Annotated in this window: 219 protein-coding genes, 1 tRNA gene and 3 pseudogenes (2 of these 223 only partly in view); 97 read left to right on the forward strand and 126 right to left on the reverse strand. The window is 75.2% G+C overall.

Going from position 1 to position 230686, the window contains the following annotated elements:
* The 3 genes in view from HH311_RS03260 to HH311_RS03270 are tightly spaced (each overlapping or abutting the next) and all read left to right on the forward strand, a layout consistent with a single transcriptional unit that may run on beyond the window.
* A protein-coding gene (locus HH311_RS03260) for an alpha/beta hydrolase (RefSeq protein ID WP_312029916.1) crosses the window boundary here: on the forward strand, positions 1-489 show its 3' portion. It extends 462 nt beyond the left edge of the window; only the last 489 of its 951 coding nucleotides appear in the window; the start codon falls outside the window, past its left edge; it ends in the stop codon at positions 487-489.
* On the forward strand, positions 486-1331 hold the full coding sequence (locus HH311_RS03265; RefSeq protein WP_169182097.1) for an oxygenase MpaB family protein: 846 nt from the start codon (positions 486-488) through the stop codon (positions 1329-1331). Before HH311_RS03260 ends, HH311_RS03265 begins: the two co-directional genes overlap by 4 nt.
* The gene (locus tag HH311_RS03270) at positions 1328-2617 is read left to right on the forward strand and encodes an aminotransferase class V-fold PLP-dependent enzyme (protein ID WP_169182098.1); all 1290 of its coding nucleotides are present in this window, start codon (positions 1328-1330) and stop codon (positions 2615-2617) included. The genes HH311_RS03265 and HH311_RS03270 overlap by 4 nt, the downstream gene beginning before the upstream one ends.
* 28 nt (positions 2618-2645) lie before the next feature.
* Here the strand turns inward: HH311_RS03270 and HH311_RS03275 are convergent, their stop codons facing one another.
* The 6 genes from HH311_RS03275 to HH311_RS03300 all read right to left on the reverse strand — a co-directional run bounded on the left by HH311_RS03275 (position 2646) and on the right by HH311_RS03300 (position 6306).
* Positions 2646-3170, reverse strand: coding sequence for a hypothetical protein (locus HH311_RS03275; RefSeq protein WP_169182099.1), 525 nt, complete (start codon positions 3168-3170; stop codon positions 2646-2648).
* 37 nt (positions 3171-3207) lie between these two features.
* On the reverse strand, positions 3208-4059 hold the full coding sequence (locus HH311_RS03280) for a PD-(D/E)XK nuclease family protein (protein ID WP_248291995.1): 852 nt from the start codon (positions 4057-4059) through the stop codon (positions 3208-3210).
* 11 nt (positions 4060-4070) lie between these two features.
* Positions 4071-4928, reverse strand: a complete 858-nt coding sequence (locus HH311_RS03285; RefSeq protein WP_169182100.1) for a PHP domain-containing protein — start codon at positions 4926-4928, stop codon at positions 4071-4073.
* A 69-nt stretch (positions 4929-4997) separates the two neighbouring features.
* Complete coding sequence (locus HH311_RS03290) at positions 4998-5507, reverse strand: PH domain-containing protein (protein WP_169182101.1); 510 nt, start codon at positions 5505-5507, stop codon at positions 4998-5000.
* 57 nt (positions 5508-5564) lie between these two features.
* Positions 5565-5723 carry a hypothetical protein gene (locus tag HH311_RS03295; RefSeq protein ID WP_169182102.1) on the reverse strand — a complete coding sequence of 53 codons (159 nt, stop codon included), beginning with the start codon at positions 5721-5723 and terminating at the stop codon, positions 5565-5567.
* 67 nt (positions 5724-5790) lie between these two features.
* Positions 5791-6306 carry a MaoC family dehydratase gene (locus HH311_RS03300; protein ID WP_169182103.1) on the reverse strand — a complete coding sequence of 172 codons (516 nt, stop codon included), beginning with the start codon at positions 6304-6306 and terminating at the stop codon, positions 5791-5793.
* Between the two features lie 385 nt (positions 6307-6691).
* Here HH311_RS03300 and HH311_RS03305 point away from each other — a divergent pair, with 385 nt between their 5' ends.
* From HH311_RS03305 to HH311_RS03315, 3 genes are all read left to right on the forward strand, one after another.
* Positions 6692-7780 carry a magnesium and cobalt transport protein CorA gene (locus HH311_RS03305; protein ID WP_169182104.1) on the forward strand — a complete coding sequence of 363 codons (1089 nt, stop codon included), beginning with the start codon at positions 6692-6694 and terminating at the stop codon, positions 7778-7780.
* A 93-nt stretch (positions 7781-7873) separates the two neighbouring features.
* The gene (locus tag HH311_RS03310) at positions 7874-9376 is read left to right on the forward strand and encodes an MFS transporter (RefSeq protein ID WP_312029917.1); all 1503 of its coding nucleotides are present in this window, start codon (positions 7874-7876) and stop codon (positions 9374-9376) included.
* 418 nt (positions 9377-9794) lie between these two features.
* Positions 9795-10598, forward strand: coding sequence for an MBL fold metallo-hydrolase (locus HH311_RS03315; RefSeq protein ID WP_169182105.1), 804 nt, complete (start codon positions 9795-9797; stop codon positions 10596-10598).
* A 31-nt stretch (positions 10599-10629) separates the two neighbouring features.
* Here the strand turns inward: HH311_RS03315 and HH311_RS03320 are convergent, their stop codons facing one another.
* The 3 genes from HH311_RS03320 to HH311_RS03330 form a co-directional block, all read right to left on the reverse strand.
* Entirely contained in the window at positions 10630-11148 is a 519-nt protein-coding gene (locus HH311_RS03320; RefSeq protein ID WP_169182106.1) for a general stress protein, read from the reverse strand.
* Between the two features lie 206 nt (positions 11149-11354).
* On the reverse strand, positions 11355-12548 hold the full coding sequence (locus HH311_RS03325) for an acyl-CoA dehydrogenase family protein (protein WP_169182107.1): 1194 nt from the start codon (positions 12546-12548) through the stop codon (positions 11355-11357).
* A gap of 190 nt (positions 12549-12738) precedes the next feature.
* Complete coding sequence (locus HH311_RS03330) at positions 12739-13698, reverse strand: CoA ester lyase (protein ID WP_169182108.1); 960 nt, start codon at positions 13696-13698, stop codon at positions 12739-12741.
* 206 nt (positions 13699-13904) lie between these two features.
* On the opposite strand from HH311_RS03330, the gene HH311_RS03335 reads away from it, so the two are divergent.
* The 3 genes and pseudogenes from HH311_RS03335 (at position 13905) to HH311_RS03345 (ending at position 17061) form a co-directional block, all read left to right on the forward strand.
* On the forward strand, positions 13905-15251 hold the full coding sequence (locus tag HH311_RS03335; protein ID WP_169182642.1) for a magnesium transporter MgtE N-terminal domain-containing protein: 1347 nt from the start codon (positions 13905-13907) through the stop codon (positions 15249-15251).
* Positions 15244-15684, forward strand: a pseudogene (locus tag HH311_RS31305) (DUF1003 domain-containing protein); the annotation flags it as partial. The gene HH311_RS03335 and the pseudogene HH311_RS31305, both read left to right, overlap by 8 nt.
* A 240-nt stretch (positions 15685-15924) precedes the next feature.
* On the forward strand, positions 15925-17061 hold the full coding sequence (locus HH311_RS03345) for an Mrp/NBP35 family ATP-binding protein (protein WP_169182110.1): 1137 nt from the start codon (positions 15925-15927) through the stop codon (positions 17059-17061).
* Between the two features lie 57 nt (positions 17062-17118).
* Here the strand turns inward: HH311_RS03345 and HH311_RS03350 are convergent, their stop codons facing one another.
* Entirely contained in the window at positions 17119-17601 is a 483-nt protein-coding gene (locus HH311_RS03350) for a GNAT family N-acetyltransferase (RefSeq protein ID WP_169182111.1), read from the reverse strand.
* Positions 17602-17638: 37 nt separating this feature from the next.
* On the reverse strand, positions 17639-18514 hold the full coding sequence (locus HH311_RS03355; RefSeq protein ID WP_169182112.1) for a dioxygenase: 876 nt from the start codon (positions 18512-18514) through the stop codon (positions 17639-17641).
* Between the two features lie 74 nt (positions 18515-18588).
* Between HH311_RS03355 and HH311_RS03360 the strand changes: the two genes are divergently transcribed.
* A complete protein-coding gene (locus tag HH311_RS03360) occupies positions 18589-19089 on the forward strand; it encodes a MarR family winged helix-turn-helix transcriptional regulator (protein ID WP_169182113.1) in 501 nt (166 codons plus the stop codon).
* 52 nt (positions 19090-19141) lie between these two features.
* Here HH311_RS03360 and tatB read toward each other — a convergent pair whose 3' ends face one another.
* The 4 genes from tatB to sigE all read right to left on the reverse strand — a co-directional run bounded on the left by tatB (position 19142) and on the right by sigE (position 22835).
* A complete protein-coding gene (tatB, locus tag HH311_RS03365; RefSeq protein WP_169182114.1) occupies positions 19142-19630 on the reverse strand; it encodes a Sec-independent protein translocase protein TatB in 489 nt (162 codons plus the stop codon).
* An 8-nt stretch (positions 19631-19638) separates the two neighbouring features.
* The gene (locus HH311_RS03370) at positions 19639-21372 is read right to left on the reverse strand and encodes a trypsin-like peptidase domain-containing protein (protein ID WP_169182115.1); all 1734 of its coding nucleotides are present in this window, start codon (positions 21370-21372) and stop codon (positions 19639-19641) included.
* 129 nt (positions 21373-21501) lie between these two features.
* Positions 21502-22176 (reverse strand): zf-HC2 domain-containing protein, encoded by a 675-nt coding sequence (locus tag HH311_RS03375; RefSeq protein ID WP_169182116.1) that lies wholly within the window; start codon positions 22174-22176, stop codon positions 21502-21504.
* Positions 22173-22835, reverse strand: coding sequence for an RNA polymerase sigma factor SigE (sigE, locus tag HH311_RS03380; protein ID WP_211189488.1), 663 nt, complete (start codon positions 22833-22835; stop codon positions 22173-22175). Before sigE ends, HH311_RS03375 begins: the two co-directional genes overlap by 4 nt.
* A gap of 150 nt (positions 22836-22985) precedes the next feature.
* Here sigE and HH311_RS03385 point away from each other — a divergent pair, with 150 nt between their 5' ends.
* Complete coding sequence (locus HH311_RS03385) at positions 22986-24119, forward strand: O-methyltransferase (RefSeq protein WP_312029918.1); 1134 nt, start codon at positions 22986-22988, stop codon at positions 24117-24119.
* A gap of 69 nt (positions 24120-24188) precedes the next feature.
* On the opposite strand, the gene HH311_RS03390 is transcribed toward HH311_RS03385, so the two are convergent.
* From HH311_RS03390 to HH311_RS03425, 8 genes are all read right to left on the reverse strand, one after another.
* Positions 24189-25730 (reverse strand): leucyl aminopeptidase family protein, encoded by a 1542-nt coding sequence (locus HH311_RS03390; RefSeq protein WP_312029919.1) that lies wholly within the window; start codon positions 25728-25730, stop codon positions 24189-24191.
* A gap of 4 nt (positions 25731-25734) precedes the next feature.
* Positions 25735-25902: a DUF3117 domain-containing protein gene (locus tag HH311_RS03395; RefSeq protein WP_169182117.1), complete on the reverse strand. Its 168-nt coding sequence runs from the start codon at positions 25900-25902 to the stop codon at positions 25735-25737.
* A 133-nt stretch (positions 25903-26035) separates the two neighbouring features.
* A complete protein-coding gene (locus HH311_RS03400) occupies positions 26036-26644 on the reverse strand; it encodes a DNA-3-methyladenine glycosylase I (RefSeq protein ID WP_169182118.1) in 609 nt (202 codons plus the stop codon).
* On the reverse strand, positions 26641-27099 hold the full coding sequence (locus HH311_RS03405; RefSeq protein ID WP_169182119.1) for an SRPBCC family protein: 459 nt from the start codon (positions 27097-27099) through the stop codon (positions 26641-26643). The genes HH311_RS03400 and HH311_RS03405 overlap by 4 nt, the downstream gene beginning before the upstream one ends.
* Positions 27086-27520, reverse strand: coding sequence for a DivIVA domain-containing protein (locus HH311_RS33065; RefSeq protein WP_169182120.1), 435 nt, complete (start codon positions 27518-27520; stop codon positions 27086-27088). Before HH311_RS33065 ends, HH311_RS03405 begins: the two co-directional genes overlap by 14 nt.
* Before the next feature lie 180 nt (positions 27521-27700).
* Positions 27701-28648 carry a glucosyl-3-phosphoglycerate synthase gene (locus HH311_RS03415; RefSeq protein ID WP_169182121.1) on the reverse strand — a complete coding sequence of 316 codons (948 nt, stop codon included), beginning with the start codon at positions 28646-28648 and terminating at the stop codon, positions 27701-27703.
* Positions 28645-29196 carry a TIGR00730 family Rossman fold protein gene (locus HH311_RS03420; RefSeq protein ID WP_169182122.1) on the reverse strand — a complete coding sequence of 184 codons (552 nt, stop codon included), beginning with the start codon at positions 29194-29196 and terminating at the stop codon, positions 28645-28647. Before HH311_RS03420 ends, HH311_RS03415 begins: the two co-directional genes overlap by 4 nt.
* Positions 29193-29993: a TIGR00730 family Rossman fold protein gene (locus HH311_RS03425; protein WP_169182123.1), complete on the reverse strand. Its 801-nt coding sequence runs from the start codon at positions 29991-29993 to the stop codon at positions 29193-29195. The genes HH311_RS03420 and HH311_RS03425 overlap by 4 nt, the downstream gene beginning before the upstream one ends.
* Positions 29994-30143: 150 nt before the next feature.
* Here HH311_RS03425 and wrbA point away from each other — a divergent pair, with 150 nt between their 5' ends.
* Positions 30144-30770, forward strand: coding sequence for an NAD(P)H:quinone oxidoreductase (gene wrbA, locus HH311_RS03430; RefSeq protein ID WP_169182124.1), 627 nt, complete (start codon positions 30144-30146; stop codon positions 30768-30770).
* 77 nt (positions 30771-30847) lie between these two features.
* On the opposite strand, the gene dapE is transcribed toward wrbA, so the two are convergent.
* On the reverse strand, positions 30848-31909 hold the full coding sequence (gene dapE / locus HH311_RS03435) for a succinyl-diaminopimelate desuccinylase (RefSeq protein WP_169182125.1): 1062 nt from the start codon (positions 31907-31909) through the stop codon (positions 30848-30850).
* A gap of 38 nt (positions 31910-31947) precedes the next feature.
* Here dapE and dapD point away from each other — a divergent pair, with 38 nt between their 5' ends.
* Positions 31948-32928, forward strand: coding sequence for a 2,3,4,5-tetrahydropyridine-2,6-dicarboxylate N-succinyltransferase (dapD, locus tag HH311_RS03440; protein WP_169182126.1), 981 nt, complete (start codon positions 31948-31950; stop codon positions 32926-32928).
* A gap of 70 nt (positions 32929-32998) precedes the next feature.
* Here dapD and HH311_RS03445 read toward each other — a convergent pair whose 3' ends face one another.
* Positions 32999-34156: a CdaR family transcriptional regulator gene (locus tag HH311_RS03445; protein ID WP_248291996.1), complete on the reverse strand. Its 1158-nt coding sequence runs from the start codon at positions 34154-34156 to the stop codon at positions 32999-33001.
* Positions 34157-34314: 158 nt separating this feature from the next.
* On the opposite strand from HH311_RS03445, the gene hpnC reads away from it, so the two are divergent.
* The 8 genes from hpnC to HH311_RS03485 all read left to right on the forward strand — a co-directional run bounded on the left by hpnC (position 34315) and on the right by HH311_RS03485 (position 44037).
* Positions 34315-35208, forward strand: coding sequence for a squalene synthase HpnC (hpnC, locus tag HH311_RS03450; protein WP_169182127.1), 894 nt, complete (start codon positions 34315-34317; stop codon positions 35206-35208).
* Positions 35205-36173 carry a squalene/phytoene synthase family protein gene (locus tag HH311_RS03455; protein ID WP_312029920.1) on the forward strand — a complete coding sequence of 323 codons (969 nt, stop codon included), beginning with the start codon at positions 35205-35207 and terminating at the stop codon, positions 36171-36173. The genes hpnC and HH311_RS03455 overlap by 4 nt, the downstream gene beginning before the upstream one ends.
* On the forward strand, positions 36170-37564 hold the full coding sequence (hpnE, locus tag HH311_RS03460; protein ID WP_169182128.1) for a hydroxysqualene dehydroxylase HpnE: 1395 nt from the start codon (positions 36170-36172) through the stop codon (positions 37562-37564). Before HH311_RS03455 ends, hpnE begins: the two co-directional genes overlap by 4 nt.
* A complete protein-coding gene (locus HH311_RS03465) occupies positions 37561-38649 on the forward strand; it encodes a polyprenyl synthetase family protein (protein WP_312029921.1) in 1089 nt (362 codons plus the stop codon). Before hpnE ends, HH311_RS03465 begins: the two co-directional genes overlap by 4 nt.
* Before the next feature lie 2 nt (positions 38650-38651).
* On the forward strand, positions 38652-40595 hold the full coding sequence (shc, locus tag HH311_RS03470) for a squalene--hopene cyclase (RefSeq protein WP_169182130.1): 1944 nt from the start codon (positions 38652-38654) through the stop codon (positions 40593-40595).
* Positions 40592-42256 carry a 4-hydroxy-3-methylbut-2-enyl diphosphate reductase gene (gene ispH, locus HH311_RS03475; RefSeq protein WP_169182131.1) on the forward strand — a complete coding sequence of 555 codons (1665 nt, stop codon included), beginning with the start codon at positions 40592-40594 and terminating at the stop codon, positions 42254-42256. The genes shc and ispH overlap by 4 nt, the downstream gene beginning before the upstream one ends.
* Before the next feature lie 2 nt (positions 42257-42258).
* Positions 42259-43275, forward strand: a complete 1017-nt coding sequence (gene hpnH / locus HH311_RS03480; protein WP_169182132.1) for an adenosyl-hopene transferase HpnH — start codon at positions 42259-42261, stop codon at positions 43273-43275.
* 102 nt (positions 43276-43377) lie between these two features.
* Complete coding sequence (locus HH311_RS03485) at positions 43378-44037, forward strand: VC0807 family protein (protein ID WP_169182133.1); 660 nt, start codon at positions 43378-43380, stop codon at positions 44035-44037.
* Positions 44038-44048: 11 nt separating this feature from the next.
* Here HH311_RS03485 and HH311_RS03490 read toward each other — a convergent pair whose 3' ends face one another.
* Positions 44049-45122 carry an MGDG synthase family glycosyltransferase gene (locus HH311_RS03490; RefSeq protein ID WP_312029922.1) on the reverse strand — a complete coding sequence of 358 codons (1074 nt, stop codon included), beginning with the start codon at positions 45120-45122 and terminating at the stop codon, positions 44049-44051.
* Between the two features lie 158 nt (positions 45123-45280).
* Between HH311_RS03490 and HH311_RS33070 the strand changes: the two genes are divergently transcribed.
* Genes HH311_RS33070 through HH311_RS03505 form a run of 3 tightly spaced genes read left to right on the forward strand, consistent with a single transcriptional unit; the run spans position 45281 to position 49427 of the window.
* Positions 45281-47677, forward strand: a complete 2397-nt coding sequence (locus HH311_RS33070) for a WS/DGAT domain-containing protein (protein WP_169182134.1) — start codon at positions 45281-45283, stop codon at positions 47675-47677.
* Between the two features lie 47 nt (positions 47678-47724).
* Positions 47725-48684, forward strand: a complete 960-nt coding sequence (locus tag HH311_RS03500; RefSeq protein WP_169182135.1) for a DMT family transporter — start codon at positions 47725-47727, stop codon at positions 48682-48684.
* Positions 48681-49427, forward strand: coding sequence for an SDR family oxidoreductase (locus HH311_RS03505; RefSeq protein WP_169182136.1), 747 nt, complete (start codon positions 48681-48683; stop codon positions 49425-49427). The genes HH311_RS03500 and HH311_RS03505 overlap by 4 nt, the downstream gene beginning before the upstream one ends.
* Before the next feature lie 32 nt (positions 49428-49459).
* Here HH311_RS03505 and dapC read toward each other — a convergent pair whose 3' ends face one another.
* From dapC to HH311_RS03520, 3 genes are all read right to left on the reverse strand, one after another.
* Positions 49460-50560, reverse strand: a complete 1101-nt coding sequence (gene dapC / locus HH311_RS03510) for a succinyldiaminopimelate transaminase (RefSeq protein WP_169182137.1) — start codon at positions 50558-50560, stop codon at positions 49460-49462.
* On the reverse strand, positions 50557-50877 hold the full coding sequence (gene fdxA / locus HH311_RS03515) for a ferredoxin (RefSeq protein ID WP_116709287.1): 321 nt from the start codon (positions 50875-50877) through the stop codon (positions 50557-50559). Before fdxA ends, dapC begins: the two co-directional genes overlap by 4 nt.
* Before the next feature lie 184 nt (positions 50878-51061).
* Positions 51062-51934, reverse strand: a complete 873-nt coding sequence (locus HH311_RS03520; protein WP_169182138.1) for a hypothetical protein — start codon at positions 51932-51934, stop codon at positions 51062-51064.
* A gap of 101 nt (positions 51935-52035) precedes the next feature.
* Between HH311_RS03520 and HH311_RS03525 the strand changes: the two genes are divergently transcribed.
* Entirely contained in the window at positions 52036-52671 is a 636-nt protein-coding gene (locus HH311_RS03525; protein ID WP_169182139.1) for a hypothetical protein, read from the forward strand.
* 67 nt (positions 52672-52738) lie between these two features.
* Here HH311_RS03525 and HH311_RS03530 read toward each other — a convergent pair whose 3' ends face one another.
* Genes HH311_RS03530 through HH311_RS03540 form a run of 3 tightly spaced genes read right to left on the reverse strand, consistent with a single transcriptional unit; the run spans position 52739 to position 54758 of the window.
* Positions 52739-53137, reverse strand: a complete 399-nt coding sequence (locus tag HH311_RS03530) for a hypothetical protein (protein ID WP_248291997.1) — start codon at positions 53135-53137, stop codon at positions 52739-52741.
* Positions 53138-53161: 24 nt separating this feature from the next.
* Entirely contained in the window at positions 53162-54031 is an 870-nt protein-coding gene (gene mshB / locus HH311_RS03535) for an N-acetyl-1-D-myo-inositol-2-amino-2-deoxy-alpha-D-glucopyranoside deacetylase (protein WP_312029923.1), read from the reverse strand.
* 40 nt (positions 54032-54071) lie between these two features.
* Positions 54072-54758, reverse strand: a complete 687-nt coding sequence (locus HH311_RS03540; protein WP_169182140.1) for a maleylpyruvate isomerase family mycothiol-dependent enzyme — start codon at positions 54756-54758, stop codon at positions 54072-54074.
* 115 nt (positions 54759-54873) lie between these two features.
* Here HH311_RS03540 and HH311_RS03545 point away from each other — a divergent pair, with 115 nt between their 5' ends.
* Positions 54874-55731: an aminoglycoside phosphotransferase family protein gene (locus HH311_RS03545; RefSeq protein WP_169182141.1), complete on the forward strand. Its 858-nt coding sequence runs from the start codon at positions 54874-54876 to the stop codon at positions 55729-55731.
* Between the two features lie 126 nt (positions 55732-55857).
* On the opposite strand, the gene HH311_RS03550 is transcribed toward HH311_RS03545, so the two are convergent.
* The 6 genes from HH311_RS03550 to HH311_RS03575 form a co-directional block, all read right to left on the reverse strand.
* Positions 55858-56919, reverse strand: coding sequence for an ABC transporter ATP-binding protein (locus HH311_RS03550; protein ID WP_169182142.1), 1062 nt, complete (start codon positions 56917-56919; stop codon positions 55858-55860).
* On the reverse strand, positions 56916-57974 hold the full coding sequence (locus tag HH311_RS03555) for an ABC transporter ATP-binding protein (protein ID WP_169182143.1): 1059 nt from the start codon (positions 57972-57974) through the stop codon (positions 56916-56918). The genes HH311_RS03550 and HH311_RS03555 overlap by 4 nt, the downstream gene beginning before the upstream one ends.
* A gap of 8 nt (positions 57975-57982) precedes the next feature.
* Positions 57983-58921, reverse strand: a complete 939-nt coding sequence (locus tag HH311_RS03560; RefSeq protein WP_396027414.1) for an ABC transporter permease — start codon at positions 58919-58921, stop codon at positions 57983-57985.
* Positions 58914-59912 carry an ABC transporter permease gene (locus tag HH311_RS03565; RefSeq protein ID WP_169182144.1) on the reverse strand — a complete coding sequence of 333 codons (999 nt, stop codon included), beginning with the start codon at positions 59910-59912 and terminating at the stop codon, positions 58914-58916. Before HH311_RS03565 ends, HH311_RS03560 begins: the two co-directional genes overlap by 8 nt.
* A gap of 71 nt (positions 59913-59983) precedes the next feature.
* Positions 59984-61762 carry an ABC transporter family substrate-binding protein gene (locus tag HH311_RS03570; RefSeq protein WP_211189490.1) on the reverse strand — a complete coding sequence of 593 codons (1779 nt, stop codon included), beginning with the start codon at positions 61760-61762 and terminating at the stop codon, positions 59984-59986.
* A 173-nt stretch (positions 61763-61935) separates the two neighbouring features.
* A complete protein-coding gene (locus HH311_RS03575; protein ID WP_169182145.1) occupies positions 61936-64047 on the reverse strand; it encodes an ABC transporter substrate-binding protein in 2112 nt (703 codons plus the stop codon).
* Positions 64048-64265: 218 nt separating this feature from the next.
* Between HH311_RS03575 and HH311_RS31325 the strand changes: the two genes are divergently transcribed.
* Entirely contained in the window at positions 64266-64580 is a 315-nt protein-coding gene (locus HH311_RS31325) for a hypothetical protein (protein ID WP_169181566.1), read from the forward strand.
* Positions 64581-64585: 5 nt separating this feature from the next.
* Here HH311_RS31325 and HH311_RS03585 read toward each other — a convergent pair whose 3' ends face one another.
* Complete coding sequence (locus HH311_RS03585) at positions 64586-65062, reverse strand: (deoxy)nucleoside triphosphate pyrophosphohydrolase (protein WP_169182146.1); 477 nt, start codon at positions 65060-65062, stop codon at positions 64586-64588.
* Positions 65063-65130: 68 nt separating this feature from the next.
* Between HH311_RS03585 and HH311_RS03590 the strand changes: the two genes are divergently transcribed.
* From HH311_RS03590 to HH311_RS03600, 3 genes are all read left to right on the forward strand, one after another.
* A complete protein-coding gene (locus tag HH311_RS03590; RefSeq protein ID WP_169182147.1) occupies positions 65131-65424 on the forward strand; it encodes a 4a-hydroxytetrahydrobiopterin dehydratase in 294 nt (97 codons plus the stop codon).
* A 2-nt stretch (positions 65425-65426) separates the two neighbouring features.
* On the forward strand, positions 65427-66602 hold the full coding sequence (locus HH311_RS03595) for an MFS transporter (protein WP_169182148.1): 1176 nt from the start codon (positions 65427-65429) through the stop codon (positions 66600-66602).
* 108 nt (positions 66603-66710) lie between these two features.
* Positions 66711-67241 carry a hypothetical protein gene (locus HH311_RS03600; RefSeq protein ID WP_169182149.1) on the forward strand — a complete coding sequence of 177 codons (531 nt, stop codon included), beginning with the start codon at positions 66711-66713 and terminating at the stop codon, positions 67239-67241.
* 494 nt (positions 67242-67735) lie between these two features.
* On the opposite strand, the gene HH311_RS03605 is transcribed toward HH311_RS03600, so the two are convergent.
* Together HH311_RS03605 and HH311_RS03610 are read right to left on the reverse strand one after the other, a co-directional pair.
* Positions 67736-68368 carry a hypothetical protein gene (locus HH311_RS03605; protein WP_169182150.1) on the reverse strand — a complete coding sequence of 211 codons (633 nt, stop codon included), beginning with the start codon at positions 68366-68368 and terminating at the stop codon, positions 67736-67738.
* A gap of 103 nt (positions 68369-68471) precedes the next feature.
* Positions 68472-69179 (reverse strand): GPP34 family phosphoprotein, encoded by a 708-nt coding sequence (locus HH311_RS03610; RefSeq protein WP_169182151.1) that lies wholly within the window; start codon positions 69177-69179, stop codon positions 68472-68474.
* Between the two features lie 250 nt (positions 69180-69429).
* Here HH311_RS03610 and HH311_RS03615 point away from each other — a divergent pair, with 250 nt between their 5' ends.
* Positions 69430-70203, forward strand: a complete 774-nt coding sequence (locus HH311_RS03615) for an isocitrate lyase/phosphoenolpyruvate mutase family protein (protein ID WP_169182152.1) — start codon at positions 69430-69432, stop codon at positions 70201-70203.
* A gap of 53 nt (positions 70204-70256) precedes the next feature.
* Here HH311_RS03615 and HH311_RS03620 read toward each other — a convergent pair whose 3' ends face one another.
* Positions 70257-70892, reverse strand: a complete 636-nt coding sequence (locus HH311_RS03620; RefSeq protein WP_169182153.1) for a maleylpyruvate isomerase family mycothiol-dependent enzyme — start codon at positions 70890-70892, stop codon at positions 70257-70259.
* Between the two features lie 137 nt (positions 70893-71029).
* On the opposite strand from HH311_RS03620, the gene HH311_RS03625 reads away from it, so the two are divergent.
* Entirely contained in the window at positions 71030-72049 is a 1020-nt protein-coding gene (locus tag HH311_RS03625; protein WP_169182154.1) for an LLM class flavin-dependent oxidoreductase, read from the forward strand.
* A 32-nt stretch (positions 72050-72081) separates the two neighbouring features.
* On the opposite strand, the gene ychF is transcribed toward HH311_RS03625, so the two are convergent.
* Positions 72082-73155, reverse strand: coding sequence for a redox-regulated ATPase YchF (ychF, locus tag HH311_RS03630; protein ID WP_169182155.1), 1074 nt, complete (start codon positions 73153-73155; stop codon positions 72082-72084).
* Positions 73156-73283: 128 nt separating this feature from the next.
* On the opposite strand from ychF, the gene HH311_RS03635 reads away from it, so the two are divergent.
* The 3 genes from HH311_RS03635 (at position 73284) to HH311_RS03645 (ending at position 76524) form a co-directional block, all read left to right on the forward strand.
* On the forward strand, positions 73284-73904 hold the full coding sequence (locus HH311_RS03635) for a methylated-DNA--[protein]-cysteine S-methyltransferase (protein WP_169182156.1): 621 nt from the start codon (positions 73284-73286) through the stop codon (positions 73902-73904).
* Positions 73905-73953: 49 nt separating this feature from the next.
* Complete coding sequence (locus HH311_RS03640; protein ID WP_169182157.1) at positions 73954-75420, forward strand: DNA recombination protein RmuC; 1467 nt, start codon at positions 73954-73956, stop codon at positions 75418-75420.
* A 102-nt stretch (positions 75421-75522) separates the two neighbouring features.
* Positions 75523-76524, forward strand: a complete 1002-nt coding sequence (locus HH311_RS03645; protein ID WP_169182158.1) for a DUF6542 domain-containing protein — start codon at positions 75523-75525, stop codon at positions 76522-76524.
* Positions 76525-76555: 31 nt separating this feature from the next.
* Here HH311_RS03645 and HH311_RS03650 read toward each other — a convergent pair whose 3' ends face one another.
* Entirely contained in the window at positions 76556-77569 is a 1014-nt protein-coding gene (locus tag HH311_RS03650) for a 4-hydroxy-3-methylbut-2-enyl diphosphate reductase (protein ID WP_169182159.1), read from the reverse strand.
* A gap of 112 nt (positions 77570-77681) precedes the next feature.
* Here HH311_RS03650 and HH311_RS03655 point away from each other — a divergent pair, with 112 nt between their 5' ends.
* From HH311_RS03655 to HH311_RS03670, 4 genes are all read left to right on the forward strand, one after another.
* The gene (locus tag HH311_RS03655) at positions 77682-78242 is read left to right on the forward strand and encodes a lipid droplet-associated protein (protein ID WP_169182160.1); all 561 of its coding nucleotides are present in this window, start codon (positions 77682-77684) and stop codon (positions 78240-78242) included.
* Positions 78239-79477: an exodeoxyribonuclease VII large subunit gene (xseA, locus tag HH311_RS03660; RefSeq protein WP_169182161.1), complete on the forward strand. Its 1239-nt coding sequence runs from the start codon at positions 78239-78241 to the stop codon at positions 79475-79477. The genes HH311_RS03655 and xseA overlap by 4 nt, the downstream gene beginning before the upstream one ends.
* 72 nt (positions 79478-79549) lie before the next feature.
* A complete protein-coding gene (locus HH311_RS03665) occupies positions 79550-79774 on the forward strand; it encodes an exodeoxyribonuclease VII small subunit (protein ID WP_169182162.1) in 225 nt (74 codons plus the stop codon).
* Positions 79775-79813: 39 nt separating this feature from the next.
* Entirely contained in the window at positions 79814-80812 is a 999-nt protein-coding gene (locus HH311_RS03670; RefSeq protein WP_169182163.1) for a hypothetical protein, read from the forward strand.
* Positions 80813-80978: 166 nt separating this feature from the next.
* On the opposite strand, the gene HH311_RS03675 is transcribed toward HH311_RS03670, so the two are convergent.
* Positions 80979-81560: a DUF4245 domain-containing protein gene (locus HH311_RS03675; RefSeq protein ID WP_169182164.1), complete on the reverse strand. Its 582-nt coding sequence runs from the start codon at positions 81558-81560 to the stop codon at positions 80979-80981.
* Between the two features lie 137 nt (positions 81561-81697).
* Here HH311_RS03675 and glpX point away from each other — a divergent pair, with 137 nt between their 5' ends.
* The 4 genes from glpX (at position 81698) to HH311_RS03695 (ending at position 87277) form a co-directional block, all read left to right on the forward strand.
* On the forward strand, positions 81698-82756 hold the full coding sequence (gene glpX, locus HH311_RS03680) for a class II fructose-bisphosphatase (protein WP_169182165.1): 1059 nt from the start codon (positions 81698-81700) through the stop codon (positions 82754-82756).
* Between the two features lie 86 nt (positions 82757-82842).
* Positions 82843-84252: an aspartate ammonia-lyase gene (locus HH311_RS03685; protein WP_169182166.1), complete on the forward strand. Its 1410-nt coding sequence runs from the start codon at positions 82843-82845 to the stop codon at positions 84250-84252.
* 16 nt (positions 84253-84268) lie between these two features.
* Complete coding sequence (locus tag HH311_RS03690; RefSeq protein WP_169182167.1) at positions 84269-85774, forward strand: ATP-dependent DNA ligase; 1506 nt, start codon at positions 84269-84271, stop codon at positions 85772-85774.
* A gap of 63 nt (positions 85775-85837) precedes the next feature.
* Entirely contained in the window at positions 85838-87277 is a 1440-nt protein-coding gene (locus tag HH311_RS03695; protein ID WP_169182168.1) for a GuaB1 family IMP dehydrogenase-related protein, read from the forward strand.
* A gap of 159 nt (positions 87278-87436) precedes the next feature.
* On the opposite strand, the gene HH311_RS03700 is transcribed toward HH311_RS03695, so the two are convergent.
* Both HH311_RS03700 and HH311_RS03705 read right to left on the reverse strand, forming a co-directional pair.
* On the reverse strand, positions 87437-88738 hold the full coding sequence (locus tag HH311_RS03700) for a PhoH family protein (protein WP_312029970.1): 1302 nt from the start codon (positions 88736-88738) through the stop codon (positions 87437-87439).
* Between the two features lie 491 nt (positions 88739-89229).
* Positions 89230-90549, reverse strand: coding sequence for a DUF885 domain-containing protein (locus HH311_RS03705; protein WP_169182169.1), 1320 nt, complete (start codon positions 90547-90549; stop codon positions 89230-89232).
* A gap of 361 nt (positions 90550-90910) precedes the next feature.
* Between HH311_RS03705 and HH311_RS03710 the strand changes: the two genes are divergently transcribed.
* Entirely contained in the window at positions 90911-91243 is a 333-nt protein-coding gene (locus HH311_RS03710; RefSeq protein ID WP_169182170.1) for a hypothetical protein, read from the forward strand.
* 152 nt (positions 91244-91395) lie between these two features.
* Here the strand turns inward: HH311_RS03710 and HH311_RS03715 are convergent, their stop codons facing one another.
* Positions 91396-92175, reverse strand: a complete 780-nt coding sequence (locus HH311_RS03715) for an isoprenyl transferase (protein WP_169182171.1) — start codon at positions 92173-92175, stop codon at positions 91396-91398.
* A 154-nt stretch (positions 92176-92329) separates the two neighbouring features.
* Between HH311_RS03715 and HH311_RS03720 the strand changes: the two genes are divergently transcribed.
* Positions 92330-93007 carry a hemolysin III family protein gene (locus HH311_RS03720; protein WP_169182172.1) on the forward strand — a complete coding sequence of 226 codons (678 nt, stop codon included), beginning with the start codon at positions 92330-92332 and terminating at the stop codon, positions 93005-93007.
* Here the strand turns inward: HH311_RS03720 and HH311_RS03725 are convergent.
* From HH311_RS03725 to mca, 4 genes are all read right to left on the reverse strand, one after another.
* The gene (locus HH311_RS03725; protein WP_169182653.1) at positions 92998-93654 is read right to left on the reverse strand and encodes a hypothetical protein; all 657 of its coding nucleotides are present in this window, start codon (positions 93652-93654) and stop codon (positions 92998-93000) included. The genes HH311_RS03720 and HH311_RS03725 overlap by 10 nt on opposite strands.
* Positions 93655-93819: 165 nt before the next feature.
* On the reverse strand, positions 93820-95862 hold the full coding sequence (locus HH311_RS03730; RefSeq protein WP_169182173.1) for a thioredoxin domain-containing protein: 2043 nt from the start codon (positions 95860-95862) through the stop codon (positions 93820-93822).
* Positions 95863-95920: 58 nt separating this feature from the next.
* The gene (locus HH311_RS03735; protein WP_169182174.1) at positions 95921-96247 is read right to left on the reverse strand and encodes a hypothetical protein; all 327 of its coding nucleotides are present in this window, start codon (positions 96245-96247) and stop codon (positions 95921-95923) included.
* Positions 96244-97125, reverse strand: a complete 882-nt coding sequence (mca, locus tag HH311_RS03740; RefSeq protein WP_169182654.1) for a mycothiol conjugate amidase Mca — start codon at positions 97123-97125, stop codon at positions 96244-96246. The genes HH311_RS03735 and mca overlap by 4 nt, the downstream gene beginning before the upstream one ends.
* A 358-nt stretch (positions 97126-97483) precedes the next feature.
* On the opposite strand from mca, the gene greA reads away from it, so the two are divergent.
* Positions 97484-97978 (forward strand): transcription elongation factor GreA, encoded by a 495-nt coding sequence (greA, locus tag HH311_RS03745; RefSeq protein WP_169182175.1) that lies wholly within the window; start codon positions 97484-97486, stop codon positions 97976-97978.
* Between the two features lie 4 nt (positions 97979-97982).
* Here greA and ilvA read toward each other — a convergent pair whose 3' ends face one another.
* Positions 97983-99206 (reverse strand): threonine ammonia-lyase, encoded by a 1224-nt coding sequence (gene ilvA, locus HH311_RS03750; RefSeq protein WP_312029924.1) that lies wholly within the window; start codon positions 99204-99206, stop codon positions 97983-97985.
* 229 nt (positions 99207-99435) lie between these two features.
* Here ilvA and HH311_RS03755 point away from each other — a divergent pair, with 229 nt between their 5' ends.
* Positions 99436-99702, forward strand: coding sequence for a hypothetical protein (locus HH311_RS03755; RefSeq protein ID WP_248292000.1), 267 nt, complete (start codon positions 99436-99438; stop codon positions 99700-99702).
* Positions 99703-99810: 108 nt separating this feature from the next.
* Here the strand turns inward: HH311_RS03755 and HH311_RS03760 are convergent, their stop codons facing one another.
* The gene (locus tag HH311_RS03760; RefSeq protein ID WP_312029925.1) at positions 99811-100959 is read right to left on the reverse strand and encodes a cystathionine gamma-synthase; all 1149 of its coding nucleotides are present in this window, start codon (positions 100957-100959) and stop codon (positions 99811-99813) included.
* 31 nt (positions 100960-100990) lie between these two features.
* A complete protein-coding gene (locus HH311_RS03765; RefSeq protein WP_169182177.1) occupies positions 100991-102367 on the reverse strand; it encodes a cystathionine beta-synthase in 1377 nt (458 codons plus the stop codon).
* A 110-nt stretch (positions 102368-102477) separates the two neighbouring features.
* Here HH311_RS03765 and HH311_RS03770 point away from each other — a divergent pair, with 110 nt between their 5' ends.
* A complete protein-coding gene (locus HH311_RS03770; protein WP_169182178.1) occupies positions 102478-103728 on the forward strand; it encodes an acetyl-CoA C-acetyltransferase in 1251 nt (416 codons plus the stop codon).
* 241 nt (positions 103729-103969) lie between these two features.
* Here HH311_RS03770 and HH311_RS03775 read toward each other — a convergent pair whose 3' ends face one another.
* The gene (locus HH311_RS03775; RefSeq protein ID WP_169182179.1) at positions 103970-104770 is read right to left on the reverse strand and encodes a Bax inhibitor-1/YccA family protein; all 801 of its coding nucleotides are present in this window, start codon (positions 104768-104770) and stop codon (positions 103970-103972) included.
* Between the two features lie 210 nt (positions 104771-104980).
* Between HH311_RS03775 and HH311_RS03780 the strand changes: the two genes are divergently transcribed.
* Positions 104981-105208 (forward strand): antitoxin, encoded by a 228-nt coding sequence (locus tag HH311_RS03780; RefSeq protein WP_169182180.1) that lies wholly within the window; start codon positions 104981-104983, stop codon positions 105206-105208.
* A gap of 78 nt (positions 105209-105286) precedes the next feature.
* Here HH311_RS03780 and HH311_RS03785 read toward each other — a convergent pair whose 3' ends face one another.
* The 8 genes from HH311_RS03785 to eno all read right to left on the reverse strand — a co-directional run bounded on the left by HH311_RS03785 (position 105287) and on the right by eno (position 113792).
* Entirely contained in the window at positions 105287-107584 is a 2298-nt protein-coding gene (locus HH311_RS03785; protein WP_169182181.1) for a SpoIIE family protein phosphatase, read from the reverse strand.
* Between the two features lie 115 nt (positions 107585-107699).
* The gene (locus HH311_RS03790; RefSeq protein ID WP_169182182.1) at positions 107700-108680 is read right to left on the reverse strand and encodes a PIG-L family deacetylase; all 981 of its coding nucleotides are present in this window, start codon (positions 108678-108680) and stop codon (positions 107700-107702) included.
* A 253-nt stretch (positions 108681-108933) separates the two neighbouring features.
* Positions 108934-109007 (reverse strand) — tRNA-Leu (locus HH311_RS03795).
* Between the two features lie 11 nt (positions 109008-109018).
* Positions 109019-109744 carry a uracil-DNA glycosylase gene (locus HH311_RS03800; protein ID WP_312029926.1) on the reverse strand — a complete coding sequence of 242 codons (726 nt, stop codon included), beginning with the start codon at positions 109742-109744 and terminating at the stop codon, positions 109019-109021.
* Positions 109741-110763, reverse strand: coding sequence for a Ppx/GppA phosphatase family protein (locus tag HH311_RS03805; protein ID WP_169182183.1), 1023 nt, complete (start codon positions 110761-110763; stop codon positions 109741-109743). The genes HH311_RS03800 and HH311_RS03805 overlap by 4 nt, the downstream gene beginning before the upstream one ends.
* 482 nt (positions 110764-111245) lie before the next feature.
* Positions 111246-111734 (reverse strand): DUF501 domain-containing protein, encoded by a 489-nt coding sequence (locus HH311_RS03810; protein WP_169182184.1) that lies wholly within the window; start codon positions 111732-111734, stop codon positions 111246-111248.
* Between the two features lie 6 nt (positions 111735-111740).
* Positions 111741-112481, reverse strand: coding sequence for a septum formation initiator family protein (locus HH311_RS33075; protein WP_312029927.1), 741 nt, complete (start codon positions 112479-112481; stop codon positions 111741-111743).
* Positions 112482-112505: 24 nt separating this feature from the next.
* Positions 112506-113792, reverse strand: coding sequence for a phosphopyruvate hydratase (eno, locus tag HH311_RS03820; RefSeq protein WP_169182185.1), 1287 nt, complete (start codon positions 113790-113792; stop codon positions 112506-112508).
* A 284-nt stretch (positions 113793-114076) separates the two neighbouring features.
* Between eno and HH311_RS03825 the strand changes: the two genes are divergently transcribed.
* Entirely contained in the window at positions 114077-114442 is a 366-nt protein-coding gene (locus tag HH311_RS03825; RefSeq protein WP_169182659.1) for a tetratricopeptide repeat protein, read from the forward strand.
* 219 nt (positions 114443-114661) lie between these two features.
* Here the strand turns inward: HH311_RS03825 and HH311_RS33080 are convergent, their stop codons facing one another.
* From HH311_RS33080 to HH311_RS32500, 8 genes are all read right to left on the reverse strand, one after another.
* The gene (locus HH311_RS33080; protein WP_169182186.1) at positions 114662-115540 is read right to left on the reverse strand and encodes a DUF559 domain-containing protein; all 879 of its coding nucleotides are present in this window, start codon (positions 115538-115540) and stop codon (positions 114662-114664) included.
* A gap of 123 nt (positions 115541-115663) precedes the next feature.
* Positions 115664-117100, reverse strand: coding sequence for a hypothetical protein (locus tag HH311_RS31340; RefSeq protein ID WP_248292001.1), 1437 nt, complete (start codon positions 117098-117100; stop codon positions 115664-115666).
* A 173-nt stretch (positions 117101-117273) separates the two neighbouring features.
* Positions 117274-118527 carry an iron uptake transporter deferrochelatase/peroxidase subunit gene (gene efeB / locus HH311_RS03840; protein WP_169182187.1) on the reverse strand — a complete coding sequence of 418 codons (1254 nt, stop codon included), beginning with the start codon at positions 118525-118527 and terminating at the stop codon, positions 117274-117276.
* Positions 118524-119702, reverse strand: coding sequence for an iron uptake system protein EfeO (gene efeO, locus HH311_RS03845; protein ID WP_312029928.1), 1179 nt, complete (start codon positions 119700-119702; stop codon positions 118524-118526). Before efeO ends, efeB begins: the two co-directional genes overlap by 4 nt.
* Before the next feature lie 65 nt (positions 119703-119767).
* On the reverse strand, positions 119768-120613 hold the full coding sequence (gene efeU / locus HH311_RS03850) for an iron uptake transporter permease EfeU (protein WP_169182188.1): 846 nt from the start codon (positions 120611-120613) through the stop codon (positions 119768-119770).
* A 159-nt stretch (positions 120614-120772) separates the two neighbouring features.
* On the reverse strand, positions 120773-121675 hold the full coding sequence (locus tag HH311_RS03855) for a MazG family protein (RefSeq protein WP_312029929.1): 903 nt from the start codon (positions 121673-121675) through the stop codon (positions 120773-120775).
* A complete protein-coding gene (locus HH311_RS03860; protein WP_169182189.1) occupies positions 121672-122790 on the reverse strand; it encodes a hypothetical protein in 1119 nt (372 codons plus the stop codon). Before HH311_RS03860 ends, HH311_RS03855 begins: the two co-directional genes overlap by 4 nt.
* Before the next feature lie 60 nt (positions 122791-122850).
* Entirely contained in the window at positions 122851-125901 is a 3051-nt protein-coding gene (locus HH311_RS32500; protein ID WP_169182190.1) for a hypothetical protein, read from the reverse strand.
* Between HH311_RS32500 and HH311_RS03870 the strand changes: the two genes are divergently transcribed.
* Positions 125873-126088, forward strand: a complete 216-nt coding sequence (locus HH311_RS03870; protein WP_169182191.1) for a hypothetical protein — start codon at positions 125873-125875, stop codon at positions 126086-126088. The genes HH311_RS32500 and HH311_RS03870 overlap by 29 nt on opposite strands.
* A 105-nt stretch (positions 126089-126193) precedes the next feature.
* Here HH311_RS03870 and HH311_RS03875 read toward each other — a convergent pair whose 3' ends face one another.
* On the reverse strand, positions 126194-127162 hold the full coding sequence (locus tag HH311_RS03875) for an asparaginase domain-containing protein (protein WP_169182192.1): 969 nt from the start codon (positions 127160-127162) through the stop codon (positions 126194-126196).
* 65 nt (positions 127163-127227) lie between these two features.
* Here HH311_RS03875 and HH311_RS03880 point away from each other — a divergent pair, with 65 nt between their 5' ends.
* Together HH311_RS03880 and HH311_RS03885 are read left to right on the forward strand one after the other, a co-directional pair.
* On the forward strand, positions 127228-127476 hold the full coding sequence (locus HH311_RS03880; RefSeq protein ID WP_169182193.1) for a hypothetical protein: 249 nt from the start codon (positions 127228-127230) through the stop codon (positions 127474-127476).
* Entirely contained in the window at positions 127473-128375 is a 903-nt protein-coding gene (locus HH311_RS03885) for an MBL fold metallo-hydrolase (protein WP_169182194.1), read from the forward strand. Before HH311_RS03880 ends, HH311_RS03885 begins: the two co-directional genes overlap by 4 nt.
* Here HH311_RS03885 and mfd read toward each other — a convergent pair.
* Positions 128372-132097, reverse strand: coding sequence for a transcription-repair coupling factor (gene mfd / locus HH311_RS03890; RefSeq protein WP_169182195.1), 3726 nt, complete (start codon positions 132095-132097; stop codon positions 128372-128374). The genes HH311_RS03885 and mfd overlap by 4 nt on opposite strands.
* 101 nt (positions 132098-132198) lie before the next feature.
* On the opposite strand from mfd, the gene HH311_RS03895 reads away from it, so the two are divergent.
* Positions 132199-133680, forward strand: coding sequence for an MFS transporter (locus HH311_RS03895; RefSeq protein ID WP_312029930.1), 1482 nt, complete (start codon positions 132199-132201; stop codon positions 133678-133680).
* The gene (locus HH311_RS03900) at positions 133677-134240 is read left to right on the forward strand and encodes a DUF2771 family protein (protein WP_169182197.1); all 564 of its coding nucleotides are present in this window, start codon (positions 133677-133679) and stop codon (positions 134238-134240) included. The genes HH311_RS03895 and HH311_RS03900 overlap by 4 nt, the downstream gene beginning before the upstream one ends.
* A 3-nt stretch (positions 134241-134243) precedes the next feature.
* Here the strand turns inward: HH311_RS03900 and HH311_RS32505 are convergent, their stop codons facing one another.
* On the reverse strand, positions 134244-134630 hold the full coding sequence (locus HH311_RS32505) for a cold-shock protein (protein WP_169182663.1): 387 nt from the start codon (positions 134628-134630) through the stop codon (positions 134244-134246).
* Between the two features lie 118 nt (positions 134631-134748).
* Positions 134749-136401 (reverse strand): AMP-binding protein, encoded by a 1653-nt coding sequence (locus HH311_RS03910; protein WP_169182198.1) that lies wholly within the window; start codon positions 136399-136401, stop codon positions 134749-134751.
* Positions 136402-136530: 129 nt separating this feature from the next.
* Between HH311_RS03910 and HH311_RS33085 the strand changes: the two genes are divergently transcribed.
* Positions 136531-137733: an AMP nucleosidase gene (locus HH311_RS33085; protein ID WP_312029931.1), complete on the forward strand. Its 1203-nt coding sequence runs from the start codon at positions 136531-136533 to the stop codon at positions 137731-137733.
* Between the two features lie 201 nt (positions 137734-137934).
* Positions 137935-138306, forward strand: a complete 372-nt coding sequence (locus tag HH311_RS03920) for a helix-turn-helix domain-containing protein (RefSeq protein ID WP_169182199.1) — start codon at positions 137935-137937, stop codon at positions 138304-138306.
* A 148-nt stretch (positions 138307-138454) separates the two neighbouring features.
* On the opposite strand, the gene HH311_RS03925 is transcribed toward HH311_RS03920, so the two are convergent.
* The 6 genes from HH311_RS03925 to HH311_RS03950 all read right to left on the reverse strand — a co-directional run bounded on the left by HH311_RS03925 (position 138455) and on the right by HH311_RS03950 (position 142906).
* Positions 138455-139042 carry a ClpP family protease gene (locus HH311_RS03925; RefSeq protein WP_169182200.1) on the reverse strand — a complete coding sequence of 196 codons (588 nt, stop codon included), beginning with the start codon at positions 139040-139042 and terminating at the stop codon, positions 138455-138457.
* Complete coding sequence (locus HH311_RS03930; RefSeq protein WP_169182201.1) at positions 139042-139653, reverse strand: ClpP family protease; 612 nt, start codon at positions 139651-139653, stop codon at positions 139042-139044. The genes HH311_RS03925 and HH311_RS03930 overlap by 1 nt, the downstream gene beginning before the upstream one ends.
* 137 nt (positions 139654-139790) lie before the next feature.
* Complete coding sequence (locus HH311_RS03935; protein ID WP_169182202.1) at positions 139791-140879, reverse strand: sulfate/molybdate ABC transporter ATP-binding protein; 1089 nt, start codon at positions 140877-140879, stop codon at positions 139791-139793.
* The gene (locus tag HH311_RS03940) at positions 140876-141649 is read right to left on the reverse strand and encodes an ABC transporter permease (RefSeq protein ID WP_169182203.1); all 774 of its coding nucleotides are present in this window, start codon (positions 141647-141649) and stop codon (positions 140876-140878) included. The genes HH311_RS03935 and HH311_RS03940 overlap by 4 nt, the downstream gene beginning before the upstream one ends.
* A 28-nt stretch (positions 141650-141677) precedes the next feature.
* Complete coding sequence (modA, locus tag HH311_RS03945) at positions 141678-142505, reverse strand: molybdate ABC transporter substrate-binding protein (RefSeq protein WP_169182204.1); 828 nt, start codon at positions 142503-142505, stop codon at positions 141678-141680.
* The gene (locus HH311_RS03950) at positions 142502-142906 is read right to left on the reverse strand and encodes a TOBE domain-containing protein (RefSeq protein WP_169182205.1); all 405 of its coding nucleotides are present in this window, start codon (positions 142904-142906) and stop codon (positions 142502-142504) included. The genes modA and HH311_RS03950 overlap by 4 nt, the downstream gene beginning before the upstream one ends.
* A 138-nt stretch (positions 142907-143044) precedes the next feature.
* Between HH311_RS03950 and HH311_RS03955 the strand changes: the two genes are divergently transcribed.
* On the forward strand, positions 143045-144250 hold the full coding sequence (locus HH311_RS03955; RefSeq protein ID WP_169182206.1) for an acyl-CoA dehydrogenase family protein: 1206 nt from the start codon (positions 143045-143047) through the stop codon (positions 144248-144250).
* Here HH311_RS03955 and HH311_RS03960 read toward each other — a convergent pair.
* A complete protein-coding gene (locus tag HH311_RS03960; protein ID WP_169182207.1) occupies positions 144239-144895 on the reverse strand; it encodes a response regulator transcription factor in 657 nt (218 codons plus the stop codon). The two genes, HH311_RS03955 and HH311_RS03960, sit on opposite strands and share 12 nt — an antisense overlap.
* A gap of 295 nt (positions 144896-145190) precedes the next feature.
* On the opposite strand from HH311_RS03960, the gene HH311_RS03965 reads away from it, so the two are divergent.
* Both HH311_RS03965 and HH311_RS03970 read left to right on the forward strand, forming a co-directional pair.
* Positions 145191-146378, forward strand: coding sequence for a hypothetical protein (locus tag HH311_RS03965; RefSeq protein WP_169182208.1), 1188 nt, complete (start codon positions 145191-145193; stop codon positions 146376-146378).
* A complete protein-coding gene (locus HH311_RS03970) occupies positions 146362-148038 on the forward strand; it encodes a heparin lyase I family protein (protein WP_169182209.1) in 1677 nt (558 codons plus the stop codon). Before HH311_RS03965 ends, HH311_RS03970 begins: the two co-directional genes overlap by 17 nt.
* Here the strand turns inward: HH311_RS03970 and HH311_RS03975 are convergent.
* Positions 148020-149069 (reverse strand): HlyD family efflux transporter periplasmic adaptor subunit, encoded by a 1050-nt coding sequence (locus tag HH311_RS03975; protein ID WP_169182210.1) that lies wholly within the window; start codon positions 149067-149069, stop codon positions 148020-148022. The two genes, HH311_RS03970 and HH311_RS03975, sit on opposite strands and share 19 nt — an antisense overlap.
* A 285-nt stretch (positions 149070-149354) precedes the next feature.
* On the opposite strand from HH311_RS03975, the gene moaA reads away from it, so the two are divergent.
* The 3 genes from moaA to HH311_RS03990 are packed head-to-tail and all read left to right on the forward strand — an operon-like array spanning position 149355 to position 151281.
* Positions 149355-150443: a GTP 3',8-cyclase MoaA gene (gene moaA, locus HH311_RS03980; protein WP_169182211.1), complete on the forward strand. Its 1089-nt coding sequence runs from the start codon at positions 149355-149357 to the stop codon at positions 150441-150443.
* A gap of 16 nt (positions 150444-150459) precedes the next feature.
* Entirely contained in the window at positions 150460-150765 is a 306-nt protein-coding gene (locus HH311_RS03985; RefSeq protein ID WP_169182212.1) for a MoaD/ThiS family protein, read from the forward strand.
* Positions 150766-150804: 39 nt separating this feature from the next.
* Positions 150805-151281 (forward strand): methylated-DNA--[protein]-cysteine S-methyltransferase, encoded by a 477-nt coding sequence (locus HH311_RS03990; RefSeq protein WP_169182213.1) that lies wholly within the window; start codon positions 150805-150807, stop codon positions 151279-151281.
* A 10-nt stretch (positions 151282-151291) separates the two neighbouring features.
* On the opposite strand, the gene HH311_RS03995 is transcribed toward HH311_RS03990, so the two are convergent.
* Positions 151292-152209 (reverse strand): AlkA N-terminal domain-containing protein, encoded by a 918-nt coding sequence (locus HH311_RS03995; RefSeq protein ID WP_312029932.1) that lies wholly within the window; start codon positions 152207-152209, stop codon positions 151292-151294.
* A 19-nt stretch (positions 152210-152228) separates the two neighbouring features.
* Between HH311_RS03995 and HH311_RS04000 the strand changes: the two genes are divergently transcribed.
* The gene (locus HH311_RS04000; protein WP_169182215.1) at positions 152229-152630 is read left to right on the forward strand and encodes a VOC family protein; all 402 of its coding nucleotides are present in this window, start codon (positions 152229-152231) and stop codon (positions 152628-152630) included.
* 1 nt (position 152631) lies between these two features.
* On the opposite strand, the gene HH311_RS04005 is transcribed toward HH311_RS04000, so the two are convergent.
* The 10 genes from HH311_RS04005 to HH311_RS04050 all read right to left on the reverse strand — a co-directional run bounded on the left by HH311_RS04005 (position 152632) and on the right by HH311_RS04050 (position 163174).
* On the reverse strand, positions 152632-152817 hold the full coding sequence (locus HH311_RS04005) for a hypothetical protein (RefSeq protein ID WP_169181567.1): 186 nt from the start codon (positions 152815-152817) through the stop codon (positions 152632-152634).
* Between the two features lie 154 nt (positions 152818-152971).
* Positions 152972-153613 (reverse strand): helix-turn-helix domain-containing protein, encoded by a 642-nt coding sequence (locus HH311_RS04010; protein ID WP_169182216.1) that lies wholly within the window; start codon positions 153611-153613, stop codon positions 152972-152974.
* Positions 153606-154439 (reverse strand): endonuclease/exonuclease/phosphatase family protein, encoded by an 834-nt coding sequence (locus HH311_RS04015; RefSeq protein WP_312029933.1) that lies wholly within the window; start codon positions 154437-154439, stop codon positions 153606-153608. Before HH311_RS04015 ends, HH311_RS04010 begins: the two co-directional genes overlap by 8 nt.
* Entirely contained in the window at positions 154436-155437 is a 1002-nt protein-coding gene (locus HH311_RS04020) for a P1 family peptidase (RefSeq protein ID WP_169182217.1), read from the reverse strand. The genes HH311_RS04015 and HH311_RS04020 overlap by 4 nt, the downstream gene beginning before the upstream one ends.
* Positions 155437-156657 carry a CaiB/BaiF CoA-transferase family protein gene (locus tag HH311_RS04025; RefSeq protein WP_169182218.1) on the reverse strand — a complete coding sequence of 407 codons (1221 nt, stop codon included), beginning with the start codon at positions 156655-156657 and terminating at the stop codon, positions 155437-155439. Before HH311_RS04025 ends, HH311_RS04020 begins: the two co-directional genes overlap by 1 nt.
* A gap of 203 nt (positions 156658-156860) precedes the next feature.
* Entirely contained in the window at positions 156861-157739 is an 879-nt protein-coding gene (locus HH311_RS04030; RefSeq protein WP_169182219.1) for an SRPBCC family protein, read from the reverse strand.
* Positions 157740-157863: 124 nt separating this feature from the next.
* Positions 157864-158715 carry a xanthine dehydrogenase family protein subunit M gene (locus HH311_RS04035; RefSeq protein WP_169182220.1) on the reverse strand — a complete coding sequence of 284 codons (852 nt, stop codon included), beginning with the start codon at positions 158713-158715 and terminating at the stop codon, positions 157864-157866.
* Positions 158712-161213 carry a xanthine dehydrogenase family protein molybdopterin-binding subunit gene (locus HH311_RS04040; protein ID WP_169182221.1) on the reverse strand — a complete coding sequence of 834 codons (2502 nt, stop codon included), beginning with the start codon at positions 161211-161213 and terminating at the stop codon, positions 158712-158714. The genes HH311_RS04035 and HH311_RS04040 overlap by 4 nt, the downstream gene beginning before the upstream one ends.
* 1 nt (position 161214) lies before the next feature.
* The gene (locus HH311_RS04045) at positions 161215-161739 is read right to left on the reverse strand and encodes a (2Fe-2S)-binding protein (protein WP_169182222.1); all 525 of its coding nucleotides are present in this window, start codon (positions 161737-161739) and stop codon (positions 161215-161217) included.
* A 409-nt stretch (positions 161740-162148) separates the two neighbouring features.
* Positions 162149-163174, reverse strand: coding sequence for a helix-turn-helix domain-containing protein (locus tag HH311_RS04050; protein ID WP_169182223.1), 1026 nt, complete (start codon positions 163172-163174; stop codon positions 162149-162151).
* 184 nt (positions 163175-163358) lie between these two features.
* Between HH311_RS04050 and HH311_RS04055 the strand changes: the two genes are divergently transcribed.
* The 5 genes from HH311_RS04055 (at position 163359) to HH311_RS04075 (ending at position 168468) form a co-directional block, all read left to right on the forward strand.
* The gene (locus tag HH311_RS04055) at positions 163359-165491 is read left to right on the forward strand and encodes a molybdopterin-dependent oxidoreductase (protein WP_169182224.1); all 2133 of its coding nucleotides are present in this window, start codon (positions 163359-163361) and stop codon (positions 165489-165491) included.
* A gap of 46 nt (positions 165492-165537) precedes the next feature.
* Positions 165538-167073 (forward strand): mycofactocin biosynthesis glycosyltransferase MftF, encoded by a 1536-nt coding sequence (gene mftF / locus HH311_RS04060; protein ID WP_169182225.1) that lies wholly within the window; start codon positions 165538-165540, stop codon positions 167071-167073.
* Entirely contained in the window at positions 167066-167719 is a 654-nt protein-coding gene (locus HH311_RS04065; RefSeq protein WP_169182226.1) for an MOSC domain-containing protein, read from the forward strand. The genes mftF and HH311_RS04065 overlap by 8 nt, the downstream gene beginning before the upstream one ends.
* Positions 167720-167861: 142 nt before the next feature.
* A complete protein-coding gene (locus HH311_RS04070) occupies positions 167862-168293 on the forward strand; it encodes an ester cyclase (RefSeq protein ID WP_169182227.1) in 432 nt (143 codons plus the stop codon).
* Between the two features lie 25 nt (positions 168294-168318).
* Positions 168319-168468: a hypothetical protein gene (locus HH311_RS04075; RefSeq protein ID WP_169182228.1), complete on the forward strand. Its 150-nt coding sequence runs from the start codon at positions 168319-168321 to the stop codon at positions 168466-168468.
* A gap of 92 nt (positions 168469-168560) precedes the next feature.
* On the opposite strand, the gene HH311_RS04080 is transcribed toward HH311_RS04075, so the two are convergent.
* Positions 168561-169025: a group II truncated hemoglobin gene (locus HH311_RS04080; RefSeq protein ID WP_169182229.1), complete on the reverse strand. Its 465-nt coding sequence runs from the start codon at positions 169023-169025 to the stop codon at positions 168561-168563.
* A gap of 180 nt (positions 169026-169205) precedes the next feature.
* On the opposite strand from HH311_RS04080, the gene HH311_RS04085 reads away from it, so the two are divergent.
* The 6 genes from HH311_RS04085 (at position 169206) to HH311_RS04110 (ending at position 176227) form a co-directional block, all read left to right on the forward strand.
* Positions 169206-169991 carry a PIG-L deacetylase family protein gene (locus HH311_RS04085; RefSeq protein ID WP_169182230.1) on the forward strand — a complete coding sequence of 262 codons (786 nt, stop codon included), beginning with the start codon at positions 169206-169208 and terminating at the stop codon, positions 169989-169991.
* Complete coding sequence (locus HH311_RS04090) at positions 169988-170713, forward strand: AzlC family ABC transporter permease (protein ID WP_169182231.1); 726 nt, start codon at positions 169988-169990, stop codon at positions 170711-170713. Before HH311_RS04085 ends, HH311_RS04090 begins: the two co-directional genes overlap by 4 nt.
* Positions 170706-171041 (forward strand): AzlD domain-containing protein, encoded by a 336-nt coding sequence (locus HH311_RS04095; RefSeq protein ID WP_169182232.1) that lies wholly within the window; start codon positions 170706-170708, stop codon positions 171039-171041. Before HH311_RS04090 ends, HH311_RS04095 begins: the two co-directional genes overlap by 8 nt.
* On the forward strand, positions 171038-171556 hold the full coding sequence (locus tag HH311_RS04100) for a GNAT family N-acetyltransferase (RefSeq protein WP_169182233.1): 519 nt from the start codon (positions 171038-171040) through the stop codon (positions 171554-171556). The genes HH311_RS04095 and HH311_RS04100 overlap by 4 nt, the downstream gene beginning before the upstream one ends.
* Positions 171557-171685: 129 nt before the next feature.
* Positions 171686-174769: an AAA family ATPase gene (locus tag HH311_RS04105; RefSeq protein WP_169182234.1), complete on the forward strand. Its 3084-nt coding sequence runs from the start codon at positions 171686-171688 to the stop codon at positions 174767-174769.
* 54 nt (positions 174770-174823) lie between these two features.
* Positions 174824-176227, forward strand: coding sequence for an FAD-binding oxidoreductase (locus HH311_RS04110; RefSeq protein ID WP_169182235.1), 1404 nt, complete (start codon positions 174824-174826; stop codon positions 176225-176227).
* A gap of 10 nt (positions 176228-176237) precedes the next feature.
* Here HH311_RS04110 and HH311_RS04115 read toward each other — a convergent pair whose 3' ends face one another.
* A complete protein-coding gene (locus HH311_RS04115; RefSeq protein ID WP_169182236.1) occupies positions 176238-177176 on the reverse strand; it encodes a LysR family transcriptional regulator in 939 nt (312 codons plus the stop codon).
* A 150-nt stretch (positions 177177-177326) separates the two neighbouring features.
* Between HH311_RS04115 and HH311_RS04120 the strand changes: the two genes are divergently transcribed.
* From HH311_RS04120 to HH311_RS04135, 4 genes are all read left to right on the forward strand, one after another.
* Positions 177327-178199 (forward strand): xanthine dehydrogenase family protein subunit M, encoded by an 873-nt coding sequence (locus tag HH311_RS04120; RefSeq protein WP_169182237.1) that lies wholly within the window; start codon positions 177327-177329, stop codon positions 178197-178199.
* 3 nt (positions 178200-178202) lie between these two features.
* Positions 178203-178703, forward strand: a complete 501-nt coding sequence (locus HH311_RS04125; RefSeq protein WP_169182238.1) for a (2Fe-2S)-binding protein — start codon at positions 178203-178205, stop codon at positions 178701-178703.
* A gap of 77 nt (positions 178704-178780) precedes the next feature.
* The gene (locus HH311_RS04130) at positions 178781-181147 is read left to right on the forward strand and encodes an aerobic carbon-monoxide dehydrogenase large subunit (RefSeq protein WP_169182666.1); all 2367 of its coding nucleotides are present in this window, start codon (positions 178781-178783) and stop codon (positions 181145-181147) included.
* Positions 181144-181860: an XdhC family protein gene (locus HH311_RS04135; RefSeq protein WP_169182239.1), complete on the forward strand. Its 717-nt coding sequence runs from the start codon at positions 181144-181146 to the stop codon at positions 181858-181860. Before HH311_RS04130 ends, HH311_RS04135 begins: the two co-directional genes overlap by 4 nt.
* Before the next feature lie 36 nt (positions 181861-181896).
* Here HH311_RS04135 and tatA read toward each other — a convergent pair whose 3' ends face one another.
* From tatA to HH311_RS04190, 11 genes are all read right to left on the reverse strand, one after another.
* Complete coding sequence (gene tatA / locus HH311_RS04140) at positions 181897-182088, reverse strand: twin-arginine translocase TatA/TatE family subunit (protein WP_211189677.1); 192 nt, start codon at positions 182086-182088, stop codon at positions 181897-181899.
* Between the two features lie 8 nt (positions 182089-182096).
* On the reverse strand, positions 182097-182468 hold the full coding sequence (locus tag HH311_RS04145) for a hypothetical protein (RefSeq protein ID WP_169182241.1): 372 nt from the start codon (positions 182466-182468) through the stop codon (positions 182097-182099).
* 39 nt (positions 182469-182507) lie between these two features.
* On the reverse strand, positions 182508-182984 hold the full coding sequence (locus tag HH311_RS04150) for a (2Fe-2S)-binding protein (RefSeq protein ID WP_169182242.1): 477 nt from the start codon (positions 182982-182984) through the stop codon (positions 182508-182510).
* 9 nt (positions 182985-182993) lie between these two features.
* Complete coding sequence (locus tag HH311_RS04155) at positions 182994-185360, reverse strand: molybdopterin cofactor-binding domain-containing protein (RefSeq protein WP_169182243.1); 2367 nt, start codon at positions 185358-185360, stop codon at positions 182994-182996.
* A 311-nt stretch (positions 185361-185671) separates the two neighbouring features.
* Positions 185672-186322, reverse strand: a complete 651-nt coding sequence (locus tag HH311_RS04160; protein WP_169182244.1) for a phosphoribosyltransferase family protein — start codon at positions 186320-186322, stop codon at positions 185672-185674.
* A 108-nt stretch (positions 186323-186430) separates the two neighbouring features.
* Positions 186431-187123: a mycofactocin biosynthesis peptidyl-dipeptidase MftE gene (gene mftE / locus HH311_RS04165; RefSeq protein WP_169182245.1), complete on the reverse strand. Its 693-nt coding sequence runs from the start codon at positions 187121-187123 to the stop codon at positions 186431-186433.
* 12 nt (positions 187124-187135) lie between these two features.
* Positions 187136-187954: a metalloregulator ArsR/SmtB family transcription factor gene (locus tag HH311_RS04170; RefSeq protein ID WP_169182246.1), complete on the reverse strand. Its 819-nt coding sequence runs from the start codon at positions 187952-187954 to the stop codon at positions 187136-187138.
* Positions 187955-188006: 52 nt separating this feature from the next.
* Positions 188007-189899: an FAD-dependent oxidoreductase gene (locus HH311_RS04175; protein ID WP_169182247.1), complete on the reverse strand. Its 1893-nt coding sequence runs from the start codon at positions 189897-189899 to the stop codon at positions 188007-188009.
* On the reverse strand, positions 189896-191824 hold the full coding sequence (locus HH311_RS04180; RefSeq protein WP_169182248.1) for a mycofactocin system FadH/OYE family oxidoreductase 1: 1929 nt from the start codon (positions 191822-191824) through the stop codon (positions 189896-189898). The genes HH311_RS04175 and HH311_RS04180 overlap by 4 nt, the downstream gene beginning before the upstream one ends.
* Positions 191779-192645: an HAD-IA family hydrolase gene (locus HH311_RS04185; RefSeq protein WP_169182249.1), complete on the reverse strand. Its 867-nt coding sequence runs from the start codon at positions 192643-192645 to the stop codon at positions 191779-191781. Before HH311_RS04185 ends, HH311_RS04180 begins: the two co-directional genes overlap by 46 nt.
* Positions 192642-193598 carry a phosphoribulokinase gene (locus tag HH311_RS04190; protein ID WP_312029934.1) on the reverse strand — a complete coding sequence of 319 codons (957 nt, stop codon included), beginning with the start codon at positions 193596-193598 and terminating at the stop codon, positions 192642-192644. The genes HH311_RS04185 and HH311_RS04190 overlap by 4 nt, the downstream gene beginning before the upstream one ends.
* A 663-nt stretch (positions 193599-194261) precedes the next feature.
* Here HH311_RS04190 and HH311_RS04195 point away from each other — a divergent pair.
* Genes HH311_RS04195 through HH311_RS04220 form a run of 6 tightly spaced genes read left to right on the forward strand, consistent with a single transcriptional unit; the run spans position 194262 to position 199994 of the window.
* Positions 194262-194939 carry a response regulator transcription factor gene (locus HH311_RS04195; RefSeq protein ID WP_169182250.1) on the forward strand — a complete coding sequence of 226 codons (678 nt, stop codon included), beginning with the start codon at positions 194262-194264 and terminating at the stop codon, positions 194937-194939.
* A complete protein-coding gene (locus HH311_RS04200; RefSeq protein WP_169182251.1) occupies positions 194936-196180 on the forward strand; it encodes a GAF domain-containing sensor histidine kinase in 1245 nt (414 codons plus the stop codon). Before HH311_RS04195 ends, HH311_RS04200 begins: the two co-directional genes overlap by 4 nt.
* Positions 196181-196217: 37 nt before the next feature.
* Positions 196218-197642 (forward strand): form I ribulose bisphosphate carboxylase large subunit, encoded by a 1425-nt coding sequence (locus HH311_RS04205; RefSeq protein WP_169182252.1) that lies wholly within the window; start codon positions 196218-196220, stop codon positions 197640-197642.
* Between the two features lie 10 nt (positions 197643-197652).
* On the forward strand, positions 197653-198120 hold the full coding sequence (locus HH311_RS04210; protein ID WP_169182253.1) for a ribulose bisphosphate carboxylase small subunit: 468 nt from the start codon (positions 197653-197655) through the stop codon (positions 198118-198120).
* On the forward strand, positions 198107-199096 hold the full coding sequence (locus HH311_RS04215) for an AAA family ATPase (protein ID WP_169182254.1): 990 nt from the start codon (positions 198107-198109) through the stop codon (positions 199094-199096). Before HH311_RS04210 ends, HH311_RS04215 begins: the two co-directional genes overlap by 14 nt.
* Before the next feature lie 22 nt (positions 199097-199118).
* Positions 199119-199994, forward strand: a complete 876-nt coding sequence (locus tag HH311_RS04220) for a LysR substrate-binding domain-containing protein (RefSeq protein WP_169182255.1) — start codon at positions 199119-199121, stop codon at positions 199992-199994.
* 63 nt (positions 199995-200057) lie between these two features.
* On the opposite strand, the gene mftC is transcribed toward HH311_RS04220, so the two are convergent.
* The 3 genes from mftC to mftA are packed head-to-tail and all read right to left on the reverse strand — an operon-like array spanning position 200058 to position 201703.
* A complete protein-coding gene (gene mftC / locus HH311_RS04225; RefSeq protein WP_169182256.1) occupies positions 200058-201287 on the reverse strand; it encodes a mycofactocin radical SAM maturase in 1230 nt (409 codons plus the stop codon).
* A 12-nt stretch (positions 201288-201299) separates the two neighbouring features.
* The gene (mftB, locus tag HH311_RS04230; protein ID WP_169182257.1) at positions 201300-201611 is read right to left on the reverse strand and encodes a mycofactocin biosynthesis chaperone MftB; all 312 of its coding nucleotides are present in this window, start codon (positions 201609-201611) and stop codon (positions 201300-201302) included.
* Positions 201611-201703, reverse strand: coding sequence for a mycofactocin precursor MftA (gene mftA, locus HH311_RS04235; protein WP_169182258.1), 93 nt, complete (start codon positions 201701-201703; stop codon positions 201611-201613). The genes mftB and mftA overlap by 1 nt, the downstream gene beginning before the upstream one ends.
* 181 nt (positions 201704-201884) lie before the next feature.
* On the opposite strand from mftA, the gene HH311_RS31365 reads away from it, so the two are divergent.
* The 3 genes from HH311_RS31365 (at position 201885) to HH311_RS04250 (ending at position 204037) form a co-directional block, all read left to right on the forward strand.
* Complete coding sequence (locus HH311_RS31365) at positions 201885-202466, forward strand: TetR family transcriptional regulator (protein WP_169182259.1); 582 nt, start codon at positions 201885-201887, stop codon at positions 202464-202466.
* A gap of 8 nt (positions 202467-202474) precedes the next feature.
* Positions 202475-202858 carry a GntR family transcriptional regulator gene (locus HH311_RS04245; RefSeq protein WP_396027415.1) on the forward strand — a complete coding sequence of 128 codons (384 nt, stop codon included), beginning with the start codon at positions 202475-202477 and terminating at the stop codon, positions 202856-202858.
* A 315-nt stretch (positions 202859-203173) separates the two neighbouring features.
* Positions 203174-204037, forward strand: a complete 864-nt coding sequence (locus HH311_RS04250; RefSeq protein ID WP_169182261.1) for a type IV toxin-antitoxin system AbiEi family antitoxin — start codon at positions 203174-203176, stop codon at positions 204035-204037.
* On the opposite strand, the gene HH311_RS04255 is transcribed toward HH311_RS04250, so the two are convergent.
* Complete coding sequence (locus HH311_RS04255) at positions 204038-204754, reverse strand: SDR family NAD(P)-dependent oxidoreductase (RefSeq protein ID WP_169182262.1); 717 nt, start codon at positions 204752-204754, stop codon at positions 204038-204040.
* A gap of 261 nt (positions 204755-205015) precedes the next feature.
* On the opposite strand from HH311_RS04255, the gene mdo reads away from it, so the two are divergent.
* The 4 genes from mdo (at position 205016) to mftM (ending at position 210275) form a co-directional block, all read left to right on the forward strand.
* The gene (mdo, locus tag HH311_RS04260; protein WP_169182263.1) at positions 205016-206308 is read left to right on the forward strand and encodes an NDMA-dependent methanol dehydrogenase; all 1293 of its coding nucleotides are present in this window, start codon (positions 205016-205018) and stop codon (positions 206306-206308) included.
* A 96-nt stretch (positions 206309-206404) separates the two neighbouring features.
* Positions 206405-207700, forward strand: a complete 1296-nt coding sequence (locus tag HH311_RS04265) for a MoxR family ATPase (RefSeq protein ID WP_169182264.1) — start codon at positions 206405-206407, stop codon at positions 207698-207700.
* 56 nt (positions 207701-207756) lie between these two features.
* Positions 207757-209307, forward strand: coding sequence for a VWA domain-containing protein (locus HH311_RS04270; protein ID WP_169182265.1), 1551 nt, complete (start codon positions 207757-207759; stop codon positions 209305-209307).
* Between the two features lie 23 nt (positions 209308-209330).
* Positions 209331-210275, forward strand: coding sequence for a mycofactocin oligosaccharide methyltransferase MftM (gene mftM, locus HH311_RS04275; protein ID WP_169182266.1), 945 nt, complete (start codon positions 209331-209333; stop codon positions 210273-210275).
* A gap of 115 nt (positions 210276-210390) precedes the next feature.
* On the opposite strand, the gene HH311_RS04280 is transcribed toward mftM, so the two are convergent.
* Positions 210391-211653, reverse strand: a complete 1263-nt coding sequence (locus HH311_RS04280; RefSeq protein WP_396027422.1) for a nitric oxide synthase oxygenase — start codon at positions 211651-211653, stop codon at positions 210391-210393.
* An 842-nt stretch (positions 211654-212495) separates the two neighbouring features.
* Between HH311_RS04280 and HH311_RS04285 the strand changes: the two genes are divergently transcribed.
* Together HH311_RS04285 and HH311_RS33090 are read left to right on the forward strand one after the other, a co-directional pair.
* Positions 212496-213206, forward strand: coding sequence for a hypothetical protein (locus tag HH311_RS04285; RefSeq protein WP_169182267.1), 711 nt, complete (start codon positions 212496-212498; stop codon positions 213204-213206).
* A 475-nt stretch (positions 213207-213681) separates the two neighbouring features.
* Entirely contained in the window at positions 213682-215481 is a 1800-nt protein-coding gene (locus HH311_RS33090) for an FAD-binding oxidoreductase (RefSeq protein WP_312029935.1), read from the forward strand.
* 69 nt (positions 215482-215550) lie between these two features.
* On the opposite strand, the gene HH311_RS04295 is transcribed toward HH311_RS33090, so the two are convergent.
* Complete coding sequence (locus tag HH311_RS04295; protein WP_169182268.1) at positions 215551-216075, reverse strand: OsmC family protein; 525 nt, start codon at positions 216073-216075, stop codon at positions 215551-215553.
* Complete coding sequence (locus HH311_RS04300; RefSeq protein ID WP_312029936.1) at positions 216020-217489, reverse strand: MFS transporter; 1470 nt, start codon at positions 217487-217489, stop codon at positions 216020-216022. Before HH311_RS04300 ends, HH311_RS04295 begins: the two co-directional genes overlap by 56 nt.
* Before the next feature lie 61 nt (positions 217490-217550).
* Between HH311_RS04300 and HH311_RS04305 the strand changes: the two genes are divergently transcribed.
* Positions 217551-218066, forward strand: coding sequence for a helix-turn-helix domain-containing protein (locus tag HH311_RS04305; protein ID WP_169182270.1), 516 nt, complete (start codon positions 217551-217553; stop codon positions 218064-218066).
* 72 nt (positions 218067-218138) lie between these two features.
* Here the strand turns inward: HH311_RS04305 and HH311_RS04310 are convergent, their stop codons facing one another.
* A complete protein-coding gene (locus HH311_RS04310; RefSeq protein ID WP_248292005.1) occupies positions 218139-218612 on the reverse strand; it encodes a carboxymuconolactone decarboxylase family protein in 474 nt (157 codons plus the stop codon).
* 105 nt (positions 218613-218717) lie between these two features.
* Here HH311_RS04310 and HH311_RS04315 point away from each other — a divergent pair, with 105 nt between their 5' ends.
* Entirely contained in the window at positions 218718-219614 is an 897-nt protein-coding gene (locus HH311_RS04315; protein ID WP_169182271.1) for a sigma-70 family RNA polymerase sigma factor, read from the forward strand.
* Between the two features lie 32 nt (positions 219615-219646).
* Here HH311_RS04315 and HH311_RS04320 read toward each other — a convergent pair whose 3' ends face one another.
* The 7 genes from HH311_RS04320 to HH311_RS04350 all read right to left on the reverse strand — a co-directional run bounded on the left by HH311_RS04320 (position 219647) and on the right by HH311_RS04350 (position 227337).
* Complete coding sequence (locus tag HH311_RS04320) at positions 219647-220225, reverse strand: hypothetical protein (RefSeq protein ID WP_169182272.1); 579 nt, start codon at positions 220223-220225, stop codon at positions 219647-219649.
* A gap of 11 nt (positions 220226-220236) precedes the next feature.
* Entirely contained in the window at positions 220237-220914 is a 678-nt protein-coding gene (locus HH311_RS04325) for a MadR family response regulator transcription factor (protein ID WP_169182273.1), read from the reverse strand.
* Entirely contained in the window at positions 220911-222437 is a 1527-nt protein-coding gene (locus HH311_RS04330; protein ID WP_312029937.1) for a MadS family sensor histidine kinase, read from the reverse strand. Before HH311_RS04330 ends, HH311_RS04325 begins: the two co-directional genes overlap by 4 nt.
* A gap of 10 nt (positions 222438-222447) precedes the next feature.
* On the reverse strand, positions 222448-223779 hold the full coding sequence (locus HH311_RS04335) for an iron-containing alcohol dehydrogenase (RefSeq protein WP_396027416.1): 1332 nt from the start codon (positions 223777-223779) through the stop codon (positions 222448-222450).
* Between the two features lie 170 nt (positions 223780-223949).
* Entirely contained in the window at positions 223950-225131 is a 1182-nt protein-coding gene (locus HH311_RS04340; RefSeq protein WP_169182274.1) for an XdhC/CoxI family protein, read from the reverse strand.
* Positions 225124-226380, reverse strand: coding sequence for a VWA domain-containing protein (locus tag HH311_RS04345; protein WP_248292006.1), 1257 nt, complete (start codon positions 226378-226380; stop codon positions 225124-225126). Before HH311_RS04345 ends, HH311_RS04340 begins: the two co-directional genes overlap by 8 nt.
* Before the next feature lie 60 nt (positions 226381-226440).
* Entirely contained in the window at positions 226441-227337 is an 897-nt protein-coding gene (locus tag HH311_RS04350) for a MoxR family ATPase (protein ID WP_169182275.1), read from the reverse strand.
* Positions 227338-227851: 514 nt separating this feature from the next.
* Between HH311_RS04350 and HH311_RS04355 the strand changes: the two are divergent.
* Positions 227852-228193 (forward strand): annotated as a pseudogene (locus HH311_RS04355) (transglycosylase family protein); the annotation flags it as partial.
* A 55-nt stretch (positions 228194-228248) separates the two neighbouring features.
* Here HH311_RS04355 and HH311_RS32510 read toward each other — a convergent pair.
* From HH311_RS32510 to HH311_RS04375, 3 genes and pseudogenes are all read right to left on the reverse strand, one after another.
* A pseudogene (locus tag HH311_RS32510) lies at positions 228249-229195 on the reverse strand (molybdenum cofactor biosynthesis protein MoaE).
* 14 nt (positions 229196-229209) lie between these two features.
* Complete coding sequence (gene moaC, locus HH311_RS04370; protein ID WP_312029939.1) at positions 229210-229707, reverse strand: cyclic pyranopterin monophosphate synthase MoaC; 498 nt, start codon at positions 229705-229707, stop codon at positions 229210-229212.
* A protein-coding gene (locus HH311_RS04375) for an NAD-dependent malic enzyme (protein ID WP_169182278.1) crosses the window boundary here: on the reverse strand, positions 229704-230686 show its 3' portion. The gene runs 484 nt beyond the window's last position; 983 of the gene's 1467 nt are visible here — the last part of the coding sequence; the start codon falls outside the window, past its right edge — the gene reads right to left on this strand; the stop codon is at positions 229704-229706. The genes moaC and HH311_RS04375 overlap by 4 nt, the downstream gene beginning before the upstream one ends.

Genomic DNA, 230686 nt, shown 5'->3' on the forward strand with positions numbered 1-230686 from the left:
CGCGGCCTCACGCTCATGGACTCCGGGCCGGGCGAGCTGCCGATGGGACCGCGTCGCAGCCGTCTCGACATCCTCGAGCCGGTGCTGCGCCGCCGCGGGCTCGACGCCGTCGTCGCGCTGCGCGAGGAGGCGGGTGACTGGGAGGCCGCGGACCCCGCCGTCGCCGCGTTCCTGCGCCACCGGCTGGCCAGGTCGTCGCCCGCGGCGCTGCTCGGGATGGGCGACGCGCTGCGCGGCGAGCCCGACCGGGTGCCCGAGCTCGTCGCCGCGCTGCGCGGCCGCCGGCTCGCCACGCTCGTCGTCTGCGGGATGAACGACGACGCCTGGCCGGTCACCACCCAGCGCACCATGGCCGACCGCCTGGAGGCCGAGTTCGCGGCCGTGCCCCGCGCCGCGCACTCCCCCAACGTCGAGAACCCGCAGGGCCTGCTCGACGTCCTGCTCCCCACGTGGCGCACCTGGCTGCGCGAGGACACGCTGGAGCCATGACGTCCTGCGCGCTCCCGGCGGATCCCGAGCTCGGGTACTTCGGGCCCGGCAGCGCGACGTGGAAGGTGATGGCCGACCCGGCGGCGGGCGCCGGCGGTCTCGCGGCGCTGTTCGTGCAGGCGCTGCACCCGCGGGCGATGGCCGGGGTCGCCGAGCACTCGGACTTCTCCACCGCGTTCTGGCCGCGCCTCTCGCGGACGGCCGAGTACGTCATGACCGTGACCTTCTCGCCCCGCGACCGGGTCGACGCGGTCGCGGCGAAGGTCCGTGCGGCGCACGAGTGGGTCCGGGGCGTGGACCCGGTGACCGGCCTGCCCTACCGGGCCTCGGACCCGGACCTGCTGCGGTGGGTCCACGTCACCGAGGTGTGGGGGTTCCTGGACGCGGTGCGCCGCGCCGGGGCGGGGCTGTCCGACGCCGAGGCCGACCGGTTCCTCGCCGAGCAGGTCCGGGCGGCGGAACTGCTGGGGGCCACCGACGTCCCGGCGAGCCGGGCCGAGGTGGCCGACTACTTCGCGGCGGTGCGCCCCGAGCTGCGGGCCTCGGGCACCAGCCGGCACGCGGTCCTGCGGCTGCTGGCTCCGCCGATGCCGACGCGGGTCCAGCTCACCACCCCCGCCCGGCCCGCGTGGACCGCGATCGCCACCCTCGGGTTCGCGCTGCAGCCGCGCTGGGCGCGCCGCATGCACGGGCTGCCCGGCCTCCCGACCACCGATCTCGCCGCCGACCTCGCCGTCCGGGCCCTCCGCACCGCCGTCCTCGCGCTGCCGGAGACCTGGCGGCACGGGCCGACCGCCCGCGAGGCCCTCGCCCGGGGACGCCCGGTCGGGGACGCGGCGTGACCACCCCCGACGTCGGGACCCGGTTCGCGGCGCGGGCCGCGGAGCTCGACGCCGCCGACCCGCTGCGACCGCTGCGGGACCGGTTCGTGCTCGCCGGCGACGTCGTCGCCTACTTCGACGGGAACTCCCTCGGGCGCCCGCTGCGGGTCACCGGCGAGGCGCTCGCCGCGTTCACCGCCCACGACTGGGGCGAGCGGCTGATCCGCAGCTGGGACGAGGAGGTCGGGGCGAGCGGAGCGACGGGGGGAGGCTGGGTGGATCTCCCGGCGGCGCTGGGCGACCGGCTCGGCGCGCTGCTCCTCGGCGCGGCGCCCGGCCAGACGCTGCTGGGCGACTCGACCAGCGTGTGGCTCTACAAGCTCGCGCGGGCCGCCGTCGACGCGGCCGACCCGGCCCGCGACGAGATCGTGCTCTCCGACGACGACTTCCCCACCGACCGCTACCTGCTCGAGGGCATCGCCGCCGAGACCGGGCGGCGGCTGCGGTGGATCCCGACCGACCCCGCGGGCGGGGTCTCCCCCGAGCAGGTGGCGGCGGCCGTGGGGCCGCGCACCGCGCTCGTCGTGCTCTCCCACGTCGCCTACCGCTCCGGCTTCCTCGCCGACGCCGCGACGATCACCGGGCTGGTGCACGACGCGGGAGCGCTGGTGTGCTGGGACCTCTGCCACTCCGTGGGGTCGGTGCCGGTGGCGCTGGACGCCTGGGGCGCCGACCTCGCCGTCGGGTGCACGTACAAGTACCTCGGCGGCGGGCCGGGCTCACCGGCGTTCGCCTACGTCGCCGCGCGCCACCACGAGGCGCTGCGCCAGCCCGTCCAGGGCTGGTTCGGGCGCGCCGACCAGTTCGCGATGGCCGCGGGCTACGTCCCGGCCCCGGGCGTGCGCCGGTTCCTCTCCGGGACGCCGCCGGTGCTCGCGCTGGTGCCGGTGCGGGCGGGGCTGGACGTGTACGCGGAGGCCGGGATCGGGGCGGTGCGGGCCAAGTCGGAGGCGCTCACGGCCTTCGCGGTGGAGATCGCCGACGAGGTCCTCGCCCCCCTCGGCGTCGAGCTCGCCTCGCCGCGGGACCCGGCCCGGCGCGGCGGCCACGTGACGCTGCGGCACCCGGACGCCGAGGCGGTGGTGGCGGAGTGCCGGCGCCGCGGGGTGGTGCCGGACTTCCGCGCGCCGGACGGGATCCGGGTCGGGCTGGCGCCGCTGTCCACGTCGTTCACCGAGGTGGCGGCGGGGCTGTCCGAGGTGCGCTCCGCGCTCGTGAGCACCAACTGTCGGTATAGCGACAGTTAGTGCTCACGGGCGCGAAGCGCACCTCTACCTATCGCCACCAGAACAGCGTCAGCACCGCGAGCACGTCGACCGGCACGACGAGCGCGGCCACCGTCGCCGCCCACACCGGCGTCCGCCGCCACGCCGCGAGCCCCGTCGCGGCGAGCGCCACGACCGCCCCCACGACGTGGCCCACGAGGACGCCCCACCCCGGCCCCACCGCGCCCAGCACGAGCGGCGCGACGACCACGACGAGCGTGAGCACCATCAGCCCGCCGGTGAGCACCCGCGCGGCCTCCACGAGCCGGTGCAGCGCGGTGGGCCGGTGCTTGCCGATCGGGCGCCCGAACGCACCGGTGCGGACGCCCGTCACCACCGTCGGGTAGGCGTCCGGCACCGCCTGCAGGCGGCGCGGGGTGGCCGTGCGGGTCGCCTCGGCGGGTCGCGTCGGGTCCGTCGCGCCGCCGGTCTCCCCGGTCGACGGCGCGGGTGCCGTCGGGACGCCCGCGGGCGGCGTGGGGATGCCGTCCGGGGGCGTCGGGTCGTCCGGGGGGAGCGCGGCGTGGCCGGTCATCGGGGGCGGGTTCCTCGCAGCGGGTTCGGGAGGGTGGTCAGGGGGCGAGCAGTGCCCACGGGGCGAGCGGCGGGGCGGCGGCCCGGCCCTCGGGACAGTGCCGGCGCACGTCGCAGCGGGCGCACCGCGGCCCCGGGGAGGGCGGGAAGAGCGCCTCCGGGTCGCCGCCCGCGGCGAGCGCCGCGTCCGCGGCCGCCATGTCGACCGCCGACTCCTCGGCCCGGCGCCGGTGGCGCCCGAGGGAGGCCTCGTCGTGGACGGTGCTCGCGACCGTGCCCGAGGGCAGGTGGTGCAGCTCGACCCGGCGGCACGTCCGCCGCAGCGTCCCCGCCGCGGCCAGCGCGTAGAGGGCGAGGGCGCGGGAGGACCGGGCGTCGTCGGGCGAGGGCACTCCGCGCCCGGTCTTGTAGTCCACGACGACGGCCTCGCGGGCGCCGTCGTCGCCGGTCGCGGCGTCGATCCGGTCGACGCGGCCCTCGGCCACGATGCCGCCGATCGGGGCGGCCACCCACCGCTCGACCCCGAGCGGCTCGCCGAGGCCGGCGCCGTGCTCCTCGACGTACCGCGAGACCCACCCGCGGGCCCGCGCGCGGTACTCGCCGGCCTGGGCGTCGTCCCGGAACCCCTCCGAGGACCAGTGCCGTTCGACGAGCCCGGCCGCCCGCTCCGGCGAGCGCCGGGCCGCGGGGAGCTCGAGGAGCGCCCGCAGCGCGTTGTGGACCACGGCGCCGAGGGTGGCGTGCGCCCAGGCGCCCCCGCGCGGCGGGGCCGGGCGGTCGAGGTAGGTCATGCGGTAGCGGCGGCGGCAGTCCTCGAAGACGGCGAGCCGGGCGGGGGTGACCTTGACCAGAGGAGAGGGCATGTCCTGGAGAGTCAGCTGCCCGCTCATCGGTTCCGAGCTTATTGCCCACCGACCACGACGTCCGCACCGGTAGCCCGCGCGACGAGCGTGTCGAGCGCCTCGGGCGCCGTCGTCTCCGCCGCGATCCGGACCGTCTTGCGGGTCCCGTGGTAGTCGCTGGACCCGGTGACGACGAGGCCGAGGTCCGCCGCGAGCGCGCGGAGCCGGTCGCGGTCGGCCAGCGAGTGGTCGGGGTGGTCGACCTCCACGCCCACCAGCCCGAGCGCGGCCATGTCGACGATCACCGACTCCTCGACGACCCCGCCCCGCTTGCGCGCCCACGGATGCGCCCACACCGGGACCCCGCCGGCCGCGCGGATGACCCCGATGGCCTCCGCGATCGGGGTGTCGGCCTTCGGCTCGTAGTAAGGCCCGTCCTTGTGCAGGAACGTCTCGAACGCCGCCGGCACCGACTCCACGGCGCCGAGGTCGACCAGCGCCTGGGCGACGTGGGGCCGGCCGACCGGCGCGCCGGTGCGGGCGGCGATCGCCGCCGGGTCGACGTCGTACCCGGCGGCCCGCAACCGCTCGGTCATCACCCCGACGCGCCGGGACCGCTCGCCCCGCAGCCGCTCCTGGTCGGCCAGGACCGCCGGGTCCGCGGGGTCGAAGAGGTAGCCGAGCAGGTGGGCCGACACCTCGCCCCCGCGCCCGTCGGGGGAGCTCGTCGAGAACTCCGCGCCGCGCAGGAGCCGGACGCCCGCCGGGACGGCCGCCGCGGCCTCGTCCCATCCCGCCGTGGTGTCGTGGTCGGTCAGCGCGAGCGTGGTGACGCCCGCCGCGGCGGCCAGGCGAACGACGTCGGCCGGGGCGTCGGTGCCGTCGGAGGCGGACGAGTGCAGGTGGAGGTCGATCACGGGCCGGGGGTACCCGGCGTCGTCGGCGTCCTCGATGTCACGGCGTCACGGGCTCAGGGGCTCAGGGCCTCACGGACGGCTGGGCGTCTGCCGCTTCTCACCGAACACCAGCTCGGAGATCGCCTCGTAGACCTCTTCGGGGTCGGGGAGGAAGTCGATCCGGTTGAGCGCCTGGATCTGGCCGGCGGACTCGATGACCATCGTCCCGTAGCCGAGCATGCGGCCGTTGAGGGTGCGCTCGAACGTCAGGTCGGTGACCTTCCCGAGCGGCATCATGCCGACCTTCTGCGTGAAGACGCCCTGGGTGAGCATCACGCGCTTGTCGGTGATGACGACCTTCTCGACCCACCACTCGCTGACCTTGTAGCAGGCCTTGACCAGCACCAGCAGGCCGCCGTACCAGAGGAGGTTGGAGAGCACCGGGCCCTCCGGGAGCAGCGCCGCGGCCACCATGAGGATCACCATCAGGACGGTCGCCTGGATGATCTCGTTCATGATCACGACCCAGTGGCGCCGGAACCGGATGACCCGCCGCTCGGTCGGCAGGACGTACTCGTCGACCTCACGAGGTGCCAGCACGGCGGTCTCCCCTCCTGCCCCGACGCGGGGCCGAGGGAAGCGTACCCCGCTCCGGGGTCAGAACAGGTGACGCAGGAACGTGATGATCGACAGCGCGATGTCCTCGAGGAAGTGGAGGATCTCCAGGACGAAGTTCGCCGCCTGGGCCGGCGCCGAGATGATCCAGAACAGCACGAAGATCACGACGATCGCGCCCACGACCTTCTTCACGTCCACGCCGCCGGAGCCTAGGCCCAGGCCGTGACCGACCGTGACCGACACACCGGAGCGGGTGGACCCCGGTTCAGCGCTCCTGCGGCACCGGGCGGTTCGGCTGCTCCGCGGCGAGCGCGGCCTCGGCCGACTCGGTGACCGGTCGCTTGGGGACCATCACCTTGCGCCGGTAGATGCAGACCACCACGCCGTCCTGGTTGTAGCCGATCGTCTCGACCTGGACGACCCCGCGGTCGTTCTTCGAGCTCGACTCCTTCTTGTCGAGCACGGTGGACTCGCCGTAGATCGTGTCGCCGTGGAAGACCGGCTTCACGTGGCGCAGCGACTCGACCTCGAGGTTCGCGATGGCCTTGCCCGAGACGTCGGCGACCGACATGCCGAGCAGCAGCGAGTAGACGTAGTTCCCGACGACGACGTTGCGCCCCTGCTGGGTGCCCTCGGCGTAGTGGCTGTCGAGGTGCAGCGGGTGGTGGTTCATCGTGATCAGGCAGAAGAGGTGGTCGTCGTACTCGGTGACCGTCTTGCCGGGCCAGTGCTTGTACGTGGCACCGACCTCGAACTCCTCGAAGTACCGACCGAACTGCACGTGTCCACTCCCTGAACGTCGAGACGTCGTCGTCGTGCCCGGGCCGTCCGCGCAGCGCAGCGCCCGTGACGACCCGTAGGATGGACCATCGTGTGAACGCCCGTGTACGCACGGACGCGTGACACGTGTGACACCGGGACCACCCCGGCGACGGCCCGGCCGTCCTCGGTGGGGTCCGTCAGGAGCCCGCGGCGGGACGACCGAGGAGGTGGACGTGGCCAGGACCGACCAGCAGAGCGCCGATCCCGGAAGTACCGGCCGCGTCCTCGCGAGGGGCCGCTGACGACGGCACCGGCACCGTCGTGGTCCCCGCCAGCGACGCGGCGATCCGTCCGAGATCCCGCTGACCGGCCCCGGGCCGGTCGAGCCCCCACGGAGACCCACCATGCCCGCTCTCCCGTCGCTGCGCCCCACGGTCCGCGGCCGCCGTCCCCGCGCGCTCGACAAGGACGTCCACGTCCCGCACGTCCCGCTGTCGGCCTTCGTCGTCGACTGCGCGGTCTACGTCGACGGCAAGCGGCTCGAGGGGCGGTGGAACCACCGCGAGGCGATCGAGGAGGTCCGCCGCCGCGAGGAGGGCTTCGTCTGGGTCGGCCTCCACGAGCCGGACGCCGAGCAGATCGACGACATCGCCGAGGTCTACGGGCTGCACCCGCTCGCCGTCGAGGACGCGGTGCAGGCCCACCAGCGGCCGAAGATCGAGCGCTACGACGACATGGTGTTCTCGGTCTTCAAGACGGTCCGCTACGTCGCGCACGCCTCCCCCACCACCGCGAACGAGATCGTGGAGTCCGGCGAGCTGATGTGCTTCGTCGGGAAGGACTTCGTCGTCACCGTCCGGCACGGCCAGCACTCCGGCCTGCGCCGCGTGCGGCGGATGCTCGAGGACCAGCCCGAGCACCTCGCGCTCGGTCCGGCCGTGGTGCTGCACGCGATCGCCGACCACATCGTCGACGCCTACCTCGAGGTCTCGGCCGCCGTCGAGGGCGACATCGACACCATCGAGGCCGAGGTCTTCGCGCCGTACTCCGAGCTCGGCGCCGACCAGATCTACCTGATGAAGCGCGAGGTGCTCGAGCTGCGCCGGGCCGTCCAGCCCCTGGTGGCGCCGCTACGCCGGCTCTCCGAGGGCTACTCGCCGCTCGTGCCGACCGAGGTCCGCAGCTACTTCCGCGACGTCGACGACCACCTGGTGACGGTCTCCGAGCGGGTCGCCCAGTTCGACGAGCTCCTGACGACGCTGGTCGACGCGGTGCTCGCGAAGATCACGCTGCGGCAGAACAACGACATGCGCAAGATCACCGCCTACGCGGCGCTGCTCGCCGTCCCGACGATGTTCGCGGGCATCTACGGCATGAACTTCGACTACATGCCCGAGCTGCACTGGACGTTCGGCTATCCGCTGGTGATCGTCGTGATCCTCGCGATCTGCGGGTGGCTCTTCCGGACGTTCCGCCGCAACCGCTGGCTGTAGCCGGGATCTTCACCGCGGCTTCACGGCTGCCCTTCACCTCTCCGTGTGGTTAAGCTCACCGCGTGTCATCGGCGGACAACGCGGGAGGCTCTCGTGACGGCGACTGAGGGGACCGACCAGTCGGGGAGCGTGCGCTCCCTCATCCCCGCCCGGATCGACCGATTGCCCTGGTCGCCGTTCCACACGCGGATGGTCATGGCCCTCGGGTCGTGCTGGATCCTCGACGGCCTCGAGATCACCATCGCGAGCAACGTCGGGGAGAAGCTGTCGGACTCCTCCCGGCTGGGCATCTCGACGACGGCCGTCGGCCTGCTCGCCACGGTGTACCTGATCGGACAGGTCGTCGGCGCCCTGGTGTTCGGCCAGATCTCCGACCGGCTGGGCCGCCGGAAGCTCTTCTTCATCACGCTGGCGATCTACTTCGGCGGCAGCGCGGCCACGGCACTGACCCTGGGGTCGGGGGCCGGAGCGATCACCTTCCTGTACCTGACGCGGTTCGTCGCCGGCGCCGGGATCGGCGGGGAGTACGCCGCGATCAACTCGGCGATCGACGAGCTCATCCCCGCGCCCTACCGCGGCCGCACCGACGTCATCGTCAACGGCACCTACTGGGCGGGGGCGACCATCGCCGCGCTCATCCAGATCCCGCTGCTCTCCGGCGCGATCTCGCCGACGATCGACTGGCGCATCGCGTTCCTCGTCGGCCCCGTGCTCGCCATCGTGATCATCTTCCTGCGCCGGTCGGTGCCCGAGAGCCCGCGGTGGCAGATCATGCACGGCCGCGGTGAGCAGGCCGAGGAGTCCATCGCGTTCATCGAGCACGAGGTGCAGTCCACGACCGGCAAGGACCTCGAGCCGGTGGACGACACCCGGGCCATCGAGATCCGGCCGACGCCGCAGGCGGGCTACCTCACCCTGCTGCGGATCCTGTTCCGCGAGTACCCGGGCCGCTCCACGCTCGGCGCGACGCTGATGATCACGCAATCGTTCCTGTACAACGCGATCTTCTTCTCGTACGCGATCGTGCTGACGCACTTCTACCTCGGCCCGGACGCCGACACGTCGATCTACTACATCCCGTTCGCCATCGGGAACTTCCTCGGCCCCCTGCTGCTCGGACGGCTGTTCGACACCTGGGGCCGACGTCAGATGATCGCGGGCACCTACCTGCTCGCCGGGGCCCTGCTGGTGATCACCGCGTTCCTGTTCCAGGCCGGGGTGCTCAACGCGACGACCCAGACGATCGCGTGGTGCATCATCTTCTTCTTCGCCTCGGCCGGGGCCAGCGCCGCCTACCTCACGGTGAGCGAGATCTTCCCCATGGAGGTGCGGGCGAAGGCCATCGCCGTGTTCTTCGCCATCGCCCAGGTCTTCGGCGCCGTCGCCCCGCTGATCTACGCACTGATGATCGGTAGCGAGGACAACCCCAGCCGGCCGGGCCTCTTCTGGGCCTACATCCTCGGCGCGGTGGTCATGATGATCGGCGGCATCGTGGCGGCGGTGCTGGGCGTGGCCGCCGAGCAGAAGTCCCTCGAGGACATCGCCACGCCGCTGTCGGTGGTACGCGCGACCGGGGTCGGGGGCGTCGGAACGTAGGGCGCGCTGCCGGTCGGCGAGACCCTGGAGGTCCACTCGAGGCCGGTGCCCGGGTTCGCTGCCGGCCGAGTGGGCCTCCATGGCTGCCCGCACGACCGTGGAGGTCCACTCGGATACCGGCCCCCGGGTCGCTGCCCGCCGAATGGGCCTCCATGGCTGCCCGCACGACCGTGGAGGCCCACTCGGATACCGGCGCCCGGGTCGCTGCCCGCCGAGTGGGCCTGTAGGGCTGCCCGCACGACCATGCAGGCCCACTCGACACCGGCGCGCCCCGGCGCACGACCGCCGGAGTCCACTCGACACCGGCGCCCAGCCATCCCACCCGCCGAGTGGGCCTGCACGGTGCTTGCGATCTGCCACCACCCGGCACTACGGTCACCACCGAGCGGTTGCACCGTGCAACCAGTAGGGGGTTTCCGTGCTGACACAGGTCGCCGACGGCGTCGCCGTCCGGGAGAGCGCGTTCTGCCGGACCAGCACCGTCGTGGTGCAGGGTCGGGACGGCGTGCTGCTCGTCGACCCCGGCGTGCTCGACGCCGAGCTGGCGGCCCTCGCCGACGAGCTGACCGACGCGGACCGGACCGTGGTGGCGGGCTTCTCGACGCACCCGCACTGGGACCACCTGCTCTGGCACCCCCGGCTCGGCGCGCCGCCCCGGTGGGCGACGCAGCGCTGCGCGGACACCATCCGGGGGGCGCTGGCGGACCCGGGGTTCGCCGATCGCGTCGCCACGATGATCCCGCCGGACATCGTCGAGCGGGTCCCGATGGACCTGCTCGGCCTGGTCGACGGCCTCCCGGCCGACGCCGCGGAGCTCCGGTGGGACGGCCCCCGGGTCCGGGTCCTCGAGCACCGGGCCCACGCCGCCGGTCACGCGGCACTGCTGGTCGAGGAGTCCGGTGTCCTCGTCGCCGGCGACATGCTCTCCGACGTGCTCGTCCCGATGCTCGACCTCGGCGCCGCGGATCCGATCGGCGACCACCTCGCGGCACTGCGGCTGCTCGAGGACGCGGCGGGCGGGGTCGACGTCGTCGTGCCCGGTCACGGCTCCGTCGGCGACGCGCAGGAGCTGCACGCCCGGATCGCGCGGGACCGCGCCTACCTGCACGCCCTGCGCGACGACGACGTCGTCGACGACCCGCGGATCGGCCCCGCGGCCCCGTTCCCGTGGGTGGCCGACGTGCACGCGGGGCAGGCCCGGCGCCTCGTCGCGCAGCGCTGAGCGCGACCCGCAGCCGCCGTCGGGAACCCGGCTACGTCTGTTCGGTGCCGATCGCGAGCTTGGCCAGCATGTCGCGGGCCTTCTCGGCGCTGCGCGGCTGGCAGAGGACGTCGTAGCGGCCGGCGACGAGCTGGCTGGACGACGTGAAGTCGCGGCGGCCCCGGCTGGCGCCGTAGGTGATCGCGCCGGACACGATGCCGAACACGATGCCCATGCCGAGGCCGAGCAGGATCGCGCCGATCGAGCCGGTCGCGCTGAACAGCGAGAGCACCACGCCGACGAACAGGCCGAGCCACGCCCCGGACGCCGCGCCGGTGGCGAGCACCCGACCCCAGGTCAGCCGGCCGATCACCCGCTCGACCAGCATCAGGTCGACCCCGACGATGGTGACGTCCGCGACGGGGAAGTCGTTGTCGGCGAGGTGGTCGACCGCGCGCTGCGCCTCCTCGTACTTCGCGTACGACCCCACCGGCCACCCCGACGGCGGCTCGGGCAGGTTGGGCAGCCCGGGGGCTGCCCCGGGACGGTTCCCGAGGAACGGCGAGCTCACGACTTCCTCCGCTGGCTGGCTGGTCCGAGCATCCTGTCAACGGACCGCAGCGGACGAAAGTGCCCGAAGACCCTGTGTCGTCCCTCGCTCACTGGGCCGGACGGCGGCGCGCACTGGTTCGGGTGCGCGCCGCCATCGGGTCGGCGACGGGGCTTTCCTGTCACTGGATGCAAGCAACGACGCTCCGCTTGCACTCCAGGGACGGATCAGCGGATCTTGTAGTCCTTCAGCAGCCCCCGACTGATGATCGTCTTCTGGATCTCCGACGTGCCCTCGCCGATGAGCAGGAACGGCGCCTCGCGCATGAGCCGCTCGATCTCGTACTCCTTCGAGTACCCGTAGCCGCCGTGGATGCGGAACGACTCCTCGGTGACCTCCTTGCAGTACTCCGAGGCGATCATCTTGGCCATCCCGGCCTCGACGTCGTTGCGCTCGCCGCGGTCCTTGAGCCGCGCGGCGTTGACCATCATGAGGTGGGCCGCCTCGACCTTGGTGGCCATCTCGGCGAGCTTGAACGCGATCGCCTGGTGCTGGGCGATCGGCTTGCCGAAGGTCGATCGCTGCTGGGCGTACTCGATGCCGAGCTCGAAGGCGCGGATCGCGATGCCGCAGGCGCGGGCGGCCACGTTGACGCGGCCGACCTCGACGCCGTCCATCATCTGGGCGAAGCCCTTGCCCGACTGCCCGCCGAGCACCTGCGTCCGCGGGATCCGGAAGCCGTCGAACACCATCTCGGTGGTGTCGACGCCCTTGTAGCCCATCTTGTCGATCTTGCCGGGGACCGAGAGGCCCTCGGCGACCTTGCCGAACCCACGCGGCTTGTCCACCAGCAGCGTCGTCAGGTTCTGGTAGGGCTTCTCGGCGCCCTCGTCGGTCTTGACGAGCACGGCGGTGAGGTTCGACGAGCCGCCGTTGGTCAGCCACATCTTCGCGCCGTCGACGACGTAGTCGTCGCCGTCGACCTTCGCGCGGGTCTTGATCGCGGCCACGTCGGAACCCAGCTCGGGCTCGGACATCGAGAACGAGCCGGTGACCTCACCCGTGGCGAGCTTCGGCAGGTAGTACTGCTTCTGCTCCTCGGTGCCGTGGTGGATCAGCATGTAGCTGACGATGAAGTGGGTGTTGATGACGCCCGAGACGCTCATCCACCCGCGCGCGATCTGCTCGACGGTCAGCGCGTACGTCAGCAGCGACTCGCCCAGGCCGCCGTACTCCTCCGGGATCATGAGCCCGAACAGGCCCATCTCCTTCATCCCGTCGACGATCTCCTGGGGGTACTCGTCGGCGTGCTCGAGCTCCTGGGCGTGCGGGATGATCTCCTTGTCCACGTAGTCGCGGACGGTGGAGAGGATCTCCTCCTGGACGTCGGTGAGTCCCGCGGTCTGGGCGAGGCGTGCCATGTGAACGCTCCTGATGATGTTTGTTACCGGCGAGTATGCCCTGGGACCTCCGCGCGAGGGGACCCTTCGGTCGGCTAGAGCGACGGTTCCTTCCCCTCGCGGACGGGCCAGCGGTGGGGTCGCCGTCCGCGAGGGAAGGATCCGGTCGCTCTAGGCGCACGAGGGTTCCCCTCGTGCGGGAGAGGCGGGGTCAGCTCTCCGGCGGGGTCCAGCGCTCGCCGCGGGTCATCCCCGCCGCGCGGCCCTTCCCCGCGATGACCAGCGCCATCTTGCGGGAGGCCTCGTCGATCATCTCGTCGCCGAGCATCGCCGAGCCCTTCGCTCCCCCGGCCTCCGAGGTGAACCACTCGTAGGCGTCGAGGATGTTCTCGGCGTGGTCGTAGTCCTCCTGCGACGGCGAGAACGTCTCGTTGGCGGCGTCGATCTGGCCGGGGTGGAGCACCCACTTGCCGTCGTAGCCCAGCGCGGCGGCGCGGCCGGCGACGCGGCGGAAGGCCTCGACGTCGCGGATCTGCAGGTAGGGCCCGTCGATGGCCTGCAGGTCGTACGCCCGCGCGGCCATGAGGATCTGCATGAGGATGTAGTGGTACGCGTCGCCCTCGGTGTAGCCGGGGGGCTGCTCGCCGACCACCAGCGACTTCATGTTGATCGAGGCCATGAAGTCCGCCGGCCCGAAGACGATGGTCTCCAGGCGGGGGGACGCCGCGGCGATGTCGTTGACGTTCGTCAGGCCCAGGGCGTTCTCGATCTGGGCCTCGATCCCGATCCGCCCGACCTCGAGCCCCATCGTCTTCTCGATCTGGGTGAGCAGGAAGTCCAGGGCGTGCACCTGCGCCGCGGTCTGCACCTTCGGCAGCATGATCGCGTCCAGGTTCGCCCCGGCGCCCTCGACGACCTCGGTGACGTCCCGGTAGGTCCACTCGGTCGTCCAGTCGTTGACGCGGACGACGCGGGTCTTGCCCTCCCAGCCGCCCTCGTTGAGCGCGGCCACGATCGTCTTGCGCGCCTCCGGCTTCACCAGGGGGGCGCACGCGTCCTCCAGATCCAGGAAGATCTGGTCGGCCGGCAGCGTCCGGGCCTTGTCGATGAACTTCTGGCTCGAGCCGGGCACCGCGAGACACGACCGGCGCGGACGGTTCTCGACACTCACTCGCACTGACCTCCTCGAGGGCCTCCACGTCGTCATCGCGGAGACATGTGGTTGCCCGGGATGCTGACACGGCCGGGCCCGGCTGTGCCGATTCAGGTGAAGACGCTCTCAGCCGCCGTCCCCGCCGGGTCGTGCCACCCTCTCAGCACCGACAACACTCCCCGCGCCGCTAACCTCGGCGCGTGACCCGCGCCGCCACCACACCGATGACCAGGGTGTTCGTCGCCCGGATGGTCGGTCTGCCCGTTCTGGGGCCCGACGGGGAGAACATCGGCCGGGTCCGCGACGCGGTGTCGGCGGTGTCGGTGGGGCCACGACCACCCCGCGTGCTCGGCCTCGTCGTCGGGGTCGGGTCGCGGCGGCGCATCTTCGTGCCGATGCTGCGGGTCACCGCGATCGACGCGGGCGCGGTGACGCTGTCGACGGGCCAGGTGAACCTGCGGCCGTTCGCGCAGCGCCCCAACGAGGTCCTCGTCGTCGGCGAGATGCTCGACGCGCACGTCCGCGTCGTCGACCACGACGCCGACGCCACCGTCGCCGACGTCCTCATGGAGCACACCCGCAGCCGCGACTGGCTCATCACCCGGCTCGCCGTCACCGAACGCCACGGGCGCCTGGGACGACGCGGCCCGGTGCAGGTCCTGCCCTGGGCCGCGGTGAGCGGGCTCTCGCTCGCCGAGGAGGGCCAGGGCACCGAGCAGCTGCTGGCCACCTTCGAGGACATGCGCCCGGCCGACGTCGCGCAGGCGCTGCTCGACCTGCCCCTGCGCCGGCGCCACGACGTGGCCGACGGGCTCGACGACGAGCGCCTCGCCGACGTCCTCGAGGAGCTGCCCGCGGTCGACCAGCGCGACCTGCTGCGCCACCTCGCCTCCGAGCGCGCGGCCGACGTCCTCGAGGCCATGGACCCCGACGACGCGGCCGACCTGCTCGCCGACCTGCCCGACCCGGAGTCCGAGCAGCTCCTCGGCCTCATGGAGCCCGAGGACTCGCAGTCGGTGCGGCGGCTGCTGACCTACTCGGCCGACACGGCGGGCGGCATGATGACCCCGGAGCCGATCGTGCTCTCGCCCGACTCCACGGTCGCCGAGGCCCTCGCCCGCGTCCGCAACCCCGACATCACCCCGGCACTCGCCTCGATGGTGTTCGTCGCCCGCCCGCCCTCGGCCACCCCGACCGGGCGGTACCTCGGCTGCGTGCACTCCCAGCGACTGCTGCGGGAGGCGCCCTTCGAGCTCGTCGCGGGCGTGCTCGACGCCGAGCTCACCCGCCTGCACCCCGACGCCTCGCTCACCGAAGTCACCCGCTACTTCGCGACGTACAACCTCGTCTGCGGGCCGGTGATCGACGACAACGACCACCTGCTCGGCGCGGTCACCGTCGACGACGTGCTCGACCACCTGCTCCCCGAGGACTGGCGCACCCAGGACCCGGAGCCCACGACGACGGGTGGGCTCCGGATCCCGCCCTCCGCGCTGCCCCCGTCGGCTGCTCCGGCGGCCGCGTCCCCCAGGTCCGCCAGCCGCCCGACCCGCGGAGGCCGCCGTGCCTGAACGCACCACCCGCAACCGGCTCGACACCCCGGCCGGCCCGCAGCGGCGCCTGCGCGTCGACCTCGACACCGAGGCGTTCGGCCGGCTCTCCGAGCGGCTCGCCCGGTTCCTCGGAACGGGCACCTACCTGTTCTGGCAGACGGTGTTCGTCATCGTGTGGATCGCCCTGAACCTCATCGGGATCCTCGGGCAGTGGGACCCCTACCCGTTCATCCTGCTGAACCTCGCGTTCTCGACCCAGGCCGCGTACGCCGCGCCCCTGATCCTGCTCGCCCAGAACCGGCAGGACGACCGCGACCGCGTCGCGCTCGACGAGGACCGCTCGCGGGCCCAGCGGACCATCGCCGACACCGAGTACCTCTCCCGCGAGCTGGCCGCGGTCCGCCTGGCCGTCGGCGAGATGGTCACCCGCGACTTCCTGCGCAGCGAGCTCTCCGAGCGCGGCGCCGAGCGCAGCGGGGTGGACCGCGAGCTGCAGAAGGAGCTCAGCCGCGCCGTCGACCGCGCCCTGGACAAGACGCTGCAGAAGTCCCTGGACCGCGTCGTCGACCGAGCGGTCGACAAGGCCGTCGACCAGGCCCTCGAGCGCGTCCTGGAGCGCACGGGAGCCGCGGGACGTGGGACGAACCACGCGGGGCCCGGTGCCGGGGACGGCGCGACGTAACATCGGGTCATGGCTGGTTCACCGTCGGTCGAGGCGATCCGCACCGCGCTGTCCGGTGTCGAGGATCCCGAGATCCACCGTCCGATCACCGAGCTCGGGATGGTCAAGGACATCCGCGTGCTCGACCACGGCAAGGTCGAGATCGCGGTCTACCTGACGGTGTCGGGCTGCCCGATGAAGGACACCATCACGAGCCGGGTGACCACGGCCGTGTCGGGGGTCTCGGGCGTCTCCGCGGTGTCGGTCGAGCTCGACGTCATGAACGACGAGCAGCGCAAGGAACTGCGCCGCAAGGTCAAGGGCGACGCCGACGAGCCGGTCATCCCCTTCGCGCAGCCGGGCTCGATGACGCGGGTGTACGCGGTCGCGTCGGGCAAGGGCGGCGTCGGGAAGTCGTCGGTGACGGTCAACCTCGCCGCGGCCATGGCGAACAAGGGCCTGAAGGTCGGCGTGGTCGACGCCGACATCTACGGCCACTCCGTGCCGCGCATGCTCGGCGCCGACGACCTGCCCACCAAGGTCGACGAGATGATCCTGCCGCCGCAGGCCCACGGGGTGAAGGTCATCTCCATCGGGATGTTCACCCCCGGCAACACGCCGGTCGTCTGGCGCGGGCCGATGCTGCACCGCGCCCTGCAGCAGTTCCTCGCCGACGTCTTCTGGGGCGACCTCGACGTGCTGCTCCTCGACCTGCCGCCCGGCACCGGCGACATCGCGATCTCGGTCGCGCAGCTCATCCCCAACGCCGAGCTGCTGGTGGTCACCACCCCGCAGCAGGCCGCCGCCGAGGTCGCCGAGCGCGCCGGCGCGATCTCGCTGCAGACCCGGCAGCGCCTGGTCGGCGTCGTCGAGAACATGTCGTGGATGGACCTGCCCGACGGGTCGCGGATGGACCTGTTCGGCACCGGCGGCGGGCAGCAGGTGGCGGACTCGCTGACGAAGTCGGTGGGCTCGGACGTCCCGCTGCTCGGCCAGATCCCGATCGACACCCGGCTGCGCGAGGGCGGGGACGCCGGGGTGCCGCTGGTGCTCTCGGCGCCGCAGTCGGCGGCCGGGGAGGCGCTGCGCGGGGTGGCCGACCGGCTCACGGTCCGGGCGCGCGGGCTCGCGGGGATGTCGCTGAACATCTCGCCGGCCGGCCGCTGAGGTCCAGCGTCCGGAACGACTCTTTCCTGACACTGGACGTCCGGAACTCGGCGTTGATCACCCGAGGTCGCGCTGCATCCACGCGACGTCGTGCCAGGCGTCGAACTTCCGGCCGATGCGGGGGAAGGTGCCGACCGGCTCGAAGCCCATCGCCGTGTGCAGCCCGACGCTCGCGTCGTTGGGCAGCGTGATGCCGGCGGCGGCGCGCCGGTAGCCGAGGTCGGCCAGCCGCGCGAAGAGGGCCTCGTAGAGCGCGCGCCCGGCCCCGGTACGACGGCGGCCGGGCTCGAGGTAGACGCTCACGCTGCACGACCACCGGTAGGCCTCGCGCGGGTTGAACTCCCCGCCGTAGGCGAACCCGACCGGTCGCCCGCCGTCCTCGGCCACCAGCCAGACGTGGGCCGCGGCGATGCGGGCGGCCATCGCGTCGGCGTCGGGCGCGACGGCCTCGAAGCTGATGACGGTGTCGGTCACGTAGGGCGCGTAGATCGCGGCGCAGGCCGCGGCATCCGCGGGTGTGGCGTCGCGGATCGTCGGCACGGTCGATCACGGTAGCCGCGCCCGACGGCGGGTCGGCTCAGGCCAGCGAGAACGAGCGCCGCGAGAGGCCCCACATCATGCCGTCGATCTCCGTGGTGGCCGGGACCTCGGGGTCGGCCGCCGCGCCGAGGGTGACGAACAGCGGGACGTAGTGCTCCGCCGTGGGGTGCGCGTAGGGCATGCCCGGCGCCTCCCGGAAGCGGCGCAGGGTCTCGACGTCGCCCCGTCCGAGGGCGTCGGCGACCCAGGCGTCGAAGTCGTCGGTCCAGCCCGGCACCGCGTCCCCGCGCAGCATGTCGCGGGTGAGGAACGGCAGCCCGTGGGTCATGAACCCGGACCCGACGACCAGGACGCCCTCGGAGCGCAGCTCCCGCATGCGCGCGCCGATGCGCATCAGCCGGTCGGGGTCCTCGTCGGGCATGCTGACCTGCAGCACCGGCACGTCGGCGTTCGGGTACATCACCGAGAGCGGCACCCAGGCCCCGTGGTCGAGCCCGCGCGGCGACCGGTGCACCGGCTCGCCCTCGGCGAGCATCCCCGCGACCCGGTCGGCGAGCGCCGTCGCGTCCGGCGTCGCGTAGGTCATCCGGTAGTAGCGCTCGGCGAAGCCGCCGAAGTCGTACACCAGCGGGGTGCCGGCGTCCGGCGCGGACAGCGTCAGGGGCGCGGTCTCCCAGTGCGCCGAGACGATGACGATCGCCCGCGGCTGCGGCATGCGGTGGGCCCAGCCGAAGAGCTCGCGCATCCACTCGGCGTCGTCGTAGAGCGGCGGCGCCCCGTGCGACAGGTAGATCGCCGGGAGCGGGCCGTCCTCGGGCGTCCAGGGCCGGCGGCCGGCGGCCGTGGCGCGCGCCGGGCCGACGAAGGCGTCGAAGGCGGCCCCCGGGGCGGCGGTGGCGAAGGACGAGCTCATGGTGCTCCTCGGGTGACGGTTCGACCCTGACGCTACACGCTGCACAGTTGAAGCATCAAGTGTAGGCTGGGGTCATGGCCGAGTGGTTGACCGCCGAGGAGCAGCACGCCTGGCGTCGCACGGCCGCCGTCATGACGCTGCTCCCCGCCGCCCTGGACGCCCAGCTGCAGCGCGACGCCGGGCTGACCCAGTTCTCCTACCTCGTGCTCGCCATGCTGTCGGAGTCCGACGGCCGCGTCATGCCGATGAGCGAGCTCGCGTCCACCGTCAGCTCGTCGCTCTCCCGCCTCTCCCACGTGGTCTCGCGATTGGAGCAGCAGGGCTGGGTCGCGCGCGAGCCCTGTGCGGGCAACGGGCGGGTCACGATGGCCCGGCTGACCGACGCGGGGTGGGAGAAGGTCGTCGCGACCGCCCCCGGCCACGCCGCCGAGGTGCGGCGGCTGGTGATCGACGCGGTGGGCCCCGACCGGATCGGGGACCTCGACGCCATCACCGGCGCGATCCTCCGGCGCCTCGACCCGGGCGGCCGGATGCGCGCGAACCCGATGGCGCAGGAAGGTGCCTCCGGCCTGTGAGCACTAAGTGTCGCTATACCGACATTTGGTGCTCACGGGCGCGAAGCGCACCTTAGGTGGCGTCCGGATCGAACGGTGCTGCCTCACCCGGCGCGAGCGGCGTCCCGCGGTCCGACTGGCCCTTGACCACGCCGCCCGGCCCCGCGGCCGGCACCCCGTGCCCGTTGGTGCCCGACGTGCCGTTGCCGGACGGGAGTGCCGCGGCCGCGCCGGCCGCCGTCGCCGCCGGGTCGGGCGACGCGGGGGTGGCGGCGCCGCTCCACGTGCCGTCCGCGACCGGGTCGAACAGGGTGCGGCGCACCGCGCGCCGCGGGTCGAGGTCGCGGATCGTGCGCAGGTCCTCGAGCGGTTTGCGCAGCTCCTCGAACTCCGGGCCGATCTCCTGACGGAGCTGGTCGCGGGCGCCGGCGGCGTACTCGCGCACCGTGCGGACCGTGTCCGCGACCCAGCGCACGGCCCCGGGCAGCCGCTCCGGCCCCAGCACGAAGAGCCCGACCAGCGCGAGGACCAGGATCTCGCCCCACCCGACGCTCTCGAACACCGCTCCTCCTACAGCTGCGCCTGCAGCGACAGCGGCCGTCCGCCACGGACGACGCCGAGGGTCACGGTCTCACCCGGCCGGTGCTCGCGGATCGCCACGGTCAGTTCGTCGGCCGAGGCGATCGGCCGGTCGTCCACCCGCGTCACGACGTCGCCCTCGAGCACCCCGGCACGGTCGGCCGGACCGCCCTGGCGCACGTTGAGGATCTGTGCGCCGTCCGAGGTCCCGTCGGTGACCGACTTGGCGTTCACCCCGAGGTCGGTGTGGGCGAACCCGCCCGTCTGGATGAGCGACTGCGCGATGGTGCGGACGTCGTCGATCGGGATCGCGAACCCCAGCCCGATCGACCCGCCCTGCCCGGAGCTGTCGGTCCCGCCGAGGGTGCGGATCGCGGTGTTGATCCCGACGACGGCCCCGGTCGAGTCCACGAGCGCGCCCCCGGAGTTGCCGGGGTTGATCGCGGCGTCGGTCTGGATGGCGTCGATGACGGGGTTGGCGTCGGCGGACTCGGCGTCCAGGCGCACCGGCCGGCGCAGCGCGCTGACGATGCCGGTGGTCACCGTCCCGGCGAGGCCCAGCGGCGAGCCGATCGCGATGACGCCGTCGCCGACCCGCAGGTCCGACGACCGGCCCAGCTGCGCGACCGTCGGGTTCGCGACGTCGACCTTCACCACCGCGATGTCGGTCTGCGGGTCGCGCCCGACGATCCGCGCCGTCGCCCGCTGCCCGGACGAGAAGACCGCCTCGAGCGTCGCCCGCGGGTCGGTCGCGGCCAGCGAGACGACGTGGTTGTTGGTGACGATGTCGCCGCGCGGGTCGATCACGACGCCGGACCCGGTCCCGCCCGTGGTGCCCGACCGGACCTCGATCGAGACGACGGCGGGCACCACCCGCCCCGCGACGTCGGAGACCGACCCGGCGGGCCGTTCCTTGCCCGCGTCGACCTGCGCGAGGGTGGCGCCGGGGTCGATCAGCGTGTCCGAGCCCTCGGCGGTCAGGTGGCCGACCACCCCGCCGACCGCGCCCACCAGCAGCGCCACGACCGCCAGCAGGACCAGCGCGCCCGGCGCCACCCGCCGCCCGAACAGCAGCTCGCGGGCGGAGAGCCGCGGCCCCGTGCCCCGTCGGTCGGGACCCGGCTCCGCCTCGCGGACCGCCGGCGCGCCGAGCTCGACGGGGGCCGCCGGGTCGCGCCACGGGTCGCGCTCGGTCGTCTCGGCGTCCCAGAGGTCGTCGGCGGTGTGCTCGGCGGGCGCGTGGCCCTCGGCCGGGCGCTGCAGCGTCTCCGGGGCGCCCTGGGGGCGTCCGAAGGCGCTGGCGAGCGCGACCGACGGCTCCCGCGACCCGGCCTGGTCCCGACGACGGGTGCCGGCGCCGGCCGTGGCGTCGTCGCCCGTGTCATGGCCCGTGTCGTGGTCCCGGCGCGGGGTGTGCCCGTCCGGGGGACGCCCGAAGGCGGCCGCCATCTCGCCGTCGTCGAGGGGCCGGACGTCGGTGTCCGTCGACGCCGGCCCGGCGTGCTCGAGCGGCCCGGCGTGCTCCTGCCCGGCCTGCTCCGGCCCGGCCTGCTCCACCCGGTCCGGGTGCTCCGCCGGCCGGGCGTGCCCGTTGCTGCGGTGGCCGTTGGTGGACGCGGCGGCCTCCGGCGGCGTGGGGTCGTCCGGAGGGGCGTCGGACTCGGCGTCCTCGTCGGGCGCGCCGGGGCGCTCCGTCGTCGCGTGTCGCGACCAGGGGCTGCTCATGGCTGCGCTCCGGTGAGCGCCCTACTCGCCGTGCGCGCGCGGTGGGTGGTCATCGTCCTTCCACGGTAGAGCGCGCGGGACGGCGTTGCGACACCACCCGATCCTCGGGGGTCCGGGGTGAAGGAGCGGTCAGGCGGGGGGTCGCCCGGGAGTGCCGGGTGACGGCGGCCGCGTCGTGGTCGGCGGGCCGACCACCGGCACCGCGCCGGCCGGCCCGGCGTGCTCGGAGGCGCCGGCGAGCGGACCCCGGTCGCCCACCGGGGGCGTCGGGACGGCGGCGGTGAGCGAGGCGCCCGCGCCGGGGGCCTGGTCGGTGCCGGGAGCCACCGCGGCGGGGACGGCCCCGGCCGCGACCACGGGCCCGACGACGACCGCCGCGCCCGCGACCAGCCCGGAGGCGACCACCACCGGCAGCCGCCGGCGCCGGGCGCGGCGGCGCCCGGCCGTGCCGGGCGAACCCGACGGCACGACGAAGGCCCCGTCCGCGTCGAGCGTGAGCCCCGCGGGGGCCTCGGGCAGCTCGGCGACCTCGGGGATGGCCCGCAGCGAGGACAGCAGCGAGGCCGGGACACCCGGCGTGTCGGCGCCGCGCAGGCGTCGGCGGGCCTGGCGCTGGGCCATGACCTCGCCGGCACAGGCCGGGCAGCGGTCGACGTGCGCGGCCGCGCGGGCCGCCGGACCCGGCGGGAGCTCGCCGTCGACGTGCGCGACCACCGCGTCGAGCGAGAGGTGCCCGCCGGGCAGGGCCTCGGAGACCGCACCCACCCAGCGCGACCACGGGGTGCTGCGGCGCCGGCCGATCACGGCGTCGTCCCGGCGCCGAGCGTCACCGGCGAGCGACCGCCGGCCCTCTCCTCGGCGGCCCGCTCCGCGCGGCGCCGCTCGAGCGCGCTGCGGAGCGCCTGACGTCCCCGGTGGATGCGACTGCGCACGGTCCCCAGTTTGACATCCAGCGTGGCCGCGATCTCCTCGTACGAGAGTCCCTCCACGTCACACAGCACGACCGCGGCCCGGAACTCGGGCGCCAGCTCGTCGAGCGCGCCCTGCAGGTCGGGGTCGAGGTGGGCCTCGGAGAACACCTGCTCCGGGTCCGGACCGCCGCCGGGCAGCCGGTCGGTGTCCTCCGGGAGGCCCTCCATCCGCAGCCGGCCGCGGCGCCGCACCATGTCGAGGAACAGGTTCGTCGTGATGCGGTGCAGCCAGCCCTCGAAGGTGCCGGGCTGGTAGGCCGCGAGCGAGCGGAAGACCCGGATGAAGGTCTCCTGGGTGAGGTCCTCGGCGTCGTGCGCGTCGCCGGTGAGCCGGTAGGCCAGGCGGTACACGCGGTCGGCGTGCTCGCGCACCACGTCGTCCCACGACGGCGGGGTCCAGCCCTCGGCGGCGTCGGTGAAGCCCGCGCGCGTGCCGGTCGCGTCGATGTCCGCGTCGGGTCCGACGGGGCGCGCGGCGAGCGTCTCGGTCATGTGCTCACTCTCGCCGAGGGGGATGACACCCGGGTGAGGGTCGTCTGAGAGGGGCCTGAGGAAGTACGGGAGCGGAGGGGTCGACCCATCGGGGACGACGGCGGCGCGGCGCGTTCTCCGGCGGCACGCTCGCGATCTAGCCTGGGCCGCGTGACGGAGGACGGGGGTCGCCGCGGCCGGGGGGACGGCGAACGTCGTGCTCGCGCCACCCTGCGCGTCGTCGACTCCACCACGTCCCCCTCGTCCCCGTCCAGCCCGCCGGCCTCGTCGGCCGACGCGTCCCGGGGCGGCTCCCGGCCCCCCGCGGACAGGACGACGCCGACGCCCGCCGATGACGCGGGCGCGTCGATGTCCGCGCCGGGCCTCGCCGGCCGCCGCCGCGGCGCCGCCCGCCCGCCGGCGGCGCGCGGGGCGCACACCCGCATCCCGGTCTACCCGCGGGTGCCGACCGGCCCGCTGCGCTCCCCGGCCACGGCCACCCCGCCCGGCCGCCGCGGCTCCGGCGCCGCCGCTCCGCCCCCCGAGCCGGCGCGGCCCCGCGTCGTCGACGACGTCCCCGACGACGCGGCCGACACCGACGTCGCGCCCGCCGGGGAGCGCCCCGACGACGCCGCCGTCACCGTCGCGCTCGCGGACCCCGCCGGCGAGGCGGGAGCAACCGAGCAGCTCCGGGCCCGCGCGGAACGCTTCGGTGACGAGGACGAGGTGCTCACCGCCGCGCGGGAGCGGGCCGCCGAGCACGGCATCGTCCCGATCGGTGCGGGGGCGTGCGCGGCGCTGACGTTCCTCGCGTCGGCCACCCGGGCCCGCCACGTCGTCGAGATCGGGACCGGCGCCGGGCTGGGCACCGTGAGCCTGCTGCGCGGGATGCCCCGCGAGGGCCTCCTGACCAGCATCGACACCGAGGCCGCCCACCAGGGCCTGGCCCGCCGCGCGTGCGTGGACGCCGGGTTCCCCGCCGGCCGGGTTCGCATGATCACCGGGCGGGCGCTCGAGGTGCTGCCGCGCCTGTCCGACGCCGGGTACGACCTCGTCCTGGTCGACGCCCTCACCGTCGAGTACCCGCGCTACCTCGAGGAGGCCGTCCGGCTGCTGCGCCCGGGCGGGGTGGTGGCGCTGGACAACGTGCTGTGGACGGGTCGGGTCACCGATGCGGCGCGCCGGGAGGCCATCTCGACGGCGCTGCGGGAGACGGTGCGCGCGGTCCGCACCGACGAGCGGTTGGCCCCACTGCTGCTCCCGGTGTCCGACGGGCTGCTCTGCGCGTCGGTGCTCGCTCGCTGACCCCCACCTCTCGATGTCAGGAAAGAGTCGTTGCAGACGTCCAGTGTCTGCAACGACTCGTTCCTGACATCAGTAGGCCGCGCAGAACTCCACCAGCGTCCGCGCCGCGAACCCGGTGGCGCCCTTGGCGACCTCCTCGTGCGGGGAGTCGCAGCGGGCGGGCCCGGCGATGTCGAGGTGCACCCACGGCAGGCCGGCGGTGAAGCGCTGCAGGAACAGCGCCGCGACGATCCCGCCCGGTCCGGGTGGGGCCTGGCGCACGTCGGCGAGCGTGGAGTCGACGTCGGAGGTGTGCGCGTCCGCCAGCGGCATCGGCCACCACGCCTCGCCGGTCGACGACCCGGCGTCGACGATCCGGCGCCGGAGGTCCTCCGAGGTCGCGAACAGCCCGCCGGTGCGCGTCCCGAGGGCCACCTTCATCGCCCCGGTCAGCGTCGCCACGTCGACCATGACGTCGGGGGCGAGGGTCGCGACGGCCCAGCCCAGGGCGTCGGCGAGCACCATCCGGCCCTCGGCGTCGGTGTTGGTGACCTCGGAGGTCCGGCCGTCGTAGTGGCGGACCACGTCGCCCGGCCGGTACGCCGAGCCCGAGACGTGGTTCTCGGCGAGCGGGACCAGTCCGGTGACCCGCACCGGCAGCTCCAGGGTCGCGACCGCCGCGAGCGCCCCGACGACGGCGGCGCCGCCGGAGCAGTCGGTGCGCATGTCCGCCATGCCGGCGTTCGGCTTGATCGAGATGCCGCCGGTGTCGAAGGTGATGCCCTTGCCGACGAGCACCACGTGCCGGCCGGCGCCCGCCGGGGACCAGGAGATCTCGAGGAACCGCGGGGGGCGCGACGAGCCGCCGCCGACGGCGAGCACGCCGCCGAAGCCCTGCTCGGCCAGCCACGACTCGTCCCGCACGGCGAGCTCGAGCCCCGGTACGGCGCCGAGCAGTGCCGTCGCCTCGTCGGCGAACCAGGCCGGCGACTTCGCACCCGACGGGGTGTCGGCGAGGTCGCGCGCGGTGGCCGTGGCGCGGGCGAGGACGAGCGCGCGCTCGACGGCGGGCCGGGACGCGTCGGGGACGGCGACGCGAACCGTCGGTGGTGCCGCCTGCGGGCTCGACTTCACCCCGAAGCGGTGCGACCCGAGCAGCAGCCCGGTGGCCAGGGAGGCCCAGGCGGCGTCGTCGTCGGGACCGGGCTGGCCGTCGTCGGGGGTGACGAGCACGCGGGCGACGGCGTCGTCGTCGCCCTCGACGGCGCCGTAGAGCGCGCCGGGGTCGGTCCGCCCGGACACCACGCGGACCGCGGCGGCCCCCGCGGCACGCCAGTCGGACGCCGACCCCGCGCCGGCGCCGACCAGCCAGCGCCCCGCGCCGTCGTCGGGAGGCAGGGCGGCGACCGCGCCCGCGGAGGCGACCCAGCCGCTGGGCGTCGCCTCCGGGGCGGCCACGGACTCCCCGGCGGCGTCCGCGGTGCGGCGCAGCAGGACGACCGCGTCGCCGGCCGGGCCGGTGCCCGGGTCGACGCAGACGACGTCGGCGAGCGGTGTCGGGAGGGAGGGCTGCGCGAAGGGCGTGCCGGGGGCCGGGCCGCCGGTCACGTCCGGGCCCGTCGTGGTGGTCACCCGATCAGGAGGAGACGGAGGTGAGCGCCTCCCGCAGGTCACTCGCCTCGTCGGCGGTCATCTCCACGACGAGCCGGCCCCCACCCTCGAGCGGCACGCGCATGACGATGCCGCGCCCCTCCTTGGTGACCTCGAGGGGACCGTCACCGGTCCGGGGCTTCATGGCCGCCATAGTCGTACTCCCTCCACACGGTCGACGGCGGCGCCCGCGCCACCAGCGGTGGGCGTCGTACGCCGCGCGGTGATTCTTCCCCATCCGGCCGACGCGCACGACACCGGAGCGATCATCGGGCGTGGCGCGGCGGTCAGGCGGTCGCCCGGACCCCGCTGCGGAAGCACCCGGCGAGGTGTTCGTCGACCATGCCGGTGGCCTGCATCAACGCGTGGGCGGTGGTCGGGCCGACGAAGCGCAGCCCGCGCCGGCGCAGCTCCTTGGCCATCGCCTCGGAGGCGGGCGTGGTCGCGTTGACGTCGCCGAGGGTCGCCGGTGGAGCGGGCCGCGGGTCGGGTGCGAACGACCACAGCAGCGCGTCGAGTCCCGGGCCCTCGCGCTCGAGCTCGAGGACGGCCCGGGCGTTGGCGATCGCGGCCTCGATCTTGCGGCGGTTCCGGACGATGCCGGGGTCGGCGAGGAGGCGCTCGACGTCGGCGTCGTCGAACGCCGCGACCGCGTCGGCGTCGAACCCCGCGAACGCGGTCCGGAACGTCGGGCGCTTGCGCAGGATGATCAACCACGACAGGCCGGACTGGAACGCCTCCAGGCACAGCCGCTCGTAGAGCGCGTCGCGGCCGTGGAGCTCGAGGCCCCACTCGGTGTCGTGGTACTCCCGCAGCAGCGGGTCCCCCGAGCCCCAGGGGCAGCGGGCGACGCCGTCCTCGCCGAGCACGGCACCGTCGGGAACCGCCGCGCTCACGCCCGCCCCGCTTCCGCCGCGCACCGCCGGGCGAGGCGCCGCAGCGACAGCGCCAGACCGAACCGGAAGAGCGGCGCCACGATCGGCCAGCCCAGCGCCCCCAGCGGGCCCAGCGGCAGGTCCAGCCGCTCGCCCCACTCGAAGCGCGACGCGTCCGGCCCCCGCTCGACGACGGTGAACGTGCCGGAGCCGCGCACGACGGCGCCGGTGTGCACGACGGTGGCCCGGTGGGGTGGGTCCCACCCGACCAGGCGCATCGAGTCGGTGACGCCGAGCGGACCGATCCCGGTGGTCGCGGCGAGCTCCGAGCCCACCCCGACCCCGTTCCCGCGGGTGACCCGGACCGTGGTGCCCAGCATCCACTCGCCCTGGCCCTCCCAGTCGGTCACCGCCTTCCAGACGAGGTCCTGCGGCGCGTCGATGTCGACGCCGACGGTGATGTCACGCGTGGCCATGGGCGCTGCCCTCCGAGCTGGACGCGGTGCCCGACGGCGTCGCGACGCCGGCGGTGGGGTCGGTGGGCGAGGGGTCGGACGGCGGGCCGACGACGTCGGTGAGCGGCTCGGCGTCGTCCTCCGGCGGGGCGGGCGCCGCTCCCTCGTGGACCGCGAGGCGGGCGCGCAGCGCGTCGACCTCGGCGGCGAGGCGGTCCAGCGCCCAGTCCACCTCGCTCATGCGGTAGCCGCGGAACGCCTGCTGGAAGCGCAGCCCGCGGACGTCGACCGCCGTGAGGTCCCGCGCCGGCAGGCGCGTCGGTGTGGCGCCCGGCGGCATCGGCTCGAGCTCCTCCCCCCGCCCGGCCAGGAACGCCGTCGCGGCGTAGACGACGGCCGCGACGACCCCGACGACGAGGACGTAGACCAGCGCGCTCCCCATGGGTCGATCGTGGCACGGGGGCCCGACACCCACCGTCAGGTGGCCGGGCCACCCCGCCGGCAGCAATGGCGCATTGCTGCCACCAGATGCCAGGACGGCGCCGCTCACCCACCCGCGGGCCTCGCCCCAGCCGTGGCAGCAATGGCGCATTGCTGCCACCAGATGCCAGGACGGCGCCGTTCACCGACCCGCGGGCCGGCCCGCCGCGGCCGACAGTTCCCGCATCGGGGGCCGGTCGCCGGTGGCGACGTCGTGGACCTCCGGCAGCCACTGCCCCGCGACCGGCACGAACTGCGTGAGCGGCCGCGGGCCGTCGTCGAGACCCCCGCAGCGGCGCAGGGCGACGTCGAGGACCTCCGCGGCGGTGACGCCGAGCGCGCGCAGGCTGCGGTGGCGGTGCTTGCGGACCCCGAGGTCGACCTGGGCGATCGCGTCCAGCCCCCGGGTGGCGTGGGTGTCGAGCAGCAGCCCGAGCTCGACGCCGTACCCGCCGGCGAACGGCAGCGACTCCAGCAGCGCCCGGCTGCCGGCGTACTCCCCGCCGAGGGGCTGGACGATCCCGGCGAGCTCCGGGCGCAGCGCGGCCAGGGCCGGGCGGGCGACCAGCTCGGTGACTCGCCCGCCGCCGGTGGCCAGCACGTCGTCCTCGGAGAGGCGCAGCGGGCGGTGGTAGAAGCCCTTGACCAGCTCGACGCCGGGCACCGTGAGCAGCGGGCCGAGCAGCGAGGTGACGAAGCGGGCGTCGACGTCGACCAGGTCGGAGTCGAGGTAGACGACGAGGTCGCCGGCGGTCGCGGCGAGCGCCCGCCAGAGCACCTCGCCCTTGCCCGGGCGGACCGCGACGCCGGGGAGCGCCTCCTCCCGGGTCACCACCCGGGCGCCGGCGGCCCGGGCCCGCGCGGCGGTGCGGTCGGTGGAGCCCGAGTCCACGACGACGACCTCGTCGACCAGCGCCGGCACCAGCGGCGTCACCGCGGCGACCACCCCGGCGACGGTGGCCTCCTCGTCGAGCGCGGGCAGCACCACCGCGACGCGCCGCCCGGCCTTCGCCGCGACGAGCTCCGCCGGGCTCCAGGGCGGGTCGGCCCACGTCCGCGCGGAGAACCACGGCTCGTGGCGGGCCGTCACGTCGGCGCCGGCAGCGCCGCCGCGACGGCGTCGAGGGCCGCGCACGGCGTCGTCGTGCGGACCACCGCGTCCAGCGAGCGTGCCGAGACGAAGCCGGTGCCGGTCAGGTCCTCGACCCAGCGGAGCAGCCCGTCGTAGTGGCCGCCGGGGTCGCAGAGCACCACCGGCTTGGCGTGCATGCCGAGGTAGCGCGCGGTCCAGGCCTCGAAGAGCTCCTCGAGCGTGCCGAGCCCGCCGGGGAGCGCGACGACGGCGTCGCAGCGCGCGTCCATCGCGGCCTTGCGCTCGCGCATCCCGTCGACGACGACGAGCTCGTCGGACTCGGTGTCGGCGACCTCGCGGTCCACGAGGCCCGTCGGGATCACCCCGACGGTGTGCGCGCCCCCGGCCCGGGCCGCCCGCGCGACCTCGCCCATCATCCCGACGCGGCCCCCGCCCGAGACCAGCGTCCAGCCCCGGGCGGCGAGGTCGGTGCCGAGATCGCGGGCGAGCGCCAGGTGCTCGGGCGCGACCGGCCCGGACGCGCAGAAGACGCAGACCGCGGTCACTGCGGTTCCGGGCCCGGCTCCGGGTCCGCGACCAGCTCGGCGAAGCCCTTCTCGACGATCGCCACGACGTCGTCCACGTCGTCGGTCACGGTGATCAGCTCGACGTCGGAGGGGCTGATGACGCCGTGGTCGAGCGCGGTGGAGCGCAGCCAGTCCACGAGGCCGCCCCAGTAGTGCGAGCCGAACAGCACGACGGGGAAGCGGGTCACCTTGCCGGTCTGGACGAGGACGAGCGCCTCGAAGAGCTCGTCGAGGGTGCCGAAGCCGCCGGGCAGGCAGACGAATGCCTGGGCGTACTTGACGAACATCGTCTTGCGGGCGAAGAAGTAGCGGAACCCGACGCCGAGGTCGACCCACGGGTTGAGGCCCTGTTCGAACGGCAGCTCGATCCCCAGGCCCACCGACAGGCCGCCCGCCTCGGAGCACCCCCGGTTGGCGGCCTCCATGATCCCCGGGCCGCCGCCGGTGATCACGGCGTACCCGGCCCGGGCGAGGGCGGCTCCGAGGGCCATCCCGGTCTCGTAGTCGGGGTGGTCGGGCTTGGTGCGGGCGGAACCGAAGACGGTGACGGCCCGCGGGATCTCGGCGAGCACGCTGAAGCCCTCGACGAACTCGGCCTGGATGCGCTGCACCCGCCACGCGTCGGAGTGGACCCAGTCGGCGGGGCCGCGCGAGTCGAGCAGGCGCTGGTCGGTGGTCGACGAGAGCCGGGCCGGGTCCTTGTGCTCGGGACGCCGCTTGTCGATCGTCGTCGGGCGCGGCGTGGTGAGGTCGTAGTCGTAGTGGGGCCCGGTCATGGTCGCCAGGGTAGGGACGCACGACCGTGGCGCATGCCCGTGGTCGTCGGTTGGTCACCCGGTGTTGGCCGCATCGCAGTGTGTCCGACCGCCCTCGACGGGTAACCGGTTGAAGAAGCAACTACTTCTTCGTCTCGGAGGTCCCGCCTGATGGCCACGAAGGTCGCCGTCATCTACTACAGCCAGACCGGCACGATCCACCAACTGGCCCAGGAGTACGCGGCCGGCGCCGAGAAGGCCGGCGCCGAGGTGCGCCTGCGCCAGGTCGCCGAGCTCGCCCCGCAGCAGGCGGTCGACTCGAACGAGAAGTGGAAGGCCCACCGCGAGGAGTCCGCGAGTGTGCCCGAGGCCACGGCGGACGACGTCCTCTGGGCCGACGCGGTGGTCTTCGGGACGCCGACGCGGTACGGGAACGTGGCCGCGCAGCTCAAGCAGTTCATCGACCAGCTCGGGCCGCAGTGGGCGCAGGGCCTGCTCGCCGACAAGGTCTACAGCGGCTTCACGTCGTCGGCCACGCTGCACGGCGGCCAGGAGTCGACGCTGCTCGCGCTCTACAACACCATCCACCACTTCGGCGGCTTCATCGTCTCGCCGGGGTACACGGACCCGGTGATGTTCCAGGTCGGGAACCCGTACGGCGTCTCCCACGTCGACGGCCAGGGCGCCATCCCGATCGCCGACGAGACCCGGCAGGCCGCCCGGTTCGCCGGCGAGCGGGTCACCGGGGTCACCTCGCAGCTGCTCGCCGGGCGGGACGCGGCGCTCGCGGCCAGCTGAGCCCCTTCCCCCCGCGCACGAACGGCCGGTTCGTGACCCTCGATGGTCACGAACCGGCCGTTCGTGCGTTCCCGGGCCTACGCCAGATAGCGGCGCAGCGTCTCCGCGCCCGCCGTGATGCGGCGGACGTCCACGTGCTCGTCGCGGGTGTGGGCGAGGTTGGGGTCGCCCGGCCCGAAGTTGACCGCGGGGATGCCGAGCGCGGAGAACCGGGAGACGTCGGTCCAGCCGTACTTGGCGACCGGCGTCTCCCCGCTCGCCGCCACGAACTTCGCCGCGGCCGGCGCCGACAGCCCCGGCAGCGCGCCCGGCGCGGCGTCGGTCACGCGGAGCGCGAACCCCGCGAGGACCGCCCGGACGTGGGCCTCGGCGTCGGCGAGCGACCGGTCCGGGGCGAAGCGGAAGTTGACCGTCACCTCGGCTTCGTCGGGGACGACGTTGCCCGCGACCCCGCCCCCGATGCGCACCGCCTGCAGGCCCTCGCGGTAGACGCAGCCGTCGATGTCGACCTCGCGCGCCTCGTAGGCCGCCAGCCGGGCCAGCACCGGCGCCGCCGCGTGGATGGCGTTCTCCCCCAGCCACCAGCGGGCCGAGTGGGCGCGCCGCCCGTGCAGGGTCACGACGACGCGCATGGTGCCCTGGCAGCCGCCCTCCACCAGGCCCGACGTCGGCTCCCCGAGGATCGCGAGGTCGGCGTCCAGCCAGTCCCGCCGCTCCCGCTCGACCCGGTTCAGCCCGTTGCGGACGGCCTCGACCTCCTCGCAGTCGTAGAGCACGAGCGTGACGTCGTGCGCCGGCTCGGCCAGGGCCGCCGTCAGGTGCGCCATGACCGCGACGCCGGCCTTCATGTCGGAGGTCCCGCAGCCGTAGAGGAGGTCGCCCTCGCGGCGGGAGGGCACGTTGTCGGCGATCGGCACGGTGTCGAGGTGCCCGGCGAGCAGGACGCGCCGGTCGCGCCCGAGGGCGGTGCGCGCGAGCACCGTCTCCCCGCAGCGCACGACCTCGAGGTGCGGCTCCCGGCGCAGGGCGGTCTCGACGGCGTCGGCGAGCACCTTCTCCTCCCCCGACACGCTGGCGACGTCGACGAGCGCCGCGGTGAGGTCGACGGGATCGGCGTGCAGGTCGAGGGCGGCGCTCACGGCGCCACCCTAGGAGCCCGGTCGATAGGCTGGACGCGATGAGCACCCCGACCGCCCAGACCCCCACCCGCGCCCTCGGTGTCGGCCTCGCGACCGTGGCGCTCGACGGCACCGTCCTCGACACCTGGTACCCCCTGCCCGAGCTGGCGCAGGACGATCCGGTGAGCGAGGAGCCCGGCACCGTCGTGGTCCCCGCCGGAGACCTGGAGCCGTCGCTGGTCGACGCGCTGGGCACGGACGAGGACCGGGGGGTCGAGGTCGTCGCCGTGCGCACCGTCGCCGACCTCACCGGGCCGCCGGCCAGCGCCCATGACGTGTACCTGCGCCTGCACCTGCTCTCGCACCGTCTCGTCCGGCCGCACGGCGTCGACCTGACCGGCATCTTCGGGTTGCTCGCGAACGTGGTGTGGACCAACCACGGGCCGTGCCCGGTGCCGGACTTCGAGCGGGTCCGCGCGCGGCTGCGGGGCCGGGGGCCGGTCACGGTGTACTCGGTGGACAAGTTCCCGCGGATGGTCGACTACGTGATCCCGTCCGGGGTCCGCATCGGCGACGCCGACCGGGTCCGCCTGGGCGCGCACCTCGCCGAGGGCACCACCGTGATGCACGAGGGCTTCGTCAACTTCAACGCCGGGACGCTGGGCCACTCGATGGTCGAGGGCCGGGTGTCGGGCGGCGTGGTCGTGGGGGACGGGACCGACGTGGGTGGCGGCGCGTCGATCATGGGCACGCTCTCCGGCGGCGGCAAGGAGGTCATCTCGCTGGGCGAGCGCTGCCTGCTCGGCGCGAACGCCGGCGTCGGGATCTCCCTCGGCGACGACTGCGTGGTCGAGGCGGGGCTCTACGTCACCGCCGGGACGCGCGTGACCCTCGACGACCACAGCGTCGTGAAGGCGGTGGACCTCTCCGGGCGCTCCGGGCTGCTCTTCCGCCGCAACTCCACGAGCGGCGCCGTCGAGGCGCTGCCGCGCACCGAGGGCGCGCAGGTCGAGCTGAACGCGGCCCTGCACGCCAACTAGGTGGCCTCCGGCCTTGTGAGCACAAAGTGTCGCTATACCGACACTTAGTGCTCACGAGGCCGAAGGCCACCTAATCGCGCCAGGCCAGCGCCAGCATCAACCGCGCCCGCACCGCCGGGTCGTCCAGCGAGTCCCCGAACAGCTCCTGCAGCCGTCCCATCCGGTACCGGACGGTCTGCGGGTGCACGTGGAGCTCCTCGGCCATCGCCCGGCGGTCGCCCATGTGCCGCAGCCAGGAGCGCAACGTCTCCCGCAGCCGTTCCCGCGACGACGGCGCGGACTGCTCGAGCGGGGCGAGGACCTGGTCGCCGAGCGCGTCGAGCAGCCGGCGGTCGCGGTGCACGATGATCGCGTCGAGGTGGTCGGCGACGAAGACCGGGTCGTCGGAGAGCAGGTGCTCCTTGGTGAGCCGCGCCGCGATCTCGGCGAGGTCGAGGCTGCGGCCCAGCTGCTCGGGCGGCACGGCGGCGCCGACGGTGGCGTGGGCGCCGCGCAGCAGGCCGGTGAGCGCCGCCCGCTCGGCCGAGCGGGCCCCGTTCGGGACGACCGCGCCGAGCAGCGGCGGGCGCCGGATCGGCAGTGACCGGGAGTCGAGCCGGGAGAGCGCCCGGCGCCCGGACGCGTCGTCGGGCTCGACGAGCACCACCGACACCTTCTCCGGCACCGGCCAGTCCGCCCGCCGGGCCGCCGCGCGCACGGCGGCCGGGTCGGTCGACTCGGAGAGCATGAGGTCGACGAGCTCCTCGCGGTGACGCTCGCGCAGCGCCCCGGCCTCCTCCTGCTCGAGGACGTAGCCGTGGGCGGAGGCCGAGGAGAGCTGGTCGACGAAGAAGAACACCGTCTCGGCCAGGGCGGCGAGCGCGTCCGGGGCCAGCCCGACCTCGAGCGCCGCCGCGGACACGTGCCGCCAGAAGACCCGGACCCCGATCTGGTAGACGGCGAGCAGGTCCGGGAGGTCGCGGCCCTCGCGCCACTGCGAGCGGCCGAGGTCCTCGAAGAACTCCCGCTCCGCCGTGCGGTCGGTGGTGTGGTCGTTCGCCTGCGAGACGACACGGCCGAGCATCGCGAGGACGCCCGCGGTCACCTCCTGCTCGTGCTCGGCGAGGAAGTCCGCGTAGTCGGGCACCCGCTCGGCGAGCGCGTCGCGCACCTCGACCATGAGAGCAGGGACACGCCGTCCGACGGCCGCGGTGAGGGCGTCGAGCGACGGTGCCGAGATCTCGGACAAACCTCACCCTGCCTTCTCCACGAGCCGTGGACTGCCGGCGCCCCCGCCGCGATCGACGATAATCCGGTGCCTCCTGTGCCGCGATGACAAAAACGAACGATCGAACTGATCGTCCGGGTCAAGACTTGTCGCGTCCCCCACAAGCAACATCGGGTGCCATGGACGACCGCGTGTCGGCCCTGGTCGACGGCGAGACGCGATTACGGGGTGCGGAACGGGCAGAGAACTTCCCGGTCGCGCTGCGTGTCCTCCCCGCCGGGCGGCGCGCCGTGTTGCGAAGCATCTACGACGTGGTGCGGACCATCGACGACGTCGGCGACGAGGGTGACCTCGCTCCCGGCGAGCGCCTGGCGACGCTCGACGCACTCGACGAGGACCTCGACCGGGTGTTCTCCGGCGCCCCGGCCCACGTCGGGGTGATCGGCGCGCTCGCCCCGCACACCGGGCTGCTGCCCGTGGCGCCGTTCCACGACCTGGTCGCGGCGAACCGCGCCGACCAGACCGTCACCCGCTACGCCACCCGCGACGAGCTCCTCGGCTACTGCCGGCTCTCCGCGGTCCCCATCGGGCGCCTCGTCCTGGCCGCGTTCGAGGTCGACGCCACCCCCGGGATGCTCGATGGGTCCGACCGCGTCTGCACCGCCCTGCAGCTGCTCGAGCACCTCCAGGACGTCGCCGAGGACCGCGCCCGCGGCCGGGTCTACCTCCCCGCCGACGCCCGCGACGCGGCCGGCGTCACCGAGACCGACCTCGACGCCCCCACCGCGTCCCCGGCGCTGCGCGGGCTCGTCCTGCGCGAGTGCGCCGCGGCCCGCGCCCTGCTCGCCGACGGCGCCCCGCTGATCGGGCGCCTGCGCGGCGCGGCCCGCCTCGCCGTCACCGGCTACGTCGCCGGTGGGGCGGCCGCGGCCGACGCGGTCGACCGCACCGGCGGCGACGTGCTCGGCCGGACGGCCCGGACCCGTCGTCGTGACGTCGTGCGTCATCTGGCCCGGCTCGCGGCGTCACCCCGCCGGGTCCATGCCCCCAGACGAGGAGGTCCCCGCCCGTGACCGCCGTCGTGTCCGACCCCCGTACCGCGCGCGCCTACGCCACCTGCGAGGCCATCACCCGGACCCAGGCGCGCAACTTCCACTACGGCATCCGGCTGCTGCCCCCGGACCGTCGGGCCGCGCTCTGCGCGGTGTACGCGCTCGCGCGCCGCATCGACGACCTCGGCGACGAGCGCGGCGACACCGCGGCGAAGCAGGCCGCGCTGGCCGAGCTGCGGGTCCGGCTCGCGACGCTGCGGGACACCGACGACGGTGCCGACGGCGACGACGGCGACCCCGTCCTGGCCGCGGTCGCCGACGCGTCCCGACGCTTCCCGATCCCGCTCGGCGCGTTCGACGAGCTGGTGGACGGCGTCGAGGCCGACGTCACCGCCGACGACGAGCACGCCCGGACCGGGGTCCCCTCGGCGCCGTACCGGACGTTCTCCGACCTGCTCTGGTACTGCCGGTGCGTCGCCGGGTCGGTCGGGCGGCTCTGCCTCGGGGTGTTCGGCACCCGACCGGGCGCCGACCCCGAGGGACGCGCGCCGCGGCTCGCCGACGCGCTCGGGCTCGCGCTGCAGCAGACGAACATCCTGCGCGACGTCCGCGAGGACCTCCTCAACGGACGGATCTACCTGCCGACCGCCGAGCTCGAGGCCGCCGGTGTGGTGCTGCGGCTGCGCTCCGACGGTGCCCTCGACGACCCCGGCGGCGCCCTCGCCGACCTGCTGCGCGACGCCGCCGTCCGGGCCCGCGGGTACTACGACGAGGGCCTGCAGCTGGTGCCGCTGCTCGACCGGCGCAGCGCGGCCTGCACGACCGCGATGGCCGGCATCTACCGGCGCCTGCTCGACGACATCACCGCCGACCCCCGCGCGGTCTACGACCGGCGCCTGTCGCTGTCCGCGCCGAAGAAGGCGCTGGTCGCGGTGCGCGCCCTGACCGGCCTGGACGCGGCGGCCGGCCCGGGGAGGCGTCGGTGACGGGCCCGCGGGTCGCCGTCCTGGGCGGCGGGCTGGCCGGGATCGCCGCCGCCCTGCGCGCCGCCGACTCCGGCGCCGAGGTCACCCTGCTCGAGCGGCGGGCGCGCCTGGGCGGGCTCGCCGGCTCGTTCCGCCGCGGGGACGCGCACGTCGACACCGGCCAGCACGTGTTCCTGCGCTGCTGCGACGCCTACCGGGGGCTGCTGGACCGGCTCGGCGTGGCGGGGTCGACGACACTGCAGGAGCGCCTCGACGTGACCGTCCTGCGGCCGGGCCGGCCCCCGGCCCGGCTGCGCCGCGATGCCCCACCCGCCGTCGTCGGCCGGATCCCGGGCGCCCACCTCGCCCGGGCCCTGCTGCGCTACGACGCCGTGCCCTGGCGGGAGCGGCTCGCCCTGCCCCGCGCCGCGGCCGCGCTGCGCCGCCTCGACCCGGCCGACCCCGCCGTCGACACCCAGGCGTTCGGGGACTGGCTGCGCCGCCACGGCCAGGGGCCGGCCGCGATCCGCGCGCTGTGGGACCTCATCGGCACGCCCACGCTCAACGCCGGCGCCGACGAGGCATCGCTCGCGCTCGCCGCGACCGTCTTCCACATCGGGCTGCTCGGCGACGCCGGCGCCGCCGACATCGGGTGGGCGTCGGTGCCCCTCGGCGAGCTCCACGACACCGCCGCCCGCCGCGCCCTCGAGGCGGCCGGCGTGCGGGTGGCGCTCGCGACGAAGGTCGGCGACGTGGCCCGCGCCGACGGCGGGTGGCGGGTCGCCGCGACCGGCCGTGACGGGGCCCGGGAGGCCCTCGACGTGGACGCCGTGGTGTGTGCCCTGCCACCGGAGGCGGCCGCCGCGGTACTGCCGGACCCCGTGCGGACCCCGGTCGCGGCCGCGGCCGACGCGCTCGGCGCGAGCCCGATCGTCGACGTCCACCTGGTCTTCGACCGTCCCGTGCTGCCGGTCCCGTTCGCCGCGGGCACCGACACCGAGGTGCAATGGGTGTTCGACCGATCGGGTGCGCACGGGGCCCTGCCAACGGGCGCACAGTACGTCGTCGTGTCACTGTCGGCCGCCGACGCCTACCTCCCGGTAGGGGCCGAGGCACTCGTCGACCGGTTCACGACCGAGCTGGGTCGGCTCCTGCCCACCGTGGCCGGGGCGCGACTCCTCGACGGCTTCGTCACCCGGGAACCCCGGGCGACGTTCCGGCCGGCTCCGGGCACCGCCGCCCACCGCCCGGCCGCCAGGACCGCGCTGCCCGCCCTCGCGCTGGCGGGCGCGTGGACCGACACCGGATGGCCCGCGACGATGGAGGGTGCCGTGCGCAGTGGAGACGACGCGGCGGCGGTGGTGACCAGTGCCCGGTGGGGTGCCGGCGACCGGACGGGGGCGGCGGCGTGACGGCCGCCCCGCGGGAGGACCGCTCCCGCCAGCGCACCGACCCGACGACGGTCGACGTGGCCGCGGTGCTGCGCCGCTGCCGGGACCTGGTGGACCCGGCGCTGCGGGCCGCGGTCGCCCGCCTCGACCCGGCCAGCGCCGCGCAGAGCGCCTACCACCTGGGCTGGACCGACCGGGACGGCAACCCCTCGCGCGGCGGGGGCAAGGCGCTCCGGCCCGCGCTGGCGCTGCTGGCGGCCGAGGCCTGCGGTGCGCCGGCCGCCGTCGCAGTGCCCGGCGGGGCGGCCGTCGAGCTGGTGCACAACTTCTCGCTGCTGCACGACGACCTCATCGACGGCGACACCGAGCGCCGCCACCGTCCCACGGTGTGGGCGGTCTGGGGCGCACCGTCCGCGGTCCTCGCCGGCGACGCGATGCTGGCGCTCGCGCAGGAGGTGCTGCTCGAGGATCCCTCCTCGGGCGCCCCGGCCGCCGCGCTGCTGCTCACCCGCACCGTGCGGGAGCTGGTCGGCGGCCAGGTCGCCGACGTCGCGTTCGCCGACCGCGACGACGTGGGCGTCGACGAGTGCCTCGCGATGGCCCACGGCAAGACCGGGACGCTGCTCGGCGCGAGCACCGAGGTCGGCGCCGTCCTCGCCGGGGCCCCGGCGGCCGCGTGCGCCGCGCTGCGCACCTTCGGCGAGCAGCTGGGGCTGGCGTTCCAGCTCGTCGACGACCTGCTCGGCATCTGGGGCGACCCGTCGGTCACCGGCAAGCCGGTCCTGGCCGACCTGCGGGAGCGCAAGAAGTCCCTGCCGGTCACCTGGGCCGTCGTCCACGGCGGCGACGCCGGGCGGGACCTGGCGGCCTGGCTCGCGCGTCCCGAGGACGGGGACGACGAACTGACCCTGCGCCGCGGCGCCGCCCTCGTGGAGGCGGGCGGCGGGCGCGCGTGGGCCGGGGACGAGGCCCGTCGTCGGCTCGCCGCCGCCGAGACCGCCCTCGCGACCCTCGCCGAGCACCTGCCCACCACCGACCCCGCGACGACGCGGGCCCGTGCCGAGCTCGTCGCGCTCGGCCGTCACCTCGCCGACCGGGAGGCCTGAGCATGACGCTGTCGGTGCCCGCGACCGACACCACCACCCGCACCACCCGCACCGTCGAGGAGGCCCTCGACGCCGGGATCGCGCACCTGCGCTCCCGCCAGGACGCCGCCGGGTGGTGGAAGGGCGACCTGGACACCAACGTGACCATGGACGCCGAGGACCTCCTCCTGCGGCACGTCCTGGAGATCTCCGACCCGGAGCGCACCGCGGGCGCCGCCCGCTGGATCCGCTCGCAGCAGCGCGCCGACGGCACGTGGGCCACGTTCGCCGGCGGCCCGGGCGACCTGTCGACGACGGCCGAGGCGTGGGTGGCGCTGCGGCTGGCCGGCGACCACCCGGGCGCGCCGCACATGCTCTCGGCGGCGGAGTTCGTCCGCGAGCAGGGCGGGGTGGAGCGCACCCGCGTGTTCACCCGCGTCTGGCTGGCGCTCGTCGGGCTGTGGTCCTGGGACGACCTGCCCGCCATGCCGCCCGAGCTCATCCACCTCCCGCGGTGGTTCCCGCTCAACGTGTCCGACTGGGCGTGCTGGGCCCGCCAGACCGTCGTCCCGCTGACGGTCGTGTCGACCCTGCGCCCCTCCCATCCGGTCGACTTCGACATCGCCGAGCTGCGGACCGGGGCCGCGCCCGCGGCGTTCGACCCGGTCTGGACCTGGTCGGGCTTCTTCTCCCGCCTCGACGTCGGGCTGCACGCCTACGCCCGCGCCGCCCGCCGCGGCCCGCTGGCGTGGATCCGGCGCGGCGCGATGCGCAAGGCCGGCGAGTGGATCCTCGCCCGGCAGGAGGCCGACGGCGGGTGGGGCGGCATCCAGCCGCCGTGGGTGTACTCGCTGATGGCGCTCGTGCTGCTCGGCTACCCCCGCGAGCACCCGTCGGTGGTCGCCGCGATCCGCGGCCTCGACGGGTTCACCCTCACCACCGACTCCCCCGACGGCCCGGTGATCCGGCTCGAGGCCTGCCAGTCGCCGGTGTGGGACACCTGCCTGGCGGTCAACGCGCTGCACGACGCCCGCGTCCCGGCCGACGACCCGGCCGTCGTCGCGGGCACCCGCTGGCTGCTCGACGAGCAGGTCACCCTGACCGGCGACTGGGCGGTGCAGCGCCCGACGCTGGCCCCCGGCGGCTGGTCCTTCGAGTTCGCCAACGACGTCTACCCCGACACCGACGACACCGCCGAGGTCGTGCTCGCGCTGCGCCGGTCCGAGCACGCGGGCCTGTCCGAGGCCGAGCGGGCGGAGCTGCGTCACGCCGTCGACCGGGGCCTCGACTGGGCGGCCGGCATGGTGTCCGCTGACGGCGGGTGGGGCGCCTTCGACGCCGACAACACCCGCGAGCTGGTCAACAAGCTCCCGTTCTGCGACTTCGGCGAGGTGATCGACCCGCCGTCGGCGGACGTCACCGCGCACGTGGTGGAGGCGCTCGCCAGCGAAGGGCGCAGCGGGACGGTCGAATGCCGGCGCGGGGTGCGCTGGCTGCTCGGTGCCCAGGAGGCCGACGGGTCGTGGTTCGGGCGCTGGGGCGCGAACCACCTCTACGGCACCGGCGGCGTCGTTCCCGCGCTGGTCGCGGCCGGGATCGACCCGGGGTCGACGCCGATCCGCCGTGCCGTGCGCTGGCTGCACGACCACCAGAACGACGACGGCGGGTGGGGCGAGGACCTGCGCTCCTACGTCGACCCGGCGTGGATCGGCCGCGGGGCCTCGACGCCGTCGCAGACCGCGTGGGCGCTGCTCGCGCTGATCGCGGCCGGCGACCGGTCGGCGGCCACCGAGCGCGGCGTGCGGTGGCTGGTCGACGCCCAACGCCCCGACGGTGGCTGGGACGAGGAGCAGTTCACCGGCACCGGCTTCCCCGGCGACTTCTACATCGCCTACCACCTCTACCGGGTCGTGTTCCCGATCTCGGCCCTCGGGCGGTGGGTCCACGGGTGGGACGGCGTCGCATGACCGGCACCGGTCCCGTCGTCGCCACGCCGCTCGCGATCGAGCGGCGGGCCCTCGCGGGCGCGGGCGACGTCCGGGTCCCGACGGCGGAGGTGGTCACCACCGGCTCCGGGCCGCGGCGCTCGGTCGCGGCGGCCCGGGGGCTCGGGGACCGGCCGCGGCTGGTCGCCGGAGTGGCCGGGGCGCTGGCGCGGGGCCTCGCGCCGGGCGACCTCGTGGTGGCCGACGAGGTCCGCGACCCCGCCGGCCGGTCGGTGCGGGTGGCGAGCGCGCCGCTGCTGGCCGCCGTGCTGCGGGCGGCCGGGCTGACGGTGCACGTCGGGCCGGTGGTCTCGGCCGAGCGCGTGGTGACCGGGGCGGCCCGGACGGCGCTGGCCTCGGGGCCGCGGGCGAACGGCGCCGTCCTCGCGTCGGATGGGAGCAATGCGCCATTGCTGGCGCGGGGCGGGGCGGCCCCGACGCGGGTGAACGGCGCCGTCCTCGCGTCGGATGGGAGCAATGCGCCATTGCTGGCGCACCGGCCACCCCTCGCCGTCGACACCGAATCGGCCTGGCTGGCCCCGGACGACGACGCCGTCCCGTTCGCGGTCGTCCGGGCCGTCGTCGACACCCCCGACCACCCGCTGGTCCACCCCGGCACCGTCACCCGCGGGATCGCCGCGCTCACCTCGCTGCGTCGCGCCGCCCCCGCCGTCGCCGCCTGGTGCGCGGCCCTCGGGCCCCGCGAGGTCCTGCTCGCCGAGCCCCGGTCGTTCTGCGCGGGCGTGGACCGGGCCATCGCCACCGTCGAGCAGGCCCTCGAGCGCCACGGGCCGCCGGTCTACGTGCGGCGCCAGATCGTGCACAACAGCCACGTCGTCGCCGACCTCGAGCGCCGCGGGGCGGTGTTCGTCCAGGAGGCCGACGAGGTGCCGACGGGCGCGACGCTGGTGCTCGCCGCGCACGGCGTCGCGCCCGCGGTGCGGCGCACCGCCGCCTCGCGCCACCTCACCGTCGTCGACGCCACCTGTCCGCTGGTGACCAAGGTGCACGCCGGCGTGCGCCGCCAGGCCGACCGCGGCGCCACTGTCTTCCTCATCGGCCACGCCGAGCACGAGGAGGTCGAGGGCACCGTGGGCGAAGCCGAGGAGGCGCGCGGCACCGTGATCGTCGTGGGCAGCGAGGCGGAGGCCGAGACGGTCACCGCCCCGGACCCCGGCCGGGTCGCCTCCGCGGTGCAGACCACGCTCGCCGTCGACGAGGCCGAGGCGATCGCGGCGGTGCTGCGCCGCCGGTTCCCCGCGCTGTCCGAGCCCCGCTCGGCGGACATCTGCTACGCCACCACCAACCGCCAGGCCGCGGTGCGGGCGGTGGCGTCCGAGGCCGACCGGCTCGTCGTCGTCGGCTCGGCGAACTCCTCGAACTCGGTGCGGCTGGCGGAGGTCGGCGTCCGCGCCGGGACCGACGCCCGCCGCGTCGACCGCCCCGACGAGCTGGACCTGTCCTGGCTCTCCGGGGCGCGGCGCGTCGCGGTCACCGCGGGCGCCTCGGCTCCCGACCACCTCGTGGACGGCGGGGTCGGCAGCGTCGTCGACCTCCTGCGCGGGCTCGGGCCCGTGACCGTCACCCCCCGGCCGACCACGACCGAGGACGTCCACTTCACCCTTCCCAAGGAAGTGAGCTGACGATGGGTTTCCCCCTGCGCCAGAGCATCAAGCTCGGCACCTACCTCATGGAGCAGCGGATCCGGGGGCGGAAGAAGTTCCCCATCCTGGTCGAGCTCGAGCCGCTGTTCGCCTGCAACCTCAAGTGCGCGGGCTGCGGCAAGATCGCCCAGCCGGCGTCGCTGCTCAAGCAGCGGATGCCGGTCGAGCAGGCGGTCGGCGCCATCGAGGAGGCCGGCGCGCCGATGGTCTCCATCGCCGGCGGTGAGCCGCTGATGCACCCGCAGATCGACGAGATCGTCCGGCAGCTGCTGGACCGCGGCAAGATCGTCTTCCTCTGCACGAACGCGCTGCTGCTGCCCAAGCACCTCCACAAGTTCTCGCCGCACAAGAACTTCGCGTGGATGGTGCACATCGACGGGCTGCGCGAGCGCCACGACGCGTCGGTGCGCAAGGTCGGCGGATTCGACGCCGCCGTCGACGCGATCAAGCAGGCCCAGGCGGCGGGATTCAAGGTCTACACGAACACCACGTTCTTCGACACCGACACCCCGCAGGACGTCATCGACGTCCTCGACTACCTCAACGACGACCTCGGCGTCGACAACATGCAGATCTCGCCGGCCTACGCCTACGAGCGGGCCCCCGACCAGGAGCACTGGCTGGGCGTCGACCAGACCCGCGAGCTCTTCCGCAAGGCCTTCGCCGACGGGCGCCGCAAGAAGTGGCGGCTCAACCACTCGCCGCTCTTCCTCGACTTCCTCGAGGGCAAGCAGGACTTCGACTGCACCGCCTGGGCGATCCCGTCGTACTCCCTGCTCGGGTGGCAGAAGCCCTGCTACCTGCTCGACGACGGGTACGTGGCGACGTACCGGGAGCTGATCGAGGAGACCGACTGGGACTCCTACGGCCGGGGCCGCAACTCCAAGTGCGAGAACTGCATGGCCCACTGCGGGTACGAGCCGTCCGCCGTCTTCGCCACCATGGGGTCACTGCGGGAGTCGATCCGGGCGGCCACGGATACGGTCGGTGTTCGATAACACGTGAATGCCCCGTGAAATCGGGGGGTCCGGGCACCCGCCGTCATCCTGGTCGCTACCGTCGACGACGACCGTTCCCCGGCGAAGAGGCGGCGCACCCGTATGGCGCACCACCACGGCACGACGATCCACCTCCCGCACTGGCGGGACATGGCCCGGCACGCCGTGGTGCCGCTGCTCGAGTCGATCCTGATCCCGCTCGGGCTCTTCGCGCTGCTGCTCCACACCGCGGGCTTCGACGCCGGCCTCTGGGCCGCCCTGGGCTGGTCGGCGCTCGCGGTGCTGGCGCGCCTGCTGTGGCGCCGCGCGCTGCCGGCGATCCTGCTGATCTCCACGGCGATCCTCGTGGTGCGCACGGTCGTCGGGCTCTGGACCGGCAGCGCGCTGGTGTACTTCCTCGAGCCCTCCGCGCAGAACTTCATCTTCGCGGCGGCGCTGCTGGTCACGCTGTTCGGCGGCGGGCGACCGCTGCTGGCCCGGCTCGCGGACGACTTCGTGGCGTTCCCGGAGGCGCTGACCTCGCGACCGAAGGTCCAGCAGTTCTTCCGGCGGGTGTCGCTGCTGTGGGCGCTGGTGTTCCTGATCAACGGCGCCACCACGCTGCTGGCGCTGGCGGTGGCCACCGTCGAGGCCTACCTGGTGGTGGCCACCGCGGGGTCGTTCGCGCTGGTGGGGGTCGGGATCGCCGTGTCGTTGTGGTGGTTCCGGTCGTCGCTGGCCGGGGAGGGTGTGCGGCTGCGCTGGGGCCCGGCGACGGCCTGAGCCCGCGCGCCTCAGCCGGCGGCGCCCGCGGTCCGGGCCGCCAGCCCGGCCAGGGCCGCGTCGAGGTCCCGCGCGGAGAACGCCCGGGCCGCCGCGGCGAGGGTCTCCCGGTGCTCCGGGGCGTCGCGCAGGTCGACGACGGCCGCGGTGACGTCGCCCGGGCGCGGGCAGACGACGGCGAGGCCCGCGCGGGCGAGCGCGGCGGCGCCGGCGCGGCCATGGCCGGGCACCGGGGTCGCGAAGAGCACCGGGCGTCCGACGGCGAGCGCCTCGTTGGCGATCATCCCGCCGCCGGTGGTCAGCACGACGTCGGCCGCGGCCATCTCCGCGGGCACCGCGTCGGTCCAGCCGAGGGCGCGCAGCCGCGGGTCGTGCCGGGCCTCGAGGCGGGCGCGAAGGGTGGCGTTGCGCCCGCACAGCACGACCGCCCGGACGCCGTCGCCCGCGGCGAGCACGGCGTCCACCGCGTCCTCGAGCCCGCCGAAGCCCAGCGAGCCGCCGGTGACGAGGACGGTGAGCCCGTCGTGCTCCGGGGCACCGGTCGGGGCGAAGCGGGGGTCGACGGCCGGCGGGACGACCCGCACGTCCGCGGCGCCCAGCCCGCGGGCCGCGTCGGCGGCCTCGTCGAGCATCACCCAGGTCTCGTCGACGTCGGGCCAGACCCAGAACGGGTGCACGGCCGGGTCGGTGACGACGGCGACGGTGCGGGCGGTGAGCTCGCCGCGGCGGCGCAGCAGGGCGAGCCCGCCCGAGGTCACCGGGTAGGTGCACACCACCAGGTCGGGGGCGTGGCGGCGCAGCACCGGGCGCAGCGCGCGGGCGGTGGCCGGCGCGCCGCGGCGCTGGAAGAGCGCGGCGAGCCGGGGCAGCCGGCCCAGCACGTCGTAGGCGAGGCCGTACAGCGCCGGTCCGGCGCGCATGACGACGCGGTAGGCGTCGGCGAGCAGCCGGGTACGGCGCGGCCCGCCCGCGACGGTCTCCACCTCGTCGACGACGGCGTCGGGCCAGGCGGCGCGCATCCGGGTCGCGAGCGCCCGCGCGCCGGCGACGTGGCCCTCGCCCACGGGGGCCGACAGCACCAGCACACGCGAGGGGGTCCGTGGTGACGGAGACGGCGCAGACCGGGTCGACGGGGACGCGACCCACGGCGACCAGCGCCGGTGCTCCGACGTCCGCTGCCTCCGGCTCACCGACGCACGCTAGCGCCACCCGGGGCGGGCGCGCCGCCGGAGCACCCCGCCGGGTGCTCGTGCTCTCCGGGTCGATCGGGGCCGGGCACCACGCCGCGGCGGCCGCCGTCGCCGAGGCGGTCGGGACGGCGTGGCCCGGGGCCGAGGTGGTGACGAGCGACGTCCTCGCCGGGATGGGCGCCGGCGCCCCGCGGACGTTCTCGGACATCTACGCCACCTGCGTGCGGGCGCTGCCGTGGCTCTATGGGCTCTACTACGGGCTGCTGGTGCACGTCGGGTTCTTCCGCGTGGGGACGCGGGCGGTGCTCGGCCGGTGGAGCGCCCGCTCGATCGCGCCGCTGCTCGCCGCCCACCGGCCCGACCTCGTCGTCGCCACCTTCCCCGAAGGAGTTGCGGGGCTCGGTCACCTGCGGCGGACCGGGCGGCTGCCGGCGCGGGCCGTCGTCGTGCTCTCCGACCCCGCCCCGCAGCCGCTGTGGTGCGACGCCGACCTCGACGCCGTGCTCGTCACCACCGAGGAGGCGGCCCGGCGGGTGCGGCGCTCGGCACCCGGGACGGCGGTGCGCGTCGTGCGGTGGCCGGTGCGGTCCGGGTTCCGCCCTCCGTCGGGATGTCAGGAAAGTGGCGTTGCAGACACTGGACGTCAGCAACGCCACTTTCCTGACACCGGGACCGGACGGCTCCGCGTCCTCGTCGCCGCCGGGTCGCTCGGGTTCGGCGACCTCCCCACGGTGGTGAACGCCGTGCTCGCCGCCGGCGCGGACGCCGTCGTCGCCACCACCGAGGACCACGTCCGCGCCCGGATCGACGCGCTCGCCGCCGCCCGCCCGGGCCGGGTCGAGGTGCACCGCTGGATCGACGACCCGGTCACCGCGACGCGCACCGCCGACGTCGTCGTCACCACCGGCGGTGGCGCCAGCGCGTTCGAGGCGCTGGCGTGCGCGCGCCCGCTGCTCGTCGTCGACCCCATCCCCGGCCACGGCCGCGACAACGCCCGCCTGCTCCACCGCGCCGGACTCGCCCGGCTCTGCCGCGGGCCGAGCGCCCTCACCGCGGCGCTGCGCCGCCTCGCCGAGCCGGGCGTCCACGCGGCGACGGTCGCGGCCCTGCGCGCCCGACCGGCCGGCGAGGACCTCGCCGACGCCCTCGCCGGGACCGGTCGCACCACGCGGATGCGCTCCGAGGACGCGCTCTTCTGGCACGCCTCCACCGAGCGGGTCCCCCAGGTGCTCGGCGCCCGGATCACCATCGCGACCCCGCCCGGCGACACCACCGACTGGCCCGCCCTCGTCGCCGACCGTGTCCGCACCCGGGCCGCCGACATCCCCCTGCTGGCCCGGCGCCTGGAGGACCGCGGCGCCCTGCGGTGGGTGCCCGCCGTCCCGGACCCGACCCGCCACGTCGACCCCGTCCTGCGCGAGGGCGACGAGGACACCGCGACCACGGCCCACGTCGTCGGCGCCGCCGTGGATCCCCGCGACGTCGGGTGGTTCCTCACCGTCGCCCGGCACGGCCCCGACCGGGTGTCCGTGCTCGCCGCGGTGCACCACAGCCTCGGGGACGGGCTCGCCGTCACCGACGCCCTGGTGCGCCTGTTCTCCGACGAGGCCGCGTCGGTGCCGGTGAGCGGGCGTGGCGGAGACGACGCGGCCCCGGACCGGGCCTCGCGGCGTGCCCTGGCCCGCCGTCGGGTGGCCGGGATCGCCACGCTCGCCCGCGCCGGGGGTGCCCGCCGCGGCGCCCTCGGCGACCGGGCCCGGGGCGGCGCCGCGAGCACCCGGATCGTGAGCCGGGTCCGCGACGCCGCCGAGGTCCGCGCCCTGGCGCGGGCCCTGGGGACCAGCACCACCGTCGTCGTCGTGGCCGCCGTCGCCGAGGCCCTCGCCACGCCGGGCGCCACGACGGTGCGCGCGATGGTGCCGCTCACCGTGCGGCTGCGCGCCGGCGCCGACCACGCGGACACCGGCAACCGCACGGCCGCCGTCGCCGTCGACCTGCCGGTCGCCCCCGGCCCGGTGCGACGGCGGGTGGAGGTGGTCGCGGAGGCCCTGGAGCGCGGCCGGGCCTCCGGGCAGGCGGAGGGCTCCGCAGCGGTGCTCGCGGTCCTGGGGCGCTTCCCGCGGTGGGCGCAGCGGGTGTTCGCGCGCCTGACCTACGGTGGCCGGTTCTTCCACCTCATCGTCTCGGTCATGCCGGGCGTGCGGCGCCCGATCCACATCGGCGGCGGCCTGGTGGCCGAGGTCGTGCCGGTGCTGCCGCTGGCCGAGGGCGTCGGGGTGGCGGTCGGGGCCATCGCGTGGGGCCGCACGCTCGGGCTCGGACTGGCCGTCGACGACGCCGTCCTGGGTGGGTCCGACCTCACCGAACGTGTGGACGCGGCGTGGGCGGCACTGATTCGTGAAGCAGGTGTTGCGTCCGAGGAGGAGAATGGTGACCACACGAAGCATTGACGTGGCCTCGTGAGGACTGCCCGGGGCCGGCACGGAGGCGTATCGCGGTGACCGAAGCCGTCTCGCTGCTGGTCGCCGTCCCCGCCGCGGTCGTCGGAGCCGCCGGGTTCGGGATGGCCAGCGCCGCGCAGCAGCGCGCCACGCACGAGGTACCGGTGTCGTCGACGCTGAGCCCGCGGCTCGTCGTCGACCTCCTCCGCCATCCGTGGTGGCTGCTCGGCCTGGTGATGACGGTGCTCGCGCTGTCGATGCAGCTCGTCGCGCTCGCCTTCGGGCCGCTGGCCGTCGTGCAGCCCCTCCTGGTCACCGGCGTCGTGTTCGCCGGCGTCTTCTCCGCCCTGCTGCACCACCGCACCCCGGACCGGTGGGTGCTCGTCGGCGGCCTGCTGACCGCGGCCGGTCTCGCGGCGTTCCTGCTGCAGGCCCGGCCGGTCGCCGGGCCGGGCTCGGAGCACCTCGACGTCACCGACTCCGTGCCGTTCCTCGTGACGATCGTGGTGCTGGTGGTCGCCTGCCTCGTCTTCGCCCGGCTCTCGACCCACCCCCTGCGCATCCTCGCGCTGGCCCTCGCCACCGGCATCCTGTTCGGGATCACCGCGGCGCTGATGAAGGCCGTGACCACCGCGGTGCGCGGCGGGCTGGGCGAGCTGTTCACCACGCCCGCGCTCTACGCCGCCTGCGTGGTCGGGCCCATGGGCTTCCTGCTCAGCCAGAACACCTTCCAGCAGGGCCGGCTGGTCTCGCCGTCGGTCGCGGTGATCACCACGGCCGACCCGATCGTCGGGGTCTTCGCCGGCATCGCGTGGCTCGGCGAGGACCTGGACACGACGGCGCCGCTGCTCGCCGGGCAGGCGCTGGCCGGCGTCGTCGTCCTGCTCGGGATCGCCTTCGTCACCCTGCGCAGCACGATCCTGCTGCGCCGGGGCGAGGCCCCCGAGGACGCCGCGATCTGGGAGAAGCACGACCCCGCCCCCGAGTCCTCGGCGTCCAGCAGCTGCCCCGGATGACGCACGGCCCTCAGCGGAGCCGGGTACCCGACGGCGCGCCCGCCCTGGTGACGGGGGCCTCGTCGGGGATCGGGGAGGCGATCGCGCGGCGGCTCGCCGGCCGGGCGTCGCCGCTGGTCGTGACCGGGCGCGACCCCGGCCGTCTCGACGCGGTGGCCGGCGCGACCGGCGCGCACGGCGTCGTCGCCGACCTCACGACGACGGCGGGCCGCGCGGCCGTCGTCGCCGCCTGCGGCGCGCACGGGGTGGGGCTGGTGGTGCACGCCGCCGGCGTCGGGGCGGCCGGGCCGTTCTCGGGCGTGGACCCCGACACCGTGGACGCGGTGCTCGCCGCCGACCTCGTCGCCCCCGTGCAGCTCACCCGCGCGCTGTGGCCCGACGTCGTGCGGGCCCGGGGCCACGTGGTGTTCGTGGCGTCGATCGCGGCGCTCGGGGTGGCCGGCGAGGCGACGTACTCGGCGGCCAAGGCCGGCCTGCGGACGTTCGCCGACGCGCTGCGCCTCGAGGAGCCGGACGTCGGGGTCACCACCGTGCTGCCCGGCGTCGTCGACACCCCGTTCCTGGCGCGGCGGGGCTACGACCGGTCGGTCCCCCGCCCGGTATCGGCCGACCGGGTCGCGGCGGCGACGCTGCGGGCGGTGGAGCGGGGCCGGGCCGAGGTGTTCGTGCCGCGCTGGCTGCAGGTGGCCTCGGTGGTGCAGGGCGCGGCGCCGGCGGTGTTCCGGTGGGCTTCGCCCTCGTGAGCACTAAAGGTCGGTATACCGACATTTAGTGCTCACAAGCGCGCAGCGCACCTCGCGATCCGCTCGTCCGACGCGGTCAGCGCGATCCGCACGTGCCGCGCCCCCGCCGGCCCGTAGAACTCGCCCGGCGCCACCAGGATCCCGCGCTCGGCGAGCCAGCCCACCGTCTCCCGGCACGGCCGGTCCGCCGTCGCCCACAGGTAGAGACCCGCCTCGGAGTGGTCCACCCGCAGGCCCGCCGCCTCGAGCGCCGGGCGCAGCAGGGCCCGGCGGGCGTCGTAGCGCTGCCGGGTCTCGGCGACGTGGGCGTCGTCGGACAGCGCCGCCGTCATCGCCTCCTGCACCGGCCGCGGCACGATCATCCCGGCGTGCTTGCGGACGGCGAGCAGCCCGGCGACCAGGGCCGGGTCGCCGGCGACGAACCCCGCCCGGTACCCGGCGAGCTGCGAGGTCTTCGACAGCGAGTGCACCGCGAGCAGCGCGTCGACCGACCCGCCGTGCACCCGGGGATCGAGCACCGACACCGGGTCGGCCCCGGGGGCGGGCAGCCCGAGGTAGCACTCGTCGGAGGCCACGACGGCGCCCAGCCCGCGCGCCTCCGCCACCCGCGCGGCCAGGGCCTCGACGCCGAGCACCCGGCCCGTCGGGTTCGACGGCGAGTTCAGCCAGACCAGCCGCACGCCCGCGGGCAGCGGCTCGTCGTCGGCCACGCGGACCGGCTTCGCCCCCGCCAGCAGCGCGCCCACCTCGTACGTCGGGTAGGCGAGGTCGGGGATGGCGACGACGTCACCCGCGCCCAGCCCGAGCAGCGTCGGGAGCCACGCCACCAGTTCCTTGGAGCCGATGGTGGGCAGCACCGCGTCCGCGACGACGCCCGCGGCGCCGTAGCGGCGCTCCAGGGCGTCGACGGCGGCCGCGCGCAGCCGGGGCGTGCCCCAGGTCTGCGGGTAGCCCGGCGAGTTCCAGGCCTCCCGCAGCGCCTCCGCGACGACCGCCGGCACGGGGTCGACGGGGGTGCCGACGGAGAGGTCGACGACGCCGTCGGGGTGCGACCGCGCCGTCGCCGTCTCCGCCGCCAGGCTGTCCCACGGGAAGTCGGGCAGCTCCGGGAACCGGACTCCGGAGCTCGTCACTCCCCCTGCGGCGGGAGGTCCGGCACCGGGCCGGCGTCGCGGTCGACCTTGCCGACCTTCGAGGCCCCGCCCGGCGAGCCGAGCTCGTCGAAGAAGTCCACGTTGGCCTGGGTGTAGACCGACCACTGGTCGGGGACGTCGTCCTCGTAGTAGATGGCCTCGACCGGGCACACCGGCTCACAGGCACCGCAGTCGACGCACTCGTCGGGGTGGATGTACATCATCCGACCGCCTTCGTAGATGCAGTCGACCGGGCACTCCTCGATGCACGCCTTGTCGAGCACGTCCACACACGGTTCGGCGATCACGTACGTCACGTCGGCTCCTGCTCCTCGCTCTCGTCACCGTCACGGCACCCGGAGAAGACCCGCCGGTGGTGGTCGGCGCGCCCTGCGGTCCCGCGACGTCGGTGAAACCGCCACGCAGTATTCCGTTCGGCGGCGCGTCGCGCCCGGGCGGGTCGACCCCGGGACGACGTGGGTGACGCCACACCCGTGGCGGTCAGCCGCCCGCGCGCCCCGACCCGCCCTGCGACGCCAGCGCGGCTGCCCGCCGGGCCGCCCGCTTCAACCCCGAGCGCTCACTCTTGTACGAGGCGAGCGCTCCGACGACGGGCACGTTGGCGAGGGTGCGCCACCACCACCGGCCCTGCGGGCGGCGGTCGAGCTCCTCGTGCAGCGCGAACAGCGACCGCCCCATCCGCCACACCGCCCGGGCCAGCGCCCGCAGCTTCCCGTCGTGGGGTTCGGGGGTCCCGGTCGAGAGCTCGCCGGTCAGGTCGCGCGCGTCGCGCTCGACGCCCTCGGCGTGCGGGTCGCCGTACTCGCCCGGGCGCAGGTCGCGCCCGAAGAGCACCGTGCCCAGCAGCCGGACCTGGTCGTCGCGCGTGGTCACCCCGTGCTCGCCCGCGATCGCGCAGACGACGAGGCCCTGCGCGGCCAGCCCGAGGATGTCCGAGACCGGCAGCCGCCGGGCCAGCGCACCCCCGATCCCGGGGATCGACGCGATCGCGGAGGTGAACCGGCCCACCCGGCCGACCCACCAGTCGTCGCGCTCCTCCGGCGACATCACCGACCAGCGCGGCGTGCCGGGCAGCCGGGAGGTCGCGAGCCGGTCGAGGGCCCGGTGGCGGAACGTGCGGACCCCGCGCCGCACCTTCTGGACCCGCGTCCGGGCCGGGGGCTCCGGCGCCGGGTCCGACGGGGCGTTCTCGAGCTGGATCGCCCGCCGTCGGGCGAGGCGCCCCAGCCGGAACGGATCCGCGTCGCGCAGCCCGCCCAGCACCGGGCCGGTCGCCGCGACGAACGGGCGCAGCACGCTGATCATGTACTGGTCGGAGACGTGGGCCATGCCCGCCTCGTTCCCGGTCCGCATTCCTCCTGAACCGTCGCGAACCGGCCGATCCGTCGGGTCCGCCCGGCGCGCCTGGTCCTGCGCCATGACGCGTGTCACAGTGCAGGCCGGGGGTGGGCGGGATGACGGGTGGCCCGTGGGCGAACGCGGTGCGCGCGGAGGTCGGAGGGCAGCTGGTCGCGCTCGGCGCGCACTACGGGGCCTGCCGGACCGGCCGCGACGGCACCCGCTCGGTGTCCTGGTGGTTCCCGCCCGGCGGCCGGCGCCGGGAACGGCGCCTGGTCTTCCGCGCGCTGGGCGGCCGGCTCGACGCGTGGGAGGTCGAGTACGCCGAGCTCGCCGCGGCCGACCACGGCCGGGACTCCCTGGTGCACGCCTCCCGGGCGGTCCGCACCGACCGCGACGGCCTCGGCCCGGCGGTGTCCCAGCTGCTGGGCACGGGGCTGCCCGCCCGCGGCCGGGCACGGCGGGTTCCCGACGACGCCGGCCGCGATCCGGTCCCGACGACGCCCGACGGTCCCCTCCCGGGCCCCCACGCGGCCCGGGCCGCCGCCGCGGCACGGCGCCCGCCACCCCCGCCGCGGGGCGTCCGGGTCGCCGACGGGCTGCTCGGGGTCGTCGTCGCGGTCGCGCTGCTGCTGGCCTGCCGGGTCGACATCGACCTGGCGCCCTCGATCGCGTCGTTCGCGGTGCCGCTGCTCGGCGTCTCGGCGACGTGGACGGTGATCGGGCTGGTCGGCGCCGAACGTCGCCGGTGATCAGGGCTCGGTGAGGGGCACGGCAGACTTGCGGGCCGGCCTCCGCCGCTGCCCCACGTCCTCCTGATCACGCACCGGGCCCCGCCGCCGTGTCCGCGGGCGCCCGCGGCACCCGCGCGGGGCGCGCGGCCGCCCACGCGCTCGGCAGCAGCCCGGCGCCCACCAGCGCGATGCCGCGCCAGTCCGTCGGGAACATCCCGGGGCCCGCCGGGCTCCACAGCCCCGGCACCACCACGACGAGCAGCCACACCACCAGCGGGACGAACGCCACGCGGGTCCCGGGCCGCACCCGGTCGGCGGCCACGACCAGCAGCGGCGTCGTCACCGCCGCGACCAGTACCGACACCGGCACCGGCACCGTCCCGACCCGCAGCGACAGCCACGCGACCTCGGTCCACGCGAGCAGGGCCGCGTCGAGCGCCAGGACGGCGACCGCGACGCCCTGCCACGCGGTCCTCGCCCTCATGCCACCGCCCTCATGCCCCCACCCTCACGCCGACAGCGCCTCCAGCGCCTCGTCCGCCCCGCTCGGGCCCCGCAGCAGCACGAAGCCCTCGGACGCGAGGACGGGCTGGGCGAGCTCGTTGGACAGGGCGTAGGCGGGCGGCTCGCTGCCGTCGTCGAACACCTGGATCTGCGTCGCGTGCGCCCGCAGCGCGGCGAGCTTGCGCACCCGGGCGGGCCCGAGCGCGAGGCGGACGGTGATGGTCTCGTCGGGCACCGTCGGGAGGTCCTCCACCGTCGGGACCGGCAGCGGCAGCCACGGCCGACGACGCAGCGATTCGAGCCCGGCGGCGACCTCGCCGCGGGCGGCCGCGGTCGCCCACAGCGCGATCCGCTCGCCCAGCGGGTCCAGCTTCTCGACGGCGCCGCCGGCGATCTCGTGGGCGCGCACGTGGTCGGGGTGGCCGTAGCCGCCGGCGGCGTCGTAGCTGACGACGACGTCGGGGTCCACCTCGGTCAGGACGTCCGCGAGCTGCGCGACCTGGAGGTCGACCTCGGCGCGGTCGGCGAACGCGCCGCTGGAGAGGTGCGCGGGGGCGGCGGCGAGGATGCCCCGGCCCGCGGACACCATCCCGGAGTCGACCCAGCGGCCGCGGCCGCCGAGGAACCGGTGGTCGGTGACGCCGAGGGCGGCGCAGGCCGCCGCGAGCTCGCCCGCGCGGTGCTCGGCCAGCTCCGGGCGCCCCTCGAGGTGCTTGAGGTCGGGCGGGATGACCTCGCCCAGCTCGCCGAGGCTGCACGTCACCAGCGTGACCCCGACCCCCGCGTCCACCGCCCGTGCCATGAGCCCACCGGAGGTGATCGTCTCGTCGTCCGGGTGGGCATGGACCAGGACGATCCGGCGGGGAGCGGGCACCCGCGCACCCTAGCCGCGGGGAGATCGGGCGGCCGGGCGCCTACTCGTGACGTTCGTCGTGCGGGAGGGAGCCGAGGGTGGCGAAGGCGTCGAGCACCGGCTCGACGTCACCGGAGCGGGTCCACGACCGGAGCTGGTCGGCCGACCGCCGCGCCAGCAGCGCCCGGGCGAGCTCGAAGTCCGGGGCCGCGAGGACGACGTCGGCCTCCTCCGGGTCCCCGCCGTCGGAGGCCCACGACCAGGAGTCCCCGACGAGGCCGAGCGTGGTGCCCTCGGGCAGCCGCGCGCCGACCCGCGGCGCGAACCGGTCCCGGATCAGCGCGACCCCGACGCTGTCCTGGCCCCCGGACACACCGAGGGCGCCGCGGAGGTCCTGCTCGTGGATGACCACGTCGCCGAGCGGGCGGGTGCCGTGCTCGGCCATCCACGCCCGCAGCGGCTCGGCGGTCTCGCGCCACTCGGCCACGAGGTCGGCGACCGAGCGGTCCCGGCGCTCCTCGACGTGCTTGGCGGTCCACTCCGCGTTGTGGTCGTCGGGCTCGTCGCCGGCGACGACGTCGGTGCCCAGCCCGACCATGTGGGAGAACAGGTCCCGCACCGTCCAGTCCGGGCAGGCGGGAACGGTCGTCTCCACCTGCTCGTCGGTCGCGCCCTGCACCAGGGCGATCACCCGCGCCTGGGCCCGGCTCCACTCGGCGATCTCGTCCTCGGCGGTGATCTCGTCCACGCCTGCCCCTGTACCCGTTCCGGGGTCCGGTACCTCGTCCCGCCCACCGTGGACGACGCGACCAGGAGCCGGAAACCGCGTCGCCGCCACGGGCCCGTCACGTCACCCTGGCCCGGTGTTCGAGATCCCCGACGAGGCCCGGCGCCGGCTCACCGTCCGCTTCGGCGACGGCGTCGCGGCGTGGCTCGACGAGGTCCCGGCGCGCGTCGAGGGCCTGGCCCGGCGGTGGGGCCTGCGGTGCGACGGCGTCGTGCTCTCCGGCAACTCGGCGCTGGTGCTCCCCGCCGACCGCGGCGTGCTCAAGCTGCACCCCGTCCCCGCGATCGCCGCCGCCGAGGCCGCCGCGCTCACGCACTGGGCGCCCGTGGCCCACGTCGTCGACCTGCTCGACCACGAGGACGACGGCGGGCTCCTGCTGGCACGCGTGCGTCCGGGCACCGTGCTGACCGGCAGCGGGGCGCTCGACGTCCTGCCCGCCGTCGTCGACCTCTGGTCCGCCGCTCCGGACCCGCCCGCGGTGCCACCACTGCGCGAGCGCGTCGCCGACTGGCTCCGCCGGGTGCGCGAGCAGGTCGCCGCCGAGCCCCGCCTGCGCGCCCGGGTGCCGCTCGAGGCCCTCGACCGCGGGGAGGCCGACGCCCTCGGGCTCGCGGGACGTCGCGGTCACCACGGCCTCGTCCACGGCGACCTGCACCCGGCCAACCTGCTCGCCGGTGCCGCCGGCCCCGTCGTGATCGACCCGCGCCCGCACGTCGGGGACCGGACGTTCGACCTCGTCGACCTCGTGCTCGTCGACCCGTCCGGCGTGGACGCCACCGTCGCGGCGCTCGCGCGGGCACTTCCCGGCCTCGACCCCGACCTCCTCCACGCCTGGTGCCGCGCCCTCGCCCCGGCGAACGCGGTCGCCGCGCTGCGGGGCGCGCCCGACGCCGGGCGCACGCGCCGGCTGGTCGCCCTCGCCGTCGGGACCTGAGGCCGGTCGGAGCAGCCCCGGCGACCGTCCGCGCACCGGCCGTCCGGGACGAACGACCCGTTCGTGGCTTCTACGCGCACGAACGACCCGTTCGTCACGAGAAGGCCGACCGACGGCGGAGCGGAACTACGCCGCCGAGTCCGCGTCGCCCTCCGGGAAGTGGCAGGCGAACGTGTGACGCCCCACCGGGTCGGACGGCCGCAGCACCGGGACCTCGTCCGCACACCGCTGCTGCGCCTTGGGGCAGCGGGTGCGGAACCGGCAGCCCGACGGCGGGTCCGCCGGGCTGGGGATCTCGCCGGAGAGCACCACGCGGGACCTGCGGCGACGCCGTTCCGCCGCCGGGTCGGGCAGCGGCACCGCCGAGAGCAGTGCCCGGGTGTAGGGGTGGCGCGGGTTGTCGTAGACCGAGGCCGCGTCACCCACCTCGACGACCTTCCCGAGGTACATCACCGCGACCCGGTCGGAGATGTGGCGCACCACCGACAGGTCGTGGGCGATGAACAGGTAGGAGAGGCCCAGCCGCTCCTGGAGGTCCTCGAGCAGGTTGACCACGCCGGCCTGCACCGAGACGTCCAGCGCGGACACCGGCTCGTCGAGCACGATCACCCGCGGCTCGGCCGCGAGGGCCCGGGCGATCCCGATGCGCTGCCGCTGCCCGCCGGAGAACTCGTGGGAGTACCGGCTGCGGTGCTCGGGCTTGAGCCCGACGAGCCCGAGCAGCTCGTCCACGCGGGCCCGCAGCGACGCCTCGTCGGAGTACACCCGGTGGATGCGCAGCGGCTCGGCGATGAGCTCGGACACCGGCAGACGCGGGTCGAGGGAGCCGAACGGGTCCTGGAAGACCATCGCCAGCTCGCGGCGCAGCGGCCGCATCTCCTTCGGCGACAGCCCGACGAGCTCGCGGCCGTCGTAGCGCACCGAGCCCGAGTCGGGCCGGACCAGCTGGAGGACCGAGCGGCCGGTCGTCGACTTGCCGCAGCCCGACTCCCCGACGAGCCCGAGGGTCTCCCCCTCGTCGACGTCGAGCGACACCTCGGTGACGGCCTGGACCCGCCCGACGGTCCGGCGAATCACGCCCTGGCTGCGGACCGGGAACGTCGTGGTCAGGTCCCGGACCTGCAGCAGGGCGCCGTCGTGCGCGCCGTCGGTCACGGGCGCCGGGGTCCCGGTGGGGGCGGAGCTCATGCGGACACCTCGATGTCGTTCCCCGTCGCTCCGCCGCGGGCGAACAGGTCGGTGGTGGAGCCGTCGGCGAGCACCGGCCAGCGGCGGCAGCGGGTCTGGTGCGCCGGTCCCGCCTCCCCGCCGGCGACGGTCTCCAGCGGCGGTTCGGCCTCGCGGCAGGCGTCCTCGACGAGCGGGCAGCGCGGCGCGAAGGAGCACCCGGCCGGCAGGGCCACCAGCGACGGCGGGGCGCCCGGGATCGGCTGCAGGCGCCCGCCGAGCTGGTCGACGGCGGGCAGCGAGGACAGCAGGCCGACGGTGTAGGGCATCCGGGGCCGGTCGAAGACCTCCTCGGTCGGGCCGGTCTCGACGATCGTGCCGCCGTACATGACCTGGACCCGGTCGGCCGTGCCGGCGACGACGCCGAGGTCGTGGCTGACCAGCACCATCGACGCGCCCGACTCCACCCGCACCTGGTCGAGGACCTCGAGCACCTGGGCCTGGACGGTGACGTCGAGGGCGGTGGTCGGTTCGTCGGCGATGATCAGGCGGGGCTTGTTGACCATCGCCATGGCGATCATGGCGCGCTGACGCATGCCGCCGGAGAACTCGTGCGGGTACTGCTTGGCCCGGGTCTCGGGCTGCGGGATGTCGACGAGGGCGAGCGCGGCGACGGCGTCGGCCCACGCCTCGTCCTTCGACACCTTCCCGTGCGCCCGCCGGGCCTCGGCGATCTGCCGGCCCACGGTGTGCACCGGGTTCAGTGAGCTCATCGGGTCCTGGAAGATCACCGCGACGTCGGCGCCGCGCAGGCTCCGCAGGGTGTCCTGGTCCGCGCCGACCAGCTCGGTCCCGTCGAAGCGGACCGAGCCGGTGACCCGGGCGGAGGTCGGCAGGAGCCGGGGCACGGCCATCAGCGAGACCGACTTGCCCGACCCGGACTCGCCGACGACGCCGAGCACCTCGCCGGCCGCCACGGCGAACGAGACGTCGCGGACGGCGTGGACGTCGCCCTCCTCGGACGGGAAGGTGACCGAGAGGCCCTCGACCTCGAGCAGCGGTGCGGCTTCGCTCATGGGCCACGTCACCTCCGCGTCTGGCGCGGGTCGAACGCGTCGCGCAGCCCGTCGCCGATGAAGTTGATGGTCAGGGAGATCAGCACGATCGCGACGAACGGGGCCCAGAACAGCCACGGCCGCGTCGCGAGCTGGGTGTAGTTCTGGTTGAGCACCAGGCCCAGCGAGGTGTCGGGGATCTGCACGCCGAGCCCGATGAACGACAGCGCGGCCTCGGTCAGCACCGCCAGGGCGAGCGTGAGCGTCGCGTTGACGACGATCGTGCCGACCATGTTCGGGACGAGGTGCTTGGTGACGATCCGGCCGGTCGTCGCGCCGCTCGCCCGCGCCGCCTCGACGAACTCGCGCTGGGACAGCGAGAGCGACTCGGCGCGGGTGACGCGGGCGATCGGCATCCAGAGGAAGAACCCGAGGACCAGGCCGACGAGCCACCACGAGCCGCCGAAGCCGGCGATGAGGATGGCGGCGACCGCCTGCAGCGGCACGACGAGGAACAGGTCGGTGACCCGGGAGACCGCGGTGTCCGTGCCCCGGCGCAGGTACCCGGCGACGGTGCCGAGGAGCACGCCGAGGACCGTCGCGATGGCGGCGGCGAGCAGACCGATCTGCAGCGAGTACTGCGACCCCCTCATCACCAGCGAGAACACGTCGGCGCCGACCTGGTCGGTACCGAAGATGTGGGCGGGGCTGGGGTCCTCGTACGACCCGGCCGAGAGGTTCGTCAGCGAGTAGCCGAGGAAGTACGGCGCGATGTAGACGAACAGCACGAACACCACGAAGATCGTCAGGCTCGTCATCGCGGCCTTGTGCCGCAGGAAGCGCCGTCGGACCAGCTGCCCCTGGGTCAGGTAGACGCTCTCGGGCTCGCCGCCGTCAGGTCGCGCCGACGGCGGGACCTTCCCCGGGTGCGTCGTCGTCCGCGGGTCCGTGTCGGTGATCTCAGCCAAGGCGGATCCTCGGGTCGAGGTAGCTGTACGCGATGTCGGCGAGCAGGTTGAACAGCACCACGATGACCGCGGTGACCATCAGCCACCCCATGAGCATGTTCGGGTCGTACTGCTGGATCGAGCGCACGAGCAGCGAGCCCATCCCGTTCCAGCCGAACACCTGCTCGGTGACGATCGCGCCGCCGAACACCGCCGCGAAGTTGTAGGCGAAGTAGGTCGTGACGGGGAGCAGCGCGTTGCGCAGCGCGTGCCGGAGCACCACCTGCCGCTCGGACAGGCCCTTCGCGCGGGCGGTGCGCACGTAGTCCGAGCGCATCGTCTCGAGCATGGAGGCCCGCTGGAACCGGCTGTACGCGGCGAAGCTGATCGCCGCCAGCGCGATCGTCGGGAGGAGGTACGCCCCGGTGAACTTGAACAGCACCTCGCCCGGCGAGCCGGTGAACCCGCCGTCGGGAGGACCCGCCGTCGTGAGCCAGCGCCCCACGCCGAGGTCGATCAGCAGCAGGTTCAGCTGGATGCCGTAGACCTTGAGGATGATGCCGATGCAGAACACCGGCATCGCGAACAGCACGAACGCGAGCGTCGTCGCGACGTAGTCGGTGATCGAGTACTGGCGCAGCGCGGCGACCGCCCCGACCGCACAGCCGACGAGCAGGGCCAGGAGCTCGGCGATGACGACCAGCCGGATGGTCACCCACAGCGCGTGGGCGACCGCCGGGAAGACCTCGGCCCGCGCGGCGCCGAGCGCGACGCTGGTGCCCCAGTTGCCGGTGAGGACGCCGGTGAGCCAGTGCCACCAGCGCACCACCACGGGCTGGTCGAGCCCGAGGGAGTGGGCGGTGGCCTCGATGGTCGCCGGGCTGATCCCGGGCCGCGCCTTCAGGGCCGCCAGCGGGTCACCCGAGCTCGCCACCGCCACGTACAGCAGGAACGTGGCGACGAAGAGCACGCCGATCGAGATCAGGACGCGCCGCACGATGTACGCGGCCACGTGTCACCTCCTGCTCGTGCGCCCGCCGGACCGAGGTCGCCGGCCCGGCGGGCACCGGGAGTCGGGGCGGGTCAGCCGCCCTGGACGACCCACTCGTTCGCGTTGTAGAGCGGACCGAAGTTCGGCTGGTAGTAGACGTTGTCGATCCGGTCGGTGTACCCGACCATGTTCGGCTGCACGAACAACGGGATCGACGGCAGGTCCGCCGCGATCGCGCGGTCGACGTCCTGCCAGGTCTGCCGGAAGCCGTTCGGGTCGAGGTTCGACACCGCCTGGTCCATCATCTGGTCGACCTTCGGGTCCGAGTAGCCCTGCCAGTTCTGCCCGCCGCCGGTCTTGTAGATCGACTGGTGGGAGGAGATGAACGGGTCGTTGATCCAGCCGAACAGGGCCACGTCGTAGTCGCCCTGGCTGACCCGCTGGTCGAGGAAGTTCGGGTCGTTGTCGTCGACGACCTGCATCCCCGCCTGCTGGCACTCGGCCTGGATCAGCTGCACCGTCTGGACCCGGCGCGGCACGTTGGTGTGGCTGATCCGGAACTGCAGCCGCTGGCCGTTCTTGGTGTAGATGCCGTCCGGTCCCTTGACCCAGCCGTCCTGGGTGAGGGTCTGGTTGGACTGCGCGGCGTTGCCGGTCGCGATCTGCGAGTAGGTGTCCTGGTAGCCCTGCTGATTGGGCAGGTAGATCAGGCTCTGCAGCGGCGCGGCGTCGGGCTGGACGCCGCGCACCAGCTTGTCGACGATCTCCTGGCGGTTCACGCACTGCGCGAACGCCTGGCGCACCGCCTTGTCGGCGAAGAGCGGGTTCTTGAAGTTCATGTCCAGGTGCTCGTAGGTGGACCCCGTCGTCGCCTGGAACTTCACGCCCTGGGCGGCGAGCCCGCGCAGCAGGTTCGCCGCGTTGACGTCGACCTGCGGCGCGGCGACCTGGACCTCGTTGTTCTGCAGTGCCTGGGCCTCGGCCGTCGCGTCGGCGATGTTGCGGTAGGTGATGCTCTCCGGCCCGCCCGGGTTCCCCTTCCAGGCCGGGTTGCGGGTCAGCTTCACCGACTGGTCCTGCACCCAGCTGTCGAGCTGGTAGGGGCCCGACGACAGGTCGACCGACTTGTCGAAGCCGTTCCAGCCCTTGTTCCAGAAGTTGGTGATCGCCGCGATCTGCGCGGGCGGCGACTGCGGGGTGATCTGGCGGATGTCCGGGACGCCGGTCTTGGCCTCGAGGACGTGCGCCGGCAGCAGGTCGAGGTTGCCCTGCCCGAACAGGCCCATGTAGTCGGCGTAGGGCTTGGCGAACGTCGCCTGGAAGGTCTGGTCGTTGAGGCACTGGGCCTGACCGATCTGGTCGTAGCCGTTGGTGCCGGCCGGCGTGAAGCCCGGGATCTTGCCGCTGCCCACCAGGTAGGCGAGGTAGAAGTCCTTGCAGTTCCAGGGCTGCCCGTCGGACCAGGTCACGCCCGGCTTGATGCGCCACTGCACGGTCTGCGGGTTCGTCGAGGTCTGGACGATCCCGTCCATCACGTCGCCGTTGACCAGCACCTGACCGTTCGCGTCGACCCAGGTGGCGGTGGAGAGCACCTGGGTGAGGACGTAGGTGTTGTAGAGCGAGTTCGCGTCCGCGGCATCGTTGTTGTACGCGGTGTACGCCGTGTCCGCGGTGAAGGTCACGCCGGGCCCGGCCTGCACCTGGGGCGCGTGGTAGACGCCGTTCTGGCTGCCCTTGGCCGTCGGGGCCGAGGTGGAGCCGAAGTTGTCGCCGCCACCGCCCCCACCGCACGCGGCCACGAGGGCGAGGAGTGCCGCGGCCGCCGCGGCGAGCATCCAGCGCGAGCGACCGCGCCCGGTGATCCTGGTCACCACACCTCCAGAGGACGTTTGCGGCGACGAGATCGTCTCCTCGCCGCGAGGAACCTAAGTGGTCCAGACCTGTACCGCCACCCCGTGACGTTTCCGCACTGTGACGAGATCCTCGCCCGGAGTACACGTCGCACCCGAACGGGCGCTTCACTCCTCAACGACCGCGGACGCGGTCAGTTGTTGGCGTCACCGTTGGCCTGTGCCTGGCGCGCCGGCGGGTTCCACCGGTTCGCCGACGCGAAGGGGCTGACGCCGAGCGGTGGCACCACGACCTCGGTGCGCCCGACCGGGCTCACCAGCGTCGACGCGGCCTGGAACAGCGGCACCAGCGGGGTCTCGCGCCAGAGCAGCGGCTCGGCCAGCGCCAGCGCCGTGTCCTCCCCGATCGCGCCCGACGAGGCGCCGTCCAGCACGGACTGCAGCGTCGGGTCGCAGAAGCCCGTCACCGACAGGGCCTCCGAGGTCTCCGGCGTGCCGTCGCTGTCCAGCGGCGTGGTGGTGGTCGCCCCGGCGCCGCCCGACGGGGTCGCCGCGGGGGTCGTGCTCGTCGGCGCCGCGGCCGTCGTCGGCTGCCCCGGCGGCGGGGCGGGCGCCGCGGGCGCGACGGTGGTCGTCGTGGGCGGGGCCGCGGTGGTGGGGCGCGGGACGGCGGGCGACCCGCCCGACGTCGTCGGGGCCTGGCGCCCGGGACAGCCGACCATCGAGTCGAGGTCGGCGATCCGGTCGCCGCCGACGGGCAGGGCCAGCACCGTGATGTCGGCGACCGCCATGTCGGAGTCCGACTTCGGGATCGGCGGCACGGACGTCGTGGTGCCGCTCGGGGTGCTCGTCGTGGTGGGCGTCGACGACGGCGGGGCGGGCGAGGTCGTCGTCGTGCCCGGCACGGCCGAGGAGGTCAGCGGCCCCGGGGTCGAGGGCGTGGCGGGCGCGGACGCCGTGCTCGACGGGATCGGGCCGCGGCCCGGCGGGAACGGGTTGGCCCCGGAGTCGGCCACCACCGTCGTGCCGATGCCCGCCGCGTTGAGCTCGGCCGCGACGGTCCCGAGGAGCCGGCCGTACGGCGAGGCCTGCGGGGGCGCGGCGAGCCGCAGCCGCAGCGCCTTGCCGTCGAGGGTCCACCGGCCGTCGCCACCGCGCACGTAGCCGGTCGCGGTGAGCAGCTGGGCGGCCCCGGCCGGGTCCGGCGCGCGGGCGGGCGAGTCGGGCGTGATGGTCGGCGCGTACCCCGCCTCCGACGGCGCGGTCGCGAAGGCGTCGGCCCGCAGCCCGGAGGCCGGGCCGCCGCCGGTGCCGGCGGCGACGAGGGCGTCGCGGTCGAGCAGTGACACCACGGCCCGGCGGACCCGGGGGTCGGCGAGGGGCCCGTCGTCGCTGCGCAGCGCGAGCTGGACCTCGCTGGCCTCCGGGACGGTCTTCACCGCCAGCGGCCCGGCCGGGCCCGGCGGGGCGGCCGCGAGCGCGTCGAGCGCCGCCAGGTCCGCGGCGTCCGAGCGGAACTGGGTGGCCTGGACGTCCCCGGTGCGCACCCGGTCGATCAGCGAGGCGTGGTCGGCGGCCTGCAGCACGATCTGGTCCGGGACGCCGGGCGTGCCCCAGTAGACGCTGTTGCGGGCCAGGGTGACCTGACCCCGGATCCGGTCGACGAGGCGGATCGCGTACGGCCCGCCGGACACCGGGATGTTGTCCTGCAGGGCCCCACCCCACGACCCGGGGGCGTCCTTGAGCAGGTGGGCGGGGAGCAGCGCGTCGAACAGCGTGGGCCACGCCGGGTACGGCCGGTCGAAGACGACGTCGACCGCCTTGCCGCCCGCCCGGGAGCGCACGTCGGAGATCGCCCGGTACCCGGCGGCGTCGACGACGCCGGGCTGCGAGCGCATCTGCTGCCAGAGGTAGACGAAGTCCTCGGCCGCGATCGGCGCGTTGTCGCTCCACGCGGCGGCGGGCGCGATCTCGTAGGACACGGTGTACGGCCGGGTGGAGGTGACCTTCGCCGAGGTGACGACCGTGGTGTCGAGCCGCCGCACGCCGTCGGCCCCGATGCGGAACGCCGAGGGCAGGACCAGCGCGGCCGTCGTCCGGCTCGTCGGCGTGAGGTCGGCGATGCGGTGCACGTTGAAGCCGACCCCGAGGTCGTCGACCCCGATCCGCAGCTGCGTCGGGTCCGGCTCGAGCTGGGGCTGCGGCTTCGTGGGCGCCGGCGTCGGGGCCTGCCCGACGATCGGGGGCGGCGCGGTGCTGCACCCCGCGAGGGCCAGCAGGACCACGAGCAGCCCCGCCGCGAGCACCCGGATCCGTCCCCACCGACACGACCTCGCGCCACGGCGGACGGCTCGGGGTGTCGGGGCCATGTCGGGCTCGGGAGGAACCTCTCCGCCGCGCCCGCGGCCGGCGCCGTCGGGCCCGCGGCCTGCTGGGGTACGGGGATCGCCATCGTGGCACGCGGCCGCGGCGGGCCCGTCGTCGGCCCTTTCGTCACCGGCGCTCGTCAGGTTAGCCTCACCTCATGGCATCCGGGGCGACGACGGCGAGCTGGGTGGACGCCCTGGCCCGTCTCCGACCACGGGACCGTGCGAAGGCGCTGACCGATCCGCCCCGCAAGCACGGGCAGGTCGAGCGGCCCGCGGTGACGCGGCTGACCGTCGACCCGAAGCGGGCGTGTGCGATCACCGGCGCGAAGCGGGTCAAGAAGAAGTGCTGCCGATCCACCCCGCGCTGCAAGGGCTGCCCCGTCGTGCTGATGCGCGCCGCACGCGCCGCGGAGTCCGGGCTCACCGGCAAGGACCTGGCGAAGGCCGTCAAGCGCGCCCGCGCCGCGTAGCCGCCTCAGGTCTCCAGGACCGGCGTCTCGCCGGTGGTGACCGCGTCGTCGTCGAGGTCGTCGTCGCGGCCGTCGTGGTGGTCGTCGTCGTCGAGCAGGGCCCGCAGCTGCGGCAGCAGCGCGCGGTCGGAGGGCAGCCAGTCGAGGTCGTCGAGCTCGTCGGGACCGACCCAGCGCAGCGCGAGGTGCTCCAGCGCGTGCGGCTCCGCGCCGTCGACCGGGGTGGCGCGGTAGAAGCGCAGCAGGAGGTCCGTGCCGCGGCGGCCCTCGACCGGCATGTCCGGCCCGAGCCGTTCCCCGACCACCACCGGCAGCCCCAGCTCCTCGCGCAGCTCCCGCACGAGCGCCGCCCGCTCGCTCTCCCCCGGTTCGACGGAGCCGCCCGGCAGCTCCCAGCACCCCCGCATGTCCGCCGGCTCGGCGCGCTGCGCCGCGAGCAGCCTCCCGCCGGCCACGACCGCCGCCCCCACCACGACCTGCACCGGTCCATCGTCGCCCCCGCCGTGTCCTGGCGCTGACCGGAGCGTTCCGGGCGTGTCACGATGACGCCATGGCCGACCTGCTCAGCGACGACGCCGTGGCCGACGCCCTCTCCCGCCTCCCCGGCTGGGAGCGCGACGGGGCCGAGATCGTGCGGACGGTGCAGCTGCCGTCGTTCCGGGCCGCGATCGCCACCGTCGACGACGTGGCCGACGCCGCCGAGGACGCCGACCACCACCCGGACATCGACATCCGCTACCGCACGCTGACCTTCCGCCTCTCGACCCACTCGGAGGGCGGCCTCACCGCGAAGGACCCGGACCTCGCGGGGAAGATCTCCGCGGCGGTCGACGCGCACTCCTGAGCGTGGCCGGCGGGTCGCCGCTGCGCTCCCGCCCCTTCCTCGCCGTCCTCGCCGCCACCCTGGCGGCGTTCGGCGGGTACGCGCTCCTGCTCCCGGTCCTGCCGCTCTGGGTGGCCTCCGGCGGCGCGGGGCCGGCGCTCGCGGGGTCGGTGACCGGGGTGTTCATGGCCGCGACGGTCGTGACCCAGCTCGGGGTCCCGGCCCTCCTGCGCGCGGTCGGTCACCGCGCCGCGCTGATCGGCGCGGCGCTGGCGCTCGGCGCGCCGGCCGCGGTACTCGTCCTCTCGCCCTCGCCCTGGCTGGCGATGCCGGTGGCGGTCGTCCGCGGCGTCGGCTTCGGGGTGCTGACGGTGGCCGGGGCGGCGCTGGTGTCCGACCTCGTGCCCGCGAGCGTCCGCGGCCGGGCGACCGGGGTGTACGGCGTCGCCATCGGGCTCCCGCAGCTCGTGCTCCTCACGGGCGGGGTGTGGGCGTGGGCGCGGCTCGGACCGGTGCCCGTCCTCCTCGCCGGGGCGGTGCTGCCACTGCTGGCGCTCCCCGCGATGGCGCTGCTGCCGCGGCGGGTGGCGGTGGCCGGTCCGGGGGCCGGATCGCCTGCGGGTCCCGACGACGACGGCCGGTTCCTGCGGGCCGCCGCGGCGCCCTGGCTGGTGATGCTGGTGTGCGCGGGCAGCGCCGGCGGTGTCATCACCGTCCTGCCGCTCGCGCAGCCGGCCGGGCCGGCGGCCGGGGCTCTGTTCGCGCTGACGGCCGCGCAGCTCGTGGGACGCAGCGTGACCGGCGAGCTCGGGGACCGCCTCGGGCTGACGGGCCGGCTCACCGCGCCCGCCCTGGTCGTCGCGGCCCTCGGCGCGGGCGTCGTGGCCTGGGGGCTGGTCGGGGCCGGGACCGCGGCCGTCGTCGCCGGCGCCGGGCTGGTGGGGCTCGGCTTCGGCGGGGTGCAGAACGACACGCTGGTCACGCTCTTCACGCGGGCCGGGCCGGGGCGCTCCGGGACCGCCAGCAGCGTGTGGAACACCGCCTACGACGCCGGCACCGGGGTGGGCGCCACCGCCCTCTCGGCGGTGCTCGGCGCCGCCGGCGCGCCCTGGTCGTTCGTCGTCGCCGCGCTGGCGTGCACCCTGACCCTCGGAAGCGCTCCGTGGCTGTCGCCGCGGCCGGATGAGACAGCCGGGTGACGTCGACCCGGCGTCCGGGTGGTGCCCCCCCGCCATGCTGACATCGCGACGTCTCCGGGCGATCACCGGGTGCGCCCAGCCGGGCGCGCTGCGAGGCGGGAGGGCGTCGTGCGTCGGATGTTGCTCGCCGTCGCGTCGGGAGCGGTCGGGATGATGGTCGTCGCGCGGCTCGCCACGCTGCTGACGCTCGCTCCGGCCGGCTTCCCCGAGCCGTGGGAGCTCTCGGACCCTCCCGTCGCGGCCGCCCCGTCCGACGCAGCCGCCGTGCCCGCCGCTGGTGGCCCCACCCCGGCGCCGGCCGTCGCCGCCGTCGTCTCCGGTCTGCCGTCCGCTCCCGTCGCCGCGCCGCCGACGAGCGCCGCGCCTGTCCCGGCCCACGCGGGCGCCGGGCCGAGCGCCCGACCCGCGGCCCCCGCCGCCCGTGCCGCGGCCCCGGCCGCCGGGTCGGCCGCCTCGTCGTCGGGGTCGGACGCGTCGTCGGCGCGGGCCGCGACCGGCTCGTCCGCCGCGGCCCCGGCGGCTCCCGACACGGCGACGGCGCGGAGCGCGTCCGGCTCGGGCGGGTCGGGCGGGTCGGGCGGGTCGTCGGCCCCGGCGGTGCACGCGTGCGTCACGGTGGTGTGCCTGAACGTCGGCTGATCCTCAAGGCCGGCGAGGGGGGCGAGGGGGCGGCGGGGCGAGGGGCACCCCACGCACCCGCGCGGTCCTCCACCTCTGCCTCATGTGCCCCTGATCACGCAGCCCCGCTCGAGGCTGTGGCGCTTCCAGCACGCTCCACCAACGACGGGTACACCAGGCAGCTCGGCGGCGCCGCCCATCTGCCCCACGTGCCCCTGATCAACCAGCCCGCGACCAGCCACGGGGCGAGGGGCACAGCACGCACCTCGGCGGCCCTCCGCCCCTGCCTCATGTGCCCCTGATCACGCAGCCCCGACCGAGGTTGTGGCGCCTCCAGCACGCTCCACCCACGACGGGTACACCAGGCAGCTCGGCGGCGCCGCCCATCTGCCCCACGTGCCCCTGATCAACCAGCCCGGGACCAGCGCCGACCCGAGGGGCACAGCACGCAGACCCGGCCGCCCACAGGCCGGTCTCCAGTGCCCCTGGGCAGGCCGCCGGGACCGGGGCCGCTCTCAGCCGGCCGGGACCACCGTCGGGGTCGGCACGTGGTCGGCGTGCACCGCGGCGAGGCAGTCGTCGAGCAGGGACACGAGCAGGGCGTCCCGCGCCGCGGTGTCCAGCCCGGCGGCGCGCGCCGCGACGAGCAGGTGGGCGCAGGCGTGGTTGACCGGGCCGACGTGGAGCAGCGTCGCGACCCGTCCGCCGGCACCGTCGCCGGGGTCACGGCCCTCCGCGCGCCTCCGGGCGGCCTTGGCCTGCGCCTCCTCGACGCGCCGGGCGAGGCGGGTGAAGAAGCGGCTGCCCGGGTCGAGACGCAGGCCGGCGCGGGCCACCGCGGCGAGCACCACGGGACGGACCGGGCCGTCGACGCCGCGCCCGGCGCCGACCAGGTCGACCGCCCGCAGGCCCAGCTGCTGGCGGGCCTCGTGCGACACCGCGTCGTTGACCTGCCACGCGAGGGCGGCCACGGCCGGGTGGGTACAGCGAGGACGGTCGGTGAAGCGCTCGCCGGCGAGTACGGACACGTACTCCATGACGCAGCTGCCCGAACGCGCGTCGCGGTGGGCGCCCGCCTCGAGGACGGGCATCCCGTCCGGTGCGACGGTGGGTGGGACGAACGGCGACGACGGGTGGTTGATCGGCATGGCGTGCCCCCTCGGTCCGGGCGCTGCTCGCGGAACGGATCGAGCCTAGACCGCTCAGCGCCCGATCGGGACCCGTCGGCGCCTCGGGTTCCGTCTCATGGGGTCAGTGACCCGAGCTGAGGACCTCGGTGGCGGTCAGGGCGGCCAGGACCGCCTGCACCGTCGGGCTCACGAGCCGGACGATGTCCTGGTCGATGCCGGCCGGGACGAACCGGCCGGACGCGATGGAGCGGGCCCGGGCGATGGCCGCGTGCGGGTCCTGGGGGTGCAGTGCCCGGACGCGGCGCCCGTGGTGGAGCAGGACGGCGATCATGGCGGTGTCCTCGTCGGCGTCGGCGCCGTCGAGCACCGCGCGCACGACGGCGCGGTCGTGGTGCAGCGCGGCCGTCTCGTGCACCCGCAGCGCCGAGCCGAAGACCGGCATGGCCAGGTAGCCGAACACCCGCCGCGGCTCGCGGTGGGCGAGGCCGCGCTCCACGAGCCGGTCCATGGTCCGGCGGATCATCTGCGCACCGCGCGGGCCGGTGACGGCGTGGCCGAGGTCGGCCTTGCGCCCGCCGCTGCGCAGCAGCCCGTCGGCGGCCCACTCGAGCAGCGGATCGGTCGTGTCCACCGGCCCGCGGCGGTAGGAGGAGCCGGCGTCGAGCAGCGAGGCGTCGAGCAGCAGCTCCACGAGGGCGGCCGCGACGAGCAGGCCCGCGGGCTCGGTGAGGCTGGACACGGGGCGCCCGTCCTCGTTGCCGAGCACCCAGGCGATGCGCTCCGGGAGGGTCAGTTCCCGGGTTGGGGCCGACCACCGTTCGGAGCGCACGGGTCACAGCCTAGGCACACGACCCCGTGACCTTTCACCCGGAAGGAGGCCCCGGATCGAGGTCCGTCGCCACGCGGTGTCCACGACACGACGGGCGGCGACGACGACGCTCCGGACGGAGCACCCCGGTGCCCCGACCGCCCTGCTCCGTGGGTCGCGCCACCCGGGAGGCGACCCGGCGCGGCACCCGGTGGGCTGACGCACCGTCGGGACGGGAATCGGTTGTGCACCATCGGAGTTGGCCCCGAACATGAGCACCCTCGACAAGGCCCAGGAGCTCCAGCGGCTGCACGCCGCCCCGGAGCTCCTCCTCGTGGTGAACGTGTGGGACGCGATCACCGCCCGCGTCGTCTCCGACGTCCCCGGCACGAAGGCCCTCGCGACCGCGAGCCACGGCATCGCCGCCTCGCGCGGCTACCCGGACGGCGAGGTGATCCCGCGCGACGAGATGATCGCCGAGGTGGGGCTCATCGCCCGCCAGACCGACCTTCCCGTGACCGCCGACCTCGAGGGCGGGTACGGCGACCCGGGCGGCACGGTGGCCCGGGCGATCGACGTCGGCATCGTCGGCGCCAACCTCGAGGACCAGATGAAGCCGCTCGACGCGTCGGTGCGCGCCGTCGAGGCCGCCGTCGAGGCCGGGGAGAAGGCCGGCGTCCCCTTCGCGCTCAACGCCCGCACGGACGCGTTCCTCAAGGCGGGCGACCGGGACCCCGAGGAGGTCATCACCGACGCCATCGCGCGCGGGAAGGCCTACCTCGAGGCCGGCGCCACCAGCTTCTTCGTCCCGGGCCTGCTCGACGAGGCCCAGCTGACCCGCATCGTCGGCGAGCTCGGCCAGCGCAAGGTCAACATCATCGGCATCCCCGGCTCGATCTCCCTCGAGGCCGCCCAGCGCATCGGGCTCGCCCGGGTCTCCTACGGCCCGTGGAGCCAGAACACCGCGCTGACCGCGCTGGCGGAGCTGGCCGAGGACGTCTACGCCGGGGGCGGGCTGCCCGCCGGCGTCCGGAAGCTCAACTGACCGCGGGCCGGCCCGGTCGCGCGACCGGGCCGGTCGACGGCCCGAGGAGTGCGTCAGCCGAACCGGCGGTGGGCCTCGCCGAGCCCCTCGCCGTCGCACCCCTCCAGACCGGCGGCGCGCCCGTTCGCCGCCAGCAGCAGGGCGCCCGCCGGGCCGCACACCTCCGGCCCGTCACCCTCCGCCCAGTCCGCGTCGGTGGCCCGCAGGCGCAGCCCCGCGAAGCGCCTCGCGGCGCCGACGAACGGGGCGGCCCAGGTGTGGCGCAGGCACGGCAGCGCCCGCGCGACGGGGAGGTCGCGCCCGCGCCCGAGGGGGACCAGGACGTCCTGGGAGTGCACGAGCAGGTCGTTGAGGGGGTCGAGCTCGCCGGACACCGCCAGCCGACGGTCGACGCGGGCCATCGCCCGGAGCTGGTCGAGCAGCTCCGCCGGGGGGTACGCCGACGCGCGCTCGCGGGCCATGTCGGCGAACGCCCGCTCCAGGTCACCGCGGGCGCGGGCGACCCGCCACAGCGTCCACGGCACCGACTGACGGGTGGAGAGGGTGAGGTGGGCGACGACGTCGTGCACCGTCCAGCCCGCACACAGCGACGGCGTGCGCCACTGCTCCGTCGTCAGCGCCGCCAGCTCGTCCGCGAGCCCGAGCCGCTCCGCGGCCACGTCGTCGAGCATTCCCACCCGTGCAGCCATCGCCGTCTCCTCACCTCGTCGCCGGTCACGGGAGAGGACCGCGCGCCCCGTCCGGACTCATCGCTCGGGGTGGGTGGCTCGCCCCGCCGGCGGGCACCATCGGGAATGGCCTCCGCCGCCGAGGAGTTGATTGAATCGTGAAGAACATCGGGTTCCTGTCCTTCGGGCACTGGTCGCCGTCGGGGCACTCCCTGGTCACCTCGGCGTCGGACTCGCTGCTGCAGTCGATCGAGCTGGCGGTGGCCGCCGAGGAGCTCGGCGCCGACGGCGCCTACTTCCGCGTGCACCACTTCGCCCAGCAGCTCGCGTCGCCGTTCCCGTTGCTCGCGGCGGCCGCCGCGCGGACCAGCCGGATCGAGCTCGGCACCGGCGTCATCGACATGCGCTACGAGAACCCGCTGTACATGGCCGAGGACGCCGGGGCCACGGACCTGATCTCCGGGGGCCGCCTCCAGCTCGGCATCAGCCGGGGCTCCCCGGAGCAGGTCATCGACGGGTACCGCTACTTCGGCCACGTCCCGCCGGAGGGCACGACGGACGCCGACATGGCGCGGGAGCACACGGCGGTGTTCCTGGAGGTGCTGAAGGGCACGGGCTTCGCCCAGCCGAACCCGCGCCCGATGTTCCCCAACCCGCCGGGACCGCTGCGGGTCGAGCCGTACGCCCCGGGGCTGCGCGACCGCATCTGGTGGGGCGCCGGCAGCCGGGCCACCGCCGAGTGGACGGCCGAGCAGGGCATGAACCTCATGAGCTCGACGCTGCTGACCGAAGACACCGGGGTGCCGTTCCACCGGCTGCAGGCCGAGCAGATCCAGCGGTTCCGGGACGCCTGGGACGCGGCGGGACACGACCGTGAGCCCCGCGTCTCGGTGAGCCGCAGCATCTTCCCGATCGTGTCCGACCTCGACAAGCAGCTGTTCTGGCGGGAGCGGCACTCGACCGACCAGGTCGGCCACCTCGACGGCGGCGACGCCCGCTTCGGCAAGACCTACGCGGGCGAGCCGGACAAGCTCGTCGCCGAGCTCGCCGAGGACGAGGCGATCGCCGCCGCGGACACGTTGCTGCTCACGGTGCCCAACCAGCTCGGGGTGGACTACAACGCGCACGTGATCGAGAGCGTGCTCACCCACCTCGCGCCGGAGCTGGGCTGGCGCTGAGCCGTCCCGGACCGCCCCCCGCGGTCGGTCCGTCAGACGTTGAAGCGGAACTCGACCACGTCGCCGTCCTGCATGACGTAGTCCTTGCCCTCCATGCGGACCTTGCCCGCGGTCTTGGCGGCGTTCATGGAGCCGGCGGCCACGAGGTCGGTGTAGGAGACGATCTCGGCCTTGATGAAGCCCTTCTGGAAGTCGGTGTGGATCACACCGGCCGCCTCGGGCGCGGTCGCGCCGATCGGGATCGTCCACGCCCGCGACTCCTTCGGCCCCGCCGTGAGGTAGGTCTGCAGGCCGAGGGTGCGGAACCCGGCACGGGCGAGCGCGTCGAGGCCGGGCTCGGGCTGGCCGATCGACTCGAGCAGCTCGGTGGCGGACTCGGCGTCGAGCTCGAGCAGCTCGGACTCGACCTTCGCGTCGAGGAACACCGCCTCGGCCGGGGCGACGAGTTCCGCGAGCTCCTTGCGCCGGGCGTCGTCGGTGAGCACGCCCTCGTCGGCGTTGAACACGTAGAGGAACGGCTTGACCGTGAGCAGGTTCAGCTCGCGGAGCAGCCGGGAGTCCATGCCGGCACTGAACAGGGTGCGACCCTCGTTCAGCACCTCCTGGGCCCGGACCGCCTCGTCGTGCGCGGGGCGGTTCTCCTTCTTCGTCCGCGCCTCCTTCTCCAGGCGCGGCAGGGCCTTCTCGACGGTCTGCAGGTCGGCCAGGACCAGCTCCGTCACGATCGTCTCGATGTCGGCCGCCGGGTCGACCCGGCCGTCGACGTGCACCACGTCGTCGTCGCTGAAGACCCGCACGACCTGGCAGATCGCGTCGGCCTCGCGGATGTTCGCGAGGAACTTGTTGCCCAGGCCCGCGCCCTCGCTGGCGCCCGCGACGATCCCGGCGATGTCCACGAACGACACCGTCGCCGGGACGATCTTCTCCGAGGCGAACATCTCGGCGAGCCGGTCCAGCCGCGGGTCCCGCAACGGCACCACCCCGACGTTCGGCTCGATCGTGGCGAACGGGTAGTTGGCCGCGAGGACGTCGTTGCGGGTCAGGGCGTTGAACATCGTCGACTTGCCCACGTTGGGCAGCCCGACGATGCCGAGGGTCAAGCTCACGGTCGTCCAGTCTAGTGACCGGGTCCGACAGCCCCGGGCGCCGTCGTCGGCAAACCCGATGGAGCCGATCGGGCGCGGGCCGCGTCCAAGCCCCCGAGACCCACTCCCGATGGATCCCGGAGGCCCCGATGCCCGACCGTCCCGACCCACGCCCCGGCGCCCGCGCCACCCTCGACACCCCGTTCGGCCCGTTCACCGTCGTCGTCGACGCCGACGGCGTCGTCCTCGCCGCCGGGTGGACGACGACTCCCGACGACGAGGTGGTGCCGCTGATCCACCCGACGCTGCGGCCGGCCGAGCTCGTCGAGCGCCCCGAGCTCGGCGCCGTCACCGCCGCGGTCACGGCGTTCCACGACGGCGAGCCCGGTCCGGCGGCGACGCTGCCGGTGCGCCAGTACGGCGGCGGGTTCCTGCAGCAGGTGTGGGCGCGGATGCGCGAGATCCCCGCCGGGACCTCGCTGTCCTACTCCGAGCTGGCGACGCGGGCCGGGCGTCCGCTCGCGCCGCGCGGCGCCGCGCAGGCCTGCGCCCACAACGCGATCGGGCTGTTCGTGCCCGACCACCGGGTGAAGCGGGGCGACGGCTCCCTCGGCGGCTTCCGGTGGGGCCTGTCGGTGAAGGAGGGGCTCCTGGCCGCCGAGGCCGCGCAGGCGGCGGAGCGCTCCGCCGCCGCGGGCGGGGACGAGGAGGGGGAGCCCGGCGACGTGCCCGGCGACGTGCCCGACGCAGCCGTCGCCGCCGACGACTGAGCGGCGCGCCGTCCCACGCTGTCGGACCCCTCTGGCAGCGTCCCCGGACATGACGATCACCGGCGAGGGCGTGCTGCTCGGCCTGCTGCTCGGTGCCCTGCTGGGCGCGCTCGGCGGCGCCGTCGTGGCGAGCCGGTTCGCCGCGGCCCGCCAGGAGGCCGCGGTGGCCGAGGCCGTCCGGCGCGCGGGCGCGGCGGCGTCGGCCGCCCGGGCGGAGCTCGAGGCCGAGCGCCGCTCGGCCGTGGAGCGGGAGGCGGCCGAGGGCCGCCGGGACGCCGCGGTCCGGGAGGCGTTCGCGTCGCTGTCGGCCGAGGCACTCGCGTCGAACGCCGAGAGCTTCGCCCGGCTCGCCGAGTCCCGGATGCGGGAGGTCACGGGGGCGCTGACGGCCTCGGCCGCCGCCGACGCCGGCGCCCGGGAGCGGGCGGTCACCTCCCTGCTCGACCCCGTGACCTCGACGCTGCAACGTCTCGAGGGCCAGATGCGCACGGCCGAGTCGGCGCGCGAGGCGGCCTTCGCCGGCCTGCGCGAGCAGGTCGGCGCGGTGGCGGAGTCCGCGCGCGGCGTCGCGGGCGAGACCCGCGCGCTGACCACCGCGCTGCGCACCCCGCACGTGCGCGGCCGCTGGGGCGAGATGCAGCTCGAGCGGGTGGTGCACCTCGCGGGCATGGTCGAGCACTGCGACTTCACCCGGCAGTCGGTGGCCGGCGCCGAGGGCGGTGCGCAGCGGCCCGACCTCGTCGTGCACCTGGCCGGAGGCAAGCAGGTGGTGGTCGACGCGAAGGTGCCGTGCGAGGCCTACCTCGAGTCGCTCGACGCGGCCGACGAGCGGGGGCGCCGCGAGCGGACCCTCGCCCACGCCCGCCAGCTGCGCGCCCACGTCGACGCCCTGTCGGCGAAGGCCTACTGGCGCTCGTTCGACCCCACGCCGGAGTTCGTCGTCATGTTCGTGCCGGGCGAGGTGTTCCTCTCCGCGGCGCTGGAGGCCGACCCCGGGCTGCTCGAGCACGCCTTCTCCGCCGACGTCGTGGTCGCCACCCCCACCACCCTGATCGCGCTGCTGCGCACCGTCGCGCACGCGTGGCGCCAGGAGTCGCTCGCGCGGGACGCCGCCGAGATCCACACCCTGGGGCGGGAGCTGCACGGCCGGCTCGCGACGCTCGGCGGGCACCTCGGCAAGCTCGGCCGCTCCCTCGACGCGGGGGTGCGCGCCTACAACGACACGGTCGGCTCGCTGGAGTCGCGGGTGCTGGTCACCGCGCGCCGGTTCTCCGAGCTGTCCGTCACGCGGGGCACGTTGGACGAGGTGGAGCAGGTCGACCGGCGTCCCCGGGTCCCGGGCGCCCCCGAGCTCGTGGACGGGGCCACCGGCGGCGAGGACGGCGCGGACGAGCGGCACATGTCGAGCGATGGGGAGGGAACGGGCTTCTCGGACAATGCGGACAGTGCGGACAGCGCGGACAGCGGACCGGGGCCCGGCCCGAGCAGCCCCGGGGTGCACCGACTGACGGGCTGAGGAGGCAACGGCCGTCCGGATCGGGACCGCGCACCACCCGGGCGTGCCGACCGGCGACGAGGGGGCCCGGAACGGCCACGACGGACCGCTACCGTTGATCGGGTGACCACCACCCGGGACGACGCGCCGTCGTCGGCCTCGCCCGAGGTCGGCGAGGCGTCCTCGTTCCCCGGGGTGCGCGGCATGCGGTGGTGGGCGGTCGTGCTGCTCGCCCTGGTCCTCACGGCGGGCGGGGTCGCGGCGGACGTGGTCCGGGCCGGCAGCCTCGGCGGGATCTTCCTCGCCGCCTACCCGGCCGGGTGTGCCCTCGCCGCGCTGCTCGTGCAGCGACGCGACCTGTTCGTCGCGATGGTCCAGCCGCCGCTGCTGCTGGCCGTGTCGGTGCCCGTGGCGGTCGCCGCCACCGGGTCGCTCCCCGCGTCCGGCGGCCTCGCCTCGACGGCGCTGGCCGTGGGCGCCCCGCTGATCAACGGCTTCCCCGCGATGGCGATCACGACGGTGGTCTGCGTCGTCATCGGCGTGGTCCGCATCCGCACCCAGCGCTGGCGGCGGGACGACGCGGTCCCCCGCCAGGAGCCGGTGCGCTCCGGTCCCGCGGGCGGCGCCGCGCGCGACCGCGGCGGCTCCCGGGACGGTCGGCGGCCGGCCGCGGAGGACCGCCGCCGCGAGCCGTCGCGGAACGATCGGGACCCGGCGGAGCGGGACCGCCGACGCCCTCCGGAGCGGGCCCGCACCGAGCGGGAGCGCCCGCCGTCCGAGCGCGACCGGGGGGAACGCGAGCGCCGGGATCGCGAGCGCGCCGAGCGTGACCGCGGCCGCCGGGACGCGCCCCGCCCCGAACCCACCCCGGAGGGCAGGCCCGCGGCCCAGCGCAGCGCGCCCCCGCCCGAGCGCCCGAGCGCGCCCCCGCCCGAGCGCCCGGCCGAGCGTGGAGCACCTCCGCCGACCGCGAAGCGACCCGCCCCACCCGCCGCCGGTGCGCGGGAGCCCCGCAGCCGGGAGGACCGGATGCGCGAGGAGCGGCTGCGGGAGGAACGCCGCAACGGGCCGCCGCAGCCCCCGGGCGTGCACCCGGTCCGCGACCGCCGACCCGACGCCCGCTAGGTCCCCGCGCCCCTCAGCACCCCCGAGCCCCTCAGCGCACCGCGTCCGGGCGCATGTCGCGCTTGAGCTCGCGAGGCAGGGAGAACGTCAGCTTCTCGTTCGCGGTCGTGATCTCCTCGACCTCGCCGTAGCCGCGGTCGGCCAGCCAGTGCAGCACGTCGCCGACGAGGATCTCGGGCACCGAGGCGCCGCTGGTGACCCCGACCGTCGTCACCCCGGCGAGCCAGGCCTCGTCGATCTCGCCCGCGTGGTCGACCAGGTGCGCGTCCCGCGCGCCGGCCTGCAGCGCGACCTCGACGAGGCGGACCGAGTTGGACGAGTTCTGCGACCCCACCACCAGGACCAGGTCGCACTGCGGGGCCATCGCCTTCACCGCGACCTGCCGGTTCTGGGTGGCGTAGCAGATGTCGTCGGACGGCGGGTCGGCCAGCGCCGGAAACCGCTCACGCAGCGCGGTGACCGTCTGCATCGTCTCGTCGACCGACAGCGTGGTCTGGGAGAGCCAGATGACCTTCTCGGGGTCGCGCACCTCGACGGCGGCCACCGAGTCCGGGCCGTCGACGACCTGGATGTTCTCGGGCGCCTCGCCGGAGGTCCCCTCGACCTCCTCGTGGCCCTCGTGGCCGATGAGCAGGATGTCGTAGTCCTCGCGCGCGAACCGCTTGGCCTCCTGGTGGACCTTGGTCACCAGCGGGCAGGTCGCGTCGATCGTGCGCAGCTCGCGCTCGCGGGCCTCCGAGTGCACCGCGGGCGACACGCCGTGGGCCGAGAACACGACGGTCGCGCCCTCGGGCACCTCGTCGGTCCGCTCCACGAACACCGCACCGCGCTCCGCGAGCGTCGACACGACGTGGCGGTTGTGCACGATCTCCTTGCGCACGTAGACCGGCGGGCCGTACGTCTCCAGGGCCTTCTCGACGGCGACGACCGCCCGATCGACGCCGGCGCAGTAGCCGCGCGGCTTGGCGAGCAGCACCTTCCGGGCGCGCTCGGTGTCGCCGCCGCGCTCGACGGTGGTGGTGTCGGGTCCCGGAGAGACGGACATACCCCGAGCGTACGGGCCGCCACCCCGCCGGGCCGCCCGTGCGCGATCACCCACCGGCCCGCGGGCCGTGGCGATTCGCACAGCCACGGGATGGGCTGGCAGGCTGGACGTCATGAGTTCCCTCCCGTTCCCGGTGCGCGTCGCCGCGGGTCTGGTCGTGACGGCGGTCGAGGAGGTGCAGGCCCTGCCGCGCACGATCGTGGGTCTGCCGATCACCGCCGCGAGCCGCGTGCTGCAGCTGTCGATGCGCGCGCAGCAGGTCGTCACCGAGCTGGCCATCAAGGGCGACTCCGCGCTCGAGGGCGCGCGGCCGGTGGAGGAGGCCCCGTCGTGGGCCCGCTTCGACGACGACACCGACGGCCGCGTGCCCACCCTCCGCGCCGCGGGGGCAGGGGCCGCCACCACGGGGCGTCGACTGCCCGCCGAGTCGAACAACGGCCACGCCCGGCCCCTCGACCGGCCCGTGCTCACCGCCGAGGACACCGCCGGCGAGACGCCGGACGCCCTGCCCGGCTACGAGACGATGACGATCGCCCAGCTCCGGGCCCGGCTGCGCGGCCTGTCGGTCGACCAGCTCACCGAGCTGCTGGCCTTCGAGTCCGCCCACGCCGACCGCCCGGCGTTCGTGACGATGCTGACCAACCGCATCGCCACCCTCACCGCGGAGCAGTGAGCACCTCCTCCTCGACGGAGGCGACGACCGCCGAGGCGCCCTGGCCGGTGCGCACGGTCGCCCTCAAGGTCTCGAAGTGGATCGACCGGCTCGGCGCGGTGTGGGTGGAGGGCCAGCTCACCCAGGTCACCGCCCGGCCGGGCACCGGCACCGCGTTCCTCGTGCTGCGCGACCCGGCGGCGGACGTGTCGCTCTCCCTGACCGCGCCCGCGGCGATCGTGCGCGACGCCGCCCCGCCGCTGTCCGAGGGCCAGCGGGTCGTCGTCCACGGCAAGTTCTCGTTCTACTTCGGCCGCGGGTCGCTCTCGCTGCGGGTCGACGAGGTCCGGGCGGTGGGGGTCGGCGAGCTGCTCGCGCGCGTCGAGCGGCTGCGGGCCCTGCTCGCCGCGGAGGGGCTGTTCGACCCCGCCCGCAAGCGCCGGTTGCCGCGACTGCCCCGCTGCGTCGGGCTGATCACGGGCCGGGCCAGCGCGGCCGAGCACGACGTCGTCACCGTCGCGACCGGGCGCTGGCCCGGCGTCTGCTTCCGGGTGCTGAACACCGCGACCCAGGGCGTGCAGGCGGTCCCGCAGATCCTCGACGCGCTCGAGACGCTCGACCGGGACCCGGAGGTCGACGTCATCGTCCTGGCGCGCGGCGGCGGCAGCGTCGAGGACCTGCTGCCGTTCTCCGACGAGGCCCTGTGCCGCGGGGTGGCCGGGTGCCGCACGCCGGTGGTGACCGCGATCGGGCACGAGCCCGACACCCCGCTCGTCGACCACGTCGCCGACCTGCGCGCGGCGACCCCGACCGACGCCGCCAAGTGTGTGGTGCCCGACCTCGCCGAGGAGACCGCCCACCTCGAGCACCTGCGCACCCGCGCGCGGCGGGCGCTGCACGCATGGGTCGAGCGGGAGGAGGCGACGATCGCGCGGCTGCGCTCGCGGCCCGTGCTCGCCGACCCGCTCCGGGCCGTCACCGCGCGGGGCGAGGAGGTGGCCGGGCTCGTCGGGCGCGGACGGCGGGTGGTCGAGGGCGGCCTGCGCGAGCGCGACGCCGACGTGCGGCACCTGCGGGCCTCCCTGACCGCGCTCGGGCCGGCGGCGACGCTGGCGCGCGGGTACGCGATCGTGCAGTCGGGGGCCGAGGTGTCGGCGCCCGTGCTCCGGTCGGCCGGCGACGCCCGGCCCGGGGACGTCCTGCGGGTCCGGCTCGCCGACGGTGCCGTGCGCGCGCGGGTGGAGGCCGAGGAATGACAGTGGTGTCGCATGGCTGACACTGGACGTCAGGAACCGCACACCGTCGACCCGTCCCGGGGAGGAGGACCCATGGCCGACCAGGACGCCACCCGGGCCGACGAGCCCGGCTACGAGCAGGCCCGCGAGGAGCTGGCCGCCGTCGTCGCCAAGCTCGAGGCGGGCGGGCTCTCCCTGGAGGACTCGCTGGCGCTCTGGGAGCGCGGGGAGTCGCTGGCCCGCACGTGCGAGCGCCACCTCGCCGGCGCCCGCGAGCGGGTGGAGACGGTCCTGCGCGAGGCCGAGTCGCACGAGTAGCCGCGTCCGGATCCCGGTCGTCGGCCACACTGTGCGTCCATGAGCGCCGACCAGGGCTGGGCGCGGACGATCCGCGACGCGCACGACGGCTACCACGCCGAGACGCGCACGCACCGCGATCCCGACGTCCTCGTCGACGACGGCGTCACCTGGCGGATGGTCTCGCCGCACCTGATGCGGGCCCTGCTCTTCCTCGTCGCGCCGACGGTGCTGCTGCTGATCTGGCTGCTGCTCGGCTACCTCGCCAGCACGTCCAGCCCGTCGATCACCGGGCGGCTGATCATGAACGTGCTGGTCGTGGTCACCGTCGTGCTCTACGTCGCGGGGCTCGCGTCGTTCTTCGCGCCTGCCAAGGAGCCGATCGCCGAGTACTCGCGCCTGCTCGAGGGCCGCGCGGGCGCCGCCCGGGGCGCCTACCAGTGGGTGAGCCGCGCCGCCCAGGCCCGCCGCACCCCCGCCGAGGTCGAGCCGAGCACCGTCGCCGGCGTCCCCGTGCTGGTGTTCCGGCAGCGCAGCGAGCGGGCGATGCTGCTCGTCCAGCCCTACGGCGCCGACCTCTACGTGGGCTGGACCATGTGGCGGTCCCGCTCGACGGCGACCCTGCTCGCCCACTTCCTGCGCGACACCTTCGGCCGCTTCGCGCCGCTGCCGGTCTTCTCCGCCGAGCTGCGCGCCGCCTCGACCCGGGCGATGCGCGAGAGCGTGCACTCGCTCGCCCGCGAGGGGGTCGCGGCCGCGGCCCACGTCGACGAGGTCCGGACGCGGCAGGAGCAGGCGTACGACGACGGGCGCGGGCACGCCGGACACGACGGGTACGCCGGACACGACGGTAACGACGACGGGCGCGGCCGGTCCGGGTACGACGACCGCCCCGGGCCGGTCGAGGACCCCGACCCGTCCGTCACCGGCCGCTCCCCCGGCTCGCTCCCGCGCTCGGCGCCCGCGGCCGACCCGACGGCCGGCTGGGCCACCGAGGAGCAGGCCCGGGAGCGGGTCACCCGCCGCGCCGAGGGATGGGGACCGCCGCCCCGCGACTGACCGCCGGCGGTGGTGACCCGGCCCATGGGTGACCGGCGCCGTCCTCGCGTCAGATGCCAGGAATGCGCCATTGCTGCCACGGGGCCGCGGAACACCCCGTGAGCGAACGGCGCCGTCCTCGCGTCAGACGCCAGAAATGCGCCATTGCTGCCACGGGGAGCCGAGCTCAGGACCGCGGCACCACCGGCGACCCGAGCGCCGTCGTCACCAGCTGCTCGAACCGCGCCGGTGTCCCCGACCCCGTCACGAGCCAGCGCACCCCGTCCACGTCGGTCACCCACACCGCCTCGCCCCGCACCCCGCGGTAGGTCGTCCAGGTGCGCCCGCCCGCCGAGACCGGGCCGAGCGCCGGCGGCCCGGACTGTTCCGAGGCCACCAGCGCGTCCTCCGTCGCGTCGGACTGCACCAGCCGCAGGTAGCCGTTCTCCGGGGTCAGCCAGCCCAGCCGGAACGCCTGCCCGGCGCCGACCGGCCGGACGTCGGACGACTGCGGGATCCAGTCGGCGGGCATGGCCGGGGCCCGCACCGCGAAGGGCACACCGCGGGCCGCGTCGCGCGCGACCTGCGCGACGTCGATGCGCTGGACCGAGCCCCGGTCGACGGTCGGCTCCGTCGGCGAGAACGAGCAGGCCCGGGTGAGCCCCGTGAGGGCCAGGATGATCACCGCCAGCACGATCGTCCCGATCGCCAGCGGCCCGACCCCCGACCGGCCCGCACCGCCCCCCGAGCCACCGCGCGGCGCACTCACGACCTCCTCCGACCCATGCCTCCATCGTTCCAGTGGTGGGCACCCCTGACCCGGCCGGTCGATCCCGGTTCCGTGACCGCGCCGTTCTGGGAGACTGGCGCTCCCGATCCGCGCCCGCCCGCGAAGGAGAGCCCTCGGTGACCTCGACGCAGTCCCCCGCCGCCACCCGCCGCCCCGAGGCTCCCGACCGCAACCTCGCGCTGGAGCTGGTGCGGGTGACGGAGGCGGCCGCGATGGCCGCGGGACGCTTCGTGGGCCGCGGCGACAAGAACGGCGGTGACGGGGCGGCCGTCGACGCGATGCGCAAGCTCATCGGCTCGGTGTCGATGCGCGGCACGGTGGTCATCGGCGAGGGCGAGAAGGACGAGGCGCCGATGCTCTACAACGGCGAGGAGGTCGGGAACGGCGACGGCCCGGAGTGCGACGTCGCGGTCGACCCGGTCGACGGCACCACCCTCATGGCCAAGGGCATGCCCAACGCGCTCGCCGTCCTCGCCGTCGCCGAGCGGGGCGCGATGTTCGACCCGTCGGCGGTGTTCTACATGGAGAAGCTCGCGACGGGGGCCGAGTACGCCGACGTCGTCGACATCTCCGCCTCGGTCCGGGACAACCTGCGCGCGATCGCCAAGCGCAAGGGCTCGAGCGTCTCCGACGTCACCGTCTGCGTCCTCGACCGGCCGCGCCACGACGACCTGGTCAAGGAGATCCGCGACGCCGGCGGCCGGATCCGCTTCATCACCGACGGCGACGTCGCGGGCGCGATCGCCGCGGCCCGCCACGAGAGCGACGTCGACCTGCTGCTCGGGATCGGCGGGACGCCCGAGGGGATCATCGCGGCGTCGGCGATCGCGTGCCTCGGCGGCTCGTTCCAGGGGCGGCTGTGGCCCAAGGACGACGAGGAACGGCAGAAGGCGCTCGCGGCGGGCCACGACCTGGACCGCGTGCTGCACACCGGCGACCTCGTCAACGGCGAGAACATCTTCTTCTGCGCCACCGGCGTCACCAACGGGGAGCTGCTGCGCGGGGTGCAGTACCGCGCGGGCAGCGGCGCGAGCACGCAGTCGTTGGTGATGCGGTCGAAGTCGGGCACGGTGCGGATCGTCGACGGCTACCACCGGCTCGCGAAGCTGCGGGAGTACTCGACGGTGGACTTCGGCACCGACGAGATCGAGACCGACGAGAGCCCCTGGGGCTAGCCGGCTCCGGTGGGTGGCCGGGTCGGTGGTCACAGCCACGCCCACCCCGACTCGTCGGCCGCCCCGCCAGGCGCGAGGATGCCGCCATGGGCAACGACGCAGGCACGGAGTACCGGACCGAGCACGACACCATGGGCGAGGTCCGGGTCCCCGCCCAGGCGCTCTACGCCGCGCAGACGCAGCGCGCGGTGGAGAACTTCCCGATCTCGGGCCGCCCGATCGAGCCCGCGCAGATCCGCGCGCTCGGCCTCGTCAAGGGCGCCGCGGCGCGGGTGAACAAGGACCTGGGCGTGCTCGACGCCGGGATCGCCGACGCGGTCGCGGCCGCCGCCGACGAGGTCGCCTCCGGCGCGCACGACGGCGAGTTCCCGATCGACGTGTTCCAGACCGGCTCGGGCACCAGCTCGAACATGAACGCCAACGAGGTCATCGCGACCCTGGCCAGCCGGGCGAGCGGCCAGAAGGTCCACCCGAACGACCACGTCAACGCCTCGCAGAGCTCGAACGACGTCTTCCCGACGACGATCCACCTGGCCGCCACCGAGGCCGTCGTCCGGGACACGGTCCCCGGGCTGGACCACCTCGGGGCGGTCCTGAACCGCCGCGCGCAGGACTGGCGCCACGTCGTGAAGTCCGGCCGCACCCACCTCATGGACGCCGTGCCGATCACCCTCGGCCAGGAGGCCGGCGGCTGGGCCACCCAGGTCAGCCACGGCACCGAGCGGCTGCGCGCCGCCCTGCCCCGCCTCGGCGAGCTGCCGATCGGCGGCACCGCGGTCGGCACCGGGATCAACACGCCGGAGGGCTTCGGGACGCAGGTCGTCGAGAAGCTGCGCGAGGCCACCGGCATCCCCGAGCTCACCGAGGCGCGCGACCACATCGAGGCCCAGGGCGCCCGGGACGGCCTCGTCGAGATCTCCGGCGCGCTGCGCACCGTCGCGGTCAGCCTCTACAAGATCGCGAACGACCTGCGCTGGCTCTCGTCCGGCCCGTCGACCGGCCTCGCCGAGATCCACCTGCCCGACCTGCAGCCCGGCAGCTCGATCATGCCCGGCAAGGTCAACCCGGTGATCTGCGAGGCGACGATGATGGTCGCCGCCCAGGTCATCGGCAACGACGCGACCGTCGCGTTCTCGGGCTCACAGGGCAACCTCGAGCTCAACGTCATGATGCCGGTGATGGCGCGCAACGTGCTCGAGTCGGCGCGGCTGCTCGCCAACGCCGCCCGGCTGCTCGCCGACAAGGTGCTCGAGGGCACCGAGGCCGACGAGGACGCCTGCCGCCGCTACGCCGAGTCGTCCTCGGCGATCGTCACCCCGCTCAACCGCCTCATCGGGTACGAGGAGGCCGCGAAGATCGCCAAGAAGGCGATGTACGAGCGCAAGACGATCCGAGAGGTCATCGAGGAGGAGGGCTACGTCGCCGACGGCAAGCTCACCCAGGAACAGCTCGACGACGCCCTCGACGTGCTCGCGATGACGCGCGTCGACGCCTGAGGCGACCGGTCCGCCCGTGCTGCTCGCCGCCGTCGTCGACGCCTCCTCGCAGGTCGCCGCGACCCGTTCCCGCAAGGCCAAGACCGCGGCGCTCGCCGCGGTCCTGGCCGCGGCGGGCCCCGACGAGGTCCGCCCGGTCACGGCCTGGCTGGCCGGGGACATGCTGCAGGGGCGGACCGGGATCGGCTGGCGGACGCTGTCGAGCGTCCAGGTCGAGCCGGCGCAGATGCCGACGCTGTCGGTGACCGACGTCGAGGCCGCCCTCGACCGGCTGGCGGCGCTGGCGGGATCCGGGACGGGCGTGGGCGCCCGCCGCACCGCGGAGCTCGAGGCCCTGCTCGGCGCCGCCACCGCGGACGAGGGCCGGTTCCTCGTCCGGCTGCTCGGCGGCGAGCTCCGTCAGGGCGCCCTCGAGGGGCTGATGATCGAGGCGGTGGCGACGGCCGCCGAGGTGCCCGGTGATGCGGTGCGGCGGGCGTTCATGCTCTCCGGACAGCTCCCGACGACGGCCGTGGTCGCGTTGACCAGCGACGACCCCGTCGCCGCGCTGGGCGCGACCGGCCTCGAGGTGATGCGCCCGCTGCGCCCAATGCTCGCCTCCCCCGGCGACTCGCTGGAGGAGACGCTCGCCGGCCTGGGCCCCGACGTCGTCGTGGAGCACAAGCTCGACGGCGCCCGGATCCAGGTGCACCGCCGCGGCGACGAGGTGCGGGTCTGGTCGCGGACGCTGCACGAGATCACCGAGGCGGTGCCGGAGATCGTCGCGCTGGTGCGCGAGATGCCGGTCGAGACCGTCGTGCTCGACGGCGAGACCCTCGCCGTCTCCGAGGACGGTCGGCCGCGGCCGTTCCAGGACTCGATGAAGGGCCTCGGCTCCGGCGCCATGCGGCCGTGGTTCTTCGACTGCCTGCACCGCGACGGCGTCGACCTCGTCGACGAGCCGCTGGAGACCCGCCGTCGGGAGATGGCCGCCGTCGTCGGGGACCGGGTGATCCCCGGCGTCGTGCGCCCGAGCCCGGCCGAGGCCGCCGCGGAGGTCGAGGCGGCGCTCGCCGCCGGCCAGGAGGGCTCGATGGTCAAGGCGCTCGACTCGGCCTACACCGCGGGCCGGCGCGGGAAGTCGTGGCAGAAGATCAAGCCGGCGCACACGCTCGACCTCGTGGTGCTCGCCTGCGAGTGGGGCTCCGGGCGGCGCCGCGGGTGGCTCTCGAACATCCACCTCGGGGCGGGCGGGTCCGACGGGGAGTTCGTCATGGTCGGCAAGACCTTCAAGGGCATGACCGACGAGACCCTGCGGTGGCAGACCGAGACGTTCCCGCGGTACGAGACCGCCCGGGACGCGCACACCGTCTACCTGCGCCCGGAGGTCGTCGTCGAGATCGAGCTCGACGGCGTGCAGACCTCCACCCGCTACCCCGGCGGGGTGGCGCTGCGCTTCGCGCGGGTGGTGCGCTACCGCGACGACAAGCCGGCGTCCGAGGCCGACACGATCGACGCGGTGAGGGGCCTGCGGCCCACGTGAACGGATGTGGTCGCCGGGGCGACCGGATTCGTTCACATGCGGGAGCCGGTAGCCTGTGCGTACGTGCGGTTCCTCGACGGCCACGCCCCGTCCCACGACCTGACCTACGACGACGTCTTCCTCGTCCCCGAGCGCTCCGACGTCGCCTCCCGGTTCGACGTCGACCTCGCGGTGGCCGACCCCTCGGGCGCGACGATCCCGGTGGTCGCGGCGAACATGACCGCGGTGTCGGGCCGGCGGATGGCCGAGACGCTGGCACGCCGCGGCGGGATGGCGGTGATCCCGCAGGACGTCGACGCCGCCGCCGTCGCCGACATCGTCGCCGGGGTGAAGTCCCGCCACACCGTGTGGGACACCCCGGTCGTGCTGCAGCCCGGCGAGGCCGTCGCGGACGCGCTGAACCTCGTCAACAAGCGGGCGCACGGTGCCGTCGTCGTGATCGACGACGGCGGGCGCCCGCTCGGCGTCGTGCGGGAAGCGGACTGCGGCGGTGTCGACCGCTTCACCCGGCTCGCGGACGTGCTCGTGCCGGCGGTGACCGTCTCGGTGGGCACCGAGCCGCGCACCGTGTTCGACGAGCTCTCCGCGCCCGGGGCCGGCGACCTCGCCCTGGGCGTCGACGACGGCGGCCGGCTCGCCGGGGTGCTGACCCGCACCGGGGCGCTGCGCGCCGAGGTCTACACCCCCGCGGTCGACGCCGAGGGCCGGTTGCGGGTGGCCGCCGCGCTCGGGGTGAACGGCGACGTCGCGACCCGCACCAAGGAACTGGTGGCCGCCGGGGTCGACGTCCTCGTCGTCGACACCGCCCACGGCCACCAGGAGAAGACGATCAGCGCGCTGCGGACCGTCCGGGCCGCCGCGCCCGGGGCCGTCGTCGTCGCGGGCAACGTCGTCACCGCCTCCGGGACCGCCGACCTGGTGGACGCGGGGGCCGACGTCGTGAAGGTCGGCGTCGGGCCGGGCGCGATGTGCACGACGCGGATGGCGACCGGCGTCGGGCGGCCGCAGTTCTCGGCGGTGGCCGAGTGCGCGGCGGCCGCCCGGGCGCGCGGCGCCCACGTGTGGGCCGACGGCGGCGTGCGCCACCCCCGCGACGTGGCGCTGGCGCTGGCGGCCGGGGCGTCGGCGGTGATGGTCGGCTCGTGGTTCGCCGGGACGTACGAGTCGCCGGGCGACCTGCAGCGCGACGAGTCGGGCGCGCCGTACAAGGAGTCGTTCGGGATGGCCTCGAAGCGGGCGGTCACGGCGCGGACCCGGACCGACTCGGCGTTCGACCGGGCCCGCAAGGGGCTCTTCGAGGAGGGCATCTCGTCGTCGCGGATGCGCCTGGACCCGGCCCGGCCCGGCGTCGAGGACCTGCTCGACTCGATCTGCGCCGGCGTCCGGTCGGCCTGCACCTACACCGGGGCGGCGACCCTCGAGGAGTTCCACGCGCGGGCGGTGCTCGGGGTGCAGTCGGCGTCGGGGTTCGCGGAGGGCCGGCCGCTGCCGACCGGCTGGTGAGCGCTCCCGGCTGGTTTTGAGCGAAGGGCACCTTCGCTCGAATAGACGAGCCAGGGGCGCCCACCGCCGGAACGTCGGGCGGCCCCCGGTGTCGAGCGATGGGCACCTTCGGTCGATCTATCCGACCGAAGGTGCCCTTCGCTCAGGACGTGCCGGGGACTACGCCATGCCCTCGCCCTCGAGCATCTCGGTGACCAGCGCGGCGATCGGCGAGCGCTCCGAGCGGGTCAGCGTGACGTGCGCGAACAGCGGGTGGCCCTTGAGCTTCTCGATCACGGCGGCGACCCCGTCGTGGCGGCCCACCCGCAGGTTGTCGCGCTGGGCGACGTCGTGGGTGAGCACCACGCGCGAGTTCGTCCCGAGCCGGGAGAGCACCGTGAGCAGGACGTTGCGCTCCAGCGACTGGGCCTCGTCGACGATGACGAACGCGTCGTGCAGCGAGCGGCCCCGGATATGGGTCAGCGGGAGCACCTCGAGCATGCCGCGCTCGATGACCTCCTCGACGACGTTGGTCGAGACCAGCGCCCCCAGGGTGTCGAACACCGCCTGCGCCCAGGGCGCCATCTTCTCGTTCTCGCCGCCGGGCAGGTAGCCGAGGTCCTGGCCGCCCACCGCGTAGACCGGGCGGAACACGACGATGCGCCGGTGCTGCTGGCGCTCGAGCACCGCCTCGAGCCCGGCGCACAGGGCCAGCGCCGACTTCCCGGTCCCGGCGCGGCCGCCGAGCGAGACGATCCCGATGTCGGGGTCGGTGAGCAGGTCGATCGCGATGCGCTGCTCGGCGGAGCGGCCGTGCAGCCCGAAGACGTCACGGTCGCCGCGCACGAGGCGCACCTGCTTGTCGGGCGTGACCCGTCCCAGCGCCGAGGAGCCGCCACCGAGCAGGCGCAGCCCGGTGTGGCAGGGCAGCTCGCGGGCGGCCTCGACCTCCGTGACTCCGTCGGAGAACAGCTCGGAGATCTCGCCGGGGTCGGCGGCGACCTCGGCCATCCCGGTCCAGCCGGAGAGCACGACGTCCTGGGCGTGGTACTCGTCGGCGGGCAGACCGACCGCGGCGGCCTTCACCCGCAGCGGCATGTCCTTGGTGACGAGGGTGACGCGCCCGGGGTTGGGACGGTCGCCGTCGCGGGCGAGGTTCGCCGCGCACGCGAGGATGCGGGAGTCGTTCTCCGCGGTCCGGAAGCCGGCGGGGAGCACCGAGGGGTCGGTGTGGTTGAGCTCGACGTGCAGCGTCCCGCCCTCGGGCGTGATCGTGATCGGCTCGTCCAGCCGGCCGTGGGCGATGCGCAGGTCGTCGAGCAGGCGCAGGGCCTCCCGGGCGAACCAGCCCAGTTCCGGGTGGTGACGCTTGCCCTCGAGCTCGGTGATGACGACGAGGGGGACGACGACGTCGTGCTCCGCGAACCGGGTCGGGGCCCACGGGTCGGACAGCAGGACCGAGGTGTCGAGAACGTAGGTGATCCCGGCCCGGGTGCTGCCAGGGGTGGGCGCGCCGTCCGCGGCTACCGCGGAGGGGGTGACGACGCTGCCGGACACCGACGGGGGACGCTCGACGTGCTCTGCGCTCACGGCTACTCCCTCGGCGGTCGCGGCACCCACGACCACGGTTCCTCGACGGACGAGTCGGTCGGGATCAGGTCGCGATGCGGAACCGGTGGCATGGTCCCCCGCCGGGGGACCTGCCTCTCCGGCGCCGAGCGGGCGGACCGGGTGCCGGCCCTCCCGCCGGGCCCGCCCGGTCGACGACGCCGAGGGCCGCCGGGGACGGCGACGGCGGGACGCGGCCCGGCCTTCGCACCCCGGCGGTGCCGCGGCACCGCGATCCGAACCGACCCGTCACGCTCTCCGGCCTCCCCGGACGGTCCGCATCCGCTACGGCCCCGTCGAGGCGGACGGTACAGCCGATGGCCGGTCGTTGTCGCGCGCCGAACGTGACGAGTTGGTGACGTGGCTCATACGGTCGGTGACATCGGTGAGGGCCCGACCGATCCGGGGTACCGCTCGCCGCGCTCGCCCGGCGTGTCGCTCTGCGTGTCGGAAACGCCCGCCGTCGTCGACGCTGCGTGCCGGAGACGGTCGGGCGTCCACGGTTCGTCGAGCAGGCGGGCGAAGTGCGGCCCCGCCGGCTCGCCCTCCGGCCGCGCCGCGAGCCAGGCGCGCGCGAGCGCCGTCCCCTCCACGTAGGTCGTGGTGTGGATGCGCCAGCGGGGGTGGCCGAGGAACCCGAGCATCCGCCCGGCGCGCTCGTCGTCGATGAGCAGCCAGCGCCGCAGGTGGGCGCGCGCCCGCTCCTCCCGGTCGGCCGCGGTGCTGCCGTGCAGCAGCAGTGCCGCGTCCTGCCGGACGCCGCCGAGCGGGAGCATGGCCTCCTCGACCGCCTCCCCCAGCGCACCCTCACCCGCCGTCGTCGGGACCCCGGCCGCCGCCAGGTGGTCCGCCGCCCACACGCCCCACCCGGTCCCGACGACGGCGGCCAGGCCGGTCTCGGCCGCGCCCTCGGCGACGAGGCTCTGCGGGGTCCGCGCGAGGAAGAGGGTGCGCTCGGGGGCCGCCGGCCGGGCCTCGGTGCGCGACATCTCGGTGTGGTGCCCGGGATAGGCCTCGTGGGCGGCGAGCAGGGGCAGGTGGGCCCGCCGGTGCCCGGCGTCGCGCGAGACCTGCACGACGGAGCGCCCCGGCCCGGTCCGGTGCGCGAACCCGGCCCAGGGCACGCCGGCGACGATCTCCAGCTCCACGCGCTCGTCCGGAGGGAGCCCGACGGCGGCGCGGGTGCGCTCCCGCAGCGCCGCCGTCATCGCCGCGAGCCCCGGACGCAGGAGCTCGGGGGCGACGCGGTCGCGGTCGCGGAACGCGGCGAGGGCGCCGGGCAGCCGGGCCGTCGTCGTCCCGAGGACCTCGGCGAGCCCGGCGTGGGCCTCCCTGTAGGCGTCGGGGTCGCCGGGCCCGACGTCGACGCCGAGGCACTCCCGGATCTCCGTCACGACGTCGACCTCCTCGCCGGCCGCGCGCGCGGCGATCACCTCGCAGGCGGCAAGCTGGGCGGCGAGGTAGGCCGTGCGGGCGGGGTCGAGGGATCCGTCGTCGAGCCGCCGGCGCAGGGCGGCGGCCTCGCGGCGCAGGACGGCCGGGTCCCCCGCGGGCTCGTCGTCCACGCGGCGGGCGAGGGCGGGGTCGCCGACGTGGGCGTCGACCAGGCCCGGCACGACGCGACCGAGCCGCAGCCCGAGGGCCACGTAGTCCCGCGCGAGCCCCTCGGGGTCACTTCCGTCCACCGCGGCGGAGGTTACCCGCGGTGGGCGTCCGGGGCCTCGGCGCGGACACGGCGTCGCTGGATACGACGCTCGGGTGTCGAGGTCGGTGACGGATCGCGGCTGGATGCTCCCGGTGGGTCCGGCTGACGCCCCCCGTCGCCACCGGTCCCACCCGGAAAGGCGACTCAAGTTGCCGTACGAATTGTCCGCCACTCGATCGGGGAATGGCCGCAGCGCTCGGCCCGGTGGCTTCGTTAGGTTTCACGTCATCGGCCACACCGTCCGTGAGGCCGGAACACACGAAAGCGGTCCCCCGGATCACGATCCGGGAACCGCCGACTGACGAGGGGAATTTCTCCGAATGCTGCTGAAGAAGGCGGGAATGGTTGTCCTGGCGGCGGGTGCCGGGATGGTGGCGCTGACGCCGGCCGCGTTCGCCGGTGACTGGCAGGGGTCGCACTCCTCCGACGACAGCGGGCACAGCTGGGACCACGGCAAGGACCACGGCAAGGACCACGGCCACTGGGGCCACCACGGCTCGGACAACCGCAACGCGTCCTCGACGTGCGGCAACGACGTCAACCAGCTGAACGCGTCGCGCGGCGGCGGCCTGGTCGACGTCCTGGGTGGCGCGAACACCGCCATCCCGGTCAACGCCTGCTCGATCCTGAACAACAACGACATCCTCAAGAACGTCGGCATCGACGTCCTGTAGGGGCAGCACGACCGAGACGACCACGGCGCGGGCTCCTGGTTCCCTGGGAGCAGATCGGGAGCCCGCGCCGTGGGCGACCCACGCGCACCGGCGCGTCCGTGCCCATCGGGGGATGGCACGGGCGCGCCGGTGCGCTTCGCTGTGCGCTCCGGTCAGCCGCCGTAGCGGCGGTGCCGGTCGGAATAGTCGCGCAGGGCCCGCAGGAAATCGATCCGGCGGAACTGCGGCCAGAACGCCTCGGTGAAGTAGAACTCCGAATAGACCGACTGCCACATGAGGAATCCCGAGAGCCGCTGCTCCCCGGAGGTCCGGATGACGAGGTCGGGGTCGGGCTGGCCCGAGGTGTAGAGGTGCTCGGCGATGTGGTCGACGTCGAGGACCTCCGCGAGCTCCTCGATCGACGTGCCCGCCTCGGCGTGGCGCAGCAGCAGCTTGCGCACGGCGTCCGCGATCTCCTGCCGCCCGCCGTAGCCGATGGCGGCGTTGACCTGCATCCCCGTGCGGCCCTCCGTGCCGGCCGCGGCGGCGGCGAGCCGCGCGGCGGTGGGTGAGGGGACGAGGTCGGGGTTGCCGACCACCCGCACGCGCCATCGACGGTCGGGCGCCGCGAGCCCCTCGACCGCGGTGGCGATGATCTCGAGGAGCTGCTCGAGCTCGTCGGAGGGGCGCCCGAGGTTGTCGGTGGAGAGCAGGAAGAGCGTCACCACCTCGACGCCCGCCTCGTCGGCCCAGTCGAGCAGGTCGACGATCTTGCGGGCGCCCACCCGGTGCCCGTCGCTGGGGTCGGTGAGACCGACCTCGCGGGCCCAGCGCCGGTTGCCGTCGAGGATGACGCCCACATGGCGTGGCGGGTGGCTGGCCACGACCCGCCGCCGCAGCCGTCGCTCGTAGAGCGATTCGGCGACCTCACGGATGTTGGCCCGGACGCTCACGGGCAGTCAGGCTACGCCGCGGAGGTCACGATCTACCCGTCGTCCCCTCTCGGGGGGTGCCGATCCGGGCCGTCCGTACGGGATCGCCCGCCGGTCATCCAGCGGTAGCGCCGTGTTCCCCGGCGGCGGCCACGGCTCCCCTACCCTGGCCACCGTGAGCATCACCGACTCGCCGTCGCCGCTCGCGCCGCCGCTCAAGCCGCGTCTGCGCGGGTGGCTGCACGCCTGGTCGTTCGCCGTGGGGATCGCGGCGGGCGCCACGCTGATCGCCCTGGCCGGCTCGACGGTCTCGGGCGCGGCCGCGGCGGCCTGCGCGGTCTACTCGGCGACGGTGCTCGGGCTGTTCGGCATCAGCGCGCTCTACCACCGGCGGTCCTGGACCTCCGCGCGGTCGCGCACGACGATGAAGCGGCTCGACCACGCGATGATCTTCATCTTCATCGCGGGCACCTACACGCCGTTCGCCGTGCTCGCCCTGCCCGAGCCCACCGGGCTCGTCGTGCTCCTCGTGGTCTGGATCGGCGCGATCGGCGGCGCGACGCTGAAGCTCCTGCGCCCGCACGCCCCGCGGTGGGTCGGGGTGCCGTTCTACCTGGCCCTGGGCTGGGTCGCGGTGTTCGTCCTCCCCGACCTGCTCCACCGCGGGGGCGTGGCGGCGCTGGTCCTGCTGCTCGTCGGCGGCGCGTTCTACACCCTCGGCGCGCTCTGCTACGCCTTCCGGCGGCCCGTCGGCTGGCCGAGGACCTTCGGCTACCACGAGTTCTTCCACGCGGCCACCGTGGTGGCGGCCATCTGCCACCACGTGGCGATCTGGCTGGTGCTCTACGCCTGATCGGTCGGGGCCCCGTCTGCCCCGGCGTCGTCGTCGTCCCCGTCGAGGCGCGGCCCCCGCGCCCGGAGCTCGTCGACCGTGCTCATCGCCTCCCGGAGCTCGGCGAGCCACGGCTCGGTGTGCTCGCCCACCAGCGCCACCGCCCAGGCCAGCGCCTCGGAGCGGGACCGCGCCACGCCGGCGTCGACCAGCGTGTCCAGGACCCGCCGCTCGGGCTGGCGCAGCCGCGTCATCACCGGCACCGAGAGCGTGGTGAACAGCTCCTCGACGCCGTCGTCGTCGCCCTGGCCGGGGATGCGCGCGCCCCAGGCGACCTTGCGCCCGTAGCGGTGCTCGGCCTGCCGCGCGATCTCCATCCGGTCCTCGCGGGTCTCCTCCCGGAACCGGCTGATCCGGCCGACGGCGCTCGCGGCGCGGGCGGCCTGGTCGGCGTCCTCGGGCGTCTCCGGGGCCGGCAGCTCGCCGACCACCAGGATCTCCTCGCGGTCGACCGTGACCTCCGGCGCCGCGGTGAACCAGCCGTCGGGCAGCCGCCCGGCCAGCCAGGCCGTCAGGTCGTCGGTCGGCGGCAGCTCGCTCGCGGGGCGCCCGCCCCGGCCGACCCGTCCCCCGCCACCGGGGCGTCCCCGGTGTCCTCGTCCCACCATCATCGTCCACTCCTCGTGCTCGCGCCTTGCGCTAATTACAGCATTACACAGGCGCAGTAGTCAGTGGTGTTCGCCGTGGGTGGACGGGCGTGGAACGTCAGCGGTGTCGCATCGCAGACACTGGACGTCTGCGATGCGACACCGCTGACATCCGGGGTGGGCCGCTCAGACGGCCCGCAGCGCGTCCGCGAGCTCCTCCGGCGAGGTCCGGGGCCGGTCGCAGACGTACCCGTGGCACAGGTAGGCGGCCGCCGCGCCGTCGACCAGGGGCCGGTCGGCGAGCAGCGGCACCCCCGGCGCCTCCGGCTCACCGGCCACCACGACCGTCCCGCCCGGTGCCGCCCGTCGCGCCGCCGCCAGCAGCGGCTCGCGCGCGGTCTCGTCGGTCCCGACGACGGCGACCTGCAGCGGCCCGCTCAGCGTCGCCTCGGCGGCCGTGGCCCAGCCGCCGGCGAAGCGGGCGTGCCGGGCGAGCAGCGTCCCCGCCGTCGTCAGCGCCGCCTCGGCGACCCCGCGGTAGCGCCCGGCGCGCTCCGGCCCGGCGAGCACCGAGGCGGAGACCAGCGCCGCGGTCAGGATCGACGACCCGCAGGGCGTGGCCCCGTCGGTGATCTCACGCGGGCGGCTGACCAGCGCCTCGGCATCGTCGGCGGTGTCCCAGAAGAGGCCCGTCGGGGCCCCGGCGTCGTCGTGCTCGGCGAACCGCTCGAGGACGACGTCGAGCAGGGCGCACGCGTCGTCGAGCCAGCGCGGCTCCGCGGTCGCCTGGTGCAGCGCGAGCAGCCCCTCGGCGAGCGCCGCGTGGTCCTCCAGGACCCCGGGTGCCTCGCCGACGACGCCGTCGCGCGACGTGCGGCGCAGCCGGCCGTCGACGACGTGGACGCGCAGCAGCAGGCCCGCGGCGCGCCGGGCCGCGGCCAGCCAGTCCGAGCGGCCGAGGGCCGCGGCCCCCTCGACGAGCGCGGTGATCGCGAGGCCGTTCCACGCGGCCACCACCTTGTCGTCGCGGGCCGGCTGCGGGCGGGCGGCGCGGGCGGCGAGCAGCGCCTTGCGCGCGGCCTGCCAGCGCCCGGGGTCGTCGGGGTCGGCGGGCATCTGCAGCGTCGACCGTCCGTGCTCGAACGTGCCCGCCTCGGTGACCCCCAGCAGCTCCGCCGCCCAGGCGCCCTCGGACTCCCCCAGCACCTCGGCGAGCTCGGCGGGCGACCACACGTAGGTCGAGCCCTCCTCGCCCGCGGCGTCGGCGTCGAGGGCCGAGGCGAAGCCGCCCTCGGGGGTGCGCAGGTCGCGCACGAGGAAGCCCGCCGTCATCTCCGCCGCGTGCCGCGCGAGCCCGGAGGTCCCCGGCCGGTCGGCCGCCAGCCGGGCCTCGTGCGCGTAGCTGCGCAGCAGCAGGGCGTTGTCGTAGAGCATCTTCTCGAAGTGCGGCACCACCCACCCGGCGTCGACCGAGTAGCGCGCGAACCCGCCTGCGAGCTGGTCGAACAGCCCACCGCGCGCCATCCGCTCGTGGGTGGCGGTCGCCATCCGCCAGGCCGGCTCGCTGCCGGTGCGCTCGTGGTGGCGCAGCAGGAACTCCAGCACTGCGGACGGCGGGAACTTGGGCGCCCCGCCGAACCCGGCCGCGACCCGGTCGAACTCGCCCTCGAGCACGTCGACCGCCCCGGCGAGCACGGACTCGTCGACCGCGGCCGCCGGCAGCGACCGCGCCACCCCCGCCAGCCGGTCGGCGATCTTGCCGGCCGCGTCGCGGACGTTGTCGCCGTCGGTCTCCCAGGCCCTCGCGACCGCCGTGAGCAGCTGCGGGAACGACGGCATCCCGGCCTGCGGGGCCGCCGGGTAGTAGGTCCCGCAGTGGAACGGGTGGCCCTCCGGGGTGAGGAAGCACGTCATCGGCCAGCCGCCCTGGCCGGTCATCGCCTGGGTGGCCTCCATGTACACCGCGTCGACGTCCGGGCGCTCCTCGCGGTCGACCTTGATGGCCACGAAGTGCTCGTTGACGAAGGCCGCGATCTGCGGGTCGGAGAACGACTCGTGCGCCATGACGTGGCACCAGTGGCAGGCCGAGTAGCCGACGGAGAGCAGCACCGGCACGCCGCGCTCGCGGGCCTCGTCGAACGCGGCGGTCTCCCAGGGGCGCCAGTCGATCGGGTTGTCGGCGTGCTGGCGCAGGTACGGGCTGGTCGAGCCCGCGAGCCGGTTGGCCATGCGCCCGATGGTCGCACGGTGTCACCGCCCGGGCGCCCGGCGGCGCTCCGCGTCCGGATCAGCCGTCCGGCTGCGACCGCTCCCGGGTGGTGCCGGCGGCGCGGGCCGACCCCTCGGCGTCCGGAGCGCCGTCCTCGCCCTCTGCGCTCTCCGACGACGGAGCCTCGTCCTCGGGGTCGAACGACGCCGGGACGTTGCGCAGCCGCTTGTTCATCGAGCGGATGAGGAAGGCGGTCGCGATGCCCAGGAGCAGGATGACGACCAGGGCGATCGGGGACGACGAGCCGAACTCCTCGCCGCGGTCCGCGCCCGGCGCGGGCGGCTGGTTCTGGGTGACGACGACGGCGAGCGTGGTCACCGGAGAGGCGAGGACGGCGGGGATCACGGTGCCAGCACCCGCTCACGGACACCGGAGAAGAGGTCGCCGTCGTCGAGCGACTCGGTCTGCGCCGGGTCGCCGACCAGGGACCGGGCGAGCTCGTAGTCCTCGGTGGGCCAGATCTGCTGCTGCATCTCCATCGGCATGGAGAACCACCGGCCGTTCGGGTCGATCTGCGTGGCGTGCGCGAGCAGGGCCTCGTCGCGCAGGGGGAAGTACTTCTCGCAGCGCACGCGGGTGGTGACCCGGGTGCCCGGGTCCGGACGCTCGGAAGCATCCCACCGTTCGAGCCACTCGGCCCACGGCGATTCCAGACCCTCCGCGAGGAGCGCCTCGTGGAACGCGACGGTGCGTGCCTTGGAGAAGCCGTGCGAGTAGTACAGCTTCAGCGGCTGCCAGGGCTCGCCCGCGTCGGGGAACCGGTCCGGGTCGCCGCACGCCTCCCACGCGGCCATCGAGATCTCGTGGCAGCGGATGTGGTCGGGGTGGGGGTACCCGCCGTTCTCGTCGTAGGTAACGACGACGTGCGGGCGGAACTCGCGCATGACCCGCACCAGTGCCTCGGTCGGCACCTCGAGCGGCTGGAGCGCGAAGCAGCCCTCGGGCAGCGGGGGCGGCGGGTCGCCCTCCGGGAGCCCGGAGTCGACGAACCCGAGCCAGCGGTGCTCGACGCCCAGGATCTCGGCGGCGCGCGCCATCTCGGCCCGGCGCACACCGACCATGTCGGCGAGCACCTCGGGCCGGTCCATGGCCGGGTTGAGGATGCTGCCGGCCTCACCGCCGGTGCACGTGACCACCATGACCTCGACGCCCTCGTCGACGTACCGCGCACACGTCGCGGCACCCTTGCTCGACTCGTCGTCCGGGTGCGCGTGCACCGTCATCAGCCGCAACGGGGACGCCTCGGTGAGGCCCTCGGATGACTCCACGGAACCATCATCCCCCGCCCCACCGACAGCCTGCTCCGCGCCGCCCCCCGCACACCGGTGATCACACGATCGTCGCAGGTGGCGAAGGCCTTGTGAGATTCTCCGGAGATCCGGGAACCTCCCGGCCGCATCGTTCGTACGGGTCCCCCGGGGCCCCGACCGTGTTAGTGTCGCCCGACACGGCCCGCATGCCGCGGGTCGTGTTTTTCCGTCTGTGGACGGTTCCGCACCCCCGCCCGTCGGGGACCACGGACCTGCCCGACAGGCAGCCGCCCCGTGACCGCGGGACCGGACCTCCGAGGAGTTGATCGCCGTGACCGAGACGCAGACCCAGGTGACCTGGCTCACCCAGGACGCCCACGACCGCCTCAAGGCCGAGCTCGACGACCTGGTGGGGCAGCGTCCGGCCATCGCGCAGAAGATCAACGCCGCCCGCGAGGAGGGCGACCTCAAGGAGAACGGCGGGTACCACGCGGCCCGCGAGGAGCAGGGCGTCATGGAGGCCCGCATCCGGCACCTGCAGGAGCTCCTGCACACCGCGAAGGTCGGCGAGACCCCCACGGAGTCGGGGACCGCCGTCCCGGGCACCGTGCTCACCGTCCGTTTCGAGGGCGACGACGACACCGAGACGTTCCTGCTGGGCTCCCGCGAGGAGGGCTCGCACGGTGACCTCGAGGTCTACTCCCCGAACTCCCCGCTGGGCTCGGCGCTCATCGGCGCCAAGGCGGGCGACACCGTGAGCTACGACCTGCCCGACGGCGGGTCGATGGAGGTCACGCTCATCTCGGCGGAGCCGTACTCCCCCTGATCCCTCACGCGGCGCCCTCCGCCACGGCGTAGCCCGCCTCGCGGAGGGCGTCGACCATCGCGCTGCGGTGGTCGTGGCCCCGGGCCTCCAGGGTCAGGGCCACCTCCACCGCGCCGAGCCCCAGCGGCCCGAGGTCCGACGACGCCTCGAGCCGCCGGTGGTCCACGTCGACGACGTTGCCGCCGAGCCGTCCCACGTGCGCGAGCAGGTCGGCGAGGTAGCCCGGGCGGTCGGGCAGGCGCACCCGCAGCGTCGCGTACCGCCCGGCGGCCGCCATGCCTCGCCGGACGATCTCGTCGAGCATGAGCGGGTCGACGTTGCCCCCGGACAGCACGGCGACGACCGGCGTCGGCCACCGTCCCGGGTACTCCGCGACGGCCGCCACGGCGGCGGCGCCCGCCGGCTCGACGAGCAGCTTGCCGCGCTCCAGGCTCTGCAGCACGGCGCGGGCCAGCGCCTCCTCGCTCACCGTCACGATCTCGTCGACCTGGGCGCGGACCTGCGCGAACGTCAGGTCGCCGGGACGGGGCACCGCGATGCCGTCGGCGATCGTCGCGCCCCCGACGGTGACGGGCTCGCCGGCGGCGAGCGACGGCGGCCAGGCGGCGTGCGCCTCGGCTTGGGCGCCGACGACCCGCACCCCGGTGCCGGCCAGGGCGGCCGCGATCCCGGAAACCAGTCCCCCGCCGCCGGTGCAGACGACGACGGTGGCCGCGTCCGGCACCTGTTCGAGGATCTCCAGCCCGACGGTGCCCTGGCCCGCGACGACGTCCGGGTGGTCGAAGGGGTGGATGAGCACGGCGCCGGTCCGTTCCGCGAAGTCCCGCGCTGCGCCCAGCGTCGCGTCGAAGGTGTCGACGAGCCGGACGTCGGCGCCGTAGCCGCGGGTCGCCGCGAGCTTGGGCAGCGGCGCCCCGGCGGGCATGAACACCGTCGCGTGGGTGCCGAGCAGGCCCGCCGCGAGCGCGACGCCCTGGGCGTGGTTGCCGGCGCTGGCCGCGACGACGCCGCGCGCCCGCTCGGCGTCGTCCAGGCGCTGGATGCGGCGGTAGGCGCCGCGGATCTTGAAGCTGCCGGTGCGCTGCAGGTTCTCGCACTTGAGCCGTACCGGGCCGCCCGCGGATGCCGCCAGCACCCGCGACGGTTCGACCGGGGTGCGGCGCACCACGCCGTCGAGCGCGGCCCGGGCCGCCTCGACGTCGTCGCGGGTCACCAGGGTCTGCGGCACGGGCGTGATGGTGCCCCCGCCGCCCCGGGTTCCCGCCGTGGGGGTGACGTCGACGACCGGTTCACCGCCGCGACGGGCGGGCATCCGCGAACGCGGGGGGCTCCGTGGTGGTCCGGTCGGCGACGCCCGCGCCTCGCCGGTCGGACGGGTCGAACCGGAGGGCCGGTGACGACGGACGTGGTCGGTAACCTGTGTTGAGAGCGTGAACGCCGGCCGGGAGGGCAGGGGGATGACCGGAACACGGAGCGGGGGCCGCCCGCCGCTGCGCGGGGCCGCGCGCGCCGGCCTGCTCGCCCCGCTGGTCGTGGCCGCCGCCCTCACCGGGGCCGCCGTCTTCACCGTGTCGCAGGCCGGCTGCGACGACCCCGGGACCCTCGTCGAGACCCACCACGGTCCGGTGTTCGTCGGCGGCTGCAGCGTGCCGGGCCTGGTCCTGCCCGGTCACACCACGCCGCACGGCACCACGAACGACCAGGCGGACGCCCGCCGCGGGTAGGCGCCCACGCCGTCCGGTTCCGACCTTTCGGAACGAACGACTCGTTCGTGCACAGAGACGCCACGATCGAGTCGTTCGTCCCGTCGGGGGGACGGGACGACCGTCGGCTCAGACCCGGGCGAGGGCCTGCAGGAGGTCGTCGACCAGGTCGTCGCCGTCCTCGATGCCCACCGAGAGGCGCACCAGGTCGGCCGGGACCTCCAGCGGCGAGCCGGCGGTCGAGGCGTGGGTCATCGCCCCGGGGTGCTCGATCAGCGACTCCACCCCGCCCAGCGACTCGGCGAGCGTGAACACCTCGGTGGCCGCGCACAGCGCCCGCGCCGCCTCGTCGCCGCCGGCCATGCGGATCGAGACCATCCCGCCGAAGCGGCGCATCTGCTTCGCGGCGACCTCGTGGCCGGGGTGGGCGGCGAGCCCGGGGTAGAGCACGGACGCGACGGCGTCGTGGGCCTCGAGGGTCTCCACCACCCGCTCGGCATTGGTGCAGTGCTGCTCCATCCGCAGCGCGAGGGTCTTGATCCCCCGGGTCGTCAGGAAGCAGTCGAACGGTCCCGGGACCGCCCCCATGCCGTTCTGCAGCCGCCCGAGGTCCGCCGCGAGCTCCTCGTCGGAGGTGATCAGCGCGCCCCCGACGACGTCGGAGTGCCCGCCGAGGTACTTCGTCGTCGAGTGCACGACGACGCTCGCGCCGAGTGCGAGCGGCTGCTGCAGGTAGGGCGACGCGAAGGTGTTGTCGACCACGAGGCGCAGCCCGTGCTCGCCGGCGATCGACGCGAGCCCGGCGATGTCGGCGATCGAGAGCAGCGGGTTCGTCGGCGTCTCGCACCACAGGAGCTTCGTCTCGGGGAGGATCGCCGCCCGGACCGCGTCGAGGTCGGACAGGTCGACCGCGGAGTAGCGCACCCCCCAGTCGGCCAGCACCGTCGAGATCAGACGGAACGTGCCGCCGTAGGCGTCGATCGGGATGACCAGGTGGTCCCCGGGGCGCAGCGTCGCCCGCAGGAGGGTGTCCTCGGCCGCCATCCCGGACGCGTACGCGCGACAGGCCCGCCCGCCCTCGAGGGCCGCGAGCTGGCTCTCGAGCGCGGCGCGGGTCGGGTTGCCGGTGCGGGCGTACTCGTAGCCCGACCGCAGCCCGCCGACGCCGTCCTGCGCGAACGTGGAGGTCGCGTGGACGGGCACGACGACGGAGCCGGTGGTCGGGTCGGGCTCCTGGCCGGCGTGGATGGCGCGGGTGGCGAAGCCGTGGTCACTCACGCCGACCAGTCTCTCCCACGCGCGCGGAGCGCTACCGGCCGGCCAGGAAGGCCAGCACGTCGGCCCGCGAGACGATCCCCGCCGGGCGCCCGTCGGAGATCACGAGCAGCCCGTCGCCGCCCTGCAGCGACGTCATGCCCTGCGAGAGCGGCTCGGTGATGCCGACGGTGGGCAGCGGCGGCGCCAGGTGGTCCTCGACCCGGTCGGTCAGCGAGGCCTTGCCGGTGAAGAGCTTGTCGAGCAGGTCCCGCTCGGTGACCGCGCCCCGGACCTCGGCCATCATCACCGGCGGCTCGGCCTTGACGATGGGCATCTGCGAGACGCCGAACTCCCGCATGATCGCGATGATGTCGGAGACCGTCTCGTTCGGGTGCCCGTGCACCAGGTCGGGGATCGAGCCGTCCTTGCCGCGCAGCACGTCGCCGATGGTGTACTCGCCGGTGTCGGCCTGCAGGAAGCCGTAGGACTGCATCCACTGGTCGTTGAAGACCGTGGAGAGGTACCCGCGCCCGCCGTCGGGCAGGAGGACGACCACGACGTCGTCGGGACCCAGTTCGGAGGCGATGCGCGCGGCCGCCACCGTCGCCATCCCGCACGAGCCGCCGACGAGCAGGGCCTCCTCGCGGCCGAGCCGCCGGGTCATGAGGAACGAGTCGGCGTCGGACACCGCGAGGATGCGGTCGGCGATCCCGCGGTCGTAGGTGGTGGGCCAGAAGTCCTCGCCGACGCCCTCGACGAGGTAGGGCCGGCCGTCGCCGCCGGAGTACACCGAGCCGAGCGGGTCGGCCCCGATGATCTGCACCCGCCCGCCGGAGACCTCCTTGAGGTAGCGCCCGGTGCCCGAGATCGTGCCGCCGGTGCCGACGCCGGCCACGAAGTGCGTGACCCGCCCCTCGGTCTGCTCCCAGATCTCCGGGCCGGTCGACTCGACGTGCGAGGCGGGGTTGTTCGGGTTCGCGTACTGGTTGGGCTTCCAGCCGCCCTCGGTCTCGCGGGCGAGGCGGTCGGAGACCGAGTAGTAGGACTCGGGGTGCTCCGGCTCGACCGCGGCGGGGCACACGACGACCTCGGCCCCGTACGCGCGCAGCGCGTCCTGCTTGGCGACGCTGACCTTGTCCGGACAGACGAAGATGCAGTGGTAGCCGCGCTGCTGGGCGACGATCGCGAGCCCGATGCCGGTGTTGCCCGAGGTCGGCTCGACGATCGTGCCGCCCGGCTTCAGCTCCCCGGACTCCTCGGCCGCGGTCACCATCTTCTCGGCGATGCGGTCCTTCACACTCCCGCCGGGGTTGAAGTACTCGACCTTGGCCAGCACCAGCGGCGCGTCCGGCCCGGTCGGTACGACGCGGTTGAGCTTCACCAGTGGCGTGTGACCGACGAGGTCTCCCACGTGCTCGGCGTAGCGCATGGCGCCCATCCTGCCGGGCCGCGGCGGCGACGGTCGCGTTGTGCGGCGAATCACCGGTGTGGGGGCCGCGTACGGCGACGCGGTCCGCCGTCGCGCCTAACCTCTGGGGCATGGCCCAGAACTCCGGGACGCCCGACGCCGTGATCGTCTCCGCCGTCCGCTCGCCCATCGGTCGCGCCCGCAAGGGCACCCTCGCGGGGATGCGCCCCGACGACCTCGCGGCGCAGATGGTGCGGGCCGCCCTGGACCAGGTGCCGGAACTGGACCCGGCCGAGGTCGAGGACCTCATGCTCGGCTGCGGCCTGCCCGGCGGGGAGCAGGGCTACAACATGGGCCGGATCGTCGCGGTGCAACTCGGCCTCGACACCGTGCCCGGCACGACGATCACCCGGTACTGCTCGTCGTCGCTGCAGACGATCCGGATGGCCGCGCACGCGATCCGCGCCGGGGAGGGCGACGTGTTCGTCGCCGCCGGGGTGGAGACGGTGTCGCGGTTCGAGAAGGGCTCCTCGGACGGGCTGCCGGGCACGCAGAACCCGCTGTTCGACGAGGCCCAGGCGCGGACCGCCGAGGCCGCCGCGGCCGGGGCGTCGGAGTGGCACGACCCGCGGGCCGACGGGCTGCTCCCCGACGCCTACATCGCGATGGGCCAGACGGCGGAGAACGTCGCGCTGGCCGAGGGGGTGTCGCGGGAGGAGATGGACCGGTTCGCGGTCCGCTCGCAGAACCTGGCCGAGCAGTCGGCCGCCGACGGGTTCTGGGCCCGGGAGACCACCCCGGTCACGGTCCCCGACGGGTCGGTGATCTCCGCGGACGACTCCCCCCGCGCCGGCACGACCTACGAGGCGGTGGCCGACCTCAAGCCGGTGTTCCGTCCGGACGGGCGGATCACCGCCGGCAACGCGTGCCCGCTCAACGACGGCGCCGCCGCGCTGGTGGTCATGTCCTCGACGCGGGCCGCCGACCTGGGGATCACCCCGCTGGCCCGGGTCGTGTCGACCGGGGTGACCGGGCTGTCGCCCGAGATCATGGGGCTGGGGCCGATCGAGGCGTCGAAGCAGGCGCTGGGCCGGGCGGGGCTCTCGATCGACGACGTGGACCTCGTGGAGATCAACGAGGCGTTCGCGGCGCAGGTCATCCCCTCGGCGCACGGCATCGGGCTGTCGGACTCGGACATGGAGGCCAAGCTCAACGTGCACGGCGGGTCGATCGCGGTCGGGCACCCGTTCGGGATGACCGGCGCGCGGATCGCGACGACGCTGCTCAACGGGCTGCGCGCGAAGGACGCCACGATCGGGCTGGAGACGATGTGCGTCGGCGGCGGGCAGGGCATGGCGATGGTGCTCGAGCGCCTGTCCTGAGCGTCGCCCTGGTGTGCGTCGAGGGGCACGGGAGGCATTTGCTGGGCCTGGCTGACCTGCCTCCTGTGCCCGTGACCGACGCGGCACCGCCCGGCCCGCGTGTCAGGACGGGTTCCTCCTGACGTCAGGTGTCAGCGGAGGACCACCGCTGCCCCGGGAACGGCCCCCCGACACACGAAAGGGCACCCCCGGCCTCTCGGGCCGAAGGTGCCCCTCCTCGCGCGCGGTGCCGAGCTCCCGCCTACTCGCGGAAGTAGCTCAGCAGCCGCAGGATCTCGATGTAGAGCCAGACCAGGGTCGTCATGAACCCGAAGGCCAGGTACCAGGCGAACCGCGCCGGGACGCCCGCCTTGACCGCCTGGTCGGCCTGGTCGAAGTCGAGCAGCAGCATGAACGCGCCGATCGCGATGCAGACCAGGCTGAAGATGATCGCCAGCGTGCCGCCCGAGCGCAGGCCCAGGCCGTCCTGGGTGAAGAAGCTGACGACGAGGTTGGCGAGCATCAGCACGAGCACGCCAATGGCGGCGCCGATGACCATCTTGGTCAGTCGCGGCGTGACCCGGATGGCGCCGGTCTTGTAGACCACGAGCATCCCGATGAAGACGCCGACCACACCGAGGATCGCCTGGAACCCGATGCCGGCGTACTGGTTGCTCGAGGACTCCAACGCCCCGGTCAGCGCGCCCAGGGCCATGCCCTCGGCCACCGAGTAGGTCAGGACCAGCGCCGGGTTGGTGCTCTGCTTGAAGATGATGATCAGCGCGACGACCAGGCCGACGACGAAGCCGACCAGGCCGAGCAGGTAGAGCCCGCTGACCGCGACGAGCACGCCGACGGCGATGGCGACGACGGCGTTGAGCGCGGTCTTCTGGACGACGTCGTCGACGGTGAGCGGCCGGTCGGCGGCACCCGCCCTCGAGCCGGGGACCCCGGGCCCGCCGCCGAAGCCGCCCCCGAGACCTGCCGGCGCGTCCCCGAACCGCGCATACCCGCCGGGCGACGTCGGCAGGTTGCGGAACGCCGGGTTGCTGCTGGTGCGCACTCGTCCTCCTCACGTGCGTGGAGCGGTGGCCCCGCTCCATCCTGCTCAACGCGCGAGCCCGCGACGAGGTTCCCACACGGGTAAAAATCTATTTACTGTGCTCGCGGTCACGATTGGATCAACCGGACGGGGCCGTTCGGTCCTGGTGTCGTCCGCCGCTGTCGGGGAACCCTGTCCGCGACATCGACCCCGAGACCGAGGGAGGGCGCCGTGGCTGGGCTCGGCGACTTCGTTGACAAGGCCAAGGAGTGGGCCGGGAAGAACCCGGAGAAGGCCGACTCGTTCGTCGACAAGGGCGGTGACGCCCTGAAGGGCAAGTTCGCCGGTCACGACGAGCAGTTCGACCAGGCCGGCGACAAGGCCAAGGAGTTCCTGCACGGCGGGGAGAACCCGCCGCCGCCGCAGGGCGAGCAGCCGCCGCCCCCGCCCCCGCAGTGACCCCGTAGTTCCACACCAACGGCCGGCGGACCCGCCCCCGAGGTCCGCCGGCCGTTGGTGTGCCTGGCTTCCGGGAGGTCAGCGGCCGAGCCGGATCGCCAACAGCACCGCGTCGTCGCGCAGGCCGTCCGCGCCGAGCACCTCGAGCACCTTGTCGCACAGCGCCCCGACGTCCTCGACGTCGCTCTCGGCCGCCACCGTGCGGACGAGCAGGTCGGTGCGCTCGTCGGTGTCGAACTTGGGGCCCTCGATGAGCCCGTCGGTGTGCAGCACCAGCACGTCCCCCGGCCGGCACCGCACCTCGCTGCAGTCCCGCGAGGCCTCGCGGGTCGCGCCGATCAGCGGCGACAGGTTCCCGGTGAGCAGTTCGACGGTGCCGTCGCCGCGGCGCAGCAGGGGCGGCGGGTGCCCGGCGTTGCAGTAGCCCAGGACCCAGCCGTCGTCGTCGGCCGCACGCTCGAGCCGCCCGAAGACCGCCGTCGCCATCGCCGACATGCCCAGCCCGTGCACGAGGTCGTTGCACCGGTCGATGACCGCCTCGGGACCGAGGCCCTCCCACGCGTACGAGCGCAGCACGCCGCGGAGCTCGCCCATCGCCGCGGCGGCCCGCAGGTCGTGCCCGACGACGTCGCCGACCGCCACGCCCACCGCGCCGTCGGGCAGCGGCAGCAGGTCGTACCAGTCGCCGCCGACCTGGGCGCCGTCGGTCGCCGCGAGGTAGCGCGAGGCCACCGTCAGGCCGGGGACCTCCGGCACGGCCGGCAGCAGGCTGCGCTGCAGGGTCTCCGCCGCGCCGTGCTCGCGGGCGTAGAGCCGCGCGTTGTCCACGGCGAGCCCGGCCCGCGCGGCGAGGTCGCTCGCGAGGTAGAGGTCGCGCTGGGAGTAGCGGCGCCCGTAGGGCAGCTCGGTGCCCAACGTCAGGGCCCCGAGGACCTGGCCGCGGGCCCGGAGCGGCACCACGATCGCCGAGCGCGGGCGCAGCTGCTCGTAGCGGGCCATCAGGTCCGACTCCTCGCGCAGCCCGTCCGGGCGGACCGGCAGCTCCGGGAGCAGGGAGGGCGCGCCGCCGGCGAGCACCCGGTCGACCGGGTCGTCGCCGTCGTCGGTCGGGGTGATCCAGCGGCCGAGCATGCCGACGGTCTCGGTCTTCGAGTCGTCGCGGTGGTTGACCGCCACGCGGTGCGCGGAGGTCGGCAGCCCGACCTCGTCGAGCAGGTCGACGCAGCAGTAGTCCGCGAGCGCGGGCACCACGATGCGCGCCAGCGCCCGCGCCGCGCCGCCCGCGTCCAGCGACGCCGTCATGGCCGCCGTCGAGTCGGTGAGGAGGCGGAGCTGCTCGCGGGTCTCCTCGGCCGCGGCGAGCGCCGCCCGGCGCTCGTTCTCGACCATGACCCGCTCGGTGACGTCGGCCTGCACGCCGACGAAGTTGACGACGTTGCCCGAGCCGTCGAACACCGGCGAGATCGAGACCTGGTTCCAGAAGGCGGTGCCGTCGCGGCGGTAGTTGAGCAGCACCTCGGTGATCGGCCGCTCGTCGGCCAGGGCGCTGCGGATGCGGGAGATCGACGTCGGGTCGGTGTTCGGGCCCTGCAGGAAGCGGCAGTTGCGCCCGAGGACCTCGTCGAGGTCGTACCCGGTGAGCCGGGTGAACGCCGGGTTGACCCAGACGAGCGGGTTCTGGTCCCGCGCCGGGTCGGAGATCGTGAACGACAGCTCGGTGGCGACGACGGCGCGGTCGCGCATCATCTCGAGGTGGCGCTGCGCCCCGGCCCCGGACAGCTGCAGGAACACCACCAGCGCGAGGCGGCGCCGCTCGTCGTCGTCGGCCTCGGACAGCGGGAAGCCGGTGACCCACAGCAGGCGTCCCTCGGCCTCCTCGCGCTCCTCCTCGGTCGCCTCGGAGCCCTTGCGGGCGGCGTCCGCCACGGCGACGGGCTCCCCGGAGACCGGGATGCCCTGCGCGACGCGCGAGAGCGGGGAGGCGGTGTCGCGCATCGGCCGGCCGGAGAGGTCCGTCAGACCCGCGGCCTCGCTCCAGGCGTCGATGTCGAGGGGCAGCTGGGCCCGGCCGCCCGTGAGGTCCGTGGCGGAGCCGTTCGCGTAGGTGACGGTGCCCGCGTCGAGGTCGATGAGGGCGACGGCGGCCGGGGCGGTGTGCAGGACCTGCGGGAGATCCCCGCCGCCGTCGACCGCCAGGCTGTCGCGCACCCGCGCGGCTTCGTCGGCCATGCCGCTCACGGCCTGGTCGACGCCGGGCCACTCCGCTCCGTCACCGCGCGCGCCGTCCACCCCCTCGGCGCCGGGGGGCGCCACCGCGTACTCCTCGGCACGCGACGTGGCCACCTCCACGCCGTCGCCGTTCGCCCTGCCGGTCACCCCGTGGAGCCTAGCCACCCGCACGCGGGTCGGCCCGACACGCCACCGGACCGGACAGCGGGGCGGTGGCCCCGGAGCCGTCGGCGGCTCGCCGGGGCCGGCGCGGGACGGCCCCTCACACCAGGAAGACCTCGCGCGGACCCGGCGCCGAGCCGTCCGGCAGCTCCAGGTCGTGCGCGGCGCCCCCGGCGCCGAGCGCGGCGCTGAACGCCTCGCTCGCGGCGTGCTTGCGCGCGATCACGGTGTCGCTCAGCACGATCTGCCGGGCGCGCCGCCACGGCACCTCGTCCGAGTCGGGGCCCGCCCAGCTCCACGCCCGGTCGAGCCAGCGCACCAGACGGACCCGGTAGGCGGCAGTCACCACCTCGGCGGCCCGGCCGGCGGCCTCGTGGTCGTCGTCGCCGTCGCCCGACCAGGGCGCCAGCACGCACAGCCCGGACGGGTCCTCGGCGAACCCGACGATCTCGCTGATCGCCCCCACGACGTCGGCCTCCGCGGCGGCGACCCCGCCGTCCGGCAGCCCGAGCCGGTGCCGGCGCACGACGGTCAGCCCCAGCGCCCGGTAGGCGGCCTCGGCGGCCACCTCGTCGGGATCGGCCGCCTCCGGGGCGGCCGCCGCGCCGGGGTCCGCGTCGTCGTCCCCGTCGTCCGCGCCGCCCTCGTCGAGGTGGCCCAGCTGGTCGTCCAGCCGGCCGGCGAGCAGGTCCTCGAGGGTGAACGAGGTCAGCGGGTCGGGCGCGTCCGGATCGACCGGGAACGGACCGTCGGCGCGCACCCGGCCGTCGCCGACCGCGTCGCCCTCCACCGGGGGCGACGGGCACGTGCGGGTGGGGCGCTCGGTGAGGCTGAGGACGTCGACCTCGGCGTGCCGGGACGCGAGACGGCGCAGCAGACCGCCGGCCGCCCGGATCTCGTCGCGGGGGTGGGGCGCGACGACGACGATGCGCCGGCAGGAGCGCAGGGTGAGCGGGCGGAGGGTCTCCAGCTCCTGCCACGGCGGCCGGACGACGTGCCCGGTCGCCCCGCGCGGGAGATCCCCTGCGTGCCCGGGACCGGCACGGTCCACGGGCAGCGCGACGCCCTCGAAGTCAGCCACCCCGCTCACCTCCTGACCGGATTCTGACCCATCGATCTCGCCCGTTCGGAGCAGCACGGGGGCGGGAACGCCGAGCGGTCCGAGCCGGGACGCGAGCGGTCACGCGACGTGCGGCGCGTTCGTTCGCGGTGTGGACCAGCATGGCCCCGCCGGGTGAGGGGAAGGCGTCGGCCGTCTCTCCGCGGAGCGACGCCGGGGTGAACCCGGGTGAACGGCTCGCCCACGCGGCGGTGTCGCGACGGTGAACGACGCGTGCCCCCGGTGGGACTCGAACCCACACTGCGGCGATTTTAAGTCGCCTGCCTCTGCCGATTGGGCTACAGGGGCCCGCCGGGACCCTACTGCGTCAGGCCCGCGGCCACGGCGGCCCGGGAGAGGACCTCCTCGAGCATCGCGGGGGTCAGCCGGCCGGTGAAGGTGTTCTGCTGGCTGACGTGGTAGCAGCCGAAGAGCTGCAGCCCGGGACGCTCCCCGCGCGGCTCCAGCACCACGTGCGCGCCGTGGCCGAACACCGGCCGGGGCCGCGGGACCACCCAGCCGGACGCCAGGACCGGCAGCAGCGCCTGCCACCCGAAGGCCCCGAGCACGACGACCGCCCGGGCCTCACCGAGCAGCGCCAGCTCGCGCTCCAGGAACGGCCGGCAGGTGTCGCGCTCGGCCGGGGTCGGCTTGTTCTCCGGCGGGGCGCAGCGGACGGGGGCGACGATGCGCACCCCGGAGAGCTCCAGCCCGTCGCCGACGTGCGTGGCGTGCGGCTGGGAGGCGAGCCCGACGGCGTGCAGCGCCGCGAACAGGACGTCGCCGCTGCGGTCGCCGGTGAACATCCGGCCGGTGCGGTTGGCGCCGTGCGCCGCGGGCGCGAGCCCGACGAGGAGCAGCCGCGCGTCGGCGGGGCCGAAGCCGGCCACCGGCCGGCCCCAGTAGGTCCAGTCGCGGAACGCCGCCCGCTTCTCGCGGGCCACCTGCTCGCGCCACGCCACCAGGCGCGGACAGGCCCGGCAGTCGGCGATCTCCGCGTCGAGCGCGGCCAGGGCGGCCGGGGCGGCGGGGACCCGGCCGCTCACGCCCCGTCCGCGTCGGGCCGGTCGTCGTCCTCGCCCCGGCGCCGACGCGGCGCCCCGCTCTGCGCGAGGGCGCACTCGCGGGCGATGCCGTCGAGGATGTCGTGCTCGGAGATGACGAGCTCGGTGACGCCCGCCCGCTCGGCGAGCTCGTCGGCGAGGACCCGGACGACGAGGGCCCCGGCCCCGATGACGTCCACCCGACCGGGGTGCATCGGGCCCAGCGCCGCCCGCTCGGACCGGGGCATCGCCTCGAGGCGCCGGCAGGTGGCGCGCACGTCGTCGAGACCCAGGCGCGCCAGGTGGATGCGCTCCGGGTCGTACGTGCGGAGCTCCAGGGCCACGGCGGCGATCGTCGTGGCCGTGCCCGCCACCGCCACCCACGTCTGGATCGACTCGACGTCGACCGCGTCGAACGCCGGGGCGAGCGTCGCCCGGGTGAACTCCTCGGCCTCGCGGACCTGCTCGGCGGTCGGCGGGTCGTCGTGGAGGAACTTCTCGGCCACCCGGACGCACCCGACGTTCGACGAGTAGGCCGCCGCGACCTCCGCGGCGACGGCGTCCCAGGTGCCGGAGACGAGCTCGGTCGACCCGCCCCCGACGTCGGCGACGACGAACGGGCCCTCGTCGGGGTCGAGGTCGGCGACCGCTCCCGCGAACGACAGCCGGGCCTCCTCGTCGCCGGTGATCACCTCGGCCTCGATGCCGAGGATCTCGCGCACCATGCCGAAGAACTCCTCGCGGTTCTCCGCGTCACGGGTGGCGGAGGTGGCGCACAGCCGCACCGTCGTGGTGGAGGTCCGGCGCAGCATCTCGCCGTACGCGAGCAGCGCCTCGCGGGTGCGCGCCAGCGACTCCGGCGCGAGCCGCCGGGTGGCGTCGACGCCCTGCCCGAGACGGTTGATCCGCATCTCGCGGTGGACGTCACGCAGCCACTGCGACCCGTCCTCGCGGACGGTGACGTCCGCGACGAGCAGCCGGATCGAGTTGGTCCCGCAGTCGATGGCCGCGACGCGCGGCATGGGCGCTCCCCTGACGTCTGGCGAGGCGGTGGCCTGTCCGTCGGGACGCTAGCAAGGACGCCCGACGACGACCGTCCGGGCGGGGGGCGGGAGACCGGTCACCGGGTGGCGGACGGCGGGTGTCGCCGCCCGGTGACCGGTCTCCCTGGTTCCTGGCCGCGGGGTCCGGCGGAGAACCCCGCGTCCCGGGTGGGCCGTCCGCACCACCGAGGAACCGGGCCGGCGGGCTGGTCGGCGCCTCCGGCGGTGACCATCGTGCTGCGGGGAGCACTCCTCCGGCAATCCGAGCGCGGGGTCGGCACCGGGCCGTGTCGCGGGATCACCCGTGTCGCGTCCCCCGGCGACGCTGCGTACCGGCGCGGCGGTCCCGATCGCGGGGGCACGGCACACGACCCGGCGGCGTCCGGGGAGCATCCGCTACCGGTCCCCGCGTCTGGAAAGCCACTTTCGCAGACGATGAGTGTCCGGGAACCGTCGTCGATCTAGGGGGCGACGCACGGCCCCGCCGCCCACCACTCGGGCAGCAGCGCGAGCGTCTCGTCGCCGACCGGGTTCACCCCGGGCCCGACGGCGAGGGTGTGCGCCACGTGGACGTGCAGGCACTTCACCCGGTCCGGCATGCCGCCCGCGCTGACGTCCGTCCCGAGGGGCTCGATCGCGTCCCGGTCCGCGAGGTAGGCCCGGTGGGCGGCGGTGTAGGCGGCGGCGAAGTCGGGGTCGGTGCCCAGGCGCTCGGTCTGGGTGCGCATGAGCCCCTCGGCCTCGAGCGACCCGATCCGCGACGTCAGGCGCGGGCAGGTGGCGTAGTACAGCGTCGGGAAGGGGGTGCCGTCCTCCAGGCGCGGGGCGGTCACCACGGTGGAGGGGAGCTCGCACGGGCAGCGGTGCGCCACCCCGCACAGCCCGCGGGGGGCGCGCCCGATCTGCGCCGCCACGGCCTCCCGGTCGCCCTCGCGCAGCGGCTCAGCCACGCCGACTCACGGGGCCGTCCCGAGCGTGCCGCGGGCGACGCGGGTGTACCAGGGCAGGTCCGCCTCCGACGGGGCGATCGCGGCCCCGGTGCCGGCGGCCGCCGCGCTCGCGGCCGCGTCGCCGGGCAGCTCCACGCGGTAGGGCGTCTCGCCGGGCCGGGCGTACCCGAGGCGGGCCCGCGCCAGGGCCTCGACGTGCGCCGGGTCGTCCATCGCGGCCCGCTCGCCGCGCAGCTGGGCGGCCTGGGCGTCGAGCTGCTGCTGCTGGGCCGCGACGGCCGCCAGCTCGTGGCGCTGCGAGACGTAGTTGCGCAGCGGCACCGCGACGGTCAGCGCCAGGGCGCAGACGACGACGGCGAGCAGCGCGGCACGGCGCGCCGTCGAGAGCCCGAGCGCACCCCGCGTCGCCCGGGCCGCGCGGGCGGCCGCCTGGGCCGCGGTCGGGGCGGCGGTGCGTCGCGAGGAGAGCGGGTGGCGGCGCAGCGCGGTCCGGCGGGCGTCGCGCCGGGGGCCCTGCCGGGCACGGACGCGGGTGCGGGGCCGCGTCGTCGTGTCCGGCGCGGCACCCGCCGTCGTCGCACCCGCCGTCGTCGCACCCGTCGTCGTCGCCCCCGTCTTCGCACCCGTCGTCGTGCCGGTCCTGGTGCCCGTCGCCGCCCGGGGGGCGTCGGCCGTCGTCGCGCGACCGCCGCCCGACCCGCGGCGCGCGGGCGGGTCGGACGGTGACGGGCGGGGCCGGGTCGGCACGGTGTCGGTTCCCTCCCTCGAGGATCAGCTCTCCGGGTCGAAGCGCGGGAAGGCGAGGTCGCCCGCGTACCGGGCGGCGTCGCCGAGGGCCTCCTCGATGCGCAGCAGCTGGTTGTACTTGGCCACGCGCTCGGACCGGGCGGGGGCGCCGGTCTTGATCTGGCCGCAGTTGGTGGCGACGGCGAGGTCGGCGATGGTCGTGTCCTCGGTCTCGCCGGAGCGGTGGCTCATCATGCAGCGGTAGCCGTACTGCTGGGCCAGGCTCATCGCGTCGAGGGTCTCGGAGAGGGTGCCGATCTGGTTGACCTTCACCAGCAGCGCGTTCGCGGCGCGGCGCTCGATGCCCTCCTCGAGCCGCTCGATGTTGGTGACGAAGAGGTCGTCGCCGACGATCTGGACGCGGTCGCCGATGTCGGCGGTGAGCCGGCTCCAGCCCTCCCAGTCGTTCTCCGAGAGCGGGTCCTCGATGGAGACCAGCGGGTAGGCGTCGAGCAGCTCGCCGTAGTAGGAGCTCATCTGGGCCGCGCTGCGCTTCTGTCCCTCGAAGGTGTAGGTGCCGTCGGAGAACAGCTCGCTGGCGGCCACGTCCAGCGCGAGGACCACGTCACGGCCCAACGTGAGCCCGGCCTGCCCGACGGCGCTCGAGATGAGGTCGAGCGCCTCGCGGTTGTTCGGCAGCGACGGCGCGAACCCGCCCTCGTCGCCGAGGCCGGTGGAGAGGCCGTTCTTCTTGAGCACCGCCTTGAGCGCCTGGTAGACCTCGGCGCCCCAGCGCAGGGCCTCGCGGAACGTGTCGGCCCCGACGGGCGCGATCATGAACTCCTGGACGTCGACGCCGGAGTCGGCGTGGGCGCCGCCGTTGAGGATGTTCATCATCGGCACCGGCAGCACGTGGGCGTTGGGGCCGCCGATGTAGCGGAAGAGGTCGAGCTCGGCCGACTCGGCCGCGGCGCGGGCGACGGCGAGGGACACGCCCAGCAGCGCGTTGGCGCCGAGCCGGGACTTGTCCGGGGTGCCGTCGAGGTCGATCAGCTTCTGGTCGACGACCCGCTGCTCGGTGGCGTCCATCCCGACGAGGCCGGGGCCGATCTCGTCGAGCACCCCGCCGACGGCCTTCTCGACGCCCTTGCCGAGGTAGCGACCCTTGTCGCCGTCCCGCAGCTCGACGGCCTCGTGCTCGCCGGTGCTCGCCCCCGAGGGGACCGCGGCACGGGTGAGGGTGCCGTCGTCGAGCGCCACCTCCACCTCGACCGTCGGGGTCCCCCGGGAATCCAGGATCTCCCGGGCACCGACCTGCTCGATGACCGCCACGGAACGGCCTCCTCCTGCTGCGACTGGGCTGATTGCGCTCGGATCGGGCGCCGATGCTAGCTGCCGGGCCTCCGGCACGGGGTGAGCCACGGCGTGCGCCACGTCGCCCTCCGTGCGCGGGGCTGCCACCCGGGTGGCTGACACGGTCCGGTCTCGCGTCGCGCGCGTCGGGGACCTACCGTGCGGGAATGTCGTCGTCGCGGGGCACGGAGCGGGGCGGAGCGGGACCGGACGACGCGTCGGGCGGTGGTGCGCCGCCCGATCCCACCGCCGCCGGCGGCGGCATGGTGACGGCCTTCCGCCGCGCCGAGCAGCTCCTCGAGCACCGTCGCCCGCTGGACGCGTTGAAGACGTTGGCCCCGCTGCTCGAGGTGGAGTCGGAGGCGGCCTCGGTGCACCTGTTGGCGGCGCGCGCGTACCTGGCGTCGGCGCAGTTCCGGCGGGCCGAGGCGGGCTTCCTGCGGGTCCTCGAGATCGACCCGGCCGACCACTACGCCCGGTTCGCGCTCGGCCGGACGCTGCAGCGGCAGTCCCGGCTGGAGGAGGCGCGCGCCCAGCTCCGGATGGCCGCCGCGATGGACCCCCGCCCGGAGTACCAGGAGGCGCTGGGTGAGGTGAGCGCCTCGATCGCGCTGCGGCGGGGGGCGTAGGGGTCGCGTGCGGGCCGGTCCCCGCTGCGGCCCGCTGCGTCGAGGGAGCGGCTGCACAGCGACCGGACCTTCGTGTGGCGTGCAGGGGCTCCCTGATCATCCGACGCGAGCGGCGGCGCCCTCTCCTGCGGCCCGGCGTCCGACGAAGGAGTGACTGCGCGACGACCGGATCTCCGTGTGGCGTGCAGTGACTCCCTGCTCATCGTCGGCTCCTCGGCCTCACGTGACCTTGCGCAGGATCCGCGCAGCCAGGGCGTCGGCGAGGCGCTCGTCGAGCACCTGCGCCGCCCCGATGCGCACGATCTCCCAGCCGAGGTCGTCGAGGTCGGCGTCGCGGAGGTGGTCGCGGTTCTGGCCGGTGATCGTCCGGTGCTCCGGTCCGTCGAACTCCACGCCGACCTTCCGGCGTCCCTCGGGGACCTCCGGCCACCCGAGGTCCAGCCAGCGGGTGCCGCCGTCGGCCACCCGGACCTCGTACTGCGGGATCGGCGCGGGCACCCCGCGCAGCACGAAGCCCAGCCGGGCCCGGGTCTCCATCAGGGACATCGCCCGGCCGTCCATCAGCTCCGCCACCCGCCTGACCTGGACCGATCCGCGCGCCGCCGGGTGGGCTGCCGCCACCGCGAGCAGATGGTCCGGCGTGAGCCGGCACCGGTACGCGATCGAGTCGACGGCCGCGACCGCCTCGACCAGCGGCGCCCGCCGGGCGAGATCGAAGGCGGTGCGCGCGGGGGAGGTGACGCGCACGCCGTACCGGGTGCACACCTCGTCGGGAAGCAGTCGATCGCGGCGGACCGCGACCTCGGCCGACGTCGGACGACGACTGGTGGGCATGACGAGCTCGCGCTCGTCGTCCCACGGACACTCCGCCCCGAACGCCAGCGCGGCGAGGGGGCCGGACACCACGCCCGTGCCCCGGCCCCACAGCGCCACGGCCCGGACCCACGTGGCGGTGTCCACCTGTGCCAGCGATCCGACGTAGACGTCGGTCAGCAGGGGCCGGAACGCCGGGCCCGCCAGGCGACCCCACGTGACCTCGCCCCGGGCGACCGCCTCGGATCCCCGGAACGGCCGGGTCGTGCTCGCATCGACTCCCACGGGACTTCGACGTTGACCGCCGCCGATCGGCTCCGTCGAGGCGCGAACTCGTGATCAGGGAGGCACTGCGCGCCACACGGAGATCCGGTCGGCGTGCAGGGGCTCCCTCGACCGGGCGGGGGCCTACGGCGCCGTCGAGTTCGCGTACGCCTCGGCGGCGGCGTAGACGCGGCGGCCGTAGTCGTCGGAGTTGTTGTAGGAGAGGACCGCCGACCGCCAGCCCTCCCCGGTGGCGAGGTCGCGGCCGTCGGCGCACAGGTAGTGGCCGGCCGCGAGCGCGGCGTCGAAGATGTTGTCCGGGTCGGCGCGGCCGTCGTCGTTGCCGTCGGCGCGCCACTTCGCCCAGGTCGACGGGATGAACTGCAGCGGGCCGACGGCGCGGTCGAGGGTCGGGTCGCCGTCGAGCAGTCCACCGTCGGTGTCGCTGATCGTGCGGTTCCCGCTGGTGCCGTCGAGCGGGACGCCGACGATGCGCGGCTCGATGTCGCCGTTCGGCTCGATGTGCGCCCCCCGGTAGCGGCCGTGGTTGGACTCGATCCGCGCGAGGCCGGCGATCGTCACCCACGACAGGTGGCACTGCGGGTCGGCCCGCCGCATCGTCAGCTCGGCCATGCCGTAGGCCTGCAGCGCGATCGGCGGGATGTTGGTCCGCGGGCCGAGGCCGTTCGCCCACGCCGACACCGAGGTCGCGCCCTGGGCACCGCCGGCCCCCGCCGTGCTCGTGCCGGGGAGCAGGGCCGACGGCGGGGCCACCGCGGTCGGCTGCCCGACGGTGCCCAGGTCGACCTGGGCGGGCGCGACCTCGAGCGCGGGGATCTCGTCGGGCCCGGCGTCGGTGCGGCCGAACTGGCTGCGCTGCTGCAGGAAGACGACCGTCCCGATCACGGCGGCGACCAGCACGACGACCAGCGCCAGCCGGCCCAGCGCGGCGGTACGTCGCGGCGGGGTGGGTGACGACGACGGCGGGGGTGGTCCCCCGAGCGGCAGGGGCGGCGTCGGTCCCGCCCCGGACGGGCGGGCCGTGGTGTCCGGGGCGGTGGTCAGCGCGGCCGCGACCGGGGCCGGGGCGGGTCGGGCGCTCGTCGTCGGGGCCGCCGGGCCGCCGCGCTCCCCCGCCGTCGGCGTCGCCGCGGTCCGGGCGGGCGTCGAGGGCACGCGCAGCCCGCGGGAGAGCCGCCGGGAGCGGCCGGCCGAGGTCGGCGGGGGCGCCTCCGTGGGGTCCGGCGCGTCGGTGGTCGCCGTGCGATCGGCTGCCGTACCCGCCGCGTCCGTGACCCCGGGCGTCTCGGTGGTCACCGGCTCGTCGGCCGCCGTCGTCGTCGCGGCGGGCCCACGTTCCGCCGTGCCCGGGGAGCTGAACGCGGTCTCCGTCGTCGTCGCCTCGTCGGGCTCGGCCGGCGGCGGCGAGGTCGCGACGGCACCGTCACCGGCGACCGGGGAGCGGAAGCGGTCGGTGGCGTCGTCGGCGACCGGCGCGCGGAAGCGCTCGGTGGCCTCGCCGCCCTCGCCGGACGGATCGGGCGGGCCCGCCCCGCGCAGGGAGTCGACGCTCGCGCTCATCGGGGAGCCAGGTTACGGCCCGGTCACCGCGCCCCTCGATCGACCCGTCGGACTTCGTGGCACTCGCTGCCAGCGAGGGTCCGGCCCGCCGACGACGGGGCTTTTCTGCCACTGGATGCAAGCAGCGACGCTTCGCTGGCACTCCAACGGACGCACACGGACGGCGCCGACCCCTACCCCTCGAGCAGCGCCCGCCCCCAGTAGTCGCCCGTGTTCCCCGGCGCCACCCCGGGCGGGCAGGCGAACAGGGCGGAGGAGGTGTGCTGGATGTACTCGTTGAGCGCGTCGTGGACCCCGAGCTGCGTCTGCAGCCGCACGAACTGCGACGGCGAGCGCATGAAGGCGATGAAGAACAGGCCGGCGTCGAGCGTGCCGGTCCGGGTGTCGACCCCGTCGGTGTAGGAGTAGCTGCGCCGCAGGATGGCGGTGCCGCCGTTGTTCTCCGGGGCGGCGAGGCGGATGTGCGCGTCCGCCGGGATCGCGGGGGTGCCGTCCGCGAGGGTGGCGTGGAAGTCGGGCGGGGTGAACTCGTCGCCGCCGGACAGCGGGCCCCCCGACCCCTTCACGCGCCCGAAGACGTTCTCCTGGTCGGCGAGGACGTCCCGGTCCCAGGGCTCGATGAACATGCGGATGCGGCGGGAGACCAGGAAGCTGCCGCCCGCCAGCCACGAGGCGCCGCCGGGGACGTCGCCCGGCGCGATCCACACCGACCGCGACATCGCCGCCGGGTCCTCCACCTTGAGGTTGCGGGTGCCGTCCTTGAAGCCCATGAGGTTGCGGGCGGTGGCCTGGGCGGTCGACGTCGACGAGGTCCGGCCGAAGCCCAGCTGGGTCCAGCGCATCACGACGGTGCCGCGGCCGAGCCGGGCGAGGTTGCGCACGGCGTGGAAGGCGACCTGCGGATCTTCTGAGCACGCCTGGACGCAGATGTCGCCGGCGGACTTCGCGGGGTCGAGGAAGTCGCCGGGGAGCGCGGGCAGCGCGGCGAGCTCGGCCGGGCGCTTGGCGGCCAGCCCGAAGCGGCCGTCGAAGAGGCCCGGGCCGAACCCGACGGTGACGGTCAGGTTCCCCGGCGCGAGGCCGTCGGCCTCCCCAGTGTCGGCCGGTGGGCTCTGCTGCTCGTCGTTCGAGCCCGGGACGGGCTGCCCGAGGGTCATCGCCTCGGCGGCCGCCGTCCAGGAGGTGAGCATCGCGACGAGGTCGGCCCGGCTGGAGCCGGGGGCGACATCGAACGCCGCGAAGGCCAGCCGGTCCTGCGCCGCGGTGTCGATCCCGGCCTGGTACTGCCCCCGGAAGGGGACGACCTGGGCCGGTGGCGCGGCCTCGGCCGAACAGCCGGCGAGCACCCCACCGGCCACGCCGGCCCCCGCGAGGAGACCGGCGCGGCCGAGGAGGGAACGTCGGGAGAGCTGGGACCGCGCTGTCATGCGACCTTTCCGGAGACCTGCGAGAGCGGTTCGGCCAGCGCGTTGACCCGGTCGGCGAGGACCCGGCGCTGCGCGTCGCCCACGGTCGAGTAGTCGACGTAGCCGGGGACGCCCGGGGCGGCCTGCCCGGTGCGGAAGGGCGCCAGCTCGTCGGTGATGCCGGTGAAGCGGGCCTGCAGCTGGGTGGCCAGCGCCGCGTCCTTGCTCTGCAGCGACGGCTTGAGCAGCTCGAACGCCTTCTGGGCGCCGACGATGTTGGCGTCGAAGTCCGAGAGGTCGGTGTGGGAGTAGGCGTCCTCCTCGCCGGTGACCTTCGACGTCGAGACCTCGGTCAGCAGCTCGCTCGCGCCGTTCGCCAGCTGGGCGGGCTGGTACTCCGCGGTCGCGACGAGGGACTGGAGCTTCGCGATGTCGGCGTCGAGCTTGTCCGCGACCGGCGCCATCCCCGCCGTCGAGCGGTTCACCCACAGCGCCTGCTCGAGGCGGTGGAACCCGGTCCACTCCTGGCCCGGCTCGACGTCGGCGATGCGCTGGTCGATCGCCGGGTCGAGGTCGCCGAAGCTCTCGGCCACCGGCTCGATCGTCTCGTAGTGGTAGCGCGCCGGCGCGTAGGCCTTCTGGGCGGCCGCGACGTCGTTGGCGCGGACCGCGTCGGTGAACTGCTTGGTGGCGGGCACGAGGGCGGCCACCTCGCCGACCACGTACTGCTTGTAGCCCGTCGTCGCGGTGGCCAGTGAGGCGTCCACCGGCGCCTGCGACTGCCCGCCCTGCCCGGTGACGGTGAACTGCGCGGTGTCCTGCGCGGCCCCCGGGCAGTAGACGGTGTACTGGCCCGGGTCGAGACGCAGTGAGAAGTCACCCGAGAGGCCCGGGGTGATGTTCTCCTTCTCGCCGAGGATCCGGCTGTCCTTCTGGATCTCGCCCTCGGTGACCTTCGCCGTGCCGGAGTTGGTGACGGTGAAGTCGACCGGCCCGGCGGCCACGGAGGCCGGCTGGGGGGCGCATCCCTGGTCGGACAGCGTCATGGTGACCTTGGCGCCCTGGGCGGCCTGGTCGGACCCGCCGGAGGAGCAGGCCGCCACCAGCCCGGCGGTGACCACGGCGACGGCGAGGGCACCGACCACGGCGGTGCCGCGGCGACGGGGCCGCGCCGGGGAGGGCGAGAGGGGGGACACGGGCAGGGTCCTTTCGGACGGCGGAGGACGGACGGTGCCTCCGCGGGCGGGCGGGAGCGGGCCGGTCAGGCGGCGGCGCCGGCGGTGGCCGACGCGGAGGAGCGCGACGACCGGCGCACGGGCCAGAGGACGAACACGAGCATCGGCACCAGGTAGACGAACCAGGCGACGACCTCGATGAGCGTCGGCTGCGGCTGGATGCCGAGCACGCCGGTGAGCAGCGAGGAGATCGGGGTGCCGGGCTGCACGACGGCCGACAGGTCGGCGACCGTGGTCTGGCCGACGTTCACCCAGCCCGCCTCGTGGGCGGTGTGGACGGCGCTGACGAGCAGGCCCGCGGCGACGAGCACGAGGAACACGGCGGTGACCGTGAAGAACCGGGCGAGGTCGATGTGGACCGAGCCGCGGTAGATGCCGTAGCCGAGGGCGATCGCGACGAGGATGCCGAGGGCCGCGCCCCCGCCGGCGGCGGCCGGGCTCGTCGACGACTGGAAGGCGGCGAGCAGGAAGACCGTGGTCTCGAAGCCCTCGCGGAGGACCGCGAGGAAGGCCATCGCGACGAGCGCCCACGTCGAGCCCCGCGCCAGGGCCGACTCGGCCGCCCGCTCGAGCTCGCCGCGCATGGACCGCGCGTGCTTGCGCATCCACACGATCATGTAGGTGATCATCCCGACGGCGACGAGGCCGATCACCGTCTCCAGCCCTTCCTGCCCCTGCTGGGGCAGGTCGGCCGAGACGACCTCGAGGACCACGGCGACGACGAGGCAGATCACGACGGCGAGCGCCACGCCCGCCCACATCGGGCGCAGCGCCGCGCGGTCGCCGCGGCGGCGGAGGAACCCGGCGACGATGCCCACGATGAGGGCCGCCTCCAGTCCCTCCCGGAGTCCGATGACGAACGTCGCCAGCACCGCCGCGCCTCCTCCACGATCCGCGGGGACCGGGGCGGTCCTCGCGCTGGCGGCAGTCTTAGGTTTGCCTCACCTTCACGTCAAGCGCCCGGCGCGGGAAAGACGGAGCGATCTCCGTGACCCTTCCGAGTGATGGGCCGCGGAATCGGGAGGAATCGGTCACTGCCAGTGCGTTCGCCAGTCCTCGGGCGTGGTGCGGCGGGGCTCCCCGTTCGTGGGTGCGGGCAGCCTTGCCTCTACTGCCCGGAGGCGCTCGCCGAGGGCGGTCGCCGCCGCGCGGAGCTCACCCTCGGGGTCGCCGCCCGTGAGGTACGACCCGACGACGGCGGCCGGCGCCCCCTCGGGCACCGCGGCGGCGAGGAGGTCCGGCGGGACCCCGGCGCGCTTCGCCCGGCTGACGTACTTGGCGAGCAGCGCGGCGGCGGGCTGGGCGAGCGCGACCCCGTCGAGCACCGAGTCCCGGCGCTTCTCGGTGGCCTTGAGCTCCTCCCAGCGCACGTCCTGGTCGCCCGAGGTCACGACGCCGGCCTCGCCCGCGAACACGTGCGGGTGCCGGCCCACGAGCTTGGCCACGAGCTCGGCGGCCACGGCGTCGACGTCGAAGCCGTCCGGCGACTCCGCCGCGACCCGGGCGTGGAAGAGCACCTGGAGGAGCACGTCGCCGAGCTCCTCGCGGGTCGCGGCGACGTCGCCGACGGCCAGCGCGTCGTAGAGCTCGTAGGTCTCCTCGACCAGGTAGCGCAGCAGGCTCTCGTGGGTCTGCTCGGCGTCCCAGGGGCAGCCGCCGGGTGAACGGAGCCGGTCCATCACCGCCACCGCCTCGAGCAGCTCCGCTCCGGCCGGGGCGTCCGGATCGGGGGCGGGCACGAGGAGCACCGCACCCTCCGGGGGCTCGCCCCCGGCCGGCACCGCACCGAGGTCGTCGGCGAAGCGCCGGGCGAGCGCGGGCGGCAGCGTCGGGTCGAGCAGCACGACGGGGGCCGCGGCGACGAGGCGCACGGCCCGCGCGGGCAGGACCGCGCCCAGCCGTGGGTCGACCGGGACCGTGACCGGACCGCTCACGGCGCCGGCACCGGGGCCGGGGTGGGGACGGGGGCCGACCCCGCCGGCGGTGGGCTCGCGGGCACCTGCGGCGGGACCGGGATCGCGACCCGCAGCGGTGCGACGGTGCCCGCCTCCGCCGCGGTCGGCGCGACCCGCTCCTGCGTCGGGTCCCAGACCCCGTAGCGGGGGTTGATCGAGACGCCGAGCTGCTGCGCCAGCGGCTGGACCGCGCGCAGCCCGAACTGGATCATCGTGGTGGGGTCGACGAGCGCCGCCGGCACCGCGTCGGCCCCGGGCGGCGGGGCGGCGAGGTCCCGGTCGCGCACGCGCACGACGGTCCAGGCCTGCGTCGACGGGTCCGGCGCCGGCTGCCCCGGCGACCCGGGCGGCCCGGGCGGCCCGGAGATGCTCACGGTGCGGTCGGGCAGCCCGAAGACCAGCGACGACGCCGTCCGCACCCGCGCGCCCGGGGTCACCGACCCCGGGCGCAGCGTCGTGTCGAGCACCCTCGCGTCCGGCCCGAGCCCGTCGAGGGCCCCCGTCCCCGCGTCGGTCGCGAGCCGGTCCGCGGCCCGGGCGGCGTCGGCACGCGTCGGGAACGTCCCGATGTCCACCGTGACGGCCAGGCGGTCGAACTCGCGACGACCGATCTCGGCGACGGCGATCTGGTCGGCCACGAGCTCGCGCAGCGTCGCCGGGTCGTAGCCCGAGCCTGCCGCGGCCTGCGGCCCGCCCGCCGCCGCGACCTGCGCGTCGACCTCGGCGGGCGGCACGACGATGCCCTCGCGCCGGCTCGCCTCGGCGATCACCTCGTGCAGCACGGCGGTGCTCAGCAGCTCCCGGCTCTCGTCGGCGAGGGTCTCGGGGTCGAGCGGCGACCCGCCCTGGCGGCCGGACCCCGGGTCGGCCTGGGCGGCGAGCGACTGCGCGAGGTCCGGCGCCGCCGTGCGGATCCGCTGGGTGAGCAGGTCCGTCGTCACCACGTGGTCGCCGACGACGGCGGCCACCCCCGGCCCGGGCTGCGGGGCGCCGGTGCCGTCGGTCGAGGCGCAGGAGGTGAGGACGCCGAGGGCGGTCAGTCCCGCGGCGAGCGCGGGGAGGAGACGGCGGCGTGGCCGTGGGCACCCGGGCACCGGGTCACCTTCTCACGGGGCTGTCCCGGCCCCGGGTGGTGCCCGGGGCCGGACGGGGTGTCAGCCGTTGCTGCCGGCGGTGCCGTTGCTGATGCCCCCGCTGCCGCCGGCGCCGCCCTGGCCGCCGGGCGAGCCGCCGTTGCCGCCGTTGCCGCCGGCGGTGGTGCCGTGGCCGCCGGCGCCACCGTTGCCGCCGAAGCCGCTGTCGCCGCCGTCGCCGCCCGCCCCGCCGTCCCCGCCTCGGGCGCCGCTCCCCCCGGCGCCGCCGGGGCCGCCGGAGCCGCGACCGTCCGGGGACTCCCCGGACCCGCCGCGCCCCCCGGCGCCGCCGTCGCCGGCCGAGGAGGATCCGGAGGCCGTGACCGGGCCGTTGCTCACGGTGATCGTCCCGGCGGCACCCCCGGCGCCGCCGGCTCCCCCGGCGCCACCCAACGGGGTGGCGCCCCCCGGGTTGGGGCTGGTGGTGTCGCCGGCGGTGCCGCCGGCACCCCCGGCGCCGCCGGCGCCCCCGGGGCCCGCGGAGCCGGTCACCGTACCGCCTCCGCTGCTGACCGCGCTCGCGGATCCGGCGGACCCTCCGGAGCCGCCCGCGCCGCCGGCGCCACCGTAGGAGAGAGTCGACCCCGAGTTGGGCGCATGGCCGCCGGTCCCGCCGGTCCCACCGGCGCCGCCCGCGCCGGCCGCTGCCGTGGCCGAGGGGGCGTTGCTCCCGCTCCCGGCGGTGGCGGTGGCCGAGCCACCGGCTCCACCGGCGCCGCCGGCGTTTCCGAACCCACCCACGGGGTTGTTCGTCCCGTCGAGGCGGGCGTCGCCGCCGGCACCGCCGGTGCCCCCCGCCCCGCCCTTCCCGCCGGTGGCGGTGGCGTCGCCGCCCTGGCCGGTGGCGCCCTGGCCGGTGACGGTGCCGTTCTCGGTCGCGCTGCCGCCGGCGCCGCCGGTGCCGCCGACCGCGACGGCGTTCTGCCCGGGGCCACCAGCGCCGCCCGGACTACCCGGGCTCCCGACGCCCCCGAGGCCGAAACCGGCCGGCCCGTCCGTTCCGGCGGCGCCGTCGGCGCCGTTGGCGGTGGCGGAGCCGCCGTTGCCGCCGGCGCCCGGGGTGGCGGTGGCGGTGCCGTCGGCGGCGTGGGTGGTGCCGTCGCCGGAGAGCCCACCGTGCCCGGCGGTGGCGGTGGCGTCGCCGCCGAGGCCGCCGTCCCCACCGGTGGCGGTCACCGTGTTGGTGTCGGCGTCGTAGGTGCCGACGGCGTCGGTGTAGCCGTTGCCGCCGCGACCGGCCGAGGCGGTCGCGTCGCCGCCCGCCCCGCCCTGGCCGGGGTTCTGGTTCTGACCGGTGTTGGTGGTCGCGCGGCCGCCGTTGCCGCCGTTGCCGCCGACGGCGATCGCGGCGGCCCCGTTGCCGCCGTCGGGGGTGACCGCGCTGGTGGCGTCGGTACCGTGGCCGGCGAGGGCCTGGTTGTCGGTGCCGTCGGCGCCGCGGCCGCCGGTGGCGGTGGCGACCCCGTAGCCGGCGGGCCCGCCGGCACCGTTGGCCCCGGCGGTGGCGGTGGCGTCACCGCCGTTGCCGCCGTTGCCCCCGCTGACGATCACCGGGATGGGGTCGACGCTCGTCGCGCCAACCCTCGCCGAACCGTTGCCGGCGCCGTCGCCGCCGGTCGCGGTGGCTGCGCCGCCTGCGCCGCCGCGGCCCTGGGAGGTCTGGGCCCCGTTGACGACCCCGCGGCCGCCGTCGCCCCCGGCGCCGCCGGTGGCCAACGCGGACTGGCCGTCGCCACCGCCGTTCACGATCAAGGTGAAGGGGTAGGTCGACGAGATCTCGGCCGGCTCCGTCGGAGGCCCGCCGACGGCGCCGGTCGCCGTGGCGGCCTGACCGTTCCCGCCGCCGCCCGGGGTCGCGGTCGAGGCGGCGTTGCCGGTCGCCGTGGCGTCGCCGCCGCGACCACCCGCCGCGCCGGTCGCGGTCACCGTGTTCGTCGCGGTGTCCAGGGTGCCGGTGGCGGCACCGGTGTAGGCGTCACCGCCTCGGCCCCCGGTGGCGGTCGCGGTTCCGGTGGTCCCGGCCGTGCCGGTGCCGCCGCGTCCGTTGACGACGGCCTTGCCGCCGGCGCCACCGGTTCCCGCGGTCGCGGTCGCGGCCTGCCCGTCACCGCCGGCCGGGTGATCAGCCGTCCCGGCGGCGCCGTCCGCGCCGACCGCGGTGGCGGATCCGCCGGCCCCGCCGGAGCCGACGTTCGTGCAGGAGCCGTAGCAGACCGCCGTGCCCCCGGCCCCGCCGTTGCCGCCGGACGCACTCGCCCCGCCCGACGAGGAGCCGCCGGCGCCGCCGGTGGCCACGTTGGTGCACGTCCCGAAGCAGTACGCCGTCCCCCCGGCGCCACCGGTGCCCCCGGTGCCGCCGGTGGTCGAGCTCGTCCCGGCCGCGCCGGTGGCGACGTTGGTGCAGGTCCCGATGCAGTAGGCGGTGCCGCCCGTGCCGCCGTTCACCCCGGCGATGCCCACCGCGACGTTCGTGCAGGTCCCGAAGCAGTACTCGGTGTTCGTCCGCGCGTTGGTCAGCGCGATGTAGCCGTTCCCCGTGGTCACCGTGTAGCCCGACCACGACGACGGCGCCCACCCCGCCGGCATCGACCCCGCCGAGGGGGAGGTGACCTTCCCGGCGCCGGACCCGGAGCCCTGGGACCTGATCGTCGTGGTCGGGGTCAGCGTCGCGGTCGTCCCCGCGCCCCCGGCGCCGGGCGCACTGGCCGCGTGCACCACCCCGGTGGCCCGCTCGACGACCACCACCGCCGGGGCGAACCCGACCGGGGTGGAGCCCAGCGACGACCACGAGCCGTCACCGCCGCGCGCCAGCGTGGTCACCGTGCCCCCGCGCCGGTCCGCGGTCAGCACGTGCCCGCTGACGGCGTCGAACACCGTCGAGACCGGGCCGGCGCCCACCGGCACCGACTGGACCTGGGTGTAGCCACCGTGCGCGTCGGGCCGGAACACCCGCAGCGACGAGGTCGTCGGGTCGGCCTGGAACACCTCCCCCGAGCGCGGGTCGTACGACACCGCCCGCGCCAACAACGCCGCCCCCGCCGGGGTGAGCACCGTCGGGGACGCCGAGGCCACCGGCGAGCACACCCCCAACGGCAGCACCAACGCCGCCGCCGCGACCACCACCAGCCACCACCGCGGCCACCAGCCACGACCCGCCGTCGTCGTCGCGACCGTTGCCCTCGCTTCGCGCGCCACCCTGCCGCCCCGGAAACTCGTGCCGCCCTCGCCGACGGCGTCCCTGCGCCACTCCGACGGGTGACGCGCAGCGTGAATCTAGGAAGCTGCGCGTGCACACACCCTGGGTGAAGTTCCCAGGTATCTGGCCCGAACGGGTGAACATCGAAACGCTCTGACGCGCAGATCGTCAGCTCGCGGTGACACCCACCCGGGCCGCCCACGCCCGCGCCGCGCCGAGCGGGTCGTCCGGCGCGGTCGCGAGCGCGACGGCGAGCAGCAGCCGGGTCTGCCATGGCGAGAGGTCCCCGGCGAAGAGCGCACCCGCCCGCGCGAGCTCGGCGCCGCCCCCGGCGTAGAGGCCCTCGACCGGGCCGGCGCCGGTCCGGCTCGCGACCGCGACGGGCACGCCGCGGGCGAGCAGCGCCCGGGCGGAGTCGACGACGGCGGGCGTGGCGTTGCCGGCCCCGAACGCCGCGATCACCACCCCCCGCGCCCCGGCCGCGACCGCGGCGTCGAGGGCGTGCGCGTCGGCCCCGACGTACTGGGCGACGACGTCGACCCGCGGCAGCTCGGCGGGCGGGTCGCCCAGCGAGGCGTCGGGGGCGACCGCGTGCTCGCGCACCCCGGCGTCGTCGACCTCCGCCAGCGGTCCCCGGCCCGGCGCGGCGAACGCCGTGAGCGCCGCGGTGTGCACCTTGCGCACGCCGACCGCGGGCAGCACCTGGCCGGCGAAGGTGACCGTCACCCCGGGGCGGCCGTGCGCGGCCCAGCGCAGCGCCGCGGTGAGGTTGCCGGGGCCGTCGGGCGCGGGGTCGTCGAACGGCCGCTGCGCGCCGGTGATCGTCACCGGGGTGGCGCGGTCGTGGGTGAGCGCGAGCAGCGCCGCGGTCTCCTCCAGCGTGTCCGTGCCGTGGGTGAGGACGACCCCGTCGTGCCCGGCCGCCGCGTCGCGGACCGTGCGCGCCAGGGCGGCCAGGTCGTCGAGACCGGCGGCGAAGGAGAGCCGCCCGGCCACGTCCGTCGTCGTGACCTCGACCCCGTCCGGGATCGCTGCGGCCGCGAGCAGCCCGGCCGCGTCCACCGCGACCGCCCGCCCGGCGGCGCCGGCGCGCGTCGCGATCGTGCCTCCGGTGGCGAGCAGGGCGAGTCGGGTCACGGGCGTGACCCTAGGGGGGTCGTCACAGGCGCGTGACGTGCCGATGAACGGGGGTACGCCTCCGTGTGCCACGAAACGACGACCGCCTGTCCCGCCCTCCCGAGCAGCCGACCCTGTTCGAGAAGCCGCCCGGCGCCGAGCAGAAGCCCCCGCGGACGCGGGTGCCGGCCGGGGTCTTCGTCGGCGTGTTCATCGCCGTGCTCGTGGTCCTCGCGATCGTGCTGTTCACCGCGGCCTCCTGCGGCGGGGGCGCCGGCGGGAACGGGCAGACGACGGGCGGGCTGGTCCTGCTGCTCCCTACGCTGGGCGGATGACCACCGCGACCCTCGACTGGTACGGCTGCGCGACGTTCCGCCTGGTCACCGCCGAGGGCCTGACGGTGATGCTCGACGCCTACCTGGACCGGGTGCCCGACGCCCCGCAGAGCGGGGTCGGCGTCGCGGACGTCGCGGCGGGGATGGGCCCGGGCGACTGGGTGCTCGTCGGGCACGCGCACTTCGACCACCTCTACGGCGCCGAACGGCTCGCCGCGACCGGGGCCCGCATCGTCGGGTCCTACGAGAGCATCCGCGTGATGGCCGCCTGCGGGGTGCCCGAGGAGCAGCTGGTGCCGGTCGCGGGCGGTGAGCGGATCCGGCTCGACGAGGCGACGACGGTGCGCGTGCTGCCGGGCCTGCACTCCTGCATCTGGTCGGAGACCTCGTTCCCGGCCGCCGACCAGGTGTGCCTGGGCGAGCTGGGCGTGACCTGGCAGGAGCGCCAGGAGCGGATCGCCGCGATGTTCGCGGGCCTGCCGGCGCTCGGGCCGGACGTGCTCGCGCACCTGCGGGCCGCCTCGCAGGGCGAGCGCGGCGACGGCGGCGCGCTGGTCTACGTCGTCGAGACCTCGGAGGGCTCGCTGCTGGTGCAGGACACCGTCGGGGCCTGGACCGGGGTGCTCGCCGGCGAGTCGCCCGATGTCGCGATCCTCGCGGCCGCCGGGCGCGCCAACGTCGACGGCGAACCCGTGCAGGGGTCACTCGCCGACTTCGTCGCCCAGGAGGCCGCGTGGATGGCGCCGCGCCGCCTCGTGCTCTCGCACCACGACGACTGGCTGCCCGGGTTCGCGGGCGCGGTGGACGTCGGGCCGATCCGCGAGGCGGTGGCGCGGCGGGCGCCGGACACCGAGCTCTGCGAGCTCGGCTACGCGTCCGGGTTCACGCCCTTCACCTAGGCCGCCGCGGGGCGCTCCCCGTAGAGCGCGACGAACAGCTGCTCGCACCAGGCCAGCAGCTCGAGGTCGCGCAGCGGCGGGGCGCCCATCTTCACCGGGCCCCGGGCGCCGCCGGCCCCCGACTGGCCCTCGGTCGGCTTGGGCAGCGACAGCGTCTGCGACGCGGCCTTCAGCTGCGCCCGCGGGTGCAGCCGCTTGAGCCGCATCTGCGCCGACTCCGGCAGGTCGACCGGCGCGAACCGGATCTGGTTGCCCTGCCCGGCCACCTCGGTGATGCCGTACCGGCGGCACGCCTGCCGGAACGCGGCGACCGCGAGCAGGTTGGTGACCGGTGTCGGCGGCTCGCCGTAGCGGTCGACGAGCTCCTCGCGCACCGCGTCGAGCGCCGGCCCGTCGGCCGCCTCGGCGATCTTGCGGTAGACGTCGAGGCGCAGCCGCTCGGTGTCGACGTAGTCGTGCGGCACGTGCGCGTCGATCGGCAGGTCGACCCGCACCTCCGCGAGCGGCTCCTCCTCGTCGGCGCCCGCGGCCCCGGTGTGCTTCTTGAACGCCTCCACCGCCTCGCCGACGAGCCGGACGTAGAGGTCGAAGCCCACCCCCGCGATGTGGCCGGACTGCTCCGCGCCGAGGATGTTGCCCGCGCCGCGGATCTCGAGGTCCTTCATCGCGACCGCGGTGCCCGCACCCAGCTCGGAGTGCTGCGCGATCGTGGCGAGCCGCTCGTGCGACGTCTCGGTCAGCGGCTTGTCGTTGGGGTAGAGGAAGTAGGCGTAGCCCCGCTCCCGGCCGCGCCCGACGCGCCCGCGCAGCTGGTGGAGCTGGGACAGGCCGAGCGTGTCCGAGCGCTCGACGATCAGCGTGTTGGCGTTGGAGATGTCCAGGCCGTTCTCGACGATCGTCGTGCAGACCAGGACGTCGTGCTCGCGCTCCCAGAACTCGTTGACGGTGCGCTCGAGCCGCTCCTCGGCCATCTGCCCGTGGGCGGTGGCGATGCGGGCCTCGGGCACGAGCCGGCGCAGCGTGGCGGCGGCGTCGTCGATCGAGGACACCCGGTTGTGGATGTAGAAGACCTGGCCGTCGCGCAGCAGCTCGCGGCGGATCGCCGCCGCGACCTGCTTCTCGTCGTGGGCGCCGACGTAGGTCAGCGTCGGGTGCCGCTCCTCGGGCGGGGTGAGGATCGTCGACAGCTCGCGGATGCCGGCCAGGCTCATCTCCAGCGTGCGCGGGATCGGCGTCGCCGACATCGAGAGCATGTCGACGTGGGCGCGCAGCCCGGTGATGTGCTCCTTGTGCTCCACGCCGAAGCGCTGCTCCTCGTCGATGACGACGAGGCCGAGGTCCTTCCACGTGATCCCGGTCTGCAGCAGGCGGTGGGTCCCGACGACGACGTCGACGCTGCCGTCGGCCAGCCCGCGGATCGTCGCGTCGGCCTCCTTGCCCGGGGTGAAGCGGGAGAGCCCCTTCACCGTCACCGGGAAGTTCCGCATGCGCTCGGTGAACGTCTGCAGGTGCTGCTGGGCCAGCAGCGTCGTCGGGACCAGCACCGCGACCTGCTTGCCGTCCTGCACCGCCTTGAACGCCGCCCGCACCGCGATCTCGGTCTTGCCGTAGCCGACGTCGCCGGAGACCACCCGGTCCATGGGGACCGCCTTCTCCATGTCGGCCTTGACCTCGTCGATCGCGGAGGCCTGGTCGGGCGTCTCGGTGTAGGGGAAGGCGTCCTCCATCTCGCGCTGCCACGGCGTGTCCGGGGCGAACGCGTGCCCCGGCGCGGCCTGCCGGGCGGCGTAGAGCTGGACGAGGCTGGCCGCGATGTCGCGGACCGCCTTGCGGGCCTTCGACTTGGTCTTCGACCAGTCCGAGCCGCCCAGCTTGTTCAGCGTGGGCAGCTCCCCGCCGACGTAGCGGCTGACCTGGTCGAGCTGGTCGGTCGGCACGAAGAGCCGGTCGCTGGCCTGGCCGCGCTTGGAGGACGAGTACTCCAGCACGAGGTACTCGCGGGTGGTCGCGGCCTTGCCGGTGCCGGTGGTCCGCTGGGTCATCTCGACGAACTTGCCGATGCCGTGCTGGGCGTGGACGACGTAGTCGCCGGCCTGCAGCGTCAGCGGGTCGACGGCGTTGCGGCGCTTGACGGCGGCGCGCTTGGTGGGCGTGGACCCGGTGCCGGCGCGGGAGCCGGTGAGGTCGGCCTCGGTGAGCAGGACCAGCCGGCTCTCCGGGGCGACGAACCCGTCGCCGAGCCGGCCGCGGGCGACGGTGATCCGCCCCGCCCGCGGGGCGCCGGCCTCGTCGTCCAGGGTGACCGGGACGTCCTCGCCGACGAACTCCCGCAGCTGCTCGACCGCCCGCTGCGCCGTGCCCACGGCGGGGACGACGACGAGCGCCGCACCGCCGGCGGCGGCGTGGGCGCGCAGGTCGACGGCGGCCTTCTCCCAGTCGCCGCGGTAGGACTCGACGCCGGACAGGCCGGTACGGACCACCCGCACGCCGTCCCGGGTGACCGAGTCGTCCTCGAGGTCGGGGTCGGTGGCGAGGCTGGAGAGCGTCCACCACGGGTGCCCCGCGGTCCGTGCGGCGGCGCGGACGATGTCGACGTCGCGGTAGGCCGAGGCGCCGAGGTCGATGGGGGCGCTGCCCTCGGTGGAGTCGGCGGCCACGAGCCAGCTCGCCTCGAGGAACTCCTGCCCGGTGCGCACGAGGTCGGCGGCGCGGCGCTCGACGCGCTCGGGGTGGCACACGACGACGTGCGCGCCCTCTCCCAGCAGTTCCGGCAGCGTCACGAGGTCGCCCGGCAGCAGCGCCGGGATCAGCGACTCCATGCCCTCGGTGGGGATCCCGGCGGCGACCTTGCCGAGCAGCTCGTGCAGCGCCTTGTCGCCGCCGAACGAGCCGGTGCCGACGTGCTCGTCGGCGAGCCTCGCGGCCCGCTCGCGGACGTCGGCGGTCAGCAGCAGCTCGCGGCACGGCGGGGCGACGACCTCGGTGGGCCGCGCCTCGGCCGAGTCGGGCAGCGAGCGCTGGTCGGCCACCGAGAAGCAGCGCATCTCCGAGACCTCGTCGCCCCAGAACTCGATGCGCACCGGGGACTCGGCCGTCGGCGGGAAGAGGTCGACGATCCCGCCGCGCACCGCGAACTCGCCGCGCTTCTCGACCATCTCCACGCGCGCGTACGCGAGGTCGACCAGGCGCTCGGTGAGCGCCTCGAGCTCGATCTCGGTGCCCTCGCGCAGCACGACGGGCTCGAGCTCGCCGAGCCCGGGCACGAGCGGCTGGATGAGGCTGCGGGTGGCGGTGGTGACGACGTGCAGCCGGCCGCGCGGGTCGAGCTCCGGGTGGGCCAGGCGGCGCAGGATCGCGACCCGGCGGCCCACGGTGTCGGCCCGTGGGGACAGCCGCTCGTGCGGCAGCGTCTCCCAGCTGGGCAGGTAGGCAACGGCGTCCTCGCCGAGCAGGTCCTCGACGGCGGCCGCCAGCTCCTCGGCCTCGCGCTCGGTGGCGGTGACGACGAGGGCGGTGCGGCCGGCGCCGCCGGTGTCGGCGTCGCCGTCCGCGGGGTCGGCCGCCAGGGCCGCGGCCAGCAGGGGACGCAGCGCCGTCGGGCCCTCGACGGCGGCGTCCCGGCCCGCGGCGTCGACGACCGAGCGCAGCCCGGGGTCGGCCAGCAGGGACGGGGCGAGCCCGGACAGGGGTGTGCGCCCCGGGGAAGTGTCGGAGGAGGACACCAGAGCCCTTCGCAGAAAGCGGTGTGTCGATCGGTTCCAGCTTACGAGAACGCCCTGACGGCCTCGGGCCTTCCCCGGGCGTGGTGGGCGACCATGGAGGGGTGACCCGCGCCGGCCCCTCCCCCGACCCCGGGCGTCCGGGGTGGTCGGCGGGTCGCCGTCGGCGGAGCACCGGCCGGGGTATCCCGATCGATGAGTGCACGGAAACTGACACTGGACGTCAGCGATGCGACACCGCTGACACACCGCAGGACCCCGGCCCGAAGAAGATCACCGTCACCCGCGTCGCCGCCTGGCGCGCCCGCACCCTGACGCGGGCCGGGGTCCGCGCCTTCCACCGGGCGGCCTCGGCGGACGGGGCCGACCGGTCCGGGCTGACCGCGCTCACCTACGCGTGGATGGCGAACTACGCCTCGGACGCGACGCTCGCCGTCGCGCTGGCCAACACCCTGTTCTTCTCGGCCGCGAGCGCGGAGTCCAAGGACAAGGTCGCCCTCTACCTGCTCATCACCGTCGCCCCGTTCGCGGTGGTCGCCCCGGTCATCGGTCCCCTGCTCGACCGGATCCAGCGCGGCCGCCGCCTCGCCCTGGCCGCGTCAACGGCGGGCCAGGGCGCCCTCGCCGTCGTGCTCGCCCTGTTCATGGACACCTGGGCGCTCTACCCGGCCGCGCTGGGGATCCTGGTGCTCTCCAAGTCGTTCGGGGTCCTCAAGGCGGCGGTCACCCCGCGGGTGCTCCCGCCCGGCATCACGCTGGTCACGACGAACTCGCGCCTCACCGTCTTCGGGCTCGTCGCGTCGGGGGTGTTCGGCGCGCTCGGCGCCGGCGTGTCCTACCTGTTCGGCTCGACCGGCGCGGCCTGGCTCACCGCGGTGATCTGCGCGGTCGGCGTGTGGCTGTGCCTGCGCATCCCGGCGTGGGTGGAGGTCACCGAGGGCGAGGCCGTGACCACCCTCATCCGCCGGCCGGGCACCACCCGCCGTCGCGCCCCGCGGGTGCCGATGAGCGGCCAGGTCGTCACCGCCCTCTGGGCCAACGGCACGATCCGCACCCTCACCGGCTTCCTCACGCTGTTCGCCGCGTTCGTGATCAAGCACCAGACCGAGGGCACCCCGGGCCGCCAGCTGCTGCTGCTCGGCGTCGTCGGCGCCGCCGCCGGCGCGGGCGGCTTCCTCGGCAACGCCCTCGGGGCCCGGCGCCGCTTCGAGGCGCCGAACCGGGTCCTCGTCACCGGCCTGGTGGCGGGGCTCGCGGGGTCGGTGGTCGCGGCCGTCGTCGTCGGGGTGGTGACGGCGGCCGTCGTCGCGCTCGTCGCGGCCACCGCGTCCGCGCTGCTCAAGGTGTGCCTCGACGCCGTCGTCCAGCGAGACCTGCCCGAGGCCGCGCGGGCCTCGGCGTTCGGGCGCTCGGAGACGATCCTGCAGCTGTCCTGGGTGTTCGGCGGCGCGCTGGGCGTGCTGCTCCCGCCCACGTGGTGGCTCGGGTTCACCGTGATCAGCGGCGTGCTGGCGGTCGGTACCGTGCAGACCGTGCTGACCACCCGCGGCCGATCGCTCCTCCCGCACCGGCGGCCGACGTCGTGACGACGCCCGACCAGGAGTCCCGCCCCGTGCCGGAGGGTCACGACGGCGGCCTGCGGGCGCGGCTGCGCGGCGTGCCCCGGTGGGTGTGGGTCGCCGTCGTCGCGATCGTGGTCGTCGTCGCGGCCGTCGTCGTCGCGCTCGTCCTGACCTCCGGGCCCGACGACCCGGGCGAGGTCACGTTCGCCGCGGCCGGGCAGACCCGGCAGGCGCCGCCCACGGTGTACTGCGACCTCATGGTGACCGACTGCGAGAACGACCCGTCCGCCGTCGTCGCCCTCCCGCTGCCCCCCGGCACCACCGTCGACGTCACCGTCCCCGACGCCGTGCTCGCGACGCCGTGGCAGGTCGCGTTCGCCTACCTCGACGAGACCGGGGCGCAGCAGAGCGGCCGCAGCCAGGTGTTCGCGCCGAACGCGAGCGGCCACTTCCGGCTCGCCCTGCCGGACCCGCGCTGGCGCCTGCAGCGCGTCGAGGTCCAGCAGTTCGGGGCGAGCCAGACGGTGACCCCCCAGGGGAGCCTGTTCTCGACGCGCTCGACCTGGGTGCTGGTCAGCGGCTGAGAGTCACCCCTCCAGCTCGCGGGCGACCGCGCGGACCACCTCGGCGAGGCGCTTGGTGTTGCGGCGGTCGGGGTAGCGGCCGCGGCGCAGGTCGGGCTGGACCTTGGCCTCGAGCAGCTTGATCATGTCGTCGATGAGGCCGTGGAGCTCGTCGGGCGACCGGCGCTTGGCCTCGGCGACCGACGGCAGCGGGTCGACGAGCCGGACCTGCAGGGCCTGCGGACCGCGGCGGCCCTCGGCGATGCCGAACTCGACGCGCTGACCCGACTTCAGCGCCTCCACCTCGCGGGGGAGCGACCCCTTCGGCACGTACACGTCGGCCCCCTCCTCCTGGGAGAGGAAGCCGAAGCCCTTCTCGGCGTCGTACCACTTGACCTTGCCGGTCGGCACCGTGCTCACCCGTTCTCTCGTCGACGAGAACGCGCCCCGGCGTTCTGCCGGAGCGCGTCGGACCATCGTATCCCGCGGCCGCCACTCAGAACCGCTCGTGATCATTGGCGGCCCCCGGTCAGGCGGTCGGGCTCACCTGGCCCAGTCCGAGGAGCTCGATCGACTCCTCGCGCATCTCGACCTTGCGGACCTTGCCCGTCACCGTCATCGGGAACTCGTCGACGACGCGGACGTAGCGCGGGATCTTGTAGTGGGCGAGCTTGCCGTTCGCGAACTCGCGCACCGCCTCGGCCGTGAGCTCGGTGACGCCCTCGCGCAGCCGGACCCACGCCATGAGCTCCTCGCCGTAGCGCTCGTCGGGGACCCCGATGACCTGCGCGTCGAGGATGTCCGGGTGGGTGTAGAGGAACTCCTCGATCTCGCGCGGGTACACGTTCTCGCCGCCGCGGATGACCATGTCCTTGATCCGGCCGGTGATGTTGACGTAGCCCTCGTCGTCCATCACCCCGAGGTCGCCGGTGTGCATCCAGCGGGCCCGGTCGATCACCTCGGCGGTCTTCTCGGGCTGGTCCCAGTACCCGAGCATCACCGAGTAGCCGCGGGTGCAGAGCTCTCCCGGGGTGCCGCGCGGGACGGTCAGCCCGGTCTCCGGATCGATGATCTTCGACTCGAGGTGGGGCAGCGTGCGGCCCACGGTCGAGACCCGGCGGTCCAGCGAGTCGTCGGCGCGGGTCTGGGTGGACACCGGCGAGGTCTCGGTCATGCCGTAGCAGATCGTCACCTCGGTCATGCCGAAGCGCTCGACCACCTGCTTCATGACCTCCACCGGGCACGGCGAGCCGGCCATGATCCCGGTGCGCAGCGGAGCGAGGTCGTAGGAGTCGGCGTTCGGCAGGGAGAGCTCGGCGATGAACATCGTCGGGACGCCGTAGAGGCTGGTGCACCGCTCCTCGGCGCAGGCCTCGAGCGTGAGCGTCGGGTCGAACCCGGGCGCCGGGATCACCATCGTCGCGCCCGAGCTGGAGCACGCCAGGTTGCCCATCACCATGCCGAAGCAGTGGTAGAAGGGCACCGGGATGCAGACCCGGTCGGCCTCGGTGTAGCCGCAGAGCCGCCCGACGAAGTAGCCGTTGTTCAGGATGTTGTGGTGGGACAGCGTGGCGCCCTTGGGGAAGCCGGTCGTCCCGCTCGTGTACTGGATGTTGATGGGGTCGTCCGCGGTGAGCTCGAGCCCGCGGTCCCGGACCCGGCCCACGTCGCCGTCGCGGACGAACAGCCCGGCCCACTCCTCGGTGTCGGTGATGACCACCAGCTCGAGCCCCGGGCAGTTCGGCCGGACCTCGTCGATCATCTCCGCGTACTTCGAGGTCTTGAAGGAGCGCGCCGCGACCAGCATCCGGATGCCGGCCTGGTTGAGCACGAACTCGAGCTCGTGGGTCCGGTACGCCGGGTTGATGTTCACCAGGATCGCGCCGACCTTCGCGGTGGCGTACTGCAGCAGCGTCCACTGGGCGCAGTTCGGCGCCCAGATCCCGACCCGTTCGCCCTTGGCGATCCCCAGGTCCAACAGGCCGACGGCGAGCGCGTCGACCTCGGTGACGAACTGCGACCACGTGTAGCGCAGGCCCTGCGCGCGGTCGACCAGCGCCTCGCCGTCGGGGACGCGGGCCGCGGTGCGGTCGAGGTTGTCCCCGATCGTGTCCCCGAGCAGGGGCTCGTCGGAGATCCCCGAGGCGTACGAGGGCAGTGACGGGACGGCGGGCGCGCTCACCGGGCGACCTCCAGGCGTGACGATCGTGGTCGCCCTCACTATGCCCGCGGTCACACGTCCGGCGCACCCCTCGAGTCCGCCGGACGGTCCGGCCGGGAACCCGCGTGCCCGGCTGGCACGATCGGCCGCGTGACGGTGCAGAACCCCACGGCCACGTCGTCGAGCGCGGACGGCGCCGGCCTCACCCCCGACGACGTCGAGGGCACCGCCGCCGGGCTCGTCGACGTGCTGGGCGCGATCGACGACGACGGGTGGTACTCCACCATCGAGGTGGTGCGGCCCTGGTCGGCCGAGAACCCACGCCTGACCGGCGAGTTCTCCCGCACCGACGCGATCCGCCGGTACATGCGGCGCGAGCTCGCGGCGCTGCTGCGGGCCGGCGCGCGGATCACGGTGCGGCCGGCCCGCCCGGCGCTGCCCTTCGACGACCCGTCGTTCTTCGCGGCGCTCGACGAGGACCGCGTCGACGTCCGCTCCAAGAAGCTCTTCCTCTTCGGGCCCGAGCGGATGGGCCTCTCGGTCGACCGGCTCGGCCACTACACCGGCACCGCCGCCGAGGCCTTCCAGCGCCACGTGATCTTCACCAACTACGCGATGCACGTCGAGGCGTTCCTGGAGCGCTACCCCGACGCGGTCGTCCCGAGCCGGCCCGGGGCCCAGATGCCCGCGTACCACCACCTCACCGACGACGGCGACGGCGTCTCGCTGGTCAACATCGGCGTCGGCCCGGCGAACGCGAAGACCGCGACCGACCACGTCGCGGTGCTCCGGCCCGACACCATGATCATGATCGGGCACTGCGGCGGGCTGCGGAACCACCAGCAGAAGGGCGACTTCGTCCTCGCCACCGGTTACCAGCGCTTCGACCACGTGCTCGACGAGGTGCTGCCGCTCAACGTCCCGGTGATCCCCAACCACCGGCTGAACACCTTCCTGCTCGAGGCGCTCGAGGCGGCCGGGGCCGAGTACCGGATCGGCACCGTGCACACCACCGACAACCGCAACTGGGAGCTCAACCAGCGGACGACGCTCGCGGCCATGCAGGCGTCGCGGTCGGTGGCGGTGGACATGGAGTCGGCGACGATCGCCGCGAACGGCTTCCGCTACCGGGTGCCGAACGCGACGCTGCTCTGCGTCTCGGACAAGCCGCTGCACGGGTCGCCGAAGCTCTCGGCCGGCGCGCAGCAGTTCTACGAGGCCTCCAAGCGCCAGCACCTCGGGATCGCCCTGTCGGCGCTGGACCGGGTGCGGCGCGAGCACCCGGGCGGGCTGCCCAGCCAGGAGATCCGCTCGGTCGACGAGCCGCTGTTCGGGGGCCCGTCGGACACGTGAGGGCCCCGTGGTCAGCGGTGGTCCTCCGCTGACACCGGACATCGGGATCTGTGCGGCCGCCCGGGCCATGATCGCGACCTCGGCGGCGACACGCCCAGCCCGCGCCAGGACTCGCCGCCCGGGTCGTGATCACGGAGCACGGCGTTCGCCCGCGGCGGAATCCGGCCCCGGAACCGTCGCCGACCCCCTAGCGTCGCTGCCATGGGCGAGGTCATCCCTCTCGAGAGCCGCCGTCGGCGCGCCGATCCCCCGGCACCTGCTTCCCCGGCGCCGACCCCCCTGCGCCGCGCTCCGGCCCCGGCCGACGAGCCGCTGTGGCGGGAGGCCCTCGGGCGAGGGCTCCGCGACCTGCGGCACGCCCGGGGCGACCGCCTCGCCGACACCGCCGAGCGGGCCGGGATGTCCCCGCAGTACCTCTCCGAGCTGGAGCGCGGCCGCAAGGACCCGTCGAGCGAGATGCTCGCGGCCGTCGCCGGCGCGCTCGGGGTGCCGGTGCGCGACGTCGTCCGGCGGGCCCACGCCGAGCTCGCGCTCGGCAGGGGATCCCGGGGCCCGGTGCTGCTCGCCGCGTAGGAGCGGCCGCCCGAGTGGACCGCCACGGCTCTCGCCGCAGCCGTGGGAGTCCACTCGAGACCGACGGCCCGCCCCGAGTGGACCGCCACGGCTCTCGCCGCAGCCGTGGGAGTCCACTCGAGGCCATCGGTGATCACGAGTCCGCCGCCTACCGGAACGAGATCACCTGGTCGACGATCCCGTAGTCCCGCGCCGCCTCCGCGGTCAGCACGAGGTCGCGGTCGGTGTCGTGGCGCAGCGTCGCGGTGTCGCGGCCGGTGTGGCGGGCGAGGATCGCCTCCATCTCGGCCCGCACCCGCACCACCTCGTCGGCGGCGAGGATCAGGTCCGGGATCGCGCCCCGCCCCTGCGCCGCCGGCTGGTGCAGCACCACGCGCGTGTGCGGCAGCGCCGACCGCCGGCCCGGGGCGCCCGCCGCGAGCAGGACCGCGCCCGCGGCGACGGCCTGGCCCACGCACGTCGTGGCGATCGGGGCGCGGACGTACTGCATGGTGTCGTAGACCGCGAGCATCGCCGCGGTGTCGCCGCCCTCGCAGTTGACGTACATCGAGATCTCCTGCTCCGGGGCGTCGGCCTCGAGGTGGAGCAGCTGGGCGATGAGCGCGTTGGCGACCCCCGCGTCGATCGCGGTGCCGAGGTAGACGATGCGCTCGGAGAGCAGGTGGGAGTAGACGTCGACGATGCGCTCGCCCCGCGCGTCCCGCGTGACGACGTTCGGGATCGTGTAGCTGCTCATCAGGCCGCCACCCCCATCCCCACGCGGAGCCGGCGCACCGGCATGACCTGGTCGAAGTCCGACACGATGCCGTCGACGAACCCGTAGTCGCGCGCCTGCTCCGCGGTGAACCACCGGTCGTGCAGCGAGTCCTCGAAGACCCGCTCCGGCGGCTGCCCGGTGTCGGTCGCGATGAGCCCGAGGACGGTGTCGCGGGTGTGGCGCAGGTCGTTCGCCTGCACCTCCACCTCGACCGCCGAGCCGCCGATCCCCGACGACCCCTGGTGCATGAGGATCTTCGCGTGCGGCAGCGCGAACCGCTTGCCCGGCGTGCCCGCCGAGAGCAGGAACTGCCCGGCGCTGCACGCGAGCCCGAGCGCGAGGGTGGAGACGTCGCACGGCACGAGGCGCATCACGTCCCGGATCGCGAGCATCGCCGGGACCGACCCGCCGGGCGAGTGGATCCACAGCGCGACGTCGGCCGCGTCGTTCTCGGCGGCGAGGGTGAGCAGGTGGCCGGTGAGGGCGGTGCCGTTGTCGTCGTCGAGGACACCGTCGAGCACGAGCACCCGGTGGCGGAGGAGGTGGGCGCGCAGCTCCGGCGAGAACGTGCCCGAGGTCGATTCGCTCATGGCGCCCACCGTCGGCCCCGGCACCTCCACCCCGCCACGAGTTCCGCCCGGGGCAGCGCGGATCCGCTCTGGGCAGCGCCGTGTGCGTGCGTTCCCGTGTCCCGGCACGGGAACGCACGCACGAGGCGGAGCCAAAGTCAGCGGCCCGCCGGGTGCACCGTCACCTCGGCCGCCTTCACCGCGAACCACACGTCGTCGCCCGGTTCCACCCCCAGCTCGGCGACGGCGGCCGGGGTCACGTCGGCGGCGAGCCCCTCGACCCAGCCGGGCCCGCCGTCGAGCGGCGCGGCCCGCAGCCGGACGAGCTCCCCGTGCGGCTCCATCGCGGCGAGCCGGACCGGCAGCGCCGTCCGCGGGGACCCGCCGGGCTTGTCCCGGAACACCGACACCGACGCCGGGGCGAAGAGCGCGACCGCCGGCTCGCCCTGCTCGACGGGCTCGGGATGGGTCCCGACGACGACCGTCCCCTCGCCGGTGACGAGCCCCTCGGCGCTCGAGCGGCCGGGCACGAGGTCGAGCCCGGCGATCCGCGCCGCGAAGGCCGACCGCGGCCGGGTGAGCACGTCCGTCGTCGTCCCCGTCTCGACCACCCGGCCGGCGTCGAGCACCACGATCCGGTCGGCGAGGACGACGGCGTCGAGGACGTCGTGGGTGACCACCAGCGTCGTGACCCCGGTCGCGCGCACCACGCGGCGCAGCAGCGAGCGGATCGCCGGGGTGGCGTCGACGTCGAGCGCGGCGAAGGGCTCGTCGAGCAGGAGGAGCTCGGGGTCACAGGCGAGGGCTCGCGCGATCGCGACGCGCTGGGCCTGCCCGCCGGAGAGCTGCGCCGGGCGTCGTCCGGCGAGGGCGGCGGCGTCGACCTCGTCGAGCCACCGCTGCGCGGTCTCCCGCGCGGCGCGCCGGCCGCCGCCGGTGGACCGCGGGCCGAAGGCGACGTTGTCGAGCGCGGTGAGGTGCGGGAAGAGCAGCGCCTGCTGGCTCAGCAGCCCGACGCGGCGGCGGTGCACCGGGACGGCGACGCTCGGCGAGCTCAGGGTGCGCCCGCCCAGGACGATCTCGCCCCGCGTCGGCCGGTACAGCCCGGCGAGCGCCCCGAGCAGGGTGGACTTGCCGGCGCCGTTGGACCCGAGGAGCGCGACGACCTCGCCGGGCTCCACGGTGAGCGACACGTCGAGCTCGAACGAGCCCCGGACGACGCCGACGTCGGCCGCGAGCCGGCTCACCGGACGTCCCGGGTGCGGGTCACGACGATCACGAGGATCGCGATGACGACGAGGACGAGCGACATCGCGACGGCGCCGTCGATGTCGTCCTGGGACTGCAGGTAGATCAGCAGCGGCAGGGTGCGCGTGGTGCCCTGGAGCGACCCGGCGAAGGTGATCGTCGCGCCGAACTCCCCGAGCGCGCGGGCGAACGCGAGCACGCTGCCCGAGAGCAGCCCGGGCAGGACGACGGGGATCGTCACCCGCCACAGCGTCGTCACCGGGGAGGCCCCGAGCGTCGCCGCCACCGCCTCGTAGCGCTCCCCCGCCGTCCGCAGCGAGCCCTCGAGCGACACCACGAGGAACGGCATGGCGACGAAGGTCTGGGCCAGGACCACGGCCGTCGTCGAGAAGGGGACGGTGATGCCGAACTCGTCGTAGAGGAAGCCGCCGACGGGGCCGGTGCGGCCCAGCAGGAACAGCAGCGTGAGGCCGCCGACCACCGGGGGGAGCACGAGGGGCAGCAGGACCACCGAGCGGATGAACGGCAGGCCCGGCAGGTGCGAGCGGGCGAGGACGATCGCGAGCGGTCCGCCGAGGACCAGGCAGCAGACCATCGTCGCGAGCCCGGTCTTCAGCGAGAGCCACAGGGCCGCGAGGGCGGCGTCGGAGGTGACCAGGGCGAAGAAGTTCGACAGGTCGACCCGGAGGAGGAGCCCGACGACCGGGACCGCGACGAGCAGCCAGGCGAGCGCCGCCGGGAGCCACAGGAAGCGGGGGACGCCGTTCACGCGCCCCCCGCCCCCGTGTCGAGCGGCGTCACTTCGTGGTGAAGCCCGCCTGCTGCAGCGCGGCCTTGCCCTGCGGCCCGGTCACGAAGCTGACCCAGGACTGGGCGAGCTGGGCGTTGGGGCTGCCCGCCACCACGCCGATCGGGTACGTCTGGACGACGCCCTGGGCCGTCGCCTGCGGGAAGGTGACTCCCTGGACCTTGCCCTGGGCGCTCTTGACGTCGGTGACGTAGACGACGCCCGCGTCGGCGTTGCCGGTCTCCACCCGGGTCAGCACGCTCTTGACGTCCTGCTCCTCGCTGACGGGGTGCAGCGTCACGTTGGCGGCCTTCTCGGCGGCGGTGGCGGCGGCGCCGCACGGCACGGCGGGGGCGCAGACGACGGTGGTGACCCCGGGCTTGTTCAGGTCGGTGAACGAGGCGATCTGCTTGGGGTTGGTCGGCGCGACGGCGATCTCCGGCTGGTTGGTCGCGTAGACGATCGGCTCACCCTGGATCTTGCCGGCCTGCACCGCCGTCTGCATCGTCTTGCTGCTCGCCGTGGCGAGGACGTCGGCGGGAGCGCCCTGGACGACCTGCTGGGCCAGCTGGTCCGAGCCGCCGAAGTTGAACTTGACGGTGGTGCCGGGGTTCGCGGCCTGGAACTGCTGCGCGAGCTGCTGGTAGACGTCGGTGAGCGACGCGGCCGCCGAGACGGTGAGCGTCTTCGGGGCGGCCTGCTGCCCGGAGGGTGATGCCTGGTCGGAGGAGCCCGAGCCCCCGCAGGCGGCCAGGCTCAGCCCGAGCAGGGCGACCAGGGCCGCGACGAGGACGGCGCCGCGGCGCGCCGTCCGGGGGGATCGCTGCGTGGTGCTCACGCGGTGCCTCCGGGGGTCTCGACGATGATGTGGGTGGCCTTGACGACGGCGACCGCGAGCGAGCCGACCTCGAGGGCGAGCTCGTGCACCGCCTCGGTGCTCATGAGCGACACGACCCGGTGGGGGCCGCACTGGATCTCCACCTGGGACATGACCTTGTCGCTCTGGATGTCGGTGACCAGCCCGACGAGGCGGTTCCGGGCGGACCGGCCGACACCCGACGGATCGGGCGTGGCGTGCGCCTGGGCGCGCGCGAACGCCGCGAGATCCGCCCCGGCGATGACCTTGCGGCCGCTCGCGTCGGTCTCCACGGGCAGCGCCCCGCCGTCGGTCCAGCGACGCACCGTGTCGTCGCTGACGCCGAGCAGGCGGGCGGCCTCGGCGATCCTGAACTGCGTCACGGCGCCGCAGTCTAGAGGCGCAGGTGCGGTTGCGCCCCGGATGATCGGCGGGAATTTCGTGACCGCGCCGGTCGACGCCCGGCAGGTGCGGTCGTGGACACCTCGCGGGGGGCGCCCGCCGGTGGGAGGCTCCGGGGCGTGGACTTCGCACCCAGCGCCGTGGCGGACGATTACACCAAGCGCATGCGCGCCTTCCTCGACGAATCGATCCTCCCGGCGGAGGCGGAGTACGACGCCTGGCGTGAGGCGCGCCGCGGGACCCCCGCCGAGCACGACACCCCGCCGGTGATCGAGACCCTCAAGGCGGAGGCGCGTGAGCGGGGCCTGTGGAACCTGTTCCTGCCCTCGGAGTCCGGGCTGTCGAACCTGGAGTACGCCGCGGTCGCCGAGGTGACCGGCTGGTCGCCGGTGATCGCACCCGAGGCCATCAACTGCCAGGCCCCCGACACCGGGAACATGGAGACGCTGCACCTGTTCGGCACCGCCGAGCAGAAGCAGGACTGGCTCGCGCCGCTGCTCGCCGGTGAGATCCGCTCGGCGTTCGCGATGACCGAGCCGGAGGTCGCGTCGTCGGACGCCACGAACATCACGACCTCGATCCGCCGCGACGGCGACGACTACGTGATCAACGGGCGGAAGTGGTGGATCTCGGGAGCGGCCGACCCCCGCTGCCAGATCTTCATCGTGATGGGCAAGACCGACCCGGGCGCCTCGACCCACCGCCAGCAGTCGATGATCCTCGTCCCGCGGGACACCCCGGGCCTGACGATCACGCGCGCGCTGCCGGTCTTCGGCTACCAGGACCAGCACGGGCACTGCGAGCTCGAGTTCGACGACGTCCGCGTGCCGGTCTCGAACCTGCTGGGCGAGGAGGGCGGCGGTTTCGCCATCGCCCAGGCACGCCTGGGCCCGGGCCGCATCCACCACTGCATGCGCCTAATCGGGATGGCCGAGCGCGCCCTCGACGCCATGGTGCGCCGCGCCACCGAGCGGATCGCGTTCGGCAAGCCGCTGGCCGACCAGGGCGTGGTGCAGCAGCAGATCGCCGAGAGCCGCATCGAGATCGAGCAGGCTCGCCTGCTGGTTCTCAAGACCGCGTACCTCATCGACGAGGTGGGCTCGCGCGGCGCCGCGACGGAGATCGCCGCCATCAAGGTCATCTGCCCGCGGATGGCGTGCGCGGTGATCGACCGGGCGATCCAGGTGCACGGCGGCGGCGGGGTCTCCGACGACTTCCCGCTCGCCTACGCCTACGCCTGGGCCCGCGCCCTGCGCCTCGCCGACGGGCCCGACGAGGTGCACCTGCGCTCGGTGGCCCGGGTCGAGATCAAGTCACGCGCGTAGGAACAGCCCGAGCGCCCAGGCACGGCCGACCGCCTCCGCGCGGTCGGTCGCGCCGAGCTTGCGGAAGAGCCGGGTGGCGTGGGTCTTGACCGTCTGCGCCGAGAGGTAGAGCCGGCGGCCGATGTCGGCGTTGGTGAGCCCGCGCCCGACCCCGATGAGCACCTGCACCTCGCGGACCGAGAGCCCGAGCGCGTGCTGGACGGACACGTCGACCCGGATGGGGCCGCGCGCGTCGTCGCCCGGGCCCGCGGCGGTGACGGGCAGCAGGTCCTCGCCGCTCGACGACTCGCCCGCGACCTCGACGAGGGTCCGGACCAGGGCCCGGGGCGCCTCCCAGCGCAGGAACCCCACCGCCCCGGCCGCGAGGGCCTGCGCGACCGACCCGGCGTCCTCGGTCGCCCCCGCCACCAGCACCGCGGTCGCCGGGGCGACCACGCGGATGCGCCGGACGATGTCGGCGGCGTCCGCGGTGCGCGGCATCCCGACGACGACGAGGTCGGTCGGCCCCTCGCCGGCCCGGAGCAGCAGCTCGTCGTCGTCGGCGGTCGTGACGATCTCGTCCACGTCGGCGTGCGCCCGCAGCAGGAGCTCGAGGCGGTGACGCGCCTGCTCCCGGGCGTCGTGCACCACGCACGTCCGACCCATCGTCCGATCCGCCCCCGCTCCCGGCCCGCCCCCGACCGTGATCACGCAGTCCGCGCAGTCCTACCGCGTCACTCGACGGTGTGCGGCCCCGCCACGCGGACCCGCGGACGAGATCGCGACATCGGTGTAATTCACCCGGCCGGTTCTCACTCACATGCGCCACGCCGGTTTCGGTTGACCACGGAGCGCGATGATCGTTCGCTGCTCCCCGGACGGCCCGCACCAGCGCGGGCCCGGACCGGGAGTGGTGATGGCGGGTCGGCACGGTCCGGGGCACGGACTCCGGTGGACGCGGGTGGCCACCACCCTGGCGCTGGTCCTCGGGGCGGCGCTCGTCCCGGGCGGGACGGCGTGGGCGATCGCCGGGAGCGAGTCGTGGGCCGCGGAGCTCTCGGTCGGCGGCGGGGACGACGCGAACGTCGTCGCCCGCGACGGCGCGATCCGGCTCGCCGACACGAGCCCGCGCACGACGTCGACCGGGCCCGCACCCGCCGAGGGCGAGCTCCTCCTCCCGCCGCGGCGGGTCGCCGCCGTGACCGACCGGGTCGCCGCCGACGCCACGGCCGACCGTCCGGCCGGGTCCGACGTCGTCGTCGCGGTCCGCGGGCTGCGCAGCGACGGGTCGTGGAGCCAGTGGACCACCGCGTCGTCGTCGGCCCCCGCGCTGCTGCCCGAGGCCACGCTCCAGGTCCAGGTGCGGGTCACGCTCGTCGCCGGGACCGGTGGCGCGTCCCCCGCCCTGCGGCGGCTCTGGCTGACCGCCGACCGTGCCCCGGCCACCACACCGCCGCCGGCGACCGACGCCCTCACCGCGCGCGTGTTCGCGACCCGGGTCGGGCTCGTCGGGCACAGGACCGCCAACGGCCACCGTGTGGTCGCCGACGACCGCTTCGTCGCGCTGCCCTCGCGCCGCGGGCTCGGCGCGGACGGCAGCGGCGACTACACGGTGCAGGTCTGCAGCGAGGCCGGGCGGTGCACGTGGGCCCCGGTGTGGGACGTCGGGCCGTGGAACACCCGCGACGACTACTGGTCGACGCCCGCGACGCGGGAGGACTATGGCGACCTGCCGCGCGGGCTCCCCGAGGCGCAGGCCGCGGCCCTCGACCACTATGCGGGCGGGCGCGACGCCTCGGGCCGCACCGTGTCGAACCCGGCCGGCATCGACCTCGCCGACGGGACCTTCACCCGCGACCTCGGTCTCCGCGACAACTCCTGGGTCCAGGTGACCTACCTGTGGACCGGCACCGGCCGGTCGGGCACCGCCCGCGGCGGCGCGCCGGTCACCGTCCGGGCCTCGGCCGCCGCCGACGGCCGGGACGTCGGGGTGGTCGCCCCGCACGCCCGGGTGCCGGTGCAGTGCGCGACCGCCTCACCGGCCGTGGCGGCCCGGGCGGGCACGAGCCCACCGGGCTGGCTGCGCCTCGGATCCGACCGGTACGTCCCCGCCGACGCCCTGGAGGTCAGCGATGTCCCCACGTGCTGACGCCGTGCCCGGCTGCCCGCGCTGCACGCTGCGGCGGGGCGGCGTCGCGGCCGCCCTCGCCGTCGGGCTCCTGATCAGCGGCGGAGGGGTCGCGCTGGGGGTCACCGCGACCACCCCGGCCTCCGTGCCGGCCACGGGCAGCACGACGTCCGGGGAGTCGTGGGCGGCCGAGCTCGCGCTCGACGGCGGCGACGACGCGGGCCTCGTGCTCTCCGACGGCGGGGTGCGGCTGGCCGCGCCGGGCGCGCCGGGGCGGCCGGCCACGGGCGTGCTCACCCTCGCCCCGCGGCGGCTCGCCGCACCCACCACCGGGCTCGCCGGTGTGCTCACCGCCGACGTCCCGGCGGGCACCGCCGTGGACGTGCAGGCCCGCGGTCTCGGCGCGCGCGGGGTGTGGGGCGACTGGCTGCCGCTGCGGGCCGGGACGCCCGCCCGCTTCGCGGCGCCGACGGTCGACGTCCAGGTGCGGCTGCTGCTGCGCGGCTCCGCGGACGGCACGGCCTCGCCGGTGGTGCGGGAGGTGTGGCTGACGGCGACGGGTGCCGCGGCGACGACCACCACGAGGCCGAGGCCGACCACGACGACGACCACGACCTCGCCGAGGCCGACGACGAAGCCCACGACGACGAGGCCCACGACGACGAAGCCCACGACGACGACCACGAGGCCGCCGCGTCCCGTGCCGCCGCCCGGTCCTCCGAAGCCACCGGGGCCGCCCAAGCCGCCGGGGCCCCCGAAGCCGCCACCGCCGAAGCCCACCCCGACCACGACCACCACCACGACCACCAAGCCGCCGCTCGTCGTGGTCCCGCCGGTGACGGTGCCCCCGGTGACGGTGCCGCACGTCCTCCCCGCCTTCGCCCTGGCGCGGACGACGACCACCACCACGCCCCCGCCGACCACGACCACGACCGCTCCGACGAGCACGACGACCACCACGGCGGCCCCCACGACACCGACCACGACCACCACGCCCCCGACCACCACGACGACGCCATCCCCCACGACGCCCCCGATCAAGGCCCCGTGGGACGCCGCGATCGCCACCACCGGCCTGCAGGGGTTCAAGGATACGCCGTACAACGTCACCGGGAAGGCGAGCGTGGAGGTCGTCGACGGCCCGCCGAAGGCGATCCGCTTCACCGTCCCGAGCGGCTCGCAGCGCGCCGAGATCGAGCCCGACGTGCCCGAGTTCCGCGAGGGCCAGACCCGGTTCTTCCGGCTCACCTACGTGCTGCCCGCGTCCTTCCCGACCGAGCCGTCGGGCTTCCAGCTCGCCAGCCAGTGGAAGAACGACGGCGAGGGCTCCCCGCCGGTGGAGCTGCGGATCGAGAAGGGGAAGTTCGTCCTCGGCGGCGGCTACGGCCGGCCCGGCGGCTCCCGCCTGTTCGCCACGGACATCGGGCCGGTGGTCACCGGGCGACCGGTGGAGCTCGTCGTCGGGATCACCTTCTCCTCCGACCCCGCCAAGGGCCGCGTCGACGTCTGGGAGGACGGCCGGCAGGCGGTCACCGGGTTCCGGCCGCCCGGCGGCACGCTCTACCCGGGCGCGTCGAGCTACTGGAAGGTCGGGCTCTACCGGGACACCGGGAACGCCGGCACCGCGACCGCCGACCTCACCGCCGCCGCCATGGGCACCAGCTACGACGCGGTGGACTGAGGCGCGGACAGCACGACGAGCTCGCCGTCGACGAGGCCGTCGTCGACCTCGACGCCCTGCGGGCCGGTGAGCCCGAGGGTCACCGCCTGCCGCCGCGTGCCGTCGGGCCCGCGCACGAGCACCGTGGCGCCGCCGGGCCCTGACCGCTGCACCGCGGCGGCCGGCACCACGAGGACCCCGGTGTGCCGCTCGAGGACGACGGTGACCTCGACCGGCTGACCGATCCGGGCCGTCGTCGGGAGCGCGGCGTCGACGACGACGCGGTAGCGCCCGTTCGGACCGGGCGCCGGCGCCACGTCGGCGACGGTGCCGGACAGGGCCGCGCCGCCGTCCACGCGGACCACGGCCTCCTGCCCACCCGCGACCCCGGCGACGTCCCCGGGGCCGATCCCGGCGGCGACGACGAGCGAGGAGAGGTCCGCGACGCTCACCGCGGCCGGCGACGTGGCCGTCACCCGGTCGCCCGGGTGCAGCGCCACGCCGATGACGGTGCCGTCCTGCGGCGCGCGCAGGACCGTCGCGTCCACCTGCCGGTCGGCCTCGGTGGTGCCGGCGCGGTCGGTGGCGATCGCGGCGTCGAGCCGGGCGAGGGCGACGGGGTCGGGCACCGGGACGGCCGCCGCGGCGTCGCGGGCGCGCTGGTCGGCCGTGAGGGTCGCGGTGGCCGCGGCCGCCCGCGCCCGGGCCGTCCCGTCGTCGAGGGTGGCCAGGACGTCGCCCGCGCGCACGGTCGACCCGATGGTCACCCGCAGGGAGGCGACGGTCCCGTCGACGGTGAAGGCGACGTCCGCCGCGGAAGCGCTCGCCACGAGACCGGGCGCGCCGACCTGGGCCGTCACGGTCCCCCGCACCACCGGCACCGTCGTGCCCGGCGCGGGTGCCGCGTCGCCGCCGAGCACGAGCAGGCCCACCACCGCCGCGGCGACGACCAGCGCGAGCAGCCCGAGCAGGGGGCGGCGGCGCCGGGACGGACGCCGTGGAGGGGGCGGGACCGCCGGCGCGACGACCGTGGTGGCGCCGGCGGAGGGCACGCCGCCGACGGTAGTGACCGGGGTGTCCGGCGGGCCGGACGCGCGAATCCGTCGGCGTGTCACTCGGACGGGCGATCTCCCGTCCCGCGACAGGTCATCGGCCCGGGGCCTGCCGCGTGCGGACCCGCGAGCGCGGGTCGGCCCCGTCCGTTCGCACGGTGCGCGCCCGGCCGGCCCCGCAGCTGCGTCGGTGGCGCGAGCGGCGTCCCGCATCTGCGGATCACGCCTGCGACCTGCGACGATGCTCCTCACACGGTCCGGCCTGACACGGTTATCGTGGCGGTGATGACCATCCTCGACCTCGGCGTCCCGACCGTTCCGGCCCCCGGCGCGGACCGCGTCGACACCTCCGACCGTCCGCGCGACGGCCGTCTGGTCGACCGCTTCGGCCGGGTCGCGACCGACCTGCGCATCTCGCTGACCGACCGCTGCAACCTGCGCTGCACCTACTGCATGCCCGCCGAGGGTCTGGAGTGGATGCCGACGGAGGAGGCCCTGACCGACGACGAGGTGGTCCGCCTCGTCCGGATCGGCGTCGAGGAGCTCGGGGTCCGCGAGATCCGGTTCACCGGCGGCGAGCCGCTGCTGCGGAAGGGCCTCGAGGACATCGTCGCCGCGACGGCCGCGCTGCCGCAGCGCCCCGAGACGTCCGTGACCACCAACGCCCTCGGACTCGCCCGGCGCGCCCGCGGGCTCGCCGCCGCCGGGCTGGACCGGGTGAACGTCTCGCTCGACACCCTGCGCCCCGAGCGGTTCGCGGAGATCACGCGTCGCGACCGGCTGGACGACGTCCTCCACGGCCTGGCCGCGGCCCGCGACGCCGGGCTCGGACCGATCAAGATCAATACCGTGCTGATGCCCGGCCTCAACGACGACGAGGCCCCCGACCTGCTCGCGTGGGCGCTCGCCGAGGGCTTCGAGCTGCGCATCATCGAGCAGATGCCGCTCGACGCCGGCCACTCCTGGCAGCGCGACCGCATGATTACCGCCGACCAGGTCCTCGCGGCCCTCTCCGAGCGCTTCAAGCTCACGCCCGACCCGGCCGAGCGCGGCGGTGCCCCCGCCGAGCGGTTCCTCGTGCCGGGGTACGAGCGTCCCGACGGCGGCCCGGCGCGGGTCGGGATCATCGCCTCGGTGACCCGGCCGTTCTGCGGCACCTGCGACCGCACGCGGCTCACCGCCGACGGCCAGGTCCGGACGTGCCTGTTCGCGCGGACCGAGAACGACCTGCGCGGCCTGCTGCGCGGCGGCGGCTCCGACGCCGAGATCGCGGACGCCTGGCGCGTGGCGATGTGGGGCAAGAAGGCCGGCCACGGGATCGACGATCCGGGCTTCCTGCAGCCCGACCGCCCGATGAGCGCGATCGGGGGCTGATGAGAAGGTGGCATCGATGACCAGTTCGCTGCACAGCCCGGCGGCGCGCGTCGGCGCGACCGGCGCCGACGTGACCGCGACGGTGCGCTACTTCGCCGGCGCGAAGGCCGCGGCGGGGACCGCCGCCGAGGCCGTGACGCTGCCCGCGGGCACCACCGTCGCCGACCTCGTCGCCGCGGTGGCCGCCGACCACGGCGAGGCCCTCGCGCGGGTCCTCGCCGCGTGCAGCCTGCTGCTCGACGGGCTCGCGGTGCACGAGCGCGGCGTCGAGCTCCCCGACGGGGCCACGGTCGACGTGCTACCGCCGTTCGCCGGCGGCTGAGGCCGCAACACCGGCGCGCCCGACGGTGTTCTCCCGGACATGACCGTCGCGCACGAGACCAGGATCGGGACGCTCTACCTCGAGGCGTCCGAGACCGGGCTGACCCTGCTGGGCTTCTCCCCGCCGGAGCGGGCCGCCGACCGCACCGCGGCCGGCGACCGCATCGTCGCCGCCGCCCGCGAGGAGCTGGACGCCTACCTCGAAGGTGACCTGCACGAGTTCACGGTGCCGGTGGACCTGTCGGGGGTCGGCGCCGGACAGCGGACGATCCTCGACGGGCTCGCCCCGGTCGGCTGGGGCCGGACCATCACCTACGGGCAGCTCGCCACCTCGGTGGGACTGCCGGTCTCGGACTCCCGCCGGGTCGGGGGCGCGATGGCCGGCAACCCCGTCGCCATCGTCGTGCCGTGCCACCGGGTGGTCGGCTCCGACGGCTCCCTGACCGGCTACGCGGGCGGGCTGGAGCGCAAGCGGGCCCTGCTCGACCTGGAGGCCGCGGACACCATGCTGTTCTGACCGGGCGTGCTCACCGGGGCATGGTGTTGACCGCGTGGTCGAGCGCCGACCACAGGTACTGGGTCGCGTAGGCCCGGTACGGCCGCCACATCTCGGAGCGGGCGACGAGGTCGCGGTCGCGGTCGGGCAGCCCGAGGTCGCGGGCGGCGACCCGGATGCCGAGGTCGGCCGGCAGGAACGCGTCGGGGTCGCCGAGCGCCCGCATCGCCACCGAGTCGACCGTCCACGGCCCGATCCCGCGCAGGGCGCCGAGCTCCCGGCGGGCGGTGGCGAGGTCCGCGTGCAGGTCGACGGTGCCGTCGGCCAGCGCCGCGACGAGCCCGCGGAGGGTGCGCTTGCGGCTGGCCGGCATCCCGAGCTCGTCGTCGGTGACGGCCGTGAGCTGGTGCGCCGACGGGAAGAGGTGGGTGAGCGACGACCCGGCCGACCCGGGCACCGGCTCCGGTACCGGCGTCCCGTGCGCGGTCACGAGCCGCGCCGCGTGGGTGCGCGCGGCCGCCGTCGAGACCTGCTGGCCGAGCACGGCACGCACCGCGAACTCGTCCGGGTCGGGGTTGCCGGGGACGCGCCGGCCCGGTCCGGCGTCGACGAGGGGGCGCAGGACGTCGTCGGCCCGCAGCACCGCGTCGACGGCGTCGGGGTCGGCGTCCAGGTCGAGGATCCGGCGGGCGAGGTGGGCCGCGACGTCCTCGTCGGCGGGGTCGGTGAGGTGCAGCGTCGCGAGCACCGACGTCCCGACGGGCGGCGGCAGCACGACGATCCCGGGCCCGCCGGGGAGCGCGAGGGTGCGGCGGTAGGCGCCGTCGTGCCACTCCTCCACGCCCGGCACGGCCGTGGCCACGAGGTGCCCGTAGAGGTTGTCCGGGTTGAGCGGCGGGATGAACGCCAGCTCCCGTGTCCGATGGATCCACGACCCGGGGTCCGGCACGGCCCTAGCGTCCCACGCCATGGGTACCGCCACTCCGCAGCCGGCGTTCGTCGGGATCGTCGTCGCCGACATGACCGCCTCGCTCGCCTTCTACCGCGCGCTCGGGATCGAGGTCCCCGACGGTGCCGAGTCCGAGCCGCACGTCAACCTCCCGTTCGGGCCGCTGGTCCTCGCGCTCGACACCGAGGACACGATCCGTGCGTTCGATCCCGACTTCACCCCGCCCACCGGCGAGGGACGGGTCGGGATCGCCTTCGACTGCGGGAGCCCCGCCGCCGTCGACGACACGTACGCGGACCTGACGGGTGCCGGGTACCGCGGCCGCCGGGCCCCCTTCGACGCGTTCTGGGGCCAGCGCTACGCGACGGTGCTCGACCCCGACGGCGTCGGGGTGGACCTCTTCGCGTGGGTCTCCGGATAGTTCAGGGTCCGGCTCGGCTGGTGTAGACGTGTCCGGTCGGGGTGGTGGTCTGCACGGTGTGGGGCTGGTCGCCGAGCCCGTCGTGGACCAGGTGGACGGTCCAGCCGGGGAGTTCGCGGACGAAGTTCCCGCGCGCGCACACCCCGCGGCCGACCGCATGCACGTCGCTCAGGAGCACCTCAGACAAGCAGGAACGACCCCGCGGATGATCAGTGTGCCCCTCGTCGGCGGGGCCGGAGGGCAACGCTGCCGAGGAGCACCTCAGGCACGCCCGAACGACCCCGCCGATGCGCAGTGTGCCCCTCACCGACCGCCCCGGCCCCGCCCGCGCGAGCACCCATTCACAGCCGCGTCGGCGCCCGCCCCGTGAGCGCCCGGCACTCCCGGGCGAGGTGCGGCTGGTCGACGTAGCCGGCGTCGGCCGCGACGTCCGCCCACGCGAGCCCCCGACGGTGCAGCGCGAGCGCGCGCTGCAGCCGCAGGACCCGGCCGAGGTGCTGCGGGCCGTACCCGAACCGGGCGTGGCAGCGACGCTGCAGGGTGCGGGCGGAGAGCCCGGCCCGCGCGGCGATCGCCGTCACCGGGTTCCCGACGGCGGCAGCCGCGAACGCGGCCGGGGCCCAGGGGTCGTCGTCGTGCACCGTCGCCAGCCGCCGCGCCACCCAGCCCCGCAGCGCCGCCACGTCCCCCGCCCCGACGTCCGAGGCGGCCGCCCGGCCCACCACGTCGGCCAGGGGCACCACCCGCCCGGTGAGCTCGTCGGCGGGCACCCCGAGCACCAGCGGGCCGAGGCCGTGGGAGAACCGCACCCCCACGTACCGACCCACGTCGACGCTCTCCCGGGCCGTCGCGTCCGGCCCGGCGACGATCGCCTCGCCGTCGGGACGGACGATCACGTCGAGGCACCCGTCAGGCAGGATCAGCGACGGGCCGGAGGCGTCGCGGGTCCAGGGATGCACGCTGTGCCCGCTGCCCTCACCCATCACCCACCTCCAGGTCCACGATGACGCCGGCGTGGTCGGAGGGCCAGACACCGTCGACCGGCCGGTCGCCGAACACCGCCGAGTGCGCGACCCGGACCGGCACCCGGCCGCGGCCCAGCCCGACGAGCAGGTGGTCGATGCGCACCGGCGGCGAGCCGGTCGCCGCGACGTGCGGGTTGCGGGGGTCCCAGGTCGGCGCGTCGGGATCGGCCGCCCACCGACGGGTGTTGATCAGCAGCAGCCCGGGCTCGGCGGGCGCCGTCAGCAGCCCCTCGAGCAGGCGCATCTCGTCCGAGGCGGCCTCGGCGTTGAAGTCGCCGAGCACGATCGGGGGCAGGTCGGTGCGCGGCGCCGCCGCGACGTGCGCCGCGACCGTCCGGACCTGCTCGCAGCGCAGGGCCGACGCCGGCGTCGACGTGAGGTGGACGGTCACCACGCGGCACGAGCCGGCCGGGGTCGCGACGACGACGTCGAGGAGCATCCGGGCCGGTCCCTCCGAAGCCGGCGCCGGCAGCGTCGTGACGGCCGGTTCACCGAGCGCGCCCCGGGCGAGCACCGCGTTCCCGATCCCGTATGCGTCGGTGCCGGGCAGCGCGGAGCTCCACGACGACGGGTCTCGCGAGGGGCGCAGCGCGACGTGCATGCCGAGCTCGGCGGCCAGCTCGTCGGCGAAGGAGCCCTCGGCGTGCCACCACACCTCCTGCAGCGCGACGACGTCGGCGTCGAGCTCGCGCAGGGCGGCCAGGATCGCGGGGCGACGCCGCTCGGGGTCGCCGTGGCGCCACCACAGGTTCCACGTCGCCACCCGCAGGCGCACGCCGGTCACCCGGTCACGACGTCGCGGTACGAGCGGTACGTCCCCGCCGCGGTCGTCACGGTCTCCGCCGCCAGCACGGCGTTCCCGACGGCCCGCGTGACGGCGTCCGCGCCCGCGGTGAGCAGGGCCTGCAGCCCGGCGAGGTCGGGCGCCGGCCGTTCGGTGGTCGACAGCGCGAAGAACGTGTCCCCGTCGGTCATGCCGTGGGTGGGGCGGACGGCGCGGGCGAGGCCGCTGTGCGCGACGGCGGCGAGCTTGGAGCACTGCGCCACCGACAGCGTCGCGTCGGTCCAGACCGCCCCGATGGTCGTGTTCAGCGTCGGCGGCGCGGCCGCGGCGGCGAGGCGCCCCAACAGCTCCGTCCGATCGTCGGGCAGTGCGGGAGGGACGGCGTCGTCGGCGGTGAGGTGCCGGGCGGCCCACAGCTCACCGGTGCGCGGGTCGACGGCCGAGCCGGCGGCGTTGACGACGCACAGCGCGGTGACGGTGCCGTGCGGTGTCGCCTCCGACGCCGTCCCGACCCCGCCCTTGAGCCCGCCCACCAGCGCCCCGGTCCCCGCACCGACGACACCCTGCGCCGACGGCCCCTCGACGGCTGCCGCGAGCGCGGCCGCGCCCAGGGCGGCGTCGGGACGCGCCCGGAAGTCGCCGCCGCGCCCGAGGTCGAACACCACCGCGGCCGGGACGATGGGCACCACCCACGACCCCGTCGCTCCGCTCGCCCCTGCCTCACCCGGCCCCGGACCGACCGGGAAGCCCACCCCCTGCTCCCCCAGCGCGTCGGTCACCCCGCTGGCCGCGGCGAGGCCGTACGCGGAACCGCCGGAGAGCACCACGGCGTGCACCCGGTCGACGAGCGTGCGGGGGTCGAGCGCGTCGGTCTCCCGCGTGCCCGGACCGCCGCCGCGCACGTCGACGCCGGCCACGGCACCGTCGGGACCCGGCACCACCACGGTGGTGCCGGTCAGGGCGCCGTCGCCGATCCGCTGGGCGTGCCCGACCCGCATCAGACGACCCCGTCCGCGGCGAGCGCGTCGACCTCGTCGGGCGAGAGCCCGAGCTCGCCGTAGACCTCCCGGTTGTCCGCGCCCGGCGCGGTGCCCGCCCGGCGCACGCTGCCCGGCGTCGCGGCGAAGGTCGGGACGACGCCGGGCCCGAGCACGTCCTCGCCGAACCGCTCGTCGTGGTGCGGGACGAGCATGCCCCGGGCGTTGAACTGCTCGTCGTGCACCACCTCGGCGATGGTGTTGATGGGCCCGACGATGACCCCGGCCCCGTCGAGCAGGCGCCGGACCTCCTCGGCCGGGCGGGCCGCCACCCAGGCGGCGACGATGCCGTCGATCTCGTCCTGGTTCTCCCCGCGGGCGACGTGGTCGGCGAACCGCGGGTCCTCGGCGAGCTCGGGGCGGTCCATGACGGCGCAGAGCCGCCGGAAGACGGTGTCCTGGTTGGCCGCGACGACCATCCAGAGCCCGTCGGCGGCCTGGTAGATGTTCGACGGCGCGATCCCGTCGAGCCGGGTGCCGCTCGGCCGCCGGACCCGCCCCAGCTTGTCGTACTCCGGGATGCACGACTCGAGCACCGACAGGCAGGCCTCGGTGATCGCGATGTCGACGACCTGGCCCTTCCCGGTCACCGAGCGCCGGTACAGCGCCGCGAGCACGCCCTGGACGCCGACCATCCCGGCGAGGGAGTCGCCGAGGGAGACCGCGGTGCGCGGCGGCGGCTGGTCGGGGTAGCCGTTGATGCCGCGCAGCCCACTCATCGCCTCGGCCACCGACGCGTAGCCGGGCAGCGAGGCGTACGGACCGGTCTGGCCGTAGCCCGAGACGCGCCCGAGGATGAGCCCGGGGTTCACCGCGGCGAGCCGGTCGTAGCCGAGGTTCCAGCGCTCGAGGGTGCCCGGGCGGAAGTTCTCGACGACGATGTCGGTCCGCTCGACGAGCCGGAGCAGGAGCTCCTGGCCGCGGTCGCTGCGCAGGTCCAGGGTGATGCAGCGCTTGTTGCGGCCGAGCACGGTCCACATGAACCGGTGTCCGTGGTAGTCGCCCTGCCCCCAGTCGCGGACCGGGTCGGGCCGGCCCGGCGGCTCGATCTTCACGACGTCGGCGCCGTAGTCACCGAGGATCCGCGCGGCGAAGGGGCCCGCGATGATCGTGCCCATCTCCAGCACGCGCAGGCCCGCGAGGGGTCCGGGCACGGTCTCGTCGTCGGCGACAGCGGTCATGGTCGACATTCTGGCGCCGTCGGGTCCCCGATGCGTGAACGGCGCCGTCCGCCCGGCCGGCGGCAGCAATGTGCCGTTGCTGCCACTAGCCGGCCCGGGTGCAGACGGGTGGACAGCGCCATCCGCCCGCCCGGTGGCAGCAATGTGCCGTTGCTGCCACCGGGCCGGGCCGGGCCGGGCGGGGCGGCGAGCCGCCGTCGGGATCAGCGGCGCGCGAGCCGGATGATCAGGAAGATCAGCGCGAGCACACCGACACCGGCCGCGACCGGCGCCACCCGCTTGAGCACCGCGTCCCGGGAGGAGTCGAGCAGGTCGATGGCCTCGGCCTGCTGGCGCTTCGGACGCTCGGCCGAGCTCGACCGCGGCGCCTCCGCCACCGGCTGCGGGCCGGCCCCGGACGCGGGCGAGGCGCCGGGCTTGGCCGCCGTCGCGTTCTCCTTGCGGGCCTCGGCGACCGTCGACGCGACCGGCGCGGCCTCGGGGGCGCCCGAGGCGGACGCGACCGGGGTCGGCGCGGCCGGCTGCGACACCGGCGTGGCCTCCCCGGAGACCGGCGCGGCACCGGACGAGGCGGCGGGCGCCGCACCGTTCGACGTGCTCGACGACGACGCCCCCGACGAGGCGGCCGGCGCCGGGGCGTCGGCGAACTCGTCGGCCAGGCAGGACGCGAACTGCCCGAGGATCTTGTCGCCGACGTCGGCCATCACGCCGCGGCCGAACTGCGCGGGCTTCCCGGTCACCTGCATCTCGGTGAGCACGGTGACCTTCGTCTGGCCGCTGCCGGCCTCGCTCATGGTCAGCGTCGCCTTGGCCGAGGCCGTGCCGTTGCCGCGGGAGTCGCGGCCCTGGGCGTCGACCACCACCTTGTGGGCGGTCTTGTCGCGCTCGACGAAGGTGCCCTTGCCCTTGTAGGTCATCGAGATGGGTCCGAGCTTGACCTTCACGGTGCCGGTGAAGTCGTCACCGTCCGCGGAGGTGAGGGTCGCGCCCGGGAAGCAGGGCGTGACCTTCTCGGGGTCGTTGAGGGCGTCGTAGACGGTGTCGATGTCCACCGGGACGGTGAACGTGTTCTCCAGTTGCATGACCAACCTCCATACGGCACGAGGGGCGACACGCGCGAGGCCCGTCGCCGCCCTCGCCCGGAAAATCGAGCGATGAGCGGAGACGGGCCTCGCTGTCGCCCCGATGGGCGGGGACGACGAGGGCTCAGCCGGCCGCGGCGAGCACCGCCCGGCCCGTGAGCACGCGAGCGAGGTGCTCGCGGTAGTCCGAGCCGGCGTCGGCGTCCGACGTGGGGCTGGTGCCCTCGGCGGCGGCCTGCGCGGCAGCGCGGACCGTCTCCTCGGACATCGTCTGCCCGACGAGCGCGGTCTCGACACCCCGCGCCCGGACGGGCGTGCCCGCCATGTTGGTCAGGCCGATGCGGGCGTCGGTGATCGACCCGCCCTCGACCTTGACCGTGGCGGCGACGGCGACGATCGACCAGGCCTGCGCGACCCGGTTGAACTTCTCGTACCGCGCGCCCCAGCCGGTGTACTTCGGGAACCGGATCGCGGTGAGGATCTCCCCGGGGCCGATGGCCGTCGTGAAGTAGTCCTCGAAGAACTCCGCCGCCGGCACCCGCCGCTCACCGTTCTGCCCGACGACGACGAGCTCGGCGTCGAGCGCGAGCGTCGGCGCCGCCAGGTCGCCCGCGGGGTCGGCGTGGGCGAGCGCCCCGCCGAGGGTCCCGCGGTGGCGGACCTGCGGGTCCGCGACCGTCTTCGTGGCCTCCTGGATCAGGGCCACGTGCTGGGCGAGCAGGTCGTCGCGGGTGACCTCGTGGTGGGTCGTCATGGCCCCGACCACGATCTGGTCGCCCTCCTCGCGCACCCCGCGCAGCTCGGGGATGCCGCCGAGGTCGACCACGAGCGACGGGTCACCCATGCGCAGGCGCAGGACGGGGATGAAGCTCTGGCCGCCGGCCAGGAGCTTCGCGTCGTCGCCGCCCTCGACCAGCGCCTGCACCGCCTCGTCGACCGAGGTCGGCCGGACGTAGTCGAACGATGCCGGGATCACAGGTGCCCTCCCTGGGTGTCGCCCTTCGAGATGTCGCTCGCCGTCGAGCCCAGCCCGGCGCCCGGCGAGGCGACGTCCGCCTCGTCGCCGCGACCGGCGGTGCCCTTGGCCGAGTTGATCGCCGTCCACACCCGGAAGGGCGTGGTCGGCATGTCGATGTCCTTCACGCCGTACTGCCGCACGGCGTCCAGGACCGCGTTCACGACGGCGGGGGTGGAGGCGATGGTGCCCGCCTCGCCCACGCCCTTGACGCCCAGCGGGTTGGTCGTCGAGGGGGTCGCCGTGTTGGCCGTGTCGAAGCTGATCAGGTCGGCCGCCGAGGGCAGCGTGTAGTCGACCAGCGTGCCCGAGAGCAGCGTCCCGGACTCGTCGTACGGCGCCTCCTCGAAGAGCGCCTGGGCGATGCCCTGCGCCAGGCCGCCGTGGACCTGGCCCTCGACGATCAGCGGGTTGATCACCGTGCCGACGTCGTCCACGCAGACGTACTTGTGGAGGTGCACGAACCCGGTCTCGGTGTCGACCTCGACCGCGCACAGGTGGGTGCCGTGCGGGAACGAGAAGTTCTCGGGGTCGAACGTCGCGTGGGCGTCGATATCGGGCTCGATGCCCTCGGGGTAGTCGTGCGCGGCGAACACGGCCAGCGCCACGTCCGCGATGCCCACGCCCTTGTCGGTGCCCTTGACCGTGAACTTGCCGCCCGTGAACTCGAGGTCGTCCTCGGAGGCCTCGAGCATGTGCGCGGCGATCGGCTTGGCCTTCTCGATGACCTTCTCGGCCGCCTTGACCATGGCGATGCCACCGACGGCCAGCGAGCGCGAGCCGTAGGTGTCGAGGCCGCGGTAGGACGACTGGGTGTCGCCGTGGAGGATCTCGACGTCCTCGAAGGCGATCCCGAGCTTGTCCGCCACGATCTGCGAGAAGGCGGTCTCGTGGCCCTGCCCGTGCGGGCTGACGCCGACGACGACCTCGGCCTTGCCGGTGGGCAGCATCCGGATGGACGCGGTCTCCCAGCCGCCGGCGCCGTAGTCCAGCGAGCCGAGCACGCGGGACGGGGCCAGGCCGCACATCTCGGTGAAGGTCGAGATGCCGATGCCGAGCTGCTTGACGTCCCCGCGCTGCCGGCGCTCCTGCTGCTCGCGACGGAGGCCGTCGTAGTCGAACATCTGCAGCGCCTGGTCGGTGGCCGCCTCGTAGTTGCCCGTGTCGTAGGTCAGCGTGCTGACCGTCGTGTACGGGAACTCCTCGTGCTTGATCCAGTTCTTCCGCCGCAGTTCCATCGGCTCGATGCCGAGCTCGACGGCGACCTCGTCCATCATCCGCTCGATACCGAAGGTGGCCTCCGGGCGGCCGGCGCCGCGGTAGGCGTCGGTGAGCGTCTTGGTGGTGAAGACGTTCGTGCAGTCGAAGCGGTAGGCCGGGATCTTGTAGATCGCGTTGAACATGAACGCGCCGAGGATCGGCACGCCCGGCCCGACGAGGCCGAGGTAGGCGCCCATGTCCGCCAGGAGCTTGACGTCGAGGCCCTTGATGATGCCGTCCTTGGTGACGGCGATCGTCAGGTCCTGGATCTGGTCGCGCCCGTGGTGCGCGGTGAGCAGCGACTCCGAGCGGGTCTCGGTCCACTTCACCGGCTTGCCCAGCTTGCGGGCCACCAGGAGGGTGACGACCTCCTCCGGCGCCACCGCGATCTTGCCGCCGAAGCCGCCGCCCACGTCCGGGGCGATGACCCGGAGCTTGTTCTCGGGCAGGCCGAGGGTCAGCGCCAGCATCGTCTTGAGGATGTGCGGCACCTGGGTCGACGACCACATGACCAGCTGCTCGCCGGTCGGGTCGACCACGGTGGAGCGCGGCTCCATGAACACCGGCACGAGGCGCTGCTGACGGAAGCGGCGGTGGATGACGACCTGGTCGTCGTCCTTCTCAGCCGCGGACAGGGCCTCGGCCACCGACCCGCCCGAGCCGGCCTCGCCCGAGTCGAACACCCACTGCGCGTTCGCGTTGGTGCCGATCTCCGGGTGGACCAGGGTGGCCCCGTCCTTGAGGGCGTCCTCCATGTCCAGCACCGGCTCGAGCTCGGCGTAGTCGACCTCGACCAGCTCGGCGGCGTCCTTGGCGATCGCCGCGGAGCGCGCCACGACGACGGCCACGCCCTCGCCGGCGAAGTTGACCCGGCTGCCGGCCAGGGCCGGCCGCTGGGGCGCCTTCATGTCCTTGGTGATCGGCCAGGCGCAGGGCAGCTGAACCGCGTCGGCACCGATGTCGGCGGCCGTGTAGACCCCGACCACGCCCGGGACCTGCTTCGCGGCGCTGGTGTCGATGCCCTGGATCTCGGCGTGGGCGAACGGGCTGCGCACGATCGAGAGGTGCAGCAGGCCGGTGATGGCCTGGTTGTCGGTCCACCGGGTGCGCCCGGTGATGAGCCGACGGTCCTCCTTGCGGCGACGGTCGCGCCCGATCTCCGGAGCCGGCGCGTTCGTCGGGTTCTCGGTCGTCGTCATGTCAGGCTCCCCCGCCCGCGACGGGCTGCGCGGCCGACGACGAGGTCGACGCGTGGGCCCCCGGCTTCATCTTCTGGGCGGCGTCCTGCACGGCCCGGACGATGTTCTGGTAGCCCGTGCACCGGCAGAGGTTCCCCTCGATGCCCTCGCGGACCTCGTGCTCGGAGGGGTCCGGGTTGTCGCCGAGGAGGTCGATCGACTGCATGATCATGCCCGGCGTGCAGTAGCCGCACTGCAGGGCGTGGTTGTCGTGGAACGCCTGCTGGACCGGGTGCAGCTGGCCGTCGCGCTCGAGACCCTCGACGGTGAGGACCTCGCTGCCGTTGGCCTGCACGGCCAGCACGGAGCAGGACTTCACCGACAGACCGTCGAGGTGCACGGTGCAGGCACCGCAGTTGCTGGTGTCGCAGCCGATCACCGTGCCGGTCTTGCCGAGGCGTTCCCTCAGGTACTGCACGAGCAGCATGCGGGGCTCGACGTCGTCCTCGTAGACGAGGCCGTCGACGGTGGTCCGGATGCGTGCCATGGATTCACTCCTTCACACGCCCGAGCCCGCGGTCCGCGGGACTCCGAGGGGCGAGCACGTCGTCGTGGTGGTGGTCCCGTCGTGTCGGGCAGCCCGTTCGGGCAGGGGCCTCGGGCACCCGCCCGGCACGACGACGCCGTCACGCCCGTCAGCGTGGTGGCGGCCACATCACACCCCCGAGATCGTCTCGGCGCAACGCCCCGCCGGGGTGCGTCGCCGTCGCCGTCCCCCCTGGTCACGGCGCCGCCCGCACCCGAACCCGAAGATGCGGATGCAGGTGACGGATGACTCCGCAGGTGCGACGCCGGAGGGGTGGTAACCGGACGGACACGCAGTGGGGTCGCGCAAAATGGGGCGGTCCGGGCAGCGAAGTGCCCCTCCGAACGGAGGGGCATGCCTCACCCCGACCTCATGCCCCCGCCGGGGGTCGGCGGTCGTCGCGCAGACCGGCGCGCCGCCGGTAGCTGCCGGGGGGTTCGTGGTAGCGGAGCTTGAAGGCCCGGCTGAACGACGCCAGGTCGGCGAACCCGCACGCGCACGCGATCTCGGTCAGGGAGAGCCCGGCGTCGCGGGGGTCGAGCAGGCGGCGGCGGGCGTGCTCGAGGCGGCGCCGCCGGACCAGGGCGCCGACGGTCTCCTCGGCGTCGGCGAACACCCGGTGCAGGGCCCGGACGGAGATGAAGTGGGCGCGGGCGATGTCCTCCGGCCCGAGCGCGGGGTCCTCGAGGTGCTCCGCGACGTAGGCGTCGACCCGCCGGCGCAGGTCGGCCGCGCTGCTGGGGGAGAGCACGTCCCCGCGGCGCAGCGACTCCCCGACGGCGGTCCCGAGCAGGGCGGCGAGCTGCCCGGCGAGCCGGCCGCCGCCCGCGTCGCTCAGCGCCGGCGGCGACAACGCGGTGTCCGCCAGGGCGTGCCCGACGATCGCGCCGAGGCGGTCGCCGCCGAGGGTCCGGGCGGTCGCCGCGCGCGTCACGTCCCCGCCGAGCGCCACCAGCTCGCGCGGCCACGTCAGGACCAGCAGCTTCCACGGGCCGTCGAAGTGCCAGGTGAACGGCCGGTCGGTCTCGTACACCGCGTAGGCGCCGCGTCCGAGCACCGCCTGCCGGCCGTCCTGCTCCAGCACCGCGGTGCCCTCGGCGACCATCCCGACCTGGAGGTAGGTGTGCGGATCGTGCCGGGCGAGCCCCGGGGTGCGGTGGGCGCTCTGGGGCGCCGAGCTGACGACGGCGGCCGAGAGGTGCCCGACCAGCGTGCTGCGGACCCGGCTCGGGAAGGGGCCGTCGCGGTCCACGTCGTCGACGTCGAGCGCGACGAAGTGCTCGCGCAGCATGTCGCACCAGGGGGCGACGCCCTCGGTCTCGTCCGCCGCGCTGCGGTTGGCGTACTCGGGCCCGGTGTCCGGGAAGGGCCCGACGGGACAGGGTTCTCGAGTCACCGAGGAGCTCCCGGTCAGGTGGAGGATCAGTCGACGTTAGGACCCTCCCCGGAACCCGTCAACGACCGGTGACGGGCATCTGGCGCTCTGCGACAAGCGTGCCGCGCTCCCCCGCGGCCACCATCTGCCCGCCCACGGTCGAGGACGACCCCACTCCCGCGGACCACCACCCGAGGAGCCCTCCGTGACGACGATCGACGTCCCGCTGACGCCCACCACCACGACGGTGCGCGGCGCCTGCCCCCACGACTGTCCCGACACCTGCGCGATGCTCGTGACCGTCGAGGACGGCCGCGCCACCAAGGTCGCCGGCGACCCGGACCACCCGTTCACCCGCGGCGGCCTGTGCGTCAAGGTCAACAACTACCCGGACAAGACCTACAGCCCCGACCGGCTGCTGCACCCGATGCGCCGCGTCGGGCCGAAGGGCAGCGGGCGCTTCGAGCAGGTCTCGTGGGACGAGGCCCTCGACACGATCGCGGACACGTTCCGCGCGAAGATCGCCGAGCACGGGTCCGAGACGGTCATGCCGGTCAGCTACCTCGGCAACCAGGGAGTCCTCCACGGACTGACCGTCGGCGACGCGTTCTTCAACCGCCTCGGCGCCACCGTCTCGGAGCGGACGTACTGCGACTCCGGCTCCTGCACCGCGTACGCCGCCACCATCGGCGCGACCGCGGGGGTCGACCCGGAGAGCTTCGTCCACTCCCGCTACATCATCATCTGGGCGACCAACACGATCTCGACGAACCTGCACCTCTGGCCGCTCATCGCCGAGGCCCAGAAGCGGGGCGCGAAGGTCGTCTGCATCGACCCGATGCGCCACCGCACCGCGCAGCGCGCCGACTGGTACATCCCGATCCGGCCGGGCACCGACGGCGCGCTCGCGCTGGCGATGATGCACGTGATCATCGGCGAGGGCCTGCACGACGAGGCCTACGTCCGCGACCACACCGAGGGGTTCGACGAGCTCGCCCAGCGGGTGGTGCAGTACACCCCGGAGTGGGCGTCGCGGGAGACCGGCATCCCGGCCGAGGACATCCGCACGCTCGCGCGCGAGTACGCGACCACCGACCCGGCGGTCATCCGGATCGGCGTCGCCATCGAGCGCCACGCCGGCGGCGGCCAGACCGTGCGCTCGATCGCCTGCCTGCCCGCGCTGGTCGGGGCCTGGCGCCACGTCGGCGGCGGGCTGCTGCAGCTGCCGCTGTGGGCCCACCCGGTGAACTGGCCGGCCTTCGTGCACCCGGAGTACCGGCCCCCGGGCACGCGCGTGGTCAACCAGTTCCTGCTCGGCCGGGCGCTCACCGGGGAGCTGGCCCTCGACCCGCCCGTCACCGCGCTGATGGTCTACAACTCCAACCCGATGGTCGTGTCCCCCGAACAGGACAAGATCGCGCGGGGGCTCGCCCGTGAGGACCTGTTCACCGTGGTCAGCGACCACTTCCTCACCGACACCGCCCGCTACGCCGACATCGTGCTGCCCGCCACCACGGCGCTCGAGCAGCACGACATCATGTTCAGCTGGGGGCACTTCTACGTCACCCTGAACACCCCGGCCGTCGAGCCGGAAGGGGAGTCGATCCCGAACACCGAGCTCTTCCGCCGGCTGGCGGCGCGCATGGGCTTCGACGAGGAGTACTTCCGGCTCACCGACGAGGAGCTGCTGGCGCAGGCCTACGACTGGTCGGCCCCCGCGATGGAGGGCATCACGCTCGACTCGCTGCGCGAGACCGGCTGGGCACGCCTGAACCTGCCCAGCGCCGACGAGTACCGGCCCCACGCGGACGGCGGCTTCCCGACGCCGTCCGGGAAGACCGAGTTCCGCAGCTCGGCGCTCGAGGCGATGGGCAACTTCGTCGTGAACCTGTTCCGGCAGCTCTCCGACGACCACCAGCCCGGCACCCCGGTCGACCCGCTCCCGCACTACGTCGCCCCGCGCGAGACCGCCGAGGTGTACCCCCTCAACCTGCTCTCGCCGAAGTCGCACGCGTACATCAACTCCAGCGCGGGCGACCAGGCCATGCAGAAGCGGGTCCAGGGCGAGCAGACGCTGACGATCCACCCCCAGGACGCCGACCTGCGGGGGATCGAGGAGGGCCGCTACGTCGAGATCTCGAACGACCGCGGCCGCTTCGTCGCCCTCGCGCACCTCTCGGTGGACGTCGCGCCCGGCGTCGTGGTCTGCCCCATGGGGTCGTGGCCCAAGAACGCGAAGGAGGGCGGCACCGTGAACGCGGTGAACCCCTTCGTGTTCGCCGACCTCGGCAACGCGCCGACCTTCTCCGACACCCGTGTGGAGGTCCGCCTGGTCTGAGACCGGAGCGGGGGTGGTCGTCGCGGACCTACACTCCGGGGCCGCGATGACCTCCCCCCGGCCTCCCAGACTCCCCGACGGCTGGACCGTCCGACCCGACCCGCGCACCTGGCGGGTCGACGGCGGGGCGACGTGGATCGGGGGCTCGCCACCGCGGGTGCTCCGGCTCTCGGCGGCCGCGCGGTCACGGCTCGACGGGCCCGAGCTCGTCGTCACCGACGCCACCACCGCGGCGCTCGCCCGGCTCCTCGCCGACGCGGGCGTCGCCCACCCCGACCCGGCGCGGGCTCCCCGCGCGCCGGGCCCCGGGGAGGTCACCGTCGTGGTCCCGGTCCGCGACCGACCCGCGGAGCTCGAGCGGCTGCTCACCGCGGTGGTCGCGACGGCGCCCGGGCTGGGCGGGATCGTCGTCGTCGACGACGGATCGGGCGACCCGGCGGCGACCGGGGCCGTCGTCGCCCGGCACGGCGGCCGGGTGGTGCGCCACCGGTCGTCGCGGGGCCCGTCGGCGGCACGCAACACCGGGGCGCGTGCCTCGACGACGCCGGTCGTCGCCTTCCTCGACTCCGACGTCGTCCCCGAGCCCGGCTGGCTGACGACGCTGCTGGGGCACCTCGGCGACCCGGCGGTCGGGGCGGTGGCCCCGCGGATCACGGCGTGGGCCGCTCCGGACGCGGGCGAGGACGCGGTGAGCCGCTACGAACGCCGGCGGTCGTCGCTCGACCTCGGCGCCCGGCCCGCGCCGGTGACCGCGCGGTCGCGGGTGGCGTACGTGCCGAGCGCGGCGCTGGTGGTGCGGCGCTCGGCGTTCGGCGAGGGGTTCCGCGAGGACATGCCGGTGGCCGAGGACGTCGACCTGGTGTGGCGGCTGGCGGCGGCCGGGTGGCGGCTGCGCTACGAGCCGGCGGCGCGGGTGGCCCACGAGCACCGGGCGGGCGTGCGGGCCTGGCTGGAGCGCAAGGCGTTCTACGGGACCGGCGCGGCGCCCCTGGCCCGGCAGCACCCCCGCCGGGTGCCGCCGGTGGCGCTGGCGCCCTGGACCGCGGCGGCGATGACGTTGCTGGGGGTGCAGCGCCGCTGGTCGGTGGCCGCGGCGGGCGCGGTGACGGTGCTGGCGACGGCGCGGCTCGCCCGGGGCCTGCGGAAGCCGGACGAGCCGTGGGTGTCGGTCGGGGACGGCTCGCGACGACGGGGCTCTCCTGCCACTGGACGCCGGCGACGACGCTTCGCTGTCACCGGCCCGGTCCCGCTTGCCCTCGTGCTCGCGCCGTGGGGGCTGGGCGGGGCGGCGTGGCAGGCGGCCGGCGCGCTGACCCGCCACTGGTGGCCCGCGGCCGTGGTGGGTGCGATCGTGAGCAGGCGCGTGCGGCGGGCGCTGGTGCTCGCCGCCGTCGTCGAGGGCCTCGCCGACTGGCTGCGCTTCCGCGACCCCTCCGCCGGCCCCCTCGACGCGCTCGCGCACGTCGCCGCGCACCGCGCCGACGACCTCGCCTACGGCGCCGGGCTCTGGTGGGGCGCCTGGCGCCACCGCACGGCCGCACCGTTGTGGCCGGACCTCTCCGGGAAGGGACCCGATGGCTGAGCTGCCCGTCGTCCTGACCGTCGCGGTCGGCGTCCCGGTCGAGATGGACGGCCCGAAGGACCGGCGCACACTCACCGCCTACGGCAAGACTCCGGTGGCGGGCCGGGTCGCGGTGCTCGCCGACCACCTCGCGGGCGACCGGCAGGCCGACCGCGAGAACCACGGCGGTCCGCACAAGGCGGTCTACGCCTACGCCGACGAGGACGTCGCGTGGTGGCGGCGCGAGCTCGACCGGCCGGTCGCGACGCAGACGTTCGGGCAGAACCTCACGACGGCGGGTCTCGACCTGCGGGCGGCCGTCGTCGGCGAGCACTGGCGGATCGGCACCGCGGAGTTCGAGGTGGCCCAGCCCCGCATCCCCTGCTTCAAGCTCGGCCTGTTCGCCGACGACCCGACGATGCCCCGCCGGTTCGTCGCCGCCGTCCGGCCCGGGGCCTACCTGCGGGTGGTGCGGACCGGTCACGTCGCGGCCGGCGACCCCGTCGAGGTCGTCGACCGCCCCGCCCACGGCGTGACCCTCGCCGAGGTGTTCACCGTCTACCACCACGAGCGCGCCCGGGCCGCGACGCTCCTCGACGTCCCCGAGCTCGCCCCGATGTACCACCGATGGGCCAGGGAGCGGCTCGCCCGTTCCCACACAAGGTGAGACAACTGCCCGATTTCGCACGCCGTGGTTAATCTGAAAGAGTGGCTCCGCTCGGGTGATGCTCACCGAGCGTCTCGATCCCGATCGTCTCGCGTGTCACCCTCGGGCCCGGTGACGGAGCGGCTCCACGGAGGTCGGTGAGATGACCGAGGACATCGAGGAGAAGGCGCGGGCATCGGTCGAGGCGTTCAACCGCGGTGACTGGGACGCGGTGCGGGCGACGCTGGCTCCGGGCTACATCTACGAGGAGACCGGCACCAACGAGCGCTACGAGGGCCCGGACGCCGTCATCGCCGCCCTGCAGGACTGGAAGACCGCCTTCCCCGACGCGACCGGGGAGATCGTGCGCATCGCGACCTGCGGAGAGACCTCGATCCTCGAGATCGTGTGGCACGGCACGCACTTCGGACCGATCGACACCGGCGCCGGCGTCCTCCCGCCCAGCGGTCGCGCGGGGAGCTTCTGGGCCGTGATGTGGCAGGAGTGGGACGACGGCCTGCTGGTGCACGAACGCCACCACATCGACCTGCTGACGATGCTCGCCAACATCGGCGCGGTCCCGGCCCCGGCCTGATCGCCGGACGGGTTCGGGGACAGGGATGACGCGCACGGCGGCGGGCACCGTCGGCCTGGTCGTCCTGACGCTCGCCAACCTCGCCGACCTGGTCAGCATCGGCCTCGTCGCCGCGTGGTGGTTCCGGGCCGCGCGCCGGGCGGAGCCCGAGCCCTCGGCCGCGCGGCACCCGTGATCACCGGGACGTCATCGCTCCGGCGCGGCGGCTCCCCGACCACGGGGTCCGGGTGATCATGGTCGCGGGTCGGCCGGCGCGACCGGCCGTCGTCAGGACGGCTGGTACGGCGGCGCGACCCCCCACCCCCAGCGGGGTACCGGCGCGTGCTCGACGACGTCGTCGGCGTCGGGCTGCGAGTTGTGGAGCGCCAGCCGGGTGCCCCACTCGACGTAGCCGACGAAGGCCGCACGGAACTCGGGGTCGTCGGGCAGCCCCGCGTCGTCGGCCGCCCGGCTCATCGTCTCGGCGAACCGGCGGCGCTGCTCCGGCGTGATCCCCAGCCCGCGGTGGTGGGCCAGCATCCGTTCGTAGCCGCCCAGGGAGGCGGTGTAGTCCGCCGGTCCCCCGAACACCTCGACCCACCACAGCGTCACGTGGGCCCGGTGGTCCTCGGAGACCCCGCCGGGGAAGAGGCCGCTCAGGAGGTCGTCGGACTCCACCCGGTCGTAGAACGCGTCGATCAGCTGCCGGAACGCGTCCCGACCGCCGGCCCACTCGAACAGCGTCGGCGTCATTGCAACACCGTAATCACGGCAAGTACCGAAGGCCAGGGACACGGAGCGTTCCGATGGTTCGCACCGTTCGGCCGTCCAGGTCGTCGATGTCCCATCACGCCGAACGCAGTGCGAACGCTCCGTGACGAGTCTCGGTCACGGCGAGCCACCAGGGCCCGCCGCGCACCGAGAGGAACCGTCATGACCACGGCACCCGCGGCACCCGTCATCACCGACCCCGCCGAGCTCGGCACGGTCCTCGGCATCTGGGCCCACCCGGACGACGAGGCCTTCCTGGCCGGCGGTCTCATGGCCGCGGCCCGCGCCGCCGGCTCCCGGGTCGCGTGCATCACCGCGACCCTCGGCGAGCAGGGGACGGACGACCCCCAGCGGTGGCCGCCGCGGCGCCTCGCGACCGTCCGCCGGATGGAGCTCCGGGCCTCGCTCGCCGCCCTCGACGTCACCGAGCACCACCTGCTCGGGGTCGCCGACGGCGGGTGCGCCGCCGAGTCGGCGGCCGCGCGGGTCGCGCAGATCGGCGAGATCGTCGACGCGGTCGCCCCCGACACGATCGTCACCTTCGGCCCCGACGGCTACACCGGCCACGAGGACCACCAGACCGTGTCCGCCTGGGCCGGCGCGGCCCGCGAGATCGCCGCGCCGGGCGCCCGTCTGCTCCACGCCACCTCCACCGAGGAGTTCGTGCGGCGCTGGTCGCCCGCGCGGGACGCGTTCGACATCTTCCTCGCCGACGGCCTGCCGTTGGCGACCCCGCCGTCCGCCCTCGCCGCCCGCTTCGACCTCGACCCGTCCCTGGTCGAGGTCAAGCTGGTCGCGCTGCGGGCGCAGGCCACCCAGACCCGCGGGTTGTTCGCGGCGGTCGGCGAGGACCGGGTGCGCGAGTGGTTCTCGACCGAGGCCTTCGTCTCCGGGGACACCCGCGACACCGGCACCGCGGGCTGGGGCACCTGGCGGGTGGCGGCATGACCATCACCGGCCACCTCCCCCGCCGCAGCGTCGCCGAGCCGTCGGCCCTGACCCAGGGCGTGCGCGGCGGGCTGTCCGTGGTCCTCGCCTACGTCCCGTTCGGCACGGCCCTCGGTGCGGCGCTGGCCCACACCGGGGTCTCGGCGCTCACCGCGTGGTCGAGCTCGCCGCTGCTCTTCGGCGGCGCCGCGCAGCTCGTCGCGGTCCAGCTGCTCGCCGCCGGCGCGCCCGCGGGGGTCGTCGTGGCCGCCGCGATGGTCGTCAACGCCCGGCTGCTGCTCTACAGCGCCTCGCTCGCGCCCCACGCCCGCGGCTGGCCGCGACGGTGGCGCTGGCTCGGCGCCTACCTGCTGGTCGACCCGGTGTACGCCCTCGCGGTCGGGCGGTTCTCCCGGTCCGACGACGACGGCGACCCGGCCCGCCGGCTGCGCTTCTACCTCGGCGCCGGCGCCACGATGTGGGTCGGCTGGCTGGCGATCACCGGGCTCGGGGTGCTGGTCGGGGGTCTGCTCCCGGCCGCGCTGCCCCTCCAGCTCGCGGCTCCCCTGACCTTCCTCGTGCTGCTGCTCCCGATGCTCACCGGCCGGGCGGCCGCCGCGGCCGCGGTCGTCGGCGGCCTCGTCGCACTGGCGGCGTCCGGCCTGCCGCTGGGCCTCGGGCTGCTCTGCGGAGCAGCGGCGGGCGTCGGGGCCGGCGTGCTCGCGGGAGGCCGTGATGCGTGAGCTCGCGATCCTCGTCGTCATCGGCCTGGGCACCTACCTGATGCGGGCCTCGTTCCTCGTCACCGCCGGCACGGACCCGCCGCGGGCCCTCGCCCGCGTCCTGCCCCACCTCGGGCCGGCGGTCCTCGCCGCGCTCGTCGTGCCGTCGCTGGCCGCGCCCCGCGGGCACGTGTCGGTGGCCGAGACGGTCCCGTCGCTGGTCGCCGCGCTCGCCTGCTGGCTGCTGTGGCGCCGGACGGCACGCTTGCCGCTCGCCCTCTTCGGCGGGCTCGGCGTGTGGTGGCTGTGCCTCGGCGCGGTCTCGGTGGTGGGAGGGGGCGCGCCGTGACCACGCCACCGAGCACGCCCCTGGTCACCCTGCGGGAGCTCGGCCCCGGGGAGTACGACGTCCTCGACGCCGTGGTCGCCGGGCTCTCCCCCGACAGCCGGGTCCGACGGTTCCTCGGGCCCGTCCCGGAGCTCGCCCCGGCGGTGCGCGACGCCCTGGCCGCCGTCGACGGACGCCGCCACCTCGCCGTGGCCGCGTTCGCCGGCGGCCGGCCGATCGGCATCGCCCGCCTCGTCGGCGAGGAGCCCGGGCGGGCCGAGCTCGCCGTCGAGGTCGTCGACGCCTGGCAGGGCCGGGGCGTCGGGTCCCGCCTGGCCCGGGCCGTCCTCGACCGGGGCCGGGAGGCCGGGTTCACCACGGTCGTCGCCGATGTGCTGGCCGAGAACCCCGCCGCGCGGGGACTCGCCCGGGCGCTGTTCCCCGGGCTGTCCGGCCGCCCGGAGGGCACCGAGATCGCCTTCACCGCCGACCTCACGGCGCACGAGCCGTCACGGGCCGTCGCGAACGCCGCATGAGGGTGAGTGTCCGGCGACGGACGGGCCAGTCCCGGGACGGGAGGTGGCGGATGGTGACCACCGAACGGACCGGGCACGCTCGTCGGTGGGCGGTCGGGACCGCGGGCCGCGAGGGAAGGTCCGACGGCGATGTACCGGATCCGCCTCCTGGGCGAACAGGTCGTCGGCGACGCCACCGGGGCGCCGCTGGCCGTCCCGCCGCGCGCCGTCGCGCTGGTCGGCTACCTCGCCCTCCACGCCGGGATCCCGCAGCAACGGGGCCGGATCGCGACCCTCTTCTGGCCGGACTCCACCGACGAGCAGGCGCTCACCAACCTGCGCCGCGAGCTGCACCACCTGCGGGGCGCCCTCGACGGGGAGTCCGGCCTGGCCGCGACCGGGCGGGAGCTCACCTGGCGGGACACCCCGGCCTGCCGCGTCGACCTGCGGGAGTTCGTCCTCGCCGACGACGCCGCGCGGGCCGCGGCCCGGGCCGGCGCCGACGACGACGTCGTCACCCACGCCACCGCCGCGCTCGCCGCCTACGGCGGCGAGTTCCTGCCCGGCGGCTACGACGACTGGCTGCTCGACGCCCGCACCGAGCTCGAGTCCCGCTGCGTGGCCGTCTGCGACCTACTGGTCGACGCCCTGGTCCGGGCCGGCGACACGGCCCGGGCGGTCGAGGTGGCCCGCCGCCGGGTCCGGCTGCGTCCCCTCGACGAGCTCGGCCACCGCCGCCTGATCGAGCTGCTGGGCGAGCTCGGCGACCGGGCCGGGGCCGTCTCGAGCTACCACCACTGCGCGGCGATCCTCGAGCGCGAGCTCGGCGTCACCCCCGACCCGGCCACCCGGCGACCGCTCGACCTGCTGCTGGCGCGCGACGACGATCCCGGGCCGGTCCCGGCGCCGCCCGACGTCGGCGGGCGCTCCGGCGGCACGTCGACGCTGGTCGGGCGGGGTGTCGAGCTCGGGACCCTGCGGGCGCGGTGGCGCGCCGCGGCGGCGGGACGGCCCTGCGCGGTGGTGGTGCGGGGCGACCCCGGGGTCGGGAAGACCCGGCTGGTCGCCGAGCTGGCCGAGTCGGCGCGGCTCGACGGCGCGGTCGTGGCCACCGCCCAGTGCTTCGGCGCCGCCGGCCGGCTGGCCCTCGCCCCCGTCGCCGAGTGGCTGCGGGTCCCCGCGGTCCGCGCCGGCTGGGCGACGCTCGACCCGGTCTGGCGGGTGGAGGTCGAGCGGCTGGTGCCCGCGGCGGCGTCGCGGGACGTCGGGCCCGGCGGCCGGGCGGTGGTCGAGGCGTGGCAGCGGCACCGCTTCTTCGAGGGCCTGGCCCGGGCCCTCGTCGGGACCGGGCGGCCGACGCTGCTGGTACTGGACAACCTGCACTGGTGCGACGCCGAGACCCTCGCCTTCCTCACCCTGTGCCTCGGCCTGGCGCCCGACACCCCCGTCATGGTCGTCGCGACGATGCGCACCGAGGCCTCCGAGCACGAGCCGCAGGTCGGCGCCTGGGTGTCGCGCCTGCGCGCGACCGGGACGCTCACCGAGCTGTTCCTGGGGCCGCTGGAGGGGCCCGACAGTGCCCGCCTCGCGAGCGCGGTCGCGGGCGTCGCGATGTCCGCCGAGGACGTCGAGGTGCTGCAGGCGAGCACCGGCGGTTTCCCGCTCTACGTGGTGGAGGCCGCCCGCCGCACCCTGGAGAACAGCTCCCCGATCCCGGTCGGCGACCTCGCGACGGTGCTGCGGGAGCGGCTCGACCAGGTCAGCGGACAGGCCCGGGAGGTGGCCGCGCTCGCGGCGGCGATCGGCCGCGACTTCACCCTGGACCTGGTCACCGCGGCCGGCGAGCTGGACCCCGACACCGTCGTGCGGGCGGTCGACGAGCTGTGGCGGCGGCGGATCCTCACCGAGGTCGGCGAGGGGTACGACTTCTCCCACGACCTGGTCCGGGACGGCGCGTACGCGCAGATCAGCCCGCCCCGGCGGTGGTTGCTGCACCGCCGGGTCGCCCAGGGGCTCGAGCTGGTGCACGCCGACGACACCGACGCCGTCTCCGCCCAACTCGCCGAGCAGTACGCCCGCGGCGGCCGGCCGGAGCGGGCCGTGCGGTACTACCGCCGCGCCGCCGAGCTCGCCGCGCGGATGTTCGCCCACACCGAGGCGATCCGGCTGCACGACCAGGCCCTGGCGATCGTGCGGACGCTGCCCGCCGGACCGGTCCGCTCCCGGGAGGAGCTCGCCGAGCTCGAGGCGCTCGCGGCCCCGCTCAACGCGCGCGACGGCTACGCGTCCCCCCGGCTGCGGGAGACCCACGACCGCACGATCACCCTCGCCGAGGGCCTCGGCGACCGGGAGGCGCTGCTCACCGGCCTGGTCGGGCTGTGGACCTCGCTGTTCGTGCAGGGCGAGGTCGCGGCCTCGCAGCGGACCGCGGCGCGGGCCCTCGGCATGATCGTGCCCGGCTCGGAACCGGCCGCGGCCGCGCACTTCGCGCTCGGGACCTCGACCCTCGTCCTCGGGCGCCCCGCCGACGCCCTGGTGTTCCTCGGGCGCGTCGTCGAGCACGGCAACGACCACCGGCTCAGCATCGGCACCCGGCCGGACGTCCACGGCCGGGCCTCCGCGGCGCACGCCCACTGGCTGCTGGGCGACGACGACCGGGCCGAGGCTGAGGCCCGCGGCTCGGTCGCCGTGGCGCGGACCGCGGACCCCTACAACCTCGCCGTGGCCCTTGCCTACGCCGCCATCACCCACCAGCTCCGCGGGGCGGCGGGCGAGCTGTCCGTCGCGGTCGGCGAGCTGCGGGAGCTCTGCGACCGCTACGAGTTCGCCTACTACCGCGAGTGGGCGCTGGTCCTCGACGGGTGGTCGCGCGGCGGCGAGGCCGGCGTCGAGCTCGCCCGGCGCGGTATCCGGAACCTCTCCGCCGAGGGTGCCCGGGTGCGGATGCCGTACTGGCAGTCGCTGCTGGCCGACCTGCACGCCGCCACCGGCCGGCCCGACGAGGCGCGGGCGTGCCTCGACGCCGCCGTGGCCGACGGCCAGGCCCGCGACGACCTGTGGTGGATGCCCGAGGTGCTGCGCCGGCGCGCCGCCCACGACGACGGCGGGGCGGCGCAGGCCCGGCTCCGGGCGGCCGCCGCGCTCGCGAGAACGCAGGGCAGTACCGCTCTCCTGCGGCGGTGCGAGGACGACCTGGCGTCGCGCGCGAACGCTCCCGGAACGGTGCGTTCCTAGCGTCGGGCGCGGCGTCCATCCCCGGGCGCCGCAGCCGTACAGAAGGACACCGCCATGACGACCACCGTGACCTCCGGCGCGCCCTACGCCGACCTCGACGGCGCGCTGCGGGGTGAGCTCATCACCCCGGCGGACCAGGCCTACGACGAGGCCCGCGCGGTCTACAACGCCATGATCGACAAGCGGCCGGGCGCGATCGCCCGCTGCCGCGACACCGCCGACGTCGTCACCGCCGTGCGATTCGCCCGCGAGCACGGCCTCCGGATCGCGGTCCGCGGCGGTGGTCACCACGCCGCCGGGTTCGGGGTGTGGGACGACGCCCTGGTGATCGACCTGTCCACGATGCGCAGCACCACCGTCGACCTCGTCCACCACACCGTCCGGGTCGACGCCGGCGCCACCTGGGGCGACGTCGACCACGCCACCGTCGCGTTCGGCATGGCGACGCCGTCGGGCTTCCTGGCCTCCACCGGCGTCGCCGGGCTGACCCTGGGCGGCGGGATCGGCTACCTGTCCCGCCGGTTCGGGCTGACCGTCGACAACCTGCTCGCGGCCGACGTCGTGCTCGCCGACGGCAGCTTCGTCACCGCCGACGAGACCTCGCACCCCGATCTGTTCTGGGCCCTGCGCGGGGGCGGCGGCAACTTCGGGATCGTCACCTCGTTCACCTTCCGCTGCCACGACATCGGGCGGCAGGGCATGGTCATCGGCGGCCCGGTGCTCTACGACCTCGCCGACACCGCCGAGGTCATGCGCTGGTACCGGTCGCTGTTCCCCGCCCTGCCCGAGGAGCTCAGCGGCTGGCTGGGCCTGCTGACGATCCCGCCCGCACCGCCGTTCCCCGAGGAGCTCTGGGGACGCCAGGCCTGCGGCATCGTGTGGTGCTACACCGGCCCCCACGACCGCGCCGACGAGGTCCTCGCGCCGATCAGGGAGTTCGGGAACCCCCTGGTGGTCGGGCTGATGGAGATGCCGTTCTCGGCGCTGCAGAGCGCCTTCGACCCGCTCTACCCCGCCGGCCTGCAGTGGTACTGGCGCACCGACTTCTTCCGCGAGATCACCGACGAGGCGATCGACGTCCACCTCCGGTACGGCCCGCAGCTGCCCACCGGTCACTCGACCATGCACCTCTACCCCGTCGACGGGGCCGCCGCGCGGGTCCCCGCGGACGCCACGGCGTTCCCGTACCGCCAGGGCGGGTGGGCCGGGGTGATCGTCGGCGTCGACCCCGACCCGGCCAACGCCGGGCTCATCTCGCAGTGGGCCCGGGACTACTGGACGGAGCTCCACCCGACCGCGGCCGGCGGCAGCTACGTCAACTTCATGGGTGACGAGGGGCAGGACCGCATCCGCGCCGCCTACGGCGAGAACTACGACCGTCTCGCGCGGATCAAGGGCCGGTACGACCCGCAGAACGTCTTCTCGGTCAACCAGAACATCCGGCCCGCGCAGTCCTGAGCGGGCCCGCTCACGACCAGATGCCGACGTGCACCGGCGGGCGGTAGCGCGCCGGTGCCACGCCGGTGCCCGGCGCGCGCATCACGCCGAGGGCCTCGGGGGTGCCGAGGAAGCGCAGGAAGTGGGCCGCGACGTCGGACGGCCGGCGCGGCAGGGTCACGTACCAGGCGCCGTGCCGAGGGGTCACGGACGTCGGGACCACCCGCAGCGTGCCCCGCCGGACGTGGGGGGCCACCAGGTGGGCCGTGCCGATCGAGGCCCCCGCGCCGGCGGTCGCCGCCGCCCACGCCGCGGCCTGGTGGGGGTGGATCTGCAGGGCCGCCTCGGGGACGGTCAGCCGCAGGAGCACGTCGCGGGTGGCCGCCCCGGGCTCGGCGGCGCTGGGGTCCACCGCCCACCGCCACGCGGCGGGCGGGCCGGCGAGGCGCTGCCCGGGCGCGGCCACCACCACCTCGCGGACCCGCAGCACCGGCTCGTCGCGCAGCCCGTGGCGCTCCCCGACGGGACCCGGGCCGAAGGCGACGTCGGCGAGGTGGTCGCGGACGAGGACCGCGAGGTCACAGGTGTCCGCGATGCGGGTGTCGGCGTCGAACGCGGTCCCGCTCCGGGCCAGGAACGCGTCGACCAGCGGGCCGATGACCTGCTCGGCCAGCGCGGCCGTCGTCACGAGGCGCAGCGTCTCGGTGCTCCCGGCCGAGTGGCGGACCGCCACCTCCGCCTCGGCGCCCAGCGCCACGATCGCCGTCGCCGACTCCAGCAGCCGCGCCCCGCCGGCGGTCAGCTCCATGCGCCCGTCGACCCGCTCGAGCAGCGGATCCCCGAAGTGGTCGCGCAGCGCGCGCAGGGTCTGGGAGACCGCGGAGTCGGAGACCCCGAGCGCCGTCGCCGCGGCCCGCACCGATCCCAGTCGGGCGACCGCGACGAAGGTGCTCAGCTGAGTCAGGGTCACTCGACCGAGGATGCTCCCGGCGACGGCGGGTCGGCACCGCCGAGTTGAGCAAAAGCTTCATCGCCCGTGGTCGCACCCGCGGACCCGGGTCCATGCTCCCACGCGCCGGGCGGGACCGCCGCCCGGAGGACGGCTGATCCGGGAGGGCGCATGCAGGTCCCCGCCACCTTCGGCTACGAGTTGGCCCCCGACCTCGCGGGCGCGCTCGCGCTGCTGGCGCGCCACGGTCCCGACGCCCGCCCGATCGCCGGCGGTCACAGCCTCCTGCCGATGATGAAGCTGCGGCTGGCCGAGCCGACGGTGCTCGTGGACATCAACGGGCTGACCGAGCTCGGCGGCATCACGGTGGACGGCGACGCGATCCGGTTCGGCGCGATGGTCCGCCACGCCGAGGTGCTCGACTCCGCGGTGGTCGCCGAGCACCTCCCGATCCTGCGCGACGCCGAGCGCGTGATCGCCGACCCGCTCGTGCGCAACCGCGGCACCGTCGGGGGCTCGCTGTGCCAGGCGGACCCTTCCGAGGACCTCTCGGCGGCGTTCTCCGCCCTGGGCGCGACCGTCGTCATCACCTCGCGCGACGGCGAGCGGACGGTGCCCGTCCGCGAGTTCCACCGCGGGCCCTACGAGACGGCCGTGGCGCACGACGAGCTCGTCACCGCCGTCCGCGTCCCGATCCGTCCGGCCACCGGCAGCGCCTACGAGAAGGTCGAGCGCCGGACCGGCGACTGGGCGGTCGCCGCCGCGGGTGCGGTGGTGAGCCTCGACGGGCACACCGTCGTCCGGGCGGGCATCGGGCTCGCGGCCGTCGGCGCCGAGCACTTCGTCGCCGCCGAGGCCGAGGAGGCCCTGCGCGGCGCGCCGGCCACCGCGGAGTCCTTCGCCGAGGCGGGCCGGATCGCCGCCGAGCACTGCCGTCCCACCGCCGACCAGCGCGGTCCCGTCGACTACAAGCGCCACCTCGTGGGCGTCCTCGTCGCCCGCACGTGCCACCGCGCCGCCGCCCGCGCGCGGGGAGAGGTCTGACCCGTGGAGATCACCGTCACCGTCAACGGGCGCGAGGTCACGCGCGACGTCGAGCCCCGCCTGCTGCTCACCCACTTCCTGCGCGACCACCTGCGCCTCACCGGCACCCACTGGGGCTGCGACACCACCACGTGCGGCGCCTGCACGGTGCGCCTCGACGGGGTGCCGGTGAAGTCCTGCACCGTGCTCGCGGTCATGGCCGACGGCGCCCGCGTCGACACCGTCGAGGGCCTCGCCGCCGGGATGGCCGAGACCGACCTCGACCCGGTGCAGCAGGGGTTCGTCGCCTGTCACGGCCTGCAGTGCGGTTTCTGCACCCCCGGCATGCTCATGACGACGCGTGCCCTGCTCGACCGCGATCCCGATCCCTCGCCGGCGACGATCCGCGAGGCGATCTCCGGGCAGATCTGCCGGTGCACCGGCTACGAGAACATCGTCCGCGCCGTGCGCTGGGCCGCCGAGGCCGAGCAGCAGGCCGCCACGACGACGGAGGTAGCGCGATGAGCGCCGGGCTCGAGGGAGTCCGACCGCCCGAGGAGTGGATCCGGGCCGCCGTCGACACCCCGCGCGGCTACGGGGCGATGAAGCGCAAGGAGGACGCCCGCTTCGTGCGCGGCCGCGGGAACTACGTCGACGACGTCGTCCTGCCCGGCATGCTGCACGGCGCGGTCCTGCGCAGCCCGCTCGCGCACGCCCGCATCGTCGCCGTCGACACGAGCGCGGCCGAGGCGCACCCGAAGGTCCGCGCGGTGATCACCGGCGAGGCGCTCGCCGGGCTGGGGCTGTCGTGGATGCCGACGCTCTCCCAGGACACCGAGGCCGTGCTCGCGACGGACAAGGTGCGCTTCCAGGGGCAGGAGGTGGCCTTCGTCGTCGCCGACGACCACTACGCCGCCCGCGACGCGCTCGACCTCATCGACGTCGAGTACGAGCCGCTCGACCCCGTCGTCGACGCCACCCGGGCGCTCGACGAGGACGCCCCGGTGGTCCGCGACGACCAGGACGGCCGGACCACCAACCACATCTTCGACTGGTCCAGCGGGGACCGGGCCGCGACCGACGCGGTGTTCGCGCAGGCGCAGGCCCGCGACGACGAGCGCGTGGTCACCGCGGACATCCTCTATCCCCGCGTGCACCCCGCCCCGCTGGAGACCTGCGGCGCGGTCGCGGACATGGACCCGGTCACCGGCAAGCTGACCCTCTGGACGACCACGCAGGCCCCGCACGCCCACCGCACGCTCTACGCGATGGTCGCCGGGCTCCCCGAGCACAAGATCCGCGTGGTGTCGCCCGACATCGGCGGCGGGTTCGGCAACAAGGTCGGCATCTACCCCGGCTACGTGTGCGCCATCGTCGGATCGATCCTCACCGGCGCCCCGGTGAAGTGGGTGGAGGACCGCTCCGAGAACCTCATGAGCACCTCCTTCGCCCGCGACTACCACATGCGCGGCGAGGCCGCGGTCACCGCGGACGGGCGGCTGCGGGCGGTCCGGGTCCACGTGCTCGCGGACCACGGGGCGTTCAACGCCACCGCCCAGCCGACCGCGTTCCCCGCCGGGTTCTTCGGGGTGTTCACCGGCTCCTACGACCTCGAGGCCGCCCACTGCGCGGTCACCGGGGTCTACACCAACAAGGCGCCCGGCGGCGTCGCCTACGCGTGCTCGTTCCGCATCACCGAGGCGGTGTACCTCGTCGAGCGCCTCGTCGACGTCGTCGCCCACGACCTCGGGATGGACCCCGCCGAGCTGCGGATGCGGAACCTCCTGCGCTCCGACCAGTTCCCCTACCGGTCGCCCACCGGGTGGGAGTACGACTCCGGCGACTACCCCCACACCCTGCAGGTCGCCCTCGACAAGGCCGGGTACGACGACCTGCGGCGCGAGCAGGCCGACCTGCGCCGGCGCCGCGAGGCCGGGGAGGACGTGCCGCTGCGCGGGATCGGTCTCGCGTTCTTCACCGAGGCCGTCGGCGCCGGGCCGCGGCGGTCCATGGACATCCTCGGGCTCGGGATGGCCGACGGTGCCGAGCTGCGGGTGCACCCCACCGGGAAAGCGGTCCTGCGGGTGTCCTGCCAGAGCCAGGGGCAGGGGCACGAGACGACGTTCGCGCAGCTGGTGGCGGCCGAGCTCGGCATCTCCCCCGACGACGTCGACGTCGTGCACGGCGACACCGACCAGACCCCGTTCGGGCTGGGCACCTACGGGTCGAGGTCGACCCCGGTGTCGGGAGCCGCCACGGCGATCGTGGCCCGCAAGGTCCGGGAACGGGCCCGGATCGTGGCCGCCGCGATGATGGAGGCGAACCCCGAGGACCTCGAGTGGTCCGACGGGTCGTGGCAGGTCAAGGGGGTCGCCGGGGCCTCGCGGACGATCGCGGAGATCGCCCTGGCCGCCCACTCGAACCTCGAGCTGCCCGACGGCGTCGAGGGCCACCTCGACGCGACCTGCGTCTACAACCCGCCCAACCTCACCTATCCCTGCGGGGCGTACGTCTGCGTCGTCGACGTCGACCCCGGGACGGGCGCGGTCACGGTGCGGCGGTTCGTCGCGGTCGACGACTGCGGGGTCCGGATCAACCCGATGATCGTCGAGGGCCAGATCCACGGCGGCCTGGCGGACGGGATCGGGATGGCGCTGATGGAGGCCATCGCGTTCGACCTCGACGGCAACTGCCTCGGCGGGTCCTTCATGGACTACCTGGTGCCGACCGCGCTGGAGTGCCCGTCGTGGGAGCTCGGCGAGACGGTGACGCCCTCCCCGCACCACCCCGTCGGCGCGAAGGGCGTGGGCGAGTCGGCGACGGTCGGCTCGCCGCCCGCCGTCGTCAACGCGGTGATCGACGCGCTCGCGCCCCACGGGGTCCGCCACGCCGACATGCCGCTGACCCCGGCGGCGGTGTGGTCGGCGATGCAGGGGCGGCCGCTGCGCACGGACCTCGCGATCCGATGACGAGCCTGCTCGGCCGGGCCGAGGCGCTGCGGGAGCAGGGCACCCCGTTCGTGCTGGCCACCGTCGTGCGGGTGGAGCACCCCACGAGCGCGCGCCCCGGGGACCGGGCCCTCGTGCTCGCCGACGGCACCGTCGACGGCTTCGTCGGCGGGCACTGCGCGGAGGACGGCGTGCGCCAGGAGAGCCTCCGGGTGCTCGCCTCCGGCACCACGGCGCTGCTGCGGATCGCCCCGGAGGGCGGGCCGGTCGGCTGCCACGGCGAGGTGGGGCTCGCGAACCACTGCGAGTCGGGCGGCACCCTGGAGATCCTGCTCGAGGCGGTGGTGCCGAGCACCGTCGTCGGCGTGCACGGCGACGGCCCCATCGCCGCGGCGCTGCGGCGGCTGGCGACGGCGCTCGACCACACCGTGGTCGAGGGGATGGGCTCGGGGCCGGCCCCCGACGCCGTCGTCGTCGCGAGCCACGGGTACGACGAGGCGCCGGTGCTCGAGGCGGCGCTGCGCGCGGGCGTCGGGTACGTCGCGCTCGTCGCGAGCCGGCGCCGTGGTGCGGCGGTCCTCGCGGGGCTGGACGTCGAGGACGCCGACCGGGACCGGGTGCACACCCCGGCCGGGCTGGACCTGGGCGCCACGACGCCCCCCGAGGTCGCCCTGTCGGTGCTGGCCGAGATGGTGGCCGTGCGGGCGGGGCGGACGGTGCGGACGGAGCGGTGAGCCGCGCCCGGGGCTCCCCGGGCGCGGCTCGCCGCCTCAGCTCGCGGCGCGACGCTCCTCGACGACGGGCTCGGCCTTCGCCGGGGCCGACTCGTGGGACAGCTCGCGCATCTCGGTGGAGAACACCCGCGCGGACTGGCCGACGGAGCGGGCCAGCTCGGGGAGCTTCTTCGCCCCGAAGAGCAGCACCAGCACGCCCACGATGATCAGCCAGTGGACGGGGCTCAGCGCGCCGGTCACTCGAAGGGCCCGTTCACCAGCGCGCCGCCGACCGGTCCCTCGACGAAGCGGGGGTCGGCCTGCGGGTACTGGGTCTCGGTCCCGTTGGCGTCCTCCGGACGGGCCTGCCCGGTCGCGTTGTCGTTCGCGTCCATGATCGAGGAGGCGAGGTTGCCGGCGGTCGCGAGCACCGCGGAGGGGCCCTGGGCGGGGCTCTGGGTGCTGGGGTAGCCGGTGGTCGCGTCGGAGCGGGCCGCGTCGGTGGTGGCGAGGTGGTCGACGTGGTCGCTGGTCGCGGCCTGGGCCGTGCCGGCGGCGACGAGCGGCAGGACGGCGCCGGCGATGCCGACGGCCGCGGCCGCGGCGCGGGTGTGCCTACGGGTGGTCATGAGGGGTTCCTCTCGGGTGGAACGGCGGGTCGGGCGGGGTCACATGTCCTGCGCGCCGGCCTTGATGGCCTCGCGGATGCGGTTGTAGGTGCCGCACCGGCAGATGTTGCGCAGTTCCTCGATGGCGTCGTCGTCGACCTCGCGGCCCTCGGCCCGGCACTGCTTCACCTTGGCGACGGCGGCCATGATCTGGCCCGGCTGGCAGTAGCCGCACTGGGCCACGTCGTTGTCGATCCAGGCCTGCTGCATCGGGTGCAGGTCGGCCTTGACCGTGTCGGCGAGGCCCTCGATCGTCGTGACCTCGTCGGTGGGCCGGATGTCCTTGACCTGCACCGAGCAGGGGTTGAACGCCTTGCCGTTGATGTGGCTGGTGCAGGCCTTGCAGACGTTGATGCCGCAGCCGTACTTCGGGCCGGTGACCTTGAGCAGGTCGCGGATCACCCAGAGCAGGCGCACGTCGTCCTCGACGTCGACGCTGACCTGCTCGCCGTTGAGCTGGAAGGTGTGCGTGGGCACGAGGTCCTCCTAGAAGGTCGTCTGCAGACCGTCGGTCGGCGACGGCGGGATCGGGGGCACCGTCGGGTACGGCTCGAACGGCAGCGGGTCCTTGTGGTCGAGCGGGAAGTAGGTGGGGACCTTCCCGGTGGCCCGCGCGTAGGCGCAGGCGATGGCGCCGCAGGTGGCGGCGATCCCGAACTCGCCGGCGCCGCCCGGCTCCGGAGCGGTCGAGTCCATGATCACGATGTTCATCTCCGGCGGGGTGTTCCACTGCCGGGTGTAGAAGTAGTTGTCCCAGCTGGCCTCGACGAAGTGCCCGTCGTCGAGGTGCAGGCTCGAGGTGAGCGTCATCGCGAGGGCGTCGTTGATCCCGCCCATCATCTGGGCCTCGAGGCCGCGGGGGTTGATGACGAGCCCGACGTCGACCACGTAGGTCACCTTGGTGACCCGCGGACCGGTCCGGGCCTGGCGGATCTTCCGGTTGACCGTCTCCGGGCGGCAGTCGAGCTCGACGACGCAGGCCGCGGCGCCCTTGTACTCCACGTGCATGCCGATGCCCTGCGCGGTGCCGTCGGCCATCGACTTGCCCCAGCCCGCCTCCTGGGCCACCCGGTCCAGCACGGCCTTCCACCGGGCCTGCTTGGCGAACTCGGACCGGAACTCGTAGGGGTCCTTGCCGAGCTTCGCCGCGATCTGGTCGACCATCAGCTCCCGGGCGGTCGCGACGTCCGGGGAGTAGATGTTGCGCATCGAGCTGGTGTTGAAGCCCATGTCGACCTCGTTGAGGAACCGGGTCGAGGCGCCGAAGTTGTACGGGGTCACCTGGGTCGTCTCGAAGATGGACTCCGAGACGGTCAGGTTGCCCAGGGGCGCCTTGTTGGCCGCCGCCGAGATCGCCTCCGACAGGCCCGGGTTGACCTCGGTGGCCACGCTGGTGTGGCGGATCTCGAAGCTGGTGACGGCGTCCGCGGTGACGTTGGCGCGGATCCGGCAGGTCGCCATGGGGTGGGTGCGGCCCTGACGGGAGTCGTCGGCGCGGGTCCACATGAGCTTGACCGGCTTGCCCATCGCCTGCGAGACCAGCGCCGCCTCCTCGGCGGCGTCGAAGAACAGCTTGCGCCCGAAGGACCCGCCGCCCTCCTGGACGTGGAAGGTCACCGCGTTCTGGGGGATGCCCAGCTTCTTGGCGATCTCGGCCTGCGCGGCGATCGGGCTCTTCGACGGGCCCCAGATCGTGGCCCGGTTGCCGCGGACGTCGGCGATGGCGCAGTTCGTCTCGAGCGAGGAGTTGCTGCGGAAGTAGAAGACGAACTCGCCCTCGAGGCTGCCGGGGAGCTTCGGCGCGGCCAGCGGGAGCTCGGCGGCGCGCAGCTCCTTGAGCACCGCGTCGTCGTCCTTGCCGTGCACCGTGCCGTTCGCCCAGGTGACCTGGAGGGCGTCGACGGCCGCGATGCACTGGCCGAAGGTGTTGCCGCGGACCGCGACCCCACCGCCGACCTTCACCACGTCGGTGATGCCGGGCATCGTCCGCACCTGGTCGAGGTTCGCGACGGCCCGCGGGTAGCCGTTGAGGTCGGGCGCCCGGCACAGGACCGTCGGCAGGGCGCCGGGGATCTGCAGGTCCGTCGTGAACTTCTTCTTGCCGGTGACCATCGCGAGCGCGTCGGACTTGGTCCGCGGCTTGCCGATGATCGTGAACTTCTCCTGGTCCTTCAGGGCGACCTCGACGGCCTGCGTGACGGGGGCGGCGGCCTTGGTGGTGAGCTCGCCGAACGGCAGCGACGCCCCGTTGGGTCCGGTGATCAGGCCCTGCCGGCTGGTGAGCACGTCCTTGTCCTGGCGCATCTCGGCCGCGGCGGCGTCGAGGAGCCGCCCCTGGGCCAGCGCGGCCGCCACCCGGATCGGGGTGAACGTGGTGAACGTCGTCGACGAGCCACCGGTGAGCTGGTTGAACACCAGCTCCGGGCGGGCGTCCGCGAGGGTGACGAGGACCTGGTCGGGATCGAGGCCCATCTCCTCGGCGATGATCATCTGGGTCGACGTGATGATGCCCTGGCCGTTGTCGGAGCGCGGCAGCGCGAACGAGACCGTGTTGTCCCGGTTCACCTTGATCCGGATGAGGTTCGCGGTGGGGCGGGCCGAGTCCCGGAGCACGTCGAGGAGGTCGTAGACCTCCGGGGTCTGCGGCGCCGACGGGACGGCCAACGCCGACGCCGACGGCGTCGCGTCGAAGATCGCCTCCCGGCCCAGCTCGGCCGCCGCCACGAGGGTCGTCCCGGCCACGACGTAGCCCAGGAACCGGCGCCGGCTGAGATCGGTGTGGAGGACGCCGTGCTTCGCGGGGCGCTCGGCCCGTGGTCTCTCCCGCGTGGTGGTGGCCCGGTGGCTGGGCATCGACGACCTCCCCGACCCACCCCGCCGGCGACGTCTCGGGCGCCGCCCACAGCGAGGTGAAGCATGTGTGTGACACCACAACGAGTCCGTTATTCGACTGTGACGCGCAGCGGCGGGATCGGAGTGTGGACAGACGTGCCGGATCGAGCGGCCGCATCGGCCGGGTCCGGACGATCCCGGACGTGTCCGCGCTGGTCGCAACCGGTTTCCGGACACGGCGCCGCGGGGCGCCGTCAAGCCCGACACGCCCGCCATCATCATCCGGTCGAGTGAACGTCCTCACGGGTCCCGGCGGGTAGCCAGGGCGGTTCTCACCCGCGGCCGAGGGCTCGCCGGACGTCGTCGTCGGAGAGCTGGCCGAAGTCCTCGTAGTGGTCGCCGACGGCGCGGAACCGCGGCGGGACCGTCACCGCCACCACCTCGCCGCCCCACTCGTGCGCGAGCCGCTCCGCCGTCGTCGCCGCGATCACCGGGGCGCCCAGCACCAACCGGGACGGGCCGGCGGCCTCGAGCGCCCGCAGCGCGGCGAGGGCCGTGACGCCGGTGGCGACGCCGTCGTCGACGAGCACGACGTCCCGGCCCGGCGCGCGCTCGCGCCAGGTCGCGCCGTAGGCCGCCTCCCGACGGCGGGCCTCGGCGCGCTCCTCGGCGACGGCACCGGCCAGCGCGTCGGGGGTCAGGCCCTGCCGCTCGAGCGCGACGGTGAACCACACCGGCTCGCCGTCGGAGGCGACCGCGCCGAGCCCCGCCTCGGGCCGGCCGGGCCGGGTCACCTTGCGGGCCACGCCCACGTCGACCTCGGCCGCCTCGCCCAGGACGGCGGCCGCGGCGACCGCGACGGGGACCCCGCCGCGCGCGAGGCCGACCAGCAGCGGCCGGTCGAGGTCCACCCCGGCGAGCACGACGCCGAGCGCCCGCCCCGCGTCGATCCGGTTGCGGAAGACCACCCGCCCCGCGTCCATGGGATCGGGAGCCTAGGTCGTCCTCCGGTCCCGGCAGCACCGTCCGGCGAGTGGACCGCCACGGCTGCACCGGCAGCCACCGACGCCCACTCGAGCTCGTCGCGCCGCTCAGGCGCCCAACCGGCCGTGGTCGTCCACGCGCCAGTCGCGCAGGGCGTCGAGCAGCGCCGACACCATCACCGACGTCGTCTCCGCGCCCTCGGCGGCCGTCGCGCCCGCCGGGTCGCCGAGCACGCCGTTGGCGCTCACCGCGGCGACCGACCCGGCCCGGATGGCGGGCATGAGCTCGCCGAGCGGGGCGGTGTTGCCGGCCGCCGCGAGGTCGGCGCGGACGTCGTCGGGGGCCAGCGCGAGCATCAGCGACGTCTCGTGGCGCCCGGCGTGCGCGTCGGCGCCCGGCACCCCGCACGAGTGCCAGGCGACGTCCCGCCCCTCGGCCCGGAGCAGCGTCGTGGCGGCGACGAGCGCGGGGAGGTTGCCGCCGTGGCCGTTGACGAAGCACAGCCGCCGCGCCCACCGGCACGCCGAGCGGCCGGTCTCGACCAGCACCGCGGCCAGCGTCTCGGTGCCGATGGAGATCGTGCCGGGGAAGCCCTCGTGCTCGCCGGAGGCGCCGAGCGCGATCGGCGGCGTCACCGGCAGCCCGGTGCGCCCGGCCACCGTCGTCGCCACCGCGGTGTCGGTCCCGAGCGGCAGGTGCGGGCCGTGCTGCTCGAGCGCCCCGACCGGCACGAGCAGCAGCGCGGTGTCGGCGCAGTCGGCGGCGCGCGCCCGGCCGACCTCTCGGGATGGGACCTCCACCCGGCCAGCGTGTCAGCTCCGGCCGGCCACCACCTCGCCGGTCTCGAGCAGCGACTTGAGGTTCGACAGGATCCCGGGCCAGCCGCCCGCGATCCCCTCGAGCATCGCGCTGCCCGGGACGAACCCGTCGTGGGTCACGGTCAGCTTGACCGCCTCCGGCGACACCGGCTCGATCTCGAACGCCACCCGCGAGACCGGCTCCTGCTGCAGCACGGCGAGCTGCTCGTCGGACCAGCCGAAGATCGCCTGCATCTCCGGCCGGTAGTTGTGCCAGGTGTAGGCGAGCCGGCGCGGCGGGTCGGCCTCGAGGACGTGCTGGTCCCAGTCCTGCGCGGGCTCGCCGCCCATGCTCCAGCGCACCGGGGCGCCGGGGGTCCAGTCGGAGTCCGGGCCGCCGCCGTCGAAGTAGCGGCGGATGAACGCCGGCGTCGTCAGCGCCTCCCACAGCCTCTCCGGCGTCGTGCGGATGTAGCTGACGTAGACGAAGGCGGTGGCCGCGGGGTGGGCTGTCTCGGTCACGGGGTCCTCCAGGGCTCGCTTGAGATCGGTGAGGGCGTCGACGCGCGCCCGGTCGTAGCGGCGGATCCAGCGGTCGCCGACGTCGGCCAGCGGCGCCGGGTTGAGGTGGTGGCGGCGTTCACGGCCCCGGCGCACCGCCGTGACCAGGCCCGCCTCCTCCAGGACGGCCAGGTGTTTCGTCACCGCCTGCCGGGTCATCGCCAGGCCCTCGGCGAGCTCCGACAACGTCCGGCCGTCGCGCGCGTACAGCGCGTCCAGCAGGTGGCGCCGCGTCGGGTCCGCGAGGGCGCGGAACACGGCGTCGTCGTCCACGATCGGCAACCATACGGTTGCCTGTCGCAAAGGGCAACCCCGAGGTTGCCCGTCAGAGGGCGACGGCCGCGTCGTGCCCCTCCCGGATCGCCGCGTCCAGCAGTCGCGGTGCCACGGCGTCGCCGACGCGCACCACCGGGGCCGCGGACGTGACCGGCGCGCGGGCCGCGCGCGGCCCGCAGGCGACGACGGCGTCGACCGTCCGCGACTCCTCGGCGCCGGTGAGGTGGTGCAGCAGCCGCACCGTCCCGCCCTCCGTGGCCAGCACGACGGTCTCCACCTCCTGCCGGATGCCCAGCGCCGCCGCGCGCCGCGCCCACCGCGGGCCCTCGAGCGTGGGCCCGAGGTCCGCGGCGGCCTCGAGCGCCGCGGTCACCGTCGTGACCGACGCCCCGGCCCGCGCCAGCGCCTCCGCGGCGGACGGCGCGGCGTGCCCGCCCGCCTCGTCCACCACCAGGACCCGCCCGCGCGGGCGGGCCCCGCCGCGCAGCACGTCCTCGACGTCGAGGACCCCCGCGCCCGCCCAGGACGGTCGCGCGGGCACGGACCCGGTGGCGTCGACGACGACGTCGGGGTTCTCCGCCGCGACGAGGGCGTCGTCCACCGCGAGGGTCAGCGAGGTCGCGACGCCGAGCTCCCGCAGCTCGGCGGCCAGGTCCTCGACGGCGTGGCCCAGCTCCCCGCGCCCCGGGGCCGCGGCCGCCCACGCCACCTGGCCGCCGAGCCGGTCGCCGGCCTCGACGAGGTGCACGTCGTGCCCGCGCCGGGCCGCGGTGACCGCCGCGGCCATCCCGGCCGGTCCGCCGCCCGCCACCAGCACCCGCCGTCGCCGGCCGGGGTCCGGCAGCGGCACCGACTCACGGCCCGCCCGGGGGTTGACCACGCACCCGAGGGGCCGGTTGAGCCCGACCGCCGCGATGCACTCCTGGTTGCACCCGAGACAGCGCCGCACCCGTCCCCCGGCGAGCGCCGCGGCCGCGAACCCCGGGTCCGCGATCTGCCCGCGCACCACGCCGACGAGGTCGCACGTCCCGGCGGCGAGGGTGGCCGCGACCTGCGACGGCGTCGTGAACCGCCCGACCCCCACCACCGGGACCCCGACCGCCGCCCGCACCGCGGACGGGACCGCCGCCGCGTACCCCGCGGGCACCCCCATCGGCGGCTCGATGAGCGGCAGCGTCGCGGTCGCCACCCCGACCGCGGTGTTGACGTAGTCCACCTGCCCGCCGACCCGGGCGGCGACCGCCGCCGCGTCGGCCGCGGTGAGACCGCCGGGCAGCCCCTCGTCGCCCTGCAGCCGCACGCCGAGCACCCGGTCCGGCCCCAGCGCCGTCCGCACCGCCGTGAGGATCTCGACGAGCACGAGGGCCGGGTCGTCGCCGTACGCGTCGTGGCGGTGGTTCGTGAGCGGCGACAGGAACTGCCGGACCACCGACGCCTGCGACGCCTGGACCTCCAGCCCGTCGTAGCCGCCCGCCACGGCGTGCTCGGCGGTCCGCGCGAACCCCGCCACGAGGTCGGCGACGTCGCCGGCGGTCAGCGCCCGCGGCACCTCCCGGAACATCGGGTCGGGGCGCGGCGACGGCGCCGTCACCGCCACCCCGGAGTAGCGCGACGACGCCTGGCCGCCGTTGTGGCCGACCTGCGCGAGCACCACCGCCCCGTGGGCGTGGACGGCGTCGGTGATGCGCCGCAGGCCGGGCACGACGGCGGGGTCGGTGCCGCGGATCAGCCGCTCGTAGGGCCGGTCGTCGTCGCCGGCGGAGTGCTCCTCGGTGATCACCATGGCGGCGCCGCCGGCCGCGCGGGCGGCGTAGTAGGCGGCGTGCTGCGCGGTCGGCCGCCCGGCGACGGCCGCGTTGGTGAGGTGGGCGGGGAAGACGATCCGGTTCCGGAGGACCAGCGGACCGACCCGCACCGGGTCACCGGGCCGCGGCGCGGTCATGCCCGGGCCCACGAAGAGGTCGACGCCACCCGCGCCGCGGCCCGGCGCCCGTCGAGCACCGCCTCGTGCACCGTCCGGGGCGCCACCACGTCGCCGGCCAGCACCCGCGGGCCCACCACCAGCAGGCCACCGTCGGCGCGGGCGCCGTCGGGCACCGGTCCGGGCGCCCGGGGCGAGGTGTCGACGAGGGCCGCGGCGGGCAGCGTCGTCACCTCGCCGGTGTCGACCTGGCGCAGGGTCAGCGCCCCGTCCGCGGCGCCGGTGAGGTCGTGGCGGACGACCCGCCGGACCCCGGCCGCGAGGAGCCGGGCCTGCGCGGGGACGAGGTCGCCGCCGAGCTCGTGGCCGACCACCGGGTCCCCGGTCACGAGCGCCACGTCCCGCCCGGCGGCGAGCAGCTCGGCGACACCGACCCCGGTGGCGTCCCCGATCGGGTCCCACACGACGACGGGCCCGTCCGGCACCGCCGCCCCGGCGAGCACCGCGGCGGCGGGCAGGGCCACGACGCCCGGGACCGGCGGGTCGCGGTCCACCCCGCCGGTGGCCCAGAGGGTGGGCACGTCGGGGTCGGGGTCCGCGGTCACGCCGAGGCGGACGGTCACGTCGTGGCGGACCAGCTCGGCGCGCCACCACTCGACCAGCCGCGCGAACCGTCCCCGCCCGGGCAGCCGCGCCACCGCGCGCAGCAGGCCTCCGAGGTCGTCGTCGCGCTCGAGCAGCGTCACCCGGTAGCCGGCCCGAGCCAGCGTCAGCGCCCCCTCCAGGCCCGTGGGCCCGCCGCCGACCACCCGCACCGCGCGGCCGTCGTCGGGAGGCACCGTCGGGACTCCGGAGGTGGGCGCGACCGTGCAGGAGATCCGCGGGTTGCGGACGTCGCGGACCCGGCAGCGCTGGTTGGTCAGCACGCAGGGACGCGGGGCGCGGCCGGCCCGGGCGTGGGCGACGAGGTCGGGGTCGGCGAGCAGGGCGCGGGTCATCTCGACGAGGTCGGCCTGGTCGAGCGCCGCGGCGGCGTCGGGCACGTCGACCACGCCCCCGGCCAGCACCACCGCGGTCCCCGGGGGCGCGACCCGGCGCAGCGCCGCGGCGAGCGGGCGGCCGTACCCGGGTGGAGTGTGGGCGTCGGGGCGGGTCGCGGCGACGGTGAGCCCGCTGCCGCGCACCCCGACCACGTAGTCGAGCCCGGCGGGCACCGCGACGTCGTCCGGCGTCAGCCCCGCCCAGGGGGCGAGCTCGTCGACGGCCAGCCGCAGCCCCACCACGGCGTCGTCGCCCACCGCGGCGCGCACCGCCGCGACCGTGTCCCGCAGCAGCAGCCCCCGGTCGGCGCCCCAGCGATCCGAGCGGTGGTTGGTGAGCCCGGAGAGGAACTGGCGCAGCAGCGCGTGCTGCCCGGCGCCGATCTCGACGCCGTCCGCGCCGGCGGCCCGGGCGAGCGCGGCGGCCGCGGCGAACCCGTCGACGACCGCCGCGACCGCCGCCTCGTCCATCGCGGCCGGCACCTCGCGGCTCACCGGGTCGGGGACGGGCGAGGGCGCCCACAGCGGGCGGCGGTGGTGGGCGGAGCTGCCCTGGGAGCCGGCGTGGCCCAGCCCGGCGAGCACGAGCGTCCCGTGGGGACGGCACGCCGCCGCGATCGCCGACCACCCGGGCCCGCAGTCGGCGGCCCGGGGTGACCGGTCGTAGGGCCGGTCGGAGTCGTGCACCGAGGCGACCTCGGTGACGACGATCCCGGCCCCGCCGGCCGCGCGCCGCGCGTAGTGCCCGACGTGGGCCGCGGCGAGCTCCCGGGGCCGCCCCGGCTCCGCGAGGTTGGTGACGTGCGGCCCGAACAGCACCCGCGACGGGGCCGTCCGGGCCCCGAGGACGACGGGTCCGGTCAGGGAGCGGACGCCCCCCGCGCCTGACCCGCCCCCGGTGCCCACCGCGCCCCGGCCTCCCTGCGCCACTGCCCGTCACACGGCCGCGCCGGCCCTCCCGGGTGCCGCGCGGTCCTCCGGGCCGCGACGGTAGCCCGCGACCCGGTGTCGCGGCGGACCAGCGCGCCCAGCTCGGCCGCGGACAGCGGCGCGGGCTCGTCGAACTCCTCGCGCAGCAGCGCCGCCCCCGCGAACCCCTGCCCGCGGGTGTAGCGGTTGGTGACGACGACGGTGGCCAGGCCCGCCGCCCGCGCCGCGGCCAGGCCCGGCGCGGAGTCCTCGACCGCGACCGCGTCGGCCGGGTCGACGCCGAGGCGGGCGAGCGCGAGCTCGTAGGCCTGCGGGTCGGGCTTGAGGCGGGTGACGTCGTCGCCGTAGACGGCCACCTCCGCCGTCCCCACCCCCAGCAGGTGCTCGACGAGCGGCTCGGCCCAGGCCCGGGTGCCGGTGGTGGCGACGGCGATCCGGGTGCCGTGCGCGCGCAGGTCCGCCACCAGGGCCCGCACCCCGGGGCGGGGCCCGATCGCGCCGCGCCGGACCTCGTCGGCGAAGAGCCGCGTCTTGGTGCGGTGCACCCGCACGGCGAGCTCCTCGAGCACGGTCTCGTCGGCGGCCTCCCCGCCGCACTCCTCCCGCGCGGCCAGGTCGGCGACGATCCGCCGCCGGCCGCCGGTCACGGCGAGCAGGTGCCCGTAGTGCTCGATGTCCCAGAACACGTCGACCCCGTGGGCGGCGAAGGCCCGGTTGAACGCGACGCGGTGGCCGTCGCGCTCGGTGTCGGCGAGGGTGCCGTCGACGTCGAAGACCACCGCGGCCGGGGCGCTCACGGCGCGACCTGCCGGCCGAGGTCGCGCAGGTGGTAGAGCAGCAGCAGCTGGGCGATGGCGAGCGGCTCGCTGCGGGCGTCGCCGATCCGGCCCAGGCACTCCGGGCTCTCGCCGTCGGGGTCGCCGAGCGCGGTCCAGATGGCCTTCTCCACCGCGAGGCTCTCCTCCCGGGGCACGTAGCCGTGCACGTGCAGCGACTCGACGGGGCGGCCGTCGGGATCGCGCTCGAGCTTCAGGTGCATCGCCCGGGTGAGCCCCGGCTGCAGCACCCCGGTGAGGTCGGGGTGGTCGATCGTCGGGCGCAGCATCACCGTCGCCGAGAGCGGCGTGCCCGCCGGGTCGTCCCGGGACTCGATCGGCGCGAACCGCACGACGACGTCGGCGTGCGAGCGCTGCGGCCGGACGTACGCGGCCGACTCCTCCTCGCGGCGGTCGAGCTCGGCGAGGACCTGCTCGGTGGTGTAGCCGCGGGCACGGGTGTCCCGGGCGACCTTCCAGCCGCGGCGGATCTCCTCGGGCGGGTCGAGGTAGACCGTGACGTCGAAGCACGCCCGCGCGAGCTTGGAGTGCAGCGGGAACAGTCCCTCGACGATGACGACGGGGGCCGGCTCGACGAGCTCCGGGCGCACCAGCTCGCCGGTGGCGTGGTCGTACACCGGCTTGAGGATCGGAGCGCCGGTCGCGAGCAGCTGGAGGTGCTGCTCGAGGATCTCCAGGTGGTTGCAGTCCGGGTGCAGCGCGGTGAACGGCAGCTCCCGGCGCTCGGCCCGGTCGTAGCGGTGGTAGTCGTCGGTGCACAGCGAGACGCACCGCTCCGGGCCGAGGGCCTCGACCAGCCCGCGGGTGATCGTCGTCTTGCCCGCGGCGCTGTCGCCGGCGATGGCCAGCATGATCGGTCGTGGTCGGGGCCGGTCGGGGCCGGCCCGGTGCATCCGGAAGGTCTTGTCGGGCACGGGGGTCCTCCTCGTGGCCTCGCGGCCCTCGTGTCGATCCCGACGCTAGGGACGGCCGCGGGGCGGGGCGCCCCCCGCGACGGGGGATCGAGGGGGGAGGCGGACGGGGGAGGCCGTCGCCACCTGCGCGTCGCGCACACACCCCCGCAGCACCGGCATCGAGTCCCCGGTGGACCTGCGCGCGGCGCACACACCCGACTGGCGAGGTCGACGGGGGGACCTGCGCGCTGCGTGGGAATCCGCTCGGACCCACCGAGGCGGAGTGTGTGCGCGACGCGCAGGTCCACCCGCAACTGGCCGCCGCGGGCGGCGGAGTGTGTGCGCGACGCGCAGGTCCACCCGCAACTGGCCGCCGTGGTCGGCGGAATCTGTGCGCGGCGCGCCGGTCCACCCGCAACCGATCGCCGCGGGCGGCGGAATGTGTGCGCGACGCGCAGGTCCACCCACAACAGACCGCCGCGGGCGGCGGAGTGTGTGCGCGGCGCGCAGGTCCACCCACAACTGATCGCCGGGGGCGGCGGAGTGTATGCGCCGCGCGGTGGTCCACGTCGGAAGCCGGCCTTCGGCTCCGTCCGCCGTGGGGCACCGTCGGGAGCTGACCGACGAGGGAGGCCGGGCCCGCGACGGCTCCTCGGCGGGGCGCCGGGCACCTATCGTGGACGGATGGCCTCCGTCACACCGGCCGCGACGGGCCCGTTGCGGGTGGTCGTCGTCGACGACCACGAGATGGTCGTGGCCGGGCTGAAGGCCATGCTCGCGCCCTTCACCGGGCGGGTGCGCGTGGTCGGGTCCGCGGCCGGGGTCGAGGAGGCGCTCGCCCTGGTCGCGTCGCTGCTCCCCGACCTCGTGCTCGCCGACGTGCGGCTCTCCGGCGAGAGCGGGCTGGATCTCTGCCGGCGCCTCGGGGAGCGCGTCCCGGACCAGCGGGTGGTGCTGTTGTCGGTGTACGACGACGAGCAGTACCTCTTCCAGGCGCTGCGCGCCGGCGCCGCGGGCTACCTGCTCAAGCGGATCCGCGGGGAGGAACTGGTCTCCCAGCTCGAGCTCGCCGCCGGGGGCACGACCGTCATCGACGCGACGATGGCCGGGCGGGTCGTCACCTCGGCGGCGCGCCTGGAGCGCGACGAGTTCTGGCCCGGCGCCCACCTGGGGCTGACCCACCGCGAGAGCGAGGTGCTCGCGCTGCTCGTGGCCGGGTGCACCAACCGCGCGATCGCGTCCCGGCTGGTCATCGGCGACGAGACGGTGAAGAGCCACGTCCGCTCGGTGCTGCGCAAGCTGGGCGTCGCCGACCGGACCGCCGCCGTCGCGGCGGCGCTGCGGGAGGGGCTGTTTCGGTGAGCGGGCTGGGTCTCCGGGGGCTGGGCCTCGACGACCCGGAGCGCGAGAACGCCGTCCTGCTGGCCATCATCGAGGCGACCGCGAGCGGCCCGGACCCGGAGGCGCGGGCGGCCGCCGTCGCGCGGGTCATCACCGAGGCCACCGCCACCGACGTCTGCTTCGTGCACGTCCTCGACGACTCCGAGCGGGCCCTCACCCTGCTCGGCGCCACCCCGCCCTTCGACGCCGAGGTCGGCGCGGTGCACCTGCCGCTGGGCCGGGGGGTGAGCGGGTGGGTGGCGAGCCACCGGGAGCCGGTGGTGATCGTCGAGGACAAGGAGTCCGACCCGCGGTACGTGCCGATCCCGGCGCTGCGCGGCCAGGACTACACCTCGATGGTGTCGGTGCCGATGATCAGCGCGCCGGACGGGCTCGCCGGGGTGCTCAACGTGCACACCCGCGCCCGCCGCCGGTTCGACGACCGCGACGTCCGGCTGCTCCTGGCGATCGGCCGGCTGCTCGCGGGCGCCGTGCACCAGGCCCGGATGCACCGTCGCCTCGCCGTCCGGGAGCGGGCCCACGAGCGGTTCGCCGAGCAGACCGTCGCCGCCGGCGAGGCCGAGCGGCGCCGCCTCGCCCGCGACATCCACGACGGCATCTCCCAGCGGCTGGTCTCGCTCTCCTACCACCTCGACGCGGCCCTGACCCACCTCGGGCGCGCCGACCCCGCCGCCGCGCACACCGCGATCGACGCCGCCTGCGAGCTCGTCGACACCGCCCTCGGCGAGACCCGCGCGGCGATCGGCGCGCTCCGCCCGCCCGTCCTCGACGACCTCGGGCTCGCCGGCGCGCTCGCCGCCCTCGCCCGTGACCTGCCGGGCGTCACCGCGTCGCTGGCCCTCACCGACGCGCGCTTCCCCGACCACCTCGAGATCGCGCTGTATCGGATCGCCCAGGAGGCGCTGCAGAACGTCGGGAAGCACGCCGCCGCGGAGCGGGTGACGGTGCGGCTCGACGCCGACGGCCACGGGACCCGGCTGACCGTCACCGACGACGGCGTCGGGTTCACCCCGGGCGCGGCGGACCCGGTGCCCGATCCCGACGACGGCGGGTACGGCCTGGCCTCGATGCGCGAGCGGGCCGAGCTCATCGGCGGCGCCGTCCGGGTGACCTCGCGGCCCGGCGGCGGGACCAGCGTCGTCGTCACCGTCCCCGACCTGCAGGTTCAGCCGAACGGCGAAGGGTTCGCCGCGAACCCTTGATTGTCCTGCTCATTCCCGGCCCCGCACTCTTCCGGGCATGGCCGACCGATGGAGCGCGGGCGTCATCCCCTACGCGGAGATGGGGTACTGGCAGCCCGACTACGAACCGAAGGACACCGACCTGCTCTGCGCGTTCCGCGTGACGCCGCAGGACGGGGTGCCGCCCGAGGAGGCGGGCGCCGCCGTCGCGGGCGAGTCCAGCACCGCGACCTGGACGGTGGTCTGGACCGACCGCCTCACCACCTACGACCACTACCAGGCCAAGTGCTACCGCGTGGACGCCGTGCCCGGCGTCGAGGGGCAGTGGATCGCCCACATCGCCTACGACCTCGACCTGTTCGAGGAGGGGTCGATCGCGAACCTGACCAGCTCGATCATCGGCAACGTCTTCGGCTTCAAGCCCCTGCGGGCCCTCCGCCTCGAGGACATGCGGATCCCGGCGCACTACGTCAAGACCTTCCCCGGCCCGCCGCACGGCATCGTCACCGAGCGGGAGTACCTCAACAAGTTCGGCCGGCCGCTGCTCGGCGCCACCACGAAGCCCAAGCTCGGGCTGTCCGCCCGCAACTACGGCCGGGTGGTCTACGAGGCCCTGCGCGGCGGGCTGGACTTCACCAAGGACGACGAGAACATCAACTCGCAGCCGTTCATGCGCTGGCGCGACCGCTACCTCGCCTGCATGGAGGCGGTGAACCGGGCGCAGGCCGAGACCGGCGAGGTCAAGGGCCACTACCTCAACGTCACCGCGGCGACCATGGAGGACATCTACGAGCGCGCCGAGTTCGCCCGCGAGCTCGGCAGCGTCATCGTCATGGTCGACCTCACCGTCGGCTACACCGCGATCCAGTCGCTCTCGCGGTGGGCGCGACGCAACGGCGTCGTCCTGCACCTGCACCGGGCCGGCCACGCCACCTACACCCGGCAGAAGTCCCACGGCGTCAGCTTCCGCGTCATCTCGAAGTGGATGCGCCTCGCCGGGGTCGACCACATCCACGCCGGCACCGTCGTCGGGAAGCTCGAGGGCGACCCGGCGTCGGTCCACGGCTTCTACGACGTGCTGCGCAAGAACTCCTACGACGCCGACCCGTCGAAGGGCCTGTACTTCGCCCAGGACTGGGTGTCGATGCCGGCCACCATGCCGGTCGCCTCCGGCGGCATCCACGCCGGGCAGATGCACCAGCTGCTGCACCACCTCGGCGAGGACACCGTCCTGCAGTTCGGCGGCGGCACCATCGGCCACCCGATGGGCATCGCCTCGGGCGCCGAGGCCAACCGGGTCGCCGTCGAGGCGATGATCAAGGCGCGCAACGAGGGCCGCGACGTCCTGGCCGAGGGCGAGGAGGTCCTCCGCGCTGCCGCGAAGCGCAACAAGCCGCTCGACATGGCCCTCTCGACCTGGGGCGACGTCACCTTCGACTACGCCTCGACCGACACCGTCGACGCCGTCGCCACCCCCTCGTGAGGAGGACACCGTGAGGATCACCCAGGGCACGTTCTCGTTCCTGCCGGATCTCACCGACGACGAGATCCGCGCCCAGATCGCCTACGCCCTCGAGCAGGGCTGGCCCTGCTCGGTGGAGTACACCGACGACCCGCACCCGCGGAACACCTACTGGGAGATGTGGGGGCTCCCGCTGTTCGACCTGCAGGACCCGGCCGCGGTGCTCGACGAGGTCCGCGCCTGCCGCGAGGAGCACCCCGAGCACTACGTGCGGGTCAACGCCTACGACGCCGGCCTCGGCCGCCAGACCGTCGCGCTGTCGTTCCTGGTCAACCGCCCGAGCGAGGAGCCCGGCTTCCGCCTCGACCGCCAGGAGGGGCCGGACCGCCGCGTCGGCTACTCCGTGCACTCCTACGCCACCGAGCGGCCCGCGGGCTCGCGCTACGGCGCCACGGGCCGGGGCGGCGGTCCGCGGAGCAACGGCCATGGCGGGCGCTGACGGCACGCGGGTGTCGTTCGCGACGGCGGGCCGGGCGTCGAACGGCACCCGGGAGACCGGGGCTGCGGCGCCCGCCGAGGCGCCGCTCGCCCCCGACGCGACGGTGGACCTCGACGCGGTCCGTCGCGACGCGGGCGTCGACGCCGTCCTCGACGCGCTCGACGCCGAGCTCGTCGGCCTCGCGCCGGTGAAGGAGCGGCTCCGCGAGCTCGCGGCGCTGCTCGTCGTCGACCGGGTGCGGGGGCGCTTCGGCGTGGCGACCGAGCCCCCGACGCTGCACATGTGCTTCACCGGCAACCCGGGCACCGGCAAGACGACGGTCGCCCGGCGGATCGGCGACCTGCTCCACGGCCTGGGCTACCTGCGCCGCGGGCACCTCGTCACCGCCACCCGCGACGACCTCGTCGGGCAGTACGTCGGGCACACCGCGCCGAAGACCAAGGAGATCGTCGGCAAGGCCCGCGGCGGGGTGCTCTTCGTCGACGAGGCCTACTACCTGCACCGGCCCGGCAACGAGCGCGACTACGGCGGCGAGGCCATCGAGATCCTCCTGCAGGCCATGGAGGCCCACCGCGACGACCTCGTCGTCGTACTCGCCGGCTACGCCGATCGGATGGCCACCTTCTTCGAGGCCAACCCGGGGATGCAGAGCCGCGTCGCCCACCACGTCGACTTCCCCGACTTCACCGCCGACGAGCTCGTGGTGATCGCCCGGGACATGGCCGCCGGGCAGGGCCTGTGCTTCTCCGACGACGCGGCCGACGCGCTGCGGGAGTACCTCGCGCTGCGCCGCGAGCAGGCGTGGTTCGCCGGCGCCCGCAGCGTGCGCAACGCCCTCGACCGGGCGCGGATGCGCCAGGCCCGCCGCCTCGGGGAGGCCCCGTCGCGGTCGGTGGGCCTGCCCGAGCTCACCACCCTCGAGGCTCCCGACCTGCGGGCGAGCCGCGTCTTCGCCGGCGGGCACACGGCGAGCTGAGGATGGGCCAGGATCGGCACGTGTGACCACCACGGCGCGCCTGCGGGCCTTCGTCGCCCTCGCCGAGGCCGGGTCGGTGCGCGGGGCGGCCGCCGCGCTCGTCGTCACCGAGTCCACGGTCTCGGCGGCGGTGCGCGCGCTGGGCGACGAGGTCGGGGTGGCGCTGCTCGAGCGGGAGGGCCGTGGGATCCGGCTCACCGCGGCCGGGCGGCGCTACGCCGACTACGCGCGCCGCATCCTCGGGCTGCTCGACGAGGCGGGCGCCGCCGCCCGCGGCGAGGCCGACCCGGAGCGCGGGCACGTGCGCCTCGGGGCGGTGACGACGGCGGGCGAGCACCTGCTGCCCGCCCTGCTCGCCTCGTTCCGGGCCCGCCACCCGGAGGTCACCCTCGGCGTCGAGGTCGCCCCCAGCGCCGCGGTCTGGCCGATGCTGCGCCACCACGAGGTCGACGTCGTGGTCGCCGGCAGTCCGCCGGCCGATCTCGACGCGCGCGTGCGCGCCCGGCGCGAGAACACCCTCGTCGTCGTCGGGACCCCGGCGACGGCGGCCGCCTTCGACCCGGCGACGGCGACGTGGCTGCTGCGCGAGGCGGGCTCGGGCATCCGGGCCACCCTCACCGCGCTGCTCGCGGACCTCCCGGGCGACCCGCCGCGGCTGGTGCTGGGCTCGCACGGCGCGACGATCGCCGCGGCCCGCGCCGGGCTGGGCGTGACGCTCGTGGCGCGCGAGGGCGTCGACCGACTGCTCGCCGACGGGGCGCTGGTCGAGCTGCCGGTGCCGGGGGTGCCCGTGTCGCGGCCCTGGCACGTCGTGACCCACCCCGACGCCACGGCCAGCACCGAGCTGCTCGTGCGCCACCTGCTGGCGGACGCGTCGCTGGGCTGGCGGCGGGGGTGAGGGGTCACCCCGGTGCCGCGAGGATCGCCCGCGGCACCGGGGGAGCTCGCTAGGACACCCGACTCAGCCCACCCGGATGGCGGCCGGGAGCCGTCGACCCTCGCCGGCCAGGGGGTCGGAGTCGCAGGCCTTGTCCGGACGGCGCACCGAGAGGGTCAGCGGCACCGGCTCGCTCTTCGTGCGCGGGCTCGTCCGGTGGGAGTGGTCGAGCGACGGCTTGGGAATGATCCCAGGTTCGAGGGCACCAGCCATCTCGAGCTTTGCGAGCTCGCGCTCGCCGTTGCCGAGCACGCACTCCGGGTCCGGGCCGTCGAGCGGCAGGCCGGTGAAGAACTTCGCGGCCATGCAGCCGCCCTGGCACGCGTCGTAGTGGGAGCACTTCGTGCAGGCGCCGCCCGACTGCGGGCCCCGGAGCTCGGCGAAGAGCTCGGAGTCCTGCCACACCGTCTGGAACCCGCCCTCGGACCGGACGTTGCCGGCGAGGAACTGGTCGTGGATCGCGAACGGGCAGGCGTACACGTCGCCGACCGGGTCGATCAGGCACACCACGCGCCCGGCGCCGCACAGGTTGAGGCCCGGCAGCTCCTGGCCGTACGCGGAGAGGTGGAAGAACGAGTCGCCGGTGAGGACGTCCTCGCCGCGCGCCACCAGCCAGTCGTAGAGCTGCTTCTGCTGGGCCTGGGTCGGGTGGAGCTCGTCCCAGGTGTCGGCGCCGCGGCCCGACGGGCGCAGGCGGGTGATCCGCAGCTGGGCCCCGTACTTGTCGGCGATCGCCTTGAACTCGTCGAGCTGGTCGACGTTCTGCCGCGTCACCACCACGCTGATCTTGAACTGCCCGAAGCCGGCCTCGTGCAGGTTCTCCATCGCCCGGATCGCGGTGTCGAAGGAGCCCGGCCCGCGGACGTGGTCGTTGACCTCCGCCGTCGCGCCGTCGAGGGAGATCTGGACGTCGACGTAGTCGGTCGCCGCCAGCTGTGCCGCGCGGGCCTGGTCCAGCTTGACGCCGTTGGTGGAGAACTTGACGCCGACGTCGTGGGCGATCGCGTAGTCCAGGAGCTCCCAGAAGTCGCTGCGCACCGTCGGCTCGCCGCCGCCGATGTTGACGTAGAAGACCTGCATGCGCTGCAGCTCGTCGATGACCGCCTTGCACTCCTCGGTCGACAGCTCGCGCGGGTCGCGCCGCCCGCTGCTGGACAGGCAGTGCACGCAGGAGAGGTTGCAGGCGTAGGTGAGCTCCCAGGTCAGGCAGATCGGGGAGGTCAGGCCGTGGGTGAAGTGTTCGACGAGCTTCATGGTGATGGCTCCCTACCGGGGCGTGATCGTGCCCGCCTGCGCGAGGCCGGCGAGGGCCCGCAGGTACTGGTCGCGTTCGGACTCGGCCACTCCCGCTTCGTCGAGCGCGCCGTGGACGTCGTCGTGGTGCTCGAGGGACTGCACCACGTGCACGAGCGGCTTCGTCTTGAGGAAGGACAGCCGCCGGGTGTGGAAGTCGTAGACGAGGGCGCCGAACGACTCCGGCCGCACCGACACCGACGACGAGAGCCGGTGGGGGCGGGCCGGGTCGAAGGCGCCGGCGGAGGCCCCGGTCGTGGAGGCCTCCGCCGGTGCCGCGGTCATCAGTAGACGCCGCACATGCCGTCGATCGAGACCTCCTCGACGAGGGTCTCCTCGACGAGCGGGGTCTCCTGGTCGGGGTTCTGATCCGCCATGGCTGCCTCCTGGGGTGGACTCCTCGGGCGGACTGGACGCTAAACGGCACTCGGTGCCACTCGCCACGGTCGGCGCGGTCAGGGAACCCCGACCGATCGGGCGGGGCGTGATCGCGATCGCGTTTGCTACGCGCGAGGTGATCCCTGCCGCGACCGGGGCGGGCGGAGGACACTGGGCGACGTGACGTCGACCACCACCCGCACCGCGCGGGCCCGCCACCTCGAGGCGGTCGCCCTGGAGCTGTTCGCGGTGCGCGGGTTCGACGCGGTCACCGTCGACGACCTCGCGGCCGCCGGCGGGGTCGGCCGCCGGACGTTCTTCCGGTACTTCCCGACCAAGCTCGACGTCGTCCTCGGCGAGCTCGACGACGCGCTCGCCGCGCTGGTGCTCACCCTCCGGTCGGTCCCCGACGACGCCGACCCGGTCGCGGCCGCGCGCGAGGCGTTCCTGCGGATCAACGCCTACGCCGACGACGACGTCCCGGTGCTGCGCCGCCGGCTCCGGCTGATCGAGACGGTGCCGGAGGTCGCCGCCCGGGCCGCCGTCCGGTACGCGGCGTGGGAGCGCGCGGTGGCCGACGACGCGGCGTCCCGCTGGGGCTGCGCGGTCTCGGACCTGCGTCCGCAGGTCTTCGCCCGCGTGGTGGTGGCCGCGATGCGCGGGGTGTTCACGACGTGGCTCGACTCCGGCCCGGGCGACGGGGCACTGCTGCGCCTGCTGGTCGGGGAGGCGTTCGACGACCTCGGGCGCGGGTTCGGATGATGGTGTCCGTGACGGACCCGGTGACGCTGATCGACGTCGACCCGTCGTCGTCGGTGGCCCCGTACGAGCAGGTGCGGGCCTCGGTGACGGCACTGGTGCGCTCCGGGGCGCTGGCCCCGCACACCCGGCTGCCCGCGGTGCGGCGGCTCGCCGTCGACCTCGGGCTCGCGGCGAACACGGTGGCGCGGGCCTACCGGGAGCTGGAGGCGGCCGGGGTGGTGGAGACCCGCGGGCGGCTCGGGACGTTCGTGGTGGACCCGTCGGCGGCGGAGGGCGGCGGGCGCGACGAGGCCCGGGAGGCGGCGCGGGAGTACGCGGCGCGGATGCGGTCACTGGGGGTGTCGCCGGAGCGGGCGGTGGACCTCGCCCGGGCGGCCCTGGCCGACGGCTGAGGCGGCGCTGCTCGCTCTCCATGATCAACGGGCACCTGGAGGGGTCCCCCACCCGTCCGTACCCCTCTATGTGCCCGTTGGACGGCTGCCAACCCACCGAGGGACGAGGCAGGCGACGTCATCCGGGTCGACCGGCCGTCGTCGATCTCCACTCCATGATCAACGGGCACGTGGAGGGGTCCGCCACCCCTCCGCACCCCTCCACGTGCCCGTTGGAGCGCTACCAACCGGCCACGGCGGCACCCGCGCCGCCGACACCCGCATCGCCCGCTGCCCCTGAGGGAACCGAACCGCTCCAAGCTCCCTCTCACCCCCGTGGAGACGCCGACGCGCTGGACCCGCGTGCCGTTCCGGGGCTCGCTCGCCGTCGAGCTCAAACTGCTCTCGAAGGACCAGCTGCGCGGCCCGGAGTTCGTCCGCCTGCGCCGAGACGTCTACGTCGGGGCCGAGACCGAGGTCGACACCCGCGTCCGCATCCAGGCGCTGCACGCGTGGAGCCGGGAGCGCGGCGTGGTCGCGGGCCCGCTCGCCGCGCTGGCCTACGGCGCCGAGTGTCCGTGGGAGGACCCCGAGCTCGTGCTCCGGCAGCACTGCCGACTACCCCCGAGCGACGTGACCGTTCGCACCGACCGCCTCGCGACGGACGAGGTGGCCGAACGGTTCGGGTGCCCCATCACCTCGCCCGCCCGCACGGCGTTCGACCTCGCCCGGCGCACACCCCTCGTCGAAGCGGTCGCCGCGGTCGACGCCCTCGCGCACGCCTGCCGCCTCACCGACGGGCACCTCCGGCCGCTGGTCGAGGCCCATCCCCGCGCCCGCGGACTCGTCCGGGTCAGGCGGGTCCTCGAGCTCATGGATCCGCGCGCCGAGTCGCCGCCCGAGACACGCTTGCGCCTCGGCCTCCTCGACCGCGGCGTCCCGCCCGGGGTCCCGCAGCACCGCGTCGTGCTGCTCACCGGCGAGCGCAAGCGGCTCGACCTCGCCTGGCCCACTCGGATGGTGGCCCTGGAGTACGACGGACCCGAGCACCGCACCGTCGCCGGCCAGAACCGGGACGCCTTCCACCGGGCCCGCCTCGCCGACCTCGGGTGGGACATCACCGTCGTGACCTCGGCGATGATCGGCGACCCGACCGCCTTCGACGAGCTCGCCGCCCGCCTCCTGCGCAAGCTCGGTTGACTACCAGGGCACCTCGACACGGTCCTCCCACAACCGCCCGGTCGGCGGCGGGTCGGAGGGCGAGCCCGGCCGGCAGGCCAGCCAGACCGCGGTGTCCGCCCCCTCCTCGACCGACCGCGGCGCGTCCGGCCCGCCCATGTCGGTGCGGCAGTGGCCAGGGCAGGTGGCGTCGACGAGCACGCCGCGCCGGCCCGCCCCGAGCTCGTGGGCGAGGTTGCGGGTCAGCGCGTTCAGCCCCGCCTTCGCCACCCGGTACGGCGCGAGCCCGCCCGCCGTCCCCGGCCCGCTCATCCGGCCCAGGCACGCCGTCACGTTCACCACGCGGCCCCACCGGCGCTCGACCATGGCGGGCACGAAGGCCGCGACCAGCGCGAACGGCGCGTCGAGGTCGACGTCGCGCACCGCGCGCCAGTCGGCCAGCGAGACCTCCAGCGTCTTCGACCGCCGCGCGCTCATCACCGCCGCCGCGTTCACCAGCACGTCGACGTCCCCGACCCCCGCGACCGCGGCCGGGATCCCCTCGACGTCGGCGAGGTCGACCGGGAGCGCCGTCACCTCGCCGGGCATCGCCTCGACGGCCGCGCCCAGCGCCTCGGCGTCCCGCGCGACCGCGACCACCCGCGCCCCGGCCCCCGCCAGTCCCGCGGCGATCTCCCGACCCAGACCCCGGCTCGCCCCGGTGACGACGGCGGTGCGCCCCGCGAGCTCTGTGCCCATGCGGGCGAGTTCCCCGGCCCGCGTCGGCAAATCCTGCCGATCTTGGACCCTCCTTGTCGCCAAAAATGTGCAGCAGCAACGGGATCGCCAACCGGCACGAAGGGCAGCACCCGAAACCCTCCGAACGTCGGGGTGATCTCCCCGCTCCGTGAACGGGATCACGGTCGTGCGCTCGCCCGTGACCCAGAGCACCCTTAGCGTCCGCGCCGGACGACAGACCAGCTGCCCCCAGCCGGTCCGCCCGACGACGAGAGGATCGAGATGCAGGTCGACGAGCTGCTCAAGCCGTTCCCGATCAAGGAGTTCCACCCGTTCCCGCGGGCGCTCCTCGGGCCCGGCTCGCACGAGATGATCGGGCCGGAGGCCCTGAAGCTGGGCTTCAAGAAGACCCTGATCATGACGTCGGGCCTGCGCGGCACCGACATCGTGCACAAGATCAGCGAGTCGCTGAAGTACCACGGGGTGGACACGGTCATCTACGACCAGGTCGAGTCCAACCCCAAGGACTACAACGTCATGGACGCGGTGAAGCTGTACCAGGAGAACACCTGTGACAGCTTCGTCTCCATCGGCGGCGGCTCGTCGCACGACGCCTGCAAGGGCGCGCGCATCTCGGTGTCGCACGACGGCCGCAACGTCAACGAGTTCGAGGGCTTCAACCAGTCCGAGAACCCGAAGAACCCGCCGCACATCGCGGTCTCGACGACGGCCGGCACGGGCTCGGAGACCTCCTGGGCCTACGTCATCACCGACACGACGACGGACCCGAACAACCCGCACAAGTACGTCGCGTTCGACGACAACTCGGTCACGAGCCTCGCGATCGACGACCCGGTGCTCTACTACGACTGCCCGATCGACTTCACCGCCCAGTGCGGCTTCGACGTCCTCGCGCACGCCTCCGAGCCCTACGTCAGCCGCCTCAACTTCGAGCCGAGCCTGGGCAACGCCCTGCACGCCATCGAGCTCACCGCGGGGAACCTCCGCGAGGCGGTCTGGAACGGCCAGGACCTGCCCGGCCGCCAGGGCATGATGTACGCCCAGTACATCGCCGCGCAGGCGTTCAACTCCGGCGGCCTCGGGATCATCCACTCGATCTCGCACGCGGTGTCGGCCTTTTACGACACCCACCACGGCCTGAACAACGCCATCGCGCTCCCCCGCGTCTGGGCGTTCAACATGCCGGTCGCCTACAAGCGCTTCGCCCGGATCGCCGAGGCCATGGGTGTGGACACCACGCACATGACCGACGTCCAGGCCGCCGAGGCCGCGCTCGCCGCCTCCATCCGGCTGCTGCGCGACGTGGGCATCCCGGAGAAGTTCACCGACGTCACCCAGGACTCGTACTCCAAGAACCGGCTGGGCCAGGGCCCGACGAAGTTCTACGAGAACGAGAAGACCATCACGGGCAACGACGCCGACGTGGACCGCATCACCAACCACGTCCTCGGCGACGCCTGCACCCCGGGCAACCCGAAGGAGTGCACCTTCACGACGGTGCGCCCCGTCGTCGACCACTGCCTCAACGGTGACCTCGACGACCTGCTCAGCTGAGCCGGAGAGCTGATACTCGTACCGGTGCCCGGCGGAGCCTCGCGGCCCGCCGGGCACCGGTGCGTTCCCTCGCCTGCACGTACGGAAGGACCCCGCGTGACCAGCACGTCCGAGCAGCCCACCGGCACCGCGGCCGACGCCCCGTCGGGACCGTTCGAGTCGGTCGACGACGTCGTCGAGGCGCTTTCGGCCCAGGGCTACATCGCCGATCGACGGCTGGCCACCACCGTCTTCCTCCTGACGCGGCTGGAGAAGCCGCTCCTGCTGGAGGGCCCGGCCGGCGTCGGGAAGACCGAGTTGGCGAAGATGCTCGCGGTGGCGACCGGGCGTCGCTTCCTGCGCCTGCAGTGCTACGAGGGCCAGGACGAGACCAAGGCCCTCTACGAGTGGGACTACGGCAAGCAGCTGCTCTACACCCAGATCCTGCGGGAGAAGATCGGGCAGGTCGTCGAGGACGCCCCCGACATCCCCACCGCCGTCGACCGCATCGGCGCGCAGGACTCCGTGTTCTTCTCCGAGCGCTTCCTCGCGCCGCGCCCGCTGCTCCAGGCGATCCGGTCCCCCGAGCCCGTCGTGCTGCTGATCGACGAGGTCGACCGCGCCGACGAAGCCCTCGAGGCCGTCCTGCTCGAGACCCTCGGCGAGTTCCAGATCTCGGTGCCCGAGGTCGGCACGTTCGCCGCCGAGAACGCCCCCTACGTGATCCTCACCAGCAACAACACCCGCGACCTCGCCGCCGCCCTCAAGCGGCGCTGCCTGCACCTCTTCCTCGACTACCCCACCGCCGAGCGCGAGCTGGAGATCGTGCAGTCGAAGAACACCGGCCTGCCCGAGGCGGCCGCGCGCGAGCTCGTCGAGGTGGTCCGCGGGCTGCGCGAGCTCGAGCTGCGCAAGGCGCCGTCGATCTCCGAGACGATCGACTGGGCCCGCACGCTCGCGGTCCTCGGCGTCGACGAGCTGAACTCGCGGATCCTCGCCGACACGGTCTCCGTCGTCGTCAAGTACGACAAGGACGTGACGAAGGCGCTGGGTGCGCTGCCCAACCTGGTCGACCCGAACGCCGTCGTCGACGACGCGCACGGGCACGGCCACGGGCATGGCCACGGGCACGGGCACGACGACGACCACGCCCACGAGTCCCACCCGGCCCCGCGGAACGGCCGCTCCTCCGGCCCCGCACCCGCGGTCGACGACGACGAGGACAACGGGCCCGACGGCCGCGCGGTGCGCGCCTCGAAGGACCAGGAAGGCCGCCACGTGGGCCACTACGCGGCCGGCAGCGAGGCCAAGGAGGCGGCCCGCCGTGGCGAGGGCCCGGAGGCGAAGCCACGCTCGGTCAGCTCCTCGCAGGGGAACCGGTCGTTCGGGCTGGGCCGCAAGCGCGCCCTGTAGCCCGGTAGCCCTACAGCCCCGCCGCCGTCGGCTCCCGCGAGAGAGGAGGCCCCGCGATGGAGGCCAGCATCCACCGCTTCGTCCGGCTGCTGCGCATCCGCCAGGTCCGGATCTCCACCTCGGAGGTCCTCGACGCCATGCGGTGCGCGCGCGAGCCCGGTGTGCTCGCCGACCGCGCGACCCTCAAGGCCGCGCTGCAGGTCGCGCTGGTCAAGGACATCCGCGACGAGGCCACGTTCGACGAGATCTTCGACGCGTTCTTCGCGCTGGTGCGGATCGGCAAGGAGGACACCGGGCACGGCCACGGGCACGGCCACGAGGATCTGTCCGACGACGGGTCGCTCGAGGACTTCACGCTGTCCGAGGAGCCCAGCGAGACCCCGCAGCAGGGTCACGACCACGGCAAGCCGGTCGACATCAAGGAGTTCTTCGACCCCGACGACCTGGCCCAGCAGTACAACCTCCACCAGGAGGCCAACAAGATCGACCTCGCGGCGATGACCGACGAGATCGTCTTCTCCAAGGACGGGGCCACCGACCAGACCGGCACCGGCGAGAAGGTCCAGATCGAGACCGACCACCTCCACGGCGGCGGGCTGCCGGGCGACATCGCCACCGCGTCGGGCACGAAGGTCGACGCGGACCTCAACGTCGCCCAGCAGGAGGCCCTCCTCGGCTGGCTGCAGGGTGTTGAAGACGAGGTGGACGGGGCGAACGATGGTGACGAGTCGGACGCGATGGCGCTGCGCCGCCGGCTCGCCGGGATGCTCGAGAACCTCCCCGAGGCGATCAAGGCCCACCTCGAGCGGCTCATGGAGATCGAGCAGCGCGTCATCGAGGGCGGGCACGCCGACGAGGACGCCCGCAAGGCCGAGGTCGACCGGGCCGAGGAGCACGAGCGCCAACAGCTCGAGGACTCGCTGCGCCGCCTCGCCAAGACCCTGCACGGCGCCCTCACCCACCGACGCCGCCAGTCCCCGCGCGGGCGCATCGACGCCGGCCGCACGATGCGGCGCAACATGCGCTTCGACGGCATCCCCTTCACCCCGGTGACGGTGAGCCGGGCCGAGGACAAGCCGCGCCTGGTGATCCTCGCCGACGTCTCGCTCTCGGTGCGGGCCACCGCCCGGTTCACGCTGCACCTCGTGCACGGGCTGCAGGACATGTTCGGGCAGGTGCGCTCGTTCGCGTTCGTCTCCGAGCTCACCGAGGTCACCGACCTGTTCGCCGACCACACGGTGGAGGACGCCCTCGGGCTGATCTTCGGCGGCGACCTCATCGACGTCGACGCGAACTCCAACTACGGCGAGGCCTTCGGCACCTTCCTCGAGGACCACGCCTCCGCGGTGAACCGGCGCTCGACGGTGATCGTGCTCGGCGACGGCCGGGGCAACGGCAACGACCCGAACATCGAGGCGTTCGCGGAGATCACCCGGCGGGCCCGCGAGACGATCTGGCTGACCCCGGAGCCGCGCTACTCCTGGGGGCTCGGCGCCTGCGACCTCCCGCAGTACGCCGAGTTCTGCGACCGCATCCGCGTCGTGCGGGACCTCACAGGGCTCTCGGAGGTCAGCCACGACATGGTCTCCGAGATGATCGGACGCTGAGGCCCGGTGGACGGGACGCGGCCGTGACCCTGACCCCGCCGGCCGCCGGCAGCGCCCGCATCGACCCCCTCGGCCCGTCCCACCCGGGGCGGTGGGAGAACGGCCCCGTCGTGGTCTGCCACGTCGACCGCGCGGCGGTGCCGGTCCGGCTGGTCTCCGGGAAGGCACCCGAGCTGATCAGCGAGCACTTCGAGGTGCACCGCCCGGGCGGGCGGCTGCTGGTGCTCCACCGCTTCCGGCCCGACGAGCTCGACGACGACGTCTCGACCCTCGTCGCCGCCGAGCTCGGCCCGGTGGTGGAGTCGGCGCCGGTCTTCGAGCGGGTCGTCACCGGGATCGTGCGGTCCACCGTCGGCGACCCGCTCACCGCGTGGTCGACCTTCTACGCCAACTCCCTCGCCGTCCTGCGCCACCCGGAGCGGGCCCCGACCCCCGGGGCGCCCCCGGAGGCGTCGCTGGCCGGGTTCGCGCCGGTGCACGCGCGGGCGCTCGACGAGGTGGCGGGGACGACCGTCGCCGACCTCGGCACCTGCTTCGGCTTCCTCCCGCTGCTCATGGCGGAGCGCGGCCTCGACGTCGTCGCCACCGACCACACGCCGGGCACCATGCGGCTGCTCTCGGCGGTCGCGGGCACCGGGATCGTGCCCGCGGCGACGACCCGGCTGCGCACCGCCGCCTGCGACGCCCGGGCCGTGCCGCTGCACGACGACGCCGTCGACACGGCCACCGCGATCCACCTGCTCGAGCACCTGCCGGCGGCGGACTCGGCCGCCGTCGTCGCGGAGATGTGCCGGATCGCCCGCCGTCGCATCGTCGTGGCCGTGCCGTTCGAGGACGAGCCCGACCCGGTCTACGGCCACCTCTGCCGCTTCACCCCCGACGTCCTCACCGCCCTCGGCGAGCGCACCGGCGCCCGGTTCCGGGTGGAGTCCGACCACGGGGGCTGGCTCGTGGCTGACGCCCTGTGAACGATGGTGGTCGCTCCGACGACCAAGATCGTTCACACAGACGTGGCTCTGGTCGACATGTTCGGGTCGCCGGGTGCATGTGAACGATCTTGGTCGTGGGAGCGACCACAATCGTTCACATGGGGCACCCCTGACCCCGCGCCGCCTGCTGCGGGTCGATGCGGAACATCGGGCCGGAGTCGGTGGGCTCGTCGTAGTAGCGGTGGAACACCGGGGTGAGGCCGCCGGAGATGGGCGGGACGATCCAGCTCCAGTCCACCGGGCACTTCCGCCCGGCCGCCTCCTCCCGCTCGAGGTGGCGCAGGAAGCGCTGCGACTCGCCGTGGTGGTCGGCCATCGAGACGCCGGCCTGGTCGAACGAGTGCTGCACGGCGAGGGTGAGCTCGACGGCGGCGCGGTCGCGCCACATGGTGCGGTCGCTCGACGTGTCGAGTCCCATCCGCTCGGCCACCTCCCCGAGCATGTCGTAGCGCTCGCCGTCGGAGAGGTTGCGCGCCCCGATCTCGGTGGCCATGTACCAGCCGTTGAACGGCGCGGCGGGGTAGGAGACGCCGCCGATGTCCAGGCGCATGTTGCTGATCACCGGGAGGGCGTGCCAGCGCAGGCCCAGCTCGGCGAACCAGGCGTGGTCGGGGTGGGTCAGCTCCACCTCGAGCACCGACTCCGCGGGCACCTCGAAGAACTGCGGGCCCTTCTCGGCCCACTCCCCGCCGCCGGAGACGACCAGCGGGAGGACGTCGAAGCGCCCCATCGGCGAGGGCGGCACCCACCCGAGCGAGCGCGCGTGGTCGGTGAACCCGACGTAGCGGGGGTCGCCGAGGACCCGGCCGCCGGTGCGGTAGCCGGCGTAGCGGACGAGCTGCTCGTTCCAGACCCGCGGGCCGGGCGAGGCGGGGGTGTCGGGGGCGAGCACGGTGATCGTCGAGCGGATGCGCCCGCGGCGGGTGGCCTCGTCGAGGTGGCCGACGCATTCGGCGGCGACCTCGTCCGGCGCGACGACGTGACGCCGGTCGCGCACGTGCAGGCTGCGCCAGTACAGCCGCCCGATGCACCGTGCCGAGTTCCGCCAGGCGACGCGGGCGCCGAAGGCCAGCTCGGCCGGGGTGTGCACGTAGGTGCCGGTGCGCTCGATCTCGTCGCGGACCTCGGCGAGCCGGTCCTCGAGCGGCGCGGTCCGGCTGCTCGCGCCCTTGACCGCGGCGGCGCCGGGCTCGTCGGCCTCGGCGTGGAAGAGCCGGAGGAACTCCTCCGCCTCGGCGGGATCGACGGGGGGCACCGACTCCGACGACGACGCCGGGGCGCCCCAGGAGGCGCCGTCGTGCTCCCGGGGCCCTCCGGCGACGGCGTCGGGCGCGGCCGGGCGCTCGGGGCCGGGCAGGGGCGCTGCACCGTTCCGCGCCGCCGGGACGGCCGGCGCGTGCACGGTCGCCGCCGCGGTGTCGTCGTCCTCGGCGTCCGCCGACGCTGGACGGGGCCGCGGGCTCGGCCGCGGCGGCCCCTGGGGCTCGAGCTGGACGGGCTCCGCGACGGCGCCGTCCGGGCCCACCGGCGCGGTGAGCGGAGCGGTGGGTTCGCCGTGCTCGCCGGGGGCGGGCTCGACCTCGGGGGCAGCGGGGGACGGCACGCCGCTGACGGGCGTGTCCTCGGACGCCCCGTCCGCGCCGTTCACGGTCACCGTGGCCGTGCCGCGGGCCATGCCACCTCCGAGTCGCTCGAGGTCCTGCCGTGTCCCTGACGGGCTCACGACCTCGGCGGTGTGTACCGCACCGCCGTCGTCGCCGTACCGAGCCGGGCCCCCGCGCGCTCGACGTCCATCCTCACCGGTCGCTAACAGGATGGGATCTAGCCGTTCGGACCCACCTGGTCCGGGAAGCGGCCTGATCACGATCCTCCGTTCGGCGCATACCGGACGTCCATACCTGTCCTCGACCACCCGCGGGCGCTCCCGTGCCGCCCGCATCCTGGACCGGCGTCGACCCACCGGGGGCCGCTCGGGTCCCTCGCGGGTCGACCGATCCCGGACAGGTCACGGCCGACCACTGTAGGGGTAGCCCGTCCCCCTCCGGCGTCCGGCACCACCTCACCGACGGTCACTCGTCCGGGCCGTCCGGGCCCGGACCCCGGTGACCTCGGCACAGATCGTCTGGCACCCTGACCCGACGACCGGCAGTAGTCAGCGCGTGAACCGTGCGTGACGAGATGACGGCGAGAGGATTCCGCGTGAGCCGAGCCGGACGGGGCCGTCCCGGTGGCGGACGCCGCCCGCGCGAGATGCGCGAGCGTGCGGACGAGATGGCGGCACTGCTCGACGAGGCCGCCCCGCGGGCGGCCCGCACGCGGAGGCGCCGCACGACGGCGGTGCCCGCCGCGGTCGCGGCCTTCGGGGCGCTGAGCATCGGGGGGGTCGGCCTGGCGCTCGGGCTGACGCCGACCGGCGCGGAGGGTGTCCTGCCCGCCAGCCCCTCCCCCGCGCTCGCCGACCCCGGTTCGGCGGCGCCGACGTCATCGGCCGAGGGGACCACCACCGGCGCGGCGGCCGCGGGCGGCGTGGACCCGGCCGTCGCGGGCGCGGACCTCATCCGTGCCGACGACCACGGGACGCCGGCGGGGGCCGCGACGGCGTCCGCACCCGCCGCCCCCCACCGGACGGGACCCGGGACTCCGGCGTCCACGACGCGGGCCGCCGCGCCGACGAGCACGCGGCCCACCCCCACCACGACGCGGCACCGGCCGCCGTCGTCGCGCCCCACCCCCACCACGAGCCGCTCGGGGACCCCGCGCGCGACCTCCACCCGTCCCCGGACGCAGACCTCGTCCGCCGCGCCGCGACCGGTCGCGCAGCGCGCCGCACTCCCGTCCACCGGCACGGGCCCCACCTCCACGGCGCCGACGACGACCCCGTCGGGTGACGACGAGGGCGCCACACGCTGAGGAGAGCGGTCGTCCCGCGACGGCGGGTGACAACACGCGGTCGCGACGGGCCCGATCGTGGCGCCGGACACCACCGCTCACCGGTCCTCGACGCACGCTGGCCGCACCGACGGACACAGGGGACGTCCGCGCGGAGACGCGGAGTAGCGTGACGCGGCAGTGCCCACCGGTAGGGTGCGTCGCCGGGGGCCGAGCGAGTCATCGCGAGATGAGGAGTCGACCGGACGTGACGGCAGCGAGGAGCAACGGTCCCGACGCGGGGCGACACGGCCTCGCCGGGCCGGGGGGTCCTCCCCGTGGCACGGCGGCCGAGCACGAGGACCACGGCCGGCCGTCCAGCAGCGGCGGTTGGGGTGCGGCGGCTCTCGACCGCGGCCCGACGGGCGGCCACGACCTGTCCGGTCCCGGAGCCCCCGGGCCGTCCGACCCCGGACGGACGGAGCGGCCGTCCTGGTCCACCGACCGGGACGACGCCGTGTTCGACATCGCCGACGACCGGCGCGACGACGGGACCACCATGAGCCAAGCCCCCGGACGAGGAGCCGTACCGCCGCCTCCCCCGCGCAGCCACGGCTACCCACCGCCCGCTCCCCGCGAGCCCGGCCAGGGCTACGAGCCGGGCGGGTACGAGACCGGCGGGTACGAGCCGGGCGGGTACGACACCGGCGGCTACTCGTCCGGGCGACGCTCCTCGGACGGCTGGCCCGCCGACGCGTACTCGTCGAACGGCCACTCTTCCGACGGATACTCCTCCGGCGGCTACCCCTCCGACAGCTGGTCGTCGGGCGGCTACCCGTCGGACGGCTACTCGTCCGACCGCTACCCGTCGGGCGGTTCCTCCTCGAGCGGCTTCTCCTCGAACGGCTACGCGCCGGGCGAGCGGGCCTCGTCCGGCCTGTCCTCCGACGGCTGGTCCTCGGGCGGCCACTCCGACGGCTGGTCCTCCCCCGGCCGCTCCGACGGCCCCCGGGACGCCTTCGCGACGGGCCGCAACCCCTACGACGCGCCGTCGGGCACGCCGGGCGGGTGGTCCTCCGGGTTCGACTCCCGCGACGACGCCCCCCGCACCACCGCGATCTCGGCGCCCTCCGGGCCCACGGGCCTGCCGGACGGGGTCGGCCTGCCGACGCCGCGCGAGTCGGGCATCTCGCCGCCGCCGAACGCGACGGACATGGTCTCGCTCATCCGGTCCAGCTTCGAGCTCGTCGCGCCCCGCGCCGACGATCTGACCCAGCTCTTCTACGGCTGGCTGTTCCGGATCGCGCCGGAGACCCGTGAGCTCTTCCCGGTGACGATGGAGCTGCAGCGCACCCGGCTGCTGCGCGCGCTCGTCCACGTCGTGCAGATGGTCGACCGGCCGGACGAGCTCACGACCTTCCTGCGCCAGCTCGGCCGCGACCACCGCAAGTTCGGGGTCGTCGGCGAGCACTACGACAAGGTCGGCGAGGCGCTCGTCGGTGCCATCAAGGAGTTCGCCGGCCCGGCGTGGACCCGCGAGATCGAGCAGGCGTGGATCGGTGCCTACGGCATCGTCTCCCAGGCGATGCGCGACGCCGCCGACGCCGAGCGCGGCCCGGCGGTCTGGATGGCCCGGGTCATGGAGCACCGGCGGGTGTCCCAGGACCTCGCCGTCGTGCGGGTGCAGACCAGCCAGCCGGTGCCCTACCTCGCCGGCCAGTACGTCTCGGTCGAGACGCCGCAGCGCCCGCGGATGTGGCGCTCGCTGTCACCGGCCAACGCGCCGGGCCCGGACTGCGTGCTGGAGTTCCACGTCCACACCGTCCCCGGCGGCTGGGTCAGCCGGGCGATCGTCTCGCACGCGCACGTCGGCGACGTGTGGCGCATCGGGCCGCCGATGGGCCAGATGACGCTGGACCCCCGCTCGCGGGCCGACCTGCTGATGGTCGCCGGCGGCACGGGGCTCGCCCCGGCCCGCGCGCTCGTCGAGCAACTGATGGTCGACGGCTCGGACCGCAAGGTGGCGCTGTTCGTCGGCGGCCGCACGTGGGACTCGCTCTACGACATTGACACCCTGCGCCGGATGGCCCAGGACAACCCGTGGCTGACGGTGGTGCCGGTCGTCGAGGAGGACGGGCGTCGCTACGGCGCGGAGACCGGCACCCTGGGCGAGGTCGTGGCGCGCTACGGCGCCTGGGCCGACCGTCAGGTCGTCGTCTCGGGCTCACCGGGCATGGTCCGCTCCACGGTGTCGGCGATGCTCGACGCCGGGACGCCGTTCATGCAGATCCACTACGACCCGTACCACACGGACTAGGTCCCCGACGCCCGACGGCCCCCCGCGCTCAGTGCGAGCGCGGGGGCCGTCGTCGTGGGGAGGCCGTCGTCAGGCCTGCGCCGCCGTGGCCTTGCCCAGCTCCAGTGACACCGACGGCGAGCTCACCAGCGTCTGGTACACGACGCAGTACCGCTCGGTGAGCTTGTGCAGCGTCGCGAGGGTCTCCTCGTCGGCGTCGGTGTCGAGGTCGAACGACAGCCGGATGTCCTTGAAGCCGACGGGCGCGTCCTTCGCGACGCCGAGGGTGCCCCGGAAGTCGAGGTCGCCCTCGGCGTGGATCGTCCCGCCGCGGATCTCGACGCCCATGGACGTCGAGACCGCGCGCAGCGTCACCCCGGAGCAGGCGACGAGCGCCTCGAGCAGCATGTCGCCGGAGCAGAGCAGCTCGCCCGTGCCGCCGGTCGCCGGGTGCAGCCCCGCCTCGACCATGGCCTGTGCGGTCGACACCCGGCACGCGATGCCGGAACCTTCGAGGTCACCGTCGGCCTTGAGCACGACGACGGCCGACTCCGGGTCGTCACGGTACTGCTGCTTGAGGGGGCCCTGGGTCTCGGCGAGCGCTGCCTTGTCCATGCCCCGAGTCTGCCTGCTCGTCGCTCGTCGCGCCCTGTTCCGACGGACGGCCGGCCCGCCGCGGCCGGCACGCGAACACGGCGACCGCGCCGAGCAGCGAGAACACGGTGGCGACGACGACGGCAGCGTCGAACCCCTGCAGCAGGCCCGCCGGACCCGGCGGCAGGCCGGGGCGGGTGGCGATGACCGCCACGACGGTCGTGCCGATCGCCGAGCCCACGTAGCGGGCGGTGTTGTTCGCGCCGCTCCCCATCGCCGCCCGCCCGGGCGGGACGCTGGCGACCGCCTCGCGACCGAGGGCGGCGTTGACCACGCCGCTGGTGACCCCGGCGACGAGCAGGCCCGGGACGTAGCGCCACGGCGAGTCGCCCGGCGTGGCGCCGAGCAGCAGCAGCTGCCCGACGGCGACGACGACGAGGCCCACCCCCAGCTGGATCCGCGCGCTCCACGACGTCGGGAGCCGCCGCGCGAGCAGCGACGTCACGACCCCGGTCGCCGACCACGCGAGCAGCACCGTCGCCGCGATCACCGCACCCGCGCCGAGCCCGCGCTCCATGACCGTGAGCAGGAACGACGACGTCGCGATGATCCCGGCCCCGGTCGCCAGGGCCCCGAAGGTGGCGGCGAGGAACGGGGGCGAACGGAACAGCTCGGGGTCGATCATCGGGGCGGCCCGCCGGTGCTCGACCCACAGCCACACCCCGAGCAGCGCGAGCCCGCCGAGCACCAGCACGATCACGAGCGGGCGGGTCGGCCCGCCGCGCGCCTCGACCAGGCCCGTGAGCAGCACCCCCACCCCGGCCGCGAGCAGCACGACGCCGGGCACGTCGACCGGGCGCGGGCGCTCGGCCCGGGACTCCTCGAGCAGGACCCGCGCGACGACGCCGAGCACCACGGCCAGCAGGGCCTCGAGCCAGTACGCCGACGCCCAGCCGGCCAGCTCCTGGGCCCCGGTCGCGAGCAGCGGCCCGACCGCGATGCCGGCGCCGAGCGCCGCGCCCCAGATGCCGCTGGCCCGCCGCGCCTCCGGGGTGCCCGCGGGGTAGGCGTGGCCGATCAGCCCGAGGCCGGCCGCGATGAGCGCGGCGCCCCCGACGCCCGCGCCGATCCGGCCGGCGACGAGCACGGCCGTCGTCGGGGACAGCGCGCACACCACCGACGAGACGACGAGCACGGCGCTGCCGAGCACGAGGGCACGGCGCCGCCCGAGGTCGTCGGCGACGGCGCCGCTGGACAGCAGCGCGACGCCGAGACCGATGCTCATCGAGCTGAGGATCCACGCCTGGCCCTCGGGGCCGGACCCGAGCGCGGCCGCCGTGGCGGGCAGCGTCGCGAGGGGCGTGGTGAAGGCGACGAGGGCGAGGAAGGTGGCCGCGGAGGCCACGGCGACCGTTGCGCCGGATCGGGACCGCACGGTCCGAGACGCTAGCACGCCGAGTTCGGTCATTGAACCGTCGTCGCGTTACCCTGGTCTCATGCCGCTCGGCCAGGGCTATCCCCTCCAGGACTGCTCGATCGCCCGCGCCCTCGAGGTGGTGGGTGACCGGTGGACGCTGCTCGTCCTGCGCGACTGCTTCCTCGGCGTCCACCGGTTCGCCGACCTCGTCGCCCACCTCGACGTCCCGCGCGCCGTGCTCTCCGACCGGCTCGCCCGGCTCGTCGAGGCGGGCGTCCTCGAGCGCGACGGGACCGACTACCGGGTCACCGAGGCGGCGACGGCGCTGTGGCCCGCGCTCCGGGCGCTCGCGAGCTGGGGCGAGACCGGCCAGCGGGCCACCGGCGGGACGGTGCGCCGGTTCGCGCACGCGGGCTGCCCCGCCGGCGGCGAGCCGGACACCGGCGCCGACGGGCGGTGTCCCGCCTGCGGCGCGGTGCCCGGCCCCGCCGACCTGGTGGTGCGCCCGGAGGGCGGCCCGGACGTGCCCCGCCGCGACGACGCGGTCAGCCGCGCCCTCTGCGCGCCGCACCGCATGCTGACGCCGCTTCCCTAGGTGCGCTCCGCGCTCGTGAGCACTAACTGTCGGTATAGCGACACTTAGTGCTCACGAGCGACGGAGTCGCACCTACCAGCCCGTGCCCGCGGGCTGGCGCACCGGCACGTTGAGCCGGTTGAAGAGGTTGACGACGGCGATCCAGAGCAGGAGCGCCGCCCGTGCGGGCTCGTCGAAGGTGCGCACCACCTCGTCCCACAGCGCGTCGGGCACGGGGTCCCCGGTGTCCGCGAGCCGCGTCACCTGCTCGGCGAGCTCGAGCGCCACCCGCTCCGCGTCGGTGAACCACGGCGCCTCGCGCCACACCGCCACCGTCGACAGGCGCTCCTCGGTCTCGCCCGCCGCCCGGGCGTCGCGCGTCCCCGCGTAGGTGCAGGAGGCGCAGCCGTTGATGATGCTCACCCGCAGGTGCACCAGCGCCAGGAGGGGCTCGGGCAGCCCGCCGGCGCGCGCCGCGCCGACCAGTCCGCCGATCCCCTCGCCGACGCCGGGCAGCAGGGCCGCCGGGTTCGGCATCCGCTGCTCGACCGTGCTCATCGTGGTCATGTCCGCTCCTCGGTCCGTGGGTCCGTCGGTTCCTCGACCGCCGGTCACGTTCCGCCGCGCCGGCCGGTCAGAGTGGTGACACCGACGCACGGAGGAACGTGACCGATGGACCCGACCGGAGCGCTCGCCGCCCGCTTCACCGAGCACCGTCCGCACCTGCTCTCCGTGGCCCAGCGCCTGCTCGGCCCGACCGGCGAGGCCGACGACGCGGTCCAGGAGGCGTGGCTGCGCCTGCAGCGCGCCCACGCGTCGGGCGACCCCGGGATCGAGAACCTCGGGGGCTGGCTGACCACGGTCGTCGCGCGGATCGCGCTGAACATGCTGCGGACGCGGCGCACCCACCCGGAGGACCCGATCCTCGACGAGGACCCGGACGCCGACGAGGACGGCCCGGAGGAGCAGGCGGTCGCGGCGGACGCGGTGGGCCCGGCCCTGATGGTCGTCCTCGACACCCTCGCGCCCGCCGAGCGCCTCGCGTTCGTGCTGCACGACGTGTTCGGCCTCCCGTTCGACGAGATCGCCCCCATCGTCGAGCGCTCGGTGCCCGCGACGCGCCAGCTCGCGAGCCGCGCCCGCCGCCGGGTGCGCGGCGGCGGGAGCACGGACGGCGGGGACGACGCGGCCCGGCGACGGGAGGTGGTCGGGGCCTTCCTGACGGCGGCGCGCGAGGGCGACTTCGGGGCGCTGCTCGCGGTGCTCGACCCCGAGGTGGTGCTGCGGGCCGACCCGGTCGCCGTGGCCATGGCCGCCGCGAACGCCGGTCGGGGCGCCCCCGAGCTGGTCCCGGCGGTCGGCGGGGCGGACGCCGTGGCCCGGGTGTTCGCCGGGCGCGCCCAGGCCGCGGCCCCGGCGCTGCTCGACGGCGAGCCCGGGCTGGCGTTCGCGGTCGGCGGCCGGACGGTGACGCTGTTCCGCTTCACGGTGGTGGACGGCCGTGTGGCCGCGATCGACCTGGTGGCCGACCCGGAGGTCGTCGCCGCGACCGAGGTCGTCCTCACCTGACTGCCCGGCGGCACGCCGATCGGGCTGGGGCGCTACGACGCGGCGGCGGAGTGACCGATCCGCTCGCGGAGGCCGGCGGCGAGCCCCGCGACGGTGAGCAGGTCCACCAGCTCGCCGCCGGTGCGCACCAGCCACACCCGGCGCACGCCGGCGATGCGGAAGCGCAGGTGGACGCGGGTGCCGGTCGGGCCCGGCCGGAGCACGATCGCCCAGCTGATCCGCAGGGCGCCGCGGCGCGAGGAGTGCACGAGCGTGGTCGGCGGCTCGTGCGTCTCGATGGTGAACGTGGCGTCGCGCCCGCCCCAGTCGTCGATGACGTCCCCCGGGGCGAGGTGCTGCAGCGTCGGGTCGATCCGGCGGAGTGCCCGCCGGCGCGGGGGCACGACCCGTTCGAGCCGGGCCGGGAGGTACCACCCGGCGCGGTGCTTCCCGAGCTGGGCGAACCACGGCCAGACGGCGTCCGGGGGCGCGGGGAGGTCGAACGCGCGGTCCATGGTCACCTGCGCGTCGGGCACCAGGTCGTCCCCCGGCAGCCGCGCGGCCACCTCGGCGGGACGGGCCGCGACGGGGTGTGCGTGCGTTCCCGTGCCCCGGCACGGGAACGCACGCACGAGACCGAAGGTCAAATGAGCCCCATCTTCGAGGCGGCGTACACCGCCTCGGCCCGGCGGGACACGTCGAGCTTGCGCATGAGGTTCCCGACGTGGAACTTGACGGTCGTCTCCGAGATGAACAGCTCCCGGCCGATCGTGCGGTTGCTCATCCCCCGGGCCAGCAGGCGCAGCACGTCCAGCTCCCGCCCGGTCAGGGTCTCGCCGTGCGGCTGCTGCCCGTTCAGCGAGCGCACCACGGCCGCGGCGGAGCGGGAGTCGAACGCCGACTCCCCCCGCGAGACCGCCCGGATCGCCGCGATGAGCTCGGTGGTGTCGACGTCCTTGACGACGTAGCCGCGGGCCCCGGCGTGGACGGCCTCGACCACGAGCCGGTCGTCGAGGAACGTGGTGAGGACCAGCACCCCGACGCCGGGGTGCGCCTGGGTGAGCTGCCGGCACAGCTGCAGGCCCTCGGAGTCGGAGCTCGTCGAGAGCTTGAGGTCGAGCAGCACGATCGAGGGCCGCTCGTGGGCGACGACGGCGAGCGCCTCGGCCGCCGACGACGCCTCGCCGACGATCGAGAGCTGCGGCTCCCGCTCGAGCACCGAGCGCAGGCCCTGGCGGACGATCGCGTGGTCGTCGACGAGCACGATGCGCACCTCGCCGCGACGGACCGCCGCGCGGGCAGGGATGCGGATGTCGGTCATGCGGTGCTCCTGGACTCGGTCTCGCCGTGCTCGGTCTCGCCGGCCCCAGTCTCACCGTCCGGGTCGTCCGGGGTCCCTCCCGGATCGGACGGTTCTCCCGGGCCGGGGGTGCTGACGACGGCCCGGGCCTCCCCGCCGATCGGCAGCGGCACCCCCACCTGGATCCGGATCCCGCCCTGGCGGGCCCGCTGCACCTGCAGCGTGCCCCCGATCTCGCGGGCCCGCTCGGCCATGTTCGCGAGGCCGCGGTGCGAGCCGTCGAGGTCGCGGGCGGCGGCGACGCGCAGGGTGCGGCGGACCTGCTCGGGGTCGCCCGTCCCGTCGTCGGCGACGGAGAGCACCAGCCGGTCCTTGCGGAACGCCAGCCGGACGACGGCGACGGTGGCCTCGGCGTGCACCGCGGCGTTGAACAGCGCCTCGCCGGCCACGCGGAAGAGGGAGCGCTCGGCGGTGGCGGGCAGCGCGACCGGCCGGCCCTCGATGCGGACCTCGACGCGCAGGTCCGAGGGCATGTGGACCGCGGAGAGCTCCTCGAGCATCGCGGGCAGGCTGCGGTGGCCGTGCTCGCCGGAGTGGTTGAGCGCGTAGATCGCCGAGCGCAGCTGCTCGACGGCGCGGCGGGTCAGCTGCTTCGCCGTCTCCAGCCGCTCGCGCTGGCCCTCGTCCCGGATCTCCGAGCGGACGACCTCGATCTGCATCCCGGCGGAGAGGGCGTACTGGGTGACCGAGTCGTGCAGCTCGCGGGCGATGCGGTGGCGCTCGGAGTCGAGGACCTCGCGCTGGCGGGCGACGGTGAGCGCGTCGCGGGTGCGCTGGAGCTGCTCGTTGCGGGCGGCGAGGTCCTCGGCGTGCCGGCTCGCCTCGTCGTAGAGGTGCAGCGTGCGCTGGTGCAGCGCGGAGTTCTGCAGCGCCGCCGCGGTCTGGCTGGCGAGCACGCGCAGGACCGACGCGTCGGTGGCGTCGATGCGCCGCTCCACCCCGGTCCACGCGACGATCTCGCCCACCACGGCACCGTCGAGCCGGACCGGGACGTGGAGGTGGTGCGGGTCGTGCGGCCGCGTCACGGGGGTCGTCTCGGCTTCCCCCACAGGTCCGGCGGCCTCGCCCGCCTCCGCGGTCTCGTGCTCGCCCCGGCGCACCGCCTGCAGGTGGCGCAGGACGAACGGCGGGAGCTCATCGGGCGCCTCGGCCGAGGCCTCGACGAGGTCGGGGCCGAGCACGAGCGCGCGCGGCGCGGCCTCGGGCAGCGCCCCGTCGGCGAGGGCGAAGACCACCCAGTGGGCGGTGAGGTGCTCGGCGGCGGCCTCGGCGACCGAGCGCACGAGCGTCCCCGGCCCCTCGGTGGTGCGCACGAGGGCGCGGCTGATCCGGTCCAGCGCGTGGATCACGCGGCGCAGCCGCTCGGCCGAGGCCAGGTACTCGACGTAGAACGAGGGCTTCCCGGAGCGGATGCCGGTGAGGACGTCGAGGTCGAGGCCCTCGACGCGGTGCTCGGCGGGTGCGGGGTCGATGCGGGGTTCCACGGGGACGCGGCTACAGCGCCTGGCGGAAGAGCGCCTCGATGTCGGCGCGGTCCGCCTCGCGCGGGTTGGTCGAGAGACAGGCGTCGGCCATCGTCATCGTCGACAGCGTCGGCAGGTCCTCGGCGGTCACGCCGATCTCCCCCAGCCCCTTCGGTACGCCGAGCTCGTCGGCGAGGCGGCGCACCTCGCACGCCGCCCACTCCGCGGCGTCCTCGGCCAGCGCCTGCGAACAGGAGCGCCCGACCTCGCCCGGGAACCCGAGGGCCTGGGCGATCGGGACGAACCGCGCCGGGTCGCCCTCGGCGTTGAAGCGGACCACGTGCGGCAGGAGGATCCCGTTGATCACGCCGTGGGGCAGGTCGAGCAGGCCGCCCACCTGGTGGCTCATGGCGTGCGCGGCGCCGAGGATGGCGTTGGTGAACGCGAGCCCGGCCTCGAGGGCGGCCTGGGCCATGTGCAGGCGCGACTCCTGGTCGAGCGGGTGGTCCATCGTCCGCTCGAGGTGCCCGCCCACCAGCGAGATCGCCTGCAGCGCGTGGTGGTCGGTGAGCGGGTTGTGGGCGCGCGAGACGTAGGCCTCGATACCGTGGGTGAGCGCGTCGAGGCCGGTGGCGGCGTTCAGCCAGTCGGGCATCGTCGTGAGCAGGTGCGGGTCGACCACCGAGACGTCGGGGACCAGCGCGCGTCCCAGGATCGTGATCTTGGTGTTCCGCACGGTGTCGGTGACGATGCAGAACTGCGAGACGTCGGCCCCGGTCCCCGAGGTGGCCGGGACCATCACCATCGGCGGGATCGGGGCGACCATGCGGTCGACGCCCTCGAAGTCGGTGATCACGCCGCCGTTCCCGGCGAGGAGCGCGATCCCCTTCGCGGCGTCGATGACGGACCCGCCGCCGACCGCGACCAGCACGTCGCACGCCGCGGCCCGGTAGGCCTCGTGACCGGCGGTGATCTCGTGGTCCTTCGGGTTCGGCGTGACCCCGCTCCAGACCGTGGCGTCCATGCCGCCCTCGCCGAGGTGGCGCAGCAGCTGCTGGGGCCAGCCCGCGGCGAGCAGGCCGTCGTCGGTGACCAGCATCGGCCGGCGCGCCCCGAGGCGGGCCGCCGCGTGGGCGGCCTCGGCCAGCGAGCCGGGGCCGAACACGATCTCGGGGACGTGGAACTTGGCGAGGCGGGGGCTCTCGGGGCCGGCCTGGACGTGACCGGTGCCGTGGGGACGCGCCGGGTCCGAGGGCGCCTCCGCCGTCGAGCGCGGGGCCGGCGGGGGGCCGGTCCGGCCGGCCGGGTCCACCTCCCGGGCCTGCCGGTTGCAGACCACCATGGACTGACCCGCGCGCGTCACGGAGTCGACGAGGACCACGCTGCCCCCTTCCCCACCGTCGGGTACTCGGCGTCGCCCACGTTACAGACGCACGCGGGCTCGCGGCAGCCTCGCGGCCGCCGATCGGCCCCGCTGTGGACCACCGACTCCGATGGTGTCACCTACCCGTCGGTAGGGGGACCTCTGTCCGTTCAGCGTGGTCCGGATGCGAGCTCGGCACCCTCACGGGCGAGGTCCTCCGCACGGACGCCGGGCTCGACGTTCGAGTCGCCGTGGATCGGGCCCTGCCGGTCCGAGAGCGGCGTCCCGTTGCCGCCCCACTGCCGCGCGATCATCTCGGCGGCGATCGACACGGCGGTCTCCTCCGGCGTGCGGGCGCCGAGGTCGAGCCCGATGGGGCTGGACATGCGCTCCAGCTCTCCCTCGGTCACCCCGGCCTCGCGCAGCCGGTCGAGGCGGTCGAGGTGGGTGCGACGCGAGCCCATGGCGCCGATGTAACCGATCTCGGGCAGGCGCAGCGCCACCTCGAGCAGCGGCACGTCGAACTTGGGGTCGTGGGTGAGGACGGCGAGCGCGGTCCGCCCGTCGATGCGCCCCGCGGCGGCCTCGGCCGCCAGGTAGCGGTGCGGCCACTCGACGACGACCTCGTGGGCCTCCGGGAAGCGGCTCGACGTCGCGAAGACCGGCCGCGCGTCGCACACCGTCACCCGCATCCCCAGGAAGGTGCCGATCCTGGCGACCGCGGCCGCGAAGTCGATGGCGCCGAAGACGATGAGCCGGGGCGGGGGCGCGAACGACTCCACGAACACCCCGAGGCCCTCGCCGCGGCGCTCGCCGTCGGTGCCGTAGGTGACCAGCGTGGTGCGGCCCGCGGCGAGCAGGCCGCGGGCGTCGTCGCGGACGGCGTCGTCGAGCCGTTCGCTGCCCAGCGAGCCCTCCGCGTGGTCGGGCCACACCACGAGGCGGCGGCCGACGCCGGGACCGGACACGATCGTCGCCGTCGCCACCGGCCGGTGGTCGCGCACCGCCCGGGCGATCTCGCCGAGCTGCGGGAAGCTCTCGCGATCGACCTCCTCGACGAACACGTCGAGGATGCCGCCGCAGGTCAGGCCCACCGCGAAGGCGTCGTCGTCGGACACCCCGTAGCGCTGCAGCGTCGGCTCCGCGCCCTCGAGGACCTCGTTCCCGAGCTCGTACACCGCGCCCTCGACGCAGCCGCCGGAGACGCTGCCGACGGCGTCGCCGTCGGGTCCGACGAGCATCGACGCGCCGGGCTGACGCGGGGCGGACCGGAACGTCCCCACCACGGTCGCGAGCGCGGTCGACCGCCCCTCGGCCCACCACTTCTCGAGGCTCGTGAGCACGTCACGCATCGGCGAGCACCTCCGTCAGCTCCTGCAGCGTGGCCAGCGAATGTCCGGCCAACAACCGGTCAACGTGCGGGAGGGCCGCCGCGATTCCCCCCTGCACCGGCTCGTAGCCGCGCTTGCCGGCGTGCGGGTTGACCCACACCACGGCGTGCGCGAGCCGCTCGAGCCGGGCCATCTGCTCGGAGAGGAGCTCGGTGCCGCCTCGCTCCCAGCCGTCGGAGAAGACGACCACCACCGCGCGGCGGGCGACGCCGCGCTGCCCCCACCGGTCGAGGAAGGCGGCCATCACCTCGCCGAGCCGGGTACCGCCGGACCAGTCGGGGATGGCGGCGGCCGCGTCGCGCAGCGCCCGCTCGGGGTCGCGCTGGCGCAGCTCCCGGGTCACGCGGGTGAGCCGGGTGCCGAGGGTGAACGTCTCGACCGCCTGCGGGGTGCGTCGGGTGAGGACGTGCGCGAAGCGCAGCAGCGCGTCCGCGTAGGGCGCCATCGACCCGGAGACGTCCAGCAGCAGGACCACGCGCCGCGGCCGCACGCGGCGGTCGCGGCGCGCCAGGCCCGGGATCTCCCCGGCGTGGCGCAGGGTCGCGCGCAGGGTGCGGCGGGCGTCGGCCTCGCCGCGGCGCGCCGGCCGGCGTCGCCGGGCCCGGCGCCGCGGTGGGGTCGGGCGCAGCAGCGCCAGCATGCGGCGCAGGTGCTCGCGCTCGCCGATGGTCAGCTCGGCGATGTCGCGGTCGCGCAGGACCTCCTCGCCGGAGGCGGCGACGCGCAGCTCCGGCACGTCGTCGGAGTCCTCGTCGCCGGACCCGGACCGCTCTGGGCCGGACAGCGCGGCGATCGTCGCCGTCCGGGGCTTCGGCGGGGCCGGGCGGCCCATCCGCTGCTCGCGCGGGTCGGAGGAGAACCAGGCGTGGAAGGCCTGGTCGTAGCGGGCCACGTCGTCGGGATCCGCGCACAGCGTCAGCCGACCCACCCAGTAGGTCGCGACCTCGCTGGCCACGTCGACCTCGCGCAGCGCCCGCAGGTAGGTGGCGGTCCGGTCGGGGGTGACCGGGACGCCCGCGTTGCGGAGCAGGCGGGTGAAGGCGACGAAGTCGCGCAGGACGGCATCGTCCGGCGAGCCGTCGGGCCCGTCGGGCTCCCCGGGCGCGGGCCGCCCGCCGAGGGACTCGACGATCCCAGACGCCAGCACCGCGCCGGCGTGCGCGCGGGGAGCCGGTCCGTCGGTGCTCCCGCCCCGGTCCGCGGTCGTCATGCCCCGTCGCTCCGCTCGCCCAGGCTCGTCATGCCCCGTCGCTCCGCTCGCCCAGGATCCTCATGACGCCAGCAGGGCGTCCAGCGCGTCGCGGGCCCGGTCGGCGTCCTCGCGGTACTTGAGGACCGCGCCCAGGGTCGCGGTGGCCGACTCCAGGTCGAGGTGGCGTGCCCCGATGAGCTCCAGGGCGGCCGCCCAGTCCAGCGACTCGGCGACGCCCGGCGGCTTGAGCAGGTCCAGGCCGCGCAGCCGGTGCACCGCCTGGGCGACCTGCTCGGCGAGCTCGTCGGACAGCTCCGGCATCCGCGACTTGAGGATCGCGACCTCGCGGACCAGGTCGGGGTGCTCGAGCCAGAGGTAGAGGCACCGGCGCTTGAGCGCGTCGTGGACCTCGCGGGTGCGGTTGGAGGTGAGGACCACCAGCGGCGGGGTCTCGGCGCGCACCACCCCGACCTCGGGGATCGTCACCGAGTTCTCCGCCAGGACCTCCAGCAGGAACGCCTCGAACTCGTCGTCGGCGCGGTCGACCTCGTCGATCAGCAGCACGCTCGGGGTGTTCTGCAGCGCCTCGAGCACCGGGCGGGCGAGCAGGAAGCGCCGGTCGTAGAGCGAGGCCTCCACCGAGTCGGCGTCCAGCTCGGCGCCGGACGCGGTCGCCGCGGCCTCCATCGTGCGCAGGTGCAGCAGCTGGCGGGGGAAGTCCCAGTCGTAGAGCGCCTGGGCGGCGTCGATGCCCTCGTGGCACTGCAGCCGGTGCAGCGGCGCGCCCAGGACCTGCGCCAGGGCGAGGGCCAGGGCGGTCTTGCCGGTGCCGGGCTCGCCCTCGCAGAACAGCGGCCGGCCCATGCGCAGCGCGAGGAACGCGGCCGAGGCGAGGCCCGCGTCGGGCAGGTAGCCGGTGCGCTCGAGGGCGGCCGCGACGTCGTCGGGCTGGGCGAGATCGGTGGCGGCGGTCACGGGTCCATCTTCCCCCGGCCGGGATCACGCGGCCACCAGGCGGTGGCCGCCGCCTCACGATGCTGTGTCCCACGCCGCAGTACGCGGGACGCCGACGGTGACGACCGTGACATTCCCGTCCTGGATCACAACCTTGTGACACAGCGGAAACAGCCCGTACACGACGCACTGAGTAGGGCAAACGCTTGCGGCGTCCTCGACGGCCCGGCCTCGGCGGCGGTCGTTCCCGTGCCGGGGCCGGGTTGAAACCCGGCGTGTGCTCCGTACCGTTCGGCGTCGGCCGTCCGAGGGGACGGTCCGGAGACACCCCCGGGGACGCCGCGCCCGACGCCTGTCCAGCGCCCCGGGAGACCCCACACGAGAGGTGCGGACCGGACAGGCGCGAGCAGGACGGAACCCGGCACACCCACGGGTGTGCCCGGCGGAGAGACCGCGTGGAACCGGTCGAGGACCCGCTGGGGGCGAGAGGGCCCCTGGTCCGCTCCTGATGGGGCGCGGTGCGAGTGAGAGGTCAATGCTTCGTAGTACTGATGTGTCGCTGGCGCGTGCCCTCACCCGGCGTGCGGCGCAGATCACGGTGGTCGGCGCGCTCGTCGCCGCCCCGCTCGGCCTCGCGGCCGGCACCGCCTCGGCCACCGACTGGGACGCCGTCGCGCAGTGCGAGAGCAGCGGCAACTGGCACACCCAGACCGGGAACGGCTTCGGCGGTGGGCTGCAGTTCACCGACTCGACCTGGCACGCCTACGGCGGGAAGGGCAACCCCGAGCACGCCAGCCGGTCGCAGCAGATCCAGGTGGCCGAGAAGGTCAAGGCCGGGCAGGGCATGAAGGCCTGGCCGGTCTGCGGCAAGAAGGGCTAGCGGCCCCGGCGGCGGATGTGGTCGTCCCGACGGCCACATCCGCCCACCTGCCCTACGGGCAGTTCACCCACTCCTCGGAGCCGTCGGCGAACTCCTGGCGCTTCCACACCGGGAGCTGCCGCTTCACTTCGTCGACCAGCTCGCTGCAGGCGTCGAACGCCTCGCGACGGTGCTCGGCGGCGACCGCGCACGCGAGCGCCACGTCGCCGATCGCCAGGGCCCCGACCCGGTGCGAGACGGCCACCGCGGTCACCCCGGGGAAGCGGCCCGCGACCTCGGCGGCCACCCGCTCGACCACGGCACCCGCGCTCGGGTGGCCCTCGTAGTCGAGCGTGCGGACCGAGCGCCCGTGGTCGTGGTCGCGCACGACGCCGGAGAACGTCACGACGGCGCCGCTGCGGGGCCCGTCGACGAGCGCCGCGTGCTCGGACACGTCGAGCGGCTCCTCCCCGACGGCCGCGCGCAGCACGACGGGCGCGTGCGCCGTCGTCGGGCCCCCTGCACTGCTCACTGGTGGTCCCCTCCCTGGATCTGGTCGACGGCGTGGTCGAGCACTCCCTCGAGCACCGCCAGGCCGTCGCGCACGCCGCCCGGCGACCCGGGCAGGTTCACCACCAGGGTGCGCCCGGCGACGCCGGCCACGCCACGTGACAGCACGCTCGTCGGGACCTTGTCCGCCCCGGCGGCACGGACGGCGTCGGCCAGCCCCGGCACCTCGTAGTCGAGCACCGACCGGGTGGCCTCCGGGGTGCCGTCGGTCGGCGCGATCCCGGTGCCGCCGGTGGTGATCACGACCTGCACCCGGTCGGCCACCGCTCCCCGCAGCGCCTCGGCCACCGGCTCGCCGTCCGGCACGACCGTCGCGTCGTCGGCGCGGTACCCGTGCGCTCGCAGCCAGTCGACGATGATCGGCCCGCCGCGGTCCTCGTACACCCCGGCCGCGGCGCGGTTGGACGCCGTCACCACGCGGGCGCGTCGCAGCGGCTCGCTCGTCGTCATGGCAGCCTCCCGTGTCACCGGCCCTCCGGCCGCGTCCAGACGCCGGAGCGTCCGCCCTCCTTGCGCTCCAGCCGCACCGCGTCCATCGACGCGGCCGGGTCGAGCGCCTTCACCATGTCGTGCAGCGCCAGACCGGCGACGGCGACCGCGGTCAGGGCCTCCATCTCCACCCCGGTGCGGTCGGCGCTGCGGGCCGTGGCCTCCACGCGCACCTCGTCCTCGCCGACCTCCAGCTCCACCGCCACGCCCGCGAGCGGGATGGGGTGGCAGAGCGGGACCAGGTCCGGCGTCCGCTTGGCGCCCATGATGCCCGCGATGCGCGCGGTGGCCAGCGCGTCGCCCTTCGGCACCGTCCCGTCGCGCAGCGCGGCGCACACCTCGGCGGTGGTGCGCAGGACGCCGGTCGCGGTGGCGACCCGCCGGGTGACCTCCTTGTCCCCGACGTCGACCATCCGCGCGGCACCCGTCGCGTCGACGTGGGTGAGGCGCCGCCCGCCGTCGGGCGTGGTCACGTGTCCTCCGCCCGGACCGCGCCGTCCGCCGACGCCGACCCGACGTCGAGGGCCTCCTGGACGGACGCGGCCCCGCTCGCGGCACGCTCGTCCTCGCTGACCCGCCGGACCGCGGCGGCGACCGCCGGCGACACCGTGGCGTCGAAGACGCTGGGGACGATGAACAGCGGGTTCGGCTCGGTGACGACGTCCGCGATCGCGGCCGACGCCGCGAGCAGCATGGCGTCGGTGATCCCGCGCGCCTGGGCGTCGAGCAGGCCGCGGAAGATGCCGGGGAAGGCCAGCACGTTGTTGATCTGGTTCGGGTAGTCCGACCGGCCGGTGGCGACGACGGCCGCGTGGTGCTGCGCGACGCCGGGGTCGATCTCCGGGTCGGGGTTGGCGAGCGCGAAGACGATCGCGTCGTCGGTCATGGCCTTGACGTCCTCGGCGTGCAGCAGGTTCGGCGCGGACACCCCGATGAAGACGTCGGCGCCGGGCAGCGCGTCGTGGACGTCGCCGGTGAGCCCCTCGCGGTTGGTCTGCTCGGCCACCCAGCGCAGCGAGTCGTGCAGGCCCGGACGGTCCCGGTGGATGATCCCCTCGACGTCCACCGCGAGGAGCTCGGCGGGTTCGAGGGGCAGCAGCAGCCGGATGATCGCCGAGCCGGCCGCGCCGACGCCGCACACCACGATCCGGCAGTCCTCGGCGCGCTTGCCGACCACCCGCAGCGCGTTGCGCAGCGCACCGAGCACGACGACGGCCGTGCCGTGCTGGTCGTCGTGGAACACCGGCACGTCGAGGCTCTCGCGCAGCCGGGCCTCGATCTCGAAGCAGCGGGGCGCGGCGATGTCCTCGAGGTTGATCCCGCCGTAGGCCGGGGCCATCACCTCGACCGTCCGGATGATCTCCTCGGTGTCCTGGGTGTCGAGGGCCACCGGCCACGCGTCCACCCCGGCGAAGCGCTTGAACAGCGCCGCTTTGCCCTCCATCACCGGCA

Origin of the sequence: Actinomycetospora sp. TBRC 11914, assembly GCF_012933465.1 — a bacterium.
Classification (GTDB): Bacteria; Actinomycetota; Actinomycetes; order Mycobacteriales; family Pseudonocardiaceae; genus Actinomycetospora.

Bases quoted from the DNA above. Each gene is read 5' to 3' on its own strand.
- HH311_RS04310 (WP_248292005.1), bottom strand. From the start codon at position 218,612: ATGACCACGATGAGCACGGTCGAGCAGCGGATGCCGAACCCGGCGGCC.
- HH311_RS03590 (WP_169182147.1), top strand. From the start codon at position 65,131: ATGGCCGACCTGCTCAGCGACGACGCCGTGGCCGACGCCCTCTCCCGC.
- HH311_RS04070 (WP_169182227.1), top strand. From the start codon at position 167,862: ATGACCGAGGACATCGAGGAGAAGGCGCGGGCATCGGTCGAGGCGTTC.
- HH311_RS03805 (WP_169182183.1), bottom strand. From the start codon at position 110,763: ATGCCGCGCGTCGCGGCCATCGACTGCGGGACCAACTCGATCCGGCTG.
- HH311_RS03280 (WP_248291995.1), bottom strand. From the start codon at position 4,059: ATGAGCGGGCAGCTGACTCTCCAGGACATGCCCTCTCCTCTGGTCAAG.
- HH311_RS03755 (WP_248292000.1), top strand. From the start codon at position 99,436: ATGACCGGAACACGGAGCGGGGGCCGCCCGCCGCTGCGCGGGGCCGCG.
- HH311_RS04295 (WP_169182268.1), bottom strand. From the start codon at position 216,075: ATGGACAAGGCAGCGCTCGCCGAGACCCAGGGCCCCCTCAAGCAGCAG.
- HH311_RS04340 (WP_169182274.1), bottom strand. From the start codon at position 225,131: ATGCGTGACGTGCTCACGAGCCTCGAGAAGTGGTGGGCCGAGGGGCGG.
- mftF (WP_169182225.1), top strand. From the start codon at position 165,538: ATGACCTCCCCCCGGCCTCCCAGACTCCCCGACGGCTGGACCGTCCGA.
- HH311_RS04025 (WP_169182218.1), bottom strand. From the start codon at position 156,657: ATGACCGCTGTCGCCGACGACGAGACCGTGCCCGGACCCCTCGCGGGC.
- HH311_RS03970 (WP_169182209.1), top strand. From the start codon at position 146,362: ATGTCCCCACGTGCTGACGCCGTGCCCGGCTGCCCGCGCTGCACGCTG.
- HH311_RS03325 (WP_169182107.1), bottom strand. From the start codon at position 12,548: ATGGCACGCCTCGCCCAGACCGCGGGACTCACCGACGTCCAGGAGGAG.
- HH311_RS03555 (WP_169182143.1), bottom strand. From the start codon at position 57,974: ATGAGCGAAGCCGCACCGCTGCTCGAGGTCGAGGGCCTCTCGGTCACC.
- HH311_RS04085 (WP_169182230.1), top strand. From the start codon at position 169,206: ATGACCACGGCACCCGCGGCACCCGTCATCACCGACCCCGCCGAGCTC.
- hpnC (WP_169182127.1), top strand. From the start codon at position 34,315: ATGGACGACCGCGTGTCGGCCCTGGTCGACGGCGAGACGCGATTACGG.
- hpnH (WP_169182132.1), top strand. From the start codon at position 42,259: ATGGGTTTCCCCCTGCGCCAGAGCATCAAGCTCGGCACCTACCTCATG.
- HH311_RS03920 (WP_169182199.1), top strand. From the start codon at position 137,935: ATGGGCGAGGTCATCCCTCTCGAGAGCCGCCGTCGGCGCGCCGATCCC.
- HH311_RS03520 (WP_169182138.1), bottom strand. From the start codon at position 51,934: ATGCGGACCGGGAACGAGGCGGGCATGGCCCACGTCTCCGACCAGTAC.
- HH311_RS03335 (WP_169182642.1), top strand. From the start codon at position 13,905: ATGACCAGGGTGTTCGTCGCCCGGATGGTCGGTCTGCCCGTTCTGGGG.
- HH311_RS03985 (WP_169182212.1), top strand. From the start codon at position 150,460: ATGACCAGTTCGCTGCACAGCCCGGCGGCGCGCGTCGGCGCGACCGGC.
- HH311_RS04135 (WP_169182239.1), top strand. From the start codon at position 181,144: ATGACGAGCCTGCTCGGCCGGGCCGAGGCGCTGCGGGAGCAGGGCACC.
- HH311_RS04315 (WP_169182271.1), top strand. From the start codon at position 218,718: ATGGACCCGACCGGAGCGCTCGCCGCCCGCTTCACCGAGCACCGTCCG.
- HH311_RS03685 (WP_169182166.1), top strand. From the start codon at position 82,843: ATGGGCAACGACGCAGGCACGGAGTACCGGACCGAGCACGACACCATG.
- dapD (WP_169182126.1), top strand. From the start codon at position 31,948: ATGAGCACCCCGACCGCCCAGACCCCCACCCGCGCCCTCGGTGTCGGC.
- mftA (WP_169182258.1), bottom strand. From the start codon at position 201,703: ATGGCGGATCAGAACCCCGACCAGGAGACCCCGCTCGTCGAGGAGACC.
- HH311_RS04160 (WP_169182244.1), bottom strand. From the start codon at position 186,322: ATGGACGCGGGGCGGGTGGTCTTCCGCAACCGGATCGACGCGGGGCGG.
- HH311_RS33065 (WP_169182120.1), bottom strand. From the start codon at position 27,520: ATGGGGAGCGCGCTGGTCTACGTCCTCGTCGTCGGGGTCGTCGCGGCC.
- HH311_RS03725 (WP_169182653.1), bottom strand. From the start codon at position 93,654: ATGGTGGGACGAGGACACCGGGGACGCCCCGGTGGCGGGGGACGGGTC.
- HH311_RS04065 (WP_169182226.1), top strand. From the start codon at position 167,066: ATGGCTGAGCTGCCCGTCGTCCTGACCGTCGCGGTCGGCGTCCCGGTC.
- HH311_RS03710 (WP_169182170.1), top strand. From the start codon at position 90,911: ATGGTTGTCCTGGCGGCGGGTGCCGGGATGGTGGCGCTGACGCCGGCC.
- HH311_RS03530 (WP_248291997.1), bottom strand. From the start codon at position 53,137: ATGAGGGCGAGGACCGCGTGGCAGGGCGTCGCGGTCGCCGTCCTGGCG.
- HH311_RS03425 (WP_169182123.1), bottom strand. From the start codon at position 29,993: ATGACCGGGCCCCACTACGACTACGACCTCACCACGCCGCGCCCGACG.
- HH311_RS04205 (WP_169182252.1), top strand. From the start codon at position 196,218: ATGGCCGACCGATGGAGCGCGGGCGTCATCCCCTACGCGGAGATGGGG.
- HH311_RS31325 (WP_169181566.1), top strand. From the start codon at position 64,266: ATGGCATCCGGGGCGACGACGGCGAGCTGGGTGGACGCCCTGGCCCGT.
- HH311_RS03405 (WP_169182119.1), bottom strand. From the start codon at position 27,099: ATGGCCACGCGTGACATCACCGTCGGCGTCGACATCGACGCGCCGCAG.
- HH311_RS04000 (WP_169182215.1), top strand. From the start codon at position 152,229: ATGGGTACCGCCACTCCGCAGCCGGCGTTCGTCGGGATCGTCGTCGCC.
- HH311_RS04345 (WP_248292006.1), bottom strand. From the start codon at position 226,380: ATGACGACCGCGGACCGGGGCGGGAGCACCGACGGACCGGCTCCCCGC.
- HH311_RS03620 (WP_169182153.1), bottom strand. From the start codon at position 70,892: ATGGCTGCACGGGTGGGAATGCTCGACGACGTGGCCGCGGAGCGGCTC.
- HH311_RS03730 (WP_169182173.1), bottom strand. From the start codon at position 95,862: ATGGCCAACCGGCTCGCGGGCTCGACCAGCCCGTACCTGCGCCAGCAC.
- HH311_RS04305 (WP_169182270.1), top strand. From the start codon at position 217,551: ATGCCGCTCGGCCAGGGCTATCCCCTCCAGGACTGCTCGATCGCCCGC.
- HH311_RS03665 (WP_169182162.1), top strand. From the start codon at position 79,550: ATGGCCGACCAGGACGCCACCCGGGCCGACGAGCCCGGCTACGAGCAG.
- HH311_RS04020 (WP_169182217.1), bottom strand. From the start codon at position 155,437: ATGCGGGTCGGGCACGCCCAGCGGATCGGCGACGGCGCCCTGACCGGC.
- HH311_RS03990 (WP_169182213.1), top strand. From the start codon at position 150,805: ATGACCGTCGCGCACGAGACCAGGATCGGGACGCTCTACCTCGAGGCG.
- HH311_RS04130 (WP_169182666.1), top strand. From the start codon at position 178,781: ATGAAGCGCAAGGAGGACGCCCGCTTCGTGCGCGGCCGCGGGAACTAC.
- HH311_RS04325 (WP_169182273.1), bottom strand. From the start codon at position 220,914: ATGACCGACATCCGCATCCCTGCCCGCGCGGCGGTCCGTCGCGGCGAG.
- HH311_RS03395 (WP_169182117.1), bottom strand. From the start codon at position 25,902: ATGGCGGCCATGAAGCCCCGGACCGGTGACGGTCCCCTCGAGGTCACC.
- HH311_RS03930 (WP_169182201.1), bottom strand. From the start codon at position 139,653: ATGAGCGAATCGACCTCGGGCACGTTCTCGCCGGAGCTGCGCGCCCAC.
- sigE (WP_211189488.1), bottom strand. From the start codon at position 22,835: ATGACCGAGACGCTCGCCGCGCGCCCCGTCGGACCCGACGCGGACATC.
- HH311_RS03550 (WP_169182142.1), bottom strand. From the start codon at position 56,919: ATGAGCTCCGCCCCCACCGGGACCCCGGCGCCCGTGACCGACGGCGCG.
- wrbA (WP_169182124.1), top strand. From the start codon at position 30,144: ATGGCCACGAAGGTCGCCGTCATCTACTACAGCCAGACCGGCACGATC.
- HH311_RS04155 (WP_169182243.1), bottom strand. From the start codon at position 185,360: ATGCCCAGCCACCGGGCCACCACCACGCGGGAGAGACCACGGGCCGAG.
- HH311_RS04010 (WP_169182216.1), bottom strand. From the start codon at position 153,613: ATGGGTGAGGGCAGCGGGCACAGCGTGCATCCCTGGACCCGCGACGCC.
- HH311_RS03925 (WP_169182200.1), bottom strand. From the start codon at position 139,042: ATGAGCAGCTACACGATCCCGAACGTCGTCACGCGGGACGCGCGGGGC.
- HH311_RS03640 (WP_169182157.1), top strand. From the start codon at position 73,954: ATGACGATCACCGGCGAGGGCGTGCTGCTCGGCCTGCTGCTCGGTGCC.
- mdo (WP_169182263.1), top strand. From the start codon at position 205,016: ATGCAGGTCGACGAGCTGCTCAAGCCGTTCCCGATCAAGGAGTTCCAC.
- HH311_RS03525 (WP_169182139.1), top strand. From the start codon at position 52,036: ATGACGGGTGGCCCGTGGGCGAACGCGGTGCGCGCGGAGGTCGGAGGG.
- HH311_RS03355 (WP_169182112.1), bottom strand. From the start codon at position 18,514: ATGAGCTCGTCCTTCGCCACCGCCGCCCCGGGGGCCGCCTTCGACGCC.
- HH311_RS03635 (WP_169182156.1), top strand. From the start codon at position 73,284: ATGCCCGACCGTCCCGACCCACGCCCCGGCGCCCGCGCCACCCTCGAC.
- HH311_RS04145 (WP_169182241.1), bottom strand. From the start codon at position 182,468: ATGACCACCCGTAGGCACACCCGCGCCGCGGCCGCGGCCGTCGGCATC.
- HH311_RS04075 (WP_169182228.1), top strand. From the start codon at position 168,319: ATGACGCGCACGGCGGCGGGCACCGTCGGCCTGGTCGTCCTGACGCTC.
- HH311_RS04105 (WP_169182234.1), top strand. From the start codon at position 171,686: ATGTACCGGATCCGCCTCCTGGGCGAACAGGTCGTCGGCGACGCCACC.
- HH311_RS03265 (WP_169182097.1), top strand. From the start codon at position 486: ATGACGTCCTGCGCGCTCCCGGCGGATCCCGAGCTCGGGTACTTCGGG.
- HH311_RS03305 (WP_169182104.1), top strand. From the start codon at position 6,692: ATGCCCGCTCTCCCGTCGCTGCGCCCCACGGTCCGCGGCCGCCGTCCC.
- HH311_RS03275 (WP_169182099.1), bottom strand. From the start codon at position 3,170: ATGACCGGCCACGCCGCGCTCCCCCCGGACGACCCGACGCCCCCGGAC.
- HH311_RS03370 (WP_169182115.1), bottom strand. From the start codon at position 21,372: ATGAGCAGCCCCTGGTCGCGACACGCGACGACGGAGCGCCCCGGCGCG.
- HH311_RS04030 (WP_169182219.1), bottom strand. From the start codon at position 157,739: ATGCAACTGGAGAACACGTTCACCGTCCCGGTGGACATCGACACCGTC.
- HH311_RS04270 (WP_169182265.1), top strand. From the start codon at position 207,757: ATGGAGGCCAGCATCCACCGCTTCGTCCGGCTGCTGCGCATCCGCCAG.
- mftC (WP_169182256.1), bottom strand. From the start codon at position 201,287: ATGAAGCTCGTCGAACACTTCACCCACGGCCTGACCTCCCCGATCTGC.
- HH311_RS04040 (WP_169182221.1), bottom strand. From the start codon at position 161,213: ATGACGACGACCGAGAACCCGACGAACGCGCCGGCTCCGGAGATCGGG.
- HH311_RS04095 (WP_169182232.1), top strand. From the start codon at position 170,706: ATGCGTGAGCTCGCGATCCTCGTCGTCATCGGCCTGGGCACCTACCTG.
- HH311_RS04090 (WP_169182231.1), top strand. From the start codon at position 169,988: ATGACCATCACCGGCCACCTCCCCCGCCGCAGCGTCGCCGAGCCGTCG.
- efeB (WP_169182187.1), bottom strand. From the start codon at position 118,527: ATGACAGCGCGGTCCCAGCTCTCCCGACGTTCCCTCCTCGGCCGCGCC.
- HH311_RS04120 (WP_169182237.1), top strand. From the start codon at position 177,327: ATGCAGGTCCCCGCCACCTTCGGCTACGAGTTGGCCCCCGACCTCGCG.
- HH311_RS03655 (WP_169182160.1), top strand. From the start codon at position 77,682: ATGAGTTCCCTCCCGTTCCCGGTGCGCGTCGCCGCGGGTCTGGTCGTG.
- HH311_RS04045 (WP_169182222.1), bottom strand. From the start codon at position 161,739: ATGGCACGCATCCGGACCACCGTCGACGGCCTCGTCTACGAGGACGAC.
- HH311_RS03505 (WP_169182136.1), top strand. From the start codon at position 48,681: ATGACGCACGGCCCTCAGCGGAGCCGGGTACCCGACGGCGCGCCCGCC.
- HH311_RS03825 (WP_169182659.1), top strand. From the start codon at position 114,077: ATGGTGACGGCCTTCCGCCGCGCCGAGCAGCTCCTCGAGCACCGTCGC.
- HH311_RS03650 (WP_169182159.1), bottom strand. From the start codon at position 77,569: ATGTCCGTCTCTCCGGGACCCGACACCACCACCGTCGAGCGCGGCGGC.
- mftB (WP_169182257.1), bottom strand. From the start codon at position 201,611: ATGACCGCGGCACCGGCGGAGGCCTCCACGACCGGGGCCTCCGCCGGC.
- ispH (WP_169182131.1), top strand. From the start codon at position 40,592: ATGACCGGCACCGGTCCCGTCGTCGCCACGCCGCTCGCGATCGAGCGG.
- HH311_RS03605 (WP_169182150.1), bottom strand. From the start codon at position 68,368: ATGCCGATCAACCACCCGTCGTCGCCGTTCGTCCCACCCACCGTCGCA.
- HH311_RS04195 (WP_169182250.1), top strand. From the start codon at position 194,262: ATGGCCTCCGTCACACCGGCCGCGACGGGCCCGTTGCGGGTGGTCGTC.
- HH311_RS03885 (WP_169182194.1), top strand. From the start codon at position 127,473: ATGACCACCGCGACCCTCGACTGGTACGGCTGCGCGACGTTCCGCCTG.
- HH311_RS03360 (WP_169182113.1), top strand. From the start codon at position 18,589: ATGGCCGAGTGGTTGACCGCCGAGGAGCAGCACGCCTGGCGTCGCACG.
- HH311_RS04110 (WP_169182235.1), top strand. From the start codon at position 174,824: ATGACGACCACCGTGACCTCCGGCGCGCCCTACGCCGACCTCGACGGC.
- HH311_RS03485 (WP_169182133.1), top strand. From the start codon at position 43,378: ATGGCGCACCACCACGGCACGACGATCCACCTCCCGCACTGGCGGGAC.
- HH311_RS03765 (WP_169182177.1), bottom strand. From the start codon at position 102,367: ATGCGCTACGCCGAGCACGTGGGAGACCTCGTCGGTCACACGCCACTG.
- HH311_RS03960 (WP_169182207.1), bottom strand. From the start codon at position 144,895: ATGGGTCGGACGTGCGTGGTGCACGACGCCCGGGAGCAGGCGCGTCAC.
- HH311_RS04080 (WP_169182229.1), bottom strand. From the start codon at position 169,025: ATGACGCCGACGCTGTTCGAGTGGGCCGGCGGTCGGGACGCGTTCCGG.
- HH311_RS03770 (WP_169182178.1), top strand. From the start codon at position 102,478: ATGGCCCAGAACTCCGGGACGCCCGACGCCGTGATCGTCTCCGCCGTC.
- HH311_RS04215 (WP_169182254.1), top strand. From the start codon at position 198,107: ATGGCGGGCGCTGACGGCACGCGGGTGTCGTTCGCGACGGCGGGCCGG.
- shc (WP_169182130.1), top strand. From the start codon at position 38,652: ATGACGCTGTCGGTGCCCGCGACCGACACCACCACCCGCACCACCCGC.
- HH311_RS04255 (WP_169182262.1), bottom strand. From the start codon at position 204,754: ATGGGCACAGAGCTCGCGGGGCGCACCGCCGTCGTCACCGGGGCGAGC.
- HH311_RS04175 (WP_169182247.1), bottom strand. From the start codon at position 189,899: ATGACCGCGCCGCGGCCCGGTGACCCGGTGCGGGTCGGTCCGCTGGTC.
- HH311_RS31340 (WP_248292001.1), bottom strand. From the start codon at position 117,100: ATGAGCGCGAGCGTCGACTCCCTGCGCGGGGCGGGCCCGCCCGATCCG.
- moaA (WP_169182211.1), top strand. From the start codon at position 149,355: ATGACCATCCTCGACCTCGGCGTCCCGACCGTTCCGGCCCCCGGCGCG.
- HH311_RS03670 (WP_169182163.1), top strand. From the start codon at position 79,814: ATGAGCGCCGACCAGGGCTGGGCGCGGACGATCCGCGACGCGCACGAC.
- HH311_RS03345 (WP_169182110.1), top strand. From the start codon at position 15,925: ATGGCTGGTTCACCGTCGGTCGAGGCGATCCGCACCGCGCTGTCCGGT.
- HH311_RS03615 (WP_169182152.1), top strand. From the start codon at position 69,430: ATGAGCACCCTCGACAAGGCCCAGGAGCTCCAGCGGCTGCACGCCGCC.
- mca (WP_169182654.1), bottom strand. From the start codon at position 97,125: ATGACGGTGCACGCGCACCCGGACGACGAGTCGAGCAAGGGTGCCGCG.